The following is a 170326-nucleotide window of genomic DNA, read 5'->3' on the forward strand; positions in this document are numbered from 1 at the left end:
CATCGATACGTTCAGCACCGTTCTCAGCGTCCAGCTCATTCCCGGCATCAATGACAAGGTGAAACTGGCAAATTGTTCTGATCTGGACCAGCAGATCCAGGATCTGGAAAAAGATATCGAACAACTGACGACGGAAATCGAGCAGAAAAACAACGAGTATAAAACCGCCCTTTATAATATTGCCTGGGGTCTTTTCGGCGGGCCCATCGGGGTCGCTATCACGGGGGGCATTTTTGGCGCCCAAGCGGAGGACATCCGAAAAGAAAAAAATCGAATGGTGGATTCCAAGAACCAGAAAGTTCAAAAACTCGAAGAAAAATCTCCTTTGGCAGCCGCCGTGCGCAGCCTGCAAATACTGTTTGAAGACATGAATATTCGCATGATGGACGCTCACCAGAGCGCCACCCATTTGAAAGACCTCTGGACCATGCTGGCGGCGTATATCGACCGTTCTGCCAGTGAACTTTCAGCGATCACGACTGATCAGGCGCTGATGATTTTCGCTATGCAGTTTCACGGCGTAGTCACACCTTGGCGGGAAATAAGAGGCATGGCGAATCAGCTACTCAAGATATTTGATAGTGCACTGGATCAGTTTCAACGCGAACAGCAATCCGGCAAGAGAGGACAATGATCATGAGCACTGAAACCCTGAGTGAGCCGTTGGTCCTCACCCCTCCCGACAATGAAGTCATGACAGCCGCCCGCCAGAATATTCTTGCGCAGGTGAGCAGTTTGAAGCTGAACTTTCTGCCGGCCATGAAAGAAAAAATGCTGCCGCTTCAAGACGCATTGATTAGCGCAGACAAGGCCTATCGCCAGGAACTGGCCAATATCACCGTGCAGTTGAATACTGTAAACCTGAAACCGATCGATCAGAAACAACAACTGATTGAGGCCGACGCAACGCTCAGCGACAAACAGAAACAACAAGCGATCAACCTGCTGAACGGGCAGCGCATTCGGCAGGTATCGAATATCACAGCTGCGGTACGCCGCAGCGCGGCGGCCATTGCCGAGCACAGCGATAATATGGCGCAGATCAACCTGACGCTGGAAAGCAATCGTTTGCTGGAAACACTCCAGCAACAGATCGACAGCATCACCCAACGATCAGCCACTTTAGAAAGCGCAATGGCTCTAATCGCTGAAGACCGACGCCTGCTTGACGCAACGATCAGTACGCTTGAAAAGTACAACATTGCCGACCTGTTCAAGGAACTACTGCCTACCCCGGAGGAGCTACAGCTCATCATCACACCATCGCCAGAACTTGCGCTGGTCTCCGCAGGGATTGCCAGACTTGAAAAACTACTCGACAAGATCAGCAGCGCCCTGACTTATCTTGATCTTACTCGAGAGCGCGACAGGCTAAGGTCGCGCTATAACGCCCTGCTCGACGACTCCCGCCTGTCTACCCAGGAAACAAAGGTAATCAAGGAAAAACTCGACGAGTTGACAGGGCTCGCTGCCGTCGCTCAGAGCAAAGCACTTTGGGTACAAGAAGCGAAAAAGGTTTATCAATCGCTCTATCATTTTCTGGATCAGATAACATCGCCAAGTGATGCTTCGGCGTTGATCAGCGAGCATGTCGAACAACTGAAGACCTACATAAAATCGTTTTATGACGTAAAACGTATCGTCTGACCCGCACGACTTTCAAGCAAGGCAGATGTCGATAAAATCGACATCTGCTTTTTGCCGTTACCCCAACACCACCAGCCGATTCGGCAGCTCATTCCTGCCGTGCGTCACTGGAACGTGATCGGCAAGCAACTCGCCACAGGCATGGATACAGCCGAGAAACCCCTGCAAGGTCTGCCCGTCTCTAACCTGCTGGGTAAATACGTCGACCATCGCCTTCCAGGTATCGTCATGCAGACGACTGGCAATGCCATGATCAACCAGAATTTCGACATACCGTTCGGCCTCACTGACAAAAACCAGAATGCCGGTTCCGTCATGGGTCTTGTGCAGGTTTTGTTCAAGAAACTGCCGACGTGCCAGATTTCCGGCTCTCCAGCGCCGAACCGAAAGCGGCACCAGCAAGGCCGACACGTTCGAAACGCGGCAGACCAGCGCCACAACAATGAACGTACTCATTTGCGCCAGCATCAGTTCGTCCGCGCTCAACCACTGAACGCAGTAATTGACCGTGCCCGGCAGCAGCAGGCCGATCAACCCGGCCCAGATCAGCGGCATGTACGCGTAGTCGTCGGCACGAGCAGCCAGTACCGTAACCAGTTCGGCATCGGTGCGCTGCTCGACGCGATCAATCGCTTCGGCGACCTGCCGCTGTTCATCTCTGTTCAATAACGCCATGCTTCCCTCATTGACCAATCGATCCGCTACCAGTTGCCCGAAGCCCCGCCACCGCCAAAGCGACCGTCATTGCGGTCAGCGGCCCTTTCACGTGCAGGCCGGGCAGCGGCCCCGCGTTTGATACTGATGATCACGATGCCCAGCACGATGAGGGTCAGAACAATCGCGATCAGCCAGACCTGATCGTCACTGGTCTGCTCTTCATATTCGGACATCTGTCTCGTCGGTTCGGGATAATCCGGTATCTGACCGCCCAAAGCCGCAATAACCGCCCGTGTGCCGCGCTCGATGCCGACCGAAAAACGATTGTCGTCAAACTCGGGCGTCATCAACATATCCATGATCAAGGAGGCCTGGGCGTCATTGAGACGATCCTTCAGGGCTGTACCGACTTCCATGAATACCTTGCGCTTGTCACGGTAAACCACCAGCAGAACGCTGTCGTCTTCGCCATGCGGCCCAAGGCTCCAGGCATCGCCGAGTCGGGCACCGAACTCTTCGATGCTCGTACCCTGCAGATCGGCCAGGGTGACCACTACCACGCGCTCACCGGTGGCCTGCTCATGGGCACGCAGAAGTCTGGCCAGACGAACTGTGGTCTGGCTGTCGAGCATTTGTGCAGCATCGACCACACTGCCGGTCATTGGCGGAAAAACCAGCGCGGTTGGCTCCGCCTCGGCACGCAACCCACCTCCCAATAGCATCACCACGTACAACATCCATTGTGAAACAGACTTCAAAATCAGACCTCCGGTGCTTTTTTGAATCTATTGAAACGACACGCCTTAGCCAAAACACAAGTTCCCCGGCATAATCCATCGCCAACGCCTGATGCGGTCAATAGCTGATCGAACAGGGTTTGTACAAAAATCAATCAAACCACCATTTTCGTACACACCTTGGGGGGACTTCGTACAGTGAAGCGGATGGCAACTATCCTTGCGCCCTGTACGAACCATAACGCCAAAGGTCCATAACCCAAAAACTGGCTGTCGGATATTAAACGCGAGTTGCTGACAAAAGCCTTGAGAAATCATTCATGAATAAGCTGTGTTTATTAGGTTTGCTGGTCGGGATGGCCAGTCAGTCGGTGATGGCCCAAAGCGCCGCCGCCACGGACAATACAACGCTTCAAGCCAAGAATGCCTTCATCGGCAAACTCATGAAACAAATGACCCTGGACGAAAAGATCGGCCAGTTGCGTTTGATCAGCATCAGCGCCGACATGCCACAGCCGCAAATTCTCAAGGAAATTGCTGCCGGAAGAATCGGCGGCACGTTCAACTCCGTTACCCGTTCGGAAAATCGTCCGCTGCAGGAAGCTGCTGTCGCCAAAAGCCGTCTGAAAATTCCGATGTTTTTTGCCTACGACGTGGTTCACGGTCATCGTACGATTTTCCCGATCAGCCTGGGCATGGCCGCCAGCTGGGACATGGACGCCGTCGCACTGATGGGCCGGGTTTCGGCTAAAGAGGCAAGTGCTGACAGTATCGACATGACATTCGCGCCCATGGTCGATATTTCCCGCGATCCACGCTGGGGCCGCAGCTCCGAAGGCTTTGGCGAGGACACCTACCTGGTGTCACGCATTTCCGATGTGATGGTCCGGTCTTTCCAGGGCAAGAACATCGCAGCCAATGACAGCATCATGGCTGCCGTCAAACACTTCGCTCTGTATGGCGCGGTCGAAGGCGGACGCGACTACAACACCGTGGACATGAGCATGACGCGCATGTATCAGGACTACCTGCCGCCCTACAAGGCTGGCATCGATGCAGGGGCTGGCGGCGTAATGGTTGCGCTCAACTCGATCAATGGTGTCCCGTCGACCGCCAACAAATGGCTGATGCAGGATCTGCTGCGCAAGGACTGGGGCTTCAAGGGCGTGACCATCAGCGACCATGGCGCGATCAAGGAACTGATCGACCACGGCGTGGCCAAGGACTTTCGCGAGGCCGCCAAGCTGGCGATCAAGGCTGGCGTCGATCTGAGCATGAACGACGTGGCCTATGGCGAGCAGTTGCCCGGGCTGGTCAAGGACGGCGAGGTTTCCATGAAGGAAATCGACAGCGCCGTGCGTGAGGTACTTGGGGCAAAATACGACATGGGCCTGTTCGCCGCTCCTTACGGCCGAATCGGCGTCGCTGCCGATGACCCGGCAGACACCTATTCCGACGACCGCCTGCACCGTGCCGAGGCTCGCGATGTTGCGCGCAAGACACTGGTGCTGCTGAAGAACCAGAACGACACGCTGCCGTTGAAGAAACAAGGCACCATCGCGGTTATTGGTGGATTGGCTCAAAGCCACCTCGACATGCTCGGCAGCTGGTCGGCAGCGGGCCGTCCCAACCAGTCGGTCACTGTCTATGAAGGGCTGGCCAACGCGGTCGGCGACAAGGCCAAACTGGTTTACGCCCGTGGTGCCAACGTCAGTGACAACGAGCACATCCTCAACTATCTGAACTTCATCGAGAAGGAAGTCGAGGTCGACCCGCGTCCCGCGCAGGAAATGATCGACGAAGCGGTCAAGGTCGCCGAGCAGGCTGATGTGATTGTTGCCGTGGTAGGCGAGTCGCGCGGTATGTCCCATGAGTCGGCCAGCCGCAGCAGCCTGAACATTCCGGGCAAGCAGCGTGACCTGATCAAGGCACTCAAGGCCACGGGTAAACCACTGGTGCTGGTGTTGATGAATGGCCGTCCGCTGGTACTGGTCGACGAGCAGGAACAGGCCGATGCCATGCTCGAAACCTGGTTCCCGGGCACCGAAGGTGGCAACGCGGTGGCGGATGTACTGTTCGGCGACTACAACCCGTCGGGTAAGCTGGCCATGTCGTTCCCGCGCTCGATCGGTCAACTGCCGGTCTACTATGCACACTTGAATACCGGCCGTCCGTATCATGAAGACAAGCCGGGCAACTATACCTCGCACTATTTCGAGGAGCCCAATGGCCCGCTGTTCCCGTTCGGTTACGGTCTGAGCTATACGCAGTTCGACGTCTCGGACATCAAGCTGTCTGACGCCAGCATGACGCGCAAAGGCAAGCTCACTGCCAGCGTAACCGTGAAAAACACCGGCAAGGTTGCAGGCGCGACCGTGGTGCAGTTGTATCTGCATGATGTGGCTGCCTCGATCAGTCGCCCGGTGAAAGAACTGAAGAACTTCGAAAAAGTGATGCTTGAGCCTGGCGAGGAAAAAGTCGTTAACTTCACGCTCAGTGAAAACGACCTCAAGTTCTACAATAGCGAGCTCAAGTACGCTGCGGAACCTGGTGAATTCAAGGTCATGATCGGCCTGGACTCGCAGACCGTGAAAGAAGCGACCTTCAATCTGTTGTAACGCTCGTCCATGGCGCGTTCGCAGGCATTGATCTGCAAACGCGCCAGCGGAGTCCGATCAGGCCGCAACATGACGCTCAAGCATCGTTACTGGCGCGTTACCCTGTACATGCTGCTGATTATGGCCGGTGCGGTGCTGTGCGCCGGGCTTGCGATGCATCAGGCCCAGCGTCACGCGCTATCAGAAGATGCGGTGCGTGCCGAAGGGCAATTGGCACTGTATGCCAATACCCTGCATACCCTGATCGAACGTTATCGCGCCCTGCCCTCTGTTCTGGCACTGGACCCGGAGATTCGTGCAGCGCTGAGCGGTCCGGTATCCGCCGACGTGCAGAACGCACTCAATCTCAAGCTGGAAAAAATCAACAACACGGCGCATTCATCGACGCTTGAGTTGCTCGACCTGCACGGTCTGGCGATCAGCGCGAGCAATTGGCGCGCACCCAACAGCTATGTCGGCCACAACTACGGCTTTCGCCCCTACTTTCTGCAAACACGGGCTCAGGGTACCGGGCGCTTTTACGCGGTCGGTGTGACCACCGGAATCCCTGGGTACTTCTTGTCCAGTGCGGTGGTGAACGATACGGGTGCCTTCATCGGTGCGATGATCGTGAAGCTGGAGTTTCCAGACCTTGAGCAGGAGTGGGGCCAAGGTGACGACCTGCTATTGGTCAGCGACGAAAAAGGCATCGTTTTCATTGCCAATCAATCGGGCTGGCGCTATCGCGAGCTGCTGCCTATTTCTGTAGAGGACCGTGCCGACCTGCTGCGCACGCGCCAATACGACAAGAAAGTACTGTCCCCGCTGCGCAGTCGGGTCATCGAAAGCTTTGGCGAAAACAGTCATTTAAGCCGTGTCGAAGGCCCGGATGGCACCACGGATTATCTTTGGCAGTCGCTGCCGCTGCCCGATGAAAACTGGACCTTGCACCTATTGCGCAAGCCACCCACGTCCAGCGAGGACATTCGCAACGCGGGCCTCGCCGCAGCGGGCATCTGGCTGGCACTGGTATTTCTGGCTCTGTTTCTCTATCAGCGCTGGCGACTGGCGCGATTACGGGAGCGCAACCGGGACGAACTGGAGCGTCTGGTACAGGAACGCACCCGTGATCTGCAAACCGCGCAGGACGGTCTGGTCCAGTCGGCCAAACTGGCGGCGCTGGGGCAGATGTCGGCAGCGCTGGCCCACGAAATCAACCAGCCGCTGACAGCCCAGCGCATGCAACTGGCAACCGTACGGCTGCTGCTGGATCAGGGCCGAATCGATGAAGCCTGCAAAGCGCTGATTCCGGTCGATCAACAATTGACACGTATGGCCGCCTTGACCAGCCATCTGAAGACCTTTGCCCGCAAGAGCCCCAGCGGTTTGCGCGAGAGGCTGGACCTGGCCACGGTAGTCGATCAGGCCTTGCTGTTGCTCGATCCGCGCCTGCGCGAGGAGCACATCGACTGCGTGCTGCATCTGTCACGTCCCGCGTGGGTGCGTGGCGATGCCATACGTCTGGAGCAGGTGCTGATAAACCTGCTGCGCAATGCACTGGACGCCATGCGCGAGCGCCCGTCCAGGCGCCTTGAAGTGCGTATCGACGCCATCGACAAGCAATGGCGGCTCAGCGTCAAAGACAACGGAACGGGGATCGCCGAGGAAAACCTGGCCAGTATTTTCGATCCGTTTTTCACCACCAAACCTGTGGGCGATGGTCTGGGCCTTGGCTTGGCCGTGTCGTACGCCATCATTCACGAACTGGGCGGGCAACTTACGGCGCAAAACCATGCCGAAGGTGCTGTGTTCTGGTTCAGCCTGCCCAATGACTTTCTGGAGGCCTGACCCGACATGTTGAACGCGGTCATCGTGGTAGACGACGAGGCACCCATTCGGCAAGCCGTCGAGCAATGGCTGACGCTGTCGGGGTTTGAGGTGCAAGTCTTCGCCCGTGCCGAGGAGTGCCTGGCACAAATGCCGGAACATTTCCCCGGTGTGGTGCTGACCGACGTACGCATGCCGGGCATGAGCGGTCTGGAACTGCTGAGCCGAATGCAAGGCATGGACCCGGACCTGCCGGTCATCCTCCTCACCGGCCATGGCGATGTGCCAATGGCTGTAGAGGCGATGCGCGAAGGTGCCTATGATTTTCTGGAAAAGCCCTTCAGCCCCGAAACGCTGATCAGCAACCTGCGGCGCGCGCTGGAGAAGCGCCAACTGGTGCTGGAAAACCGCCGCCTGCATGAACAGGCAGATGCAAGAATCCGACTGGACGCCACGCTGCTCGGCGTGTCGCCCAGCCTGCAGACCTTGCGCCGCCAGGTGCTTGAGCTCGCGCAACTGCCGGTCAATGTAATCATTCGGGGGGAAACCGGCAGTGGCAAGGAATTGGTCGCTCGCTGCCTGCACGATTTCGGTCCACGCGCCGGCAAACCTTTTGTCGCGCTCAATTGCGCGGCCATCCCCGAGCATCTGTTCGAAGCCGAGTTGTTCGGGCACGAAAGCGGCGCGTTTACCGGTGCACAGGGCAAACGTATCGGCAGACTGGAATATGCCGACGGCGGCACCGTGTTTCTTGACGAAATCGAGAGCATGCCCATGGCGCAACAGGTCAAGCTGCTACGCGTTCTGCAAGACAAGCGCCTTGAACGGCTGGGTTCGAATCAGAGTATCGACGTCAACTTGCGGATCATTGCTGCGACCAAACCGGACCTGCTTGAAGAGGCCCGCGCCGGGCGCTTCCGTGAAGATCTGGCCTATCGCCTGAACGTTGCCGAACTGCGTCTGCCGCCGTTGCGCGAGCGCCTTGAAGACATCGCGCAACTGTTCAGCCACTTCGCCCGAGCCGCCGCCGAACGCATGGGCCGTGAAGTTCCAGCACTCAGCGCCACGCGCCTGACCCAGTTGCTCAGCCATGACTGGCCCGGCAACGTACGCGAGCTGGCCAATGCGGCCGAGCGGCAGGCGCTGGGCCTCGAACTCACCCCGACGCAGCCCGATATTCAATTGCAAGGGCACTCTCTGGCAGCACGCCAGGAAGCCTTCGAGGCACAATGCCTGCGCGCTTCGCTGACCCGTCATAAAGGTGATATCAAGGCTGTGCTCAACGAGCTGCAACTGCCGCGACGGACGCTGAACGAGAAAATGCAGCGTCATGCTCTGGTACGGGAAATGTTCCTGAACTGATGGCTGCGCACATCCTGTATGGCTTCTTCTGGCGATAACCGAACATTTCCCGCGCTGCCGGGTCTGCATACTGTCCCGGCTATGTAAGGCCGTGATGGCTGGATAGTTTTAAGGCATAATGACATCATTTCCGCCTGGCTATTCAAGCTCACATTGGCAGTCCGAAAGTTGGGGCATTTTCTACCGTGAATACTCCCCTCGACCTCCCACTGGGAGGCGGCGATATGGGCCGGCTCATCCGAGAGACAGACTGGTCGACGTCTGCGCTGGGACCGAAGCAAGCATGGCCAGCAGCGCTACTGTCATCAATGAACCTGATGCTCAGTTGCCCCGACAGCATGTATCTGCTTTGGGGGCCGGACTTTGTCCTGTTTTTCAATGACGCCTATGCCCAGGTTTTGCCCGTTGCAGCAGAGCAGGCTCAAGGACAACCCATTGCCTCGGTGTGGGGCGATGCCTGGGAGGCCGTGCGCCCGCTGGCCGAGCAGGCGCTTGGTGGACACAGCCGCCGGTCTGACAATATTGAGCGCACCATCGTCCGCAACGGCAAGCCCGAGCAGACCTGGTGGTCGCTTTCCTATTCGCCGCTCTACGGCGATAGCGGCCTGATCGAGGGCGTGTTCTGCCGGGTCAATGAAACCACTTCCCAAGTCATTGCCCAGGCCCGACAAAATGAAAACGAAGCGTTTACCGAGCGTGTTCTGTCGAGCATCAATGATTGCATCAAGGTGCTGGACCTCGATTCGCGCCTGACCTTCATGAGCGAAGGCGGTCAGCGGATCATGGAAGTCAGCGATTTCAACGCGATTCGCGGCTGCCCCTGGCCTGACTTCTGGCAGGACCAGGGCAATCTGGACGCCATCGCTGCTGTCGAAGCGGCCCGCGCGGGTCAGAACGCCAGTTTCATGGGCTCGGCGCAAACCATGGCGGGCACTGTCAAATGGTGGCATGTGCAAGTCAGTCCGATCTTCGGCAAGGACGGCAAGCCGGAGAAAATTCTGTGCGTGTCCCGCGACATGACCCAGCTCCGAGACGCTGAACAAGCGCTGATGTCTCTCAACGAAACGCTTGAGCAGCGTGTGATCGAGCGCACCCGTGACCGTGACCGCATCTGGCGCCTGTCGACTGACCTGATGCTGGTGGCGCAATTCGACGGGATCATCTGCGCGGTCAATCCGGCCTGGACTCAGGCTCTCGGCTGGTCGGAAGAACAACTGCTCGACAGCCAGTTCCTGGGGCTGGTACATCCTGAAGACGTGGACAGTACGCTGGCCGCCATGAGCGGGCTGGAAAACGGCCAGACCATTCCTCACTTCAAGAATCGCTATCGTCATCTGGACGGTTCGTACCGGACCATCTCGTGGACTGCCGTGCCGGACCAGCAATACATTCATGCCGTCGGCCGTGACATTCAGGCCGAGGAAGAGGCCAATGCAGCGTTGCGTCTGTCCCAGGAGGCCCTGCATCAAGCGCAGAAACTGGAGGCTATCGGCCAACTCACCGGCGGTGTGGCGCACGACTTCAATAACCTGTTGACGGTAATCCGCTCCTGCAGCGACCTGTTGAAGGCACCTAACCTTGAAGAGCATCGCCGTGTGAAGTACGTCGAGGCCATTTCCAGTACGGTAGACCGGGCGGCTCGTCTGACCGGTCAGTTGCTGGCCTTCGCCCGCCGTCAGGCCTTGCAGCCGGAAGTGTTCGATGTCTGCAAGAGTGTGGCGCGTATTGGCGAGATGATGGATACGCTCACCGGCGCACGCATTCAGGTGAGCATCGACCTGCCTGCCGAGCCGTGCTTTATCTTCGCCGATGGCAGCCAGTTCGACACTGCGCTGGTCAATATGGTGGTCAACGCACGCGATGCAATGTCGGGCGCGGGCCGACTCAGCATAAGCGTTGAATGCGCTGCCTGCCCCACTGCCGATCAGCCTGCCTCACTCAGCGATGGCGATTATGTGAAGGTGTCGCTGACCGATACCGGCGCGGGTATCGCCAAGGAAAAACTGGGCATGATCTTTGAACCGTTCTACACCACCAAAAGCGTGGGACAGGGTACAGGGCTGGGGTTGTCGCAGGTATTCGGCTTTGCCAAACAATCGGGCGGCGAAGTGCTGGTTGAAAGCGAACTGGGCAGAGGCAGCTGCTTCACGCTATGTCTGCCGAGTGCAAAAAATCACGAAGTCGTCGCGCAAGACAAGCACTGCGCGCCTGCCGCGTTGCCCGGCCTGTGCGTTTTGATGGTCGAGGATAATCAGGACATCGGTACTTTTACCCGACCGATGCTTGAGCAGCTTGGTTTTCAGGTGCTTTGGGTCAAGAGTGCCACCGAGGCGCTGCATGAGTTGTCCGGTAACCCGGAAAACTTTCATGTGGTGTTTTCGGATATCGCGATGCCCGGCATGAGCGGGCTGGAACTGTACGCCGAAATCGAAGCTCGTTATCCCTGGATGCCGGTCGTCCTCACCTCCGGCTACAGCACTGAATTTGCAACGATCGCTCAGGACGAAACACACCGCTTTGACCTGTTGCAAAAACCCTACTCCAGAGAAGATCTGGCAGCGATCCTGCACAGGGCGGTGAGTCGCACTGGAGAATAATAATGCTGCAAAGGCATCCTGACGCGGGGTGCCAGCAGGCATTCCCGACGCATAAAACCAAGACAACACCGGTGGCCTTGATTCAGAATCACGCAAAGCATTGCAACAATCCTTGAGCAGGGAGCATTTTTGAGATGATCGTCGGTATTGACCTGGGCACTACCAACAGCCTGGTGGCTGTCTGGCGCGACGGCAGCAGCGAGCTGGTTACCAATGCGTTGGGAGAAACACTGACCCCAAGTGTGGTCGGGCTGGACGACGAGGGGCAGATTCTGGTTGGCAAGGCGGCGCGCGAACGTCTGCAAACTCACCCGGACAAAACCACGGCGCTGTTCAAGCGTTACATGGGCAGCGCTCAGGAGATTCGCCTGGGATCTGCCACCTATCGCCCGGAAGAGTTATCTTCGCTGGTGCTCAAGAGTCTTAAAGCCGACGTCGAGCGCGCGTTTGGCGAGCCTGTCACCGAGGCGGTGATCAGCGTTCCGGCATACTTCAGTGACGCTCAGCGTAAAGCGACGCGCATTGCCGGTGAGCTGGCCGGCCTCAAGGTCGAGAAGCTCATCAACGAGCCGACAGCAGCAGCCTTGGCCTACGGACTTCATCAGAAGGAAGGCGAAACCTCGTTTCTGGTCTTCGACCTGGGCGGCGGCACGTTCGACATCTCGATCCTCGAACTCTTCGACGGCGTGATGGAGGTGCGTGCCAGCGCAGGCGACAACTTCCTGGGGGGTGAAGATTTTGATCAGGTCATGGTCGAGCACTTTGTCAGCCTGCACCGCGATGAGGTGGAGTTTCCCTCAACGGAGCTGATTGCACCGGCTTTGCGGCGCGAAGCCGAGCGGGTGCGCAGGGCTTTGGGTCAGGACGGGAGTGCCGACTTCGTATTGCGTCACGCTGACAGGGAGTGGCGCAAGACCATTACTCAAGAGCAGATGAGCGATTTTTATGCGCCCCTGCTCAACCGCCTTCGCGCTCCGGCCGAGCGTGCGCTTCGAGATGCAAGGATACGCGTCGCCGATCTGGATGAGATTCTGCTGGTGGGCGGCACAACGCGGATGCCGCTGATCCGCAAGCTTGCAGCGAGCCTGTTCGGACGCTTCCCTTCCATTGCACTCAATCCCGATGAAATCGTCGCACAGGGCGCCGCGGTGCAGGCGGCGCTCAAGCACCGGGACGCAGCGCTGGAGGAGATCGTCCTCACCGATGTGTGCCCTTACACGCTGGGGATCGAGACCATTACGCAGGTTGCCAATCGCTATGAGAGCGGTCATTACCTGCCCATTATCGAACGCAACAGCGTCGTACCGGTCAGCCGGGTTAAAACAGTGCAGACCGTCAGCGATGATCAGGAGCATGTCATGGTGCGGATCTTTCAGGGCGAAAGTCGCATGGTCAAGGACAACATCGCGCTGGGCGAGCTCATTATCCCGATCCCCAAGGCGAAAGCCGGCGAAGTGGCACTGGATGTACGCTTTACCTATGACAACAACGGCCTGCTGGAGGCCGATGTGATGACACAGCTGACCGGGGAACGTCACAAGCTGGTTATCGAAAACAACCCTGGCGTGATGACGCCTGATGAAATACAGGAACGCCTTCAGGTACTCGAAGCGCTCAAAGTACATCCACGCGAACAGCAGGCCAATACCCATTTGATCGCCAGACTTGAACGCCTGTATCAGGAATGTCTGGGCAGCGATCGCGAACTTATCGATCACTGGACCACCCAGTTTCAGCATGTCCTGGAGACGCAGGACGAGCGGCAGATCAGCGAAATTCGCAAGCAACTCAAACAGGAAGTCGACAAGTTCGAGCAGGGCGCAAGATGATCGACTGTTGGTCCGTACTTGAGCTGAATAGCGATGCCGACGAGCGCAGCATCAAACGACAATATGCCCGATTACTGAAGGTCAACCGTCCTGATGAAGACCCGGCAGCCTTCCAGAATCTGCGTGATGCCTATGAAGAGGCGCTGGAGCTGGCACGATCACGCGCGGATGAGGACGACCAGCCCGTCATGCTGCGCCAGCCTTTGCCGGAGCCCTCGCCTGCCCCGCTTCTGACAACGACCGTTATCGAGCAGCCCGGTGGCATGGACTGGCTTCAACAGGTCAGGCAAACCAACGCACAGAACCTGCCCGAGCAACAGCAGATCGCTATGGAGCATGGACAGGCGGAGCGCTTTCAACAACTGTTGCTGCTGGAGTGCCTGAACGACTCGGCGCGTCGTGTCGAGTTGATCAAGGCTGCATTTCAGCATCTGCGCTGGCTGACAGTATGGCAAAGCATTCACATCAGCAGCTACCAGCAGCACGCCTTGGCCGAGGCGATATTGCGCGAGGCGTTCGAAGCGTTCAGTGCACTCATCGAGAGTGGGCAACATGCACGCTTTATTGAAGAACTTCGGACACTGGAACAACAGCCCTGGCTGACAGAGCTTGAGCGTCGCGAGCATTTGCAATGCCGGTGCATGGTATTGCTGATTGCCAGCCACCATGTGACCTCTGACCTGCTGGAACAGACGCGCGCGGTATTTGGCTGGAACCTGCAGCAAAATCTCCACCCCGGTCCCGAAGACCTCTGGCAGGCGTTGCGCCAGCGATACGAAGAAGTGGAGTACGCCGAGCATCTGCAACGCCTGCTCGATGCCAAACCAAGTACTGCCGAAGGCAAGGCAGCGCATTTGATGTTCAAGCCGCCACGTCTGGCCGCACGGATCCGTACTGCGGTCAAGCAAGACGCTTCGGTGTGGAACGCCTGCGCGCATATTCAGGAGCAGTTGACCGTCCACTACCCCGACGTCCTCAAGCGCTACCCCGAAGCAGACCTGAACGCCTGGAAACTCATGCGTGAGCAGAGCGACTTCACGCCGCTCATCTGGGTCTACATTGGTGCGTTTCTGTTGGCATTGCTGGCACCCCCGCTAGCGCCTGAAGGTGTGGAATACAATCCGGGAACGCGGGTTCTCATGCTGTTCCTGACACCGTTCTGGACAACGGTCAGCTTTTTCATCTTCATCTGCGTGTGGCGTCCGCTGATGGTTCTGGCAGAGCCTGCCGATGCCTGGCTGAGCAGCCGGTTACTACCCAAGGTGCTGAGCTGGCCCGGTGCCCAGGCGCTGGTCTTGCGGCATGGCCTTCCATTTTTGTTTCTGGGCCTTGTCCACGTGCTTGACGGCCCGAGGACACTTCTGAGTTATCTGGTGCTGGCGGTGCTGTGGGTCGCCCTGTCGCCTTATCGCTATCTGTTTCAGACAGCGCCTGCCAGGCAGAAGATTCGGCAGTTTTATGCAAGGCACACGATCATGGTGATCATCGGCACGCTGAGCATCGTCATGGCAGCGCTGTTGTTCTCCTCTAAACTGAGCGCTTGAGCGGTCTTCTGTCGGCAATCGACCAGAACAACCTACTGCAAGCGCCCCCATCGGCAAGAATCCGCCTACCTCAATCGGGCAGATAAGCGGATTCTTGCTCATCAAAGTCTCGCAACCGCTCTGGAACAGGCTCTCATGGTGTGGCACAGCTCCTGCTACGTCACAGGCAGGGCAGCCAATGCCTCCTTCCAAAAATAATGAAAAACAAGGAACACCATGGAAACTTCCAATCCCGCCTCCCGTGGGTCGGCTGCTACTGCTGCCGGCCAAAAAACCACTTCCAGCCGTTTAAAATCCATTTTCAGCGGCTCGGTCGGCAACATGGTCGAGTGGTACGACTGGTACGTCTACGCCGCTTTCTCGCTGTACTTCGCCAAAGCGTTCTTCCCCAAGGGCGACACCACCGCACAGTTGCTCAACACGGCCGCGATTTTTGCCGTCGGCTTTCTGATGCGACCTATCGGTGGCTGGCTGATGGGGCTTTACGCTGACTACAAGGGGCGCAAGGCTGCGCTGATGGCATCGGTGCTGCTGATGTGTTTCGGCTCTCTGATCATTGCCCTGACCCCGGGCTATGAGAGCATCGGCGTCGGTGCCCCGATCCTGCTGGTGTTCGCCCGACTACTGCAGGGCCTGTCTGTCGGGGGTGAATACGGCACCTCGGCCACCTATCTCAGCGAAATGGCCACCAAGGAACGTCGCGGCTTCTTTTCCAGCTTCCAGTACGTCACGCTGATTTCCGGACAACTCATCGCGCTGGGCGTGTTGATCGTGTTGCAGCAGACACTGACCACAGAGCAACTGTATGCCTGGGGCTGGCGCATCCCGTTTGTCATCGGTGCCCTGTGTGCAGTCGTCGCGCTGTTTCTGCGTCGTGGCATGGAGGAAACCGAGTCGTTCACCCGCAAGAAAAAGGAAAAGGCCAAGGAAAGCCTGATGCGCACATTGATGCGTCATCCCAAGGAACTGATGACCGTAGTCGGCCTGACGATGGGTGGGACCCTGGCTTTCTATACCTACACCACGTACATGCAGAAGTATCTGGTCAACACCGTCGGCATGAGCATCACCGACTCGACCTCGATATCAGCGGCGACACTGTTTCTGTTCATGCTGTTGCAGCCGGTGATTGGCGCACTGTCCGACAAGGTCGGGCGGCGTCCGATCCTGATTGCGTTTGGCGTACTGGGAACGCTGTGTACCGTACCGATCCTGACCACGCTGCATACCATTCAAACCTGGTGGGGCGCTTTCTTCCTGATCATGGCGGCGCTGATCATCGTCAGCGGTTACACCTCGATCAACGCAGTGGTCAAGGCCGAGCTGTTTCCGACCGAGATCCGTGCGCTGGGTGTCGGCCTGCCATACGCACTGACGGTGTCGATTTTCGGTGGTACTGCGGAATACATCGCACTGTGGTTCAAGAGCATCGGCATGGAAACCGGCTACTACTGGTACGTAACCGCTTGCATCGCCTGTTCGCTGCTGGTGTATGTCTTCATGAAAGACACGCGCAAACATTCGCGGATCGAGACAGATTGATCGCCCTTCATTAACCCGCTTGAATGGCATGCCAACGCCTGAGTTGGCGTGCCGTTTCCACACCGGAGTGAGGAGCATCAATATCGGTTACATCGATACAACCGCCATCAATGCCCCCTGGAGCGACATGAGCACTTGCTACAAAGTGTTTCAATACAGTGCACACTTTCGAGGCCAATCAGCGATAAGACATTGAAAAAATTACACTTCCATTTTGTCAAGTGGCTTTATTACAAGATTTTTCAAAATATGCACCTCGATAACGCAACATCGCCTGCAAGGCCCGAAATCAGAGCATCACAGCCAACTATCATTTTCAGCGATGGTCGCTAGCAATCCGATTAACTTCTTAATAATCCGCTGGCGCGTAGCATTGCCTCCATACCGGGATGACAACTCACCCGACACTCATTGGAGACATCATCATGAAAACCACTAAATTGATCTTCGGCCTGGCTTTCTCTGTTCTGGCTTCCAGCGCCTTTGCACTTCCAGTCACAACTGTTCAAAACGATATGTCCCGCTCGACCATCGTTGCTGAAGGCGGCACCAAACACACTAATGTCGGTTCAATTCGTGTCGCTGCTGACGGCGCAGACCGTGTCGGTGCGAATCGTCAGGCTGCCGATGGTGCAGACCACGTCGGTGCCAATCGCCTGGCCGCTGATGGCGCGGACCGTGTCGGTGCAAACCGTCAGGCCGCCGATGGTGCAGACCACGTCGGTGCCAACCGTTTGGCCGTTGATGGTGCAGACCGCGTAGGTGCCAATCGTCTGGGTTGATAGCCCACGCAACGCCCCAAGCCCGGCCGATGTCGGGCTTCTTCATGTCTGGCCCAGGCGGAAATACACGCTGCTCTGGCATCCTCTGCAAATGCGCAGCACTATGTCCGCATCCTACAGAGCCCATCAGGAATCGAGCATGTCAGACGCTATTCACTCCTACGAGCCATCCAAGGGTCACGGCCTGCCGCATGACCCGTTCAACGCGATTGTAGGGCCACGCCCGATCGGCTGGATTTCATCGCAGGATGCCAACGGCAAATTGAATCTCGCACCCTACAGTTTCTTCAATGCGTTCAACTATGTGCCCCCCATCATTGGGTTCTGCAGCGTTGGTCGCAAGGACAGTCTCAATAACATCGAGCAGACCGGTGAGTTTGTCTGGAATCTTGCGACCCGCTCGCTGGCTGAAGCCATGAACCAGAGCTGTGCCCCGGTAGCGCCGGATGTCAGCGAGTTCGAGCTGGCCAACCTCACGCCACTGGCCTCCCATATCGTTTCGGTCCCACGTGTGCTGGAGACGCCGGTGTCGTTCGAATGCAAAGTCACCCAGATCATTCAATTGCAACGCGCCGACAAGGAGCTGGTGCCCAGTTGGCTGATTCTGGGCGAAGTGGTGGCCGTACACATCGAGAAATCCCTGCTCAAGGACGGTGTTTATGACACCGCGGCCGCTGAGCCGATCCTGCGTGGCGGCGGTCCTGCAGATTACTTCCAGCTGGGGCCGGAAGCGCTGTTCAAGATGTTCCGTCCAGGCGCCTGATCAGGAATCGCCCCATACCGGCTCGCCCTCGGCATCAATGTCGATCAGCCGCTGCAGTTCCTGTGCAGCGGCCAGGTCGGCGTCATCGGCAGTCTTGAACTTCTGGTCCGGCAGCAGCGCATGAAAGCGCGGCGCTCCGCCGGCACCCAACCCCTTGATGGCAATTGCCGCGTTGTACCCCTGCTCGGAAGGCATGACTGCCGACACCACTTCAAACCCGTTGTATTCCTTGCGTGCCATGCGTCTGGACCCTGCTCATAAATCAAAGCGCGAATTCTAGCGCGTCTTCAAGCGCATTCGTCACGCAGCAAGCGCAGATGATGACTACCGACGCAAACTCCAACCGTGTCCTACACTTTAATCAGTTCTTTCAAACTGCTCTGTAGCCGAGGTAAGGAGTGCGTCATGAAAGCAATAACAAGAAAATGCATGGTTGTCGCAGGAGCTCTGGCGGTATTGGCCGTGTACAGCGCCGGTGCCTATCGTAACGAACTGGCGCGCCAGGCCCCCTATGTCTCCAGCTGTACGTTTGGCCATTGCGTGCCAACCGATGCCACCTTCAGCGCCTTGCGATGACGCTTGCGGAGCATGAATTGCGTCATCGTTCAGCAAAGGCAGCTATCGATTAGCAAGCTATCGGATTAGACTGGCCAGACTCTCCCGCCACACTTGCGGCGGGTCAACACTGCCATCAGGTTTTGCCTTGACCAGTCTTACTCAAACGCCTCCGGCCATTCGCAGCATTCTGTTTGCGTTGATGATGGCGGTATTGCTCAGCGCGCTGGATCAGACCATCGTTGCCGTTTCGATGCCTGCCATTTCCGCCCAGTTCAGGGACATCGATCTGCTGGCGTGGGTCATTTCCGCGTATATGGTTTCCCTGACCGTTGCAGTGCCGATCTACGGCAAGCTGGGCGATCTATACGGGCGGCGTAAACTGATGCTGTTCGGCCTGGGGCTTTTCACCCTCGCCTCTTTGTTCTGTGGCATGGCGCAGAGCATGGAACAACTGGTGCTGGCGCGCGTCCTTCAAGGCATCGGTGCAGGCGGCATGGTTTCGGTAAGCCAGGCAATCATCGCCGACATTGTTCCGCCTCGTGAGCGGGGCCGCTATCAGGGTTACTTCAGCAGCATGTACGCCCTGGCCAGCGTTGCGGGCCCGGTGTTGGGCGGTTTGATGACCGAATACCTGTCATGGCGCTGGGTGTTCCTGATCAATCTGCCCTTGGGGGCCGCCGCGCTGATCGTCGCATATCGAACCCTGGTCGGCCTGCCGGTGCCACAGCGCAAACCGATTATCGACTACCTGGGGACGGTGCTGATGATCATCGGCCTGACCGCGCTGCTGCTGGGAATTACCGAAATTGGTCAGGGGCATGGTCTGGGCGATTTCGAGGTTCAGCTGTTACTGGGCACCGCCCTGCTGACGCTGGGCATTTTCGTCTGGTACGAACGCCGCACCGCCGAGCCCCTGTTGCCCATGCACCTGTTCACCAATAAAAGTGCCGTGCTTTGCTGGTGCACGGTGTTCTTTACCAGCTTTCAGGCTATTTCCCTGATTGTCCTGATGCCGTTGCGTTACCAGACCGTCACCGGTGGCGGAGCAGACAGCGCCGCCCTACACTTGCTTCCGCTGGCGATCGGCATGCCGATGGGTGCCTATTTCGCCGGGCGACGCACCGCGCATACCGGGCGCTACAAGCCGCTTATCCTGACCGGTGCGCTGCTGATGCCCATCGCGATTCTGGGCATGGCCTTCACGCCTCCCCAATCGCTGATAGCGATGAGCCTGTTCATGGTCCTGACCGGCATCGCCACCGGCATGCAGTTCCCCACTTCATTGGTCGGTACCCAAAACTCGGTTCAACCAAGGGATATGGGCGTGGCCACCAGCACAACCAATCTGTTCCGCTCGCTGGGTGGTGCAGTAGGCGTAGCGTTGATGTCGGCGCTGCTGCTGGCTATGTTGCAGCATACCGGTGTCGGTCTGCCCGGCTCGGGAGCGCTGGGTGGCGAAGGCAGCTCCGGTAATGTCCTGCTCGACAGCCTTAATGCAGCAACCGGACCGGCTCTGGAAACACTGCGAGCCGAACTGGCGCTGACCTTCAGAAACCTGCTGATCACCAGTGCGGCCATTTCGCTGCTCGGCCTTGCCGCAGCCGTAGCAATGCCCAATACGCTATTGCGAGGCCGCGATTAGCTCGACGCGCTGACTCAGGACGACATCCCGGCCCAGAACCACTGGGTTTTCTTGCTTTTTATATGGGTGAACGCCGGCATGAGTTCACCTTCGTCGAAATGTCGACGAGAGCCAAACTGTGCGCTGCTGAACCAGCAGCCAGATCGAGGGCATGCCTGCCCCGCATCAACCGGCGGCAGCGGTTTTTCATCAAATCGCGCATACCATTGCGCGGTGGTTTCCTCGGTAAAGCCGATACCGGGAGCAAGGTAGGGATGAAGGTTGCCGGTGTCCTGCAGGCGAACCGGTTTGATCATACGGTTGACCGTCACATAAGGTTGCGGCGGCAGGCCTCGACCACCCAATTCAGGCACCGCACCCGCCCGAATGATCAACCCGTTGCGATAGCTATGAAACACGATGTCGCTGTGCGCGCTCATCTCGCCCCGCAATCTGTCGCTCCCTCCCAGCTGCCTGACAAACCCTTCGCCCAGCACCGTATACCAGCTGACGCCCTTTATACGGTCCAGCAAACGCAGGCTTTCAATGTGCGGACCGGGATCGACCATCAACCCGATGTAGTCCTGAGCCAGTCGATACTCCCAGGGTAAATACTGGTGCCCATCGCAAGGCAATACACAGGCGAGCCCGCCAAAACCATGCTCGGCCTGCACTTCGCTGCTTAGATAGCGGATCCAGGCTTCATAGTTCTTCAAACCGTCAGGCTCGGTCAGGCAGGACCAGGGCAAGACCATTTTCAGGCAAGAGCGATCGTTGTCGGCTTGCCCCTGCGGGGTGTTCATGACAAACAGGCTGTACATGGCGACCTCGGCCTGGGTCGCACTGGCGATAGACCAGATGAACTGCTCGTCCGGGAGGCTCTCGACAACCTGACGCCGGGTCGACGCAAAACCCGATGCGCTCAAGCGACGCATGCGCTTGAACAGTTGCCATTTGAGTTTCGGCTTGAACGCCTCATAGAAGCGCGAAAAGCAGGCTTCGACCCGACGCTTCATCTCCAGCGTGTGACCATTGCGGAAATACAGTGTAGTGATCAACCCAAGCCGAATGACGGGTGTCCCCAATTCAGAATCCATGGCAACCCGTTCGGATTGCTGCGCGACTCCGGCCAGCAGCCTCACAGCATCAGTTGTAGTGTCCGACATGCTCTGCCCTCCCCTTGATCGAGAGAGCCAGATTTACGCTCATGCCTGCATGCCCTTTGCATGTTTCGATCACGTCCGACGCAGACCTGCGATTACGCAAGCCACGACCCTGCCCACGCGCGTACATTTCAGCGGATCTGGCGTTGATTTCAGGGCACATGGGCGCAAGATTCGGCAAAAACATGCAACCTTCCTCTCTTCTGATCTTTCCGGAGCCGAAGAGTGAAGGGAGTTTTCCCGCGGGGCAATACTCGGAAATTACTTTGGGAAATCAGCTACATGTATCAGGAAATGTCCTACCCACTTCCTACAATATTTTGTCGGATCAATACCCGGTCGGCAGCAATCGGTGAGTGCAATAGATCAGGACGGGTAAACAGTCGGTAAACACACTGTATAAAAAATACGAATTGGAGTTAGGCTTTGTATGAAAGATAACGGCCCGACTGAACCGGCATGCTCCAAGGCCTGTCATCTTCAGTCAGGAAGCCTTGCTGATTCTTAGCGTAGGGCTGAAGCGCAGCATGTCCAGACACACATCAACCAGTTGCTCGGCCTCTGCCGGCAATGAAAAGCTGTCTGGAACCAGCAGCCATTGATAAATGATGCCATTGACGTAAGAAAACAGGGCGACTGCGGCCCGGGCCGTATCGAGATCTTTGGGAAGTTGCCCCTGGCGCACGGCATTGTTCAGCCCCAGGGTGATCCGGTCGTGGCACTGTATGGCGTTGTCCTGACGCTGACGACGAAAATCACACATCTCGTCAGTAAACTCGCACTTGTGAAACAGGATTTCATTGATGCGACGGGTTTTCGGGTCCAGGGCGAGCTCATGAAACAAATGAATCAAAAGATTTCTCATACAGCCCAGTGGGTCTTCTTCCTCTTCGCTCTGACTGGCCTGCGCCATTTCATCGAGCGGTTCCTGAAGGCTGTCGAGCATTGCCTGAACCAGATCGGCCTTATTGTTGAAGTGCCAGTAAATGGCTCCTCGCGTCACACCGGCAAGCGTTGCAATGTCAGCCAGCGTGGTGCGGGCGACGCCTCGCTCATAAAAAGCCTGCTCGGCAGCCTCCAGAATCTGGCTGCGAGTGATCTGAGCTTCCTCTTTGGTGCGACGAACCATGGCAATAAAACCTCAAAAAATTCACCTCAGGCACGCGTCTGGCGGCAGACCTGGAGATATGACCGGGCGGCATTTGTCTCGCCTTGTCCCGAATTGGCTGTCGGCACTGTGAATAGTGGCCGAATGCGCACAGCGGGTGTTTACAAACAGCCGCGAATGTAAGTATATTCCTTAGCATGCTACTTATCTAGCCGAAATATTTTTTAACACTTCAACGTACTGTTGAGACAACAGGCTCCTGCCCCGAGGATCTTCATGCAATTCAAGCCAGCTGTTACCGTTCTGGTCACTGCCGTCGCCCTGGCAACCCTGCTCAGTGGCTGTAGCAAGAAGGAACAGGCGGCCCCGCCTGCGCAAACCCCTCAGGTCGGCGTCGTTACCCTCAAAGCACAGCCCTATACCCTGACCACCGAGTTGCCAGGCCGGACCACCGCATTCCGCGTCGCCGAGGTACGCCCTCAGGTCAACGGCATCATTCTCAAACGTCTGTTTACCGAAGGTGGCGACGTCAAAGCCGGTCAGCAGCTTTATCAGATTGACCCGGCTGTCTATGAGGCCAATGCCAACAGCGCCAAGGCGACTCTGCAGTCCGCCAAGTCGATGTCTGATCGCTACAAGCAACTGGTCAGCGAGCAAGCGGTAAGCCGTCAGGAATACGACACCGCCCAGGCATCCACGCAGGAAGCTCAGGCCGCCTTGCAGACCGCCCAGATCAATCTGCGCTACACCAAGGTGCTGGCACCTATTTCCGGTCGTATCGGCCGCTCCGCAGTGACCGAAGGCGCACTGGTGAGCAGTGCACAGACCGATGCGATGGCAACCATCCAGCAGCTCGATCCGATCTACGTGGACGTGGTTCAGTCGTCTGCCGACATGCTCAAACTGCGCAATGACCTGGAAAGCGGCAAGCTGCAGAAAGCTGGCGATAACGCGGCCAAGGTCAAGCTGACGCTGGAAGACAACAGTGTCTACGGCCAGGAAGGCAAGCTGGAATTCTCCGAAGTATCGGTTGACCAGACCACAGGCTCGGTAACCTTGCGCGCCGTGTTCCCGAACCCGGAACATCGCCTGCTGCCTGGCATGTTCGTCCACGCTCAATTGCAGGCTGGCGTCAGTGCGAAAGCCATTCTGGCGCCGCAGCAAGGCGTGACCCGCGACCTGAAAGGCACGCCGACCGCCATGATCGTCAACCAGGACAACAAGGTTGAAATGCGTACGCTGGTGGCCAACCGCACCGTGGGCAGCGACTGGCTGATCGAAGACGGCTTGAAAGAAGGTGATCGGGTCATTACCGAAGGCTTGCAGTACGTCAAACCAGGCGCCGAAGTGAAAGTCGCCGAAGCGACCAACGTCAAAGGAGCAAACCCGGCACCTGCCCCGGCCACTGATAAAGCCGCAGGCAGCAAAGGGGAGTAACCCATGTCGAAATTCTTTATTGATCGACCCATTTTTGCCTGGGTTATTGCCCTCGTGATCATGCTGGTCGGTGCGCTGTCGATTTCCAGCCTGCCGATCAACCAGTACCCGAGCATCGCACCACCAGCCATCGGTATTCAGGTTACCTATCCGGGCGCTTCTGCCCAGACGGTGCAGGACACTGTGGTGCAGGTGATCGAGCAACAGCTCAACGGTATCGACAACCTGCGTTATGTGAGCTCGGAAAGTAACTCCGACGGCAGCATGACTATTACCGCGACCTTCAATCAGGGCACCAACCCCGATACGGCGCAGGTTCAGGTGCAGAACAAGCTCAACCTCGCGACCCCGCTGTTGCCACAGGAAGTGCAGCAACAGGGTATCCGCGTGACCAAGGCAGTGAAGAACTTCCTGATGGTGATCGGCCTGGTGTCCGAAGACGGCAGCATGGGCAAGGAAGACCTGGCCAACTACATCGTGTCGAACATGCAGGACCCGATTTCCCGGACCTCCGGTGTGGGTGACTTCCAGGTCTTCGGTTCGCAGTACGCCATGCGTATCTGGCTGGACCCGGCCAAGCTGAACAACTTCCAGCTGACTCCGGTGGACGTGAAAAACGCGATCACTGCGCAGAATGTTCAGGTATCGTCCGGCCAGTTGGGTGGCCTGCCGTCCATCAGCGGCCAGCAACTGAACGCCACGATCATCGGCAAGACGCGTCTGCAGACCGCCGAGCAGTTCGGCAACATCTTCCTCAAGGTCAACACCGACGGCTCGCAGGTTCGCCTCAAGGACGTCGCGACTGTCGGCCTGGGCGCAGAGAACTACAGCACCGACTCGCAGTTCGACGGTAAACCGGCATCGGGTCTGGCGATCAAACTCGCGACCGGCGCCAACGCACTGGATACCGCCAAGGCTATCCGTGCGACCGTTTCGTCGCTGGAGCCGTTCTTCCCGCCAGGCATGAAAGTCGTGTACCCGTATGACACCACGCCAGTGGTCAGCGAATCGATCAACGGTGTGGTTCACACCCTGATCGAAGCGATCGTGCTGGTGTTCCTGGTGATGTACCTGTTCCTGCAAAACTTCCGCGCCACGGTCATCACGACCATGACCGTACCGGTGGTATTGCTGGGCACGTTCGGCATCCTCGCGGCATTCGGCTTCACCATCAACACCCTGACCATGTTCGGTATGGTGCTGGCCATCGGCTTGCTGGTGGACGATGCGATTGTGGTGGTGGAAAACGTCGAGCGGGTGATGGAGGAGGAAAAGCTCTCCCCGCGCGACGCCACGATCAAATCCATGACCCAGATCCAGGGTGCGCTGGTCGGTATTGCGCTGGTGCTGTCGGCGGTTCTGCTGCCCATGGCGTTCTTCGGCGGCTCTACCGGGGTGATCTACAAGCAATTCTCGATCACTATCGTCTCGGCCATGGCCCTGTCGGTGGTTGTCGCCCTGATCTTCACCCCGGCGCTGTGCGCCACCATGCTCAAGCCTATCGATGAGAAGACCCACGGCCAGCCAAAACGTGGTTTCTTCGGCTGGTTCAACCGCACCTTCGACCGCAGCGTTCTGAGCTACGAACGTGGCGTCGGCAACATGCTCAAGCACAAATGGCCGGCCTATCTGGGCTATATCCTGATCTGCGCAGGCATGGTCTGGATGTTCATGCGTATCCCGGCCGCGTTCCTTCCGGAAGAAGATCAGGGCGTCATCTTTGCCCAGATTCAGACCCCGGCAGGCTCCTCGACCGAGCGTACGCAGGAAGTCATCGACAACATGCGTGAATACCTGCTGACCAAGGAAAGCGGCGCAGTGAAGTCGGTGTTCTCGGTAAACGGCTTCAACTTTGCGGGCCGCGGCCAAAGCTCGGCGATTGCGTTCGTCATGCTCAAGCCGTGGGAAGAACGGGATTCCAACAACAGCGTCTTCGAGCTGGCCAAGCGCGCTCAGGGCTATTTCTTCAGCCTGCGCGACGCAATGGTGTTCGCGGTCGTTCCACCGTCTGTTCTCGAGCTGGGTAACGCCACAGGTTTCGACGTTTACCTGCAGGATCAGGGCGGCGTGGGTCACGACAAACTGATGGAAGCGCGTAACCAGTTCCTCGGTATGGCGGCGCAGAGCAAGGTTCTCGCAGGCGTGCGTCCGAACGGGCTGAACGACGAGCCACAATACCAGTTGATCATCGACGACGAACGCGCCAGTGCGCTGGGCATTACCCTGTCGGACATCAACAACACACTGTCCATCGCGTTGGGTGGCAGCTACGTCAATGACTTCATCGACCGTGGCCGTGTGAAGAAGGTGTACATCCAGGGCGATGCAGGTGCCCGTATGACGCCTGAAGACCTCAAGAAGTGGTACGTGCGCAACAGCTCGGGTGAAATGGTGCCGTTCTCGGCCTTCGCCAGCGGCAAATGGACCTACGGCTCACCGAAACTGTCGCGCTACAACGGCGTGGCAGCAGAGGAAGTGCTCGGTACTCCTGCCCCGGGTTACAGCAGCGGCGAGGCGATGGCCGAGGTAGAAGCCCTGGCCAAGAAACTGCCGCAAGGTATCGGCATTTCGTGGACCGGTCTGTCCTACGAGGAACGTTTGTCCGGCTCGCAGGCCCCTGCCCTCTACGCGCTGTCGTTGCTGGTGGTGTTCCTGTGTCTGGCGGCGCTGTATGAAAGCTGGTCGATTCCGATCGCGGTCATCCTCGTGGTGCCGCTGGGGGTTATCGGTGCACTGATGGCAACCAGCCTGCGTGGCCTGTCCAACGACGTGTTCTTCCAGGTGGGCTTGCTGGTGACGGTGGGTCTGGCGGCGAAGAACGCCATTCTGATCGTCGAGTTCGCCAAAGAGCTGCACGAACAGGGCAAGAGCCTGGTCGACTCGGCAATCGAGGCGTGCCGCATGCGTCTGCGCCCGATTATCATGACGTCCATGGCGTTTATCCTCGGCGTTGTGCCGCTGGCAATCTCCACGGGCGCAGGTTCAGGTAGTCAACATTCGATCGGTACTGGTGTAATTGGCGGTATGATCACGGCCGTTATCCTGGCGATCTTCTGGGTGCCCCTGTTCTTTGTCTCGGTTTCAGGGCTCTTCAAGAGCAAGAAGAAACATATTTCACACGATGAGGCTGGCCAATGAGCAAGTCATTGATCTCTCTTGCAGTTACCGCGTTCATTCTCGGCGGCTGCTCTTTGATCCCCGAGTACAAGCAGCCGGAAGCACCGGTCGCCGCACAATATCCGCAAGGGCCAGCGTACTCGCCGGTCGAAGGCGCCAAAATGGCCGCTGCGGAGCAAGGCTGGCGGCACTTCTTCAATGATCCGGCGCTGCAACAGCTGATTCAGACTGCACTGCTCAACAACCGTGACCTTCGGGTCGCGGCTCTGAACATTGACGCCTACCGTGCCCAGTACCGTATTCAGCGCTCGGACCTGTTCCCTGCTGTTTCGGCGACAGGTAGCGGTACTCGTCAACGCGTGCCAGCCGAACAGTCGCAGACCGGTCAAGCAGGCATCACCAGCAGCTATTCGGCAACGCTGGGTGTCAGCTCGTACGAACTGGACCTCTTTGGCCGGGTGCGCAGCCTCAGCGAGCAGGCGCTGGAAACCTACTTCTCCAGCGAAGAAGCGCGTCGCAGCACCCAGATCAGTCTGGTGGCCAGCGTCGCCAATGCCTACATGACCTGGCAGGCCGACAAGGAACTGCTCAAGCTGACGCAAGACACCCTCAAGACCTACGAAGAAAGCTATCGCCTGACCTCGCGCAGCAATGAAGTCGGTGTTTCCTCGGCCCTGGACCTGAGCCAGTCACGCACCGCCGTCGAAAGCGCGCGTGCCAAACTGGCTCAGTACGAGCGTCTGGTTGCACAGGATCAGAACAGTCTGGTGCTGCTGCTCGGCACCGGGCTGCCCGACAACCTGCCGGCCAGCCACTTGCTGGATTCCGACATGCTGACCGAAATGCCGGCTGGCCTGCCGTCCGATCTGCTGCAGCGTCGTCCGGACATTCTGGAGGCCGAGCATACGCTCAAGGCAGCCAACGCCAACATTGGCGCAGCACGCGCAGCGTTCTTCCCGAGCATCAGCCTGACGGCCAGTGCCGGGACCAGCAGCACTGAGCTGTCCGGCCTGTTCAAGGGAGGCTCGGGAACCTGGCTGTTCCAGCCGAGCATCAATATCCCGATCTTCAACGCCGGCAACCTGCGCGCCAGCCTGGACTACTCGAAGATCCAGAAAGAAATCAGCGTCGCCAACTACGAGAAGGCGATTCAAACCGCCTTCCAGGAAGTGTCTGACGGCCTGGCTTCGCGCAAGACCTACGACGAGCAGCTCCAGGCGCAACGTGACTTCGTCGCGGCCAACCAGGACTACTACCGTCTGGCCGAGCGTCGCTACCGGATCGGTATCGACAGCAACCTGACCTTCCTCGACGCCCAGCGCTCGTTGTTCAGTGCGCAACAAACGCTGATCACCGATCGCCTGTCGCAGCTGACCAGCGAGGTCAACCTGTACAAGGCCCTCGGCGGCGGCTGGTACGAAAGGACCGGGCAGACCGAAACCATCTCCAAAGAGAAGCCTTCTGTTCAACTGTTCTAATTTAAAGCAGCACACAAAAAAACCACCTCATCAGGTGGTTTTTTTGTGGCCGAAACAAACCTGCGATCAATGGTCCTGATGCAGGTACTTGGGCTCTTTGGGCAAACGCAGACTGAACAGGAACGCTACCGCCATCATCGCCGTCACGTACCAGTAAAAGCTGTTTTCCATTCCGGCACTCTTGAGTTTCAGTGCAACCCACTCAGCCGAGCCGCCGAACATTGCGTTGGCCACTGCGTACGCGAGCCCGACGCCCAGTGCGCGAACCTGAGGCGGAAACATCTCGGCTTTGACCAGTCCGCTGATCGAGGTGTAGAAACTGACGATCGCCAGCGCCAGGGTAATCAGCACAAAGGCTATGAACGGGTTGGTGGTGGTCTTGAGCGTCATCAGGATCGGCACCGTACACAGCGTACCTAGGGCGCCGAACAAGAGCATCGAATTGCGACGGCCGATACGGTCCGCCAGCATGCCGAAAAACGGCTGCATGCACATGTACAGAAACAGCGCGCCGGTCATGATGTAACTAGCGGTCTTGGCTTCCATGCCTCCGGTGTTGACCAGGTATTTCTGCATGTAGGTCGTGAAGGTGTAGAAAATCAGTGAGCCACCGGCGGTGTAGCCCAGCACGGTGATGAAGGCCGCTGCGTGATGCTTGAACAGTGCGGCAATACTGCCTGCATCCTTGTCCTGACGGCTTTCGGCGGTAGTGGTTTCATTGAGTGTGCGACGCAGCAGCAAGGCAATGACAGCAGCGGCCGCACCGATCACGAACGGGATACGCCAGCCGTAGTCACGCAGCTCTTCGGTGGTCAGAAACTGCTGGAGGATGACCACTGTCAACACGGCAAGCAACTGGCCGCCGATCAGGGTGACGTACTGGAACGAGGCATAAAAACCGCGCTGCCCGCGTAAGGCCACTTCACTCATGTACGTGGCCGTGGTGCCGTATTCACCGCCCACCGACAGGCCTTGAAGCAGGCGCGCCATGAGCAGCAAGGCCGGTGCCCAGGCACCGATCGAAGCGTAGGTTGGCAAGCAAGCGATGATCAGCGATCCCGCGCACATCATGGTGACCGAAATCAGCATGGAGTTCTTGCGGCCATGCTTGTCCGCCACACGGCCAAACAACCAGCCACCAATCGGGCGCATCAGAAAACCAGCAGCAAACACGCCTGCGGTGTTGAGCAACTGTACCGTCGGATCATCGGAAGGAAAAAAGGCAGGCGCGAAATAGATCGCGCAGAAGGCGTAGATATAAAAGTCGAACCATTCGACCAGGTTGCCCGATGACGCCCCGACAATCGCGAAGATTCTTTTGCTTCGCTCCTCGCCGGTGTAATGCGGTGCTTTTGATGTTGTAGTCATTATTTTCCCCACGCGGATTTGTCCATAAGCAACAATCTGTAACATCCTACTCACCCAAGCACAACAACCCGAACCAGCGGATTGCCTTTTCGTGGAGGCAATCCGCTGAATCGGGTCATTGAACCGTGGGTTATGTCGGGGGTTATGGGCGTTCTATCGCCAGGGCAAGGCCCTGCCCTACGCCGACGCACATGGTTGCCAGACCTTTGCGTCCCCCGTTTTTTTCCAGGTGGTGCAACGCAGTCAGCACCAGCCGTGCGCCGCTCATGCCCAGTGGATGGCCGAGCGCAATGGCCCCGCCGTTGGGGTTGACCTGCGGTGCGTCGTCCGCCAGGCCCAGCTCGCGCAGAACTGCCAGACCCTGGCTGGCGAAGGCTTCGTTGAGCTCGATGACGTCGAAATCAGTCACCGCAAGACCCAACCGTTCGACCAGCTTGCGCACCGCAGGCACCGGGCCGATGCCCATCACCCGAGGCGCAACCGCTGCGCTGGCCATACCCAGTACACGGGCACGGGGCGTCAGGCCGTGCTTTCTGACAGCTTCGGCCGAAGCCAGAATCAATGCAGCAGCCCCGTCGTTGACCCCGGAGGCATTACCTGCGGTGACAGTTTTGTCCGCACCGTTGACCGGCTTTAGTTTGCTCAGGGTTTCCAGACTGGTATCGCTGCGCGGATGCTCGTCCTTGTCGACGATGGTTTCGCCTTTTTTGTGCGCAACTCGTACCGGCACGATCTCTTCCTCGAAAAAGCCCGCAGCCTGGGCAACGGCAGTGCGCTGCTGGCTGCGCAGGGCGAAAGCGTCCTGATCGGCTCGAGAAATCTTGAAGTCGGTTGCAACGTTGTCGCCTGTCTCGGGCATTGAGTCCACGCCGTACTGCGCTTTCATCGCCGGGTTGATGAAGCGCCAGCCGATGGTGGTGTCTTCCAGCTTCATGTTGCGCGAGAACGCTGCATCAGCCTTGCCCATCACGAACGGCGCACGGGACATCGACTCAACGCCACCGGCAATCGCCAGTTCGATTTCGCCGGAAGCGATGGCACGGAACGCGGTGCCGATGGCGTCCATCCCGGAAGCACACAGGCGATTGAGGGTCACCCCCGGCACGCTTTCCGGCAGCCCCGCCAACAGCGCAGCCATGCGCGCAACGTTGCGGTTGTCCTCACCGGCCTGGTTGGCACAGCCGAAGAATACTTCGTCGATCTCTTCCCAGTTGACCGATGGGTTGCGCTCCATCAGTGCCTTGATCGGCACCGCGGCCAGGTCGTCGGCACGCACCGAAGACAGCCCGCCGCCAAAGCGACCGATGGGTGTGCGAATCGCATCGCAAATAAATACTTCACGCATCACGCTTCTCCTGCAACTTGACCATGAGCGGCGGCAGTCCGGGCTTCCAGATCACGCAGCGCCGTCAGCTCGACCTCGGTAGGCTCTTCGGAGACGACCACTGTGTCGGCAAAGCGGATCTCCCAGCCCGTGGCAGCGATCACCTGCTCGCGAGTCACGCCAGGGTGCAGCGTGGTCACAACGAACTCGTTGGTGTCAGCTTCCGGCTCCATGATGCACAGGTCGGTAATGATCCCCACCGGGCCTGCACCGGGCAGCCCCAGGCGCTTGCGCGAATCGCCGCCCTCTCCGTGGCCGACCGAGGTGATAAAGTCCAGCTTGTTGACGAACGAACGCGCCGACTGCTTGAGAATGATCAGCACTGACTTGGCCGAACCGGCGATTTCCGGCGCGCCACCGGCACCCGGCAGGCGCACCTTGGGATGATGATAATCACCGACAACGGTGGTGTTGATGTTGCCGAAGCGGTCCACCTGCGCTGCGCCGAGAAAGCCGACGTCGACGCGCCCACCCTGCAGCCAGTAACGAAAGATTTCGCTGGTGGACACCACCGTGTCGGCGGTTTCCGCCAACTCGCCATCGCCAATCGACAGCGGTAACACGGTAGGTTTGGCACCAATCGGGCCGGACTCGTAGATCAACACCACGTCGGGCGCTGATGTCAGACGCGCCAGGTTCGCAGCCTTGGAGGGCAGACCGATGCCAACGAAGCATACCGAGCCATTACGCAGACGACGGGCTGCGGCAACGGTCATCATTTCACTGGTGGAGTAGGTCATTATTTGGCCTCCGAAGCGCGAGCCAGCTTGCTCTGGAATTCACTGAAATCTGCGGTGCCGTGGATGTATTCATCGATCCACGCGGTGAAGGTGTCACGGTCCCGGGCAATCGGGTCCCAGGCCTGGTAGAACGGGTTGTCACGCTCGTAATAGCCATGCGCATAAGACGGGTGGGCACCACCGGGCACCAGACACACGGCGCTCAATGCCCAGGTCGGCAGTACGCAGGAATTCATCGGCGCTTTCAGGTCATCGACAATTTCTTCCACCGTCACAATGCAACGCTTCGCAGCCAGCGCGGCCTCTTTCTGCGCGCCGAGAATTCCCCAGAGCAGCACGTTGCCTTTGCGGTCGGCTTTCTGTGCATGGATAACAGTCACGTCCGGGCGTACCGATGGCACCGCCGCCAGCACCTCACCGGTAAACGGGCAGGTCACCGTCTTGATCAGCGGGTTGACCTTGGGCAGGTCGGACCCGGCGTAGGCGCGCAGCACCGCGAACGGCAGGCCCGACGCACCAGCCACGTAGGCATTGGCGAGGTCGGCATGGCTGTGCTCTTCAATTTCCATCGCGCGCGGCCATTGCTTTTCAACGGCATCACGCAGGCGGTGCAGAGAACCGACACCGGGGTTGCCGCCCCACGAAAAAATCAGACGCTTCGCACAACCGGCACCGATCAACTGGTCGTAGATCAGGTCAGGCGTCATGCGCACGAGGGTCAGGTCTTTTTTACCCTGACGGATAATTTCATGACCAGCGGCGGTGGGGATCAGATGCGTGAAGCCTTCCAGCGCAACGATGTCGCCATCGTTGACCAGTTGCTTCACCGCATCGCGTAGAGAAAGAATATCTGCCATGAGGTGCTCCGAACCCAACATCACGTTCAATAAACAGCGCGAAGACCTGCGCCGGAATGAAAATGAGGTTATGCCTGAGCAGGCGGGCAAACAATCCGATAATCGACTAACCGTTCGGTAACCGAACAAATTCAGCGAACTAACAGTCGCTTCACGAGCTCGGATAACCAGGCTCGTTTAACCATACGCAAGCAAACAAGGTCAGGTAAACAGCTGCGTACTGAGGTCGCGACTGGCATCGAGCATGATCGGCAAAAAGCGCTGTTCCAGCTCGCTACGTGCCACACGGCCGGCGCTGGTACTGACATTCAGCGCCGCCAGCACCTGGCCCGACGCATCATAGACCGGCACGGCAATCGAGCGCAGCCCCTGCTCCAGTTCCTGATCGACAATACACCAGCCTTGTTGACGAACCAGTTGCAGACATTCCAGCAGCGCTTCCGGCGTGCGAATGGTACGACTGGTCTTGGGCTGCAGATCGACATGATCAAGGTATTCATGCAACGACACATCATCCAGCGCGGCCAGCAGAATTCGGCCCATGGACGTGCAATATGCCGGAAGGCGACCGCCCACCGACAGGTCGACCGAGATCAATCGCTGCGTGGTCGCCGAGCGCGCTATATAAAGGATGTCGTCCCCTTCAAGCGTGGCCATGTTGCAAGCCTCGTGCAACTGATCGCTCATACGGTCCAGATAAGGCTGCGAAGAAGTCGCCAGAGGTGTAGATGACAGATAGGCGTGGCCCAGGGTCAGCACTTTGGGCAGCAGCGAGTACGTACGACCATCGGTGGTCGCGTAACCCAGCTTGATCAACGTATGCAGACAGCGACGCACTGCAGCCCGGGGAATTTCCGTCCGGTGGCTGATCTGGGCAATGGTCAGGTGCCGCTTGCGCTCCTGAAATGCATGAATAACGGCAAGCCCTCGCGCCAGCGAAGTCATGAAATCCGGGTCACCGGTCAGCGCCTGAATGCGCTTTGCGGGTGACGCCACGATGGGCGGTGCCAATGAGGCAAAAGATTTACGCAGTTCATCGTTCATTGACACACCCTCTATAACTCCCTTTCAGGCCCTGTGGAGCGCAGGTTTCAGGTCTATTGGAAGCAGTGAAGACAGCCTCTGCTTGTGCGATTATCGAACAGGTGGCCGATAATCGCAATTGACCCGCCGTAAATATACTTATACCTTTACCTCTGCCACGAAGTGACTTCTTGGAAATTACTGGTCAGGTACCCACTGAGAAGTCCAAGGCAGCGGCCTTGCTTACCAAGCAAGGCCGTTTTCATTGCGGCAGCGCCTGCTGCGCATGAACACGCCCCGCCTGCTGAACCCCGCATCACAACTCCAGACATCGTGCATATAAAACTCTCTGAATTTCATCGTCAGGGTTTTGTCACCAGGTGTGTAAAATTTGTTTTATAAAAGTTCCGTCATATAAATGGCTCACTAAAACTTCGGAACAATCGTACAAAAAAACCAGACCTGTGAACTTATTCAACCTCTGTTGTTGACGTAACAGAACTTCTTGGAGATAGTATCCATCAGTGGGTCGGCAACACCCTCGCAAACGATTGATCCGTTCACCCGATTTCTGCCTCGATTATCCCGTCGAAGCGCTGTCACGGTGCACCATCGCCGCGCGATCAAAGGGAAGCCTGCCAGCGCAAGCCTTGCGCTCGAAATCACACACATGTCGCTACGACAGCTGTTTCTCTGGTGTACGTAGCCGCAGGCAATAACAGGATGTTCCGCAACCTCTTCGGGCAATGGCCCGAGCAGGTCTCTGACTGTATCTGGTATACAGTCCGAATGGCGTGAACATACTTGCATTGTTTTGCGTCATCACCAGAACTCAATCGACTCGATCAGGTATTACAGTGACTAAAGATGAACTGCGCGCGGAACTTGAGCGCCAGGAACAACGTTACAAGGATGTCTACGGCGGTGAAATCACCACCTACGCCGCGCAACCGGAACCGGAACGCAAGCCTTGGCGCAAAAGAGCCAGCCTGCTGGACCAGGCGTTCAAGCAAGAATTGCAAAAAATGGAAGAAGGCCTGAAAGAAGAGCAGTGACATCGCGGGTCTCATGATCCCCGACTGCTCATCTCTGCCTTCCAGCCCCCGGAACTAACCGCCTTACAGCCTCATTGAGCATTCAACGGGGCGGCGCTCATGCGTCTTTTTTTTGGTTTGAGGCGACACCTCGCAGTGACGACAAGTCGTTCGGTATTTTTTCTGTCATAATCGCGCCCCCTTCAGACCCGGTCAGAAAACCTACATGATCGATTTATTCAGCGGGCTTGATGCCTGGGTGCTTGTGAGCCTTTTGCTCGCCCTGGCTTTTGTCCTCACCTTCGAGTTCATCAACGGCTTTCATGACACCGCCAACGCGGTGGCGACAGTCATTTATACCAAAGCCATGCCGCCTCATCTGGCCGTGTTCTTCTCTGGTGTATTCAACTTCCTCGGCGTGCTGCTGGGCGGTGTGGGCGTTGCTTACGCCATCGTCCATCTGCTGCCGGTCGAACTGCTCATCAACGTCAACACCGGACATGGCCTGGCCATGGTGTTCTCGCTGCTGGCGGCGGCCATTACCTGGAACCTCGGTACCTGGTACTTCGGTATCCCGGCCTCCAGTTCGCACACCCTGATCGGTTCGATACTCGGTGTCGGTCTGGCCAATGCACTGATCAACGGCATCCCGTTGGCCGACGGCGTCAACTGGCAGAAAGCGATCGACATTGGTGCTTCGCTGGTGTTCTCGCCGCTGGCCGGCTTCATCGTTGCAGGCCTGGTGCTGGTTGCGCTGAAATGGTGGCGCCCGCAGTCGAAGATGCATAAAACCCCGGACCAGCGTCGCAAGCTCGACGACAAGAAGCACCCTCCATTCTGGAACCGCCTGGTGCTGGTCATTTCCGCAATGGCGGTCAGCTTCGTACATGGTTCGAACGACGGTCAGAAAGGCATCGGTCTGATCATGCTGGTGCTCATCGGCATCGTGCCCAGCCAGTTTGTACTGGACCTGACCAGCACGACCTACCAGATCGAACGTACCCGCGATGCGACCCAGCATCTGAGCCAGTTCTATCAACGCAACAGCAGCACGCTGGGCGAATATCTGGCCATGGGCAAGGCTGAAAAAGGCGACTTGCCGTCCAGCTCTGCCTGTAATCCAAAGCAGACCGAGCCCACCATCGACGCGCTGCTCGACCGCCTCAAGGGCGTCTCCGACTACCACTCGCTGGCCCCTGAAAGCCGCATCGAAGTGCGCCGCTATCTCTTGTGCCTGGACGACACGGCGCGCAAGGTCGGCAAACTTCCAGACCTGTCAGCGCGTGAAAAATCCGATCTGGAGAAACTTCGCAAGGACCTGACCACCACCACAGAATACGCACCGTTCTGGGTAATTCTGGCAGTCGCACTGGCACTGGGTATCGGCACCATGGTTGGCTGGAAACGCGTGGTACTGACGATCGGCGAGAAGATCGGCAAGCAAGGCATGACTTACGCACAGGGCATGTCGGCGCAAATCACTACCGCCTGCGCCATCGGCATGGCCAACGTGTTCAGTCTTCCGGTATCTACCACCCACATCCTGTCATCAGGTGTTGCCGGGACCATGGTCGCCAACAAGAGCGGCCTGCAAGGCGGAACCGTTCGCACCATCCTGCTGGCCTGGGTGCTGACCCTGCCTGCAACGGTAGCGTTGTCCGCAGCGCTGTTCTGGCTGGCCTCCAAGGCACTGTCCTGATTCAGAGCCCCTCAGGCGGTGCAGCCTGCACTGCCTGAAGGGCTTGATTCACCCCTCCCCCTTCGCTCCTTTCTCGACAAGCCTTTCATCGGGCACTTCCGATTGCTGCAATTCACGCCATAGCGCTGCCGCACCGTCGAAATCGGCACCGTTTTCCGGAGTCAGGGCGGCGGGGTCATAGCGACTGAGACAGCCCTCGCCAAGTGTGGCGGGAGCGGTGGATGTGGCTTTATCGAGAGGATCGGTCATTGGCTGTCACCTTGAGCGTTGCACCATTGCCGACGAGCCAGGTCGGGAGCGCGACAGGCGCACTCCCGAAAAGATAGATCAGTCGAAGACGACTGTCTTGTTGTCGTGTACCAGAACACGGTCTTCCAGATGAGCGCGCAGGCCGCGGGCCAATACCATCTTTTCCACGTCGCGACCGAAGCGCACCATGTTTTCGATGCTGTCGCGATGGCTGACGCGCACCACATCCTGTTCGATGATCGGGCCGGCATCGAGCTCTTCGGTCACATAGTGGCAGGTTGCGCCAATCAACTTGACGCCACGCAACGACGCCTGATGATAAGGCTTGGCACCGACGAAGGATGGCAGGAAGCTGTGGTGAATGTTGATCACCTGATGGGCATATTCACGGCACAGTTGTGGCGGCAGAATTTGCATGTAACGCGCAAGAACCACAACGTCAGCCTGATGATGCCCGACCAGACGCGAGACTTCGGCAAATGCAGGCTCCTTGTCTTTCGGGTCTACCGGGACATGGTAATAAGGGATGTCATGCCACTCGACCATGCTGCGCAGGTCCTGGTGGTTTGAAATCACACAGGCTATGTCACAGTCGAGTTCGTCGCTGTGCCAACGATGCAGCAGGTCGGCCAGACAGTGCGATTCGCGGCTTGCCATGAGCACGACGCGCTTCTTCTGCGCCGAGTCGGTGATGCGCCAGTCCATCGAAAACTCTTCCGCGATCGGCGTGAACGCTTCACGGAACCCGTCCAGATCAAAAGGCAGGGTGTCGGCACGTATTTCGTGACGCATGAAAAACCAGCCGCTGAGATTGTCCGAATGATGACTCGCTTCGGTGATCCAGCCGTTATGGGACGCCAGAAAGTTACTGACTTTGGCAACGATGCCTACACGGTCCGGGCAAGCAATCACCAGACGAAAAGTGCGCATTGGGGGAAACTCCAGAACTTCGCAAAGCCGCTATTCTAGCGGCTGCGCAGCAAAACTGCAGTATCTTTGCTGCCTGAATGTGCAGGCCGAAAAGGACACCGCCCAGGCAAAAGATTGCACCGTGCCACTATCGACTTTTACCCCCCGCGACGCTTAACAAGACCTATATAAAGGAGGGCTTTATAGCGAGGATCTTTTGAAGGTGGCTCGGCGCCTGCCTAGTTCAGACGTCTGTAGGACGCGTGTATATTGCTAAATAATTCAAATAAAACTTTTATTTAATGTTTACTTGCTGATTTACAGTGACTATTATTGCCCCACTGTATCCCTGCAACCTACACAACATAAGGTCTCCTCATGTCCCTGATCAACGAATACCGCGCCACAGAAGAAGCCATCAAAGAACTGCAAGCCCGTTTGAAGAACCTGTCGCAAGACGACAAACTGCAAACCGAGCTGGAATTCGAAGGCAAGCTGCGTACGCTGATGGGCGAATATCAAAAGTCGCTGCGTGACATCATTGCCCTGCTGGATCCGGATGCCAAGGTAAACAAAGCCCCCCGTGGTGGCGCTGTTAAACCTGCCGGTACCAAACGCGCCCGTAAGGTCAAGCAATACAAGAACCCGCACAACGGTGAAGTCATCGAAACCAAAGGTGGCAACCACAAGACATTGAAAGAGTGGAAAGCCAAGTGGGGCAGTGACGACGTCGAAAGCTGGGCCACTCTGCTGGGCTAAGCTTAAAACGGTCGCGCTTCATTGCGATTGCAAAAACGCCAGCCTGCTGGCGTTTTTTATTGTCCGTTATTTATACACCCAGACGTTTACTCAGCGCCTGCGCGTAATCCTGCCACTGGCGCAACACCTCCAACTGCTCTGGCGCGGCACTAAGAGAGCATTCAGCCAGCGCAGTCGCAAAGTCCTTCAGGGTATTGGGTGCGCCCCGTTCCGGGTCGCTCAGACGCTGCTGACAGAAGTCTTGCCAACGTTGTTGCTCTTCACTGCTCAAGGTGTCAGGAAAGTTACGAGCCCGGTACCTGAATAACAATTCAGGCAATCGGGCGTCATCAAAAGGCCACGCGTCACGCGCCAGTTGTTCGGGCTCGGCTTGCCGAACTTGCTCGCACAGTCGACGATCACGATCACCGATAAAACCGTCATATAACTGCTGTTCTGGATCCTCACTTGCGGCAAAATCTTCCTTGCCATAAAGGACTCGCAGTTTATCCTGCCAAACTTCCGGGCTTTCACTCAATTGCGTTGCACGTGCCTGGTAGCCCGTCATATCCAATTGCAGCCGCTGCTGATCTTCGCTGCGCAGCACCCCCAGGGGGGCGATCACCGGGCAACGGTTTATATGCAGTAATTTGAGCGGCACCGGCAATTCGCCTTCCCCCAGCGCGTCATGCCGGGTATATAAACGCTGCTTGAGTACTTCAGCGTCGTCTTGCAACAACGGTGAAGGGTCAAGGTGCAGGTCACAGACGATCAGGGCGTTGCGGTTATGCGGGTGCCATGCCAGCGGCAGTACCACGCCAAGGTAACTGCGTGCCGCAGAAAAACGTCCCGATATATGCACCAGTGGCTGCATCAGACGAACCTGCTCCTGGACTTTCTGTTTACTGCGCAGTGTAAACAGATAGTCATAAAGCTTCGGCTGTTTTTCACGAATCAGGCGCGCCAGGGCAATAGTTGCACGCACGTCGGATAACGCATCATGCGCCTGTCCGTGATCAATGCCGTTGGCAGCAGTCAGTCGTTCCAGCTTGAGTGTGACCCGGCCGTCCTGTTCGGGCCAGACAATGCCATCGGGGCGCAATGCATAGGCTGCGCGCACGACATCGATAAGATCCCAGCGGCTGTTACCGCCCTGCCACTCGCGTGCATAAGGGTCGAAGAAGTTGCGATAAAAACTGTAACGCGTGACTTCGTCGTCGAAACGCAGTGTGTTGTACCCCGCACCACAGGTACCTGGCGCAGAAAGTTCGGCATGTACGCGAGTCATGAAATCCGCCTCGCACAAGCCTTTTTCTGCCAGCGTGGCCGGCGTGATTCCGGTGATCACACAAGCAGCGGGATGGGGCAGAATGTCGTCACTTAGCTGGCAATGCAGATTGACCGGCGACGCGATTTCATTGAGTTCGGTATCGGTGCGGATTCCGGCCATCTGCAGCGCACGATCATTGCGCGGGTTGATGCCGGTGGTTTCGTAGTCGTACCAGAAAATGCTGGAAGTCACGGGCTGATCCTGAACAAAAGACCCGCGAAGTGTAGGGCGTGACAGGTGTCATTGCCTAATCGGGTAATATCCGGCGTACCGGGAAATGTTTTCTTACAGCCCGCGTCTTGAATGGTCGGTTGCTTAGCTCCGCTGCGATAGCTAGCATCAGTTTTCGTTTTCAGGCGCGTCCTCCCGACAATGTCATCTCCTCCCGCTTCGCCAAGGAATGCAGCGCTGCCCACGCCACTGGACACCCGCATTGAAATCGAGACGCCGGAAGGCATCGATATGGTTCTTCGCCCTGCCGGACTGGTTTCCCGCGCATTGGCGTTCGGTATCGACTTCGCCATTCGCGCAACCCTCATCGGCGTGTTCTTTTTACTCTTGCAGTGGTTTGACAAGCTCGGCATGGGCCTGGCCGCCATCGTGTTTTTTCTGATCAACTGGTGGTACATGGTGCTGTTTGAAGTGCTGAGTCAGGGGCGTACTCCCGGAAAGCGGATACTAGGCCTGCGGGTGGTGCACGATGACGGCACGCCGATAGACTGGTCCGCGTCGTTGATACGCAACCTGCTGCGTTTCGTCGACATGCTCCCGCTGGGCTACGGGCTGGGTGCAATCAGTTGCCTGAGCCATCCATTATTCAAAAGGCTGGGTGATCTCGCAGCCGGGACGCTGGTCATCTATAGCGACCAGCCGATAACGCGCCCCACCCTGCCAGAGGCAGAACCGGTAATTGTGCCGTTCGCCCTGCATCTGGATGAACAGCGGGCAGTGCTCAGTCTGGCGGAACGACAAGGTGAACTGTCCATTGCCCGCACCCGGGAGCTGGCGGCAATTCTTGCAGAACCCTTGCACATCCCCGCTGATAAAGCGGTCGCTCATGTAAACGGCATCGCCCGCAACCTGCTGGGGCATAAATGAAGCAGAGCCTGTTTGAAACCCGCCATAAAGATGAGTGGCAACGCTTTGGTCAGCGCCTTGATGCGCTGGAAAACGGCAAGGCCGATGCCAATGCCTGCGAAACATTCCCCGGTGATTATCGACGCGTCTGCCACCACCTGGCGCTGGCACAGGAGCGTGGCTACAGCAGCCACCTGGTCGACCCCTTGCATCAACTGGCCATGCGTGGCCATCAACAACTTTACCGTCACCGCAGCGCGATAGGCGCTCGTCTGCTGGGCTTTGTACTCGGAGGTTTTCCGCGACTGGTGCGCGCCGAATGGCGTTTCGTCCTGGTCGCCAGCCTGTTGTTCTTTGGCAGCCTGATCGGCATGGGGTTGTTGGTCTACGGTTTTCCGCAACTGATCTACAGCATCGTCAGTCCTGAGCAACTGGCCGACATGCAGAGCATGTATGACCCATCGGCCAGCCGGATCGGACAACCCGCTGAAAGAGCCTCCGACGCAGACTGGATGATGTTCGGCTACTACATCATGAACAATATCGGTATTGCCTTTCAAACCTACGCCAGCGGTTTGCTGTTCGGGCTGGGCAGCCTGTTTTTTCTGCTGTTCAATGGATTGATGACAGGCGCAATTGCCGGTCATCTGACCGACATCGGCTTCGGGCAGACATTCTGGACATTCGTCATCGGTCACGGTGCTTTCGAGCTGACCGCCATCGCCCTGGCCGGGGCGGCGGGTCTTAAGCTGGGATGGGCTTTGCTGGCCCCTGGAAGGCTGACGCGCAGTACCGCGCTGCGTGTTGCGGCCAGAACCAGTGTGCAACTGATCGGCGGGGTCATCCTGTTTCTGCTGATTGCGGCATTCATCGAGGCTTACTGGTCATCGATGACCTGGCCCGGAGCGCTGCTCAAGTACCTTGCAGGTGCCGCCCTATGGCTGCTGGTCGCTGCGTATCTGACCCTGGCAGGACGTACACCTCATGCGCCTGACTGAGTCAAACGTCGCCATACGCCCTCGATCCCCTTGGGAAGCCATCGACCTGGGCGTGCTGCTAGCGGGTCGTCACCGCGGTCTGCTGATGAGCAGTTGGGCAATCGTCACCCTGCCCGTTTTCTGCCTGCTCAGCGCACTGCTATGGGACTATCCCACGGCCGCCATTCTGCTGTTCTGGTGGCTCAAGCCTGCGTTCGAACGCTTGCCGCTGCTCATCCTGTCGCAGTCACTGTTCGGGGCAACGCCTACCCTCGGGCAAGCCCTCAAGGCGTGGCCCGCGACCTTGAAAAGCCAGCTGTTGCCAAGCCTGTTGTGGCGAAGACTCTGCCTGAGTCGCAGCTTTCAGTTGCCGGTGCAGCAACTGGAGCATCTGGCAGGCACGGAACGCGACCTGCGTATCAGCCTGCTCAGCCAGAAAGACCTGCGTGCCGCACGGCTGCTCACCATCGTCGGCGCACACCTGGAATACTCATTGTGGGTAGGTCTGCTGATCCTGCTTTACGCGTTTATTCCGCAGCAGATCCAGATCGACTGGCACTGGATGAGTCTGCTCGACGTTGAAAACCAGTGGCTGTGGATCGACCACCTGACCAACCTCTTCTATGCACTGGCGCTGGTACTCTGGGAACCCATCTACGTTGCGTGCGGCTTTACCCTGTACCTCAATCGCCGAACGGTTCTTGAGGCGTGGGATATAGAGCTGGTTTTCAGACGCCTGCGTCAGCGCCTGATCGGCAGCGCCTATGTAGTGTTGATCGGTGTCGGACTGGTGCTTTCGACGGCACCGGCCAAGGTCTGGGCCGAACAAGAGAGCTACAGCTGCCCGCTGCCCGATAGCAACGCGACAGAACCGCCCACCTCCCTGGCTGCACCGGACACGCCGCGCCTGACCCGCCAGACACTGACCAGCGAAGCGGCACGTAGCGAAATACACAGCATCCTGCAACAGCCGCCCTTCAAGAACCCCAAAACCGAGACAGGCTGGCGCTTCCCTGAACAACAGAAAAGCCAGTCTGTGGTTCGGGACACCCACGACCAGGGCTGGCTGCTTACCTGGCTCAATCGGCTTCTTAGGGCCGCGAGCGCCATGGCCAGCCTGATTGAGGTGCTGCTGTGGGGCGTGGTTATCGGCCTGACCGGGCTGGTGCTCTGGTATTACAGAGACTGGTTCAAGACCTTTGTAAGCCGGGCGCCCGGCAGAACAAAAACCACACGCCCGGCTCCACGGCAGCTATTGGGCCTGCAAGTGAATGCCGAAAGCCTGCCTGACGATGTCGCGGGCCGGGCCGAGCAGCTCTGGAGCAGCCAGCCTCGTGAAGCCCTGAGCCTGTTGTACCGCGCACTGCTCAGTCGCTTGCTGAGCGACTATCGACTGCCGTTGAAAAGTGCCGATACCGAAGCTCAGGTACTGGCGCATATCGCTGCGCTGAACCAGCCGCTGCTCAGTGAATTCAGTCATGACCTGACCATGCACTGGCAAAACCTCGCCTACGGGCATCGACTGCCACCGGCGCATGCCCGGCAGCAGCTTTGCGATGGCTGGCGTCGCCTGTTCAATCCGGCGGTGCAGGCATGAGCCGCCGCACCGGAATACTGATCGGGCTACTGGCCCTTTTACTGCTGACAGGCGCAGGGCTTTACCTCAGCCGTCACCTGGAGCGCTACGAGAAAACCGTGGATCAGGGCCCCTCGCCACAGGCAAAGGCCAATCCCTGGCTTGCGGCCGAACACTTCCTGCGTAGCCTCTCCATCACGGTAAACACCACTGACACACTGGCCCGGCTTCCCGACCCGAGTCAGAGCACCCAGACGCTGCTGTTGCTCAATGACCGGGAAGACATGACACCTGCGCAAACCGAACGGCTGCTGAACTGGGCCGAAGCGGGCGGGCACCTGCTGGTAGTGGCCGAGCAACTCTGGAATGAGAAAAAAGGTCGCAGCGGCGATCTGTTGCTGGACAGGTTGCAAGTTCATCAATACCTCACTACGGACATCAATGCGCAGGAACAACAGCTGAGCGACGCTCAGCAGCCGCTGCCCATCCCGTTGATAACCCCCTCGCCAAAACGCAAAAAAGAGCCTTGGCCGGAACTGACCCGCTTGTATCTGGAAAACGAAAGTGCCCCGGCATACATGAGCTTCGATCCTGCGTTCCATCTGGAAGACCCGCAAGACCATGCACAGTCGTGGGCCAACAGCGCCGATGCCACACACCTGCTGCAAATAAACCGTGGTAACGGATTGATCACGATTGTGACTGACGCCAACCTGTGGAAAATCCGCTCGATCGGCAACTATGATAATGCCTGGCTGCTCTGGTATCTGACCCAGGGCAGTGAAGTGACCCTGGTGCTGCAAACCGAACACGACAACCTGCTGACCCTGCTGCTGCGCAACTACCCTCAGGCACTGCTGACGCTGGCGTTGCTGATTGGCCTGGGCCTCTGGCACATCGGCCTGCGCGAAGGCCCGATGCGACGGCTCGCCCCCCTTGCACGTCGCCAACTGACCGAGCACCTGCGTGCCAGCGCCGAGTTCCTGCGCAGACGCAGCGGGCAACAAACGCTGATAAAGAGCCTGCAACAAGACATCCTGCGCCGCGCCCGCCAGCTTCATCCAGGCTTCGAGCGGCTGGCTGTCGCAGAACAATGGCAGGTGCTTTCGCGTCTGACCCGACAGCCCACCAGCGCCATCAGCGACGCCCTGCGCCCTCGCCCGCCGCAACGCGTCTCACACAGCGAATTCACCCGTCAGGTAGCCCACCTGCAAACGCTCAGGAATGCCCTGTGATCCTGTACTGGCGAATCGTTGGATATCTGCGGTATTGAAATCAAACCTTTAGAAGCTCATGGGTACGTAGTGTTGGATACCTCATTTGGGCAGGCTTCGGCGCGGCGAATGAATCCCGACTCAACTTACTGTAATAACCGCATTCAAGATCAACACCACAACCAATCCGACCAACGCCACAATGGATTGAACCACCGAGATAGTCTTCGTCGCTTCTCCCATTGTCATGCCAAAGGACTCCTTTACCATCCAGAAGCCTGCATGGTTCGCATAATTGAAAAACAGCGAACCGCAGCCGATTGATAATGCCAGCAAGGGCAAGTTAAGGGTGGGATCAGCACCCGCAAGTGGTGCCAGCAAGCCTGCAGCCCCTACGATGCCCACAGTTGCGGAGCCAGTGGAGACCGAGAGTAACATCGCAATCAGCCAACCCAGGATTAACGGAGGGAACCCAGACTGCTGGGTCAGGTGCACGATAGCATCGCCTACCTTGGCACTGGTCAGCATCTCCTGAAATGCCCCGCCTCCTGCGATGATCATGATGATGGAGGCAATAGGCTTGAGGCTTTTACCCAGCGAATCGCGCACCTTTTCGGCGTCGCCACCGCGCGCCAGTACCAGGCTTGCGCCGGCGAAAAGCACGCCTAAGAGCATGGATATCAGCGGGTTGCCCACGAAACTGGCCATTTGCAGCATCGCATTGCCCTTGGGTAGCACCATCTCGGCGACGGCATTGATCAGCATCAGGATCGCCGGTAGCAAGGCTGCCAGTACGCCGAGCAAAACGCCGGGACGGGGTTGATTGTCGGTTTTTTCGGCCAGAGTGAACTGATCAAGTAATGCCTGATCAGGCCTGGTGCTCATGCGCTTCGAAATGAACGCGCCGTAAAGTGGACCGCCCAAAATCATTGCTGGAATAGCCGCGAGAAAACCGTAGAGCATTGTGGGCCCCACTGAGGTTTTGAGTGCGGCGATGGCCGTCAACGGGCCAGGGTGCGGCGGTACCATGCCATGCATGGCGGCGAGCGCCGAAATCACTGGAACACCCACATACACATACGCCGAGCCTTTGAAGCGAGCCTGGCTTTCCAGCTTTCGCGCCACACTGAATATCAGCGGCAGCATAATTACCAAACCCACCTCGAAAAACATGGGTATGCCAACTACAAACGCAACCATCATCATTGCCCAAGGTATCAGGCGATCCGGGGTGCGCTTGAGGATGACCTCGGCCAGCTGCTCCGTGACGCCAGCATCAGCCAGGATTTTGCCTAGCATTGCGCCAAGCGCGATTACAATCCCAACGGCCCCTAGTGTCTTTCCGGCACCGGCGATCAAGTGAGCGACAATGCTTTCTGGCTGCATTTGGGTGGCAAAACCCACACCAACAGAAACTACCATCAGGGCCAAAAGCGGGTGCATCTTGAGGCGCGACACGATCAGTGCCACCAACACCACGACGCTTACAAGCGCGGTCATTAGAAGCTGTATATCTATGCTAGTCATGAAAATATCTCAGTTGGGCTGGCGCTGAGGCTGCACTCAGCATTTGAAAAACCGGTTCGAGACATAACGCTCGACGAAGCACGCGAAAAGCCAGACAGCGTATGGGTGCCTTCACGTGCAACACCCGTTTCAGGAAAGGCAAACACTTCGCAGCCTGCTGCCATGTCACTGCGGTCAGGTAGTTCAGTCAGGAGGCCAACATGGGAATGGGCATGGGAGCGACGCCACTCTAGCGGGGTGTCGGCGTAGTCACGGGCCAGTCGCTCGATTACCACTACCGGGCTACTAACAGGAATTTGCAATAATTGAGCGTGCACGTCGTCTACGGACTGGGCAGTAAGCGATTCTTCGGCATAAGCCACGACCTGCCCCCAGACCTTTTCGTAGCCGAAGGACAAACGTGCCGCCCCCTTGTTGCCGCTCCAGCAAACCTTCATTGACCAGCGCATCCACCGCTTTGCGCACGGTACCAGTCGACAGTCGGTATTCCGCTGAAAGCGCCGCCTCCGGGGGAATAGCTTCGCCAGGGTGCCAGTGATTGGTTGCAATCTGCTGGGCCAACTGGTCATGAAGACGTTGATAAAGCGGCAAACGGGCATCATTGGACAGAGCATTCATTGACCTATTCGCCTTGTTATATAGTCATATATATGAATCGCAGCAAAGTATTTCCCCAATGACAAAAACTTGTCAAGACTGATCTTCTTTCATAAGCAAGATCAGGTCGTAACTGCAGCTAGAGGGCAGATGCAAGCTGTGCTCAGGGACGCCAGCTGATCTATGGAGCAATGCAGTCGATCAGAAGTCCGTCACTTTACTCCAGGCTGATTTCCGGAATCGGTCCGGGTTATAAGGTCGCGGATCGACTATCGGGTGTGCGCCGCTGACGATATCGGCAATCAAGTGACCCGCGCCGGGGCTTAAAGACCGACCAATCCTGGCAATCCGCCAATATCGGGGATCTGGTGGTAGCCAAAGGCGACATCCGCCGGCTGTTCATGGCCGCGGGCGACGAAGGCTTTGTGCTTGATCTTCATGTCATGGGCCGACATCAAGTCATAACGGAAGCTTGAAGATACGTGCAGCACATCCTCAGGCGCGCAGCCAAGGCTATCGAGCATGAACTCAAACGCTGCCAGGCGCGGTTTATAGGCTTGAGCCTGTTGGGCGGTGAACACTTTGTGGAACGGCGCTACTCCTGAATAAAGCCGGAGGGGCACTGCCTGTGAGTGCCCGATCCTGGTCGATTGCTGTCTTTACGTAACAGGCACGCAAACGCACCTGCCTTTCAGACAGAAAAGGCATCCTTGCGTAGATATCTATCTTTGGTGCAGACGGCAGCTATGTCAGTGCAATTGAATGGCATGCACCAATACGCCGCATGCCCTGAGCGGTTACCATGGAAATAATGCTCGGCAAGAGAAGAAACACTCAGTCGCTGCGCACAAAAATTACGAAAAAGCCAAATCAGGTAAGTAATTGATTTATGGACGATAAATCTAATATAACAGTTAGTAACGCTCCAGAAATCGTGAGCGAGCAAACGCCCGAAACATCAGGCAGCACCAAGCCATTTATCGAACCCGCCACCGAACCGGCCAGCCCGGCAAACGCTTCAAGCAATCAGTTGCAGCAGCGACAACGCGCCAGCCAGCTGGCTCAGGCGTTGCGTAACGAGCTGCAAAAGGCTGTGATTGGCCAAAACACAGTGATCGAGGACGTGCTGACCGCCCTGGTCGGCGGCGGGCATGTGCTGCTGGAAGGCGTACCGGGGCTGGGCAAGACATTGCTGGTAAGGGCGCTTGCCAGTTGCATCGGCTGTGAGTTCGCGCGCATTCAATTTACGCCGGACCTGATGCCCAGCGATGTCACCGGCCATGCTGTGTACGACATGCAGACCGAGCAGTTCAAGCTGCGCAAGGGGCCGCTGTTTACCAACCTGCTGTTGGCCGACGAAATAAACCGGGCACCGGCCAAGACGCAGGCCGCGTTGCTCGAAGCCATGCAGGAGCGGCAAGTAACCCTCGAAGGTCGGGCGCTGCCCATCCCGCAGCCGTTCATGGTGCTGGCAACCCAGAACCCTATCGAACAGGAAGGCACTTACCCACTGCCGGAAGCCGAACTGGATCGTTTCATGCTCAAGCTGCGCATGGGCTATCCCGAAGCGCTGGAAGAGCTGAACATGGTGCGCCAGGTCACCCGCTCGACCCGTGCCGACATGCTGGATGTGCGGCCGCTGCGGGTCATCATGCAGGCTCGGGAGGTTCAGGCACTGCAACGCATTGCCAGCGAGCTGCCCATTGATGAGCAGGTGCTGGACTACGCCGTGCGCGTGGCGCGCAGTACGCGCACCTGGCCAGGTCTTAGCCAGGGCGCAGGGCCGCGCGCTTCAATTGCACTGGTGCGTGGCGGGCGGGCCAGAGCATTGTTGCGCGGCGGTGAGTTCGTTACTCCGGACGATATCAAGGGCTGCGCGCTGGCTGTGTTGCGACATAGGGTCAGGCTATCACCGGAGCTGGACATCGAGGGCCTTTCAGTGGATCAGGTGCTTCGGCAGATCCTTGACCAGGTCTCGGCACCGCGCCTGTGAATCAGGTTCTGAAACCGTCGGTTCCGATGCTGCGCTGGCTCGGTGGGTTCATGTGCGTTGCGTTGCTGACAGGAACGCTCCATGCGCTGGGCATCGAGTATCCGGCAAAAATCGACGAGCTTTATCGGGCAGCGTTGCTGGCTTTCGCGGGCATCAGCCTGCTCGATGCATTCTGGCTGCTCAGGCGTCCCTCGCCACGCGTGCAGCGCGAGCTTGCGGGTAGCCTGGCGCTGGACCGCTGGAACGAGGCGCGGCTCGACCTGCAACACAACGGTACCAAGCCAGTCACCATGCAGGTGTTCGATCATGTGCCGCATGGCCTGGAACATGAAAACCTGCCGCAGTCCATCATCTTGCCTGCACGCGGCAAAGGCAGCATCGGTTACCGTCTGCGCCCCTCAAGCCGTGGCCATTTCACCTTCGAGCAGTGCGAAATCAGTCTGCCAGGGCCTTTGGGCCTGTGGACGGCACGCCGCTATCTTCCGGTACACAGCACGACCCGTGTCTACCCGGACTTCGCCCGGCTTTACGGTGGGCAACTGCTGGCGGTGGACAACTGGCTGAGCCAACTGGGGGTGCGCCAGTTGCAACGTCGCGGGGCGGGAATGGAATTCAATCAGTTGCGCGAGTTTCGTGAAGGCGACAGCTTGCGCCAGATAGACTGGAAAGCTACCGCCCGCCAGCGCTCCCCCATTGCTCGCGAGTATCAGGACGAGCGGGATCAACAGATCGTTTTCATGCTCGATTGCGGACGTCGAATGCGCAGCCAGGACGGTGATTTGTCTCACTTCGATCACGCGCTGAATGCCTGCCTGCTATTGAGTTATGTCGCACTGCGTCAGGGTGACTCGGTTGGCCTTGCGACGTTTGCGGGTGAGCAGGACGGCTATCTGGCACCCGTAAAAGGGCCGGGGCAGCTCAACCTGTTGCTCAACTCGGTCTATGACCTGCAGACCACCCGGCGACCTGCTGACTACAGCGCCGCCGTTCGCCAATTGATGGTGCGCCATAAAAGACATTCACTGGTGGTACTGATCACCAACCTGCGCGATGAAGACGATGAGGAGCTGGTGGCTGCTGCAAGACAGCTAGGCAAGCAGCATCGCGTGCTGATTGCCAGCCTCAGGGAGGAAGTGCTCGACAGTCTGCGTCAGGCCCCCGTACAAACCTATGATCAAGCGCTGGATTATTGCGGGACCCTGAATTTCCTCAACGCTCGCGCTTCGCTGCACGACCGCTTGAGTGCTCAAGGCATCGCAATAATGGATGCTCGACCAAGGGAATTGGGGCCGCAGCTGGTCAGCCGTTATCTGAGCTGGAAAAAGGCAGGTACGCTATAAGCGAAACCTTGCGAGTCAGCCAGCTGACTCAGGCTGAGGCTTCATAAAAGGGGTAGAAACAGAAATACTCCCGCAAGAGCTGGACGAACGCCAGGTATTCTGTCGAGACCTGAGACAACTCGAAACCGGAGTCGTAGCTGCCTGGCGTCTCGTCTTCGTGGCTCCAGAGGCACTTGGCGCTAAGATCTATTGATTGCCCGACAGTGCCATTCGGCATTTTCAGACACAGATCAAATCTGGCCCCTACCAGAACGGGCAATTCGCTGATCAGCATCAGCCCTTCCCCGGAAACATTCCCCAGACACCCTATCAGCTTGCCAGTATGACGATTAAAGACCTGCAGGTAATCCTGCAATTGGTGCCGTTCTATTTTCCGCTCTTTATACATGGCAGGCTGCCTTCCAAGACCACTGTTGCGATCACGTAACACCGTTCGCTGGCTGCGGACTTCAAAAACGAGGCACTGCGCGATAACCGCCTCGGCCTAGAGCTCTGCAGCTCGTCCACTATGTGATCACAGCCTAGCTCAGAATTTTTCAAAATCCACCCGAACACGGCACCTGCCATTCAAATGAGGGTAACTATTTTGATACGGGAGCGTTTCGAACAGGTGCCGGGATCGGCCTAGCAGGCTGAGCCTTGGGGTAGAGGCCGGTTTGTGCAAGCGTATCGAGCCTGGCCCGTGCACGGAACGCATATTCGCTCTCTGGATACTGAGTCATCAGAAATTGATAGGTCTGAGCAGCATCGACATACAGTTTCTGCCGCTCCAGGCACTGGCCACGCAGCATCGACACTTCCGGCTGAACATAGCGGCGCGAACGGCTTTGACGCTCCACCTTGGAAAGATCCAGCATGACCCGGTCACAATCACCTTCCTGATAGGCACGGTAAGCGTGATCGAGGTTGGAATTCATCGCCCAGCGGGTGCAACCGCTGAGCGCAGTCAGTAATACAACAATCGTTACAATACGCATGGGACTCTCCTGTTCTCTGCCCTGTATCGGCGTCACAGCCTGTTTCTTCAAGTAAATCGCACACCGACCGTCAGCCGATTGCCCTCCCTGACAGCAACACGGTAGTGCAAAGGAACAATGACTAAAGACCCAGACAGGAGTAGCCTCTCGCTGCGCTTCAATTAAGGAGTTTGTGCATGACCGTTCGCCGCACCAAAATCGTCGCCACACTTGGCCCTGCCAGCAACTCGCCGGAAGTCATCGAACAACTGATCCTTTCGGGTCTGGACGTTGCTCGTCTGAACTTCTCTCACGGTACTCCGGATGAGCACAAGGCACGCGCCAAACTGATCCGCGAAATCGCCGCCAGACACGGGCGCTTCGTCGCTCTGCTGGGCGACCTGCAGGGTCCTAAAATCCGTATCGCAAAGTTCACCGACAAGCGAATCGAGCTGAAGGTCGGTGACAAGTTCACCTTCTCCACCGCTCATCCGCTGACCAGTGGCAACCAGCAAATCGTGGGTATCGACTACCCGGATCTGGTCAAGGATTGCGGCGTAGGCGACGAGCTGCTGCTCGACGACGGTCGCGTAGTCATGCGCGTCGACACCCAGACGGCTGACGAACTGCATTGCACCGTGCTGATCGGCGGTCCGCTGTCCGATCACAAGGGCATCAACCGTCGCGGCGGTGGCCTGACGGCTCCGGCACTGACCGAGAAAGACAAGCAGGACATCAAGCTCGCTGCCGAAATGGACCTGGACTACCTGGCCGTTTCCTTCCCGCGCGATGCCGCCGACATGGAATACGCTCGCCAGTTGCGCGACGAATCCGGCGGTACAGCCTGGCTGGTCGCCAAGATCGAACGCGCCGAAGCCGTTGCCAACGACGAAGTGCTCGATGAGCTGATTCGCGCCAGTGACGCTGTCATGGTTGCGCGTGGCGACCTGGGCGTTGAAATCGGTGATGCCGAGCTGGTTGGCGTACAGAAACGCATCATTCTGCACGCACGTCGCCACAACAAGGCGGTGATCGTCGCCACGCAGATGATGGAGTCGATGATCTCAAGCCCGATGCCGACGCGTGCCGAAGTGTCCGACGTGGCCAACGCCGTGCTCGACTACACCGACGCCGTCATGCTGTCGGCGGAAAGTGCTGCAGGCTCCTACCCGATCGAAGCGGTTCAGGCGATGGCGCGTATCTGCATCGGCGCTGAAAAGCACCCGACCGGCAAGACTTCCAGCCACCGTATCGGCCACTCGTTCACCCGTTGTGACGAAAGCATCGCGCTGGCGGCCATGTACACCGCCAACCACTTCCCGGGTGTGAAGGCGATCATCGCACTGACCGAAAGCGGCTATACCCCGCTGATCATGTCGCGCATCCGCTCCTCGGTGCCGATCTACGCGTTCTCTCCGCACCGTGGTACTCAAGCGCGTGCAGCGATGTTCCGTGGCGTCTACACCGTGCCGTTCGACCCGGCAGCCCTGCCACCGGGTCAGGTCAGCCAGGCCGCAGTCGACGAACTGCTCAAGCGTGGTCTGGTCGAGCAAGGTGACTGGGTCATCCTCACCAAGGGCGACAGCTACCACACTATCGGTGGCACCAACGGCATGAAGATTCTGCACGTCGGCGACCCATTGGTCTGATAGCAGAACGCTGCAAGCCAAGGCCCCGTCTCGCAAGAGTCGGGGCCTTTTTGCATTGTGTATGCCTGACGAATCTTTGTGATTAATCGTGCCGAACAAGAGCTGTGACTAACATGCACCTTATTCCCGCGCCACAAACACATCCGCCAGCAATTGATTACGCGGCAGACCTGCCAGATACAGCCGCTTGGCAAATATCTCCACGCTCTCGGCACTGCCACACAACAACGCCATCGCATGCCGCGACAACAGGCGCAGCTCGGCCAGGGTCGTCTCCAGCGCCTGCACGGAAATCAGTTGAACAAGCAACTGTGGATAACGCTCAGCCAGGGCTTGCAGCTCATTGGCCAGATAGTGCTGCTGGCTGTCATGGGCCAGATGAATCAGGCGGATGGTGCCCTGATGCTCCTGACGCAACGCCTCACGCAATACGCCCCATAGCGGGCCGAGCCCGGTACCGGCAGCCAGCAAGAGCAAAGGTTTTTCCTGCCAGTCGGGGTCATAGCGCAGGGCCCCGCCGCGCAGTTCGCCGAGCCTCAACGTGTCACCGACCCGCAGCTGTCGGGCGACGTTGCGGAAGGCACCGGGCTGGTGGCAGTCGATATGAAATTCCAGAAACGGGTCCTCGCCCGGAAGGCTCGCCAGCGAATAAGGCCTGGCAACACCGCTGTCAGTCCACAACACCTGGTGTTGCCCGGCGCTATAGCGCAGAGGTCGCGCGGGTTCCAGACGCAAACGCAGCACGGTCGGGCAGAGCCAGTCGCAGCCCACTACTGTCGCAGGCAGGCCGTCACGCTGCGGGTCAAACACCTCGACAGCCAGGTCACCGACCACTCGGCACTGGCAGGCGAGGCGCCAACCCTGCTGGCGCTTTTCAGCGGGCAACGCGTCGGGCAACGCGTCATCAGGCTCGCCTTTGACACAGCGCACCAGGCACGCATGGCAACTGCCGGCACGACAGCTATAGGGGACCGGCACACCGGCATGGTTCAGGGCGTCGAGCAGATTGCTGGCCGACGGCACCGACCAGCTACGCTCACCAACATGCAATTGAGGCATTCAGGCGGCCTGTGCAGAAAATAACGGCGATTGTACAGACTGGCCTGTCGGGCGGGTTATACTGCCGCGCCTTTTTGCGCCCGCTACGGCTAACCTGACAGCTCTGGTTCAAGCCGCAGTTCCAGACTGCCGCCGATAGCGTAATTGAATGTTCCCGTCCTTACAGAGGAGCGCGCCGCATGACCGTGATCAAGCAAGACGACCTGATTCAGAGCGTTGCAGACGCACTGCAGTTCATTTCCTACTACCACCCCGTGGATTTCATCCAGGCCATGCACGAGGCGTATCTGCGTGAGGAGTCGCCTGCCGCTCGCGACTCCATCGCCCAGATCCTGATCAACTCGCGCATGTGCGCGACCGGTCATCGCCCGATCTGCCAGGACACCGGCATCGTCACCGTTTTCGTACGCGTGGGTATGGATGTTCGCTGGGATGGCGCCACCATGGGCCTGGACGACATGATCAACGAAGGCGTGCGTCGCGCTTACAACCTGCCTGAAAACGTGCTGCGTGCATCGATCCTCGCCGACCCGGCAGGCGCTCGCAAGAACACCAAGGACAATACCCCGGCCGTTATCCACTACTCCATCGTTCCGGGTAATACCGTGGAAGTGGACGTCGCGGCGAAAGGCGGCGGTTCGGAAAACAAATCGAAGATGGCGATGCTCAACCCGTCCGATTCGATCGTCGACTGGGTCCTGAAAACCGTTCCGACCATGGGCGCAGGCTGGTGCCCACCGGGCATGCTCGGCATCGGCATCGGCGGCACCGCGGAAAAGGCAGCGGTCATGGCCAAGGAAGTGTTGATGGAGTCCATCGACATTCATGAGCTGAAGGCCCGTGGCCCGCAGAACCGCATCGAAGAGATGCGTCTGGAACTGTTCGAAAAGGTCAACCAGCTGGGCATAGGCGCTCAGGGCCTGGGCGGTCTGACCACCGTGCTCGACGTCAAGATCATGGATTACCCGACCCATGCTGCGTCGCTGCCGGTGTGCATGATCCCTAACTGCGCGGCCACCCGCCACGCGCACTTCGTACTCGACGGCAGCGGCCCTGCCTCGCTGGAAGCGCCGTCGCTGGACGCCTACCCGGAAATCGTCTGGGAAGCTGGCCCATCGGCCCGCCGAGTCAACCTCGACACCCTGACCCCGGAAGAAGTGCAAAGCTGGAAGCCGGGCGAAACCGTGCTGCTCAACGGCAAGATGCTTACCGGCCGCGACGCCGCGCACAAGCGCATGGTCGAAATGCTCAACAAGGGCGAAACCCTGCCGGTCGACCTCAAGGGTCGTTTCATCTACTACGTCGGCCCGGTTGATCCGGTACGCGAAGAAGTCGTTGGCCCGGCAGGCCCGACCACGGCCACGCGGATGGATAAGTTCACCCGCCAGATCCTCGACCAGACCGGCCTGCTGGGCATGATCGGCAAATCCGAACGCGGCCCGACCGCCATCGACGCAATCCGCGACCACAAAGCCGTGTACCTGATGGCCGTCGGCGGCGCTGCGTACTTGGTGGCTCAGGCGATCAAGAAATCCCGAGTCGTGGCCTTCGCCGAACTGGGCATGGAAGCGATCTACGAGTTCGAGGTCAAAGACATGCCGGTGACCGTTGCGGTGGACAGCACGGGTGAATCCGTACACATCACCGGCCCGCAGATCTGGCAGAAGAAGATCAGCGACAGTCTGGCGGTGGAAGTGCAGTAAGTAACGATGGCAGCAAGCCCGGAAAACAGGTCGGGCTTGCTGCATTAGCTTCGGAGTGCAGTGCCTTACCCCACGCAATCACCCACAACTAAATCGAATAAAGACGCACTGGAATGGCATTTTTTTTGAAAAAAGCTACAGTTGAAGGATCCGACCTTGCTGTGTCCAGTTCAGAGAACTTCTCGAACTTCAAAAACTTCATATCTCGCCATTTTACGGGCGCATGCGACTGCCACTCGATATAGTTGGAGGACCCAGAGATTGGCACGGTAATTTCCTGGCCACTCATGTTTTCGTTGAGCGCCTCCCATGTATCTGCACGCATATCACGTATCAGCGGAAATACATTACAGGCTGAGGCAAGGTTATTCATGCTCGCACTCATCATCTTCATCCATGAAGGTTTGGTAAACACCTTGTTTCCGGCAGAAAAAAATCAGCGATAGTGTGGCGGTCGTAGTACAGCAAGAAAGCCTTTAGCCGCCCCCATGCCAGCCTCCCATAGCACGGGTAGCCAGTCACCTCATATCAGAACAACTTTCCCCAGCGTCTGAGACTGCTTTTTACCGTCGATTCCGCAAGCATAATACTTAACATCGCCAAGCTGTCTGCATTGTTCATCAACAAGTTGGTCCGCACTGCGGGGTCGCTCAAACGCTCGATTTTCATGTCCTGCATGCTCTTGACCTCGAAGAGTCTCAGGGCCCTCTCGGTACTCAATACATTCTTTCCTATCATCCGCTCGACACTTCTGAACATGTGGGCGTTCTTACGCCCGTAAGAATACTCCATCGCTGAATTAAGCCCGCCTTCAAGGTGCTGTATGTAGCTGTCCTCACTGATCGCTGTCGCTTTTTCGTCCCGGAGACCCGCTGTCAGATACCCGAAATCAAGAATTTTGTTATTGAGAACTGTGTGAGAAACTTCATGCCCAAGCGTGATTGATGTACCCGCAACGTGGACGTTTAAAAGATCCTCGACCATGAAAATGCGTTTATGCTGATCCTCAAGATCAATAAATGCATCCGTCCCCGAATAGTTTTTCATTATGGCTATCTGATTGTAATGCCCCCCACCTTCATTGTAGTCTTTCAGCATGCAAGCCGTTGTACTGTATGTTTCAGCCAGTTCGCCACGCCTCTCCTTGGCGCCGTCCCCCAACACGTAACTCATCAATAGCTCAGGCAGTTGCGCTATCGCCGGTGCTGCGAGGGTTTTTGAACTTTCACTCCATGCAGAGTAAGCGAGTTTGAACGCGCGGTTCAAATGATCAGGTTCAGTTTTAGGAAGCTTCGATATTTCGCTTCTACCTCGCGCGAGGATGCCGGTGTCAAATAATACATCACGCTCTACACTGTCTCTCCGCCCACGATATTCCCCGGTCAGTCCATAAGGATCTGTGTAAGCTGTCGGATTATTCCGAACCATTGCATAAAAATTCAACCCATCCACATCCCCCGCCGGGTCCGGATTGATCCAGCGTTGCAACCACGGCGCGTAATACCTGAACCCATAATAATAAAGCCCGCTGGCATCGCGCTCCTTGCCCGAGTACCGAACTGTTTTGTACTTGGCTTCTACCGCACTGCGAGCCGCCCACCAGGCCGTACTGCCGAACGGATAATAACTTTCCTGGCTGATCAGACCGCCTTGCTGATCAAGCTCCAGCGTGCTCGATCCCAAGTGATCACCCAGGCTGTAACGCACCTGATTATTTGCGATGCCGTCCGGTTTACCGGCTTCCCAGTGCAACACCCGCACGCTGTTGCGACCGGCCTGAACCGTAACGACATGAAGGATTTCGCCATCGGCTGTGGTGCGAATTTCCAGTCCCGGCAGGTAACGCACTTCGTTAGTCAGCGTGCGATCTGATGCCTGCGCAGTGCTGATTTTTCGGCAGCGTAGACCCTGGCCGTCATAGACATAGCGCTCGTCATCATTCGGTCCGTCCTTACGTTGCACAGTGGTGATGTGCTGCAACTGATTACGCACATCCCAGCCCATGGCCTGCCCGCGCACCAGTTGCAGCAGGTTGCCGTTGGCGTCAAAGCGCGTGGCGAAATCCACGTCCCCGTCATCGTCGGGCAGGCTGCGATTGCTGTCCGGTGCGACGTGCATGATACGAGTGAAGTTGTGCGCGCCTTCGTGACGCATTTGCAGCAGATTGCCCGCTGCATCGTAGCTGTAACGCTGTTTGTAGTTGCTGACCTGACAGGGATTAAGCGTCGAAACGGGTTGTAAACCGGGCAGCGCCGGACCATGGCTTGCCCCGTTTCTGACCTCCCGGCCTGTGGCTTCGATCAACTGGTACAACGTGTCGTAACAGTAACGGCTGATCGGTTCGACAAGCTGGTTGTCGCAATATTGATCGGGCTGAGAAGTATCGTTGATGAGCAAAACATTGCCCACCGGGTCATAGCTGTAATTTAGCCTTTGCAACACAGAGCCATCAGCAGATACCGCGCTGAGTTGAGTCAGCCGACCGTCCTGTTGATCATAGGAATAATGACTGACGACGCCATTACCGGCCGTCTCCTGCTCTACCTGACTGAACGCGTCGTAGCGAATTGCACTGACCAGCGTTTGCGGCTGTTCGGTATTGGCCAGGGTCAGTTCAACAGCGTGCAGTTGCCCTGCCAAATCGTGACTGAAACGATGGAAATTATCGTTGGCATCAGTCTGCACCAACACTTCGCCCTGCGCGTTGAAAGCCCAGCGTGTCTGCAAACCGACGGGCTCCAGCAGTGCATCACGATCAGGCTCGGCAAGTGGCCAGTCCGGGCTGTCAGGCGACTGCAGAAAATACCGTTTCTCACTCAAAACTCCACCCGACAGACCATAGTCCGCAAGCAAGCACGAGCCTGCCGTATCGTCATGGCGAATCAGCTGATTACATTGATTATGCTCAGCGACGTCCGCAGCTCCATAGCCCAGGCACTCGACAACATGTCCTTGCTCTGTAACTGATAAAGGACGCAGCGAGTGGTCGTATTCGATGCATCGTAGCGTGCCTCGCCCGTCCCGGCTTTCAAGCAACTGCCCCGCATCGCCAATCAGGTTCATTCGCCAACCCGAATCGACGCTTTCGTTCAGCAAAACCGCTCCAGACAGACTAAACCTGACCACCAGATTTGCCGGGATACCGGCTTCGATTTCCGAACGACTGAACAAACGGGGATCACGACCCACAACCGGTCGCCCTGACCAGTCAAAGCGCTGGTGCGTCACCCGCGCGTCAAGAAGCTGCCCGGCCACACTTCTACAGAACTGCACGTTACGCACAGCCAGCGCACGTGGGTCAATGATCGCCAGTATTGGCGTATTGCTATGCACAATCGAGTTCATCGCTTTCATCCATGAATGTTTGATAACCCAGCTATTCGCTATAGCACAACAACGATCAGCACCGTTTGTGCACCCATGGAAATAGCGAAATTGATTATCGAAAGCCGGCTTGTTACCAAAAGGCATAAGCAAACGAATCGCAGATAACGCATTGCTTTTTATGGATATTTAACCCTTCTCGCGCAATAGCTGTCATTTGTATCAGGTAGACGACGACCGCCTTTTGAACAACGCTTGAGCCATGATTAATGAGGCGCCGAACATGACAAAACCTCCCCTTTCCTTGCTGAACAATCTAGCCAAAACCGATGCGGTCGCCCACGAGCGGACGGACGGCAAGTTGTCTTTCACTGACGCTCTCGCGACGCTGAACATTCAATCGGTCTTCGATATCGTGCGGCGCTCCAAGTCAGCCTTTGTCCGTGATATCTCGCGAATCAGCGACGCCAATGCGGCGCTTGCTTATGAAAATGCCCGCTGTTATGCGACGCAGATCGTACGGCTTTATCGCAACCAACTGGTGTCGTCTGGCCGTACGCAGAAACTGACACGGCGCTCGGGCGTACGCTCGTTGGTAGAGATCGGTCCTAGTTTCCCCAATCTGTTCAAGGAGAACTGGGATCTGTTTTGCAAAGTGGGAGCAATAGAGGCCAAGGACTCGCCCGTTGCATACCTGACATCCTTGTATCGTTTTGCGCTGGAAGAACTGGAAGGCAGCTCTGTCGATTCCAGCCGAATCAAGCTTGATGAACGACGCCCAGACCTAAAAGACCTGATTGTCGATCAGCAAAGCACGTTCACGCCGGTTCCTACGCTGCAGATAGTCAACCAGGTGTTGGGCAAAGCTATAGAGGCTTACGTGGACACCGTGGCGGAGGACAAGGACAAGTCTCTTTACCAACTGGTCGCTGAAAAACAGCATCCGTTCATGTTCCCTTACAACTTTCACTTTCAACAGATAACGCTGGGGCTGGCAGGCAAAAAGCCGACGCTGGGCGAGCTGAGTTATCACATCAGCCTTGAGGTTCCGACGACTTCAACGCCGACTGATGACTTTGGAAAAGTGCAGCAATCCAGCGCCGTCGCACAGGCCCTGATGAGCGGTTTAGGCCCTGAACAACAGGCAATCGCGCTTGAACCTGCAGTGGCAGCCGAGCCGGAGGCGATCAACCGTTTCTTCAACACAAAATACGACATTGTTTACGTGGACGGCGCCAGCAATCAGCTCAATACCCTCGATATCTTCATGGCAAAAACGGATCTCGACAGTGACGCAGTAGAAGCCCTTCTTGCCACAGGCAGTCACACCCCTTACCGCTCAGCCAATATCCAGTCGGCCGGGCAAACCGCCGACGCAACGCCGTCACCCGATGAAAGCCCGGCTGCAATCGGGACTCGATTTGGTGCTGAATACGTCAATGGCCCAGCCGTCGAGCCAGCAATGGAACTGCTCAAGGAAGCCGATGGTGTCGTACGCCTGACCAACACCAGCGTGGACCGCTTCGACCGCCTGCAACGCATGATTCGTTTGCAACGCTGGATGAACATTCCTTTTACAACGCTGGATACGTTGATCATCGCGGTCATTCGTTCGGAAGGTGATGCGAACTCTCCGGGAGTCCTGACTGCAAACACACTGCGCGCGCTGGGCGTCTACCGTTACTTGAGCAAACATTACAACCTCACGCCCGAAGAGTTTGCCAGTTTTGTTCATTGCATGGCTGGCGAGGCAAGCGATGGTCGCTTACCTCTGTTCGACCGGGTATTCAACAACCCGATCCTGTTCGACACCCCGTTGTTTTTAAACGGATCACCCCTTTATCTGGATAACGAAAGTAGCGAGCATATCAAGGCTCGCGCGCAGTTAAGCGCCGCCCTGCATTTATCCAGTACGCAGGAAGGCTTGTGGCTGCTGGTCGTTGATACTCGCGATCTGCTTGAAGGCACAAGTACCGATTTCAAACTCAAATTGAGTATGGTTTCTTCGCTGTATCGCCAGACCCGTATTGCTTCGATGTTCGGCCTGACAGTCCAGGATAGCCGGGCACTGATCGACCTGCTGGGCGGTGAACCTTACCGGGCAAACATTGTGAAAGGCCGACTGGGAAGCGCTCCGGCCGAGACAGACAGCGATGCCGAACCCGACGTGCTCGATATCCTGATGCAACTGGACTGGGCCGTTACCTGGCTCAAGGCTTATGGTCAGAACGTTGCCACACTGCGCCGTCAATTGGGCGTGGATATGACCGAACCAGCGACATCGCAGGAGCTGGCCGGTCAGCTTGAACAGTTGACCGATGACGCTCTTGCAGTTGCACTGACTGACCAACAACTTGCGTCACTGAACCTTCCAACCTATGACGACGAGGGCTCGGTGATCGAATGGTGGGCTGTAATAGCGCCGCTGATCGACTCACACGGGCTGGTAGTAGCCCAACCGTTGGATGAAGAGCCTGCTGTCAGTATCCGTCAGGCAATCCTTACACAGCTCACCTCTATAAGACTTGGCGATTCGCTAAAGAGCGAACTTGCCGCAAAACTTGAAGTGTTCGTCTTCAACGGCTACCTGACCCAGCATCGCCTGATGGAAGGTCTGATGCAAACCGTCGCGGGTTTGCCACTTGATCGTTGCGAACCGGTACTGCGCTGGTCAGGCAGTAGCGTGGACGTGTTTCTCGGCTCGCTCATGGAGGGCACCGAAGTAAAGCTGACGGAACTGATGCGCCATGCAGAAGTTAATCAGCAGTTAGGACTGAGTGCCCAGGCACTGCGCACGTTTCTGATCAACCCGCACTGGTTGCATACAGGTTTTGACAGCCCGCTTCCTCTCTCTTTGAGCAGCCTGTACCTGCTGGACCGCTATCGCAACTGGCGTGACCAGAGTGGTCACCCGGAAGACGCTTTGCTCGATTATTTCAAACAAGCGAATGGCGGTTCAAAGGACAAGGCGCACTGTGCTGCGCTGCTGGCAGCACTCACACACTGGACGTCGTCCGAAGTGCTGGCGGCGACTGTATTACTCACTGCTTCAGATGAAATCGCGTCTTCCATGCACGAGGTGGACTGGCTGAACCGAATGCACAGCGCCAGTGAACTCACAGGGCTCTCGGCTGGACAATTACTGTTGGCCACGGACCTGACAGTGACCAGTCCTGCCACGCAGTGGAAGTCCACAGGCGAAGCCGTTATATCCGGCAACCGTTGATCTGCACTTAACCTGTTCAATGCCATGGAGGCCTGATCATGTCCAATACCGTGGAAAGCCGGATCAACGAATCCTTTCGTGATGCGCTGGTGGCTTATTACCTGAGTGAAGTTGTACCCAACTCTCCACTGCTCAGTCGCCTGGGCCTGGACCAGCGTTTGAAAACGGCCAATGACCTGTATGAGTTTTTCCTGCTCGACAATCAGGTCGGCAATGAGGTCCAGACCAGCCATGTCGCATCAGTAATCAGCAGCCTGCAACAACTCATCAATGGCACCTTGCTGGGCATGGAGCCGGGCTACGACACCCTGCTGCCTACCGAGGCACGGTTTGTCGAATGGCGCGACCGCAGCAGTCAATACCCGATCTGGGCCGCCAATATGCAATTGGCGCTGTACCCGGAAATCTATATTTCTCCGGCACTACGGCTGAAAAAGTCCAGCTACTTCGCGCAACTTGAAAACGACATCAATCAAAACAGGATCAATATTGACACCACCCAGGAAGCAGTGAAGTCCTACCTTGCCAGTTTTGAAGAGGTCGCCAACCTGACCATTATCAATGGTTACATCGACAGCGACCGATTTGCAGAAGGCAAATATTACTTTATCGGCAAGTCGCGAGCCGAGAATATTTACTATTGGCGCACGGTAGACATGAATGAGCGCGCCTACAAAGAAGGGACTGAAGGGCCGAAATACGATAATCCCACGCCAGGCGCCTGGTCGGACTGGAACCGGGCCGAGATCGGTATCAATGCCAATACACTGGAAAGAACCATCCGCCCGGTGTTTTTCAACAATCGACTGTTTGTAACGTGGGTGGACTTGATTCATGTTACCGAGGAGGTGGAAGTTACGCTGCCTGACGGCACGATAGAAGCCGATATAGATGGCGGCTTCCCTGTCAATCCGCCGCCGTCCATAGCGCCTGTCACTGTGATCACACCAAACGTGCGGCTGGTACTTAATATTTCTTACAAGAAATATGACGATTCCTGGAGCGCGCCGCAAATCTATATGGACGTGACCACACCCAATGCATTCACCCGTGCAGATAAGCCAGTCAATCTGGAAAGAGACCTGAACACTATTGCTATTTACGATGTCTCTGCATCACCGGAGTCGTTATTTATCGCCATGTATGCGGGAGAGACGCTGGTTGAGGGTGATGCTGACGGATCGAGTTCAACCTACACGTTCCTTCACACCGCATTTATCGACAAAAATTTCAATAAGAGGCAAGCGTTCCCCGTGGACAATCATGTTGAAGCGATGGCCTATGATGATGACCCAGAACTTCAGCAACCAAGAGTGCGAAAAACGTGCTGGGCATTTGCACTTAAAAACAAGGAGAATTTTCAGTTTACCTGGAGAGTGGTAATAACGGTACTGAAGGTTAAAACACAATCCGCCCATGACGACGAACCCGCTTGGAACTACAACAACCTGCAAAAAAAAATAGGTGAAATGCAATTAATTGCCGCCCCGGTCGTTGACGAAAAAAGCTCGACTATCACAATAACGACACATATCACATCCGATATAGACGCCATTCACGCCCCCAGCGTACACATGCGAATTACTTACTGGCGCCTGGACAAATATGTACTCCTCGACCTATATGCAAAACCCTACGACGAACATCATTGGGCGCTCTTGAACGACTCAACATTTTCCACAACCCTGATTATAGCCACTGAAGCCCTTGGCATATTCAGCCTATCAGATGTCAATGGGGCCGCTGCCCCAGAACTTAAAAATTTTCTATCAAACCATGACTTTAATAACTTTCTCTTTTACGCGCCTGCATCGAACTCCGCCCCCATCAGCCTTAGCGGAGGTTATATAAATGCAGCCATTGTAGAAGAGCTAAACAAAACAGCGTCACTTAGAAGTGGCTCTGCCGTTTTTTCAGGAACAGCCATTGTGGCAGGGCCGCTTGTTACACTCGAAGGTACTGGAGAGCAAAAAGTCATTTACCGGCAAGTCGTCAGATACCCTTCCAGCATGAGCAGCCCCTATTCCAACAACCAACTCGATCTTGAAATCGGTTCCCCTGCCGAGCGTGTAAGTGCGCCCGCGCTTTATACTGTCACTCTTCCATTCGACAAAACCACGTTGCTGCCCTACCTGAAAGACACAGCTTTCGTTCCAGAAAAAAAGAATTTCTACATTACGCACGGTGTGGCCGTATTGGACGCCACATCAGGCGACACTATCGGTAATGCACTTAAATCCACAGAAATCGAACTTGCCTTCGCAGCCAGTGACGGGACAGATCCCATAGCGCCAAAAATCAGCAAGCGCGTCGATCAGCTTTTAGGCATCGCGGAATACATTGATTTCTCGAGCTCAAGCATCCTGTTCAGCGACGACTCGACCGATAAACGTGACCCTATCCGCATGAACACCCTGTTCGCCCGCGAGCTGATCAACAAGGCCAACATCGCACTTGAAGCGTTATTGTCCTGGGACACCCAACAGTTGCAGGAGCCGCCTATCGATGAGGACAACATCCCTGACCTGATGGACTTCAAAGGTGCCAACGGTCTGTACTTCTGGGAACTGTTTCTGCACCTGCCGTTCATGATTTCTCATCGACTCAATCTGGAACAGCGCTTCTCCGATGCAGAACGCTGGCTCGGTTTCATCTTCGATCCGGGTCGCAAGAAGATCGGCAATGCACCTGCTTACTGGAACGTGCGGCCATTGGTGGAAGAGCCAGACCCGGATTACTTTCTGCGCTCGCCCATTGACCCGGATGGCATCGCCGCCAGCGATCCGGTGCGCTACCAGAAAGCGGTGTATTTCCATTACATCAAGAACCTGATTGACCGGGGCGACATGGCCTACCGGCAACTGACCCCCGACAGCCTCGGCGAGGCCAAGCTCTGGTACGTGCGTATTCTCGATCTGCTGGGGCCGCGCCCGGATATGAAACTGACCAGCCAGTGGACGCCCATTGCACTGGGCGATCTTGCAGCATCTACAAGCCCGGGGCTACGAGCTTTCGAGCAGCAGTTCGTCAAGCAGGAACAACAGGTACGTACCAGCGCCACCGCCAAAGACGGCAAGGCAACGGTCAAATTCAGCCCGCCTCCCCTTCGCCTGAGCACCTTCGGCAGCGACCCGACACTGGCCGAAGAGGACAACGAACATTTTATCCTTCCGATCAATTCAGAACTGGTCAAATACTGGGACATGCTTGAGACGCGTCTGTACAACCTGCGCCACAACCTGACCCTGGACGGCAAGCCTTTGTCGTTACCGCTGTTTGCAGCGCCACTGGACCCACGGGCCTTGCTCGCAGCCTATGCCAGTGGCGCAACCGAAGGCGGTGCGGGCAGCCTGCTGGCGCAGGAAACGCCGCACTATCGCTACCCGGTCATGTTTGCCAAAGCCAGCGCCGCCGTCGAGACCTTGACCCAGTTCGGCTTCACGCTGCTGTCGGTCATCGAGCGTAAGGAACAAGGGCAGCTTATGGAGCTGCAACAGCAGCAAGTCTGGGAGTTCGCCCAGTACGCTATCGATCTGCAGCTCGAAGCACAGAAAATCGAAGTTCAGACACGCAAGGCACTGGAAGCCAGCAAGGCGGTGGTTGATGCAAGAACCCGTTTTTACGCGCAACTGGCGGAAGAGAACGTCAGCCCCGGCGAAGTCGCAGCGGCCAGCGCGCAGCTTGCGGCAAGGGTTGCCGAAGGTGTCGGATCAACCGCTAATGCTGCAGCATCGGCCCTTAAGGTAGTGCCCAACCACGCAGGTTTTCATGCCGGGGCTACAGGCGGCATGGCTGTCGGCGCTGCGGCGGGTGGAGCTGTCGGCGGTTTTCGTCTGGAAGGTGTGCCGGAGATGGTCGCCATTGCCGCGCAAGCAAGGGCCACACTTTCTGCATCCATCGGCTACGCGCTTGAGCGTACGGAGGGCTTCCGTCGTCGTCTTCAGGAATGGGAACACGCACGGGATCAGGCACTGCTTGAGTCCGAACAGATCACTCTGCAACTCGCCGTTCACGACGCCCAGACCCGCGCCACAGCGTTACAGTTGCGTCAGGCTGAGGATGCTAAAAAGCAGGCCGAGACCGTCTATGCATTTCTCAACAAGCGCTTCACCAACAGCCAGCTGTATCAATGGCTCAATGGGCAGTTCTCGACCTTCTACTACCAGGCCTATGACGCCACGTTCTCACTGTGCCTGGCGACGCAAGCCTGCTGGCAGTATGAAATTGCCGACTACTCGGCCTCCTTCATCCAGCCCGCGGCCTGGAAGGATGCCTGGCGGGGCCTGACTGCTGGCGAGGCCCTGAAACTGAATCTGCTACGCATGGATGCCGCTTACGTGACCCGCAACGAACGCAAAATGGAGATCGTCAAGACGGTTTCGGTACACCAGCTGCCGATAACCGAGGGGGATGATGCCGGGATGAATCACGGCTGGGATGCAGTGGTCAAACGCCTGGCGGAAAAAGGGATTGCCGAGTTCGAAATCACTCGAGCCATGCTTGACGAGGATTACCCGGACCACTACCTGCGCCGCATCAAACGTATCAGCGTTTCGTTGCCGGTCACGGTCGGGCCGTATCAAGATATCCGCGCCACGCTGACCCAGTCGTACAGCGCAGTACAGATGGACGCTCAGGCTGACGGGGTGCTCAAGGAAAACATGCGCGCCAGCCAGCAGATCGCCTTGTCCACCGGCGTGGACGATGACGGACTGTTCGTTTTCAACTTTGACGATGAGCGCTATCTGCCATTTGAGGGCACCGGTGCGATCTCTCGCTGGGCCCTGAGCTTTTCCAACCCCGCATCGCAGCGCGACATGATCGACTCGATCACTGACATCATCGTGCACATGCGCTACACGGCGAAAAGTCGTTAACCGACAGGGAGCAAGGGCCATGGAAGCTCAATCGCAATCGCAGAATCAATCGCCGCCGTCCCTGCAACCGACTGTTGCCACTCCGTCATTACCCAAAGGCGGTGGCGCGATTCAAAGCATCGGCAAGGGCTGGGGATCCGTGGGTACCAGTGGCGCGGCGTCACTGGAAATCACTCTGCCTATCAGCCTTGGACGCGGCTACGCGCCAGCCCTGTCGCTGAGTTATCAAAGCACCTCTGGTAACGGCGTGTTCGGGCTTGGCTGGAACCTGAACATCGGTAAAGTCGCGCGTCGTGCCAGCAAGGGCGTACCGGGCTACAACGACGATGATCTTATTTTCGGCCCCGCAGGCGATGTCTGCCTGCCGGAACGCGACGACAGCGGCGCGCTTGTCTCGACTCAGGTCAGCAGCTACAACGGTCATGATTTGACGGCGACTTATCAGGTGGTGCGTTACTTCAACAGAGTCGAAGGGGCCTTTGCGCGCATTGAGCATTGGCGCGTGGACAACACAGATCCCGGCTTCTGGCTGATTCACGACGCCGACGGCAGCCTGAACCTCTATGGCAGGAAGACCTCGTCGCGTATTGCCGACCCGGCAGACATGAACCGGGTTGCCGAATGGTTGCTGGATGAAAGCATGAATGCCGTCGGCGAGCACATCCTCTATGAATACAAGCCCGAAGACCATCAGGGCCTGCCAGAGAATCACCCGAGAAACTTCCGCGCCCAGCGCTACCTGAGCAGGGTTCGCTACGGCAATGCCAAGGCACATCCTGTGCTTTACCTGTGGGAAGAAGGTTCGCTGGATAGTTTGCTGTGGCACTTCGACCTGATATTCGACTATGACCAGCGCGACACCCGCAGTGACCCGCCCCCCGAATATGACGAGCAATTTACCTGGCCCGTGCGCAGTGATCCGCATTCAAGTTTCGCCTATGGTTTTGAGCTGGGTAATCTGCGCCTGTGTCGGCAGGTTCTGATGTTCCATCACTTCCCGAACGAGCTCGGAGAAGCACCGCTGCTGAACCGACGGCTGCTGCTGGAGCACCTTCAGACAGCGCTCGGCTACAGCCTGCTGAGCGCGGCGCATTCAGAAGCCTGGGATGGCACTGACTGGCGGCGAGTCGATCAACAACCCCCTGTGCAGTTTCAATACACCGACTTCACTCTTGAGTGGGGCATCTATACGCCGCTGGAGCCCATGGCCGGCCTGAATGACGGCCAGCAATACCAGTTGGTTGACCTCTACGGCGACGGCTTGCCCGGCATTCTGTATCGAGACGACAAGGCATGGCTATATCGCGAACCGATCCGTGATACCGCTGGCGCAGCGGACGCCGTTGCCTACGGAGCCTGTGAATTGCTACCCCGCATACCGACGGCTGATTCAGCCACACCGGTTCGTCAGACCCTCACAGATCTGACTGGCGACGGGCGGCTGGACTGGGTAGTCGCCCAGCCGGGAATGGCCGGATTCTTCACGCTCAACCCTGACCGAAGCTGGTCGAACTACGCAACGTTCTCGGCTTTTCCTGCAGAGTTTTTCCACCCGCAAGGCCAGATGGCGGATCTGGTCGGCGACGGGCTGTCCGATCTGGCCCTGATCGGCCCACGCAGCGTTCGCCTGTATGCCAACCGTCGAGCCGATGGGTTCGCCGCAGCAATGGACATTCCTCACGACGAGGATCGCCTGCCATTGCTCAGCGACAGTCCCACTGAACTGGTAGCGTTCAGCGACCTGCTGGGCACAGGGCAACAACACCTGATCCGGATCCGGCACAACGAAATCCGCGTCTGGCCGAACCTGGGGCGTGGCCAATTCGGCAAAGGGCAGCTCTTCGCCAGCCTGCCTTACACCTACGAAAGCTTCGATTCCAGCAGGGTACGGCTGGCCGACCTGGATGGCTCAGGTGCCAGTGACGTGCTGTACCTGCAAACCGATTGCTTTCAGGTCTTCATGAACCAGGGCGGGAACGGCCTGGCTGCGGCCTTCGATCAGCTGTGGCCGGAGGGTGTGCGTTATGACCGGCTCTGCCAGTTCAGTGCGGTCGACCTGCTGGGCCTGGGTTTCTCTAGCCTGATACTCACCGTACCGCACATGACGCCCCGGCACTGGAGCCTTTATTACGCGGCCGACCGGGCAGGCACGGTCCGCAAACCTTATTTGCTGAAGGCCTCGGACAACAACCTCGGTGCTGCCGGAGAAGTCAGCTATCGCAGTTCGGCGCAGGAATGGCTGGACGAAAAAAACGAGCTGCGGGCCGCTGGCAGCGTTGCTGTCTCGGAATTGCCGTTCCCGGTTCATGTGGTTGTCAGGCAAACCATGCAGGACAATGTCACTGGCAATACGCTCACCCAGCTGTTCCGCTATCGGCAGGGTTTCTATGACCCTCGGGAACGTGAATTTCGCGGCTTCGGCCTGCTCCTGCAGACCGACACCGAAACGGCGTCGCAGAATCAGGAGGATTTTACCGCTCCGGTATTGAACAAGACCTGGTTCCACACAGGACGCTACCCTGCCAGACCCTGCACCGACTATGACCGCAGCGACCTCGCTGCTCGCTTGCCCGGCGAGCATGTGTTGTCCCGACTCGACCCAACAACCGGAACCGATTTGCCCGTCACAGACGCAGATGACGCGACCTTGCAGGAAATGGCACGAGCGCTGAGCGGCTCTGTACTGCGCAACGAAGTCCTCGGGCTCGATGCCAGTCAAAAAACCACAGTGCTGTACTCGACCCGATCAAACCGCTATCTGGTTCGCCAACTGCAAGCACTGAGCACGCATCGACCCTACGCGTCGATGCTGCCGCTCAGTCTGGAAGTCATCACCTATCGTTACGAGGCCGACGAACTGGACGATCCGATGTGCGAACACAGCCTGAATCTGGCGTGGGACCGCTACGGTTCGACGCTCCACTCAGCCAGCTTCAACTGTGCGCGGCGCAAGAAACCGGGGGACGCACCACCCTTTGCGGACCCTCACCAGCAACAATGGTGGGAAGCATCACACGACGAGGCCCAGCAACAGTTTTACGTGAATGAAATGCGCGCCGAAGCCATTCACCTGGACAGCCCGCAGAGCTGGCGCCTGGGGCTGCCTTACCGCACACGCGGCGATGCCATGCTCATTCCGGCAAGCGCCTTGACGCCTGCGCAGATCAGCTACGAGCAATTCGTCGATCCGTCCGGTCCATTCGCAGCGTTGCCACGTACGCTCACCAGCCTGTCAGTGCAACGCTATATCGGTTGCAGCGATGGCGAGGCGACCTTTGAGGCGCTGGCTGACGCCGTTGAAACGGCTGAACTGGATGATCACGCACTGAGCGCCTACGAGCGAGTCATGGACAGCGCCACTCTGGCCAAAAAACTCGTCGAGATCGGCTATCAGCAAATGCCGAGTTTTCTGCCGACGGACAGCTTGAACCTGTGGTCGGTAAAACGCGGCTTTGCCATTTACGCCGGTCCAGAGCACTTCTTTCACCCCACTACGTTCAGGCCTACACGCAGTCATGGCTGGAGTCTCGTCGAATACGACGCCTACGATCTGTTCGCAACTCGCATCACCGACCCGGCAGGCTGCGTCACCACTGCTGAATATGATTATCGTGTGCTGCAACCAAGACGAATCATCGACCCCAATCAAAACAGTCGGGAAGCCGATTACGACGCCTTCGGCAGGGTATGGACAACCAGCTTTTACGGCACGGAACTGGGTGAGGCGGTCGGCTTTCCTCCACTCAATCGCACCGTACATTACTGGGCTTCGGCCAGCGAGATAGCGCTGCAACCCGAATACGCTCTGGACAGACAAGCCAGCGCGCTCTATTACGATGGCAATACGGCGCTGGGGCTGGTTCACATCCCGCTGGCAACCGCTGCCTTGGTTGCAGACCGCTACCCGGAAGATAAGGACGCACAAATCCGCATCAGCATGGCGTCGATAGACGGCTTCGGTCGCACCCTGCAAACCCGCCAAAAAGTGGAAGACGGCGACGCCTATTCTGTCGATAACTGGGGCAATCTCGAACTGGTCGACGGTCAACCGAAAATTGTCCATGCATCGCCGCGCTGGCGTGTCAGTGAACGGGTGGAATACAACAATAAAGGCCTGGCAGTGCGGGTTTACCGGCCATATTTCGCCAACAGTCATCGGTATGTGAACGACGCATCGATACGCTCACAAAACATCGTCGACAAACAGTTCTACGACCCGCTGGGGCGTCCGACCATCACCATTACCGCCAAAGGCTGGATGCGCCGGCAGACCTATCGTGTCTGGTACACCATCAGTGAGGACGAAAACGATACGGCCGAGGAAGTGCTGGCAGCAAGAAAGGCGGCCGGGCATGGTCAGTAGCGCGGTAAATGCACGTACGCCGGAATTGATCGTTTCCGAGGTTCGTGGGCTGGTCGTGCGCCAAGTCCTTTTTCATCGAGCCGAAGCCACGCAAGCGGCAGCAATCAGAGTTACCAGGCAGCGTTTCGACCCGGCAGGCAGGATGATTGCCGCCACTGATCCACGCCTCGCCAACGCCAACCGGAGCACTGTCTACAGCCTTGGCGGCAACGCGTTGGCCACCGAGAGTGTCGATGCCGGCTGGCGACTGATGTTATTCGGCGAGGCGGGCCAGGTTTTGGGCGGCTGGGACGGTCGTGGCACCGAGCGGCAGCTCGAGTACGACCAGCTGCTACGCCCGACGAGGATCATCGAACAGCATCGGTGCGTGGAGCGGTTCACCTACGGCCAGGCAGATGCAGCGGCACACAACCAATGCAATCAATTGATTCGCCATGACGATACGGCGGGCTCGCGCTTGCTGCAGGATTACAGCCTGAATGGCTCGGTACTCAGCGATACACGACATTTCCTGCTCGTCGCCGAAGGACCGGACTGGCTACCGGCCGAGCGTGATCGCGATGCGCTGCTGGAGCCGGTCGGACTACAGACCCGTTGGGCGTTCAACGCACAGGGCGAAGCGCTTGTGCAGACCGACGCCAAGGGTAATACCCAACTCTCCGCTTATAACGTAGCCGGACAGTCGAACAGCACAGATCTGACGCTGAACGGCAGCACGCACTCGCAGACACTGGTCAGTGCCATTCACTACAACGCCTTCAATCAGGTTGAACAGGAAACAGCAGGCAATGGCGTCGCCAGCCTTTATTCCTATGATCAGCAGGACGGCAGGCTGACCGGGCTGAGCGCGACCTCTGCTGACGGCACGTTGCTGCAGCAACTCGATTACAGCTATGACCCGGTGGGCAATATCCTGCTCGTCACCGATGCGTCCCAACCAGACCGGTATTGCGACAACCAGCTTATCGAACCGATCAGCCGTTACCGTTACGACACGTTGTACCAGTTGATCGAAGCCACAGGCCGGGAGGTCAGAAACGGGGCAAGCCATGGTCCGGCGCTGCCCGGTTTACAACCCGTTTCGACGCTTAATCCCTGTCAGGTCAGCAACTACAAACAGCGTTACAGCTACGATGCAGCGGGCAATCTGCTGCAAATGCGTCACGAAGGCGCGCACAACTTCACCCGTATCATGCACGTCGCACCGGACAGCAATCGCAGCCTGCCCGACGATGACGGGGACGTGGATTTCGCCACGCGCTTTGACGCCAACGGCAACCTGCTGCAACTGGTGCGCGGGCAGGCCATGGGCTGGGATGTGCGTAATCAGTTGCAGCACATCACCACTGTGCAACGTAGGGACGGGCCGAATGATGACGAGCGCTATGTCTATGACGGCCAGGGTCTACGCTGCCGAAAAATCAGCACTGCGCAGGCATCAGGTCGCACGCTGACTGACGAAGTGCGTTACCTGCCGGGACTGGAAATTCGCACAACGGCTGATGGCGAAACCCTCCATGTCATCACCGCTCAGGCGGGTCGTAACAGCGTGCGGGTATTGCACTGGGAAGCCGGTAAACCGGACGGCATTGCGAACGATCAGGTGCGTTACAGCCTGGGTGATCACTTGGGATCGAGCACGCTGGAGCTTGATCAGCAAGGCGGTCTGATCAGCCAGGAAAGTTATTATCCGTTCGGCAGTACGGCCTGGTGGGCGGCTCGCAGTGCGGTAGAAGCCAAGTACAAAACAGTTCGGTACTCGGGCAAGGAACGCGATGCCAGCGGGCTTTATTATTATGGGTTCAGGTATTACGCGCCGTGGTTGCAACGCTGGATAAACCCGGACCCGGCGGGGGATGTGGATGTGTTGAATCTGTTTTGCTTTTTAAGAAACACGCCCACTACGTTGGTAGATCGAACAGGCTTGAGCCCTTTCAACTTCTCTGAAGTACTTAATAAATCAAAGGAACAGGGTGATCCTGTTCAGGCGAGGGGTCTCGCAGACATTACTCGTTTTAACCCTGTTTTTGGCGGCACACTCGCGGTGGCCTTGTCATCCAGTCAAAAAAGTCTCGCGTTCGCTCGTCAAAAAACAAACCAGATCCTGTCTCCATTTGCGGACCTTCAAGAAAGGGAGACGGTACTCGGGCACTTTAGAATCCCGGCCGAGGCCAACCCTGATACGGACTCGAAAATACTCTACATGCTGAGTTCAAGTATTGGAAAGCTGACGTCGTTCATTCAACAGTATGACGGTACAAAAATCGTGGGGGTTGGCGGGTCTCGAAACAGTAAAGCGGTGGCATGGCAATATCCTGAGGACGCAGAGCATCATTTATTCATTAGAGACAGTGTTGTACATGAACATCCTCACATGGTCGCCTGGAACATTATTCATGAGGCATCCCACATGCACCTGCTTACGCAAGATAGTTGGTACATGAATGTACCGGGCACGACCGATGAAGGCACCTCAGGCGCGCAATCTTACAGCGGCCGTCTTGATATTCTGGCTACCGTACAAAGGCTTCAGAAGCGCTATGAAGGTTTTGTCTGGGACGGGCCGGACGCTGTAGACGTTAATCGTAGCGCTTTTGAAGAAAACCCTTTAGCACGTGCGCAAGCCATTTTGAATAACGCTGACTCCATCTCTCTGCTGGTCTCGGTTATCAATCAGCAGTTCAATGGGCCTATGGCCAGGCTCACAGCACGTAACGCGACCCCTTCAGCAATTTCCGCATTGGATCTTGCGTCCCATGCGGAACAAAAACATGCGACTCAACGACGTTTTTCAATTGGATGATGCCGCCAGTCTCACACTCTCCAGGAAAGGGTAAAGTTGTGATTCGCCAAAAATTTTATCGAATGGAATAGCGACACACGCTGCATGGAAAGCCTCTCTTGGCTAACGCCAGGCCCATAAAAGGACGTTTCGTCATGAACAGAGCTATGCATGCCCACACACCAACGCTGGCAGTGACTGACCCACGGTCGCTCACCGTGCGTGGCATCGCCTTTCTACGACAGGATTCAAGCCAACCCGCCGATGAGCGCGTGACCCATCAGACATACGATGTGGCGGGACGTATCATCGCTCAGCGAGACCCACGCCCGAGCAGCGATGCGTTGCCCACTATCAGCACACTACATTCGCTTTCCGGCCTTTCTTTGCTGACCAACAGCGTCGATGCTGGCCGGCAGCTTGTCCTGGCGGGCGAAGCAGGTCAAAGACTGGCGAGCTGGGACGGCCGTGGCAGTGAGCGAAATATTGAGTACGACGTTATGTTGCGTCCCTTGGCCATCATTGAACAAGGTCGGATCGTCGAGCGCTTTAGTTATGGCAACATGGACGTAACGTTCGGGCATAACCAATGCAATCAACTCGTCCGACATGACGATACGGCAGGCACACGTTTTTTCCCGGACTACGCATTGCAGGGGGCGTTGCTGACCGAGGCGCGGCAATTCCTTTTGTCGCTCGACGTGCCGGACTGGCCGGTCGCCGAAGCCGAGCGCGATGCCTTGCTTGAGCCGGCTCCGTTGCAAAGTCGGTGGAGATTCAATGCACTGGGCGAAGCCATCGAGCAGGCCGATGCCATGGGTAACCGACAGGTGTTCGGCCAGACCGTCGCCGGGCAATCGAAGACCCTGGGCCTGACGCAGGCGGGCATTTCCCAGCCGCAGGCATTGCTTGCGGATACCCGTTACAACGCGCTCAATCAGGTCGAACAGGAAACAGCGGGCAATGGCGTAGTCAGCCTTTACTCCTATGATCAGCAGGACGGCCGGCTGACCGGGCTAAGCGCGATCTCTGCTGACGGCACGCTGCTGCAGCAACTCGATTACAGCTATGACCCGGTGGGCAATATCCTGCTCGTCAACGATACTTCTCAACCAGACCGGTATTGCAACAACCAGCTTATCGAACCGATCAGCCATTACCGTTACGACACGCTGTATCAGTTGATTGAAGCCACTGGCCGGGAGGTCAGAAACGGCGCCAGTCATGGCCCTGAAATGCCCGGCCTGCAACCTTTGCCCACCATTGATCCCTGCCAGGTCAGCAACTACAAACAGCGTTACAGCTACGACGCTGCGGGCAATCTGCTGCAAATGCGCCACGAGGGCGCACACAACTTCACCCGCAACATGCACGTTGCTCCCGACAGCAATCGCAGCCTGCCAGATGATGACGGGGAAGTGGATTTCGTCACGAGCTTTGACGCCAACGGCAATCTGCTGCAGTTGGTGCGCGGGCAGGCCATGCGCTGGGATGTGCGTAATCAACTTGCCCTGGTCACCCTGCTGCAGCGTAAAAGCGCACCGAATGATGAAGAGCGCTATGTCTATGACGGCCAGGGTCAGCGCTGCCGCAAGATCACGCGTGCGCAGGCATCGGGGCGTACCCTCGTCAACGAAGTGCGCTACGTGCCGGGACTGGAAATTCGCACCACAGCCGATGGCGAAATCCTTAATGTCGTCACGGCTCAGTCGGGTCGTAACCGCGTGCAGGTGTTGCACTGGGAGGCTGGAAAACCGGGCACTATTGCGAACGATCAGGTGCGTTACAGCCTGAGTGATCATCTGGGCTCGAGCACGCTGGAGCTTGATCAGCAAGGCGGCCTGATCAGCCAGGAAAGTTATTACCCCTTTGGCGGTACGGCCTGGTGGGCGGCGCGCAGTGCAGTGGAAGCCAAGTACAAAACCGTGCGGTATTCAGGCAAGGAGCGCGATGCCAGCGGGCTTTATTATTACGGGTACAGGTATTACGCGCCGTGGTTGCAGCGGTGGATAAGTCCGGATATATCCGGCGAGGATACTGACCTTAATCTGTATAAAATGCTAAAAAACAATCCTCTTAATCATGTTGACCTGAAAGGTAACGTAGCCATACCCCTTAACGCACATTTTTACTGGGAAGGTGGCGATATTCCAATACCACACCTGCAGAACATGCTGCTTTTTAAAGAAATAAATCCCGACTACCAAGTCAATGTGTGGACATCCAAGGTAAAGCACCTGCTAACCCCATTGGCTGTAATGAGTGAAAGCAACGACCCTGCCGAACGCCATCTGGCATTGGCGCATGGCGATTCGCTAATACAGCGCAATCCTGAAAAGCTATTCAGCTCACTGGGCCAAGCCTACCCAAACGCACAGAAACTCGAAGCGATTTATAGCCGCGAGACAAATGGACCTTATAAGAATTACGCTGCAGCCAGCGATGTAATAGAGCTGGCCTCAACTTACATGGAGGGCGGCCTGTACATGGACGCGGATGTCGCGGTCGGACAGCCGCTCGGGAGCCTCGATGCACCCCATGGATTTCTTGTACACATTGAAAACGGATTGACGTCTAACGCCATACTCGCCTCTGCACCCCGAGGCAAAATTGCTGGCGAAATAATGGACACCATTGTTGACCTTTACACAAGAAGCCCTGGCATGATGGATGACAATGAAAATTACGGGTGGGAAAAGAAACGCAGTACCCCGGGTGAAGGACTATTCAGCCGACTGAAGTTAACCATGCACATGACCGGCCCCTCATTGGTCCGTAACTTCCTTCCTGCAACAGCGGAAGAAAATAAAGCATACGCCGTACCTCATGATAAGTTTTTCTACCGTGAGACACCTTACACAAATAATACGCAATTGGAACAACGATCACTGTCCGCGATTTTTTTTCGAAACCTTAGGCACGGACTAAATGGTGAAGGCCGCTGGGCAAATGTTCGCCCGGGCAGAAAAACCTCAATATAATAAAACTTGAAACGTGATACTACACAATGCGTTGAGCAAGGCAATGAAGCCAAGGCATTTTAATCTGTACTATATTTCCCACAAAAATTAGAGACATTTCAGTCAACACCAAAGGGATGCTGATCCCACATTCGATAAAAATAAAGATTACGCTGCTGAAACATATGGATACCTGTATGCAACGTAAACCGATCAAACGTGGAGATTTGAAACATGGCATTTGATGCGTACATCAAAATCGAAGGCATTCCAGGCGAAGCGCTGGATGACCGCTACAAGGACTGTATCGAGATCACCGGGTATGGCTTCGGCATGCATCAAAGTACTTCCGCCACGGCGAGTTCTTCCGGTGGTGCATCGTCCGGAAGGACTTCCTTGAGTGATTTCTCGTTCACCAAATCACTGGACAAATCGAGCTGCAAGCTCATGGAAACCTTGTGCGCGGGCAGACACCTGAAAGAAGTCGTGTTGTCACTGCATCGTGCAGGCGGAGACAAGGTCAAATACTTTGAAGTGCTGCTGGAAGAAGTCATCATTTCCAACTACACCCAGCATGCCAATGATGGCATCCCCAGCGAAACCATCAGCCTCAACTACGGAAAAATAAAAACCACCTACACACAACAGAAAAGATCTGACGGTGCGGGTGGAGGGAATGTCTCGGGTGGCTGGAACCGTATCAACAACAAGGTCTATTCCTGATTTTTTTGAACGCTCATGCATTGAACCTTACAGAACGATCAGGGAAAGACTATGGCACGGCCATTTTTTACTGCCGCCTGGGCGGCTTCGCAACATATTTATGATCCGGTGGCACCGGAAAAACGAGTGGCAGAGGTGATTGGGGGGCTCGTGGCGAAGAATATAAATAATCCTGATCCTTCGACAAAGTGGAGGAACACCTGTGCTGTGCGATTAAGTTACATCCTGAACTACTCAGGTTTGAAAATACCTAAGATAGCTAAACAGACAGTCTCCGGCGCAGATCAGCATCAGTACTTTTTCCGTGTATCGAATCTAAAAAGCTTTTTGGAAACGCACTGGGGCAAGCCTGAGATCGTCAAACACCCGCTCTCTGACGGCGGAGCGCTTGCAAGAAAAAAAGGAGTTATATTATTTGAAATATCGGGTTGGACAGACGCAAAAGGCCATGCAACGTTATTTGACGGTAATATTTGCTATGACCATTGCTACTTTAACGAGCCCGACGTTAACTACCGTACGGATATGGCAAATTTCTGGAGCTTAGTTTAATGAAGCGCATTGTCACAGCCATCACAGTCTGTCTCGCACTCGTGGCAACCGAGAGCTTCGCACATACAAAACCCTCATCACCAGAGGGCATGCACCGAAGCTATGAACAAAACTTCAAGGATCTGGTCCTTGCTACCTGTATAGCAAACGCTTACGCCTCTGACGTAAAGGTCGGAATAGATGCTGGAAGTAGCGTCACCGCCATTGAGGACTGGGCAAATTACGACTGGGAAGTGGGACCCGATGAAATTCGAGCGCTCGTAAGCAAGTATCTGGCCAGAGACTATACGAACCCCTTAACCGAATCCGAGATAAAAGGTGTGAAATTTGACTTTTTAAAGTGCTTGGACCTTTACCACAGCAAGGAGCTGAATGCCTTGACAAAAAAAACTGTCGTAAATCCAACACACACCTACATGCAGGACTACAAATAACATCCATATTCACAGGGAGGTTCGTAGAATGAAATCATGTCTTACGGCCCTAACAGCATCTCTGGTCTTAACAACATCCAACAGCTTCGCCTACACCCCCACCTCATCGCCTGAAGGAATGTACAGAACCTTTGAAAAAAACTACAAGGACATGGCCCTCGCCACCTGCATAACCGCCGCTTATAAATATGATGTGAACGTCGGCATTGACGCAGGCAGTAGTGTCAGCGCGATGCGTGACTGGACCTACTATGACATGGAAAAAAGCCCCCTTGCGGTCAAGGCATTGGTTGAAAAATACCTCGCCAGAGACTACACAAACCCTTTGGCCGAATCCCAGATAAAGGGAATAAAATTCGACCTATTGAAATGCCTGGACATGTATCACAGCAAGGAACTGGACGCGTTGACGAAAAAGGTCGTGACTCACCCGAATCAGACCTACATGCAGAATATCAAAAAGCCTTAACTACTCTCTTCATGCAACAAGCCTGTCCGGCAAACGCTGCACAGGCTATTTTCATTGCAAGCACTCTACTCCGCACATTATCTGTAGGGCGGAGACACATCATGCTGACTCAATGTAATCCGATAGCTTTTTAGCGTCTCCCCTCGGTGATGTACTGCTTGCTTAAATATTGATAAATAGCCCCCGTCACTTCCCGCCTACTCGGCGAACATCCTCAAACAACCTTTTCGATAACTATTGTAAGAATTAACCGCAGGACACCTCCCTTCCATTTGAAGGAAATTTCCGAGAAAATCCCGGCCTCTTGCGCTTGGCTATTCAGGTCTCTAGCCTTCAACGGTCGCTGCCCAATCAGCGATCAGGTTTGGTAGACCTGAGTGACCTGTGCGCAATGCGCCACCTTCTACAGGGCGCATTCTTACGGCCTGCGTTTATGGTGGCCGTGCGCTTGGCGTTTTCGGACGCACCGGCTTGCCTGGTCACCGGTCTACCAACCTGCGTACGGCCGCCACCCTGATCGTTTGGTAGCGAACAGGGCGGCTCCTTCAATGATCAGGAGTTGCAAACATGCCCCATAAAATCGTCCCCGACCCGCCCACCGCCCTGTTCACCGTCAACGCATCCGTCAGCCAGGAAGAAGCGCTCAACTACGCTTCGGATCTGCTGCGCTGCATCATCACGACGGCCTATGAGTCCGGCGACAGCACTCAGGGCACCAGCCGTGATCTGGCGTTTTCGGTATTGCACATGGCCGAGATGGCCAAAGCCATGGTTGACCGCTCACTGGAATGCATCGTGTAGCGTGATGACAACCCGGGGCCACGCTCGGCCCCGCGTACACCTCAATTACGCTGATCCAGCAGGTTCACCACCAGCCGGTCGATCCAGCCCCACAAGCGCTGTTTGACGCGTCGCCAGAGCGGTCTGGCCTTCCAGTCTGCCAGTGTGGTTTCGGCGCTCAGGGCGAAGTCTTTTTCGAAACTGGCGACCACATCGCGGGTCAGCCCTGGGTCGAGGGCTTCGAGGTTGGCTTCAAGGTTGAAGCGCAGGTTCCAGTGGTCGAAGTTGCACGAGCCGATGCTCACCCAGTCGTCGATCAGGACCATTTTCAAGTGCAGAAAACACGGCTGGTATTCGAAGACCTTGACCCCGGCCCGCAGCAAGCGCGGGTAGTAACGGTGACCGGCGTAGCGTACGGACGGGTGATCGGTGCGTGGCCCGGTCAGCAGCAAACGTACATCGACGCCGCGCGAGGCTGCCCTGCGCAAGGCGCGGCGAACTTTCCAGGTGGGCAGAAAGTAAGGGGTTGCCAGCCAGATGCGCTTTTGCCCGGTGTTCAGCGTGCGCACCAGCGATTGCAGAATGTCGCGGTGCTGGCGAGAGTCGGCGTACGCCACACGGCCAAGGCCTTCACCGGCTACCGGGACGGTGGGCAGATGATCCAGACCAAAGTTTTCTTTCGGGCGCCAGGCGAAACGTCGGGCATTGGCGTGAAACTGCCGGTTGAACAACGCTTGCCAGTCAAGAACCAGCGGCCCGGTGATTTCCACCATCACTTCGTGCCATTGACTGACATCCTTGTCTGGCTCCCAGAATTCATCGGTTACACCCGTACCGCCGACCACCGCCAGCGTCTTGTCGACCACCAGCAATTTGCGATGGTCGCGGTAGAAGTTGCGCACGCCGCGTCGCCAGTGAATAGGGTTGTAGAAACGCAGAATCACACCGGCATCGGTCAGTTGCTTGCGCAGGCCGGCGTCGAAGGCTTTAGAACCGAAGTCGTCGAACAGGCAGCGCACGATCACACCACGCCTGCCCGCCTCGACCAGCGCCCGCACGATGGCATCGGCGCAGGCCCCGGCTTCGACCAGGTACAGCTCCAGGTCAACCTGCTGCTCGGCCCTGTCAATGGCTGCAATCATGCGCGGGAAGAACGCAGGACCGTCAATCAGCAATTGAAAGCGGTTGTTTTCACGCCACGGGAAAATCGCACCGTTCATATCAGCGCGCCGTGAAGATCAGGACAGCCCCGACCGGGACTGACAGACTGACCGCAGACAAGCCTGCCGCGTTGCGCAGGGCATTGAAGTCCGAAACCATATCGAAGTCCTGAGCATGAATCACCAGCGGTTCGAGCGTCACAACCTGAAAGCGGCGCTCGTCGAGGCGCGTCGCCAGCAGTTCGGCGTTATAGCTGTGACTCTTGCCGCGCAGGCTGACGGTCAGTGGTAAACGCAATTCCAGTTGCGCGCCGGGGGCAAGGTTATTGATCGGGCGCATGTCGAGCTGGGCATTGATCTGCGCAACGGGAAACTTGCGTACCTGAAACACCTGCTCCCGCAGGCGCTCGTCGCGCAGGGGAATGCCGGTGCTAATGGACTCCGTTTCGACTTCCACCTCAGCCAGCCCTTTGGGGTCGACCTTGCCATGCAGCACAAGGAAGCGATGCACCTCGGCAATATCGGCATTTTTGGTTGACGTGAACGAGAGCCGCGACGACTCGTTATCCAGATACCAGTTCGCATGGGCAGGTAACGCCACTGCGGCCAGCATGACCAGCAGCAGGCGATTCATAGTGAGCATGCAGACTCCAGACGTGCAATTGAGGGCCACCTTATCCGCCTGTCTGACCTCTGGCAAACCACGACGTTCGGCAGCAATCCATCAAGGCCCGGATGGCAACAGTCGGCAGCCTTGCCGCTCACCCTGCCACGACGCACTGCTGGTTCGCCCAAGGCCGTTGGCAATGACCTTTTTCTGGCTGCTGTCGTCGATCAGCGTGCCAGGCACGTACTGTTTGACGTAGCCCAGGCAATACGCCTCGGGGTTGTTCATGACGTACCTGCACGAGCAGTATTCCTTGGCGGTGTAGGCACTGATGATGGTGGGGAATGCCTGCAGGTTCACGCGGTACTGCCAGGCAAGTACCGCGAGCGCAGCAAGGATCAGCAACAGCAGGCTGCTGAAAGGTCGACGCAGGATGAACATTCGGCGACTGCTCATTGCACGCCCTCCTTGCCAAAGGCTGCCTGTATGCGCTTGAGCATCTGATTGTGGTCGTAACTACCGTCGCGGTCATCGGCATAGCGCACGATCACCAGTTTCCGGTCAGGGATCACGTACAGCGCCTGCCCCCAGTGGCCCAGTGCGGCAAAGGTATCAGGGGGCGCATCCGGCCACGGCCCCCTGCCGCCATCGGCAGTTCGATTGAGCCACCACTGGCCGCCAGGGACTTCGACGTTGGCATCTATCTGCTCGCCTGCAAACGGCGTCAACACGAAGTCCATCCACTCCTTGTTGAGCAACTGCCGAGCCTGCCATTGCCCGCCGCGCTGCATCAGCAAGCCGATGCGCGCCAGGTCGCGGGCAGTCATGTAGGCATAGGACGATCCTACAAATGTACCCACGCCATCGGTTTCCCAGACGGCACTGCGGATGCCAAGCGGGTCGAACAGTGCGGTCCACGGATAATCCGCATACGCCTGTGGCCCGACGATATTTTTCAATGCAGCAGCCAGAACCGTGCTGTCGCCGCTGGAATACAGGTACGCCTTGCCGGGGGATTTGGCTGCGCGGTGCTCGGCGGTGAAGCGCGCCATGTCGTCACGCCCACGGGTGTAGAGCATGGCGACGACGGAAGAGTTAAGTGGTGCATATTCGTAATCTTCCTGCCAGTTCAGCCCCGAAGCCCAGTGCATCAGGTCTTTGATGGCGATATCGGGGTGCGCCTTGAACGGCGCGTAGAACTTCGCCACCGGATCATTGAGTTGAAAACGCCCTTCGGTAAACGCCACGCCCAGCACTGTCGCCATTACGCTCTTGCTGATCGACCAGGTCAGGTGCGGGGTTTGCGCGGTGGTCACACCGGCATAGCGCTCATAGACGACTTCGCCATCACGAATCACCAGCAGCGCATCGGTGCGTACGCCCTTGCGCGTGGCGTCGTCGCGAGCTGGGAAGGCGTAGGCCTCGAGTTCTTCGATGGCCGCAGATCGCGGCGCAGGCTGAGAAGACCATTGCTCTGCCGGCCATGTTTGAGCAACGACGCCCTGGGCACTGAAGCCCAGGATCAAAACCAGACACAGGCGGACAAATCTACGCGGCATGACAGGGCCTCTACAGAGTAATCCGCATACCGTATCAGGGCTTCATGACAGTCAGCCATTACCCCGGGACAGGACGCAGAGCGTCCAGAACGGCATACCCACGCGGAGCATAGGCACGATAGTGATCCTTCGTACGCCGCTCGTTCCTCGCGCTCCACCAGCGTGGAAATGCCCACAGCGTTGCCCGTCACACAACCATCACCAAAGCTTCACAGGCATGACACGCCATCTCCCTAGCCTGCAAGTACGGCAAAGCGCCTGGACAAATCAGTCAACCAGCCAAACTCTGCATGGCTGGCTCATGGAGATTCGTATGACCCAGATCGCCCGCATTCGTGACAACACTTCTGAACGTCGTCTTCAGGCCGAACGCCTGATTGGAGCGAGCGCCTTGCAGGAAGCACAGGCGTTGCGTTTCAGTGTGTTCAGCGAAGAGTTCAACGCCCGTCTCAACGGTGCTGAACAAGGCCTGGATATCGACGATTACGATGTTCACTGCTCGCACATTGGTGTGCGTGACCTGAACACCGGGCGTCTGGTTGCCACTACCCGCCTGCTCGACCACAAGGCCGCCAGCACGTTGGGGCGTTTCTACAGTGAAGAAGAATTCAGCCTGCACGGTCTGGTTCATTTGCAGGGTCCGATTCTTGAGCTGGGCCGTACCTGCGTAGACCCGGCCTACCGCAACGGTGGCACCATCGCGGTGTTGTGGAGCGAGCTGGCCGAGGTGCTGAACGAAGGCGGCTACAGCTACCTGATGGGCTGCGCGAGCATCCCGATGCACGACGGCGGCATTCAGGCGCACGCGATCATGCAACGCCTGCGCGAACGCTACCTGTGCAACGAGCACTTGCGCGCCGAGCCGAAAAACCCGCTGCCGACGCTCGATATCCCGAGCAATGTGATCTGCGAGATGCCGCCACTGCTCAAGGCTTACATGCGCCTGGGCGCCAAGATCTGCGGCGAACCGTGCTGGGACGAAGACTTCCAGGTGGCCGACGTGTTCATCCTGCTCAAGCGCGACGACTTGTGCCCGCGCTATGCCCGCCACTTCAAGGCGGCCGTGTGATGAGCCGGGCACGCGGCTATGCCCGCGTAGTCCGGGTGCTGCTGGTCGTGGCGCTCGGCTTGACGATTGCCGGAACGTTCGCGGTTCTGGAACGCACCAGAATCGGTGGGTCGATGGAGCGCAGGCAGCGCTGGAGCCGTTGGTTCATGGCGCGCCTGACCAATGCCCTGCCGTTTCGCGTCACCGTGACAGGTCAGTTGCCAACCCAGCCAATGCTGTGGGTCAGTAACCATGTGTCGTGGACCGACATTGCCCTGCTGGGCATGCTGGCACCGCTGTCGTTTCTGTCGAAGGCCGAAGTCCGGACCTGGCCGGTAGCAGGCTGGCTGGCGCTGAAGGCCGGCACGCTGTTCATTCGTCGCGGGTCGGGCGACAGCCGTCTGATTCAAAAGCAGATGTGCAATCACCTGCAACAAGGCAACGCACTGCTGATCTTCCCGGAAGGCACGACCACCGACGGCAGAAGCCTGCGCACCTTCCACGGCCGCCTGCTGTCCAGTGCCATTGAAGCCGGCGTGCCGATCCAGCCAGTGGCCATCGGTTACTCGCGTGACGGTAAACCGGACCCGATTGCCCCGTTCATTGGCGACGACGATTTGCTGTCCCATTTGCGCCGGTTGTTCGCCAATGAGCAGAGCGATGTGCACATTCACCTGCTGACCCCGATTCCGACGGCGGATCAGGAGCGCGCTGCACTGGCGTTCAAGGCCCAGCAAGCCGTTCAGGTGGCGCTGTTCGGTGAACCTGTCACGGGGGAGTCAGTGATCGGTAAACAAGTATCCGGCGAGCCTGCTCAGCCGAGCGAAGTAGCTTCGCGCTCGGCCAGGGCAGCCTGAGCAAAATCCTCCAATAGCGGATAGAACTCGGCGAAATCCGCACTCAAGGGCTGGTAAAGCGCCTGCAGTTCCTGCATGCCGCCGGCCAGCCCTTCGGGCCGTGACAAGCGTCGCGATATCCCGCTCAGCACTTGCCCCAGCACGTCGAAATTCCGATACGAACCCAGCCAGTCCTGCGCGGCCATGCGCGGCGCGATCAATGCGAGCCGCTCGGGCAATTGCGGCTCGGCGGCCAGCGTGCCATAGACTTTGCCAGTGAATACGTCCAGCGGCAGATCGGCATAGCGATGCCAGTCGCGAGCCAGACAATGATCGAAAAAGACGTCGAGCATAATGCCTGCATAGCGTCGCCGCTGGGATGGAAAGCGGGCAATGGAAGCCTTGATCAGCGGGTGGCTGTCAGTGAAAGCGTCAATGCTGCGATGCAGCCGAATGGCCGCTTCAAGCTCTGCAGGAAAACGTCCCGACAGCGGACCTTTGACGAAGTCGCCATACAGGCTGCCAAGCAATTGAGCAGGCCGATGCCCGCCGAGATGAAGATGTGCCAGATAGTTCATGCCTGCAAGCCTACGCCGCTTTCAAGGCCGAGGTCTATATATCGATATAACCCGATATAGCGATTTTGCCAGTCCTAAGCACAAAATCATATTTGTATATCGCGAAATACAGATATAAGGTTCGCCCTATCGCGATATATCGCTACACCGCCTGTGAGAACGACATGCCTATCGACCTCGACGACATAATAAAAGCCCTGGCCCATCCGGTCCGCCGAGAAATCCTGACCTGGTTGAAGGACCCCCGCGCGAGCTTTCCTGCTCAGCAATACTCGATTGAACACGGCGTGTGCGCCGGACAGATCGATCAGCGTGCAGGATTGTCCCAATCCACTGTCTCGGCCCATCTGGCGACCTTGCAACGCGCTGGCCTGATCAGCAGCAAGAAGGTTGGCCAATGGCATTTCTTCAGACGCAACGAAGAAGTCATACAGGCATTCGTTCAGGCGCTGGTTGAAGAGCTGAACAACCCGACCTGATTTTCCAACGTTTACCAGGAGCTGCCCCGTGCCTCTTTCGCTACTTATTCTGGCCCTGAGCGCCTTTGCCATCGGCACCACCGAATTCGTCATCATGGGCCTGCTGCCCGATGTGGCGGCTGACCTTGGTGTATCTATCCCCGGCGCAGGCTGGCTGGTCACCGGCTATGCGCTGGGCGTGGCCGTCGGCGCGCCGTTCATGGCCATGGCCACGGCAAAACTGCCGCGCAAGGCTGCGCTGGTCACGCTGATGGGCATTTTTATCATCGGCAACCTGCTCTGCGCACTGGCCAGTGACTACAACGTATTGATGTTCGCCCGCGTGGTTACAGCGCTGTGTCATGGTGCGTTCTTCGGCATCGGCTCAGTGGTTGCCGCAGGGCTGGTGCCTGCCAATCGCCGCGCTTCGGCGGTAGCGTTGATGTTCACCGGTCTGACCCTGGCCAATGTACTGGGCGTGCCTTTGGGTACTGCATTGGGTCAATACGCAGGCTGGCGCTCGACCTTCTGGGCGGTAACAGTCATCGGCGTGATTGCGCTGATCGGCCTGATCCGCTTTCTGCCGACCAACCGCAATGAAGAAAAACTCGACATGCGCGCCGAACTGGCCGCACTGAAAGGTGCCGGTATCTGGCTGTCGCTGACCATGACCGCGCTGTTTTCAGCGTCCATGTTCACCCTGTTCACCTACATTGCCCCGCTGCTCGGCGAAGTCACCGGCGTATCGCCCAAGGGCGTGACCTGGACCCTGCTATTGATCGGCCTGGGCCTGACCGCAGGTAACGTGATTGGCGGCAAGATGGCCGACCGCCGCGTGTCATCCACGCTGATTGCCGTGTTTGTTTCGATGGCGGTGATCTCAACCGCTCTCAGCTGGACCAGCGCCGCGTTGATCCCGACTGAAATCACCCTGTTCCTCTGGGCGGTCGCTGCCTTTGCCGCCGTACCCGCCTTGCAGATCAACGTGGTGACCTTCGGCAAAGCCGCGCCCAATCTGGTTTCAACCCTGAACATCGGCGCTTTCAATGTTGGCAACGCGCTCGGTGCCTGGGTCGGTGGCAGCGTCATCGCCCACGGCCTGGGCCTGACCAGCGTACCGTTGGCCGCAGCCATGCTGGCTGTGCTCGCGCTGCTGATCACGCTGATTACTTTCCGTCAGACCGGCAACCCCGATCTGGCACCTGCTACACACTGATCAATCACGAGGATTCGACACATGACGACTATCTTTGACCCGATCACCATTGGCGATCTGCAACTGCCAAACCGCATCATCATGGCGCCACTGACGCGCTGCCGCGCCGACGAAGGCCGCGTGCCCAATGCATTGATGTCCGAGTATTACGTGCAACGTGCTTCTGCAGGCCTGATCCTGACTGAAGCCACATCGGTCACGCCGATGGGTGTTGGTTACCCGGACACACCCGGCATCTGGTCCAACGATCAAGTACGTGGCTGGAGCAACATCACCAAGGCCGTGCATACCGCTGGTGGCCGCATCGTGCTGCAACTGTGGCACGTTGGCCGCATCTCCCACCCGGCGTACCTGAACGGCGAAACTCCGGTGGCCCCTAGCGCTATCGCAGCTGAAGGCCACGTCAGCCTGATGCGCCCGATCACCCCGCTGCCGACCCCGCGCGCGCTTGAACTGGCGGAAATCGGTGACATCGTCGAGGCCTATCGCGTCGGTGCGGAAAACGCCAAGGCTGCGGGCTTCGACGGCGTGGAAGTACACGGTGCCAACGGCTACCTGCTGGAACAATTCCTGCTGACCGGCTCCAACCAGCGCACTGACGAGTACGGCGGTTCGGTAGAAAACCGTGCCCGTCTGCTGCTGGAAGTGACTGATGCGGTCATTGAGGTGTGGGGCGCTGGTCGCGTGGGCGTACACCTTTCGCCTCGCTTCGACATGCACGACATGAGCGATGCTAACCGCACTGAAACCTTCAGCTACGTGGCCAAAGAGCTTGGCAAGCGCGGTATCGCGTTCATCTGTGCCCGTGAGCGTGACGCCGAAGACAGCCTCGGCCCGCAGTTGAAGAAGGATTTCGGAGGCGTCTACATCGCCAATGAAAAATTCACCAAGGACACCGCAAATACCTGGCTGGCAGAAGGCAAGGCCGACGCTATCGCATTTGGTGTGCCTTATATCGCCAACCCGGACCTGCCTGAGCGCCTGGCCAGCGATGCACCTCTGAATGAAGCGCATCCCGAAACGTTCTACGGCAAAGGGCCGGTCGGCTATATCGACTACCCACGCCTGTAACACGGCGCTGCAACAGCAAAAAACCCTGACTCGCAAGAGCCAGGGTTTTTTATCGCCCGTACTTATTGCTGTTACAGCTTAGCCTCAGGCCCGACTGTACCTAGCACATTGCCTTCGGCATCAGTGATCGTGCCGTCCGTTAACTTCCAGCGACCGTCGGGGTAGTTGACAGAGCCATCTGCCATGACCCAGGTCCCGTCCTTGTGTTGAACATCGCCGCCGGGGTGCTCGACCGAACCGTCGGCACGCACGGTGGTGCCATCCAGGTGTTGAACAGTGCCATCCGTGTGCTTCAAGGACTGGCCATCTGCCGCCGCAACACTTCCATTCGGATAGCTGACCGTACCATCCGGGTTGAAGACACTGTTGAGCGGGTGGATCAGTTGTAAAACACCGGTGCCCGTGTTGATGATTGCCAGCAGCTTGTCCAGGCGCGAAGGTGCCTCAGGGGCCGGCGGTAACTTTCGCGCAACGGGTGGTTTGATAACCGGTTTAACAGGCGGTTTTACAGGTGGCCTCACTGGCTTTTTCACCTTGATCGAGGGTTTCACAGGCGGTCTCACCGGACCTGTCACCTTGACCGGAGGTTTTACAGGTGGCTTTACAGGCGGTTTGAACTTCACCGGTGGCTTGGCCCGCTGGAGTAGCAAATCCTCCGGATAACCCGGTACTTCGGCGTAAGTGGGCAACGGCGTCCTGGCAACTTCGTCTACTCCCTGGCCTGAGTCTTCAGCCGGGATGTAATTTTCGGTCGTTTCTTGCGGGGTATCGGCGTACATCTCATTGATTCCATTCATTATTGAAACTCCATTTATTTAACAGTCAGGCAAGCGTAAGCCTTCCCTCCATTGGCAAGCACATATCTATTTAACGAGTACAAAAAAATGTCAGGAAATTTGCCAGCGGCTATCTGCTATGGCCAGCCGCCGGCAAGTCTCGCCTTCAACGACGCGCGTTGAGCTGTTGCGACAGATTCTGGATCTGGCTGGTGAGGGTATTGATATTGCGGGTGACCTGAGCACGAAACGCGTCGAACTCGGCAGTATTGGCCTCTGCTGAAGGGGCCGGGCGGTTTTCCTGCTCGCTTTTCATGACCATCAGGTCCTGTTCCAGGCGCTCGACAGCAGCCGACGGGTTGCCCTGTTTCTTCAGTGTCGCAACATCGGCTGCCACGCTTTTGATCTGCGCATCCAGCTTGCCCTGATCGGCCTGTGCGGTTTTCAGATCGGGCAGCGCGGCTTTCAGCGTGGTCAGCTCAGCGACGACGCTTTTGAGCTGCTCCTGCAACTGCGCGCTTTCACTGTGCTGCTGGGCGGTTTGCGCGGCCATCTGCTCCAGGCGCTTGTCGAGACTGCCCTGCTGGCCTTCAACGCCCTCGCGCTGTTTGTCCTGATCTTCCAGTTGCGCTTCCAGCAGCTTGATGCGCTGCTTGAGCGCCTCGCCATCGCTGGACAGCGCCTCGGTCGCAACGACTTTGCCGGAAATATCCTGCAGGCGTCCCGCCGCTTCTTCGCTGATGCGCGCAAAGCTCTCCTGAGTGGCGACCAATTGCTGCTCCATGAGAGAAACTTGCTGAAAGCTCCACCAGCCCAGACCACAAAAGGCAATGAACAGCGCGCCGACCAACGCCCATAACGGTCCTGTGTTCGGCCCCTTTACCTTGACCACCGGTGTGGTACGCGAATAGACCGTGGTGCGTTCGCGTGCACCATTGCCCGGCGCGAAGTCGTCATCATCGTCCTTGGCGCTCAGGCTGGGAACGTCATCGACGTCATCGTATGGATCGTTGCGCATGAATAACCCTTCAGGAAGCTGTTAAACCAAAGTCGGGCAGTATAACAACAGCGCGTAACCAATCTCACTGTGCCACTACCGCATTCAGATTGCGTGCTGTGCCTGCCACCAGCCACAGAATTCATCCAGCGCCGTCCACAGGCTGACCTGAGGCTGATAATCCAGATAATGCCTGGCGCGACTGATATCAAGCGTAAAATCCCTGTTCATGACCTGCATGCCCATTCTTGACAGGGTAGGTTCAGGTCGGCCCGGCCACAGCAGGCAGGCACCTTCATTGATCGCCGCGGCACTGTAGGCCAGCCCGTATGAACGATAACGGGTGACTTGAGGCAGATGCATCTGGCGCATCACATAATTGATCGCATCCCACAGCGGGACCGGCGTGCCGTTGCTGATGTTGTAGGCCTTGCCCAGCGCCGAGCCGGTTGCCAGCAAGCTGCTCAGCATGGCTTCGTTGAGGTTGTGCATGCTGGTGAAATCCACCACATTCAAACCGTTGCCGACAATCGACAGACGCTTCTTGCGCTGCATGTGCAGCAAACGCGGGAAAATACTGTTGTCGCCTGCGCCGGTGACAAAGCGCGGCCGCAGGGCGATCACCTCCAGGCCGAACTCTTCGGCACCGAAGACCTTTTGCTCGGCCAGGTATTTGGTCGCCGCATAGTGGTTATGGAAGCGCTTGGGCACCTGCTCTTCCTTGATGCCACGGTGCGACTTGCCATCAAAGTAGATGGAGGGCGACGAAAGATGAACCAGCCTTCGCACCCTTTGTTTCAGGCAGCCTTCGACGATATTTTCGGTGAGCTGCACGTTGCCCTGCATGAAATCCTGGCGCCGTCCCCACAGGCCGACCGAGCCTGCGCAGTGCACCACCGCTTCCACGTCATCGCACAGCGCCCGCACCAGATAAGGGTCAGCGAGGTCGCCCTGGATGAACTCTGCGCCACGCCTGACCAGGTGCTCGACACCTTCGGCACGACGGCCATTGATCCGTACGCTCATGCCCTGCTCAAGGGCAAAACGCGCAAAGCGTCCGCCGATGAAGCCGCTCGCGCCGGTGACCAGAATCTTCATTTACCGCTCCGTTAACGCATCTGCAGGAAAGGAAAAACCCTGCCTGCATGGATTACACATGATCATGTTGACGATCATTCCTCGCTCAGCGGCACCAGCCAATTGGCCGAATGTTGCACAAGATGTTCGGTAAGCCGGGTCAAGAGCTGCCCGCCATTGCGCCAATGGTGCCAGTACAGCGGCACATCGATGCAGCGCTCCGGCAGCAATTCAAGCAGAGTGCCGCTGCGCAATTGGTCGCGCACCTGCAACTCGGGCGCAAGGCCCCAGCCCATTCCGGCCTCGATCATACGTATGAAACCTTCGGAGGACGGGCACAAATGATGCTCGAAGCCGTCCTGAACACCAAGAAGTGCCAGATAACGATGCTGCAAAAGGTCGTCCGGCCCGTACACCAGCGCTGCCGATCTGGCCAGGTTTTCCGGGCTCACACCGTGCGGAAAATGGCGGGCGATGAATGCCGGACTGGCCAGCGCCCGATAGCGCATGGCCCCCAGCAACAGGCTGCGCGCCCCGGCCACCGGACGCTCGCTGCCACACAGGCAGGCCGCGACCTCGCCGGCACGCATGCGCTTGAGGCCTACGTCCTGATCTTCAACGACCAGATCCAGCAACAGCCGGTGTTGCGTGCAAAACGCGCCGATGGCCGGTGCCCACCAGGTCGCCAGACTGTCGGCATTCAAGGCGATTCGCAGACGCTCGGGCATGCCCTCTTCATCCAGCGCCGGCACCTGACTTTGCAAGTCGCGCTCCAGCAGCCGGACCTGCTGCACGTGATTGAGCAGGCGCCGTCCGATGTCGGTCGGGCTCGGTGGCGTCGCCCGCACCAGCACCGGCAGACCAATGCGTGCCTCCAGCAATTTGATGCGCTGCGAAACCGCAGATTGAGACAGCCCCAGTACCTGAGCGGCACGCTCAAAACCGGCTTGCTCGATCACAGCCGCCAATGCAGATAACAATTTGTAGTCGAACATCAGTTTTCCTAATGAGCGATGAACATTATTTATTTTCCTTATAGCGCTCAACGCATAAGAATCGCCATCCGAATCTGCTCAATGGAACGTCTTTATGTGGCAAAGCTACCTCAATGGCCTGCTGATCGCGGCAGGCCTGATCATGGCTATCGGTACTCAGAACGCTTTTGTGCTCGCTCAGGGCCTGCGCCGTGAACATCACGTACCCGTCGCGCTATTGTGCATTGTCTGCGACGCCATTCTGGTAGCGGCAGGCGTCTTCGGACTGGCCAATGTGCTCGCACAAAACCCGACATTGCTGGCGGTAGCGCGCTGGGGCGGGGTGATATTCCTGAGCTGGTATGGCCTGCAGGCATTGCGCCGCGCCTGCTCGCGGCAAAGCCTTGAACACAACGCAGCCGTTGGCAAAAGATCATTGCGCACGGTGTTGCTCAGTGCGCTGGCCGTTACCTTGCTGAACCCGCATGTGTATCTGGACACCGTGCTGCTGATTGGCTCGCTCGGGGCGCAACAGGACGTGCCGGGGGCTTACGTGGCCGGTGCTGCCAGCGCCTCGCTGCTGTGGTTCTCAAGCCTGGCACTTGGCGCGGCATGGCTCGCGCCCTGGCTCGCCCGCCCCGCCACATGGCGCATGCTGGACGTGATGATCGCCGTGATGATGTTCAGCGTGGCCTTTCAGTTGATCCGCTCAGCCTGACCGGTTTCATGAGCGCCAGGTCAAACGCGTTGGAACCTCTATCCCACACAGTTGTTGCGTGGTTAAGCCGCAGACCCGGTGCTATGATCCGGGGTCTGCGCCGCAAAAGAGTAAAACTCCCGGTGCATGCTGTATCTGGCCGCCCGTGATCGGCCGTGCGATTACCGCAATTGACCTGAAAGGAGATAAACCATGGCTTTTGAATTGCCGCCACTGCCCTACGCCAAAGACGCTCTGGTGCCGCACATTTCTGCGGAGACTCTGGAATATCACCACGACAAGCACCACAACACCTACGTCGTGAACCTGAACAACCTGGTGCCAGGCACCGAGTTCGAAGGCAAGACCCTGGAAGAAATCATCAAGACCTCTTCGGGCGGTATCTTCAACAACGCCGCTCAGGTCTGGAACCACACGTTCTACTGGAACTGCCTGGCCCCTAAAGCTGGCGGCGAACCTACCGGCGCGCTGGCCGAAGCAATCAACAAGGCGTTCGGTTCCTTCGACAAGTTCAAGGAAGAGTTCAGCAAAACCTCCATCGGCACTTTCGGCTCCGGCTGGGGCTGGCTGGTTAAGAAGGCTGACGGCTCTCTGGCTCTGGCCAGCACCATCGGTGCCGGCAATCCGCTGACCAGCGGCGACAAGCCATTGCTGACCTGCGACGTCTGGGAACACGCCTACTACATCGACTATCGCAATCTGCGTCCGAAATACGTAGAAGCGTTCTGGAACCTGGTGAACTGGGACTTCGTGGCCGAGCAATTCGCAGCCTGAGTCCAGCGTCATCGAAAAAACCCGGCCTCGCGCCGGGTTTTTTATGCTCCAGGTTTACACCTGTAGTCTTTCCGGATTCGTGTTCAATAAACGGCGTCAGACTTCGACCTGCCAGTCAGGTGAACAGCAAATGTTTTTTCGCCTGCCGCTGTTACTTTGTGTATTGTCAGAAAACGCTAGCTGACTCGCATCACGACGTAATTCTTTACAGTGTTCTGCTCAAGTTACCCACCTGGCCACCCGACACACTCAGGTGGCTTGGGCCAGTAGGTGCAAGGAACGCGAAGATCAGCCAGACGCACCGTTTCTGACCACGTCACGACGGGCGGATCTGGCTTTTCGAGGGTCATGGGGCGATATGTCCTCCGACACGAACTAAGGAACGGCCATTGAAGCTGGAACTCAAGAATAGCCTGTCGGTAAAGTTGCTGCGCGTCGTACTGCTTTCGGCGCTGCTGGTAGGCGTCATACTCAGCTGTGCGCAAATCGTTTTCGACGCCTACAAGACGCGTCAGGCCGTGGCCAGCGATGCTGAACGAATTCTCGGAATGTTCCGCGATCCCTCCACGCAGGCCGTTTACAGCCTGGACCGCGAAATGGGCATGCAGGTCATCGAGGGTCTGTTCCAGGACGACTCGGTACGCATGGCGTCGATAGGCCATCCCAACGAAAGCCTGCTGGCAGAAAAAGACCGCCCGCTGAAAAACTCTCCAACCCGCTGGCTGACAGACCTTATCCTCGGCCAGGAACGCAGCTTCACCACCCAACTGGTCGGTCGCAGCCCCTACAGCGAGTATTACGGCGACCTGCGTATCACGCTGGACACCGCCAATTACGGCGAAAGCTTTCTGGTCAATGCCGCAATCATCTTCATCGCGGGTGTATTGCGTGCATTGGCAATGGGGCTGGTGTTGTACCTGGTCTATCACTGGTTGCTGACCAAGCCACTGTCGAAAATCATCGAACATCTGATCGCGATCAACCCTGACCGTCCCAGCGAACACCAGTTGCCATTGCTCAAGGGCCACGAGAAAAACGAACTGGGGATTTGGGTCAATACCGCCAACCAACTGCTGGCCTCCATCGAGCGCCACACTTATCTGCGCCACGAGGCGGAGAACAATCTGCAGCGCATGGCGCAATACGATTTCCTGACCGGCCTGCCCAACCGACTTCAGTTGCAGACCGGGCTGGACAGAATTCTCGAAGATGCGGGGCGTCAGCAGCACAGGGTCGCGATTCTCTGCGTGGGTCTGGATGACTTCAAGGGTATCAACGAACAGTTCAGCTATCAGGCAGGCGATCAACTGTTACTCGCGCTGGCTGACCGGCTGCGCGCCCACAGCGGACGACTTGGCGCTCTGGCGCGATTGGGCGGCGATCAGTTTGCACTGGTGCAGGCCAAAATAGAGCAACCTTACGAGGCAGCAGAGCTGGCGCAGAATATTCTGGATGAGCTGGAGGCCCCGTTTATAGTCGGTGAACAGCAGATCCGGTTACGAGCGACCATTGGCATCACGCTGTTTCCCGAGGACGGCGACAACACCGAGAAACTCCTGCAAAAAGCTGAACAGACCATGACGCTGGCCAAAGCCCGCTCGCGTAACCGGTATCAGTTCTACATCGCCAGCGTCGACAGCGAAATGCGCCGCCGTCGTGAACTCGAAAAAGATCTGCGCGACGCCTTGCCGGGCAATCAGTTATACCTGGTCTATCAACCACAGATCAGCTATCGCGATCACCGCATCGTTGGCGTAGAAGCCTTGATCCGCTGGCAACATCCAGAGCATGGTCTGGTGCCGCCGGATGTATTCATCCCGCTGGCCGAGCAGAACGGCACCATCATCGCCATCGGCGAATGGGTGCTTGATCAGGCCTGCCGCCAGTTACGCGAATGGCTTGATCAGGGCTTCACCGACTTGCGCATGGCGGTCAACCTGTCGACCGTGCAACTGCACCACGCGGAACTGCCGCGTGTGGTCAACAACCTCTTGCAGATCTACCGCCTGCCACCGCGCAGCCTGGAACTGGAAGTGACCGAAACCGGCCTGATGGAAGATATCAATACCGCCGCCCAGCACCTGCTGAGCCTGCGACGCTCCGGCGCCTTGATCGCCATTGATGATTTCGGTACCGGTTACTCGTCGCTGAGTTATCTGAAAAGCCTGCCGCTGGACAAGATCAAGATCGACCGGAGCTTCGTTCAGGACCTGATTGACGACGACGATGATGCCACCATCGTGCGGGCCATTATCCAGCTGGGTAAAAGCCTTGGCATGCAGGTCATCGCCGAGGGTGTGGAGACGCTCGAGCAGGAAGCCTATATCGTCACCCAGGGCTGTCACGAGGGCCAGGGCTACCTGTACAGCAAGCCGCTGCCCGGTCGGGAACTGCTGGCCTACCTGAAACAGTCGAGAGAGCGGAACGCCGCCAGCCTCTGAACGGCCCTGAACGGTACGGCTCTTTCGAGCCATCTTGAAACCGACTGTTACAACCTGCTGAATGCCTGAACACGACCGCAAAGGCGTTTTGCCTTTACATCGAATGCAAATCTTTCGCATCATGTCGCAGATTTTCTGGGCGCACCCCGCCATCAACTTTCTCGACGCAGGATTCCGTCATGATTCGTATGCCTCTGGCAACCGCTAGTCTGTTGGCCATCGCTATCTCTCTCGCCGGTTGTGGCGAAGGCAAGGACAAGGCTGCCGCCCCGGCACCCGCGCCAGCTGCTGCTCCGGCGACTCCCGCGGCGACGCCTGCTGCCCCTGCTCCGGCTGCAGCCGCCCAGACTGACGAAGCGGCGGCCAAGGCTGTGGTCGCGAATTACGCCAATATGGTTTCTGCGGTGTTCGACGACGCCGAGGCTGGTGCGAAAAAACTGAGCAGCGCCGTCGACGCATTCCTGGCCAAACCCAACGATGAAACCTTGAAAGCCGCACGGGATGCATGGGTAGCTGCGCGTGTGCCTTACATGCAGAGCGAAGTCTTCCGCTTCGGCAACACCATCATCGACGACTGGGAAGGACAGGTTAACGCCTGGCCCCTGGACGAAGGCCTGATCGACTATGTCGCCAAGGATTACCAGCACGCGCTGGGCAACCCGGGCGCGACTGCCAATATCATCGCCAACACCGAAATTCAGGTGGGTGAAGACAAGGTCGACGTGAAGGAAATCACCTCCGAAAAACTCGCCAGCCTGAACGAGCTGGGCGGTTCCGAAGCGAACGTTGCTACCGGCTACCACGCCATTGAATTTCTGCTGTGGGGCCAGGACCTGAACGGCACCGGCCCTGGTGCCGGCGCACGTCCGGCCAGCGATTACCTGGAAGGCGCTGGCGCAACCGGCGGCCACAACGACCGCCGCCGCGCCTACCTCAAGGCCGTTACCGATCTGCTGGTCAGCGATCTGGAAGAAATGTCCGGCAACTGGAAGGCCGGCGTTGCCGACAACTACCGTGCCACGCTGGAAGCTGAATCCGGCGAAAGCGGTCTGCGCAAAATGCTCTTCGGCATGGGCAGCCTGTCGCTGGGTGAACTGGCGGGCGAACGCATGAAAGTCGCACTGGAAGCCAACTCCAGCGAAGACGAACACGACTGCTTCAGCGACAACACGCACAACTCGCACTTCTACAACGGCAAGGGTATTCGTAACGTTTACCTGGGCGAATACACGCGCACCGATGGCAGCAAAGTCAGCGGCCCGAGCCTTTCGTCTCTGGTTGCCAAGGTAGACCCGGCCACCGACGCCACTTTGCGCGCCGATCTGGACGACACCCAGGCCAAGCTGCAGGTCATCGTTGATCACGCCAACAAGGGTGAGCACTTCGACCAGTTGATCGCTGCCGGCAACACGGCAGGCAATCAAGTGGTGCGTGACGCCATCGCTGCGCTGGTCAAACAGACGGGGGCTATCGAACAGGCCGCTGGCAAGCTCGGCATCACTGACCTGAACCCGGACAACGCTGATCACGAGTTCTGACAGGTACTGTTTGCGGTAACAACCAATGCCGGTCAGTTCGCTGACCGGCATTTTTTATGCCTGACCGATATGCGTTGCTTTCAACTGCTGAGCGCCCCGACCATTACAGAAACGAGTTCCCGAGCTTCAATACAACGTATCCGCAATGCGTCCCGGCAAAGCCTTGTCATAGGCATCACCATCGATCTGCTCGGCCGAAACCGCTTTTAGTATTTGCCCGGCAGTCGGCAGCGCGCTGCGTTCGATGTGCCGGGTTGCATCCCATAAACCGGACCTGATGGTTGCCCTGCTGCATTGGAAGTACACGCTGGTCACGGAGATGCGCAGCACTGACCTGGGCAGTTGGCCGTTCACCTCGAAACGCGACAACAGTTCGGGCTGAACCGATATCTGCGCTGTTCCGTTGACCCGTAAGGTCTCGCCCACGCCAGGGATGAGGAACAGCAACGCGACACGTGGGTCGCTGATGATATTGCGCAAGGTGTCGATGCGGTTGTTGCCGCGCCGGTCAGGCAGATAAAGCGTCTTGCTGTCCTCGATATGCACGAAGCCCGCCTGATCACCACGCGGGGACGCATCAAGGCCGTCGGGCCCGGCAGAGGCCAGCACAACAAAGGGTGCCGACTCGATGAAGGGCCGGTAAACCGCGTGAATATGGTCGACTTCCTTGGTCATGGAAGGAGGAGCAATCGGGCCATAGAGCGCTTCCAGTGCTTCGGTGGTGGTCACGAACGCGCTGTTTTCCGGGTTATCCATTGATGTGGTCTCTGCTGGGTGTTTTATCTGCGTGTGTGCTGTCAACTTCGACATGTGCAGCATAGGCAAAAATGCCGGGAGCAGACCAGCCTCAGAGATTCGTAACAACGCATTACGTCAGAGCAGGCAAACGATAATCCCTCTTATTCAAACCGCACGAGGCTGATAAGCTTGCACGCCCCGATTTTTCGCCCCGTTGCAGGATGTCTATGAGTACGCGGCTCCGTCTATCCCTTGCCTTGCTTACGACTCTGGCCGTGAGTGCATGCGATGACGCCCCGCGTTTCACTCATGCCGAGCCGGGAGAAGCCTTGTCCGGTGGCAGTGCGACGGTCAGGAAGAGCGATCAGAATGCCTTTTCCATGCCCTCGGCCAACTTGTCGCCCGTGCGGCGCCTGGACTTCAGTGTCGGTAACAGTTTTTTCCGCAGTCCATGGGTGATTGCGCCATCGACCACCACAGCTCGTGACGGACTCGGGCCGTTGTTCAACACCAACGCCTGCCAGAACTGCCACATCAAGGACGGTCGTGGTCATCCACCCGAAGCTGGCGACAGCAATGCCGTGTCGATGCTGGTCAGGCTGTCGATTCCTGACGACCCGGCCTACGCCGATCTTGTGCAGCGTAACGGCGTGCTGCCTGAACCGACTTACGGTGGGCAGTTGCAGGACATGTCAAACCCCGGCGTAGCCCCCGAGGGCAAGGTGCGGGTCGAGTACGATGCGCTGACGGTCGAGTTTCGCGATGGCACCTCCGTCGAGCTGCGCCAGCCGACCCTCAGAATCACCCAGTTGGGCTACGGACCGATGCACCCCGATACCCACATCTCGGCGCGCATAGCCCCGCCGATGATCGGCCTGGGATTGCTTGAGGCCATTGCCGATGAAGCAATCCTTGCCAATGCCGACCCCGATGACAAGAACGCCGATGGCATCTCGGGACGCCCCAACTGGGTCTGGGACGATGCACAGCAAAAGGTCGTCATGGGCCGATTCGGCTGGAAAGCCGGGCAACCCAACCTCAACCAGCAGAACGTGCACGCCTTTTCCGGCGACATGGGGCTGACCACCAGCCTGCGCCGCTTTGATGACTGCACGCCAGCCCAGACCGATTGCCTGGCAGCGCCCAACGGCAATGGCCCGAACGGCGAGCCAGAGGTCAGCGACAACATCCTGCGTCTGGTGGAGTTCTACACACGCAACCTCGCGGTTCCGGCACGCCGCAAGGTCGATGACCCGCAAGTGCTGGCGGGCAAGAATCTGTTTTTTCAGGCGGGCTGTCAGCAATGCCACACGCCCTCATTCAAGACCCGTAGCGACGCTGCCGAGCCTGAGCTGGCCAATCAGGAGATTCGCCCGTACAGCGATTTGCTGCTGCATGACATGGGCGAGGGGCTGGCCGATAACCGTACCGAGTTCCAGGCCACCGGCCGCGAGTGGCGCACCCCACCGCTGTGGGGGCTGGGCCTGACCGGCACCGTGAGCGGGCACACCCAACTGTTGCACGATGGTCGCGCCCGCAATGTACTTGAGGCGATACTGTGGCATGGCGGCGAAGCACAGGCGGCGCAGCGGCAGGTTCTGGCATTTGACGCGCAACAGCGTGAAGCGCTGTTGGCGTTTCTGAATTCGTTATGATTGCTCCCTTTCCAGAATCGTCTCGTTCAACATGATTTTTTCAAAATCATCTTTCGAAAATAAATAAAGGAGCCGGACATGTTCCGACCCAAGTTGTTGCTGACCAGCCTTGCGGCGCTTGCATTGGGTGCCTGCTCGCCATCCGACCCTCAGGCGGTCACGTCCGCAGCCATTGCCAAACAGGTAATCCTGCCGACCTACAGCCGCTGGGTCGATGCTGATCGTCAGTTGGCAACCAGCGCACTGGCGTTCTGTCAGGGCAAGACTGATCTGGCCACAGCCCGCGCCGACTTTCTCAAAGCGCAGAAGACCTGGGCCGAACTGCAACCGCTGTTGATCGGCCCACTGGCCGAGGGCAACCGCGCCTGGCAAATACAGTTCTGGCCAGACAAGAAGAACCTGGTTGGCCGGCAGGTCGAGCAGCTGGTGACGGCACAGCCGCAGATCACTGCTCAGGAGCTGTCCAAGGCCAGCGTCGTGGTGCAAGGTTTGTCCGCTTACGAATACATTCTGTTCGACGCGGAAATCGACATGGCCAATAGCGAACAGAAAGCGCGCTATTGCCCGCTGCTGATGGCAATCGGCGAGCGTCAAAAGCAGCTTGCCGAGGAAATCCTCACCAGTTGGAACAGCACCGATGGCATGCTTGCGCAACTGAGCAAATTCCCCAACCAGCGCTACGCAGATTCTCATGAAGCCATCGCCGAACTGCTGCGGGTTCAGGTCACGGCCCTCGACAGCCTGAAGAAGAAACTGGGCACGCCACTGGGTCGCCAGAGCAAGGGCCAGCCACAACCCTTCCAGGCAGATGCATGGCGCAGCAAATCGTCGCTCAGCAGCCTGGAAGCCAGCCTGATCAGCGCCGAAACGGTGTGGACCGGTGTCGACAACAAGGGCCTGCGCAGCTTGCTGCCCGCCGAGCAGAAACCGCTGGCTGACAAAATCGATGCGGCCTACGCTACCAGCCGCAAATTACTGTCGGAACTCAAGCCGCCGCTCGCCGACCTGCTGGCCACCGAAACAGGACGTCAGCAACTCAATGCGTTCTACGACAGCCTCAATGCGGTGCACCGCCTGCACGAAGGCGAGCTGGCCAGGGCATTGGGCATTCAGTTGGGCTTCAACGCCAACGACGGCGATTGATCAAGAGGTACACGTGATGTTGCGACGTCAGGCCATGGCCCTCGGCAGTCTCTTGCTCAGCGCTTTCACGCTGGGCGGCTGGACGCTGTTCAGGCAAAAAGACGCACCCCCTCTGCTGCTCTCCGCTCGCGACGATGGCGAAGGCAAACACTACGCGGTGGGTTTCCGGCTCGACGGAACGCAGGTATTTGCCACCCAGGTGGGCCAGCGCTGCCACGACATCATCAATCATCCCGATCTGCCGATTGCGGTGTTCATCGCACGTCGTCCAGGCACTGAAAGCTATCTGATCGACTTGCGTGATGGCCGCTTGCTGCAAACCATCGCTTCGCAGCCGAACCGGCACTTCTATGGTCATGCGGTGATTCACCGCGGCGGCGAATGGCTGTATGCGACGGAAAACGACACCCTTGACCCAGGCCGAGGGCTACTGGGCGTCTATCGATTCGTTGATCAGCGACTGGTGCACTCGGCTGAAATTCCTACGCACGGTATTGGTCCGCATCAGGTTTCGTGGATGCCGGATGGCGAAACGCTGGTGGTCGCGAACGGCGGTATTCGCACCGAAGCGGAAAGCCGGGTAGAGATGAACCTGAATGCCATGCAGCCCAGCCTGGTGATCATGCAGCGTGACGGTATATTGCTGAGTAAGGAGACTCTTTCCCAGCAGATGAACAGCGTGCGTCACATGGGCATCGCCAGCGACGGCACCATCGTGGCAGGCCAGCAGTTCATGGGCGACAGCCACGAAGTAGCCGAGTTGCTGGCAATCAAACGGCCGGGGCAGCCCTTTCAGGCCTTTCCGGTGGCAGAAGAACAACTGCGGGCGATGGCTCATTACACCGCAAGCGTTGCAGTGCACAGTGATCTGCGCCTGGTAGCCCTGACAGCGCCGCGTGGCAACCGGTTCTTTATCTGGGATCTGGACAGCGGTGCATTGAGGCTGGATGCGCCGCTACCAGACTGCGCAGGCGTGGGTGCGGTAGCCGACGGGTTTGTCGTGACTTCGGGCCAAGGGCGTTGCCGCTTTTATGATTGTCGCAAAGCGCAACTGCTGGCCAAGCCGTTGGATCTGCCCGCAGGGCTGTGGGACAACCATCTTCATCTGGCCCAGGCGGGATAGTCAGCAGTCAGGCAGCAAAGCGCCTCAGTTCCTGACCCCGGCCCCTTGCGCCAGGCTGTACATGAACAGCAACAGGTCATGGTCGGGCTGCACGCTCACCAGACTCTTGGCCACACGCGGCAACGGGCAATATCCCTCGCCGTGCTGTGTCGTGAGTATCTGGGTAGACGGTTGTTCAAGCGCTGCCACTGCGACGGTGGCAATTGCCAATGCACCGAAGATAAACAGACCTCTTGCCATTTCTAGCTTCATGACTCTAAACCTTTGATAGAGCTGCCAAACGCTGCCTGATAAAAGTAGATCAACTTTTGCCAGTCTGCAGCGCTGAATGACGAATGGCGTCGTAGCTGTTTCATATCATGCTGGGCCGCCCCTTGGGCTGTCAGGCGACGACGGCCTTTTTCGAGGTCCAGCAAGGCAACCTCGACTTTGGCATCCGGCCCCTCACCGGTCACACGTACAAATATGTGTTTGATATACAGGCAGCTGTGCTGCCAGCGGCCAAGGTGCATACGGGCCAGGGTAGCCGCCACGTCCTTGAGCACGAGCTCATAAAACAGCTCGCCATGCCGCTCGCGCCCTCCGCCAGCCTCCCACTTTTCTATCTCTTCGAAACCTTCCAGCGCCACCGTGACCAGCAATGCCCGCCAGGCATTGTCCTCGCCACGCTCGGCACCGCAAAACACCACTTCCGGCACAACTACGCCAAGCTTGCGCAGACCCTCAAGCGCTTCGCGCTCACGCAATACAGTCGGTCGCCCCAAAGGGTGCAGCAAACTGCGGTATATATGCCCTGTCTGACGCTTGGCATAAAGCGTTTGCCCGTTGTCCATCGTGAGCCGCTGTACACCACTCTCTCCACCTCGACGGGCATTGGGCTCTTCAACCCATTCGCCGTGCTGACTCCAGAAATGGTTGAACTCATCCTGCACCGAGTTCACAACTGGCTCTTTCAAGGACTGCAAACCCATCTGTTTACCTTTTACGTAAGACATAGACACGCCACATGGCGTACATCGGCAGAAAATCCATTCGGTTCTGGATACGAAATCCTGCCTGTTCAAATTCGGATTCTGCGGTAGCAACCGGTAACACAAAACGATTCTGGTAACTTTCCTGCCCGTTTTTCTGCAGGCGCTGTTTCTCAAGGCGTGCACGCTTCCATGCTTTGAAATTGCCATCGACCCACAATGAGACAATCACACTGTCACGGGTTACGCGCTGGAACTCACGCAATAGAGCCATCCGGTCGCTTGACTGGCCGACATGGTGCAGCAGGCGCATGCAGAAGATGCTGTCTACTGCGTTATCAGGCAGGTCGATGTCAAAGGCAGATGTCTGCAAAGGTTGTACCCTTTTTACAACTTCTGCCGGCTGTGATGCACAAGCGGTACTGAGCATGTCTGCGGAGTTGTCAGCACCGATGATCGAGCGGTTCGGTTTCTCGGCCAACAATGGCCAGAAACGCCCTGCACCGCAAGGCAGGTCCAGCACCAGGCCCGGGTCACCGGCCAAGTGAAGCGCCTTTCTCGCCAGTTGTTCATCGCGATGATGCGACAACTTGCGCCACAAACCGTCCTGATGCTTTTCAAGGTACTGACGAGCATGCGACTTGTCGTACTTGCGGGAAAACTCGAGTTCTATACGGTCGCTCATGGGAGCCGCTCCTGACGTTGATGCGGGCCAAACTAAAGGCACCGCTGTCACTGTCAGGTCATCTGAATGTGAAAATATTGTTACCTTTGTACTTCAGATGTTTCGAGATTTTACAGAGAGTTAAACGCCATGTGTGACTTATCGACGAAGTGCGGTCGATTTACCGCCACACACTGAGGTGGATTTGCTCAAAATGAACATCAGGTTTTGTTCAGGTTCAATGTCACTTCGAACCGGCAACCGTGCGGCTCCATGGGCGTGAGATCGACGCTCCATCCCTGGTTGGCGCAGATGCGCTGCACCAGTGACAAACCAAGGCCCAGGCCTTCCCCGCGCTGCTCATTGCCACGCACAAATGGCTCGAACATGGCCTCGCGTTTTTCCTCTGGAATACCGACGCCACTGTCTTCCACGGTAAAACTTTCGGCGTGCAGGGTCAGCGCAATGAATCCGTAATCGGTGTAGTGCAGCGCGTTGCGCAGCAAATTGCCCATCACGGCATGGAGGAAGGTCGCGTTGTAACGAATTTCGGACAGCTGGTCATCGGCAGGTGGCGTGTAGGTCAGTTGCAGCCCCTTGCCTTCTATTGGATCACGCCATTGAGAGATCAACTGTTCGGCCACCCCGACCAGCGTGGCCTTGGGCGTCATAGCCGGGTCTTCACGCTGGGTGCGGGCGAGCATCAGGAACGTTTGCACCAGATCACGCATCTCTTCGCAGGCGCGGCCAATACGCTCGACCTGACGACGCCCTCGCAGGTCGAGCGCAGGGTTTTCCAGCAGCAGCTCGCAGGAGCTGGCCAGCACCATCAGCGGGGTGCGCAGCTCATGACTCACGTCACTGGTGAACATGCGTTCACGAATCAACGCTTGCCTCAGACGCCCCAGCGTTGCATCGAACGCCACCGCCAGCTCGCCGACCTCATCAGCGGCGTAGTCAGGCGCCAGTGGTGGTGCCAGCCCCAGCAACTGGTCACGGTGACGAACCTGCCTGGCCAAACGCACTACCGGCGCCATCACCCGGCGGGCCAACACCCAGCCGAGAAATACCGCCAGCGCCAACGCCAGAACAAAACCGACCAGCACGACCGCGAACAGGACCCGCTCACGCTCTTCAAAATCGCTCTGATCCTGAAGCAGAGCGTAATGCCGACCGTCCACCACCTCGATCATGGCGTGGTACGACAGTGGCCCACGGAAGACCTCATGAAAACCGGGTTCAAGGTGCCGAAGGTCTTTGGGCAGATCGAAATCGCCCGGACCGTTGCTGAAGTAGAACAACTGATCGGGCTTGGGCCGGTGGCTCCAGTCACTGACACTGTCCATCAGCATCAGGCGATTAAGATCGCCGCCGAGGCCGGCAGAAATCAGTTTTTCTTCGACCAGATGGACCGTGGAGATGATACCGATGGCGAAAGACCCGGCGACCAGTGCGCTCATCAATGCAAAGGCAATGATGATCCGTTGGGCAAGACTCTGTTTAAACTCCATCCCGGCCCTCGGCCAAGCGATAGCCCACACCGTGCACGGTCTGCAACAGCGGTTTGCCGAACGGTTTGTCGATCACTTGACGCAACTGGTGCACATGGCTGCGCAGGCTGTCGCTGTCCGGGCAGTCGTCGCCCCACAGTGCCTCTTCCAGAATCTCGCGGCGCAGTACATGCGGGCTTTTCTGCATCAGGACGGCGAGCAGCTTGAGCCCGACCGGGTTGAGCTTGAGCATCCGGCCTTCACGCGTCACCTCAAGGGTATCGAGGTCATAGACCAGATCGGCCACCTGCAACGTCCGTCGCCCGCCGCCCTGGGCACGGCGCAACACCGCTTCGATGCGCGCGGCCAGTTCGGACAGGGCGAACGGCTTGAGCAGGTAGTCATCAGCGCCAGAGCGGAAGCCTTGCAGACGGTCGTCCAGTTGATCGCGTGCGGTCAGCATGATGACCGGGGTATCACGACGGGCATCTTCGCGCAGACGCTTGCACAGCGTGTAGCCGTCGATGCCCGGCAGCATGATGTCGAGGACAATCAGGTCATAATGCTCGGTGGCTGCCAGGTGCAGTCCTGAGAGGCCATCCTGAGCGCAGTCGACGGTATAGCCTTTCATGCCCAGGTAATCGGCCATGTTCGCCAGGATGTCGCGGTTGTCTTCAACCAGAAGAATTCGCATAACGCACTCTCATATGCAGTTTGGGCTGGCGCAGCTTAAGACGAAGTGAGCGTCAGGGCCAGCGCCGATATGGTATGACGATTTTTTCACCTATGATTTACAAAGCACATGACACACTTTGAGACAAACCGTCGCACACAATGAACGCGGCATGCCTTTCACCGATCTGGATTCGATATGTCGAAAACCGTCGCCCCACCCTACTCTCGCCCAATCAATCCGTGGATTTATCTGGGTATCCCCGCTGTTGTAGCGCTGACCCTCGTACTCCTTGAGCTGACTTCGCTGGACATGGACATCGCCAGGCTTGCCTTCGATCCCGTCAGTGGGCAATTCATTGGCAGGCACAGCTATTTTCTGGAAGACGTCCTTCACGACCGCGCCAAACAACTGGTGATGGTTTTCGGCGTACTGGCCATGATCGGCTTTGCTGCGTCGTTCAAGGTAGAACGTCTGATCCCCTGGCGCAGAGAACTGGGTTGTCTGGTGCTGTCCATGGCGCTTTCAACCGCCTTCGTGACGCCAGTAAAAGTGATGACCTCGGTGCAATGCCCCTGGAGCCTAACCGAGTTCGGCGGCCAGGAAACTTACAGCGAATTGTTGAGCCCGCGCCCTGCCACCGACAAGCCAGGGCGTTGTTGGCCAGGTGGTCATGCAGCCACCGGTTTTACCCTGTTTGCCCTGTTCTTCGCCTTGCGCGACCGCCGCCCGAGAATGGCGAAAATGGGTTTGGCCCTGGCCTTCGGTTTGGGAACAGTGTTCTCCATCGGGCGGATGCTGCAAGGCGCGCACTTCTTTTCCCATAACATCTGGACTGCAGTGTTTTGCTGGCTGATCTGTCTGGGGGTTTACTACTTTGTGCTTTACCGCCCCGAACCCAAGGGTCTCGAGAACAGCAAGGTACAACCGACGCATTGATTGATCCGGCACACAAAGACCATAAAAAAACCCCGCACAAGGCGGGGTTCTTTATGGGTGTAGCTTTTCGGGGTAAAGCCGGCTTACATCATGCCGCCCATACCACCCATGCCGCCCATGTCCGGCATGCCGCCGCCTGCTGGCTTGTCTTCAGGCACGTCAGCGATCATCGCTTCAGTGGTGATCATCAAGCTGGCAATGGAGGACGCCGCCTGCAGAGCAGAGCGAGTCACTTTGGCCGGGTCAAGGATACCCATTTCAATCATGTCGCCGTATTCGCCGGAAGCAGCGTTGTAACCGAAGTTACCCGAACCCTGCTTGACCTTGTCGACAACAACGCTTGGCTCGTCACCGGAGTTGGCAACGATCTGGCGCAGAGGCGCTTCGACTGCACGACGCAGCAGAGCAATACCAACGTCCTGATCAGCGTTGTCGCCTTTCAGACCTTCGATAGCTTGCAGGGAGCGAACCAGTGCTACGCCACCGCCAGGTACCACGCCTTCTTCGACGGCTGCGCGGGTTGCGTGCAGGGCGTCTTCAACGCGGGCTTTCTTCTCTTTCATTTCAACTTCGGAACCGGCACCGACCTTGATCACTGCAACGCCGCCAGACAGCTTGGCCAGACGCTCTTGCAGTTTTTCCTTGTCGTAGTCCGAGCTGGTGTCGCCGATTTGCTGACGGATCTGGGAGATGCGCGAGTCGATATCGGTTTTGACGCCAGCACCATCGATGATGGTGGTGTTTTCTTTGTTCAGGATGACGCGCTTGGCATTACCCAGGTGTTCCAGGGTAGTGGTTTCCAGGCTCAGGCCGATCTCTTCGGAGATAACGGTACCGCCGGTCAGAACAGCGATGTCCTGCAGCATGGCCTTGCGACGATCGCCGAAACCTGGAGCCTTGACGGCTGCAACTTTCACGATACCGCGCATGTTGTTGACAACCAGAGTTGCCAGCGCTTCGCCTTCAACGTCTTCAGCGACGATCAGCAGAGGACGGCCAGCTTTGGCGACTGCTTCCAGAACCGGCAGCATTTCGCGAATGTTGGAGATCTTCTTGTCGACCAGCAACAGCAGCGGGCTGTCCAGCTCGGCAACCATGGTGTCTGGCTTGTTGATGAAGTACGGAGACAGGTAACCGCGGTCAAACTGCATGCCTTCTACAACAGACAGCTCGTTTTCCAGGCCCGAACCTTCTTCAACGGTGATAACGCCGTCTTTGGTCACTTTTTCCATGGCTTCGGCAATGATGTCGCCGATGGAGTGATCAGAGTTGGCCGAAATGGTGCCGACCTGAGCAATTGCCTTGGTGTCGGTGCAAGGCTTGGACAGCTTCTTCAGCTCTGCAACGATGGCGATGGTCGCCTTGTCGATGCCGCGCTTGAGGTCCATCGGGTTCATACCGGCAGCGACAGCCTTCAGGCCTTCGTTGACGATGGCCTGAGCCAGAACGGTAGCAGTAGTAGTACCGTCACCGGCGTCATCGTTGGCACGGGAGGCAACGTCTTTGACCAGCTGCGCGCCCATGTTTTCGAAACGGTCTTTAAGCTCGATTTCCTTGGCAACCGACACACCGTCTTTGGTGATCAGCGGAGCGCCAAAGCTTTTCTCGATGATAACGTTACGGCCTTTAGGGCCCAGGGTCGCTTTAACTGCGTCAGCCAGGACGTTTACACCGGCGAGCATTTTTTTGCGGCCAGAATCGCCGAATTTAACTTCTTTAGCAGCCATGATCATTATTCCTTGAATACTTTGTAGTAACGGAAATCAGCGGGAGCACTCAGCCTTCGACGACAGCAAGAATCTCGTTCTCGCTCATCACCAGCAGGTCTTCGCCGTCTACTTTCACTGTGTTGCTGCCGGAATAAGGGCCGAACACAACCTTGTCACCCACTTTCACAGCCAGCGCACGTACTTCGCCGTTGTCCAGCACGCGGCCGGTACCCACAGCAACGATCTCGCCGCGGTTAGGCTTTTCAGCAGCCGAACCTGGCAGAACGATACCGCCGGCAGTTTTCGTTTCTTCTTCACTGCGACGGATTACGACGCGGTCATGCAGAGGACGAAGCTTCATTGTCGATCTCCTGATTATGTTTGTTTGATCGTCCGGTGAGTGCACCGGCCGGTTTAAATCCGGACTTGCCGGTTACGGTTCGACGCGCGAACCGCAGAATACGGTCTGGCCTTCATGCCAGAAACCTTGCGGTGACCCATACATAAGGGCGAGCAAAGTGATTACAAGTCTTGGGCAAAAAAATTTTACAGCCCAATTGCCACCCCAAAACGAGCGCGGCACCCGAAGGTGCCGCGCTGCCGGGGGTGTAACGGCTACTTGTCGCGATGTTCGAACTCGCCTTCGATCACATCCGGCTCGCGGGTCGGCTGGTGAATGGCATTCGGGCGATGGCTGGCAGGTCCCTGATTGGCCTGAGTCTGCAGATCATCGGCGAAGGCGCGCTGACGCATAGCCTGATCCTCTGCACGGCGACGAACCTTGTTGATCAGCAGACGACGAGTAATCGGCAGCAGACAGATCACACCCAGAATGTCACTGATGAAGCCGGGCAACAGCAGTAGACCGCCACCGACGGCGACCATTAGGCCTTCAAGCATTTCCTGGGCAGGCAGCTCGCCACGCGCCAGACTTTCGCGCGCACGCAGCGCCGTGGCAAAACCGGCTACCCGCATGACGAACAAGCCGAGCATGGACGTCGCGACGACCAGCAGGAAGGTCCAGAGAAAGCCGATGGACATCCCGACACGAACCAGCAGAAACAGCTCAAGTACCGGGAATAATAAAAACAGCAGCAAAAAAACACGCATCAAATGAGTTCCTCAAGGGAAGAATGCCTTCCGAGTAGACCGTATGTGATGTCAGAAGGTCGTTAATTCAAGCTCCCTGCGCTTGGGTAACAGCTCAATTATGCGCATAAGTCAGCTGAACCTGGGCTTCACAAACGTGTATCGGTGTATTTCAGGGCCAGACGGCAGACCCGAGACGAACGCGCAAAAACAGCCTATAACGTGCTCTGGCTATGGCATAAGCACTCGCATCAAGCCAGTGATGCCATGGAAACGATCAACTGTGATTGGGCACGCACATGGAATTGAAAGACAAGCTGATAATTATCACCGGCGGATGCCAGGGGCTAGGCAGAGCCATGGCCAAATATCTGGCTGGCAAGGGCGCGAACCTGGCACTGCTGGACCTGAATCAGGACAAGCTTGATCAGGCTGTCGCAGCCTGTGAGGCGCTCGGGGTCAATGCTCGCGCCTATCTATGCAATGTCGCCAATGAAGAACAGGTCGTCGACACAGTCAACAAGGTCGCCGAGGACTTCGGGGCCATTCATGGCCTGGTCAACAACGCCGGTATTTTGCGTGACGGCCTGCTGGTCAAGGTCAAGGATGGCGAAATTACCAAACTGAGCCTGGCGCAGTGGCAGTCGGTAATTGACGTCAACCTGACCGGCGTATTCCTCTGCACGCGCGAGGTAGCGGCGAAAATGATCGAGCAGAAGACTCAGGGCGCGATCATCAATATCTCGTCGATTTCACGGGCAGGGAATATCGGACAAACCAACTATTCGGCAGCCAAGGCCGGCGTTGCCGCTGCGACCGTTACTTGGGCAAGGGAACTGGCACGCTACGGAATCCGCGTGGCGGGCGTGGCACCTGGGTTCATTGAAACCGAAATGACCGAAAGCATGCGCCCCGAAGCACTTGAGAGGATGACCTCGGCCATCCCGCTCAAGCGCATGGGCAAACCGGACGAAATCGCCCACTCGGTGGCTTACATTCTTGAAAACGATTATTTCAGCGGCCGCATACTGGAGCTGGACGGCGCGATGAGAATCTAGTCAACCCATCCTGGCAGAGCGATGCACACAGTGCGCATCGCTCGCCACGTTGCTTACCAGCTCACACCGAAACCGGCGGTGTAGCGGGTCTTGTCCACGTCGCCGTTATCCGAGCCACTGATGATGTTTTTCTCGGCCTTCAGGTTAAGCGATGCCCAGTCGGTAACCTTGTAGCGCAGCCCGGCTTCGACATCCATGGAGTAATCGGCAACGCCACTCAACGGCTTGCCCAGCTCGCCGTTGCTGAAGAACTCGAACTTCTTGCCGATCAGGTAGCGGTTGTAATCCCAGGTACCTGCGACCGAATAGAAGTTTTCCTTCTGGCCATTGGAGAATTCGAAATCTGTGCGGTTAAGCAGCGCACCGACCTTGAAGGCTCCCAGCTCGTCATCCCACAGCTGGTAACCAGGACCTGTACCGACAACACGCTGACGCGACAGGTCTTCGATCTTGTCGCGCTTGTAGGTCACGCGAGCATCCCAGAAGAATTTCTCGGTCAGGAAGCGGTCCAGCGAGTATTCGGCGCTCCAGTTGTCGGTGCCGACCACATCATCGGTCGTTTCGCGGTTGTAATCGCCTTTGGCGTTATGGCGCCATTGGCCGTGACGCGCTGAAGTCTTGAAGGCAATGTTGTAGTCATTGGTGTCGTTTTCTGCCTGCTGGAAATCCAGCGCCGCATCGATATTGCCTTTCCAGACAAGATCAGTGATAACCGGCTTGGGCTTGATGATCTGATGGATACTTGCCAGTTCGACGGTCTTGGGTGCATCGCCATTAGCCAGCACGACCTTGCCATCATCGGCAGCCTGCAACGACTTGGAGACTTCGCCTGTGTGCTCATCCTGCTTTACCAGCAGTGGCTGATCGCTTTGCAGGGTTTTGACCTGCTTCCAGTCCAACGGAATAGCGCCGCCGTATTCGGTCTGCAACAGTAGCTTGCCACCATCGAACACTTTGATTGTGCCAGTCAGCCGGTCACCGTTCTTCAACCAGACAGTGTCGGCAAGCAATGGAGTGGAAACGGTAGTAATTGCGAGGCACAGCAGGGTTCTGGACAACATAAGCGGTAATCAGGCTCTGTTTGGCGGGAAGGCGGGCATCATCCTGCAGAAGAACATCAAGGCAATCTCAATCCATGGACCGCCGGACACGGTGATAACAGACAGCAGCGATCAACCAAAGTTCCGCGAACGACAATCAATATCGTTTTATACAGGATAAACGCGTGACCGACCCGGACTTGACACTTCTTTACCCTGGCGAGCAGTCAGCTACAGAAATACGACGTACAGCCCTCTACCTGACGATGGCGCAAATACCGGAGGGCAAAGTGGTCGCTTACGGTCAACTGGCTGAAATGGCAGGGCTGGGCAGAGCTGCGCGCTGGGTGGGCCGTACATTGAGTCAGTTGCCGGACGGCTCTTCCCTGCCCTGGCATCGGGTGTTGGGGGCCGGCGGTCGGCTCAGTCTGCCCGCTGGCAGTGTGTCCGGTGACGAACAGCGAGCCCGTTTACGCGCCGAGGGCGTTACCATTCGGAATAATCGGGTGGATATGCAGCGCCATGGCTGGCGTCCCCTATAGCACAGCGGTTAGAGTGCGCCCTTTGTTTTCGTAACCTGAGGCAGATTCCAGCCCATGCCCCGTAAAACCTGGCGCGCCGCGCTCGCCGCATATGCCAGCCCGTCGACATTAGTGTTACTGCTGCTCGGATTCGCTGCGGGCATGCCTTATATGCTGGTCTTTTCGACCTTATCCGTGTGGTTGCGCGAAGCCGGTGTTGCTCGCGAGACCATCGGCTATGCGAGCCTGATCGGTCTTGCCTACGCCTTTAAATGGGTCTGGTCGCCCTTACTCGACCAATGGCGCCTGCCGTTTCTGGGCAAGCTGGGGCGGCGGCGCTCCTGGCTGGTGCTGGCACAGAGCCTGGTGATTCTCGGCCTGATCGGTATGGGTTTCTGCGATCCGCAAAAGCATTTGTCCTGGCTGATCGCAATTGCCGTAGTAGTGGCCTTCGCCTCCGCAACACAAGACATCGCCATCGACGCCTATCGCCTTGAAATCGCTCAGGACACCCAGCAGGCCGCCCTCGCCGCCAGTTACATGTCCGGCTATCGGGTGGCCGCACTGTTGGCGACCGCGGGCGCGCTGTACTTCGCTGAAGGTTTCGGCTCCACAGGCTTTGCTTACAAGCATTCGGCGTGGACCGGCACCTATGTGCTGTTTGGCCTGCTGATGCTGCCAGCGCTGGTCACTACGCTGATCATGCGCGAGCCACCCGTACCGTTGCGCACCCAGCTGTCGGCAGCGCGCTATGGTTTTACCCACCAGTTGGCCTCGGTGTTCGTGCTCATTGTGCTGCTGGTTTCAGTACCGGCAATGTTTACCCAGCTTTACAACACCGACTTCGCCAGCGTGCTGTTCAACGGCACCAGCTGGATGGACCTGCTGCTGGAAGACCGGGCTTTCCTGCGCGCCATTCTCTACACGCTTCTGACCTTCGCCTGTCTGTCATCAATGGGTCGTCGCGGGCTAGCGCCGGTGCTTACGCCGATCAACGACTTCATCATGCGTTATCGCTGGCAGGCCCTGCTGTTACTGGGCCTGATTGCGACCTATAGAATGTCGGACACGGTGATGGGCGTCATGGCCAACGTGTTCTACATCGACCAGGGCTTCACCAAGGACCAGATCGCCAGTGTCAGCAAGATCTTCGGCCTGATCATGACCCTGCTGGGCGCTGGTGCCGGTGGTCTGCTGATCGTACGCTTCGGCATCATGCCGATCCTGTTCATCGGCGGCTTCACCTCGGCAGCGACCAACATCCTGTTCCTGTTGCTGGCGGACATGGGCCCGAACGTGAAGATGCTGATCCTGACCATCTCACTGGACAACCTCAGCTCAGGGCTGGCGACATCAGCGTTTGTCGCCTACCTGTCGAGCCTCACCAACCTTAAGTTTTCCGCCACTCAATACGCACTGCTCAGCTCAATCATGCTGCTGTTGCCGCGTTTGCTGGGCGGTTATTCCGGCGTGGTGGTGGAGAAATTCGGTTATCACAATTTCTTCCTGATCACCGCTCTGCTGGGCATTCCAACGCTGGTGATGATCATCCTGCAATGGAGCCGCGAGATACGCACCGCGAAGGCCGAGGCACCGACAGCAGTTTCAGAGATTGAGAAGCCCTGATCGCCGGATCACTCATCAAGGAAAAAAAGTGGACACCGAAAACCAAACACGCCCTTTCAACCCCATCCCACTGATTCTTATCAGCCTGGGGATCTGGCTACCTATCATCGGCACTCTGCTGACATATTATCTGTCGCGAGACGCTGATGGCCTGTCCGGATCAATGGCCTTGGGCAGTGCGGTAGTCCTGCTAGCGCAGGTGGAAATCTTCGCGATCATCTTTCTGCTGATTTATGCGTTCGCTGTAAAGCCATGGAGGCTGTCCAGAAAGATACGCACAGTGTTCTCCATCAACGCAGTAGCCGCCACTGTCGCGGGCATCGGCATTATCGTCACGCTGGCCAATATAAGCCTGCAGTAATCGCCAACTAAAAAGCCCTGATGCTCGTGAGCCAGGGCTTTTCATAGCACACGCCTCCAGCCCTCTCCAAAAGCAAAGTCTTGCAGCCTGCATGGCTGTGTTCATTGCGCCGTAAGAAACGCACTACAGCCTCTTATGAATTGGACGACGAAATCGTTAGCCATTCCCCACTACCTCACCGCGCCGTGAGGAGTAATGTTGCCCGGTGATGGCCCATTGCAATTTAAGTGTGTGCCCCCGGAAAGAAGTTTATAGACTCACGCCCCTCTCTATATCAGCACTCTCTAGCGGAACGAGCGGCTGGTTTTATATAACGGAGCAACAATGTTAAAGGATCTAACGGCGCTATTTGCGCCACAAAACCGTCGCTTGATCAAGCTGACGACCGTTGCCCGTGACGAACAGGAACTCCTGCTGGAAAGTTTTTCCGGCACTGAAAGCCTGTCCGAGCTGTTCAGTTTCGAGTTGTCGATGATCAGCCGCGATGCCAGCCTGGAGCTCAAATCGCAGATCGGCCAGCCTGCACAACTGGCAATAGAACTCGCCACCGGCGAATCGCGCTTCATCAATGGCTATATCAGCACCTTCAGCCTGGAAGGCAGCGACGGCGGCCTGGCCCGCTACAGCGCCACGCTAAGCCCATGGCTGTGGATGCTCTCGCGACGCGTCGACTCGCGCATATTTCAGGAACAGACCATCGAAGCCGTTATCCGAACGGTATTTGCGGCCTACGGCGCATTGCCCGACTTCGAGTTTCAACTCAGCCAGCCACTCAAGACGCACAGTTACATCACCCAGTACCGTGAAAGCGATCTGACCTTTGTATTGAGGTTGCTGGAACACGAAGGCCTGTTCTTCTATTTCGATCACAATCAGGAAAAGCACACGCTGATCATTCTTGATCACTCGCGTGACCTCTCGCCCCTGCCGCAACAGCCAAGCATTCGTTATCACAGCGCATCCGTTACCGAGACAGCGGACTCGATTACCGAATGGCGCAGCCATCGACGTCTGCAATCGGGGCGCATGTCCATTCAGACATTCGACTACAAGCAGCCCCGTAATCAGTTGCCTGTCGGCATGCCGAGCCTCAATGAGCAGGGCAACGTCGACGCGTATGAAGTGTATGACGTGTTTGATCACTACAGCCATGGCACCTTCAAAGACGGTGAACGCCTGGTGCGTCAGCGCCTGGAAGCCATTGAAGTACAGGGCAAGACATTCACCGGCAACAGTACCTGCCGCGCCATGTACCCTGGCCACACCTTTGAGCTGACCCAGCATTTTGATCATGACCGCGGCTCTGCTGAAGATCGCAGTTTTCTGCTGATAACGGTCAAGCATGAGGGCAGCAACAATTATCTGTCGGACGAAAGCGCGGGCTACAAAAACGAGTTCGTGTGCATTCGCCACAAGATCCCCTATCGTCATCCGATCACCGTTGCGCGCCCGAGCATTAACGGCCCGCTGAGCGCCATCGTGGTCGGGCCGGAAGGTGAGGAAGTGTTCACTGACGAGCTGGCGCGGATACAGGTCAGGTTCCATTGGCAGCGTGGCGACAGCCTGCCGCAAGGCACCACCTGGTTAAGGGTGGCGATGCCCAGTGCTGGCAGCGGCTTCGGGCATCAGTTCATGCCACGCATCGGCCAGGAAGTGCTGGTGACATTTCTGGCAGGCGATATCGACCGGCCTCTGGTGACGTCGGTGCTCTACAACAACATTAATCTGCCGCCACGCTTCAGCAAGGCCTCGGGACTGCCGGGCAACCGCACGCTGTCGGGGATCCGCACCCAGGAACACAAAGGCAGCGGCTTCAACGAATTGCTGTTCGATGACACGCCAGGCTCACTGCGCGCGCGCATGGGCACAACCCATCAGGCCACAGCCCTCAACCTGGGCAAACTGACCGACCCGCGTACTGACGGCACCGCCCAGCCACGCAGCAACGGTGCAGAACTGCGCACCGATGCCGCCATCGCCCTGCGTGCCGCGCAGGGCATGTTACTCACCACCTATGCGCGTACCGACGCAAAAGGCTCACAGCTGGATCGCGAAGAGCTGCTCAAACTGCTGGCCGAGTGCGGCGAGTTGTTCAAATCCCTCGGCGAAACCGCTGCCGCGCGCGGCGGTCAGGCCGTGGATGTTCAAGGCATCGACGCCTTGCGTCAGTCGCTGAATCAATGGCCCGCGCCGGACAGCAACGGCCTGGGCGACCCGGTACTGGCCATGACCGCAGCCGCCGGCATCGCCAGCGCCACGCCGCGCTCGCAGGTTCACTATGCGGGTGAACATCACGACACCACCGCGCAGAACAACCTGCAATTGACCAGCGGCGCGGCCATGCACCTGCAAGCGGGCAAAGGGCTGTCAGCCTTCGCCCAGGACGCTGGCATCAGCGCCATCGCCAACCGCGGCAAAGTGCTGGTGCAGGCCCAGGAAGACGACATCGCCCTCAATGCCCAGAAAAACCTGCACGTCTCGGCCGTCGAAGGCGAAGTGGTCATCACCGCACCGACCATCCGCCTGGTCGCCGATGACGGCAGTTACATCAAGATTGGCGGCGGCGTCGAGATCGGCTCGCAAGGCAAAGTCACCGTGCACGCCAGCGAACACGACTGGATCGGCCCCAAGACCGACAGCGCTGCGATCCCCTCTTTCGGCCGCGACCCCGCCGCCCAGCAGGTCACCTTCCACTACCCCGGCCACAGCGAACAAAGCCCGCGGGCAGCAGCGGACCACTCGTATGAAATCAAACTGGAAGATGGCAGCCTGGTGAAAGGAATGACGAACGCAGACGGACTGACGGAGCGCGTGGAACGCGAAATGATGCATCAGGCACAGGTATCGGCATTACGCAGTGGCACACCGAAAGGAGGTGCCCAATGAACGGCGCCGATGAATACGCCGTTGCCCAAGGCAACACACGCCTGATCCCCAACCTAAATACCACCAGCAAAATGGAAGTTCCCGCCGACTTGCCCGGCGTAGTGATCTTTCTGCATGGTGTGAATGACCCGGGGGCTTCTTATGAGTCGGTGGAGACCGGGTTGTGTCAGGGGGTGAATGAGCGGCTGGATCGGCCGGATCTGGTGCCGGGGCGGTATGGGGCTGAATACGACGTTGCGAAGAAAAAACTCAGAGCCAAGCAACCGCTGGGAGATCGAGATAAACAGCTACTCGACGACCCAGACACCCATCTTTACAGACGCGATGCAGAAGACCCGAAAACTCGCAGCCTGCTGATTCCTTTTTATTGGGGATATCGGGCCGACCCTAGCGAAATCAGTCGAGACAAGAACAACAACCCCACAAAACTGCGCGACCAGTATCAAGACATACAGGGCAATCGCCTGGATCGCCATTTTGGCAAGGCCGGTGGTTATTTTGTCAATGCCACCAATAACCTGCTGGAAATGTATGACAAGGGCCTGCCACTGACCATGCGCCTTAAGATTGCCCGACTCACGCTGCCCAATACCCATTTTATGGGGGATAACCCACATCGACGTTATTACGTCCTGGCTGCTCATCGGCTCGCGATGATGGTCAAGGAGATACGCCGGGTGTCTCCCGACGAAACCATCACGATCATGGCGCATAGCCAGGGCACGTTGATCACCCTGCTGGCGCAAGCGCTGCTGGTCGACGGAGGGCATCGTTGCGCGGACACAATCATCATGGTCGACACACCCTACTGCCTGTTCCCGGAAGTGACCCCCAAAGATCAAGACACGCTAACCACACTGACTCGTATCGTGGCACAGGTGACTCAGGCACCCCATACCCAGCCGCCGCTGTCGGACCTGTGCAATCCTGCAACCTACTGCGGAAGAAGCGGCCCACAGTGGTCGCCGACACAAGGTACGCGCAAGGACAAGGACAAGGTAGGTAATGTGACGGTATTTCCTGAGCGTGATAACCGCGGCAAGGTGTACCTGTATTTCTGCCCGGACGACACCACCGTTGCACTGGATGACGTGAGAGGCATCGGCACGTTCGGGGTGTGGGATACCCATGGTAAAAACAGTACTCGCAACCCTATGGCTGAATTGAAGGCCGTGCGCTTTTATCAACGCATGTGGACGAAGCGCTACCGTGACGATTCTCCGGTCATGGTTGGCAAGCCTCCAGGCTATGACCTATTGCGCGCCAAAAACGAATCTCGCTATGCCGGCGACAGTTGGTTCGCAGGCCTCCTTTCGAAAGGCCCTACTGAAGAAGGGCATCGGATACTGATCAACGCTGAACAACTGTACCCACCACACGCCCCCTATATGTTTGGCGGGGAGGAAATAAAGGGTAAGCCGACCGAATCGGGTCTCGACAGACCTGACGATGCAAACAAAGCCTCTGCCGTAGGCAATCCAAGAGCCAAGCTCAGATGGCACTTTGTGCGCAACCACACTGGATCGATAGATCTGGAGCGAGAGCTCGCAGAATGGAATATGGGCAAAGCGCCAGGTCAACAGACCCGCATAATACGCAAACGAAGATTGACAGGCGACGGCGCACCGAAGCCTTCGGATACTTACGAAATACTACGAGAGGACACGCCGGACGAAATACGTGAGTTCATGGATGAAAGCAATTCGACCGAGGTGCTGGACTTCAATAGCTATCACTCGGGTCTGTTGCGAAGCCCGGAAAACCATCAATGGGTAACGGCGATGGATATCGCGATTGGTCAGGCGAAATGCTTGGACGATCCAGCAATGCGTGATGTGCTGGTGGCGATTGCGGATTGGAAGATGGATGTAAGGCAGTTTCTTAGCACCACAGAATTACCTGGCTGGGAAAACCTCAGCGCTGAAGCTCAGGCACTCGTGAAGGCTAGCCATGAGTATTATCAAAAAGGAATCTTTCCACCTGCGAGCTTAGTATCTCTGGTCCCTCCTCCCTTGGTCCAAGCCTCATTGAAAAGCGGAGGTAGCCAGTGACAGTCAAACGACAAAGATCAACACTTCGTCCAAAACTTAAGCCTTATGCCTGGATCACCGGAGTGATGCTCACGCTATGGCTCGGCTTCGTTCTGATGGTCTATCTCAACGCACAGGAAAACAACATGGAACTTCGTGACATAAACTCGGTTACCCGCTTGGGTATTGCAGGGATTCTAGGTGCAGTCCTGCTTAGCTACAGCGGGCATTGGTGGGGCAAAGCTATTGCTAATGAAAAGCACGAACTGGCGGCTTATAAATCCGAGATTATTGCTAAAAATACAGAACAACAGGTTGCGCAAGCACGAACATACTCACTAGAAATACGAGGCGTAGGCCTTGCAGTCAATGACTGGCATCAATCGTCTGTCTGGCGAGAAATTGCTAAAAAAAGCAACAATTTCTCATCGATATTTCCGTCGGACTCTAAAGCCTATAACCCATCATTGAGCTCGCGAGAAACTACAGCGGATATTAATACTCGGGTGGCTTTTCAGCATTCCGCAGGAGAGTCAGTAGCCTATTGGCCAATTCCAGCCTTTGCTTTAGGCCCTCCGAACCCTTACGAAAAGCCCTACCGTGCAGCGAACCTGATCAACTCTGGCCGGAATGCAGCGACCTTAGGTGTCACCCAGCTTCTCTGGCAAAACGATGAGAGCACCAACTACGCACAAAGCATGATCGAGCGCCTGTTTCAGTTTTTTGAGGCTAATCCTAAAGTTCCGCAAGCACTGATCGCAAGCGAGGACGGGGACGTCACGCGGAACATATATCGCAAACGTGGCACTCCTGGCCTGCAGAAAAATACTCAAGTAGTACCAACGGTATTTGAAAGCATGACAGGCCTGCTGGTCACCCGCTCTGACAGGGTAGATCGATATATTCGTCCCTATGCGACAAACGAGCCAGAGGACAACCAGAGCAAAGATACCGATCTAGGCAAGCTTTGGGCTTTCTACTGGGATCGGGACAAAGCATTTATGGACTGGTACGAAACTGCCGAGAAAGCGAAAGGCGTTGAAACCCCCTACGCCCCCGGAACCATGTCCACCGCCTACTGGCAATCCCAGCTCCCCACCCTCTGGAAAACCATTAGCAATCGCGGCCCCGGCAATTTCGAGCCCTCCCCTTGGTTACCTATTCGCTGGGGTCAGCATCAGGTCAAGGAGTTCGACGCTGCGCCGGTGCTTGGCTACCTGCATCGGCCAATCAAGGCTCTGATGCAGGATGAAAACGGCAAGCGCCTGAAACCTGCCTTGCAAGCCAAAGCCTTGCAAGCCGCCTGGGTAAAGGCACTAGACACACTGCCTGAGGGTCAGAAACCTGTGCGGGTGTTCTACGACAGCACCAACAACCCTGAAGCGGAAATTGCCCTCAACAATGCCCTGCACGACCTGAACAAGGACGGCCACGGTCTTGAGCTGGGCAACGTCGAAGAGGGTTACGACATCGGTCGCCGTCTGGGTAATACCGGGGTCAGCGGTGCATTGGTCGAGATCAATCTGGCTACCATCGCCAGTTACAAGGATGGCGGTGTCAGCGCCGTGGTCTACGCCGGCACCGATGGCAACCTGACCGTACAAATGGTCCGCCCGCCCGATGAAGCCCGTAAAGCGAAGAACAGCCAGAACCGCGGCGCAGATCCGTTTACCTTCGGCTCGCCAACCGGCGGGGCACCCGCAGAGTGAGTTATCCGGTCTGCCTGGGCGACGCCACCAGCAGTGGTGGCCGAGTGGTCTCCTGCCAATTGGCACGCACTCACACAATCAACGGCAAGCCTCCGGCCGTACTGGGCGACAAAGCCACCTGCCCGCTTCATGCAGGTGAGTTCGCCTTTATCGAGGGCAACCCCACCCGAAAACTGAACGGCATACCGGTGGTCCTGCACGGCCACCGACTGGCGTGCGGCTGTCAGGGTGTGGCCAGCCACGCCATGAATGTGCGAGTGATTTAGGATATTTCGTGATCAGGTCATGCAGCGCAAGTACAGGAAACAACATGGAACTGCCCCCTCAATTGGAACAAGGAAGAAACATGTACACGCGTTTTTGTCAGGCCGTCGTAGGGATGCATTTAGTCGCTGGGATGGTTCTATTAGCGGGCTGTGCGCAAGAGTCAGTGTCCCCGTGTGACGAGTTGATTGGTGACTACGCCACAAAGCCCAAGAATCAGCCAAGGATTCGTATCGAGAAAAGCGGCGAGAAGTTCTTGTTCACGCATAGCGAATCGGGTGCACAGGTCAGTGAGCCGCTCACCCCCTTACCCAACGCCGAAATAGTGGAAATGTTTGAAGGCAAGATAGTCCCGCCTCGCTGCATTCTCACCGCTGATGGTATGAAGATAATGAAGCTCCCCGCTGGCAGCGGCGTTAATCCCACAGAGGATCCCGATCGGAAACTTTCGCAGTATCCCGAGCCGACCCCATTCCTCATGGGCATATCTGCGGGAGTAGCGGCTGTACTGGGTCTTTACCCGGTGCCTCATCAAGAAAAACTCAAAGATATCGACGAGGAAGATGAGGACGACGGTTACATTTACAGTAAATAACGTACTTTTTGTGCCGGAGAGCTGAAAGGCATGTTCGTATCAACAGACGGTAAAGCGCCCGGGCATCGCTGAAGGCAGACAATCATCAATCATGAAAATAGCCTTTTCCTGAACCTGCAGATAAAGAAAAGCCCCGACTCTCACGAGCCAGGGCTTTGTCATACCGCACAAACCACTATTCCTGAACCACCCGCACAATCCGTTGCGGCAGTGGAATCTCGATGCCTGCGTCCTTCAAGCGGTCGCGTGCTTCGATGTTGAACATCGACGTCACGTCGCCCATGTCGCCACTGCTGGTCCAGACGCGCAGGGACAAGGTAATTGCGTTCTCCCCCAGCGCTGCCACCACGGCCTGTGGGGCCGGGTCCTTGAGTACGCGTGGGTCGTCTGCCATGTCCAGCAGGACCTGCAACGCTTTCCTCAGATCTGCGTCGTGGCTGACGCCGATGTCGAAGGTGATCTTGCGGGTTGGCTGACGGTTGGTGTTGGTGATGATCCCATTGGACAGGTTGCCGTTGGGAATGATCACCGTACGGTTGTCGCCGGTGCGCAGCACGGTGTGGAAGATCTGGATGTTGTCGACGGTTCCCGACACACCCTGGGCTTCGATCCAGTCACCGATACGGAACGGGCGGAACAACAGAATCAGCACACCACCCGCAAAATTCGCCAGGCTGCCTTGTAATGCCAGACCGATCGCCAGGCCAGCCGCACCGATAGCGGCCACGAACGAGGTGGTTTCGACGCCGATCATCGACGCGACGCTGACCACCAGCAGGATTTTCAGAATGATGTTCGCCAGGTTGCTGACGAAGCCCTGCAAGGCCAGGTCGGCGTTTCGCAACGCCAGCAACGCACCAAGCTTGCCGGTCAGCCGGTTGATCAGCCACCAGCCCACACACAGCGTTACGACTGCCAGCAGCAAGCGGCTGCCGTACTCCATGATCATCGGAATCCAGGCCTGCGACGCTTGCCACAGATGACCGACTTCTGCGTTTAAATCCATCGTTATCTCCTTACTCGTCACGAACTGCGATCAAAACCACGGCGGCCTGCCGTCATTTCAATGCTCAGGGCGATTCGGACTGGCCGGGGAACGCAGGGTTCCCCGGCTTTCAATGCAATGATCAGTCGCGGAAGTTGTTGAATTGCAACGGCATGCCTGAATCGTAGGCACGCAGCGCTGCGATGGCTTCTTGCAGGTCGTCGCGTTTCTTGCCGGTAACCCGCACCTGCTCGCCCTGAATGGCGGCCTGGACCTTGAGTTTGGCCTCTTTGATATGGGCGACGATTTTTTTCGCCAGTTCCTTGTCGATGCCTTCGCGCAGGGTGACTTCCTGCTTCATCAATTTGCCGGAAGCGTAGGCATCCTTGATCTCGAGGCATTTTGCGTCGATCTTGCGTTTGACCAGCGCCAGCTTGAGGATTTCGACCATGGCCTCCAGCTGGAAGTCTGCTTCTGCGGTCAGCGTGACGGTCAGTTCCTTGAACTCGAAAGTACCTTTGCCTTTGAGGTCATAGCGACGGTCCAGCTCTTTGATGGCATTGTCGACGGCATTCGTGACTTCGTGTTTATCCAATTCGGACACTACGTCGAACGAGGGCATGTATGTTCTCCAGATAAACGGCGTGCGCACGATTCGGGCACGCGTGACTTGACGGTTTGAAAGAACGCTCATTATAACGAGACTTTTCCTGCATTCACTGTGAGCCTTTCATGCACATCCTTGTTTTCACCTTCAGCAGACCGCTTCAACGCCTTAACGTGCCTCACTGATGGCGCTCACATGGCATGTTCTCGGCGCGGGAAGTCTGGGCACTCTGTGGGCGGCGCGACTGGCGCGCGCAGGCCTGCCGGTGCGGTTGATTCTTCGCAATGCTGAACGGCTGGCGGCGTATAACGCCAGCGGCGGTTGCGTGACACTGGTCGAAAACGATATCGCCCATACGTACTCGGTCGAAGCACAGACCGCCGAACATCAACAACCCATCGAGCGGCTGCTGGTAGCCTGCAAGGCCTACGACGCTGAGCATGCTGTTGCGCAGTTGGCACCGCGTCTGGCGGCTCGTGCAGACGTCATCCTGCTACAAAACGGCTTGGGCAGTCAGGACGCTGTGGCTGCAGGAATTCCCCATATCCGCTGCCTGTTCGCCTCCAGCACCGAAGGCGCGTTTCTGGAGTCGGACTGGCGTGTCAGGTTCGCAGGCCACGGTTTCACCTGGCTGGGCGATGTATCGAACCCGGTAGCCCCCTCACTTCTGCAGGACTTACACGACAGTGCAATTCCCCATGAATGGACGCCGGACATCCAGACTCGCCTGTGGCGCAAGCTGGCGCTCAACTGTGCAATCAACCCGCTGACGGTGCTGCACGACTGCCGCAATGGCGGCCTGCTCGAGCACGCCTGCGAGGTCGCTACACTGTGTGCCGAGCTGAGCGATTTGCTGGGCCGCTGCGGCCAGCCAGCGGCAGCGCATGACTTGCATGCTGAAGTGCTGCGGGTCATTCATGCAACGGCAGCCAATTACTCATCCATGTATCAGGACGTGCTTCACGGGCGACGCACCGAAATCAGCTACCTGCTGGGTTACGCGTGTGCGGCAGCCGTGCGTCATCGCTGTCCGGCAGCACACCTGCAGCAATTGCAGACACGTCTGACAGCACATCTGGCACACAAGGGTTTGCGTACTGACTAGCGCGCGCTACCCTGCTCGCATCACACGTCACTGCGACTTGCCCAATGCCTTTGCGCCAACGCCTGGAAAACCTGCCGGTAGGTCAGAAACTGCTGGCCGCCCTGCTGGTCCTGATGACCACCGTGCTGCTGGTTGCGAACCTGACCTTCATCAGCGCGGCTTATTACATCTCTCAGGAAGCGATGGCCCCGCAGGCCCTGCAGACCATTGGCCGTCTGATCAGCAGCGCCAATCTCAACGAGCGCGCCTTGAACTCGCCTGCCGATGCACGTGCCTTGCTCAAGGAACTCAAAAGCTACGGCCCGCTACGTGCAGCGGCCATATATGACAGCGACGGAGAACGACTTGAGCAGATGCAACAGGGCGAGGGCCTGCAACTGCCCAGGCACTACAAGGACCTCGAAAGCTGGCGGCTTACCGAGTTTCGCAGCACGCAGGTCATCACCGTACCGAAAGGCGACGAACCGCCCGGGCACATGTTGCTGGTTGCCAGCAGCGAGCTGCCTCCCGCGTTCTACACCGGCACGCTGACCGCGAGTCTGGGCATTCTGGTGTTCAGCGTGTTGCTGTGGCTGGTGGTGGCACGGCAGATCCGGCGCTTGATTACAGAGCCCATTTATCAGCTGGAAGAACTGTCGCGGCAGGTCACCCGCGAAGAAAACTACGCACTGCGCGCAGAGCCTGGCAACGAGGATGAAATCGGCAGTCTGGCCGAAGCGTTCAATACCATGCTGTCGCGCATCGAAGCGCGTGAGCAACAACTCAAGCGCGCTCGGGATGATTCCCAGGAAGCTTACGATCAGGCACAGGGACTGGCCGAGGAAACCCGCCATACCAACCGCAAACTGGAACTGGAAGTTCAGGTGCGCAGCAAGATCGAGAAGAAGCTTACCGGTTTTCAGAACTACCTCAACAGCATCATCGATTCGATGCCCTCGGCGATGATCGCGCTGGACGAGCAGCTGTATGTCACCCAGTGGAATCAGGAGGCAACAGCGCTGTCCGGAACCACGCTGGACGAAGCGTTGAACCAGCCGATCTTTCTGGCCTTCGAACCGATGCGCTCGTTTCTGCCGCAAATCAAGCACACCGTCGAGCGCCACAGCGTGACCAAGATCGAGCGCGTGACCTGGATCAAAAACGACGAGTCGCGCCACTACGCGCTGACGTTCTACCCGCTGACCGGCGATGCCGGGCGTGGCGTGGTGATCCGTATCGATGACATCACCCAGCGTATATCGCTGGAAGAAATGATGGTGCAGTCGGAGAAGATGTTGTCTGTCGGCGGTCTGGCCGCGGGCATGGCCCACGAGATCAACAACCCGCTGGGCGCCATCCTGCACAACGTGCAGAACATCAGGCGGCGTCTGTCTCCGGAACTGCCGAAGAACATTGAGCAGGCCGAAGCCGATGGTGTAGACCTGGCACAGGTCAATCATTACCTGGAAAGCCGCGAAGTACCAAAACTGCTCGATGGCATCCAGCAAGCGGGGGCCAGGGCAGCAAAGATTGTCAGCCACATGCTCAATTTCAGCCGCTTGAGCAGTCGTCAGCTGTCAGCCTGCGACTTGCCGGCGTTGATCGATCAGGCTGTGGAAATTGCCAGCAACGATTTTGACCTTACCGTCGGTTTCGACTTCAAGGGCCAGCACATCATCCGTCAGTTCGACCCGGAACTGGGTCCGGTACCGTGCATCGCCAACGAACTGGAGCAGGTGCTGCTGAACCTGCTGAAGAACGCCGCCCAGGCCATTCACCAGCGCCCGGAGAGCGAGGAGCCTGGACGCATCATCCTGCGTACCCGTCTCAACCCGCCCTGGGCCGAAATTCAGGTGGAGGACAACGGCATCGGCATGTCCGAAAACGTCCGCAAGCGTACTTTCGAACCGTTCTTTACCACCAAGGAAATTGGCCAGGGCACCGGGCTGGGTCTTTCGGTGTCGTACTTCATTGTTACCAATAATCATAAAGGCCAGATGGAGGTGCATTCCTCTCTCGGCACAGGCACCTGCTTTACACTGCGTCTACCGCTGGTGGCCAACCAGGTAAGCGTTCAGCAGCAGGTTATTTCCAAGTCTTGATCAGGAATCGCAGCAATGGGCTTTCGTTTGTCGAAGATTTACACACGCACCGGTGATGCCGGAGAGACCGGTCTGGGCGACGGTCGACGGGTGTCCAAGGATCATCCGCGCGTCGAGGCCATTGGTGAGGTCGATACGCTCAACAGCCAGCTCGGCCTGTTGCTGGCCGGACTGATCGATGAGGCCAGAAGCGTGCCGGCCCTCAACGAAGTGATCGAGGTGCTCGCGCCTTGCCAGCATCGACTGTTCGATCTGGGGGGCGAACTGGCGATGCCGACTTACAAAGCCCTGAATGGCGCGGAGGTCGAGCGGCTGGAAGCGGCAATCGATGTGTGGAATGAAGAGCTGGGGCCGCTGGAAAATTTCATCTTGCCAGGCGGCTCTTCGCTGATCGCTCAAGCGCACATCTGCCGCAGCCTGGCGCGCAGTGCCGAACGCCGTTGCCAGCATCTGAACGCGGTCGAGCCACTGGAAGGCGCCGGGCTGGCGTATATCAACAGGCTGTCGGATTTGTTGTTCGTCGCAGCTCGGTTGATCGCCAGAAGACAGGGCATCGCGGAAATACTCTGGCAGCCCGCGCCCAAGCCGGTTTGATCGGCGCCACGAGGCTTATCGCTCCCCCCGCGGTGTAATGCATTTTCATGACGCTCTACGCGACTATCGTGCGATGCTTCGCGTCGGCATGCCGTTCAGGACGCTCTGCGTCCTCTGTAGCAACTCAGACGATCTCGTCAGGCCAGAACGCGCGGATCCCGGCCACGCCCTGTGCGCCGCTTTCCCAGGCCTGTTGGCGCAGCGCAGGGCCTACGCCGCCCAGCAGAAAGACGGGCTTGTTGAAACCTGCTATCAATCGGATGGCCTGCTCCCAACCCAGCGGCTGTGCATCGGGATGAGTCAGGGTGGGCTGAACCGGTGACAGGGTGACGAAATCCACGCCCATCTGTTCGGCCAGGGCCAGCTCTTCGGCGTTATGGCAGGAAGCAGCCAGCCAGCGGTTCTCAGGGAACGGACGTCCACGACTGGCGTACTTGCGCAATTGCTCCGCCGTCAGGTGCCAACCGGCGGACGGAAAGTCGCCCAGCCACTCCAGAGACCCTTTGAGCATGAGCTGCGCCTTGCCGGCACACAGACCCGCCGCATCCACGGCCAGGTCACGGTACTTGGGGTCGTAACCACCCGGCGCACGCAACTGGACCAGTTTGATGCCGCCTGCGATGGCTTTCTGCATACCGCGCAACAGCTCGATATTGTCCAGCCCGTCAGGCGTGATCAGATACTCGCCGGGCAAACGTGCCGCGGCGACAATTGGCTGGTTGGCGGCCGGAAAGTCGTAGTCAGGCAGCTCTCGCGGAGCCGCCCAGACCAGTGGCTGCCCTTCAGCACCATGCGGCTCGCCGGTAAATGCCGAAACTTCCCAGACATCCAGCAATACCTGCTTGTCCGCATAGTCGTGACAGACCTTGATCAATGGGCGCGCTGCCGTGACCTGAATCCCCAACTCTTCCTGGAGTTCACGTGCGAGTGCGGCCTGGACGGTCTCACCCTCTTCGACCTTGCCGCCGGGAAACTCCCAGAGGCCACCTTGATGCTGAGTGTCGGCACGTCGGGCAATCAATACACTGCCGTCAGCGCCACGAATGACGGCGGCAGCCACATGAACTCGTTTCACGATCAGGACTCCTGCAGACCGGCCTGCTGCCAGCGCTTGAAAGCGGGCCACTGGTAGATGGTTTCGATATACGCCAGTGCCTCTGCCGGCAACTGGACGTGATAGCCGCGCAGACGAATAGCCACCGGTGCGAAGAACGCATCAGCAATGCTCGGCTTGCCAAACAGAAAAGGACCACTTTCGGCGGCGGCAGCGCGACATTCGGCCCACAGCTCGACAATGCGGTCGATATCGTTCTGGGTGTCGACGGTGATCACTTCCAGCGCCTTATCCTGACGCAGGTCCATTGGCATGTTCGAGCGCAGATTGACGAAGCCGCTGTGCATCTGCGCGCACGCCGAACGGGCCTGGGCACGCGCGGCGGTGTCACGCGGCCACAGCTCGACGTCCGGGAAGCGCTCGACCAGATATTCACAGATCGCCAGCGAATCGATGATCGTGCCGTGCTCACACTGAAGCGCAGGCACCTTGCCGGTCGGCGAATACTTGAGAATATTCTCGCGGGTGTCCGGCAGGTTCAGGCGGATGACTTGATCGGTGAACGCAGCACCGGTCATTTCCAGCACCAGCCAGGGACGCAGCGACCAGGAGGAATAGCGTTTGTCGCCGATAATCAGATGCAGGCTCATGGTTCAGCTCCATTGAGCCCGGCGCGAAGGCGGGATGCCCGCGCGCCGGGCATTGAATCAGGTGCGATATTCCGCGTTGATCTTCACGTATTCGTGAGAAAGGTCGGTAGTCCAGATGGTTTCGCTGCAATCACCGCGACCCAGCTCGATACGAATGGTGATTTCTTCTTCGGCCATTACTGCCGAGCCCTGCTCTTCGGTGTAGGTCGTGGCGCGGCAGCCCTGGCTGGCAATGCATACGCCGCCCAGGAATACGTCGATCTTGCTCACGTCCAGGTCCGGCACGCCAGCGCGGCCGACAGCCGCCAGAATACGCCCCCAGTTCGGATCGGAGGCGAACAGCGCGGTCTTGATCAGCGGCGAGTGGGCCACGGCATAACCGACGTCCAGGCACTCCTGATGATTGCCGCCACCGTTGACTTCTACCGTCACGAACTTGGTCGCACCTTCGCCATCACGCACGATGGCCTGAGCGACATCCATGCACACGTCGAACACGGCTTTCTTCAACGCGTCGAACAACGGGCCCTTGGCCTCGGTGATCTCGGGCAGATCAGCCTGACCGGTGGCAATCAGCATGCAGCAATCGTTGGTCGAGGTATCGCCATCGATAGTGATGCGATTGAAGGATTTGTTGGCTCCGTCGCGAATCAGGTCCTGCAGTACGCTCTGCGACACTTTGGCGTCGGTGGCGATGTAGCCAAGCATGGTCGCCATGTTCGGGCGAATCATGCCTGCGCCTTTGCTGATGCCGGTTACTGTGATGGTTACGCCATCGTGGGTGAACTGACGGCTCGCGCCTTTGGGCAGGGTGTCGGTGGTCATGATGCCGGTCGCCGCAGCGGCCCAGTTATCCACAGACAGATCATCAAGCGCGGCTTGCAGCGCGCCTTCGATTTTTTCCACAGGCAACGGCTCGCCGATCACACCCGTTGAGTAAGGCAGCACTGCTGATGCGTCGACGCCAGTCAGTTGCGCCAGCTTTTCGCAAGTACGTCGCGCAGCAACCAGACCTGGTTCGCCCGTGCCTGCGTTGGCATTGCCGGTGTTGGTCAGCAAATAACGCACCGTGCCCTGAACGCGCTGCCTGGCCAGGATGACTGGCGCGGCGCAGAACGCATTCAAGGTGAATACACCGGCAACGCTGGAGCCTTCGGCACAGCGCATGACCACAACATCCTTGCGCCCTGGGCGTTTGATGCCGGCAGAAGAAATGCCAAGTTCAAAACCGGGAACCGGGTGCAACGCAGGCAAAGGACCAAGACCAACAGCCATCGGGGTGCTCCTCAAGGAGTATGGCGCCGTCCGCATCGGTACGGCGATCAATGAAAAAACGCCGCGACGGGCAAGCCGGTCGCGGCGCAGGTATTACACAGTCAAAGGCCTAGTTGATCTGGCCGTGACAGTGTTTGAATTTCTTGCCCGAACCACACCAGCACAGCTCGTTGCGACCCAGTTTCTGGTCGTTGCGGACCGGCTCGGATGCGACGGCTACAGGCGCTTCGCCACCCTCTTCATCCGGCAGCGGCTGGTCGATGCCCGGCGCAGGAGCGTGTTCGAACTGCATACGACTGGCCAGTTCTTCGGCTTCCTGACGCAGGCGCGCCTCTTCTTCCTCTGGATCTTCGCGACGAACCTGAACATGCGAAAGTACACGGATGGTGTCGCGCTTGATCGAATCCAGCAGCTCCTGGAACAGCGTGAAGGACTCGCGCTTGTATTCCTGCTTCGGGTTCTTCTGAGCGTAGCCGCGCAGGTGGATACCGTGACGCAGGTGGTCCATGGTCGACAGGTGATCTTTCCACAGGTCGTCCAGCACGCGCAGGAGGATCTGCTTCTCGAAGGAACGCAGGGCTTCGGCGCTGGCCTGGTCTTCCTTCTCGTTGTACGCCACCAGCAACTGCGCCATGATTTTTTCGCGCAGGCTGTCTTCGTGCAGGTTGTCGTCTTCGTCCAGCCACTGCTGGACGGGCAGTTTGACGGCAAAGTCGGTGTTCAGCGCGGCTTCCAGACCGGCAACGTTCCACTGCTCCGGCAGGGATTGCGGCGGAATATGCTGACTGATGAGATTATTGAGCACTTCCTCACGGAAGTCAGCGATGGTCTCACCAATGTTCTCGGCAGCCAGCAGCGTGTTACGCATGTGATAGATCACTTTGCGCTGCTCGTTGGCCACGTCATCGAACTCGAGCAATTGCTTGCGGATGTCGAAGTTGCGACCTTCCACTTTGCGCTGCGCTTTTTCGATGGCGTTGGTCACCATGCGGTGCTCGATAGCCTCACCGGACTGCATGCCCAGCGCCTTCATGAAATTCTTCACGCGGTCCGAGGCGAAGATACGCATCAGGCTGTCTTCGAGCGACAGGTAGAAGCGGCTGGAACCGGTGTCACCCTGGCGGCCGGCACGGCCACGCAGCTGGTTGTCGATACGGCGCGATTCGTGGCGCTCGGAGGCAATAACGTGCAAGCCACCCGCTTCGATCACTTGCTGATGGCGTTTCTGCCAGTCAGCCTTGATCTGTGCAATTTGCTCAGGGGTTGGGTCTTCCAGATTGGCGACCTCTACTTCCCAGTTACCGCCCAACAGGATGTCGGTACCGCGACCCGCCATGTTGGTAGCAATGGTCAAAGCACCCGGACGACCGGCCTGCGCGATGATTTCTGCTTCTTTTTCGTGGAACTTGGCGTTCAGAACCTTGTGATCGATGCCTTCCTGCTTGAGCAGATTGGACATGTGTTCCGAGGTTTCGATGGTCGCCGTACCTACCAGCACAGGGCGGTTCTCTGCAATGCAGGCCTTGATATCGGTAACGATGGCTGCGTACTTCTCTTCCGCCGTCAGATAGACGAGGTCGTTGAAATCTTTACGCGCCAACGGCTTGTTCGGCGGGATGACCATGACGGCCAGGTTGTAGATCTGGTGGAATTCGAACGCTTCGGTGTCGGCCGTACCGGTCATGCCGGACAGTTTGTTGTACAGACGGAAGTAGTTCTGGAACGTGGTCGATGCCAGGGTCTGGCTTTCGGCCTGAATGTTCAGGTTTTCCTTGGCTTCGATGGCCTGATGCAGGCCCTCGGACAGGCGACGGCCCGGCATGGTACGGCCGGTATGCTCGTCGACCAGCAGAACCTGACCGTCTGCAACGATGTACTCGACGTTGCGGTTGAACAGTTTGTGCGCACGCAGACCCGCATAAACGTGAGTCAGCAGGCCCAGGTTGTGCGCCGAGTACAGGCTCTCGCCTTCAGCCAGCAGGCCGACTTCGGTGAGCATTTCCTCGATGAACTGGTGACCGGCTTCGTTCAGCTCAACCTGACGGGTTTTCTCGTCAACGGTGAAGTGGCCCGGTTTGGTGACTTCGCCTTCCACTTCCTCGATATGCTGCTCGAGCTTGGGGATCAGGCGGTTGATTTCGGTGTACAGCTTGGAGCTGTCTTCGGCCTGACCGGAGATGATCAGCGGCGTACGCGCTTCGTCGATCAGAATCGAGTCGACTTCGTCGATTACGGCGAAATTGAGTTCGCGCTGGAACTTGTCGTCCATGCTGAACGCCATGTTGTCGCGCAGGTAATCGAAGCCGTATTCGTTATTGGTGCCGTAGGTGATGTCGGCAGCGTAAGCGGCGCGTTTTTCTTCCGGCGGCTGGAATGGCGTTACGATGCCTACGGTCAGACCGAGGAATTCGTACAACGGGCGCATCCAGTTGGCATCGCGGCGAGCGAGGTAGTCGTTCACGGTGACTACGTGAACACCCTTGCCGGACAGCGCATTGAGGTACACAGCCAACGTACCGACCAGGGTTTTACCTTCACCGGTACGCATTTCCGCGATCTGACCTTCGTGCAGGGTCATGCCGCCGATCAACTGAACGTCGAAGTGGCGCATGCCCATGACGCGCTTGCCCGCTTCACGAGCGACAGCAAAGGCTTCAGGCAGCAATTGATCCAGGGTCTCGCCTTTGGCTATGCGGGCCTTGAACTCTTCGGTCTTGGCGCGCAATTGCTCGTCCGAAAGGGCCACCATTTGCTCTTCGAAGGCATTGACGATCTGTACCGTCTTGAGCATGCGTTTTACTTCACGCTCGTTCTTGCTTCCAAAAAGTTTTTTCAACAAAGGCGCAAACATATCGACAGGATCTTCCACACATAGGAATGGAGGGCGGCCCCGTGAGTCGCCCGTGCAGCCCAGATGGCCGCATGCGAACGAGCATTCTACCCGGAAACGATGGTGAGGAAAGTGGCGTTATTCCACGATGCTGGCACAGCGCTGTTACGGGGCAGGTTTACAATGGGGCCAATTTCAAGCACTTCAACCCATAATCCGGGGAAGTTACTCATTGATTTGCATATGAAAGCACGGAAATGCCCTGAAAAGCAGCCGTTAGAACGCTTTCTGTTAAGATGTTCATCTTGTTACCAGGCACTCCACCATGGCCTTTCGTCCTCTGAACGCCCGCCCGCCCGCGGTTCTGCTGCGTGAAGCCAAGCCCCTGAAGGCTATATTTCGCCACGCCGAACGCCTTAGCCATTTGCAGCGCCTGCTCGAAAGTCAGCTGCAACCAGCCGCGCGCGAGCATTGTCGTGTGGCCTCGTGGCGCGAAGGCACCTTGTTGCTGATCGTGACGGATGGTCACTGGGCCACGCGCCTGCGCTATCAGCAGAAGCGCCTGCACCGGCAACTGATGGCCTTCGACGAATTCATCAACCTGACGCGCGTTGTCTTCAAGGTGCAGCCACCTGAAGCCCCGCGTGGAGCGGCCACGCACACCATCGACCTGTCTTCGATTGCCGCCGAGAACATTCAGGCCACCGCCGAGGGCATCACTGATCCCAAGCTGCGGGCCGCACTTGAGCGGCTGGCCAGCCATGCCAAGGACAAGAAATAGCGTCTGAGTGATTTTCGCCAGATCCTCTGCGCAACTGACTTTCCCAATGAAGCCAATAAAAAAAGGCCACCCGAAGGCAGCCTTTAAAGAACAAAAGGAAAGAGAGTAAAGCTTGCCTACACAGCCGCGACAGGGCGCATGTAGGAAATAGGTGCCGTACTGGCATCCTCGAAAGTCACCACTTCCCAGGCGTCTTTCTGCTCGATCAACGTGCGCAGGAGACGATTGTTCAGTGCATGCCCCGATTTGAAGCCCCGGAACTCACCAATCAGGCTATTGCCCAGCAGGTAAAGGTCACCGATGGCGTCGAGGATTTTGTGTTTGACGAATTCGTCCTCGTAACGCAGGCCGTCTTCGTTCAGTACGCCGTCCTTGTCGACCACGATGGCGTTTTCCACACTGCCGCCGAGTGCGAGGTTGTGCTTGCGCAGGTACTCGATGTCACTCATGAACCCGAAGGTCCGGGCACGGCTGACTTCCTTCACGAAGGAAGTGCTGGAAAAGTCCACGCTTGCACTCTGGGTGCGATCACGGAAGACGGGGTGATCGAAATCGATCTCGAAACTGACCTTGAACCCTTCGAAAGGCACGAAAGTAGCGCGTTTACCGCCCTCCTCCACTGTGACTTCACGCAGGATGCGGATGAATTTCTTCGGCGCGTCCTGTTCTTCCAGGCCAGCCGATTGAATCAGGAATACGAAAGGGCCTGCGCTGCCGTCCATGATAGGAACTTCGGAGGCAGAGAGCTCGACGTAGGCGTTATCGATGCCAAGGCCAGCCATGGCCGAGAGCAGGTGTTCTACCGTGTCAACTTTGACATCACCATTGACCAGAGTGGTCGACAGAGTGGTGTCGCCGACGTTTTCCGCACGCGCAGGGATCTGCACGACGGGGTCAAGGTCAGCTCGGCAAAACACAATGCCGGTATTCACAGGTGCGGGCTTGAGGGTCAGGTAAACCTTCTCCCCGGAGTGCAGGCCTACACCTGTGGCACGGATAATATTTTTCAGGGTGCGTTGTTTAATCATGGCATGGGCCGCTTCAGCGCAAGTTGCGAACTGGTATCAACAAAGGCTGGCGATGATAGCAGACCATGCCTTTGCTGAACACCAATCACCCTAATACCCCTGATACATTTCATCAATCGGCCTGACGACGCAGGAAAGCCGGGATATCCAGGTAATCCAGATCATCGTTAGGGTTCATCTTCGCCGCTGCGGTAGCGCCTGCGTGTGCCTGATTGCGCATCACGGTAGGACGGTCCAGATCGCGGTAGTTGACCGACGGTGCTTCCTGACGCGACGCCTGCTGGGCAGGAGCCTGCTGGGTGGTCTGCAGCGTGTTGTCGATGACCTTGACCGGCTTCTCGATTTTCGCGCCCAGGCCGGTGGCAACCACAGTCACGTGCAACTCGTCACGCATGTCCGGATCGATAACCGTACCGACCTTGACCATAGCGTGCTCGGAAGCGAACGCTTCGATGATGCTACCCACGTCAGAGTACTCACCCAGCGACAGGTCAGGGCCGGCAGTGATGTTGACCAGGATGCCGCGAGCGCCCTGCAGGTTGACGTCTTCGAGCAACGGGTTGCGAATGGCCGCTTCGGTGGCTTCACGTGCACGGTTAGGACCGCTGGCGCAGCCAGTACCCATCATCGCCATGCCCATTTCGCTCATCACGGTACGGACGTCGGCGAAGTCGACGTTGATCATGCCCGGACGCTTGATGATGTCGGAGATACCGCGAACGGCACCAGCCAGTACATCGTCAGCCTTGGCGAAAGCCGACAGCAGGCTGGCGTCTTTACCCAGGATGGTCAGCAGCTTCTCGTTGGGGATGGTGATCAACGAGTCGACGCTTTCGGACAGCATGCGGATGCCTTCATCGGCGATCTGCATACGCTTGCGACCTTCGAACGGGAACGGACGGGTCACGACTGCGACCGTCAGAATACCCATTTCCTTGGCCACTTCAGCAATGATCGGTGCTGCACCGGTACCGGTACCGCCGCCCATGCCAGTGGTGATGAAAACCATGTTGGTGCCCTGCAGAACTTCTGCAATGCGCTCACGATCTTCCAGTGCGGCCTGACGACCGACTTCAGGGTTGGCGCCAGCGCCAAGGCCTTTGGTCACGCCGGTGCCCAGTTGCAGAATGGTCCGCGCGCCAATGTTTTTCAGCGCTTGAGCATCTGTGTTGGCGCAGATGAATTCCACGCCTTCGATGTTGCTCTTGACCATGTGATTGACAGCGTTTCCGCCACCACCGCCTACACCGATAACTTTGATAACCGGGCTTTGCGGGACGTTGTCTACGAGTTCGAACATTTCTCTCTCCTTCCGCTTTCTAGTTAGTTTTGCCTACTGCCTGCCGATATTGCTTTTGAAGCCCTGAATCTGAAGCTGTGAAACTTTTAAACGTTGAAACTTAAAAATTGCCCTGCACCCAACGCTTGATACGCTCAAGCACCGGTGCCTTGGTTTCGTCGCTGTAACTGCTGTTGCCGACCATCCCGGACAGCGAAATGCCGTCCGACTGCTTTTGCAGCCCGTACATCAACAGGCCTACGCCAGTCGAGTAGATCGGGTTGCGCACGACATCAGCGAGCCCTTTGACGCTGTGCGGCACGCCAAGGCGCACCGGCATGTGGAAGATTTCCTCGGCCAGTTCGACCGCACCTTCCATTTTCGCTGTGCCCCCGGTCAGCACGATGCCGGCCGGGATCAGGTCTTCGTAACCGCTGCGGCGCAGCTCGGCCTGGATCAGGGTGAACAGCTCGTCGTAACGAGGCTCTACCACTTCGGCCAGGGCCTGACGCGACAGCTCGCGAGGTGGACGGTCGCCCACACTCGGTACTTTGATGGTTTCACCGGCACCGGCCAGTTTGGCCAGGGCGCAGGCGTAGCGAATCTTGATTTCTTCGGCGTACTGGGTCGGGGTACGCAACGCCATGGCGATGTCGTTGGTGACCTGATCGCCCGCAATCGGGATAACCGCCGTGTGACGAATGGCGCCTTCGGTGAAGATCGCGATGTCGGTCGTACCGCCACCGATATCCACCAGGCACACGCCCAGCTCTTTCTCGTCATCGGTAAGTACGGAATACGCCGACGCCAGTTGTTCAAGAATGATGTCGTCAACTTCCAGACCGCAGCGACGCACGCACTTCTCGATGTTCTGCGCGGCGTTCACTGCACAGGTCACGACGTGAACCTTGGCTTCCAGACGTACACCGGACATGCCCAAAGGCTCGCGCACGCCTTCCTGGTTATCGATCACGTAATCCTGAGGAAGGGTGTGCAGCACGCGCTGGTCGGCAGGAATGGCCACCGCCTGAGCAGCATCGAGCACACGCTCCAGGTCCGCAGAACTGACTTCGCGATCACGAATCGCCACGATGCCGTGCGAGTTCAGGCTGCGAATATGGCTGCCTGCAACGCCGACAAATGCCGAGTGAATACGGCAACCCGCCATCAGCTGCGCTTCTTCGATTGCGCGCTGGATCGACTGCACGGTCGACTCGATATTCACTACCACGCCCTTCTTCAGGCCGCGGGAGGGATGGGTACCGATACCCACGATTTCCAGCGAGCCATCGGCCGCGACTTCGCCTACCAGTGCCACCACCTTGGAGGTACCGATATCCAGCCCGACGATCATTTTGCCGCTTTGCACGTTTGCCATGGTCCTGCCTCTTATCAATTCTTCGCGACAGCGGGTTTATCCGTCGTTGCCGCTGCCTGTTCGCGCCAACCGACCGCTAGGCCGTTGGAGTAACGCAAGTCAACGCGCGCGATATTCGTGATTTGTTCTTTCAGCGTTTTGTCGTAAATCGCGATGAAACGGCGCATTTTTTCGACGAGGTGGTCGCGTCCAAGCAACAATTCGATACCCGGGCCAGCACTACCGGCGCCTGTTGTCAGGAACCAGCTGCCGCGCTCGCGCAGCTCCAGGCGCACGATGGAGAAGCCCAGCGGGCGCAACATCTGACTCAACACCTGATACTGCTGCATCACCTGTTGCTGGGCCCGCTGCGGGCCGAACAACTGGGGAAGATGTTCGTAATTGGACAGTTCACGCGGCGTGAAAGCCTGTCCCTGGTTGTTCAACAGCGCTTCATCACCCCAACGGGCAACCGGCAACTGCTCTTCAAGACGAATCACGACCTGATCCGGCCATACACGACGAACTTCGGCGTGGGCGATCCAGGGCATCTGCTCAAGCTCGGTGCGCATGCCGGTCAGATCAATCTTGAAAAAGCTCGACGCCACATAAGGCGCAATCCGCTGCTGCACAGCCTGCTGGCTGATGTAACTCAAATCGCCCTGCACATTGATGCGGGTAATCGGGCGGTCGGCGTACGGCAGCAGGCGTTGCGCTGCCTCATAAGTGCCGAAGCCCAGAACCACCAGCAACACAGGCCAGAGCAGACGCTTCAGAACACTGAAGTTGGCCTTGGGCAGGCGCGCCGACAGAGGCTCCTTGGCCACCATTCGGCTGGCGCCACGCGGCACCGGCTTGTTGCGGCCGGGTGCAGGTGGCTGAGGACGTGCCGACGCGCCGTACATGCCTTACCCTCTCGCCTGAACACTGTCGGCCAGAATCGCCAACACCAGTTGTTGAAAATCCAGACCTGCAGCACGCGCAGCCATAGGCACCAGACTGTGATCGGTCATGCCGGGCACGGTGTTAACTTCAAGTAACCAGAACTTGCCTTGTGCGTCCTGCATAACATCCGTGCGCGCCCACCCTGCGATGCCGATGGCGTCGCAAGCGCGTGCTGCAAGTTGTTTGAGTTCCTGTTCCTGCGCATCGCCAAGCCCGCAAGGGATCCGGTACTGAGTATCGGACGCCAGGTACTTGGCATCGTAATCATAAAAACTGTGAGGAGTGCCCAGGCCAATGGGAGGCAACACCTGGCCACACAGAGACGCCACAGTAAACTCAGGTCCCTGAATCCACTGTTCGACTAATACTTGCGAATCGTAGGTACTGGCGGCTTTCCAGGCGGCGATCAATTCATCGACGCTGTTCACCTTTGCCATACCGATACTTGAACCTTCATGGGCCGGTTTGACGATCAAAGGGAAGCCCAGTTCCGTCGCTGCGCAAATACAATCGCTCTCGTTTTCAAGAACGGCATGCAAGGGCGTCGCAAGGCCGAGACTCTGCCAGACCTGCTTGGTGCGCAACTTGTCCATCGCCAGCGCGGAAGCCAGTACACCACTGCCGGTATAAGGGATTTCCAGGCATTCCAGCAGGCCTTGCATAGTGCCGTCTTCGCCGCCTCGCCCGTGTAGAACAATGAAGGCACGGTCGATCTTTTCGCTGACCAGTCGCTGCAGGAAGTCATCGCCCACATCGATGCCGAACGCGTCCACGCCAGCATCGAGCAACGCCTTGAGCACCGCATTACCGGAGTTCAGGGAAACTGCCCGTTCAGCACTCTTGCCACCGAAGAGCACGGCGACACGGCCGAAGCTTTTCGGCTCGAGCGTCGAGCGCAGGGAAGACTGGGCGACGGCTGTCATTTCAGCTTCCCTTCGGTGGGGGCCACTTTAGCGCCAGCGAACAGCGGGCTTTTCAGCAGTTGTGGCGCGAGACCGCCGATGTCGCCAGCGCCTTGGCACAGGAGAATGTCGCCAGCGCGCAGCAGCGGCTTGACCAGCGGCGCCAGCTCGACGCCGCGCTCGATGTAGATAGGGTCCAGCTGACCGCGCTGACGAATGCTGTGGCACAGGTTGCGGCTGTCGGCGCCGGGAATCGGTTCTTCACCCGCCGGGTAGACTTCCATCAGCAGCAACACATTGGCGTCCGCCAGAACCTGTACGAAATCGTCGTACAAGTCACGGGTGCGGCTGAAGCGGTGCGGCTGGTAGACCATCACCAGACGACGATCCGGCCAGCCACCACGTACGGCGCTGATCACAGCAGCCACTTCGCGCGGATGGTGACCATAGTCATCGACCAGCATCACGTTACCGCCTTCGACCGGCAACTCGCCGTACACCTGGAAGCGACGACCGACGCCCTGGAACCCCGAAAGGCCCTGCACGATCGCCTCATCGCTGACACCTTCGTCGGTGGCAATAGCGATGGTCGCCAGCGAGTTGAGTACGTTGTGATTGCCGGGCATGTTCACCGACATATCCAGCGGCTCGCGGTCGCGGCGCAGTACGGTAAAGAATGTCAGCATGCCGTCCTGACGCACGTTGATTGCACGTATGTCGGCAGACTCGCTGAAGCCGTAGGTCAGCGTCGGGCGCTTGACCTGCGGGAGAATTTCACGCACTACCGGATCGTCGATGCACATGACCGCCAGGCCATAGAACGGCAGGTTATGCAGGAACTCGACAAAGGTCTTCTTCAGTTTATTGAAGTCGCCTTCGTAGGTCGCCATGTGATCGGCGTCGATATTGGTGACTACCGCAACCAGGGGCTGAAGGTGCAGGAAGCTGGCATCGCTTTCATCGGCTTCAGCGATCAGGTAACGGCTGGTGCCCAGCTGGGCGTTGGTGCCCGCGGCGTTCAAACGGCCACCAATCACAAAGGTCGGGTCCAGGCCACCAGCAGCGAACACCGAAGCGATCAGGCTGGTGGTGGTGGTCTTGCCGTGCGTACCGGCGACAGCGATGCCGTGGCGATAGCGCATCAGTTCGGCGAGCATCTCGGCACGGGGCACGACTGGAATACGGCGTTCCAGCGCGGTGGCGACTTCCGGGTTGGAAGTATTCACAGCGCTGGACACCACCAGTACGTCGGCACCCACGGTGTTCTCGGCGCGATGGCCAACAAAGATCTGCGCGCCGAACGATTCCAGACGCTCGGTCACGGCCGAGCCTTTGAGGTCGGAGCCCGAGACTTCGTAGCCCAGGTTCAACAACACTTCGGCAATCCCGCACATACCGACGCCGCCGATACCGACGAAGTGGATGCGACGGATACGGCGCATTTCAGGTTGCGGCATGGCGCGTTGATTCTCAACCATGAGCCACCTCCACGCAGACGTTGACGACGGTGTTGGTTGCATCAGGCTTGGCCAGGCTACGTGCTGTGCGGGCCATGCTGTTCAATTGTTCGGGTTGCATCAAAACCTCTTTCAGGCGTGCTGCCATCTCGGCGGCGCCAGTTGTCGCTTGCGGCATGACGAAGGCTGCGCCTTCGCGAGCCAGATAGTCAGCGTTACGTGACTGATGGTCATCAATCGCGTGGGGCAGCGGTATCAGCAACGACGGCAGACCTGCGGCGGCCAGTTCGCTGATGGTCAATGCGCCTGCGCGGCAGACCACCAGATCGGCCCAGCTATAGGCTTGGGCCATGTTCTGGATGAATGGCGCAACCTGCGCCTCGACGCCCACGTTGCGATAACGCTCGGCGGTGACTGCGTCGTGATTCTTGCCCGACTGATGAAACACTTCGGGCTGGATGTCCTGAGGCAACCGGGCCAGCGCCTCGGGCAGCAATTTGTTCAATGGCTCCGCGCCCAGACTGCCGCCCAGTACCAGCAGACGCGCCTTGCGCCCGGCCAGCGTCTGACGCGGTGTTTCCAGAAACAGCTCGACACGCACCGGATTGCCGGTGGTGCGGCGTTTGGACGAGGCCGCAAAGGTGTTCGGGAACGCCTCGCACACGCGGCTGGCGAACGACGCCAGGCTGCGATTGGCTGTACCGGCAACGGCGTTCTGCTCGTGAATGATCAACGGTACGCCTGCCAGCTTCGCCGCCAGACCACCAGGGCCGGTGACATAGCCACCGAAGCCAACCACGCAGACCGGCTTCACCTGACGGACAACCTTGCGCGCCTGCATCAGGGCCTTGAGCAACATGAACGGCGCCTTGAGCAGCGACAGCCGGCCTTTGCCACGCAGCCCGGTGACATTGATCAGGTGCAGCGTCAAACCGGCCTGCGGGACCAGTTCGTTTTCGATTCCGCGTGGCGTGCCCAGCCAGTGGACCTTGTAGCCACGTGCCTGAAACTCGCGTGCACAAGCCAGCGCCGGGAATACATGCCCGCCGGTGCCGCCAGCCATGATCAGCACATTAGCGTCCATGGGGCGTCTCCTCGGCGAAGTCGCTTTCCTTGAACTCGGCTTCTTCACTGCCCATGTTGTTGCGCGATTCCCACTCGATGCGCAGCAGCAGGCCAAGACTCGCGCAGCAGATCACCAGCGAGCTGCCGCCGTAGCTGAGGAATGGCAGAGTCAGACCCTTGGTCGGCAGCAGACCAACGTTCACACCGATGTTGATCAGGAACTGACCGATCCACAGGAACGAAAGACCGTAGGCCACGTAGGCCCCGAAGAACTGCTTGGCGCGCTCGGCCCACATGCCGATGTACATACCGCGAATACTGACAAACAGAAACAGTGCGACGGTGATCAGCGAACCCACCACGCCCAGCTCTTCTGCAAGCACCGAGAACACGAAGTCGGTGTGCGCTTCCGGCAGATAGAACTGCTTCTGCACGCTGTTGCCCAGCCCGACGCCGAACCACTCGCCACGACCGAAGGCGATCAGCGCCTGGGTCAATTGATAACCGGAACCGAACTGGTCAGCCCACGGGTCGGTAAAGTTGGTCAGACGCGCCATCCGGTAGGGCTGGGCCTGGACCAGCACCACCACAGAAGCGACCGCCAGCACCACCATCAGCGAGAAGCGGAACAGGCCGACACCGCCGAGAAACAGCATGGCTGCCGCCGAGCCCATCATTACCACGGTCGCACCGAAGTCAGGTTCCATGAGCAGCAGCCCGGCCATCGGCAGCAGCACGATGAACGGCTTGAAAAAGCCCATCCAGCTTTCGCGAACTTCCTGCTGCTGACGGATCAGGTAGCCGGCAAGGAAGATCACCACGAATACCTTGGCGATTTCCGACGGCTGCACGTTGAACGCGCCGAAACCGATCCAGCGCATCGAACCGTTCACCTCGCGCCCGATTCCCGGCACCAGTACCAGCAGCAACAAGCCGAACGCGCCGAGCAGCATCATCCAGCCCAGACGTTGCCAGGTGGCGACCGGGATCATCATGGTCACGCCACAAGCACCCAGGCCGATCAACAGATAAACCAGGTGGCGGGTCATCATGTACAGCGTGTTGCCCGACTGAACTGCAGCAACTTCCGACGAGGCGGAAGTAATCATTACCAGCCCAAGGCCCAGCAACGCCAGACAGCCGACCAGCATCGGGAAGTCGAGGTCAATGCCGCGCCCGCTGATCAGTGGCGATGGATAAGGCTTGATCACACCGAAGATCATGACAAGCACTCCACTGCCTGCGCGAACACACGTCCGCGCTCTTCATAATTCTTGAACATGTCCAGGCTGGCGCATGCAGGCGAAAGCAATACCGCATCGCCCCGCTGCGCCAGCTTTGCACTGTGCTCGACAGCAGCCTGGACGGTGTCGACACGCACCAGAGGAACGGCATCACCCAATGCCTGGGCAATCAGCTCGGCGTCGCGGCCCAGTAACACCGCAGCGCGGCAATGCTCAGCGACTGGCGCACGCAATGCGCTGAAGTCAGCGCCTTTGCCATCGCCACCAGCGATCAGTACCAGCTTGCCGTCGATATCCGAACCCAGACCTTCGATGGCAGCCAGTGCGGCACCGACGTTGGTGGCCTTGGAGTCGTTGTAGTAATGAACGCCGTCATGCTCACGCAGCCACTGGCAGCGATGCTCCAGGCCGGTGAATTCGCGCAGGCTTGCAAGCATCGCATCGAACGGCAGGCCAACCGCATGCCCAAGCGCCAATGCAGCAAGGGCGTTGGCCTGATTGTGAGCACCACGAACTTTCAGCTCACGTACCGGCATCAGGTTTTCAAACTGGAACGCCAGGTATTTTTCGCCGTTTTCTTCACGCAGACCAAAGCCGTGGAAATCAGGCTTGTTGAGACCGAACGTCCAGCAAGGCAGGCCTTCACCAATCAGCGGACGGGACAGGGCATCCTGACGATTGACCACCACTTGCCGCGCGCCACGGAAAATCCGGTGCTTGGCCAGGTGGTAAGCCGGCAGGCCGCTGTAGCGGTCCATATGGTCTTCGCTGATGTTCAGCACGGTTGCCACTTCAGCATTGAGCTGGTCGGTGGTTTCGAGCTGAAAGCTGGACAGCTCCATTACGTACAGTTCGACATCGTCGCTGAGCAGGTCCAGCGCCGGAGTACCGAGGTTGCCCCCGACCGCAACGCGTTTGCCTGCAGCGACGGCCATTTCACCCACCAGCGTTGTCACCGTGCTTTTCGCATTCGAACCGGTGATGGCGATGACCGGCGCCTTCGCGTAACGCGCGAACAGCTCGATGTCGCCGGACAGCTTGACGCCACGCGCGTGCGCCTGCTGCAGGGCCGGGGTGGCCAGCGCCAGACCGGGGCTGACATACAACTCGTCGGCACGGCAGAGGAAATCCACGTCCAGCTCGCCACAACGCACTTCCACCTGCGGATAGTCACGACGCAAGGTCGCCAGCTCAGGAGGATTCTCCCGCGTGTCGGCCACGGCAAAGGACACGCCCCGGTTCGCCAGGAAGCGAACCAGGGACATGCCACTTTTGCCAAGCCCCACAACAATGCGGAAGCGGTCGGAGACGATCAGGGACACTCGTTCTACCTCAGTTTCAGTGTGGCAAGGCCAATGAGCACCAGAATCACGGTGATGATCCAGAAACGGACGATCACGCGTGGCTCGGGCCAGCCTTTGAGTTCAAAGTGATGGTGAATCGGCGCCATGCGGAACACGCGGCGACCGGTGAGTTTGAAAGACGCAACCTGAATGACCACTGAAAGGGTTTCCATCACGAACACGCCGCCCATGATGAACAGGACAATTTCCTGACGCACGATCACGGCCATGGTGCCGAGTGCAGCGCCCAGCGCCAGCGCACCGACGTCGCCCATGAATACCTGCGCCGGATAGGTGTTGAACCAGAGAAACCCGAGCCCCGCGCCAATCAGCGCACCAGAGAAGACAATCAGCTCGCCGGCCCCCGGTACGTAGGGAATCAGCAGGTATTCAGCAAACTTCACGTTACCCGACAGGTAGCAGAAGATGCCCAGCGCACCGCCCACCATCACCGTCGGCATGATCGCCAGACCGTCCAGGCCGTCAGTCAGGTTGACTGCGTTGCTGGAGCCGACGATCACGAAATAGGTCAGCACGATGAAACCGATACCCAACGGGATGCGCACATCCTTGAGCATCGGCACGATCAGCGTGGTTTCGGTAGCCGACGGTGCAGTCGTATAAAGGAAGATCGCTGCACAGAGGCCGAATACCGACTGCCAGAAATACTTCCAGCGGCTCGGCAGGCCACGCGAGTTCTTTTCGATCACTTTGCGGTAGTCATCGACCCAGCCGATGGCCCCGAACAGCAGTGTCACCAGCAACACAACCCAAACGTAACGATTGCTCAGGTCAGCCCACAACAGCGTACTGATACCGATGGACGAGAGGATCAGCGCGCCGCCCATGGTCGGCGTACCCGATTTGGACAAGTGCGACTGCGGACCGTCGTTGCGGACCGACTGGCCGATCTGGCGCATCTGCAAGGTGCGGATCATCCACGGGCCCAGGCACAGCGACAGCGTCAGTGCAGTGAGCACGCCAAGGATCCCGCGCAAGGACAGGTACTGAAAGACCGCGAAGCCTTTGTAGAACTGTTGTAAAAACTCGGCCAACAGCAGCAGCATTAATGTTTCTCCAGGCTAGAACCGCACAAGGCAGCCACGACGTTTTCCATCGCAGCGCTACGCGAGCCCTTGATCAATAAAGTGGTATTAGGGTCCTGCTCGGCGCCCAGCGCCGCGATCAGCTCTGCCTGACTGGCAAAGTGGTAAGCATGTTCACCAAAGGCGCTGACGGCATGAGTCATCAACGGGCCGACGGCATACAGCGCCGAGACCTTGCCAGCGGCATAGGCCCCTACGTCGCGATGGCCTTGTTCGGCCCACTCGCCCAGCTCGCCAATATCGCCCAGCACCAGCACGGTACGACCGGTAAAACCGGTAAGGATGTCGACGGCCGCGTTGATCGAGGCAGGGTTGGCGTTGTAGGTGTCATCAATGACGCGCGTGCCGTTGCTGGCGATTTGCGCAACCGCACGGCCCTTGACCGGCTGCACGTTGTTCAGGCCCGCAACAATACCTTCCAGCGTCACGCCCAGAGCGCAGGCTGCAGCCGCAGCTGCCAAAGCGTTGGCCACGTTGTGCGCGCCCAACAGATTCAACTGAACCTGGGCGACGCCGAGCGGGCTGTTCATGGTGAAGCCCGGGCAGCCGCGGGCATCACGACTGAGTTCACTGGCGTGCAGATCCGCCGCAGGGTCAGCCAGTGCGAAGGTCAGAATGTTGCGATTGCCGGCACGCTTGCGCCAGACAGGGAACGCCTTGTCTTCCAGATTCAGCACCGCAGTGCCGCTGGCATCAAGACCTTCCAGAATCTCGCCCTTGGCTTCGACAATTTTGTCCGGCCCGCCAAACTCGCCGACATGGGCGGTTCCGGCGTTGGTAATGATGGCAACGTGTGGCTTGGTCAGGCTCACGGTGAAGGCAATTTCGCCCACCCGCGATGCGCCCAGCTCGATGACCGCCGCACTGTGCTCTGGAGCCAGCTCCAGTAACGTCAATGGCACGCCCAGCTCGTTGTTCAGATTGCCACGAGTGGCCAGCACAGGTCCGCGCGTACGCAGGATGCTCGCGAGCATTTCCTTGACCGTGGTCTTGCCGCTGGAACCGGTCATCGCTGCAACCGGCTTGTCGATGAACGCATTGCGGTTCATTGCGCCCAGTTGCGCGAGCGCCTTGCGGGTATCGAGCACGACCAGTTGCGGCAGGCTTGCGCCCTGCACTTCGCGCTCGACCAAAGCACCTACCGCACCTTTGGCAGCCACCTGCTCAAGGTACTCATGGCCGTCGAAGCGCGGTCCGGTCAGGGCCACAAACAGCTGGCCCGGCTCGATGCCACGGCTGTCAGTGCTCACGCCGTCAAAGCTGCAGTCGCCAGCGACCAGACGGGCGTCAAGTGGCACGACCAGTTCGCTGAATGTCATTGGCTTAATCATTCGCAGGCCCCCATGCAGCAAGCGCCTTGGAAGCTTCTTGCAGGTCAGAGAACGGATGGCGCTGACCGTCGATTTCCTGATAGTCCTCGTGCCCTTTACCGGCCAGCACCACGACATCATCGGCACTGGCGCTGGCAATCAGCTCGGCAATGGCCTGGCCGCGACCTTCGATGAAGCGCACCTTGTCGACAGCAGTGAAGCCAGGGCGAATATCGTCAAAAATACTGGCTGGCGATTCGGAGCGCGGGTTGTCGTCGGTGACCCACGCACCGTCGGCCAGGCGTTCGACCACTTCAGCCATCAGCGGACGCTTGCCGCGATCACGATCACCGCCGCAGCCGAACAGGCACAGCAGGCGGCCTTTGGCGTGCGGGCGCAGTGCTTCGAGGACTTTTTCCAGCGCATCCGGAGTATGCGCGTAATCGACAACCACCAGCGGCTTGTCGGCACCACCCAGACGCTGCATGCGCCCGACCGGACCTTCGAGTTTCGGCAGCACCTTGAGAATTTCGTCCAGCGCGTAATCCAGGCCCAGCAAAGCACCGACCGCAGCCAGCACGTTGCTCAGGTTGAAGCGCCCCAGCAGGCTGCTGCGCAGGAAATGCTCGCCCTGAGGCGTGACCAGCGTAGCGCGCACGCCATCGTCATCGAATTTCGCATCGCGGCAATACAGGTAGGCCGAGCTGTCCAGCTGGCTGTAGGTGATCAACCGCGACTCTTGCTTGATACCGGCCAGTTCACGACCGAAAGCATCATCCAGGTTGATTACCCGGCATTTCAGGTTGGACCATGCAAACAGCTTGGCCTTGGCGGCAGCGTACGCTTCCATGGTGCCGTGATAATCCAGGTGATCACGGGACAGATTGGTCAGCACCGCCACATCAAACGCCAGCGCCGTCGCCCGCCCTTGATCCAGCCCATGAGACGAAACTTCCATCGCCACTGCACGCGCCCCGGACTTTTTCAGATCGGTCAGCGTCGCCTGAACGGCAATCGGGTCAGGCGTGGTATGACGGCCGCTTTGCAATGCGCCGTAGAAGCCTGTGCCCAGTGTGCCGACAATGCCGCAATGCTGACCCAGTGCATCAAGCGCCTGCGCAACCAGCTGGGTGACGCTGGTCTTGCCGTTGGTGCCGGTAACACCGACCAGATTCAGACTGCGGCTCGGGTCGCCGTAGAAGCGGCCGGCAATATCGGACAACTGCGCGGCGAGCCCCTTGACCGGGATCAGCGGCACGTCGGTGATCGGCAGAACGGTCGAGCCTTCGACTTCGTACGCCACAGCCGCAGCGCCACGCTTGAGCGCGTCGGCAATATGTGCACGGCCATCGACCTTGATACCCGGTATGGCTAGAAACAGATCACCCGGACGGACATTGCGGCTGTCGAGAGTCAACTCGCGAATCAGCGCATCGCGATCGGTGTGAGCGAAAATCTTGCTCAGATTAAAGGCCATCAACCACGCCCTCCTTTGGCTGCCGGTGCTGCATTGACTTGTTCCGGTGGGGCAAGGTTGTCAGGAGTGACGTTCATCAGACGCAACGTACCGGACATGACTTTGCTGAATACCGGAGCCGAAACCAGACCACCGTAGTAACCGCCCTTGCTCGGCTCATCGATGACCACGACGATGGCATAACGCGGGTTACTCATCGGGCCGAAACCGGCGAACAGGGAGCGATAGGAGTTCTCCGCATAGCCCTTGGTGCCGATCGACGTCTTACGCGCCGTACCGCTCTTGCCGCCGACGTGATAGGACGGCACACGGGCGCGATAAACGCCGCGCGGGTCTTCGATAACCTGCTGCAACATACCCTGCAGAGTCTTGGCGGTTTTCTCGGGAATAGCCTGGGTCGATTCCGGCTCTTTATCCGTTTTCAAAATGGTCAGTGGCACGATGCGGCCGTTATTGGCCAGCGCGCCATAGGCGTGTACCAGCTGCAAAGCGGTGACTGACAGACCGTAGCCATAGGACAGCGTGGCGGTTTCAGCCTTGCGCCATTCGCGGTAGTTGGGCAGGTTGCCGACGCGCTCGCCAGGGAAGCCGAGGCCGGTGTACTGACCAAAACCAACGCGTTGCATGGCACGGAAGATCGCTTCGCCGCCCACATCGAACGCGACCTTGCTCATGCCGACGTTACTGGAGTTGATCAGGATGCCGGTCAGATCGAGGATCGGGCCCTCGGTCTTGGTCACGTCACGAATAGTGTATTTGCCGATCTGCAGGGTGCCTGGATAGACCTCGACCTTGTCGGTAGGCTTCCAGCGGCCACTGTCCAGCGCTGCGGTCATGGAGATCGGCTTCATGGTCGAACCAGGTTCGAACACGTCAATGATGGCCCGGTTGCGCATGGCAGCAGGCACCATGGTGCGGCGATTGTTCGGGTTGTAGGTCGGCTGATTGACCATCGCCAGAACTTCACCGGTCTTGACGTCCATGATCACCATACTGCCTGCCTTGGCCTCGTTTTCCACGATGGCGTTGCGCAGCTCACGGGTTGCCAGGTATTGCAGGCGCAGGTCAATAGACAAAGCCAAGGTCTTTCCGGCCTTGGCATTCTTGGTCACCTGAACATCCTTGATCAGTCGGCCGCGCCGGTCCTTGATGACCTGACGCTTGCCGGGCACTCCCGCAAGCCAGTCGTCATATGCCAGCTCGACACCTTCGCGACCGTGGTCATCAAGGTCGGTAAAACCAACCATGTGCGCGGTAACATCCCCTGCCGGGTAGAAACGGCGGAACTCTTCGATGCCGTAAACGCCAGGGACTTTCAGATCCAGCGCTGCCTGACCCTGCTCCGGCGTCATGCCACGAACGAGGTAGATGAATTCCTTGGTGGATTGCGATTCCAGGCGATCAGTCAACGCTTTCAGATCCTGCCCGGTAGCCGCTGCGAGCATCGGCCACTTGGACTTGTCCTGCTGCATTTCGCGCGGGTTGGCCCACAGCGTCGTCACCGGAGTACTGACGGCAAGCGGCTCGCCATTGCGGTCGGTGATCAGGCCACGGTGAGCCGGAATCGGGATATGCCGCAGGCTGCGGGCATCGCCCTGCTCCTTGAGAAAGGTGTGGTCGATAACCTGCAGGTCAACGATGCGCCAGCAAATGGCGAGCACGAGGGACACCAGCAGCCCCACGACCACGCGAAAACGCCACGGATAAAGCGCGCCTTCAAGTTTCATCATGGCGCCACCATCCGCACTTCGGCAGCGCTTGGAATGCGCATTTTCAGCTGTTCGGTGGCCAGATTCTCGATGCGGCTATGTGCAGTCCAGGTGCTCTGCTCAAGAATCAGCCGGCCCCACTCTGCCTGCGCCTTGTCGCGCACGCTCATTTCCGAATACAGCGAGTTGAGCAGTTGACGATTCCAATGTGCGCTATAGGAAACGCCAATCGCTGAAATCAGGACAGCAATGAACAGCAGCAGCATAATGAAGCTGCCGCCGGGCAAAGGCTTCAGAAACAGACGGCTCACCTGAGCTTCTCCGCTACACGCATGACAGCACTGCGCGAACGCGGGTTGGCTTTGGTTTCGGTATCCGAGGCGAATTGAGCCTTACCGTGAATTTTGATTTTCGGTTCAAACGGCTTGAACTGGATCGGCAGATTGCGTGGCATGTTGTCGGCTTCGCCCTTGGCGAGCTTGCGCATGAACAGCTTGACGATGCGGTCTTCCAGCGAGTGAAAACTGATGACGACGAGGCGACCACCAACTTCAAGGGCATCCAGCGCGGCTTCGAGACCGGCTTCCAGATCGCCCAGCTCGTTGTTCACGTGAATACGCAGGCCCTGAAAGGCACGCGTTGCAGGATTCTTGCCCTTTTCCCAGGCAGGGTTGGCGACCTTGAGCACTTCTGCCAGATCAGCAGTACGCTCGAAAGGCTGGACTTCACGGCGCGCGACGACCGCATTGGCCATGCGTTTGGCAAATCGCTCTTCGCCGTATTCCTTGAATACGCGGGCAATTTCTTCAGCGGGCGCAGTCGCAATGAACTCGGCAGCGCTCACGCCACGGGTTGGGTCCATACGCATGTCCAGCGGGCCGTCGTTCATGAAGCTGAAACCGCGCTCGGGGTCATCCAGCTGCGGGGACGACACGCCCAGATCCAGCAAAATGCCACTGACCTTGCCCGCCAAACCGCGTTCCTGAGCCTCGGATCCCAATTCGGCAAAGCTGCGCTGCACAATGACAAAGCGGCCGTCTTCGGCCGCTAGCGCTTGCCCTGTGGCAATCGCTTGAGGGTCCTTGTCGAACCCCAGAAGCCGACCATCAGGACCAAGCTGGCTCAATATCAGACGACTATGCCCGCCACGTCCGAACGTGCCGTCCAGATAGCAGCCATCGGCACGCACCGCGAGAGCCTCCACGGCTTCTTCAAGCAGCACGGTGATGTGGGTAAAGCCGCTGTTCATAGTCACAGGATCAAATCACGTAATTCGTCGGGCATAGCGCCAGGTTTTTGAATGGCAGCCAGGTCAGCATCAGCAAGAGCATTCCAGGCGTCCTCGTCCCACAGTTGAAACTTGTTGAGTTGGCCCACCAGCATTACGCGCTTATCCAGCCTGGCGTATTCGCGCAAGCGTGGCGGCACCAGAAAACGCCCGCTGCCATCGAGTTCCAGATCGACAGCATTACCAATCAAAAGCCTTTGCAGACGACGGTTCTCTTCACGAAACGTCGCCAGATCACGAAGTTTTGCCTCTATCAGCTCCCATTCGGAAAGCGGATACAGGCAAAGACAGGGATCAACGGCATCAATGGTCACGATAAGTTGCCCGGCACTACGCGAATCCAACTCGTCACGGTACCGGCTCGGCATAGCGAGACGGCCCTTGGCATCGAGATTGATCGCGTTGGCACCACGGAACACAGGCGCATTCTCCGAATATTAGCTTTTTGCGCTGAAAAAACCCACTTCGTGCCACTTTCTGCCACTTGTGCACACTATAGGAACGCGCCCACCACACCGTCAAGGCACGGTCTTAAGGAAAACCCTTACATTTCGGAGATTTAGGAGAGGTATTGGGTATAAAAGGGTAATTTTACGAAGGCTCTGACAGATAAATCCCACATCACTCAAATCGTTGCGATTCAAAGTTAATGTGATTTATGAGCTGTAAGATTTTTTTGGTATTACGAGAGGGTTTTGCTGCTTGAAACGAAGGGTTGGAAAAAGGTGGAGAGTCGATCTGTAAGCCGGGTTCTGTCGAGAACAGTCATTCCTCTACGACGGCCATCACTGGACGTCTTTAGCAACCTACCCGGTTCCAGCGCGGGCCACGCCTAGGAACCCTATTTGGTCTTGCTCCGAGTGGGGTTTACCTTGCCACGAACTGTTACCAGACGTGCGGTGCGCTCTTACCGCACCTTTTCACCCTTACCGGCACCGAAGTGCTTAGGCGGTTATTTTCTGTGGCACTTTCCGTAGGCTCACGCCTCCCAGGCGTTACCTGGCACTCCGCCCTATGGAGCCCGGACTTTCCTCCCCCCCCTGTTGCGGAACAACAAGAGGCAGCGACTGTCCAATCGACTCTCCGCCGCCAAGGTTAGCGGCACATGCCTTCAAGAACAAGCTTTAATAGCACGTGGGGTGCGCTTGTCCCCGTTATCCACCCCTTTTGAAGGCAACCCATCATTCCTTCTGTTTCTCCAGCGCCACCTGATAAAGCAGGTTCTTGCGCACGCCGGTTATTTCGGCTGCCAAGGCTGCGGCGCGCTTGAGAGGCATCTCCGCAAGCAGTAAATCCAGTATGCGGCGCGCCTCCTCACCAATGACATCCTCGTCCTCGGGCGGTGTCCAGCCGGCTATCAGCACAACGCATTCGCCACGCTGCTGATTACTGTCGGCCTCGACAAAAGCCCGCAGCTCACCCAAAGGCAGACCCTTGAGCGTTTCAAAAGTTTTGGTTATTTCACGTGCCAGCAAGGCCTGACGGTCGGCACCAAAGACTTGCTCCATGTCTTGCAGACACTCAAGAATCCGGTGCGGAGCTTCATAATAAATAAGCGTGCGCGGCTCTTCCTTTACTCGCTCGAGTTTTGCCTTGCGCCCTGCTGCCTTGGCAGGAAGAAAGCCCTCGAAAATGAATCGGTCCGAAGGCAGCCCGGCCGCAGAAAGAGCGGCAATCAGGGCACAAGCGCCCGGCACAGGGACAACCGGCACACCCGCAGCACGCGCCTGGCGCACCAGGTGATAACCGGGATCAGAGATCAGCGGCGTGCCTGCGTCGGAAATCAGCGCCACATCGTCGCCAGCCAGCAGACGCGTTATGAACCGACTACCCTCATCACGTTCGTTATGCTCGTGACAGGCGGCCAGCGGAGTGGATATCCCGAAGTGCTGCATCAGCCGTGCAGAATGGCGCGTGTCTTCAGCCGCAATCAGCGCGACCTCACGCAACACCTTCAATGCCCGCACGCTCATGTCGTCCAGATTGCCGATAGGAGTCGCCACTACATAAAGCGAGCCCGGAGTGGAATTCGAAACAACCGGAACAGTCAAAACGCAAACCTCACAGGTTAAAGCTGATACTTGGAAAGAATGCATTGTACAGGCTGAAGCACGGCCGAGCGGTTCGCGCATCAGGGATGCCGATAAAAAAGGAATAAATACATGATCAAGGCCGGACACAACACAACGCAGCCCCCTCGAATTGAACGATTTGGCCGCCAGATGACCCTAACGCGACCAATATCACGGCTTTAAACACCTTCGACATCGCACCCCGGCCAGCGCTTGGGTACAATTCCCCGTTAATTCGCTCGAGTTTCAGGAACATACCAATGATCGCTTGTCTGCGGCTGCTCTCTGCCCTCTGCCTCGCTGCCCTTCTCGCAGCCTGTGCCAGCTCGCCCTCGTCCAGTCTTGGCGAGCTGCCTCGAACCCCTGACGCCAGCATCGAGCAGTTGCTTGATCAGGCCGCCACAGCCAAAACACCCGAGCAGGCTGCTACGCTGCGCTTGAGTGCGGCCGACCTGGCCGCCCGCCAGAATGACGCAGGACGCGCTGCGCAGATTCTCGGACAGGTGCAAATCGATCAACTCAAGCCTGGACTGCAGGTTTTCGCCAGCACATTGTCCGCAGAGCTGGCGATGGGCCGCAATCAGCCCAAGGCAGCACTGACCGCACTGAACCACCCGAGCATGCAACGCCTGGGCGAACTGTCGGTCGAGCAGCAGGTTCGCACCCACACGGTCAAGGCGCGCGCCCTGGAGGCCGATGGCCAGGCCCTGGCGGCCGTCAATGAGCGAGTATTCGCCGGCCCTCTGCTGCAAGGTGCAGAAGCCAGCGCCAACAATGATGCAATCTGGACGCTGGTGTCCGCTCTGCCGGCCGAGCAACTGCAAAGTACAGCCAGCGGCGATATGGGCGATTGGCTGAACCTGGCCCGCTCGATCAAAGGCGCAGGCACACTTGAGCAGCAACAGGCAGCCATCGACAACTGGAAAGCCCAGAACCCGAAACACCCTGCAGCACTGCAACTGCCTACCGCACTCGCCCAACTGCGCGCCCTGACCAGCGAGCCGATTACCAAAATCGCTCTGCTGCTGCCGCAGGATGGCCAGCTGGCCGCAGTTGCCAAAGCGTTGCGCGAAGGCTTCATGGCCGCGCACTTCCAGGCACAACAAGCAGGACAGAATCCACCCGCTATCCAGGTGTTCGACAGCTCGCGCGTTACCTCGATGGACGAGTTCTACCGTCAGGCTCAGGCCGCTGGCGTACAGCTGGTCGTCGGTCCGCTGGAAAAGAACCTCGTCAAACAGTTGAACAGCCGCCAGCAGCTCCCGATCACTACACTGGCGCTGAACTACAGCGACACCAGCAACGAAGGCCCCGCTCAGCTGTACCAGTTCGGCCTGGCTGCCGAAGACGAAGCCCGCGAAGTTGCACGTCGCGCCTGGGCCGATGGCAAGCGCAGCGCTGTAGCAATGGTGCCGAAAGGCGAATGGGGCGACCGCGTTCTGGATGCCTTCCGCAAGAGCTGGCAGGCCAAGGGCGGTACGCTGATCGCAGCCGAGCACGTCGACCAGCCTGTAGAACTGGCACAGCAGGTCGCCGATCTGTTCCAGTTGCGCAACAGCGAAGGTCGCGCCCAGCGTCTGCAGAGCACTGCCGGTACTCAGGTAGCCGCGCAGCCAAGCCGTCGCCAGGACATTGACTTCATGTTCCTCGCCGCCACGCCGCAACAGGCGCAGCAGATCAAGCCAACCATGGTTTTCCAGTACGCAGGCGATGTTCCGGTCTACGCCACCTCGCACCTATTCACCAACAGCAACGATCATGCGCAGTACATGGACCTCAACGGTGTGCGCTTCTGCGAGACGCCTTGGCTGCTGAACGCTGAAGACCCGCTGCGCCAGCAGGTGACCGCGCAATGGCCACAAGCTGCAGGCAGCCTTGGTCGCCTGTACGCAATGGGCATCGACGCCTACCGTCTGGCCCCACGCCTTGCGCAACTCAAGGCTATGCCTGACAGCCGCATCGATGGCCTGTCGGGTAGCCTGAGCATCAACCCTGGCCGTCGCGTCGAGCGTCAGTTGCCATGGGCGGAGTTCGTCGACGGCAAGATCCAGCGTCTGCCGGACACAGCGCCTTGATACCACGCAGCAGCCGCCAACAGGCAGGGCGCGAGGCTGAAGCCTTCGCCCTGCAGTTTTTGCAACAACAGGGGCTGCACCTGATTGAACAAAACTGGTTATGCAAACGCGGCGAGCTTGATCTAGTCATGCTTGACGGCGATACAGTAGTATTCGTCGAAGTTCGCTACCGGCGCCACTCAGGCTGGGGTGGAGCCATGGAAAGCGTTGATTTTCGCAAGCAGGCAAAACTTGTCACTGCCGCACAGCTTTTTCTGCAGCAAGCAACAGACTGGGCCAGTCACCCCTGTCGTTTCGACGTGATCGCCATTGAAGGCCAGCCTGGCAACACTGCACCGCTGAACTGGATCAAGAGTGCTTTTGACAGCTGACCTGCGCATGGGCACAGCAGCCCTGCCGTGTTAATGAACTGCAATAGCTTCTACGCTCATCGATTTCGCTATTTGTTTTGCCGGCTGCACACCTTGTGTGCCGGATAGCTCCCGGGAGAACCCGGCGCATCCGTCCCGCCGCCGTACGCTCTAATTAAGGTCACATTGATGGACATGCAATCCCGAATTCGCCGGCTGTTCCAGGCCAGCATCGAAACCAAGCAACAGTCGATGGAAGTCCTTGCACCCTATATCGAGCAAGCCAGTCAGGTCATGGTCAATGCCCTGCTCAACGAGGGCAAGATGCTCGCGTGCGGCAACGGCGGGTCGGCTGGCGATGCACAGCACTTCTCCTCGGAACTGCTCAACCGTTTCGAGCGCGAGCGGCCGAGCCTGCCAGCCATCGCCCTGACAACCGACAGCTCTACGATTACCTCGATTGCCAACGATTACAGCTACAACGAAATCTTTTCCAAGCAGATCCGCGCACTGGGCCAGCCAGGTGATGTGCTGCTGGCCATTTCCACCAGCGGTAACTCGGCAAATATTATTCAGGCCATCCAGGCCGCACATGATCGCGAAATGATTGTCGTAGCATTGACGGGACGCGACGGTGGCGGCATGGCTTCCCTGCTATTGCCCGAGGACGTGGAGATCCGCGTACCTGCCAATGTCACGGCACGCATACAAGAAGTCCATCTGCTGGCGATCCATTGCCTTTGCGATTTGATCGACAGCCAACTGTTCGGGAGTGAAGAATGACCCCTAATCGTCTCAGCCTACTGGTTCTGACACTGTGCCTCAGCATCACCGGATGCAGTTCGGTGATCACGGCCACTCGCGAAAAACCGATCGAAGACGATCGCGGCACCCGCACCTTCGGCAGCAAGATCGACGATTCACTGATCGAGACCAAGGCAGCCGTCAACATCTCCAAAGCCAACCCTGATCTCGCAGAAGGCTCACACATCGTTGTGACCAGCTTCAACGGCATCGTGCTGCTGGCTGGCCAGACACCCCGCGCCGACCTCAAGGCAATTGCCGAACAGGCCGCCAGCTCGGTCCAGCGCGTCAAGAAGGTCAACAACGAGCTGCAGGTCATGGCGCCCTCTTCGCTGCTGGCGCGTAACAACGATGCCTGGCTGACCACCAAGATCAAAAGCCAGATGATTGCCGACGCATCCATCCCCGGCTCACGCATCAAGGTGGTGACCGAGAACGGTATTGTGTTCCTGCTGGGCCTGGTGACCCAGGACGAAGCCAATCGCGCCACCAACCTGGTACAGGGCGTTTCCGGCGTGCAGAAGATCGTCAAACTGTTTGAGTACATCGACTGACGGGTAACCGGCAGGCGAAAAAAAAGGCGATCCGGAGATCGCCTTTTTTATTGCGCATTTTTTACTTCACGACCTTCAGACTCGGCCGGCCACTCGGGCGCGGTGGCTCGCTGTCGGGCGGGGTATCATCTTCGATCTCGATTTCCTCACCCTCATCCATGGAAGGCTCCAGATCGAAAACCATACCCTGACCGTTCTCACGGGCATAAATACCCAGGATGGCAGCTACAGGCACGTAAAGCGTATGCGGCACACCGCCGAAGCGGCCTTCGAAGCTGACAGCTTCGTTATCCATATGCAGATGACGCACCGCACTTGGCGAAACATTCAGGACAATCTGCCCGTCATTGGCAAACCCTTGCGGGACCTGCACCGAGGGGTAATCCGCATTGACCAGCACGTGCGGGGTGCAATCGTTATCGACGATCCACTCATAGAGAGCGCGAACAAGATAAGGGCGACTGGAGTTCATTAACGGCTCCTTAAGCCTTAGCGCATTTCACGTTCGGCAGCAGACAGACTCGTCTGAAAAGCCTCACGCGCAAATTGGCGCTCCATGTAATCAAGCAACGGCTTGGCAGGCCGTGGCAATTCAATACCCAAAATTGGCAAACGCCAGAGTATGGGGAGTAGACAGCAGTCAACAAGACTTAGCTCGTCGCTCATGAAAAAAGCTTTTTCCGCAAACAACGGTGAAACCCCGGTCAGACTTTCACGAAGCTCCTTGCGCGCCTGAACACGAGCAGGCTCTTTGCTGCGCGTATCGAGGATCAGGTCCACAAGACCACACCAGTCTCGCTGAATGCGATGGATCAGCAGACGGCTGTTGGCGCGAGCCACGGGATAGACAGGCAACAAGGGCGGATGCGGATAGCGCTCATCCAGGTATTCCATCACCACCGTCGACTCGTACAACGCCAGGTCACGATCAACGAGAGTCGGCAAGCTGCCATACGGATTTACTTCAATCAGCTGCGGCGGATGACGACCTGCCACAACCTCAATGATTTCGGCGCTGACACCCTTCTCGGCGAGCACAATACGCACACGATGAGAATAGTGGTCGGCGGGGTCGGAGTAGCAGGCCAACCGGTTGGTCACGCCCATGGCGATCCTCCTCGCTTGTTAAAATTTATCGGACAGACGAACGAACACGCCTTAAGGGCGCATCCGATAATGAACGCAACAGGACAGGTGTTCGTCGCGGGCCACAAGATAGCTCATTTACGCGATGTAAATTCTGTAATCTTCGCCGACAGGCTTATAAATCTCGCAATATCGACGTGACACGCCCAGCTTGAAAACACCTCAACCGCAAGAATCACGCCCATAAAAAAACGCCCAGCCCCGCGAGGGGATGGACGTTCTTTCTTTGAACGAAGAACGAATTAACGCTTCGAGTACTGCGGACGCTTACGCGCTTTACGCAGACCGACTTTCTTACGTTCAACTTCACGAGCATCGCGAGTCACGAAGCCTGCTTTACGCAGAGCGCCACGCAGAGTCTCGTCGTATTGCATCAGAGCGCGAGTGATACCGTGGCGGATTGCGCCAGCCTGACCACTTACACCGCCACCGATAACGGTGACGTAGATGTCGAACTTTTCAACTGTCTCGGTCAGTTCCAGCGGCTGACGAACTACCATGCGGGCAGTTTCGCGACCGAAGAAATTGTCCAGGGAGCGGTTGTTGATCGAGATGTTACCAGTACCCGGACGCAGGAAAACGCGAGCGGTTGCGGTCTTGCGACGGCCAGTGCCGTAATTTTGAGTCGCCGACATAATGAACTATTCCGTTAAAACTTCAGTTCTTGGGGCTGCTGAGCAGTATGAGGGTGTACAGCGCCCGCATAGACTTTCAGCTTACGATACATGTCGCGACCCAGCGGGTTCTTAGGCAGCATGCCTTTGACCGCGGTCTCGATCACGCGCTCAGGAGCTTTGGCGATCAGCTTTTCGAAGTTGATCGACTTGATCCCGCCCGGAAAACCGGAGTGTGAGTAGTAGATCTTGTCGGTGGTTTTGGCACCAGTAACGCGGATCTGCTCGGCATTGATCACGACGATGTAGTCGCCGGTATCAACGTGCGGAGTGTATTCCGGTTTGTGCTTGCCACGCAGACGGCTCGCGATTTCGGTGGCCAGACGACCCAGGGTCTGACCAGCAGCGTCGACGACGAACCAGTCGCGCTTAACTGTTTCCGGTTTAGCAGTAAAAGTTTTCATTCTTTATAGCCTCAGGGGCCGCCCTGAAAATTAGACGGCGGATCTTACTGAATAGTGCGTACTTTGACAAGTCAAAGGCAGCCGGAAACAGACGCTATCGGGGGCTCGGGTCAGCGCGTCCGTTATACGGCAAGATTCTTCGGCAGACGGCGCATCACTTCCACTGCAAAGAGCTGGCGGATTATACAGACTGTAAAAATAACCTCAACCGGATTTTTTGTTCACATTCTGTTTATTGCCTGCGGGGCGTGGATTGGCGGATATTTACCCGCTTAGCACAAAGCCATCATGCACACCTCTCGCAGAGATACTGGCATGAGGAGGCTGGACACACCTGACAAAAAATAAGACGATCCAGCCGTTGCTTGACCATTTACCCATATAAGAATAACGATTATGCCGATCCAACACGCCACTCTGCTGCGCCGCGTAAGCATTCTGACCACCGACAAGATGTTTGCCTCGACGGTCATGCAGGCCAAGGACTTCTTCCACCTGGCCAGCCTGCGCTACAGCAAACAACTGGGCCAGGGCCTGGTGCCCGCTTTCGAAACCCGCCTCGTCAGCCCGGACGGACTCTCCGTCAGCAGCTTCAGCGACGTCACACTGCCGGTCGACGGCGCGCTTTGCCAAAGCGACATCATCGTTATCCCGGCCTTTTGGGATGATTTTGAAACCCTGTGCGAACGCTACCCGCAGATTCTGCCCTGGCTGCGTGAGCAGCATGCCAACGGTGCCGTACTCTGCGCCGAGGCCACCGGGGTCTATTGGCTTGCCGAGGCAGGATTGCTCGACGGCAAGGAAGCGACTACCTACTGGCGCTTCTTCAGTGCATTTGCCGAACGCTACCCCAAGGTGCTGCTCAATCAGGAAAAGCACCTGACTGACGCCGATAACGTGTACTGCGCAGGGGGCACGACGTCAGCGTGCGACCTCTACATCTACCTGATCGAGCGGTTCTGCGGGGCCAACGTCGCCCAGGCCGTGGCCCGCGATATTCTTTACGAAGTGCGCCGCACCTACTCACCGGGCCGGATCGGCTTTGGCGGGCAGAAACTGCATCAGGACGTGGTCATCCTGCAGATTCAGCACTGGCTGGAAGAGCACTTTGCCGACAAGTTCCGCTTTGAAGATGTGGCCCGCGAGCACGGCATGAGCATTCGCAATTTCATGCGCCGCTTTCAGACCGCAACCGGCGACAAGCCGCTGCATTACCTGCAACGGCTGCGGATCGAAACGGCAAAGGGATTGCTGTCAGGGTCTCGCAAAAGCATCAAGACCATCAGCTACGAGGTGGGCTATGACGACGCCAGCTTCTTCGCCCGGCTGTTTCGCCAACACACCGAGCTGTCGCCCAACCAGTACCGGCAGCAGTTCGAGAGCCAAAAGGAAAAGCTGTGAGCTGCAAGCTGCGGCATGGGCGAGTTTCAAGCGTGTAGCTTGAAACTCGCCGCTTGCAGTCGCTGCTAGGGCTTGTGCGCCCGCGAGAGGAATTCGTGGGATTGCATTTCCAGCAGACGGCTCAGGGTGCGTTGAAACTCGAACATCAACCGGCCACCGGTGTACAGGTCCTTCAACTCAACCTCGGCTGAAATGATCAGCTTGACGTTGCGATCGTAGAACTCGTCGACCATGTTGATAAAACGCCGGGCGATGTCATCGGTAGAAACGTCCATCTGCTCGACGCCGCTGATCAGCACGGCATGAAAGATCTTGCCCAGCTCGATGTAGTCGTTCTGGCTGCGTGGCCCGTCGCACAGTTCGCGGAAGTCGAACCAGGCCACATCATCACAGGTACGCAGGGCGCGGATCTCGCGGTTTTCGATCATCATCACATCGTTTTCGATGGTTTCTGCGCAATCCGGGGTCAGGGCCTTGAAGCTTTTACGCAGGCTTTCCTGCGCAACTTCGTTGAGCGGGAAGTGAAACAGCTCAGCCTGTTCCAGGTGACGCAGACGGTAGTCGACGCCGCTGTCGACGTTGACGATGTCGGTGTTCTGCTTGATCAGCGCAATTGCAGGCAGGAAGCGCGCACGCTGCAGACCGTCCTTGTACAGGCCGTCTGGAACGATGTTGGAGGTTGCCACCAGCGTTACGCCATTTTTGAACAGCTCTTCCATCAGCGTGCCCAGGATCATGGCATCGGTGATGTCGGAAACAAAGAACTCGTCGAAACAGATAACCCGTGCCTCGTCGGAAAAACGCTTGGCGATGATCGTCAGCGGATTTCGCTCGCCCTTGAGGGTCTTCATCTCTTCGTGCACGCGCTTCATGAAGCGGTGGAAGTGTGTACGGACCTTGTCCTGAAACGGCAGCGCGTCAAAGAACGTGTCGACCAGATAGGTCTTGCCACGGCCTACGCCACCCCAGAAGTACAACCCCTTGACCAGGGTCGGCTCTTTCTTGCCGAACAGCTTGCCGAACAGACCGGGCTTGCTGTCGTGAGCGGCAACCAGATCGTCATACAGGCGCTGCAAATGGCGCACAGCGTTTTCCTGCGCGGCATCGTGAAAGAAGTCCGGGCGTTTCAGATCAGATTGATATCGTTCTAGGGGCGTCATAATTCGTTAGCAAGGCAACAAAAACGGGTCGTCACTGTAGCGACGACCCCGGGGATTGGCAATCAGTCCTGTTGAGGAGCAAGTGCCAGCTTAAGGGTTTGAATCGCGTTGTCGCGCGCAGTGGCATCGGCGAACACCGGGCTATCAGCCACACACTCACCGTCCAGCCACAGCGTGAAGCCATTGGTTTCACTGCGCAGATCCAGCTCACCGCCCTGCTGCAACTGCTTGCTGGCGATACCGGCTGCCTTGCCGTCGGCAAAATTGCGCGACAACAGCAGTTGCTCGCCATCGGCGGCCAGCAGGCGGAAACGGAAGCTGCCGTCGTCTTCACGGAAGCTGACGAAACGAGCGCCCTTGCTGGCCTTTTTCTTGCCGGTGTCGGCGTTTTGCACTGTGGCGCGGAACGAGCGCAGACCCACCGCCTCACGCAGTTCCTCCAGAAACGGCGTGGCAACCCGACGTGCCTTCTGCGCGCCGGCGAGCAGGATATCTTCGAGATCGGCAGGACGCTCGATCAGCCCCAGATATTTTTCACGGGGCTCGCTCAATTGCGCATCCAGCAAAGCGAACAGACGGTTCTTCGCTTCACCCCAGCCCAACCCCTGCAAAAGGTCGGAACGGAATTCAGCGCACTGCTCTGCCGTCGAGAAGGCTTGATACAGGGTGAACAGGTGCGAGGTATCCGGATCCTTCGCTTCACCCGGCGCACGCGAGTCGGTGACGATGCGTGATATAGCGCTTTTCATTTCCTTGGCACTGCTGAACAACGGGATGGTGTTGTCGTAGCTTTTAGACATCTTGCGCCCGTCCAGACCGGGCAGCGTGGCGACGCTCTCTTCGATCAAGGCCTCGGGCATGACAAAGAATTCCTTGCCATTGCCAAACAGGTGGTTGAACCGCTGGCCGATGTCGCGGGCCATTTCAACGTGCTGGATCTGGTCGCGACCCACCGGAACCTGATGCGCATTGAACATCAGAATGTCGGCGGCCATCAGCACCGGGTAGCTGTACAGCCCCATGGTGATGCCTGCATCCGGGTCCTCGCCACCTTCGACGTTCTTGTCCACCGATGCCTTGTAGGCGTGCGCGCGGTTAAGCAGGCCCTTGGCAGCCACACAGGTGAGCAGCCAGGTCAGTTCAGGGATCTCCGGAATGTCCGACTGGCGATAGAAGGTCACACGATCAACGTCCAGGCCAGCTGCCAGCCAGGTCGCAGCGATTTCCAGACGCGAACGCTGAATGCGCAGCGGGTCATCGCATTTGATCAACGCGTGGTAGTCGGCCAGAAAGTAGAACGAGTCGAAATCGCTCTGACGGCTGGCGACAATGGCCGGGCGAATCGCGCCCGCGTAGTTACCCAGATGGGGAGTGCCGGTGGTCGTGATACCGGTCAGGATACGAGTGGTCATGGCAGGTCGCTTATCTAAAGGATGCAATACGGGCTGCAATCAGTTGGAAAGTCGCGGCAGAAGCAGATCTTTCAGATCGGTCAGCTTGCCGTGAAAAAAGTGTCCGCATTCTGCCACTTTCAGCAGCTCATGGGGGCGTTGCAGCGCGGCCGACCATGCATAGACCGTTTCGGGATCGATCACTTCATCGTCTTCTGGCTGAATGATCGTCAGCGGGCAGGCTCGCGGCAAGACGCTTTGATCCTTGAGCCGCGAGGCCGCTGCAGCAATCAGAAACAAATGCGTCAGTTTTTCACCCTGCCCTTCAAGACGACCGCCCAGGTTGGCGGCAACGTAGCCACCGAAAGAAAAACCGAACAGAGTCATGGGCAGATCAGGATGTTGCGCGCGCAGCCATTGCGCGGCAGCCTGGGCATCATCGATCTCGCCTGGCCCGGCGACCGATGTACCGGCACTGGCACCGACACCGCGATAATTGAAGCGTAAGGTGATCAGACCTTGATCCCTTGCGGTACGCTGCAACGTCGAGACGACTTTATTGAGCATCGTTCCGCCCTGTATCGGGTTAGGATGGCAGATCAGTGCAACGCCTCGGGCGTCGGGTATATCCTGATACAGCGCTTCGAGCTGGCCTTCTGGGCCATCGATAAATAATGGGGTTTCACGCATGAGCAAAACAGAACTCCGTGACCTCGAAATGGGTCGACTCGTCTAGCTGATTGTCTGCGGCTTGCATATCAACGATACGTCGCGGGTATACAGCGCAGGTTCCAGCCGTTAACGTAAAGCAAAGCCGTTTATAGAGGAAGGACTCGTGGAACACTCGCTCTTAGTCTGGTTGTTGCCGACGCTCGCCCTGGTGGCCGGTGTCGTCATTGGTTTTCTGGTAGCACGCCTGCTGCCCAACACCGTTCCGAACAGCACCCAGCGCCAGCTGGACAACATTCAGGAGCGCTTCGACACCTATCAGAACGAGGTAGTCACGCACTTCAACAGCACGGCCAATCTGGTACAGAAGCTTTCGCAGAGCTATCAGGATGTTCAGGAACACCTTGCCGAGGGTGCCAATCGTCTGGCTCTCGACGAGCTGACCCGCCAACGCTTGCTGGCCGCCCTGCACCCTGAGGCCAATCATGCGCACCGCGATCATCGCGACCGCCTGACTCCTCCGCGCGACACCGAGACACCCAAGGACTACGCCCCCAAGGCGCCCAACACGCCTGGAATGCTGGATGAGCATTACGGCCTGAAAAGGTAAGGATTCACAGCGACACAAAAGCCCGCTGGCGAGAAAATCTCCAGCGGGCTTTTTTGTGCCCTACCCCTTCGCGAGCAATGCGGATCGCCGCCCCGGTCGCTCCCACAAGATCGTGCGTGCGCACCATTGTGGGAGCGAGCTTGCTCGCGAAAGGCCAATGCAGGGCGCTGAAGACCATTGGTCTCTCACGCCTGCATTCGTATCAGATCGCGCCGCGACTGCGCAGCAGATCCAGCACCTGTTTAACGCTTTCTTCCAGGTTGAGTGTCTGCGTGTCGATCACCAGATCGGCATTCAGCGGCACGTCATACGGGAAGGACTCGCCAGGAATGTTGTCGCCATCAGCGGCATACAGGCCTTGCGGGTCACGCTCGCGGCAGACCGCTGGCGACGCCTGAACATAGACGGTCAGCAGACGATCCTTGCCGATCAGCGCCTTGGCGCGCTCACGGCCCTCGGCATCCGGCGCAACAAAGGCAGCCAGGGTCAGCAGGCCCGCTTCGTTGAACTGGCGCGCCACGTGGGCGGCACGGCTCCAGTTCTCGGTACGCCCGGCACGGTCCTGTGGCAAGCCCTTGTTCAGGTCATGACGCAGGTTCTGACCATCCAGCACATAGACCGCACGGCCCATGTCGAACAGCTTGCGCTCGACTGCGTACGCCAACGTACTTTTACCTGCGCCGGACAGGCCGCTGAACAATACGGTGGCCGGTTGCTGGCCGAAACGCTGCGCACGCTCTTCAGTAGAGACGTGGGCCAGCTCGCCATGATGCAGCGAACCACCGCCTGAAACCGGCTTGGCAATGATCATGCCCGCAGCAACAGTGCCATTGGTCAGACGATCGATGACGATGAACGAGCCAGTGGTGGGGTTTCTGTCATAGCCGTCCAGCGCGATGGGCGCATCAAGGCTGACTTTGACGCGGCCGATCTCGTTCAACTGCAACGAGCTGGCAGGGCCTTCCTGCAGCGTGTTCACATCGACCCGATGAGTAATGCTGGCAATAGAGCCCGGCACATAGCTGGTAGCGCGCTTGATGTCGTATTTCTTGCCCGGCAGCATGGGCTCTTCGGCCATCCACACCAGCATGGCGTCGAACGCATCGCTGACCTGCGGGACGTTGTCGGCATGCACCAGCAGATCACCGCGGGAAATGTCGATCTCGTCTTCCATGGTCAGCGTCACGGCCTGACCCGGACCAGCCTGCTCCAGCTCGCCTTCAAAAGTGACGATGGACTTCACGCGACTGCTCTTGCCCGATGGCAACACGACGATCTCGTCGCCCTTGTGGACGATGCCGCTGGCCAGTGTGCCAGCAAAACCGCGAAAGTTCAGGTTCGGACGGTTGACGTACTGCACCGGGAAACGCAGGTCCGTATAGTTGCGGTCGCTGGCGATTTCGACGGTCTCGAGAATTTCCATCAGCGACTGGCCGGTGTACCAGGGCGAACGCTCGCTCTTGTTCACCACGTTGTCGCCCTTGAGCGCCGACATTGGAACAAACGCCATGGTGGTCGGCTTGAACGCGATACCCTCGGCGAACTTCAGGTAATCGGCCTTGATCGATTCGAACACGCCCTCATCGAAGCCGTTGAGGTCCATCTTGTTGATGGCCACGACGATGTGCTTGATGCCCAGCAGCGAAGCGATGTAGCTGTGACGACGGGTCTGGGTCTGCACGCCATAGCGCGCGTCCACCAGAATGATCGCCAGGTCACAGGTCGAAGCGCCAGTCGCCATGTTGCGAGTGTACTGCTCATGGCCCGGCGTATCGGCAATGATGAACTTGCGCTTGGCCGTGGAGAAATAGCGATAGGCGACATCGATAGTGATGCCCTGCTCCCGCTCGGCCTGCAGACCATCCACCAGCAACGCCAGATCGACGTCATCGCCAGTGGTGCCGGACTTCTTCGAGTCACGGGTAATGGCTTCCAGGTGATCTTCGTAGATCATCTTCGAGTCATGCAGCAAACGCCCGATCAGCGTGCTCTTGCCGTCATCGACGTTGCCACAGGTAAGAAAGCGCAGCATTTCCTTGCGTTCGTGCTGGCCCAGATAGGCGAGGATGTCCTCGCTGATCAAATCAGATTGATGCGACATGTGACACCCCTTAGAAATAACCCTGACGTTTCTTTTCTTCCATCGAGCCTGCACCGTCGTGGTCAATGACCCGGCCCTGGCGTTCGGAAGTTCGCGTCAGCAGCATTTCCTGAATGATGTCGGTCAGGCTGGTCGCTTCGGACTCGACAGCGCCGGTCAGCGGATAGCAGCCCAGTGTGCGGAAACGGACCTTTTTCTTGACGATGCGCGACTTCTCTTCATCGGTGAGATGCTCGAGGATGCGCTCGTCGTCGATCATGATCAGCGTGCCGTTCTTCTCGATCACGTCGCGCTCGGCGGCGAAGTACAGCGGCACGATCGGGATGCCTTCAAGGTAGATGTACTGCCAGATGTCCAGCTCGGTCCAGTTGGAGAGCGGGAATACACGGATCGACTCGCCTTTGTTGACGTTGCCGTTGTAGACATTCCACAGCTCGGGGCGCTGGTTTTTCGGGTCCCAGCGGTGTTTGCTGTCGCGGAACGAATAAACGCGTTCCTTGGCCCGGGACTTCTCTTCGTCGCGTCGGGCACCGCCGAAAGCGGCATCGAAACCATGCTTGTCGAGCGCCTGCTTCAGGCCCTCGGTCTTCATGATGTCGGTATGTTTGGCGCTGCCGTGGGTGAAGGGGTTGATGCCCTGCGCCACGCCATCGGGATTGATGTGAGTGATCAGGTCCAGGCCCATTTCCTCGACCATCTTGTCGCGAAAACGATACATCTCCTGGAATTTCCAGCGAGTATCGACGTGCATGACCGGGAATGGCAACTTACCGGGGAAGAATGCCTTGCGCGCCAGGTGCAGCATCACGGCCGAATCCTTGCCGATCGAGTACAGCATCACCGGGTTATCGAACTCGGCGGCGACCTCGCGGATGATGTGGATGCTTTCCGCCTCCAGCTGTTTCAGATGCGTCAGTTTGTCAACCATGGCTACTCACGGATTGCGTTCGTTATGGACCGGGAAAACCCGGGGCGGCCTGCGGGCCGTATTCGAGCCGCGCACTTTAACATGCGTGATATCGCTAATCAGCGATGCAGCTAGATCGAAACGATCTATGCATATGCCCTGCCGTTTGATGGATCATATCGGGTTCGGGCAGTCGATGAAGATATGCTCGAGCGCAAAGCGTCGGGCCAGATAATCACCCAGGGCCTGAACGCCATACCGCTCGGTGGCGTGATGACCGGCCGCGATGAAGCTGATGTCGTTCTCCCGCGCGCTGTGGAATGTCTGCTCCGACGCTTCGCCACTCAGGAAAAGATCGACGCCTTCCAGCACTGCCTGATCAATGTAGTTCTGACCGCCACCGGTGCACCAGCCTACACGGCGAATCATCTGCGAGCCTTCGATGAGCAACGGCTCACGGCCCAGCGCATCCTGTACGCGACGGGCAAAATCCCGCGGGGTCATGGGTTCGGACAACGAACCGATCAAGCCGACCACTCGCGAATTTTCGGGGTCCAGCGGCCCTTCGACAGTGATATCCAGCTGACGCGCCAGCTGCACGTTATTGCCCACTTCGGGGTGCACATCCAGCGGCAGGTGATAGGCAAGCAGGCTGATGTCGTGCTTGAGCAGGGTTTTCAGGCGGCGCTGCTTCATACCGACCACACAGGGGTTTTCGCCTTTCCAGAAATAACCGTGATGGACCAGAATCAGATCAGCCTGAGCCTCTACGGCAGCGTCCAGCAATGCCTGGCTCGCCGTCACGCCGCTGACGATGCGCATCACTTGAGGCCGACCCTCGACCTGCAGGCCATTAGGGCAATAATCCTGAATCCGGGCACTGCTCAGATAGCGGTCGGCTTCTTCGACCAGGGTGCTCAGGGCAACAGCCATAAAAGACTCCTAAATATGCAGTTCAGAGCTGCGTTGTACTCGTATAATGCCCGCCATTATGGCGCACCCGTGGCAAAACTTTCTGCGCCCGCAACCATCAGGACTTGTTAAATGTTCAAGGCACTGCGTTTTTTCGGCTGGCCATTGCTGGCTGGCGTGCTTATCGCCCTGCTGATTATTCAGCGCTATCCGCAGTGGGTCGGCCTGCCGAGCATGGATGTCAATCTGCAACAGGCTCCGCAGACCACCAACGTCATGCAAGGTCCGTCGTCCTATGCCGATGCGGTCATTGCCGCAGCGCCCGCGGTGGTCAACCTCTACACCACCAAAATGGTCAACAAGGGCAACAACCCGCTTTTCGAAGACCCGCAGTTCCGGCGCTTCTTCGGCGACAACACGCCCAAGCAGAAGCGCATGGAGTCAAGCCTTGGCTCTGGCGTCATGATGAGCCCCGAAGGCTACATACTGACCAATAACCACGTCACCACCGGCGCGGACCAGATCGTGGTGGCACTGAAAGATGGCCGTGAAACTATTGCCAGAGTTATCGGCAATGACCCGGAAACCGATCTGGCAGTGCTCAAGATCGACCTGAAAAACCTTCCGGCAATCACCATCGCACGCTCTGACGGCATTCGCATCGGCGACGTTGCACTGGCCATCGGTAACCCGTTCGGGGTCGGTCAGACCGTGACCATGGGCATTATCAGTGCCACCGGACGCAATCAACTGGGCCTCAATACCTACGAAGACTTCATCCAGACCGACGCGGCCATCAACCCCGGCAACTCGGGCGGTGCACTGGTGGACGCCAGCGGCAACCTGATCGGTATCAATACCGCGATCTTTTCCAAGTCCGGCGGCTCGCAGGGCATCGGTTTTGCCATTCCGACCAAGCTGGCGATGGACGTCATGAAGTCGATCATCGAACACGGTCAGGTCATTCGTGGCTGGCTGGGCATCGAAGTTCAACCGCTGACCCAGGAACTGGCCGAGTCGTTCGGATTGAAGGACCGTCCCGGAATCGTTGTCGCGGGTATCTTCCGCGATGGACCGGCGCAGAAAGCCGGCCTGCAACTGGGTGACGTGATCCTGAGCATCAATGGCGAACCCGCTGGCGACGGTCGTCGCTCGATGAATCAGGTGGCGCGTACCAAACCCAAGGACAAGATTGCTATCGACGTGATGCGCAACGGCAAGGAAATGCGCTTGAGCGCCGAGGTCGGCCTGCGCCCGCCACCTGCACCGACACCTGCCGCAGCGCCCGAGTGATGCGCCAGTACCTGAAAGTGCGGTACAGCACAGATCTGTGACGCCGGGAATAAAGGGCGTCCGGGCTTCTGCCCGAAGGGCGTGGGGGGAGCTTGCTCGTGAAGAAAGTGTTTCAATCGATGCATTTTCGGCGCTTGTGCAGGCCCTTTCGCGAGCAAGCTCGCTCCCACAGGTCCGGAGTGTTTTCAAGCCATGCGAGACACTCACACAGGTCCGGGTTGTTTCAAGCCATGTGGATGCTCTGCGGCAGCGATGATCTTGTGGGAGCGAGCTTGCTCGCGAATACGGTGTTTCAATCGATGCATTTTCGGCGCTTGTGCAGGCCCTTTCGCGAGCAAGCTCGCTCCCACAGGTCCGGAGTGTT

Annotated in this window: 140 protein-coding genes, 1 other RNA gene and 4 pseudogenes (1 of these 145 running past the window's edge); 70 read left to right on the forward strand and 75 right to left on the reverse strand. The window is 57.8% G+C overall.

The annotated features are described in order from the left end of the window. Both RYC17_RS05305 and RYC17_RS05310 read left to right on the forward strand, forming a co-directional pair. Nucleotides 1-634 carry the 3' portion of an alpha-xenorhabdolysin family binary toxin subunit A gene (locus tag RYC17_RS05305; protein ID WP_316902617.1) on the forward strand. Its footprint begins 587 nt before the window's first position, so 634 of the gene's 1221 nt are visible here — the last part of the coding sequence; its start codon lies beyond the left edge, outside the window; its stop codon occupies nucleotides 632-634. Then, nucleotides 631-1647: an alpha-xenorhabdolysin family binary toxin subunit B gene (locus RYC17_RS05310; protein ID WP_316902618.1), complete on the forward strand. Its 1017-nt coding sequence runs from the start codon at nucleotides 631-633 to the stop codon at nucleotides 1645-1647. Before RYC17_RS05305 ends, RYC17_RS05310 begins: the two co-directional genes overlap by 4 nt. Nucleotides 1648-1704: 57 nt before the next feature. Here the strand turns inward: RYC17_RS05310 and RYC17_RS05315 are convergent, their stop codons facing one another. Continuing rightward, nucleotides 1705-2322 carry a TPM domain-containing protein gene (locus RYC17_RS05315; RefSeq protein WP_004664032.1) on the reverse strand — a complete coding sequence of 206 codons (618 nt, stop codon included), beginning with the start codon at nucleotides 2320-2322 and terminating at the stop codon, nucleotides 1705-1707. Nucleotides 2323-2348: 26 nt separating this feature from the next. Further along, a complete protein-coding gene (locus tag RYC17_RS05320; protein WP_316902649.1) occupies nucleotides 2349-3041 on the reverse strand; it encodes a TPM domain-containing protein in 693 nt (230 codons plus the stop codon). Nucleotides 3042-3361: 320 nt separating this feature from the next. On the opposite strand from RYC17_RS05320, the gene bglX reads away from it, so the two are divergent. From bglX to RYC17_RS05365, 9 genes are all read left to right on the forward strand, one after another. Next, nucleotides 3362-5659: a beta-glucosidase BglX gene (gene bglX, locus RYC17_RS05325; RefSeq protein WP_058400785.1), complete on the forward strand. Its 2298-nt coding sequence runs from the start codon at nucleotides 3362-3364 to the stop codon at nucleotides 5657-5659. Between the two features lie 69 nt (nucleotides 5660-5728). Next, nucleotides 5729-7486: an ATP-binding protein gene (locus tag RYC17_RS05330; protein ID WP_058400841.1), complete on the forward strand. Its 1758-nt coding sequence runs from the start codon at nucleotides 5729-5731 to the stop codon at nucleotides 7484-7486. A 6-nt stretch (nucleotides 7487-7492) separates the two neighbouring features. Then, nucleotides 7493-8827: a sigma-54 dependent transcriptional regulator gene (locus tag RYC17_RS05335; protein WP_316902619.1), complete on the forward strand. Its 1335-nt coding sequence runs from the start codon at nucleotides 7493-7495 to the stop codon at nucleotides 8825-8827. Nucleotides 8828-9051: 224 nt separating this feature from the next. Next, nucleotides 9052-11424 carry a PAS domain-containing protein gene (locus tag RYC17_RS05340; protein ID WP_080396245.1) on the forward strand — a complete coding sequence of 791 codons (2373 nt, stop codon included), beginning with the start codon at nucleotides 9052-9054 and terminating at the stop codon, nucleotides 11422-11424. 134 nt (nucleotides 11425-11558) lie between these two features. After that, complete coding sequence (locus tag RYC17_RS05345) at nucleotides 11559-13253, forward strand: molecular chaperone HscC (RefSeq protein WP_122281184.1); 1695 nt, start codon at nucleotides 11559-11561, stop codon at nucleotides 13251-13253. Then, nucleotides 13250-14797 (forward strand): J domain-containing protein, encoded by a 1548-nt coding sequence (locus RYC17_RS05350; protein ID WP_122258123.1) that lies wholly within the window; start codon nucleotides 13250-13252, stop codon nucleotides 14795-14797. The genes RYC17_RS05345 and RYC17_RS05350 overlap by 4 nt, the downstream gene beginning before the upstream one ends. A 216-nt stretch (nucleotides 14798-15013) precedes the next feature. Beyond that, entirely contained in the window at nucleotides 15014-16339 is a 1326-nt protein-coding gene (locus tag RYC17_RS05355; RefSeq protein WP_002554952.1) for an MFS transporter, read from the forward strand. A gap of 425 nt (nucleotides 16340-16764) precedes the next feature. Beyond that, entirely contained in the window at nucleotides 16765-17121 is a 357-nt protein-coding gene (locus tag RYC17_RS05360; RefSeq protein ID WP_316902620.1) for a hypothetical protein, read from the forward strand. A gap of 139 nt (nucleotides 17122-17260) precedes the next feature. Continuing rightward, the gene (locus RYC17_RS05365; RefSeq protein WP_004658879.1) at nucleotides 17261-17884 is read left to right on the forward strand and encodes a flavin reductase family protein; all 624 of its coding nucleotides are present in this window, start codon (nucleotides 17261-17263) and stop codon (nucleotides 17882-17884) included. On the opposite strand, the gene RYC17_RS05370 is transcribed toward RYC17_RS05365, so the two are convergent. Next, complete coding sequence (locus tag RYC17_RS05370) at nucleotides 17885-18124, reverse strand: hypothetical protein (RefSeq protein WP_058400779.1); 240 nt, start codon at nucleotides 18122-18124, stop codon at nucleotides 17885-17887. It abuts the gene before it with no gap. 165 nt (nucleotides 18125-18289) lie between these two features. On the opposite strand from RYC17_RS05370, the gene RYC17_RS05375 reads away from it, so the two are divergent. Next, entirely contained in the window at nucleotides 18290-18460 is a 171-nt protein-coding gene (locus RYC17_RS05375) for a hypothetical protein (protein WP_004416346.1), read from the forward strand. 127 nt (nucleotides 18461-18587) lie between these two features. Beyond that, nucleotides 18588-20084: an MDR family MFS transporter gene (locus RYC17_RS05380; RefSeq protein ID WP_122258124.1), complete on the forward strand. Its 1497-nt coding sequence runs from the start codon at nucleotides 18588-18590 to the stop codon at nucleotides 20082-20084. A 14-nt stretch (nucleotides 20085-20098) separates the two neighbouring features. Here the strand turns inward: RYC17_RS05380 and RYC17_RS05385 are convergent, their stop codons facing one another. Both RYC17_RS05385 and RYC17_RS05390 read right to left on the reverse strand, forming a co-directional pair. Then, nucleotides 20099-21229 carry a DUF3396 domain-containing protein gene (locus RYC17_RS05385; protein ID WP_058400777.1) on the reverse strand — a complete coding sequence of 377 codons (1131 nt, stop codon included), beginning with the start codon at nucleotides 21227-21229 and terminating at the stop codon, nucleotides 20099-20101. A 481-nt stretch (nucleotides 21230-21710) separates the two neighbouring features. Next, nucleotides 21711-22355 carry a TetR family transcriptional regulator gene (locus RYC17_RS05390; protein WP_002554958.1) on the reverse strand — a complete coding sequence of 215 codons (645 nt, stop codon included), beginning with the start codon at nucleotides 22353-22355 and terminating at the stop codon, nucleotides 21711-21713. Between the two features lie 255 nt (nucleotides 22356-22610). Between RYC17_RS05390 and RYC17_RS05395 the strand changes: the two genes are divergently transcribed. The 3 genes from RYC17_RS05395 to RYC17_RS05405 are packed head-to-tail and all read left to right on the forward strand — an operon-like array spanning nucleotide 22611 to nucleotide 28366. Beyond that, complete coding sequence (locus RYC17_RS05395; RefSeq protein ID WP_058400775.1) at nucleotides 22611-23771, forward strand: efflux RND transporter periplasmic adaptor subunit; 1161 nt, start codon at nucleotides 22611-22613, stop codon at nucleotides 23769-23771. A 3-nt stretch (nucleotides 23772-23774) separates the two neighbouring features. Continuing rightward, entirely contained in the window at nucleotides 23775-26909 is a 3135-nt protein-coding gene (locus RYC17_RS05400; protein ID WP_058400774.1) for an efflux RND transporter permease subunit, read from the forward strand. Then, entirely contained in the window at nucleotides 26906-28366 is a 1461-nt protein-coding gene (locus tag RYC17_RS05405; protein ID WP_058400773.1) for an AdeC/AdeK/OprM family multidrug efflux complex outer membrane factor, read from the forward strand. The genes RYC17_RS05400 and RYC17_RS05405 overlap by 4 nt, the downstream gene beginning before the upstream one ends. A gap of 66 nt (nucleotides 28367-28432) precedes the next feature. Here the strand turns inward: RYC17_RS05405 and RYC17_RS05410 are convergent, their stop codons facing one another. The 5 genes from RYC17_RS05410 to pcaR form a co-directional block, all read right to left on the reverse strand. Further along, nucleotides 28433-29734, reverse strand: a complete 1302-nt coding sequence (locus RYC17_RS05410; protein WP_058408078.1) for an MFS family transporter — start codon at nucleotides 29732-29734, stop codon at nucleotides 28433-28435. A gap of 142 nt (nucleotides 29735-29876) precedes the next feature. Then, nucleotides 29877-31082, reverse strand: a complete 1206-nt coding sequence (pcaF, locus tag RYC17_RS05415) for a 3-oxoadipyl-CoA thiolase (RefSeq protein ID WP_316902621.1) — start codon at nucleotides 31080-31082, stop codon at nucleotides 29877-29879. Then, nucleotides 31079-31861, reverse strand: coding sequence for a CoA-transferase subunit beta (locus RYC17_RS05420; protein ID WP_170947368.1), 783 nt, complete (start codon nucleotides 31859-31861; stop codon nucleotides 31079-31081). The genes pcaF and RYC17_RS05420 overlap by 4 nt, the downstream gene beginning before the upstream one ends. After that, nucleotides 31858-32715 carry a CoA transferase subunit A gene (locus RYC17_RS05425; protein ID WP_058400839.1) on the reverse strand — a complete coding sequence of 286 codons (858 nt, stop codon included), beginning with the start codon at nucleotides 32713-32715 and terminating at the stop codon, nucleotides 31858-31860. The genes RYC17_RS05420 and RYC17_RS05425 overlap by 4 nt, the downstream gene beginning before the upstream one ends. A 201-nt stretch (nucleotides 32716-32916) precedes the next feature. Beyond that, a complete protein-coding gene (gene pcaR / locus RYC17_RS05430; RefSeq protein ID WP_003363842.1) occupies nucleotides 32917-33759 on the reverse strand; it encodes a pca regulon transcriptional regulator PcaR in 843 nt (280 codons plus the stop codon). Nucleotides 33760-34595: 836 nt separating this feature from the next. Between pcaR and RYC17_RS05435 the strand changes: the two genes are divergently transcribed. Both RYC17_RS05435 and RYC17_RS05440 read left to right on the forward strand, forming a co-directional pair. After that, nucleotides 34596-34793: a hypothetical protein gene (locus RYC17_RS05435; RefSeq protein ID WP_058400770.1), complete on the forward strand. Its 198-nt coding sequence runs from the start codon at nucleotides 34596-34598 to the stop codon at nucleotides 34791-34793. 205 nt (nucleotides 34794-34998) lie between these two features. After that, the gene (locus RYC17_RS05440) at nucleotides 34999-36471 is read left to right on the forward strand and encodes an inorganic phosphate transporter (RefSeq protein WP_058400769.1); all 1473 of its coding nucleotides are present in this window, start codon (nucleotides 34999-35001) and stop codon (nucleotides 36469-36471) included. A 48-nt stretch (nucleotides 36472-36519) separates the two neighbouring features. Here RYC17_RS05440 and RYC17_RS05445 read toward each other — a convergent pair whose 3' ends face one another. Together RYC17_RS05445 and purU are read right to left on the reverse strand one after the other, a co-directional pair. Continuing rightward, nucleotides 36520-36720: a hypothetical protein gene (locus tag RYC17_RS05445; protein WP_122258126.1), complete on the reverse strand. Its 201-nt coding sequence runs from the start codon at nucleotides 36718-36720 to the stop codon at nucleotides 36520-36522. 78 nt (nucleotides 36721-36798) lie between these two features. Continuing rightward, nucleotides 36799-37650, reverse strand: a complete 852-nt coding sequence (purU, locus tag RYC17_RS05450) for a formyltetrahydrofolate deformylase (RefSeq protein WP_003363851.1) — start codon at nucleotides 37648-37650, stop codon at nucleotides 36799-36801. 357 nt (nucleotides 37651-38007) lie between these two features. Between purU and mvaT the strand changes: the two genes are divergently transcribed. Beyond that, entirely contained in the window at nucleotides 38008-38388 is a 381-nt protein-coding gene (mvaT, locus tag RYC17_RS05455) for a histone-like nucleoid-structuring protein MvaT (protein ID WP_002554971.1), read from the forward strand. A gap of 70 nt (nucleotides 38389-38458) precedes the next feature. Here the strand turns inward: mvaT and sbcB are convergent, their stop codons facing one another. After that, nucleotides 38459-39889 carry an exodeoxyribonuclease I gene (sbcB, locus tag RYC17_RS05460; RefSeq protein ID WP_058400767.1) on the reverse strand — a complete coding sequence of 477 codons (1431 nt, stop codon included), beginning with the start codon at nucleotides 39887-39889 and terminating at the stop codon, nucleotides 38459-38461. Between the two features lie 180 nt (nucleotides 39890-40069). Between sbcB and RYC17_RS05465 the strand changes: the two genes are divergently transcribed. The 4 genes from RYC17_RS05465 to RYC17_RS05480 are packed head-to-tail and all read left to right on the forward strand — an operon-like array spanning nucleotide 40070 to nucleotide 44562. After that, nucleotides 40070-40795: an RDD family protein gene (locus tag RYC17_RS05465; protein WP_316902622.1), complete on the forward strand. Its 726-nt coding sequence runs from the start codon at nucleotides 40070-40072 to the stop codon at nucleotides 40793-40795. Continuing rightward, on the forward strand, nucleotides 40792-41772 hold the full coding sequence (locus tag RYC17_RS05470; protein ID WP_316902623.1) for a stage II sporulation protein M: 981 nt from the start codon (nucleotides 40792-40794) through the stop codon (nucleotides 41770-41772). Before RYC17_RS05465 ends, RYC17_RS05470 begins: the two co-directional genes overlap by 4 nt. Continuing rightward, nucleotides 41759-43348, forward strand: a complete 1590-nt coding sequence (locus RYC17_RS05475; protein WP_122281584.1) for a DUF4129 domain-containing protein — start codon at nucleotides 41759-41761, stop codon at nucleotides 43346-43348. Before RYC17_RS05470 ends, RYC17_RS05475 begins: the two co-directional genes overlap by 14 nt. Continuing rightward, on the forward strand, nucleotides 43345-44562 hold the full coding sequence (locus RYC17_RS05480; protein ID WP_316902624.1) for a DUF4350 domain-containing protein: 1218 nt from the start codon (nucleotides 43345-43347) through the stop codon (nucleotides 44560-44562). Before RYC17_RS05475 ends, RYC17_RS05480 begins: the two co-directional genes overlap by 4 nt. 120 nt (nucleotides 44563-44682) lie before the next feature. On the opposite strand, the gene RYC17_RS05485 is transcribed toward RYC17_RS05480, so the two are convergent. The 4 genes and pseudogenes from RYC17_RS05485 to RYC17_RS05500 all read right to left on the reverse strand — a co-directional run. Beyond that, on the reverse strand, nucleotides 44683-46068 hold the full coding sequence (locus RYC17_RS05485) for a gluconate:H+ symporter (RefSeq protein ID WP_316902625.1): 1386 nt from the start codon (nucleotides 46066-46068) through the stop codon (nucleotides 44683-44685). Between the two features lie 203 nt (nucleotides 46069-46271). Continuing rightward, nucleotides 46272-46686: pseudogene (locus tag RYC17_RS05490) on the reverse strand (GntR family transcriptional regulator); the annotation flags it as partial. A gap of 180 nt (nucleotides 46687-46866) precedes the next feature. Further along, a pseudogene (locus RYC17_RS05495) lies at nucleotides 46867-47001 on the reverse strand (D-amino-acid oxidase); the annotation flags it as partial. Then, nucleotides 46989-47261, reverse strand: a pseudogene (locus RYC17_RS05500) (HAD hydrolase-like protein); the annotation flags it as partial. The pseudogenes RYC17_RS05495 and RYC17_RS05500, both read right to left, overlap by 13 nt. 338 nt (nucleotides 47262-47599) lie before the next feature. Here RYC17_RS05500 and RYC17_RS05505 point away from each other — a divergent pair. Beyond that, on the forward strand, nucleotides 47600-48658 hold the full coding sequence (locus RYC17_RS05505) for a MoxR family ATPase (protein ID WP_316902626.1): 1059 nt from the start codon (nucleotides 47600-47602) through the stop codon (nucleotides 48656-48658). Further along, nucleotides 48655-49998: a DUF58 domain-containing protein gene (locus RYC17_RS05510; RefSeq protein ID WP_316902627.1), complete on the forward strand. Its 1344-nt coding sequence runs from the start codon at nucleotides 48655-48657 to the stop codon at nucleotides 49996-49998. Before RYC17_RS05505 ends, RYC17_RS05510 begins: the two co-directional genes overlap by 4 nt. 28 nt (nucleotides 49999-50026) lie before the next feature. Here RYC17_RS05510 and RYC17_RS05515 read toward each other — a convergent pair whose 3' ends face one another. Beyond that, nucleotides 50027-50386, reverse strand: a complete 360-nt coding sequence (locus RYC17_RS05515; protein ID WP_122258132.1) for a PilZ domain-containing protein — start codon at nucleotides 50384-50386, stop codon at nucleotides 50027-50029. Between the two features lie 193 nt (nucleotides 50387-50579). Continuing rightward, entirely contained in the window at nucleotides 50580-50975 is a 396-nt protein-coding gene (locus RYC17_RS05520) for a tetratricopeptide repeat protein (RefSeq protein WP_002554984.1), read from the reverse strand. Nucleotides 50976-51151: 176 nt separating this feature from the next. On the opposite strand from RYC17_RS05520, the gene pyk reads away from it, so the two are divergent. Next, nucleotides 51152-52603, forward strand: a complete 1452-nt coding sequence (gene pyk, locus RYC17_RS05525) for a pyruvate kinase (RefSeq protein ID WP_002554985.1) — start codon at nucleotides 51152-51154, stop codon at nucleotides 52601-52603. A gap of 120 nt (nucleotides 52604-52723) precedes the next feature. On the opposite strand, the gene RYC17_RS05530 is transcribed toward pyk, so the two are convergent. Further along, entirely contained in the window at nucleotides 52724-53662 is a 939-nt protein-coding gene (locus tag RYC17_RS05530) for an iron-sulfur-binding ferredoxin reductase (RefSeq protein WP_058408085.1), read from the reverse strand. Between the two features lie 179 nt (nucleotides 53663-53841). Here RYC17_RS05530 and RYC17_RS05535 point away from each other — a divergent pair, with 179 nt between their 5' ends. Continuing rightward, nucleotides 53842-55365 carry a fumarate hydratase gene (locus tag RYC17_RS05535; protein ID WP_058408086.1) on the forward strand — a complete coding sequence of 508 codons (1524 nt, stop codon included), beginning with the start codon at nucleotides 53842-53844 and terminating at the stop codon, nucleotides 55363-55365. A gap of 88 nt (nucleotides 55366-55453) precedes the next feature. Here the strand turns inward: RYC17_RS05535 and RYC17_RS05540 are convergent, their stop codons facing one another. Beyond that, the gene (locus RYC17_RS05540; protein WP_004666155.1) at nucleotides 55454-55738 is read right to left on the reverse strand and encodes a hypothetical protein; all 285 of its coding nucleotides are present in this window, start codon (nucleotides 55736-55738) and stop codon (nucleotides 55454-55456) included. A gap of 155 nt (nucleotides 55739-55893) precedes the next feature. Beyond that, complete coding sequence (locus RYC17_RS05545) at nucleotides 55894-58710, reverse strand: RHS repeat-associated core domain-containing protein (RefSeq protein WP_316902628.1); 2817 nt, start codon at nucleotides 58708-58710, stop codon at nucleotides 55894-55896. A 262-nt stretch (nucleotides 58711-58972) separates the two neighbouring features. On the opposite strand from RYC17_RS05545, the gene RYC17_RS05550 reads away from it, so the two are divergent. From RYC17_RS05550 to RYC17_RS05595, 10 genes are all read left to right on the forward strand, one after another. Then, nucleotides 58973-61915 (forward strand): Tc toxin subunit A, encoded by a 2943-nt coding sequence (locus RYC17_RS05550; RefSeq protein WP_122281202.1) that lies wholly within the window; start codon nucleotides 58973-58975, stop codon nucleotides 61913-61915. A gap of 38 nt (nucleotides 61916-61953) precedes the next feature. Next, entirely contained in the window at nucleotides 61954-66792 is a 4839-nt protein-coding gene (locus tag RYC17_RS05555; protein WP_316902629.1) for a neuraminidase-like domain-containing protein, read from the forward strand. Nucleotides 66793-66811: 19 nt separating this feature from the next. After that, the gene (locus RYC17_RS05560; protein WP_316902630.1) at nucleotides 66812-71155 is read left to right on the forward strand and encodes a SpvB/TcaC N-terminal domain-containing protein; all 4344 of its coding nucleotides are present in this window, start codon (nucleotides 66812-66814) and stop codon (nucleotides 71153-71155) included. Next, nucleotides 71145-73958, forward strand: coding sequence for an RHS repeat-associated core domain-containing protein (locus RYC17_RS05565; protein ID WP_316902650.1), 2814 nt, complete (start codon nucleotides 71145-71147; stop codon nucleotides 73956-73958). The genes RYC17_RS05560 and RYC17_RS05565 overlap by 11 nt, the downstream gene beginning before the upstream one ends. A gap of 134 nt (nucleotides 73959-74092) precedes the next feature. Next, nucleotides 74093-76918 carry an RHS repeat-associated core domain-containing protein gene (locus tag RYC17_RS05570; RefSeq protein ID WP_227447949.1) on the forward strand — a complete coding sequence of 942 codons (2826 nt, stop codon included), beginning with the start codon at nucleotides 74093-74095 and terminating at the stop codon, nucleotides 76916-76918. 213 nt (nucleotides 76919-77131) lie between these two features. Then, entirely contained in the window at nucleotides 77132-77620 is a 489-nt protein-coding gene (locus RYC17_RS05575; RefSeq protein WP_044294441.1) for an Hcp family type VI secretion system effector, read from the forward strand. Nucleotides 77621-77671: 51 nt separating this feature from the next. Beyond that, the gene (locus RYC17_RS05580; protein ID WP_058400753.1) at nucleotides 77672-78172 is read left to right on the forward strand and encodes a type VI secretion system amidase effector protein Tae4; all 501 of its coding nucleotides are present in this window, start codon (nucleotides 77672-77674) and stop codon (nucleotides 78170-78172) included. After that, the gene (locus tag RYC17_RS05585) at nucleotides 78172-78606 is read left to right on the forward strand and encodes a type VI secretion system amidase immunity protein Tai4 (protein WP_058400752.1); all 435 of its coding nucleotides are present in this window, start codon (nucleotides 78172-78174) and stop codon (nucleotides 78604-78606) included. Before RYC17_RS05580 ends, RYC17_RS05585 begins: the two co-directional genes overlap by 1 nt. A 28-nt stretch (nucleotides 78607-78634) precedes the next feature. Further along, the gene (locus RYC17_RS05590; protein WP_316902631.1) at nucleotides 78635-79075 is read left to right on the forward strand and encodes a type VI secretion system amidase immunity protein Tai4; all 441 of its coding nucleotides are present in this window, start codon (nucleotides 78635-78637) and stop codon (nucleotides 79073-79075) included. Nucleotides 79076-79642: 567 nt separating this feature from the next. Continuing rightward, the gene (locus tag RYC17_RS05595; RefSeq protein ID WP_002554991.1) at nucleotides 79643-79876 is read left to right on the forward strand and encodes a DUF6124 family protein; all 234 of its coding nucleotides are present in this window, start codon (nucleotides 79643-79645) and stop codon (nucleotides 79874-79876) included. A gap of 41 nt (nucleotides 79877-79917) precedes the next feature. Here RYC17_RS05595 and RYC17_RS05600 read toward each other — a convergent pair whose 3' ends face one another. From RYC17_RS05600 to RYC17_RS05615, 4 genes are all read right to left on the reverse strand, one after another. Further along, nucleotides 79918-81075, reverse strand: a complete 1158-nt coding sequence (locus tag RYC17_RS05600) for a phospholipase D-like domain-containing protein (protein ID WP_058409266.1) — start codon at nucleotides 81073-81075, stop codon at nucleotides 79918-79920. Nucleotide 81076: 1 nt separating this feature from the next. Next, the gene (locus RYC17_RS05605; protein WP_122259160.1) at nucleotides 81077-81658 is read right to left on the reverse strand and encodes a YceI family protein; all 582 of its coding nucleotides are present in this window, start codon (nucleotides 81656-81658) and stop codon (nucleotides 81077-81079) included. A gap of 81 nt (nucleotides 81659-81739) precedes the next feature. Next, nucleotides 81740-82078 carry a hypothetical protein gene (locus RYC17_RS05610; RefSeq protein ID WP_058409267.1) on the reverse strand — a complete coding sequence of 113 codons (339 nt, stop codon included), beginning with the start codon at nucleotides 82076-82078 and terminating at the stop codon, nucleotides 81740-81742. Beyond that, nucleotides 82075-83181, reverse strand: coding sequence for a serine hydrolase (locus tag RYC17_RS05615; protein ID WP_316902632.1), 1107 nt, complete (start codon nucleotides 83179-83181; stop codon nucleotides 82075-82077). The genes RYC17_RS05610 and RYC17_RS05615 overlap by 4 nt, the downstream gene beginning before the upstream one ends. A gap of 313 nt (nucleotides 83182-83494) precedes the next feature. Here RYC17_RS05615 and olsB point away from each other — a divergent pair, with 313 nt between their 5' ends. Together olsB and RYC17_RS05625 are read left to right on the forward strand one after the other, a co-directional pair. After that, nucleotides 83495-84250 carry an L-ornithine N(alpha)-acyltransferase gene (gene olsB, locus RYC17_RS05620; protein WP_005734685.1) on the forward strand — a complete coding sequence of 252 codons (756 nt, stop codon included), beginning with the start codon at nucleotides 83495-83497 and terminating at the stop codon, nucleotides 84248-84250. Continuing rightward, nucleotides 84250-85086, forward strand: coding sequence for a lysophospholipid acyltransferase family protein (locus RYC17_RS05625; RefSeq protein WP_004656418.1), 837 nt, complete (start codon nucleotides 84250-84252; stop codon nucleotides 85084-85086). Before olsB ends, RYC17_RS05625 begins: the two co-directional genes overlap by 1 nt. Here the strand turns inward: RYC17_RS05625 and RYC17_RS05630 are convergent. Next, the gene (locus RYC17_RS05630) at nucleotides 85044-85643 is read right to left on the reverse strand and encodes an ACP phosphodiesterase (RefSeq protein ID WP_005734687.1); all 600 of its coding nucleotides are present in this window, start codon (nucleotides 85641-85643) and stop codon (nucleotides 85044-85046) included. The two genes, RYC17_RS05625 and RYC17_RS05630, sit on opposite strands and share 43 nt — an antisense overlap. A gap of 164 nt (nucleotides 85644-85807) precedes the next feature. On the opposite strand from RYC17_RS05630, the gene RYC17_RS05635 reads away from it, so the two are divergent. From RYC17_RS05635 to RYC17_RS05645, 3 genes are read left to right on the forward strand one after another with little or no spacing between them, the layout of a single operon-like run. Continuing rightward, complete coding sequence (locus RYC17_RS05635; RefSeq protein WP_002554999.1) at nucleotides 85808-86122, forward strand: ArsR/SmtB family transcription factor; 315 nt, start codon at nucleotides 85808-85810, stop codon at nucleotides 86120-86122. Between the two features lie 28 nt (nucleotides 86123-86150). After that, nucleotides 86151-87317 carry an MFS transporter gene (locus RYC17_RS05640; RefSeq protein ID WP_005734688.1) on the forward strand — a complete coding sequence of 389 codons (1167 nt, stop codon included), beginning with the start codon at nucleotides 86151-86153 and terminating at the stop codon, nucleotides 87315-87317. A 21-nt stretch (nucleotides 87318-87338) separates the two neighbouring features. Continuing rightward, nucleotides 87339-88388 carry an alkene reductase gene (locus tag RYC17_RS05645; protein ID WP_002555001.1) on the forward strand — a complete coding sequence of 350 codons (1050 nt, stop codon included), beginning with the start codon at nucleotides 87339-87341 and terminating at the stop codon, nucleotides 88386-88388. Between the two features lie 71 nt (nucleotides 88389-88459). On the opposite strand, the gene RYC17_RS05650 is transcribed toward RYC17_RS05645, so the two are convergent. The 4 genes from RYC17_RS05650 to RYC17_RS05665 all read right to left on the reverse strand — a co-directional run bounded on the left by RYC17_RS05650 (nucleotide 88460) and on the right by RYC17_RS05665 (nucleotide 92233). Continuing rightward, nucleotides 88460-89167 carry a hypothetical protein gene (locus RYC17_RS05650; RefSeq protein ID WP_316902651.1) on the reverse strand — a complete coding sequence of 236 codons (708 nt, stop codon included), beginning with the start codon at nucleotides 89165-89167 and terminating at the stop codon, nucleotides 88460-88462. A 163-nt stretch (nucleotides 89168-89330) separates the two neighbouring features. Next, nucleotides 89331-90182 carry an ATPase gene (locus RYC17_RS05655; protein ID WP_316887753.1) on the reverse strand — a complete coding sequence of 284 codons (852 nt, stop codon included), beginning with the start codon at nucleotides 90180-90182 and terminating at the stop codon, nucleotides 89331-89333. Nucleotides 90183-90266: 84 nt separating this feature from the next. Continuing rightward, nucleotides 90267-91259, reverse strand: coding sequence for an NAD-dependent epimerase/dehydratase family protein (locus RYC17_RS05660; RefSeq protein ID WP_004656428.1), 993 nt, complete (start codon nucleotides 91257-91259; stop codon nucleotides 90267-90269). A 74-nt stretch (nucleotides 91260-91333) separates the two neighbouring features. Further along, nucleotides 91334-92233, reverse strand: a complete 900-nt coding sequence (locus RYC17_RS05665) for a LysR family transcriptional regulator ArgP (RefSeq protein ID WP_316902633.1) — start codon at nucleotides 92231-92233, stop codon at nucleotides 91334-91336. A 94-nt stretch (nucleotides 92234-92327) separates the two neighbouring features. On the opposite strand from RYC17_RS05665, the gene RYC17_RS05670 reads away from it, so the two are divergent. The 4 genes and pseudogenes from RYC17_RS05670 to RYC17_RS05685 all read left to right on the forward strand — a co-directional run bounded on the left by RYC17_RS05670 (nucleotide 92328) and on the right by RYC17_RS05685 (nucleotide 97683). Continuing rightward, complete coding sequence (locus RYC17_RS05670) at nucleotides 92328-92930, forward strand: LysE/ArgO family amino acid transporter (protein ID WP_058409273.1); 603 nt, start codon at nucleotides 92328-92330, stop codon at nucleotides 92928-92930. 192 nt (nucleotides 92931-93122) lie between these two features. After that, nucleotides 93123-93704 (forward strand): superoxide dismutase [Fe], encoded by a 582-nt coding sequence (gene sodB / locus RYC17_RS05675; protein ID WP_058400741.1) that lies wholly within the window; start codon nucleotides 93123-93125, stop codon nucleotides 93702-93704. A gap of 389 nt (nucleotides 93705-94093) precedes the next feature. After that, nucleotides 94094-96155: pseudogene (locus RYC17_RS05680) on the forward strand (putative bifunctional diguanylate cyclase/phosphodiesterase). A gap of 169 nt (nucleotides 96156-96324) precedes the next feature. Continuing rightward, a complete protein-coding gene (locus RYC17_RS05685) occupies nucleotides 96325-97683 on the forward strand; it encodes an imelysin family protein (protein WP_058409274.1) in 1359 nt (452 codons plus the stop codon). A 126-nt stretch (nucleotides 97684-97809) separates the two neighbouring features. Here the strand turns inward: RYC17_RS05685 and RYC17_RS05690 are convergent, their stop codons facing one another. Further along, nucleotides 97810-98439, reverse strand: coding sequence for a pyridoxamine 5'-phosphate oxidase family protein (locus RYC17_RS05690; protein ID WP_058400737.1), 630 nt, complete (start codon nucleotides 98437-98439; stop codon nucleotides 97810-97812). Nucleotides 98440-98648: 209 nt separating this feature from the next. Here RYC17_RS05690 and RYC17_RS05695 point away from each other — a divergent pair, with 209 nt between their 5' ends. From RYC17_RS05695 to RYC17_RS05705, 3 genes are all read left to right on the forward strand, one after another. Further along, nucleotides 98649-100076 (forward strand): di-heme oxidoredictase family protein, encoded by a 1428-nt coding sequence (locus RYC17_RS05695; protein ID WP_316902634.1) that lies wholly within the window; start codon nucleotides 98649-98651, stop codon nucleotides 100074-100076. A 78-nt stretch (nucleotides 100077-100154) separates the two neighbouring features. Beyond that, nucleotides 100155-101219: an imelysin family protein gene (locus RYC17_RS05700; protein ID WP_122259151.1), complete on the forward strand. Its 1065-nt coding sequence runs from the start codon at nucleotides 100155-100157 to the stop codon at nucleotides 101217-101219. Nucleotides 101220-101235: 16 nt separating this feature from the next. Then, nucleotides 101236-102342: a DUF1513 domain-containing protein gene (locus RYC17_RS05705; protein ID WP_316902635.1), complete on the forward strand. Its 1107-nt coding sequence runs from the start codon at nucleotides 101236-101238 to the stop codon at nucleotides 102340-102342. Nucleotides 102343-102366: 24 nt separating this feature from the next. Here the strand turns inward: RYC17_RS05705 and RYC17_RS05710 are convergent, their stop codons facing one another. From RYC17_RS05710 to colR, 5 genes are all read right to left on the reverse strand, one after another. Beyond that, nucleotides 102367-102594, reverse strand: coding sequence for a hypothetical protein (locus RYC17_RS05710; RefSeq protein ID WP_002555016.1), 228 nt, complete (start codon nucleotides 102592-102594; stop codon nucleotides 102367-102369). Continuing rightward, entirely contained in the window at nucleotides 102591-103313 is a 723-nt protein-coding gene (locus RYC17_RS05715) for a lipopolysaccharide kinase InaA family protein (RefSeq protein ID WP_230018931.1), read from the reverse strand. The genes RYC17_RS05710 and RYC17_RS05715 overlap by 4 nt, the downstream gene beginning before the upstream one ends. A gap of 4 nt (nucleotides 103314-103317) precedes the next feature. Further along, nucleotides 103318-103998, reverse strand: a complete 681-nt coding sequence (locus RYC17_RS05720; protein ID WP_002555018.1) for a class I SAM-dependent methyltransferase — start codon at nucleotides 103996-103998, stop codon at nucleotides 103318-103320. Nucleotides 103999-104198: 200 nt separating this feature from the next. Next, the gene (locus RYC17_RS05725; protein ID WP_002555019.1) at nucleotides 104199-105488 is read right to left on the reverse strand and encodes a sensor histidine kinase; all 1290 of its coding nucleotides are present in this window, start codon (nucleotides 105486-105488) and stop codon (nucleotides 104199-104201) included. Then, complete coding sequence (colR, locus tag RYC17_RS05730; protein WP_002555020.1) at nucleotides 105478-106161, reverse strand: two-component system response regulator ColR; 684 nt, start codon at nucleotides 106159-106161, stop codon at nucleotides 105478-105480. The genes RYC17_RS05725 and colR overlap by 11 nt, the downstream gene beginning before the upstream one ends. Nucleotides 106162-106338: 177 nt before the next feature. On the opposite strand from colR, the gene RYC17_RS05735 reads away from it, so the two are divergent. Further along, on the forward strand, nucleotides 106339-107079 hold the full coding sequence (locus RYC17_RS05735) for a phosphatase PAP2 family protein (RefSeq protein ID WP_058400732.1): 741 nt from the start codon (nucleotides 106339-106341) through the stop codon (nucleotides 107077-107079). An 83-nt stretch (nucleotides 107080-107162) separates the two neighbouring features. On the opposite strand, the gene groL is transcribed toward RYC17_RS05735, so the two are convergent. The 3 genes from groL to RYC17_RS05750 all read right to left on the reverse strand — a co-directional run bounded on the left by groL (nucleotide 107163) and on the right by RYC17_RS05750 (nucleotide 109898). Further along, a complete protein-coding gene (gene groL / locus RYC17_RS05740; RefSeq protein ID WP_002555022.1) occupies nucleotides 107163-108806 on the reverse strand; it encodes a chaperonin GroEL in 1644 nt (547 codons plus the stop codon). Between the two features lie 49 nt (nucleotides 108807-108855). Then, on the reverse strand, nucleotides 108856-109149 hold the full coding sequence (locus RYC17_RS05745) for a co-chaperone GroES (RefSeq protein WP_003304675.1): 294 nt from the start codon (nucleotides 109147-109149) through the stop codon (nucleotides 108856-108858). A gap of 254 nt (nucleotides 109150-109403) precedes the next feature. After that, a complete protein-coding gene (locus RYC17_RS05750) occupies nucleotides 109404-109898 on the reverse strand; it encodes an FxsA family protein (protein ID WP_002555024.1) in 495 nt (164 codons plus the stop codon). Between the two features lie 278 nt (nucleotides 109899-110176). On the opposite strand from RYC17_RS05750, the gene RYC17_RS05755 reads away from it, so the two are divergent. Beyond that, the gene (locus RYC17_RS05755; protein ID WP_057401643.1) at nucleotides 110177-110935 is read left to right on the forward strand and encodes an SDR family oxidoreductase; all 759 of its coding nucleotides are present in this window, start codon (nucleotides 110177-110179) and stop codon (nucleotides 110933-110935) included. Nucleotides 110936-110988: 53 nt separating this feature from the next. Here RYC17_RS05755 and RYC17_RS05760 read toward each other — a convergent pair whose 3' ends face one another. Beyond that, nucleotides 110989-111996: a DUF481 domain-containing protein gene (locus tag RYC17_RS05760; protein ID WP_002555026.1), complete on the reverse strand. Its 1008-nt coding sequence runs from the start codon at nucleotides 111994-111996 to the stop codon at nucleotides 110989-110991. A 164-nt stretch (nucleotides 111997-112160) separates the two neighbouring features. Here RYC17_RS05760 and RYC17_RS05765 point away from each other — a divergent pair, with 164 nt between their 5' ends. From RYC17_RS05765 to RYC17_RS05800, 8 genes are all read left to right on the forward strand, one after another. Then, on the forward strand, nucleotides 112161-112517 hold the full coding sequence (locus tag RYC17_RS05765; RefSeq protein WP_057401642.1) for an MGMT family protein: 357 nt from the start codon (nucleotides 112161-112163) through the stop codon (nucleotides 112515-112517). Between the two features lie 54 nt (nucleotides 112518-112571). Further along, on the forward strand, nucleotides 112572-114122 hold the full coding sequence (locus tag RYC17_RS05770; protein WP_002555028.1) for an AmpG family muropeptide MFS transporter: 1551 nt from the start codon (nucleotides 112572-112574) through the stop codon (nucleotides 114120-114122). Nucleotides 114123-114150: 28 nt separating this feature from the next. Further along, complete coding sequence (locus RYC17_RS05775) at nucleotides 114151-114483, forward strand: hypothetical protein (RefSeq protein WP_004656474.1); 333 nt, start codon at nucleotides 114151-114153, stop codon at nucleotides 114481-114483. A gap of 324 nt (nucleotides 114484-114807) precedes the next feature. Continuing rightward, a complete protein-coding gene (locus tag RYC17_RS05780; RefSeq protein ID WP_316902636.1) occupies nucleotides 114808-117369 on the forward strand; it encodes a type VI secretion system Vgr family protein in 2562 nt (853 codons plus the stop codon). Next, on the forward strand, nucleotides 117366-119420 hold the full coding sequence (locus RYC17_RS05785) for a DUF3274 domain-containing protein (RefSeq protein WP_316902637.1): 2055 nt from the start codon (nucleotides 117366-117368) through the stop codon (nucleotides 119418-119420). Before RYC17_RS05780 ends, RYC17_RS05785 begins: the two co-directional genes overlap by 4 nt. Then, a complete protein-coding gene (locus RYC17_RS05790; RefSeq protein ID WP_316902638.1) occupies nucleotides 119417-121108 on the forward strand; it encodes a DUF2875 family protein in 1692 nt (563 codons plus the stop codon). The genes RYC17_RS05785 and RYC17_RS05790 overlap by 4 nt, the downstream gene beginning before the upstream one ends. Further along, nucleotides 121105-121374, forward strand: a complete 270-nt coding sequence (locus tag RYC17_RS05795; protein ID WP_122259146.1) for a PAAR domain-containing protein — start codon at nucleotides 121105-121107, stop codon at nucleotides 121372-121374. The genes RYC17_RS05790 and RYC17_RS05795 overlap by 4 nt, the downstream gene beginning before the upstream one ends. An 80-nt stretch (nucleotides 121375-121454) precedes the next feature. Further along, on the forward strand, nucleotides 121455-121967 hold the full coding sequence (locus tag RYC17_RS05800) for a hypothetical protein (protein WP_122259166.1): 513 nt from the start codon (nucleotides 121455-121457) through the stop codon (nucleotides 121965-121967). A 175-nt stretch (nucleotides 121968-122142) separates the two neighbouring features. Here the strand turns inward: RYC17_RS05800 and RYC17_RS05805 are convergent, their stop codons facing one another. Both RYC17_RS05805 and RYC17_RS05810 read right to left on the reverse strand, forming a co-directional pair. Next, complete coding sequence (locus tag RYC17_RS05805; RefSeq protein ID WP_058407945.1) at nucleotides 122143-122973, reverse strand: mechanosensitive ion channel family protein; 831 nt, start codon at nucleotides 122971-122973, stop codon at nucleotides 122143-122145. 121 nt (nucleotides 122974-123094) lie between these two features. Further along, nucleotides 123095-123574, reverse strand: a complete 480-nt coding sequence (locus RYC17_RS05810; RefSeq protein ID WP_316887735.1) for a YajQ family cyclic di-GMP-binding protein — start codon at nucleotides 123572-123574, stop codon at nucleotides 123095-123097. A 169-nt stretch (nucleotides 123575-123743) separates the two neighbouring features. Here RYC17_RS05810 and RYC17_RS05815 point away from each other — a divergent pair, with 169 nt between their 5' ends. From RYC17_RS05815 to RYC17_RS05825, 3 genes are read left to right on the forward strand one after another with little or no spacing between them, the layout of a single operon-like run. Further along, nucleotides 123744-124664: a putative 2-dehydropantoate 2-reductase gene (locus tag RYC17_RS05815; RefSeq protein WP_219170156.1), complete on the forward strand. Its 921-nt coding sequence runs from the start codon at nucleotides 123744-123746 to the stop codon at nucleotides 124662-124664. A 44-nt stretch (nucleotides 124665-124708) separates the two neighbouring features. Beyond that, nucleotides 124709-126745: an ATP-binding protein gene (locus RYC17_RS05820; protein ID WP_058400723.1), complete on the forward strand. Its 2037-nt coding sequence runs from the start codon at nucleotides 124709-124711 to the stop codon at nucleotides 126743-126745. A gap of 15 nt (nucleotides 126746-126760) precedes the next feature. Continuing rightward, the gene (locus RYC17_RS05825) at nucleotides 126761-127339 is read left to right on the forward strand and encodes a cob(I)yrinic acid a,c-diamide adenosyltransferase (RefSeq protein ID WP_058400722.1); all 579 of its coding nucleotides are present in this window, start codon (nucleotides 126761-126763) and stop codon (nucleotides 127337-127339) included. Between the two features lie 124 nt (nucleotides 127340-127463). Here RYC17_RS05825 and RYC17_RS05830 read toward each other — a convergent pair whose 3' ends face one another. The 4 genes from RYC17_RS05830 to secA form a co-directional block, all read right to left on the reverse strand. Further along, complete coding sequence (locus RYC17_RS05830; RefSeq protein WP_316902639.1) at nucleotides 127464-128414, reverse strand: Nudix family hydrolase; 951 nt, start codon at nucleotides 128412-128414, stop codon at nucleotides 127464-127466. 2 nt (nucleotides 128415-128416) lie between these two features. Further along, nucleotides 128417-129043 (reverse strand): glutathione S-transferase family protein, encoded by a 627-nt coding sequence (locus tag RYC17_RS05835; protein ID WP_122259142.1) that lies wholly within the window; start codon nucleotides 129041-129043, stop codon nucleotides 128417-128419. Nucleotides 129044-129100: 57 nt separating this feature from the next. Further along, nucleotides 129101-130318: a bifunctional glutamate N-acetyltransferase/amino-acid acetyltransferase ArgJ gene (gene argJ, locus RYC17_RS05840; RefSeq protein ID WP_316887733.1), complete on the reverse strand. Its 1218-nt coding sequence runs from the start codon at nucleotides 130316-130318 to the stop codon at nucleotides 129101-129103. 109 nt (nucleotides 130319-130427) lie between these two features. Beyond that, on the reverse strand, nucleotides 130428-133169 hold the full coding sequence (secA, locus tag RYC17_RS05845; protein ID WP_005733433.1) for a preprotein translocase subunit SecA: 2742 nt from the start codon (nucleotides 133167-133169) through the stop codon (nucleotides 130428-130430). Between the two features lie 304 nt (nucleotides 133170-133473). Between secA and RYC17_RS05850 the strand changes: the two genes are divergently transcribed. After that, the gene (locus RYC17_RS05850; protein ID WP_316887731.1) at nucleotides 133474-133929 is read left to right on the forward strand and encodes a DUF721 domain-containing protein; all 456 of its coding nucleotides are present in this window, start codon (nucleotides 133474-133476) and stop codon (nucleotides 133927-133929) included. Nucleotides 133930-134045: 116 nt separating this feature from the next. On the opposite strand, the gene lpxC is transcribed toward RYC17_RS05850, so the two are convergent. The 18 genes from lpxC to rsmI all read right to left on the reverse strand — a co-directional run bounded on the left by lpxC (nucleotide 134046) and on the right by rsmI (nucleotide 153490). Next, a complete protein-coding gene (gene lpxC / locus RYC17_RS05855) occupies nucleotides 134046-134957 on the reverse strand; it encodes a UDP-3-O-acyl-N-acetylglucosamine deacetylase (protein WP_002555040.1) in 912 nt (303 codons plus the stop codon). 112 nt (nucleotides 134958-135069) lie between these two features. After that, nucleotides 135070-136257, reverse strand: coding sequence for a cell division protein FtsZ (gene ftsZ / locus RYC17_RS05860; protein ID WP_002555041.1), 1188 nt, complete (start codon nucleotides 136255-136257; stop codon nucleotides 135070-135072). Between the two features lie 100 nt (nucleotides 136258-136357). Continuing rightward, complete coding sequence (gene ftsA, locus RYC17_RS05865; RefSeq protein ID WP_002555042.1) at nucleotides 136358-137614, reverse strand: cell division protein FtsA; 1257 nt, start codon at nucleotides 137612-137614, stop codon at nucleotides 136358-136360. A 14-nt stretch (nucleotides 137615-137628) separates the two neighbouring features. Next, nucleotides 137629-138498: a cell division protein FtsQ/DivIB gene (locus tag RYC17_RS05870; protein ID WP_004666180.1), complete on the reverse strand. Its 870-nt coding sequence runs from the start codon at nucleotides 138496-138498 to the stop codon at nucleotides 137629-137631. Nucleotides 138499-138501: 3 nt separating this feature from the next. Then, complete coding sequence (locus RYC17_RS05875) at nucleotides 138502-139461, reverse strand: D-alanine--D-alanine ligase (RefSeq protein WP_219170164.1); 960 nt, start codon at nucleotides 139459-139461, stop codon at nucleotides 138502-138504. Further along, entirely contained in the window at nucleotides 139458-140918 is a 1461-nt protein-coding gene (gene murC / locus RYC17_RS05880) for a UDP-N-acetylmuramate--L-alanine ligase (protein ID WP_316887728.1), read from the reverse strand. The genes RYC17_RS05875 and murC overlap by 4 nt, the downstream gene beginning before the upstream one ends. Beyond that, nucleotides 140911-141981, reverse strand: a complete 1071-nt coding sequence (murG, locus tag RYC17_RS05885) for an undecaprenyldiphospho-muramoylpentapeptide beta-N-acetylglucosaminyltransferase (protein WP_316887726.1) — start codon at nucleotides 141979-141981, stop codon at nucleotides 140911-140913. Before murG ends, murC begins: the two co-directional genes overlap by 8 nt. After that, nucleotides 141971-143185, reverse strand: a complete 1215-nt coding sequence (gene ftsW, locus RYC17_RS05890; protein WP_002555047.1) for a putative lipid II flippase FtsW — start codon at nucleotides 143183-143185, stop codon at nucleotides 141971-141973. The genes murG and ftsW overlap by 11 nt, the downstream gene beginning before the upstream one ends. Beyond that, complete coding sequence (gene murD, locus RYC17_RS05895; protein WP_044323150.1) at nucleotides 143182-144528, reverse strand: UDP-N-acetylmuramoyl-L-alanine--D-glutamate ligase; 1347 nt, start codon at nucleotides 144526-144528, stop codon at nucleotides 143182-143184. The genes ftsW and murD overlap by 4 nt, the downstream gene beginning before the upstream one ends. Before the next feature lie 5 nt (nucleotides 144529-144533). Further along, the gene (gene mraY / locus RYC17_RS05900; protein ID WP_002555049.1) at nucleotides 144534-145616 is read right to left on the reverse strand and encodes a phospho-N-acetylmuramoyl-pentapeptide-transferase; all 1083 of its coding nucleotides are present in this window, start codon (nucleotides 145614-145616) and stop codon (nucleotides 144534-144536) included. Next, nucleotides 145616-146986 carry a UDP-N-acetylmuramoyl-tripeptide--D-alanyl-D-alanine ligase gene (locus RYC17_RS05905; protein WP_316887723.1) on the reverse strand — a complete coding sequence of 457 codons (1371 nt, stop codon included), beginning with the start codon at nucleotides 146984-146986 and terminating at the stop codon, nucleotides 145616-145618. Before RYC17_RS05905 ends, mraY begins: the two co-directional genes overlap by 1 nt. Then, nucleotides 146979-148442 (reverse strand): UDP-N-acetylmuramoyl-L-alanyl-D-glutamate--2,6-diaminopimelate ligase, encoded by a 1464-nt coding sequence (locus RYC17_RS05910; RefSeq protein ID WP_316887721.1) that lies wholly within the window; start codon nucleotides 148440-148442, stop codon nucleotides 146979-146981. The genes RYC17_RS05905 and RYC17_RS05910 overlap by 8 nt, the downstream gene beginning before the upstream one ends. After that, nucleotides 148442-150169 carry a peptidoglycan D,D-transpeptidase FtsI family protein gene (locus RYC17_RS05915; RefSeq protein WP_004666184.1) on the reverse strand — a complete coding sequence of 576 codons (1728 nt, stop codon included), beginning with the start codon at nucleotides 150167-150169 and terminating at the stop codon, nucleotides 148442-148444. Before RYC17_RS05915 ends, RYC17_RS05910 begins: the two co-directional genes overlap by 1 nt. Beyond that, entirely contained in the window at nucleotides 150169-150462 is a 294-nt protein-coding gene (ftsL, locus tag RYC17_RS05920) for a cell division protein FtsL (protein ID WP_002555053.1), read from the reverse strand. Before ftsL ends, RYC17_RS05915 begins: the two co-directional genes overlap by 1 nt. Then, nucleotides 150459-151400 carry a 16S rRNA (cytosine(1402)-N(4))-methyltransferase RsmH gene (rsmH, locus tag RYC17_RS05925; protein WP_002555054.1) on the reverse strand — a complete coding sequence of 314 codons (942 nt, stop codon included), beginning with the start codon at nucleotides 151398-151400 and terminating at the stop codon, nucleotides 150459-150461. Before rsmH ends, ftsL begins: the two co-directional genes overlap by 4 nt. A gap of 2 nt (nucleotides 151401-151402) precedes the next feature. Continuing rightward, entirely contained in the window at nucleotides 151403-151858 is a 456-nt protein-coding gene (mraZ, locus tag RYC17_RS05930; protein ID WP_002555055.1) for a division/cell wall cluster transcriptional repressor MraZ, read from the reverse strand. 306 nt (nucleotides 151859-152164) lie between these two features. Then, an RNA gene (rnpB, locus tag RYC17_RS05935) (RNase P RNA component class A) lies at nucleotides 152165-152522 on the reverse strand. 98 nt (nucleotides 152523-152620) lie between these two features. Then, complete coding sequence (rsmI, locus tag RYC17_RS05940) at nucleotides 152621-153490, reverse strand: 16S rRNA (cytidine(1402)-2'-O)-methyltransferase (RefSeq protein WP_316887854.1); 870 nt, start codon at nucleotides 153488-153490, stop codon at nucleotides 152621-152623. A gap of 281 nt (nucleotides 153491-153771) precedes the next feature. On the opposite strand from rsmI, the gene RYC17_RS05945 reads away from it, so the two are divergent. The 4 genes from RYC17_RS05945 to RYC17_RS05960 all read left to right on the forward strand — a co-directional run bounded on the left by RYC17_RS05945 (nucleotide 153772) and on the right by RYC17_RS05960 (nucleotide 157294). Further along, nucleotides 153772-155586 carry a penicillin-binding protein activator gene (locus RYC17_RS05945; protein WP_316887719.1) on the forward strand — a complete coding sequence of 605 codons (1815 nt, stop codon included), beginning with the start codon at nucleotides 153772-153774 and terminating at the stop codon, nucleotides 155584-155586. Continuing rightward, nucleotides 155583-155957 (forward strand): YraN family protein, encoded by a 375-nt coding sequence (locus RYC17_RS05950; protein ID WP_177342351.1) that lies wholly within the window; start codon nucleotides 155583-155585, stop codon nucleotides 155955-155957. Before RYC17_RS05945 ends, RYC17_RS05950 begins: the two co-directional genes overlap by 4 nt. A 168-nt stretch (nucleotides 155958-156125) precedes the next feature. After that, nucleotides 156126-156719: a phosphoheptose isomerase gene (locus RYC17_RS05955; RefSeq protein WP_002555059.1), complete on the forward strand. Its 594-nt coding sequence runs from the start codon at nucleotides 156126-156128 to the stop codon at nucleotides 156717-156719. Beyond that, nucleotides 156716-157294, forward strand: coding sequence for a BON domain-containing protein (locus RYC17_RS05960; RefSeq protein WP_057403079.1), 579 nt, complete (start codon nucleotides 156716-156718; stop codon nucleotides 157292-157294). Before RYC17_RS05955 ends, RYC17_RS05960 begins: the two co-directional genes overlap by 4 nt. Nucleotides 157295-157355: 61 nt before the next feature. Here RYC17_RS05960 and RYC17_RS05965 read toward each other — a convergent pair whose 3' ends face one another. From RYC17_RS05965 to rplM, 4 genes are all read right to left on the reverse strand, one after another. Next, nucleotides 157356-157766, reverse strand: a complete 411-nt coding sequence (locus tag RYC17_RS05965; RefSeq protein WP_004656546.1) for a ClpXP protease specificity-enhancing factor — start codon at nucleotides 157764-157766, stop codon at nucleotides 157356-157358. Between the two features lie 17 nt (nucleotides 157767-157783). Next, on the reverse strand, nucleotides 157784-158401 hold the full coding sequence (locus tag RYC17_RS05970) for a glutathione S-transferase N-terminal domain-containing protein (RefSeq protein WP_044323144.1): 618 nt from the start codon (nucleotides 158399-158401) through the stop codon (nucleotides 157784-157786). Nucleotides 158402-158682: 281 nt separating this feature from the next. Beyond that, a complete protein-coding gene (gene rpsI, locus RYC17_RS05975) occupies nucleotides 158683-159075 on the reverse strand; it encodes a 30S ribosomal protein S9 (RefSeq protein WP_002555064.1) in 393 nt (130 codons plus the stop codon). Between the two features lie 14 nt (nucleotides 159076-159089). Then, the gene (gene rplM / locus RYC17_RS05980) at nucleotides 159090-159518 is read right to left on the reverse strand and encodes a 50S ribosomal protein L13 (RefSeq protein ID WP_002555065.1); all 429 of its coding nucleotides are present in this window, start codon (nucleotides 159516-159518) and stop codon (nucleotides 159090-159092) included. A gap of 495 nt (nucleotides 159519-160013) precedes the next feature. On the opposite strand from rplM, the gene RYC17_RS05985 reads away from it, so the two are divergent. Next, nucleotides 160014-160919, forward strand: coding sequence for a GlxA family transcriptional regulator (locus RYC17_RS05985; protein ID WP_162839824.1), 906 nt, complete (start codon nucleotides 160014-160016; stop codon nucleotides 160917-160919). A gap of 65 nt (nucleotides 160920-160984) precedes the next feature. Here RYC17_RS05985 and zapE read toward each other — a convergent pair whose 3' ends face one another. The 3 genes from zapE to RYC17_RS06000 all read right to left on the reverse strand — a co-directional run bounded on the left by zapE (nucleotide 160985) and on the right by RYC17_RS06000 (nucleotide 164160). Continuing rightward, nucleotides 160985-162079, reverse strand: coding sequence for a cell division protein ZapE (gene zapE / locus RYC17_RS05990; RefSeq protein WP_316887713.1), 1095 nt, complete (start codon nucleotides 162077-162079; stop codon nucleotides 160985-160987). A gap of 62 nt (nucleotides 162080-162141) precedes the next feature. Next, a complete protein-coding gene (locus tag RYC17_RS05995; RefSeq protein ID WP_316887711.1) occupies nucleotides 162142-163491 on the reverse strand; it encodes a tryptophan--tRNA ligase in 1350 nt (449 codons plus the stop codon). 39 nt (nucleotides 163492-163530) lie between these two features. After that, entirely contained in the window at nucleotides 163531-164160 is a 630-nt protein-coding gene (locus RYC17_RS06000; RefSeq protein ID WP_230016791.1) for an alpha/beta hydrolase, read from the reverse strand. A gap of 145 nt (nucleotides 164161-164305) precedes the next feature. Here RYC17_RS06000 and RYC17_RS06005 point away from each other — a divergent pair, with 145 nt between their 5' ends. Beyond that, nucleotides 164306-164749, forward strand: coding sequence for a YhcB family protein (locus RYC17_RS06005; protein ID WP_058400712.1), 444 nt, complete (start codon nucleotides 164306-164308; stop codon nucleotides 164747-164749). 202 nt (nucleotides 164750-164951) lie between these two features. Here the strand turns inward: RYC17_RS06005 and cysN are convergent, their stop codons facing one another. The 3 genes from cysN to RYC17_RS06020 form a co-directional block, all read right to left on the reverse strand. After that, on the reverse strand, nucleotides 164952-166850 hold the full coding sequence (gene cysN / locus RYC17_RS06010) for a sulfate adenylyltransferase subunit CysN (RefSeq protein ID WP_122280588.1): 1899 nt from the start codon (nucleotides 166848-166850) through the stop codon (nucleotides 164952-164954). 10 nt (nucleotides 166851-166860) lie between these two features. Further along, on the reverse strand, nucleotides 166861-167778 hold the full coding sequence (cysD, locus tag RYC17_RS06015; RefSeq protein ID WP_002555071.1) for a sulfate adenylyltransferase subunit CysD: 918 nt from the start codon (nucleotides 167776-167778) through the stop codon (nucleotides 166861-166863). A 153-nt stretch (nucleotides 167779-167931) separates the two neighbouring features. Next, nucleotides 167932-168690 carry a Nif3-like dinuclear metal center hexameric protein gene (locus tag RYC17_RS06020; RefSeq protein WP_058400710.1) on the reverse strand — a complete coding sequence of 253 codons (759 nt, stop codon included), beginning with the start codon at nucleotides 168688-168690 and terminating at the stop codon, nucleotides 167932-167934. 111 nt (nucleotides 168691-168801) lie between these two features. Between RYC17_RS06020 and algW the strand changes: the two genes are divergently transcribed. Next, nucleotides 168802-169962, forward strand: a complete 1161-nt coding sequence (gene algW, locus RYC17_RS06025) for a Do family serine endopeptidase AlgW (RefSeq protein WP_058407953.1) — start codon at nucleotides 168802-168804, stop codon at nucleotides 169960-169962. The last annotated feature ends 364 nt before the right edge of the window (nucleotides 169963-170326 follow it).

The organism is Pseudomonas syringae group sp. J248-6 (genome assembly GCF_032586995.1).
GTDB lineage: Bacteria > Pseudomonadota > Gammaproteobacteria > Pseudomonadales > Pseudomonadaceae > Aquipseudomonas > Aquipseudomonas amygdali.

What these genes read in the sequence shown, in the direction of transcription:
- RYC17_RS05310 (WP_316902618.1), top strand. Translation starts at nt 631, where the DNA reads ATGATCATGAGCACTGAAACCCTGAGTGAGCCGTTGGTCCTCACCCCT.
- RYC17_RS05315 (WP_004664032.1), bottom strand. Translation starts at nt 2,322, where the DNA reads ATGGCGTTATTGAACAGAGATGAACAGCGGCAGGTCGCCGAAGCGATT.
- RYC17_RS05320 (WP_316902649.1), bottom strand. Translation starts at nt 3,041, where the DNA reads ATGTTGTACGTGGTGATGCTATTGGGAGGTGGGTTGCGTGCCGAGGCG.
- bglX (WP_058400785.1), top strand. Translation starts at nt 3,362, where the DNA reads ATGAATAAGCTGTGTTTATTAGGTTTGCTGGTCGGGATGGCCAGTCAG.
- RYC17_RS05330 (WP_058400841.1), top strand. Translation starts at nt 5,729, where the DNA reads ATGACGCTCAAGCATCGTTACTGGCGCGTTACCCTGTACATGCTGCTG.
- RYC17_RS05335 (WP_316902619.1), top strand. Translation starts at nt 7,493, where the DNA reads ATGTTGAACGCGGTCATCGTGGTAGACGACGAGGCACCCATTCGGCAA.
- RYC17_RS05340 (WP_080396245.1), top strand. Translation starts at nt 9,052, where the DNA reads ATGGGCCGGCTCATCCGAGAGACAGACTGGTCGACGTCTGCGCTGGGA.
- RYC17_RS05345 (WP_122281184.1), top strand. Translation starts at nt 11,559, where the DNA reads ATGATCGTCGGTATTGACCTGGGCACTACCAACAGCCTGGTGGCTGTC.
- RYC17_RS05350 (WP_122258123.1), top strand. Translation starts at nt 13,250, where the DNA reads ATGATCGACTGTTGGTCCGTACTTGAGCTGAATAGCGATGCCGACGAG.
- RYC17_RS05355 (WP_002554952.1), top strand. Translation starts at nt 15,014, where the DNA reads ATGGAAACTTCCAATCCCGCCTCCCGTGGGTCGGCTGCTACTGCTGCC.
- RYC17_RS05360 (WP_316902620.1), top strand. Translation starts at nt 16,765, where the DNA reads ATGAAAACCACTAAATTGATCTTCGGCCTGGCTTTCTCTGTTCTGGCT.
- RYC17_RS05365 (WP_004658879.1), top strand. Translation starts at nt 17,261, where the DNA reads ATGTCAGACGCTATTCACTCCTACGAGCCATCCAAGGGTCACGGCCTG.
- RYC17_RS05370 (WP_058400779.1), bottom strand. Translation starts at nt 18,124, where the DNA reads ATGGCACGCAAGGAATACAACGGGTTTGAAGTGGTGTCGGCAGTCATG.
- RYC17_RS05375 (WP_004416346.1), top strand. Translation starts at nt 18,290, where the DNA reads ATGAAAGCAATAACAAGAAAATGCATGGTTGTCGCAGGAGCTCTGGCG.
- RYC17_RS05385 (WP_058400777.1), bottom strand. Translation starts at nt 21,229, where the DNA reads ATGTCGGACACTACAACTGATGCTGTGAGGCTGCTGGCCGGAGTCGCG.
- RYC17_RS05390 (WP_002554958.1), bottom strand. Translation starts at nt 22,355, where the DNA reads ATGGTTCGTCGCACCAAAGAGGAAGCTCAGATCACTCGCAGCCAGATT.
- RYC17_RS05395 (WP_058400775.1), top strand. Translation starts at nt 22,611, where the DNA reads ATGCAATTCAAGCCAGCTGTTACCGTTCTGGTCACTGCCGTCGCCCTG.
- RYC17_RS05400 (WP_058400774.1), top strand. Translation starts at nt 23,775, where the DNA reads ATGTCGAAATTCTTTATTGATCGACCCATTTTTGCCTGGGTTATTGCC.
- RYC17_RS05405 (WP_058400773.1), top strand. Translation starts at nt 26,906, where the DNA reads ATGAGCAAGTCATTGATCTCTCTTGCAGTTACCGCGTTCATTCTCGGC.
- RYC17_RS05410 (WP_058408078.1), bottom strand. Translation starts at nt 29,734, where the DNA reads ATGACTACAACATCAAAAGCACCGCATTACACCGGCGAGGAGCGAAGC.
- RYC17_RS05425 (WP_058400839.1), bottom strand. Translation starts at nt 32,715, where the DNA reads ATGGCAGATATTCTTTCTCTACGCGATGCGGTGAAGCAACTGGTCAAC.
- pcaR (WP_003363842.1), bottom strand. Translation starts at nt 33,759, where the DNA reads ATGAACGATGAACTGCGTAAATCTTTTGCCTCATTGGCACCGCCCATC.
- RYC17_RS05440 (WP_058400769.1), top strand. Translation starts at nt 34,999, where the DNA reads ATGATCGATTTATTCAGCGGGCTTGATGCCTGGGTGCTTGTGAGCCTT.
- RYC17_RS05445 (WP_122258126.1), bottom strand. Translation starts at nt 36,720, where the DNA reads ATGACCGATCCTCTCGATAAAGCCACATCCACCGCTCCCGCCACACTT.
- purU (WP_003363851.1), bottom strand. Translation starts at nt 37,650, where the DNA reads ATGCGCACTTTTCGTCTGGTGATTGCTTGCCCGGACCGTGTAGGCATC.
- mvaT (WP_002554971.1), top strand. Translation starts at nt 38,008, where the DNA reads ATGTCCCTGATCAACGAATACCGCGCCACAGAAGAAGCCATCAAAGAA.
- RYC17_RS05465 (WP_316902622.1), top strand. Translation starts at nt 40,070, where the DNA reads ATGTCATCTCCTCCCGCTTCGCCAAGGAATGCAGCGCTGCCCACGCCA.
- RYC17_RS05470 (WP_316902623.1), top strand. Translation starts at nt 40,792, where the DNA reads ATGAAGCAGAGCCTGTTTGAAACCCGCCATAAAGATGAGTGGCAACGC.
- RYC17_RS05475 (WP_122281584.1), top strand. Translation starts at nt 41,759, where the DNA reads ATGCGCCTGACTGAGTCAAACGTCGCCATACGCCCTCGATCCCCTTGG.
- RYC17_RS05480 (WP_316902624.1), top strand. Translation starts at nt 43,345, where the DNA reads ATGAGCCGCCGCACCGGAATACTGATCGGGCTACTGGCCCTTTTACTG.
- RYC17_RS05485 (WP_316902625.1), bottom strand. Translation starts at nt 46,068, where the DNA reads ATGACTAGCATAGATATACAGCTTCTAATGACCGCGCTTGTAAGCGTC.
- RYC17_RS05515 (WP_122258132.1), bottom strand. Translation starts at nt 50,386, where the DNA reads ATGTATAAAGAGCGGAAAATAGAACGGCACCAATTGCAGGATTACCTG.
- RYC17_RS05520 (WP_002554984.1), bottom strand. Translation starts at nt 50,975, where the DNA reads ATGCGTATTGTAACGATTGTTGTATTACTGACTGCGCTCAGCGGTTGC.
- pyk (WP_002554985.1), top strand. Translation starts at nt 51,152, where the DNA reads ATGACCGTTCGCCGCACCAAAATCGTCGCCACACTTGGCCCTGCCAGC.
- RYC17_RS05530 (WP_058408085.1), bottom strand. Translation starts at nt 53,662, where the DNA reads ATGCCTCAATTGCATGTTGGTGAGCGTAGCTGGTCGGTGCCGTCGGCC.
- RYC17_RS05535 (WP_058408086.1), top strand. Translation starts at nt 53,842, where the DNA reads ATGACCGTGATCAAGCAAGACGACCTGATTCAGAGCGTTGCAGACGCA.
- RYC17_RS05540 (WP_004666155.1), bottom strand. Translation starts at nt 55,738, where the DNA reads ATGAATAACCTTGCCTCAGCCTGTAATGTATTTCCGCTGATACGTGAT.
- RYC17_RS05545 (WP_316902628.1), bottom strand. Translation starts at nt 58,710, where the DNA reads ATGAACTCGATTGTGCATAGCAATACGCCAATACTGGCGATCATTGAC.
- RYC17_RS05550 (WP_122281202.1), top strand. Translation starts at nt 58,973, where the DNA reads ATGACAAAACCTCCCCTTTCCTTGCTGAACAATCTAGCCAAAACCGAT.
- RYC17_RS05555 (WP_316902629.1), top strand. Translation starts at nt 61,954, where the DNA reads ATGTCCAATACCGTGGAAAGCCGGATCAACGAATCCTTTCGTGATGCG.
- RYC17_RS05560 (WP_316902630.1), top strand. Translation starts at nt 66,812, where the DNA reads ATGGAAGCTCAATCGCAATCGCAGAATCAATCGCCGCCGTCCCTGCAA.
- RYC17_RS05565 (WP_316902650.1), top strand. Translation starts at nt 71,145, where the DNA reads ATGGTCAGTAGCGCGGTAAATGCACGTACGCCGGAATTGATCGTTTCC.
- RYC17_RS05570 (WP_227447949.1), top strand. Translation starts at nt 74,093, where the DNA reads ATGAACAGAGCTATGCATGCCCACACACCAACGCTGGCAGTGACTGAC.
- RYC17_RS05575 (WP_044294441.1), top strand. Translation starts at nt 77,132, where the DNA reads ATGGCATTTGATGCGTACATCAAAATCGAAGGCATTCCAGGCGAAGCG.
- RYC17_RS05580 (WP_058400753.1), top strand. Translation starts at nt 77,672, where the DNA reads ATGGCACGGCCATTTTTTACTGCCGCCTGGGCGGCTTCGCAACATATT.
- RYC17_RS05585 (WP_058400752.1), top strand. Translation starts at nt 78,172, where the DNA reads ATGAAGCGCATTGTCACAGCCATCACAGTCTGTCTCGCACTCGTGGCA.
- RYC17_RS05590 (WP_316902631.1), top strand. Translation starts at nt 78,635, where the DNA reads ATGAAATCATGTCTTACGGCCCTAACAGCATCTCTGGTCTTAACAACA.
- RYC17_RS05595 (WP_002554991.1), top strand. Translation starts at nt 79,643, where the DNA reads ATGCCCCATAAAATCGTCCCCGACCCGCCCACCGCCCTGTTCACCGTC.
- RYC17_RS05600 (WP_058409266.1), bottom strand. Translation starts at nt 81,075, where the DNA reads ATGAACGGTGCGATTTTCCCGTGGCGTGAAAACAACCGCTTTCAATTG.
- RYC17_RS05605 (WP_122259160.1), bottom strand. Translation starts at nt 81,658, where the DNA reads ATGCTCACTATGAATCGCCTGCTGCTGGTCATGCTGGCCGCAGTGGCG.
- RYC17_RS05610 (WP_058409267.1), bottom strand. Translation starts at nt 82,078, where the DNA reads ATGAGCAGTCGCCGAATGTTCATCCTGCGTCGACCTTTCAGCAGCCTG.
- RYC17_RS05615 (WP_316902632.1), bottom strand. Translation starts at nt 83,181, where the DNA reads ATGCCGCGTAGATTTGTCCGCCTGTGTCTGGTTTTGATCCTGGGCTTC.
- olsB (WP_005734685.1), top strand. Translation starts at nt 83,495, where the DNA reads ATGACCCAGATCGCCCGCATTCGTGACAACACTTCTGAACGTCGTCTT.
- RYC17_RS05625 (WP_004656418.1), top strand. Translation starts at nt 84,250, where the DNA reads ATGAGCCGGGCACGCGGCTATGCCCGCGTAGTCCGGGTGCTGCTGGTC.
- RYC17_RS05630 (WP_005734687.1), bottom strand. Translation starts at nt 85,643, where the DNA reads ATGAACTATCTGGCACATCTTCATCTCGGCGGGCATCGGCCTGCTCAA.
- RYC17_RS05635 (WP_002554999.1), top strand. Translation starts at nt 85,808, where the DNA reads ATGCCTATCGACCTCGACGACATAATAAAAGCCCTGGCCCATCCGGTC.
- RYC17_RS05645 (WP_002555001.1), top strand. Translation starts at nt 87,339, where the DNA reads ATGACGACTATCTTTGACCCGATCACCATTGGCGATCTGCAACTGCCA.
- RYC17_RS05650 (WP_316902651.1), bottom strand. Translation starts at nt 89,167, where the DNA reads ATGTACGCCGATACCCCGCAAGAAACGACCGAAAATTACATCCCGGCT.
- RYC17_RS05655 (WP_316887753.1), bottom strand. Translation starts at nt 90,182, where the DNA reads ATGCGCAACGATCCATACGATGACGTCGATGACGTTCCCAGCCTGAGC.
- RYC17_RS05660 (WP_004656428.1), bottom strand. Translation starts at nt 91,259, where the DNA reads ATGAAGATTCTGGTCACCGGCGCGAGCGGCTTCATCGGCGGACGCTTT.
- RYC17_RS05665 (WP_316902633.1), bottom strand. Translation starts at nt 92,233, where the DNA reads ATGTTCGACTACAAATTGTTATCTGCATTGGCGGCTGTGATCGAGCAA.
- RYC17_RS05670 (WP_058409273.1), top strand. Translation starts at nt 92,328, where the DNA reads ATGTGGCAAAGCTACCTCAATGGCCTGCTGATCGCGGCAGGCCTGATC.
- sodB (WP_058400741.1), top strand. Translation starts at nt 93,123, where the DNA reads ATGGCTTTTGAATTGCCGCCACTGCCCTACGCCAAAGACGCTCTGGTG.
- RYC17_RS05685 (WP_058409274.1), top strand. Translation starts at nt 96,325, where the DNA reads ATGATTCGTATGCCTCTGGCAACCGCTAGTCTGTTGGCCATCGCTATC.
- RYC17_RS05690 (WP_058400737.1), bottom strand. Translation starts at nt 98,439, where the DNA reads ATGGATAACCCGGAAAACAGCGCGTTCGTGACCACCACCGAAGCACTG.
- RYC17_RS05695 (WP_316902634.1), top strand. Translation starts at nt 98,649, where the DNA reads ATGAGTACGCGGCTCCGTCTATCCCTTGCCTTGCTTACGACTCTGGCC.
- RYC17_RS05700 (WP_122259151.1), top strand. Translation starts at nt 100,155, where the DNA reads ATGTTCCGACCCAAGTTGTTGCTGACCAGCCTTGCGGCGCTTGCATTG.
- RYC17_RS05705 (WP_316902635.1), top strand. Translation starts at nt 101,236, where the DNA reads ATGTTGCGACGTCAGGCCATGGCCCTCGGCAGTCTCTTGCTCAGCGCT.
- RYC17_RS05710 (WP_002555016.1), bottom strand. Translation starts at nt 102,594, where the DNA reads ATGAAGCTAGAAATGGCAAGAGGTCTGTTTATCTTCGGTGCATTGGCA.
- RYC17_RS05715 (WP_230018931.1), bottom strand. Translation starts at nt 103,313, where the DNA reads ATGGGTTTGCAGTCCTTGAAAGAGCCAGTTGTGAACTCGGTGCAGGAT.
- RYC17_RS05720 (WP_002555018.1), bottom strand. Translation starts at nt 103,998, where the DNA reads ATGAGCGACCGTATAGAACTCGAGTTTTCCCGCAAGTACGACAAGTCG.
- RYC17_RS05725 (WP_002555019.1), bottom strand. Translation starts at nt 105,488, where the DNA reads ATGGAGTTTAAACAGAGTCTTGCCCAACGGATCATCATTGCCTTTGCA.
- colR (WP_002555020.1), bottom strand. Translation starts at nt 106,161, where the DNA reads ATGCGAATTCTTCTGGTTGAAGACAACCGCGACATCCTGGCGAACATG.
- RYC17_RS05735 (WP_058400732.1), top strand. Translation starts at nt 106,339, where the DNA reads ATGTCGAAAACCGTCGCCCCACCCTACTCTCGCCCAATCAATCCGTGG.
- groL (WP_002555022.1), bottom strand. Translation starts at nt 108,806, where the DNA reads ATGGCTGCTAAAGAAGTTAAATTCGGCGATTCTGGCCGCAAAAAAATG.
- RYC17_RS05745 (WP_003304675.1), bottom strand. Translation starts at nt 109,149, where the DNA reads ATGAAGCTTCGTCCTCTGCATGACCGCGTCGTAATCCGTCGCAGTGAA.
- RYC17_RS05750 (WP_002555024.1), bottom strand. Translation starts at nt 109,898, where the DNA reads ATGCGTGTTTTTTTGCTGCTGTTTTTATTATTCCCGGTACTTGAGCTG.
- RYC17_RS05755 (WP_057401643.1), top strand. Translation starts at nt 110,177, where the DNA reads ATGGAATTGAAAGACAAGCTGATAATTATCACCGGCGGATGCCAGGGG.
- RYC17_RS05760 (WP_002555026.1), bottom strand. Translation starts at nt 111,996, where the DNA reads ATGTTGTCCAGAACCCTGCTGTGCCTCGCAATTACTACCGTTTCCACT.
- RYC17_RS05770 (WP_002555028.1), top strand. Translation starts at nt 112,572, where the DNA reads ATGCCCCGTAAAACCTGGCGCGCCGCGCTCGCCGCATATGCCAGCCCG.
- RYC17_RS05780 (WP_316902636.1), top strand. Translation starts at nt 114,808, where the DNA reads ATGTTAAAGGATCTAACGGCGCTATTTGCGCCACAAAACCGTCGCTTG.
- RYC17_RS05785 (WP_316902637.1), top strand. Translation starts at nt 117,366, where the DNA reads ATGAACGGCGCCGATGAATACGCCGTTGCCCAAGGCAACACACGCCTG.
- RYC17_RS05800 (WP_122259166.1), top strand. Translation starts at nt 121,455, where the DNA reads ATGTACACGCGTTTTTGTCAGGCCGTCGTAGGGATGCATTTAGTCGCT.
- RYC17_RS05805 (WP_058407945.1), bottom strand. Translation starts at nt 122,973, where the DNA reads ATGGATTTAAACGCAGAAGTCGGTCATCTGTGGCAAGCGTCGCAGGCC.
- RYC17_RS05810 (WP_316887735.1), bottom strand. Translation starts at nt 123,574, where the DNA reads ATGCCCTCGTTCGACGTAGTGTCCGAATTGGATAAACACGAAGTCACG.
- RYC17_RS05815 (WP_219170156.1), top strand. Translation starts at nt 123,744, where the DNA reads ATGGCGCTCACATGGCATGTTCTCGGCGCGGGAAGTCTGGGCACTCTG.
- RYC17_RS05820 (WP_058400723.1), top strand. Translation starts at nt 124,709, where the DNA reads ATGCCTTTGCGCCAACGCCTGGAAAACCTGCCGGTAGGTCAGAAACTG.
- RYC17_RS05825 (WP_058400722.1), top strand. Translation starts at nt 126,761, where the DNA reads ATGGGCTTTCGTTTGTCGAAGATTTACACACGCACCGGTGATGCCGGA.
- RYC17_RS05835 (WP_122259142.1), bottom strand. Translation starts at nt 129,043, where the DNA reads ATGAGCCTGCATCTGATTATCGGCGACAAACGCTATTCCTCCTGGTCG.
- argJ (WP_316887733.1), bottom strand. Translation starts at nt 130,318, where the DNA reads ATGGCTGTTGGTCTTGGTCCTTTGCCTGCGTTGCACCCGGTTCCCGGT.
- secA (WP_005733433.1), bottom strand. Translation starts at nt 133,169, where the DNA reads ATGTTTGCGCCTTTGTTGAAAAAACTTTTTGGAAGCAAGAACGAGCGT.
- RYC17_RS05850 (WP_316887731.1), top strand. Translation starts at nt 133,474, where the DNA reads ATGGCCTTTCGTCCTCTGAACGCCCGCCCGCCCGCGGTTCTGCTGCGT.
- lpxC (WP_002555040.1), bottom strand. Translation starts at nt 134,957, where the DNA reads ATGATTAAACAACGCACCCTGAAAAATATTATCCGTGCCACAGGTGTA.
- ftsZ (WP_002555041.1), bottom strand. Translation starts at nt 136,257, where the DNA reads ATGTTCGAACTCGTAGACAACGTCCCGCAAAGCCCGGTTATCAAAGTT.
- ftsA (WP_002555042.1), bottom strand. Translation starts at nt 137,614, where the DNA reads ATGGCAAACGTGCAAAGCGGCAAAATGATCGTCGGGCTGGATATCGGT.
- RYC17_RS05870 (WP_004666180.1), bottom strand. Translation starts at nt 138,498, where the DNA reads ATGTACGGCGCGTCGGCACGTCCTCAGCCACCTGCACCCGGCCGCAAC.
- RYC17_RS05875 (WP_219170164.1), bottom strand. Translation starts at nt 139,461, where the DNA reads ATGACAGCCGTCGCCCAGTCTTCCCTGCGCTCGACGCTCGAGCCGAAA.
- murC (WP_316887728.1), bottom strand. Translation starts at nt 140,918, where the DNA reads ATGGTTGAGAATCAACGCGCCATGCCGCAACCTGAAATGCGCCGTATC.
- murG (WP_316887726.1), bottom strand. Translation starts at nt 141,981, where the DNA reads ATGGACGCTAATGTGCTGATCATGGCTGGCGGCACCGGCGGGCATGTA.
- ftsW (WP_002555047.1), bottom strand. Translation starts at nt 143,185, where the DNA reads ATGATCTTCGGTGTGATCAAGCCTTATCCATCGCCACTGATCAGCGGG.
- mraY (WP_002555049.1), bottom strand. Translation starts at nt 145,616, where the DNA reads ATGCTGCTGCTGTTGGCCGAGTTTTTACAACAGTTCTACAAAGGCTTC.
- RYC17_RS05905 (WP_316887723.1), bottom strand. Translation starts at nt 146,986, where the DNA reads ATGATTAAGCCAATGACATTCAGCGAACTGGTCGTGCCACTTGACGCC.
- RYC17_RS05910 (WP_316887721.1), bottom strand. Translation starts at nt 148,442, where the DNA reads ATGGCCTTTAATCTGAGCAAGATTTTCGCTCACACCGATCGCGATGCG.
- RYC17_RS05915 (WP_004666184.1), bottom strand. Translation starts at nt 150,169, where the DNA reads ATGAAACTTGAAGGCGCGCTTTATCCGTGGCGTTTTCGCGTGGTCGTG.
- rsmH (WP_002555054.1), bottom strand. Translation starts at nt 151,400, where the DNA reads ATGAACAGCGGCTTTACCCACATCACCGTGCTGCTTGAAGAAGCCGTG.
- RYC17_RS05945 (WP_316887719.1), top strand. Translation starts at nt 153,772, where the DNA reads ATGATCGCTTGTCTGCGGCTGCTCTCTGCCCTCTGCCTCGCTGCCCTT.
- RYC17_RS05955 (WP_002555059.1), top strand. Translation starts at nt 156,126, where the DNA reads ATGGACATGCAATCCCGAATTCGCCGGCTGTTCCAGGCCAGCATCGAA.
- RYC17_RS05960 (WP_057403079.1), top strand. Translation starts at nt 156,716, where the DNA reads ATGACCCCTAATCGTCTCAGCCTACTGGTTCTGACACTGTGCCTCAGC.
- RYC17_RS05965 (WP_004656546.1), bottom strand. Translation starts at nt 157,766, where the DNA reads ATGAACTCCAGTCGCCCTTATCTTGTTCGCGCTCTCTATGAGTGGATC.
- RYC17_RS05970 (WP_044323144.1), bottom strand. Translation starts at nt 158,401, where the DNA reads ATGGGCGTGACCAACCGGTTGGCCTGCTACTCCGACCCCGCCGACCAC.
- rpsI (WP_002555064.1), bottom strand. Translation starts at nt 159,075, where the DNA reads ATGTCGGCGACTCAAAATTACGGCACTGGCCGTCGCAAGACCGCAACC.
- rplM (WP_002555065.1), bottom strand. Translation starts at nt 159,518, where the DNA reads ATGAAAACTTTTACTGCTAAACCGGAAACAGTTAAGCGCGACTGGTTC.
- zapE (WP_316887713.1), bottom strand. Translation starts at nt 162,079, where the DNA reads ATGACGCCCCTAGAACGATATCAATCTGATCTGAAACGCCCGGACTTC.
- RYC17_RS05995 (WP_316887711.1), bottom strand. Translation starts at nt 163,491, where the DNA reads ATGACCACTCGTATCCTGACCGGTATCACGACCACCGGCACTCCCCAT.
- RYC17_RS06000 (WP_230016791.1), bottom strand. Translation starts at nt 164,160, where the DNA reads ATGCGTGAAACCCCATTATTTATCGATGGCCCAGAAGGCCAGCTCGAA.
- cysN (WP_122280588.1), bottom strand. Translation starts at nt 166,850, where the DNA reads ATGTCGCATCAATCTGATTTGATCAGCGAGGACATCCTCGCCTATCTG.
- cysD (WP_002555071.1), bottom strand. Translation starts at nt 167,778, where the DNA reads ATGGTTGACAAACTGACGCATCTGAAACAGCTGGAGGCGGAAAGCATC.
- RYC17_RS06020 (WP_058400710.1), bottom strand. Translation starts at nt 168,690, where the DNA reads ATGGCTGTTGCCCTGAGCACCCTGGTCGAAGAAGCCGACCGCTATCTG.
- algW (WP_058407953.1), top strand. Translation starts at nt 168,802, where the DNA reads ATGTTCAAGGCACTGCGTTTTTTCGGCTGGCCATTGCTGGCTGGCGTG.